This is a genomic window from Methanosarcina sp. Kolksee, assembly GCF_000969945.1.
Taxonomy (GTDB): domain Archaea; phylum Halobacteriota; class Methanosarcinia; order Methanosarcinales; family Methanosarcinaceae; genus Methanosarcina; species Methanosarcina vacuolata.
Genome location: NZ_CP009524.1, coordinates 807,400 through 1,038,085 on the forward strand (window position 1 = coordinate 807,400; position 230,686 = coordinate 1,038,085).

At 37.6% G+C, this 230,686-nt stretch carries 177 protein-coding genes, 1 tRNA gene and 10 pseudogenes (2 of these 188 running past the window's edge); 96 read left to right on the forward strand and 92 right to left on the reverse strand.

Going from position 1 to position 230,686, the window contains the following annotated elements; genetic code table 11:
• Positions 1–497: the 3' portion of an adenylate kinase family protein gene (locus tag MSKOL_RS03460; RefSeq protein WP_048118162.1), read on the forward strand. The gene continues 52 nt to the left of window position 1, outside the view; the window shows 497 of its 549 coding nt (coding positions 53–549); its start codon lies beyond the left edge, outside the window; its stop codon occupies positions 495–497.
• A 1,310-nt stretch (positions 498–1,807) separates the two neighbouring features.
• On the opposite strand, the gene MSKOL_RS03465 is transcribed toward MSKOL_RS03460, so the two are convergent.
• From MSKOL_RS03465 to mer, 3 genes are all read right to left on the reverse strand, one after another.
• Entirely contained in the window at positions 1,808–2,329 is a 522-nt protein-coding gene (locus tag MSKOL_RS03465) for a nicotinamide-nucleotide adenylyltransferase (RefSeq protein WP_048118165.1), read from the reverse strand.
• Positions 2,330–2,414: 85 nt separating this feature from the next.
• A complete protein-coding gene (fpoF, locus tag MSKOL_RS03470) occupies positions 2,415–3,455 on the reverse strand; it encodes a F420H2 dehydrogenase subunit FpoF (protein WP_048118169.1) in 1,041 nt (346 codons plus the stop codon).
• A 102-nt stretch (positions 3,456–3,557) separates the two neighbouring features.
• On the reverse strand, positions 3,558–4,544 hold the full coding sequence (mer, locus tag MSKOL_RS03475; protein ID WP_048118172.1) for a 5,10-methylenetetrahydromethanopterin reductase: 987 nt from the start codon (positions 4,542–4,544) through the stop codon (positions 3,558–3,560).
• 1,781 nt (positions 4,545–6,325) lie between these two features.
• On the opposite strand from mer, the gene MSKOL_RS03480 reads away from it, so the two are divergent.
• The 6 genes from MSKOL_RS03480 (at position 6,326) to MSKOL_RS19755 (ending at position 11,469) form a co-directional block, all read left to right on the forward strand.
• Positions 6,326–7,222 (forward strand): right-handed parallel beta-helix repeat-containing protein, encoded by an 897-nt coding sequence (locus MSKOL_RS03480; RefSeq protein WP_048118175.1) that lies wholly within the window; start codon positions 6,326–6,328, stop codon positions 7,220–7,222.
• Positions 7,223–7,916: 694 nt separating this feature from the next.
• Positions 7,917–8,600 carry a flavodoxin family protein gene (locus MSKOL_RS03485; RefSeq protein WP_048153709.1) on the forward strand — a complete coding sequence of 228 codons (684 nt, stop codon included), beginning with the start codon at positions 7,917–7,919 and terminating at the stop codon, positions 8,598–8,600.
• A 93-nt stretch (positions 8,601–8,693) separates the two neighbouring features.
• Positions 8,694–9,329 (forward strand): archaeoflavoprotein AfpA, encoded by a 636-nt coding sequence (gene afpA / locus MSKOL_RS03490; RefSeq protein ID WP_048118180.1) that lies wholly within the window; start codon positions 8,694–8,696, stop codon positions 9,327–9,329.
• A 55-nt stretch (positions 9,330–9,384) separates the two neighbouring features.
• Complete coding sequence (locus tag MSKOL_RS03495; RefSeq protein WP_048118182.1) at positions 9,385–9,891, forward strand: ferritin family protein; 507 nt, start codon at positions 9,385–9,387, stop codon at positions 9,889–9,891.
• Between the two features lie 21 nt (positions 9,892–9,912).
• The gene (locus MSKOL_RS03500) at positions 9,913–11,121 is read left to right on the forward strand and encodes an FprA family A-type flavoprotein (RefSeq protein WP_048153711.1); all 1,209 of its coding nucleotides are present in this window, start codon (positions 9,913–9,915) and stop codon (positions 11,119–11,121) included.
• A gap of 210 nt (positions 11,122–11,331) precedes the next feature.
• On the forward strand, positions 11,332–11,469 hold the full coding sequence (locus tag MSKOL_RS19755; RefSeq protein WP_156150947.1) for a hypothetical protein: 138 nt from the start codon (positions 11,332–11,334) through the stop codon (positions 11,467–11,469).
• Between the two features lie 647 nt (positions 11,470–12,116).
• Here MSKOL_RS19755 and MSKOL_RS03505 read toward each other — a convergent pair.
• The 9 genes from MSKOL_RS03505 to MSKOL_RS03545 all read right to left on the reverse strand — a co-directional run bounded on the left by MSKOL_RS03505 (position 12,117) and on the right by MSKOL_RS03545 (position 25,006).
• Positions 12,117–12,752, reverse strand: a complete 636-nt coding sequence (locus tag MSKOL_RS03505) for a cyclase family protein (protein ID WP_048153712.1) — start codon at positions 12,750–12,752, stop codon at positions 12,117–12,119.
• Positions 12,753–12,945: 193 nt separating this feature from the next.
• Positions 12,946–13,962, reverse strand: a complete 1,017-nt coding sequence (locus tag MSKOL_RS03510; RefSeq protein WP_048153715.1) for an isocitrate/isopropylmalate dehydrogenase family protein — start codon at positions 13,960–13,962, stop codon at positions 12,946–12,948.
• Between the two features lie 64 nt (positions 13,963–14,026).
• Positions 14,027–14,587 (reverse strand): manganese efflux pump MntP family protein, encoded by a 561-nt coding sequence (locus MSKOL_RS03515; RefSeq protein WP_048153717.1) that lies wholly within the window; start codon positions 14,585–14,587, stop codon positions 14,027–14,029.
• 542 nt (positions 14,588–15,129) lie between these two features.
• On the reverse strand, positions 15,130–15,531 hold the full coding sequence (locus MSKOL_RS03520; protein ID WP_048153719.1) for a hypothetical protein: 402 nt from the start codon (positions 15,529–15,531) through the stop codon (positions 15,130–15,132).
• Positions 15,532–16,281: 750 nt separating this feature from the next.
• Entirely contained in the window at positions 16,282–17,160 is an 879-nt protein-coding gene (locus MSKOL_RS03525; RefSeq protein WP_048153721.1) for a hypothetical protein, read from the reverse strand.
• 287 nt (positions 17,161–17,447) lie between these two features.
• Positions 17,448–17,945: a homoaconitase small subunit gene (hacB, locus tag MSKOL_RS03530; protein ID WP_048153723.1), complete on the reverse strand. Its 498-nt coding sequence runs from the start codon at positions 17,943–17,945 to the stop codon at positions 17,448–17,450.
• A gap of 179 nt (positions 17,946–18,124) precedes the next feature.
• Positions 18,125–20,647 carry an oligosaccharyl transferase, archaeosortase A system-associated gene (locus MSKOL_RS03535; RefSeq protein ID WP_048153725.1) on the reverse strand — a complete coding sequence of 841 codons (2,523 nt, stop codon included), beginning with the start codon at positions 20,645–20,647 and terminating at the stop codon, positions 18,125–18,127.
• A gap of 669 nt (positions 20,648–21,316) precedes the next feature.
• Positions 21,317–23,842 carry an oligosaccharyl transferase, archaeosortase A system-associated gene (locus MSKOL_RS03540; protein ID WP_048153728.1) on the reverse strand — a complete coding sequence of 842 codons (2,526 nt, stop codon included), beginning with the start codon at positions 23,840–23,842 and terminating at the stop codon, positions 21,317–21,319.
• A gap of 57 nt (positions 23,843–23,899) precedes the next feature.
• A complete protein-coding gene (locus MSKOL_RS03545; protein ID WP_231592413.1) occupies positions 23,900–25,006 on the reverse strand; it encodes a glycosyltransferase in 1,107 nt (368 codons plus the stop codon).
• A 127-nt stretch (positions 25,007–25,133) separates the two neighbouring features.
• Here MSKOL_RS03545 and MSKOL_RS03550 point away from each other — a divergent pair, with 127 nt between their 5' ends.
• Together MSKOL_RS03550 and MSKOL_RS03555 are read left to right on the forward strand one after the other, a co-directional pair.
• Positions 25,134–26,261 (forward strand): glycosyltransferase family 4 protein, encoded by a 1,128-nt coding sequence (locus MSKOL_RS03550; protein ID WP_048153732.1) that lies wholly within the window; start codon positions 25,134–25,136, stop codon positions 26,259–26,261.
• Between the two features lie 20 nt (positions 26,262–26,281).
• Positions 26,282–27,154, forward strand: coding sequence for a glycosyltransferase family 2 protein (locus MSKOL_RS03555; RefSeq protein WP_048153735.1), 873 nt, complete (start codon positions 26,282–26,284; stop codon positions 27,152–27,154).
• A 221-nt stretch (positions 27,155–27,375) separates the two neighbouring features.
• Here MSKOL_RS03555 and MSKOL_RS03560 read toward each other — a convergent pair whose 3' ends face one another.
• The 4 genes from MSKOL_RS03560 to MSKOL_RS03575 form a co-directional block, all read right to left on the reverse strand.
• Positions 27,376–28,233 (reverse strand): glycosyltransferase, encoded by an 858-nt coding sequence (locus tag MSKOL_RS03560; RefSeq protein WP_156150948.1) that lies wholly within the window; start codon positions 28,231–28,233, stop codon positions 27,376–27,378.
• Between the two features lie 436 nt (positions 28,234–28,669).
• A complete protein-coding gene (locus MSKOL_RS03565) occupies positions 28,670–29,785 on the reverse strand; it encodes a glycosyltransferase family 1 protein (RefSeq protein WP_048153738.1) in 1,116 nt (371 codons plus the stop codon).
• 580 nt (positions 29,786–30,365) lie between these two features.
• Positions 30,366–31,253: a tetratricopeptide repeat protein gene (locus MSKOL_RS03570; protein WP_231592416.1), complete on the reverse strand. Its 888-nt coding sequence runs from the start codon at positions 31,251–31,253 to the stop codon at positions 30,366–30,368.
• Between the two features lie 460 nt (positions 31,254–31,713).
• On the reverse strand, positions 31,714–32,055 hold the full coding sequence (locus MSKOL_RS03575) for a hypothetical protein (RefSeq protein ID WP_048153740.1): 342 nt from the start codon (positions 32,053–32,055) through the stop codon (positions 31,714–31,716).
• A gap of 223 nt (positions 32,056–32,278) precedes the next feature.
• Between MSKOL_RS03575 and carA the strand changes: the two genes are divergently transcribed.
• The 5 genes and pseudogenes from carA to MSKOL_RS19760 form a co-directional block, all read left to right on the forward strand.
• Entirely contained in the window at positions 32,279–33,385 is a 1,107-nt protein-coding gene (carA, locus tag MSKOL_RS03580; RefSeq protein WP_048153743.1) for a glutamine-hydrolyzing carbamoyl-phosphate synthase small subunit, read from the forward strand.
• On the forward strand, positions 33,385–36,597 hold the full coding sequence (carB, locus tag MSKOL_RS03585; protein ID WP_048153745.1) for a carbamoyl-phosphate synthase large subunit: 3,213 nt from the start codon (positions 33,385–33,387) through the stop codon (positions 36,595–36,597). The genes carA and carB overlap by 1 nt, the downstream gene beginning before the upstream one ends.
• Positions 36,598–37,073: 476 nt before the next feature.
• A complete protein-coding gene (locus MSKOL_RS03590) occupies positions 37,074–38,261 on the forward strand; it encodes an argininosuccinate synthase (protein ID WP_048153747.1) in 1,188 nt (395 codons plus the stop codon).
• 316 nt (positions 38,262–38,577) lie between these two features.
• A complete protein-coding gene (locus tag MSKOL_RS03595; protein ID WP_197078819.1) occupies positions 38,578–40,773 on the forward strand; it encodes a HEAT repeat domain-containing protein in 2,196 nt (731 codons plus the stop codon).
• Between the two features lie 141 nt (positions 40,774–40,914).
• Positions 40,915–41,094 (forward strand): annotated as a pseudogene (locus MSKOL_RS19760) (argininosuccinate synthase); the annotation flags it as partial.
• A gap of 811 nt (positions 41,095–41,905) precedes the next feature.
• Here the strand turns inward: MSKOL_RS19760 and MSKOL_RS03600 are convergent.
• The 5 genes from MSKOL_RS03600 to MSKOL_RS03630 form a co-directional block, all read right to left on the reverse strand.
• On the reverse strand, positions 41,906–44,029 hold the full coding sequence (locus tag MSKOL_RS03600) for a CHAT domain-containing protein (RefSeq protein WP_048153749.1): 2,124 nt from the start codon (positions 44,027–44,029) through the stop codon (positions 41,906–41,908).
• Positions 44,017–45,003, reverse strand: coding sequence for a hypothetical protein (locus tag MSKOL_RS03605; protein ID WP_048153750.1), 987 nt, complete (start codon positions 45,001–45,003; stop codon positions 44,017–44,019). Before MSKOL_RS03605 ends, MSKOL_RS03600 begins: the two co-directional genes overlap by 13 nt.
• A gap of 7 nt (positions 45,004–45,010) precedes the next feature.
• Positions 45,011–46,804 carry a hypothetical protein gene (locus MSKOL_RS03610; protein WP_048153752.1) on the reverse strand — a complete coding sequence of 598 codons (1,794 nt, stop codon included), beginning with the start codon at positions 46,802–46,804 and terminating at the stop codon, positions 45,011–45,013.
• Between the two features lie 21 nt (positions 46,805–46,825).
• Positions 46,826–47,176 (reverse strand): hypothetical protein, encoded by a 351-nt coding sequence (locus MSKOL_RS03615; RefSeq protein ID WP_048153754.1) that lies wholly within the window; start codon positions 47,174–47,176, stop codon positions 46,826–46,828.
• Positions 47,177–48,710: 1,534 nt separating this feature from the next.
• On the reverse strand, positions 48,711–49,103 hold the full coding sequence (locus MSKOL_RS03630; protein WP_048153759.1) for a hypothetical protein: 393 nt from the start codon (positions 49,101–49,103) through the stop codon (positions 48,711–48,713).
• Positions 49,104–49,624: 521 nt separating this feature from the next.
• Here MSKOL_RS03630 and MSKOL_RS03635 point away from each other — a divergent pair.
• The 3 genes from MSKOL_RS03635 to MSKOL_RS03645 all read left to right on the forward strand — a co-directional run bounded on the left by MSKOL_RS03635 (position 49,625) and on the right by MSKOL_RS03645 (position 52,065).
• Positions 49,625–49,888: a hypothetical protein gene (locus MSKOL_RS03635; protein ID WP_048153761.1), complete on the forward strand. Its 264-nt coding sequence runs from the start codon at positions 49,625–49,627 to the stop codon at positions 49,886–49,888.
• Positions 49,889–49,890: 2 nt separating this feature from the next.
• On the forward strand, positions 49,891–50,937 hold the full coding sequence (locus MSKOL_RS03640) for a hypothetical protein (RefSeq protein WP_156150949.1): 1,047 nt from the start codon (positions 49,891–49,893) through the stop codon (positions 50,935–50,937).
• A 798-nt stretch (positions 50,938–51,735) separates the two neighbouring features.
• Entirely contained in the window at positions 51,736–52,065 is a 330-nt protein-coding gene (locus MSKOL_RS03645; protein WP_048153766.1) for a hypothetical protein, read from the forward strand.
• Between the two features lie 491 nt (positions 52,066–52,556).
• On the opposite strand, the gene MSKOL_RS03650 is transcribed toward MSKOL_RS03645, so the two are convergent.
• The 4 genes from MSKOL_RS03650 to MSKOL_RS03665 form a co-directional block, all read right to left on the reverse strand.
• Complete coding sequence (locus MSKOL_RS03650) at positions 52,557–52,784, reverse strand: type II toxin-antitoxin system HicA family toxin (protein ID WP_048153768.1); 228 nt, start codon at positions 52,782–52,784, stop codon at positions 52,557–52,559.
• Complete coding sequence (locus tag MSKOL_RS03655) at positions 52,777–53,028, reverse strand: type II toxin-antitoxin system HicB family antitoxin (RefSeq protein WP_048118249.1); 252 nt, start codon at positions 53,026–53,028, stop codon at positions 52,777–52,779. The genes MSKOL_RS03650 and MSKOL_RS03655 overlap by 8 nt, the downstream gene beginning before the upstream one ends.
• A gap of 391 nt (positions 53,029–53,419) precedes the next feature.
• On the reverse strand, positions 53,420–53,779 hold the full coding sequence (locus tag MSKOL_RS03660; RefSeq protein WP_048153770.1) for a DUF6516 family protein: 360 nt from the start codon (positions 53,777–53,779) through the stop codon (positions 53,420–53,422).
• The gene (locus MSKOL_RS03665) at positions 53,776–54,096 is read right to left on the reverse strand and encodes a hypothetical protein (protein ID WP_231592419.1); all 321 of its coding nucleotides are present in this window, start codon (positions 54,094–54,096) and stop codon (positions 53,776–53,778) included. Before MSKOL_RS03665 ends, MSKOL_RS03660 begins: the two co-directional genes overlap by 4 nt.
• 274 nt (positions 54,097–54,370) lie before the next feature.
• Between MSKOL_RS03665 and MSKOL_RS03670 the strand changes: the two genes are divergently transcribed.
• Positions 54,371–54,742: a hypothetical protein gene (locus MSKOL_RS03670; protein ID WP_082091019.1), complete on the forward strand. Its 372-nt coding sequence runs from the start codon at positions 54,371–54,373 to the stop codon at positions 54,740–54,742.
• Positions 54,743–56,390: 1,648 nt separating this feature from the next.
• Here MSKOL_RS03670 and MSKOL_RS03685 read toward each other — a convergent pair.
• From MSKOL_RS03685 to MSKOL_RS21535, 5 genes and pseudogenes are all read right to left on the reverse strand, one after another.
• Positions 56,391–57,086, reverse strand: a complete 696-nt coding sequence (locus MSKOL_RS03685; protein WP_332310043.1) for an undecaprenyl diphosphate synthase family protein — start codon at positions 57,084–57,086, stop codon at positions 56,391–56,393.
• 348 nt (positions 57,087–57,434) lie between these two features.
• Positions 57,435–57,623, reverse strand: coding sequence for a CxxC-x17-CxxC domain-containing protein (locus MSKOL_RS03690; RefSeq protein WP_048153778.1), 189 nt, complete (start codon positions 57,621–57,623; stop codon positions 57,435–57,437).
• 684 nt (positions 57,624–58,307) lie between these two features.
• On the reverse strand, positions 58,308–58,550 hold the full coding sequence (locus MSKOL_RS03695) for a type II toxin-antitoxin system HicB family antitoxin (RefSeq protein ID WP_048153780.1): 243 nt from the start codon (positions 58,548–58,550) through the stop codon (positions 58,308–58,310).
• Between the two features lies 1 nt (position 58,551).
• Positions 58,552–58,746 carry a type II toxin-antitoxin system HicA family toxin gene (locus MSKOL_RS03700; RefSeq protein WP_048153782.1) on the reverse strand — a complete coding sequence of 65 codons (195 nt, stop codon included), beginning with the start codon at positions 58,744–58,746 and terminating at the stop codon, positions 58,552–58,554.
• A gap of 22 nt (positions 58,747–58,768) precedes the next feature.
• Positions 58,769–58,999, reverse strand: a pseudogene (locus MSKOL_RS21535) (type II toxin-antitoxin system HicB family antitoxin).
• 85 nt (positions 59,000–59,084) lie between these two features.
• Between MSKOL_RS21535 and MSKOL_RS03710 the strand changes: the two are divergent.
• The 6 genes and pseudogenes from MSKOL_RS03710 to MSKOL_RS03740 form a co-directional block, all read left to right on the forward strand.
• Positions 59,085–59,369 (forward strand): hypothetical protein, encoded by a 285-nt coding sequence (locus tag MSKOL_RS03710; RefSeq protein WP_048153784.1) that lies wholly within the window; start codon positions 59,085–59,087, stop codon positions 59,367–59,369.
• A gap of 103 nt (positions 59,370–59,472) precedes the next feature.
• Complete coding sequence (locus MSKOL_RS03715; RefSeq protein ID WP_048153786.1) at positions 59,473–59,820, forward strand: hypothetical protein; 348 nt, start codon at positions 59,473–59,475, stop codon at positions 59,818–59,820.
• 644 nt (positions 59,821–60,464) lie between these two features.
• The gene (locus MSKOL_RS03725; protein WP_048123646.1) at positions 60,465–60,770 is read left to right on the forward strand and encodes a nucleotidyltransferase family protein; all 306 of its coding nucleotides are present in this window, start codon (positions 60,465–60,467) and stop codon (positions 60,768–60,770) included.
• Positions 60,771–60,803: 33 nt separating this feature from the next.
• Positions 60,804–61,091, forward strand: coding sequence for a DUF86 domain-containing protein (locus MSKOL_RS03730; RefSeq protein ID WP_369799539.1), 288 nt, complete (start codon positions 60,804–60,806; stop codon positions 61,089–61,091).
• Between the two features lie 275 nt (positions 61,092–61,366).
• Positions 61,367–62,299 carry a Fic family protein gene (locus MSKOL_RS03735; RefSeq protein WP_052725323.1) on the forward strand — a complete coding sequence of 311 codons (933 nt, stop codon included), beginning with the start codon at positions 61,367–61,369 and terminating at the stop codon, positions 62,297–62,299.
• A gap of 307 nt (positions 62,300–62,606) precedes the next feature.
• Positions 62,607–62,909: pseudogene (locus MSKOL_RS03740) on the forward strand (IS21 family transposase); the annotation flags it as partial.
• A 319-nt stretch (positions 62,910–63,228) separates the two neighbouring features.
• Here the strand turns inward: MSKOL_RS03740 and MSKOL_RS03745 are convergent.
• The 5 genes from MSKOL_RS03745 to MSKOL_RS03770 form a co-directional block, all read right to left on the reverse strand.
• Entirely contained in the window at positions 63,229–63,414 is a 186-nt protein-coding gene (locus tag MSKOL_RS03745; protein ID WP_048118281.1) for a CxxC-x17-CxxC domain-containing protein, read from the reverse strand.
• A 322-nt stretch (positions 63,415–63,736) separates the two neighbouring features.
• Positions 63,737–64,069, reverse strand: a complete 333-nt coding sequence (gene eif1A / locus MSKOL_RS19065; protein ID WP_082091021.1) for a translation initiation factor eIF-1A — start codon at positions 64,067–64,069, stop codon at positions 63,737–63,739.
• Positions 64,070–64,338: 269 nt separating this feature from the next.
• Complete coding sequence (locus MSKOL_RS03755; protein WP_048118287.1) at positions 64,339–64,521, reverse strand: CxxC-x17-CxxC domain-containing protein; 183 nt, start codon at positions 64,519–64,521, stop codon at positions 64,339–64,341.
• 1,021 nt (positions 64,522–65,542) lie between these two features.
• On the reverse strand, positions 65,543–66,265 hold the full coding sequence (locus tag MSKOL_RS03760) for a flavodoxin family protein (protein ID WP_048153793.1): 723 nt from the start codon (positions 66,263–66,265) through the stop codon (positions 65,543–65,545).
• A gap of 571 nt (positions 66,266–66,836) precedes the next feature.
• Positions 66,837–67,664, reverse strand: a complete 828-nt coding sequence (locus tag MSKOL_RS03770) for a TrmB family transcriptional regulator (protein ID WP_048153796.1) — start codon at positions 67,662–67,664, stop codon at positions 66,837–66,839.
• 237 nt (positions 67,665–67,901) lie between these two features.
• Here MSKOL_RS03770 and MSKOL_RS03775 point away from each other — a divergent pair, with 237 nt between their 5' ends.
• Positions 67,902–68,615, forward strand: a complete 714-nt coding sequence (locus MSKOL_RS03775) for a cyclopropane-fatty-acyl-phospholipid synthase family protein (RefSeq protein ID WP_231592420.1) — start codon at positions 67,902–67,904, stop codon at positions 68,613–68,615.
• A 921-nt stretch (positions 68,616–69,536) separates the two neighbouring features.
• On the opposite strand, the gene MSKOL_RS03780 is transcribed toward MSKOL_RS03775, so the two are convergent.
• A complete protein-coding gene (locus tag MSKOL_RS03780) occupies positions 69,537–70,970 on the reverse strand; it encodes a carbon starvation protein A (RefSeq protein WP_048153800.1) in 1,434 nt (477 codons plus the stop codon).
• 312 nt (positions 70,971–71,282) lie between these two features.
• Between MSKOL_RS03780 and MSKOL_RS21290 the strand changes: the two genes are divergently transcribed.
• Positions 71,283–71,405, forward strand: coding sequence for a hypothetical protein (locus tag MSKOL_RS21290; RefSeq protein WP_255351965.1), 123 nt, complete (start codon positions 71,283–71,285; stop codon positions 71,403–71,405).
• Between the two features lie 95 nt (positions 71,406–71,500).
• Here MSKOL_RS21290 and MSKOL_RS03785 read toward each other — a convergent pair.
• Both MSKOL_RS03785 and MSKOL_RS03790 read right to left on the reverse strand, forming a co-directional pair.
• Positions 71,501–71,574, reverse strand: a tRNA-Val gene (locus MSKOL_RS03785).
• A gap of 1,225 nt (positions 71,575–72,799) precedes the next feature.
• Entirely contained in the window at positions 72,800–74,833 is a 2,034-nt protein-coding gene (locus MSKOL_RS03790) for a replication factor C large subunit (protein WP_082091022.1), read from the reverse strand.
• A gap of 501 nt (positions 74,834–75,334) precedes the next feature.
• Here MSKOL_RS03790 and mtxX point away from each other — a divergent pair.
• The 4 genes from mtxX to MSKOL_RS20910 all read left to right on the forward strand — a co-directional run bounded on the left by mtxX (position 75,335) and on the right by MSKOL_RS20910 (position 78,257).
• Complete coding sequence (mtxX, locus tag MSKOL_RS03795; protein WP_048153802.1) at positions 75,335–76,186, forward strand: methanogenesis marker protein Mmp4/MtxX; 852 nt, start codon at positions 75,335–75,337, stop codon at positions 76,184–76,186.
• 4 nt (positions 76,187–76,190) lie between these two features.
• Positions 76,191–76,784, forward strand: a complete 594-nt coding sequence (locus MSKOL_RS03800; protein WP_082091023.1) for a tetrahydromethanopterin S-methyltransferase subunit A — start codon at positions 76,191–76,193, stop codon at positions 76,782–76,784.
• A gap of 99 nt (positions 76,785–76,883) precedes the next feature.
• Positions 76,884–77,816 carry a tetrahydromethanopterin S-methyltransferase subunit H gene (gene mtrH / locus MSKOL_RS03805; RefSeq protein WP_048153804.1) on the forward strand — a complete coding sequence of 311 codons (933 nt, stop codon included), beginning with the start codon at positions 76,884–76,886 and terminating at the stop codon, positions 77,814–77,816.
• A 150-nt stretch (positions 77,817–77,966) separates the two neighbouring features.
• Positions 77,967–78,257 (forward strand): hypothetical protein, encoded by a 291-nt coding sequence (locus tag MSKOL_RS20910; protein ID WP_156150952.1) that lies wholly within the window; start codon positions 77,967–77,969, stop codon positions 78,255–78,257.
• Positions 78,258–78,462: 205 nt separating this feature from the next.
• Here MSKOL_RS20910 and MSKOL_RS03815 read toward each other — a convergent pair whose 3' ends face one another.
• Together MSKOL_RS03815 and MSKOL_RS03820 are read right to left on the reverse strand one after the other, a co-directional pair.
• Positions 78,463–78,933 (reverse strand): flavodoxin domain-containing protein, encoded by a 471-nt coding sequence (locus tag MSKOL_RS03815; RefSeq protein WP_048153809.1) that lies wholly within the window; start codon positions 78,931–78,933, stop codon positions 78,463–78,465.
• A 202-nt stretch (positions 78,934–79,135) separates the two neighbouring features.
• Positions 79,136–80,941, reverse strand: a complete 1,806-nt coding sequence (locus MSKOL_RS03820; protein WP_048153811.1) for a PAS domain-containing protein — start codon at positions 80,939–80,941, stop codon at positions 79,136–79,138.
• A 667-nt stretch (positions 80,942–81,608) separates the two neighbouring features.
• Between MSKOL_RS03820 and MSKOL_RS19770 the strand changes: the two genes are divergently transcribed.
• Positions 81,609–81,782: a hypothetical protein gene (locus tag MSKOL_RS19770; protein ID WP_156150953.1), complete on the forward strand. Its 174-nt coding sequence runs from the start codon at positions 81,609–81,611 to the stop codon at positions 81,780–81,782.
• Between the two features lie 810 nt (positions 81,783–82,592).
• Here the strand turns inward: MSKOL_RS19770 and MSKOL_RS03825 are convergent.
• Positions 82,593–83,747 carry a hypothetical protein gene (locus MSKOL_RS03825; protein WP_048153813.1) on the reverse strand — a complete coding sequence of 385 codons (1,155 nt, stop codon included), beginning with the start codon at positions 83,745–83,747 and terminating at the stop codon, positions 82,593–82,595.
• A 761-nt stretch (positions 83,748–84,508) separates the two neighbouring features.
• On the opposite strand from MSKOL_RS03825, the gene MSKOL_RS03830 reads away from it, so the two are divergent.
• Positions 84,509–85,960, forward strand: a complete 1,452-nt coding sequence (locus tag MSKOL_RS03830) for a flippase (protein ID WP_048153815.1) — start codon at positions 84,509–84,511, stop codon at positions 85,958–85,960.
• A 408-nt stretch (positions 85,961–86,368) separates the two neighbouring features.
• Here the strand turns inward: MSKOL_RS03830 and MSKOL_RS03835 are convergent, their stop codons facing one another.
• The 5 genes from MSKOL_RS03835 to MSKOL_RS03855 all read right to left on the reverse strand — a co-directional run bounded on the left by MSKOL_RS03835 (position 86,369) and on the right by MSKOL_RS03855 (position 92,111).
• Complete coding sequence (locus MSKOL_RS03835; RefSeq protein ID WP_048118326.1) at positions 86,369–87,535, reverse strand: acylneuraminate cytidylyltransferase; 1,167 nt, start codon at positions 87,533–87,535, stop codon at positions 86,369–86,371.
• A gap of 1 nt (position 87,536) precedes the next feature.
• A complete protein-coding gene (locus MSKOL_RS03840; protein ID WP_231592422.1) occupies positions 87,537–88,472 on the reverse strand; it encodes an N-acetylneuraminate synthase family protein in 936 nt (311 codons plus the stop codon).
• A 32-nt stretch (positions 88,473–88,504) separates the two neighbouring features.
• On the reverse strand, positions 88,505–89,452 hold the full coding sequence (locus MSKOL_RS03845; RefSeq protein ID WP_048123656.1) for a GDP-L-fucose synthase: 948 nt from the start codon (positions 89,450–89,452) through the stop codon (positions 88,505–88,507).
• A gap of 16 nt (positions 89,453–89,468) precedes the next feature.
• Positions 89,469–90,524 carry a GDP-mannose 4,6-dehydratase gene (gene gmd / locus MSKOL_RS03850; RefSeq protein WP_048118328.1) on the reverse strand — a complete coding sequence of 352 codons (1,056 nt, stop codon included), beginning with the start codon at positions 90,522–90,524 and terminating at the stop codon, positions 89,469–89,471.
• 210 nt (positions 90,525–90,734) lie between these two features.
• Positions 90,735–92,111: a mannose-1-phosphate guanylyltransferase/mannose-6-phosphate isomerase gene (locus tag MSKOL_RS03855; protein ID WP_048153817.1), complete on the reverse strand. Its 1,377-nt coding sequence runs from the start codon at positions 92,109–92,111 to the stop codon at positions 90,735–90,737.
• An 867-nt stretch (positions 92,112–92,978) separates the two neighbouring features.
• On the opposite strand from MSKOL_RS03855, the gene MSKOL_RS18625 reads away from it, so the two are divergent.
• Positions 92,979–97,934, forward strand: coding sequence for a PKD domain-containing protein (locus tag MSKOL_RS18625; RefSeq protein WP_231592424.1), 4,956 nt, complete (start codon positions 92,979–92,981; stop codon positions 97,932–97,934).
• Between the two features lie 483 nt (positions 97,935–98,417).
• Here MSKOL_RS18625 and MSKOL_RS19775 read toward each other — a convergent pair whose 3' ends face one another.
• Together MSKOL_RS19775 and MSKOL_RS19780 are read right to left on the reverse strand one after the other, a co-directional pair.
• On the reverse strand, positions 98,418–98,555 hold the full coding sequence (locus MSKOL_RS19775) for a hypothetical protein (protein ID WP_156150954.1): 138 nt from the start codon (positions 98,553–98,555) through the stop codon (positions 98,418–98,420).
• A 75-nt stretch (positions 98,556–98,630) separates the two neighbouring features.
• The gene (locus MSKOL_RS19780; protein ID WP_156150955.1) at positions 98,631–98,786 is read right to left on the reverse strand and encodes a hypothetical protein; all 156 of its coding nucleotides are present in this window, start codon (positions 98,784–98,786) and stop codon (positions 98,631–98,633) included.
• 571 nt (positions 98,787–99,357) lie between these two features.
• Between MSKOL_RS19780 and MSKOL_RS03865 the strand changes: the two genes are divergently transcribed.
• The 3 genes and pseudogenes from MSKOL_RS03865 to MSKOL_RS19070 form a co-directional block, all read left to right on the forward strand.
• Positions 99,358–100,203 carry a sulfide/dihydroorotate dehydrogenase-like FAD/NAD-binding protein gene (locus MSKOL_RS03865; protein ID WP_048118334.1) on the forward strand — a complete coding sequence of 282 codons (846 nt, stop codon included), beginning with the start codon at positions 99,358–99,360 and terminating at the stop codon, positions 100,201–100,203.
• 17 nt (positions 100,204–100,220) lie between these two features.
• Entirely contained in the window at positions 100,221–101,630 is a 1,410-nt protein-coding gene (gltA, locus tag MSKOL_RS03870; RefSeq protein WP_048118337.1) for an NADPH-dependent glutamate synthase, read from the forward strand.
• Between the two features lie 342 nt (positions 101,631–101,972).
• Positions 101,973–102,243 (forward strand): annotated as a pseudogene (locus tag MSKOL_RS19070) (IS1634 family transposase); the annotation flags it as partial.
• 51 nt (positions 102,244–102,294) lie between these two features.
• Here the strand turns inward: MSKOL_RS19070 and MSKOL_RS03875 are convergent.
• Complete coding sequence (locus MSKOL_RS03875) at positions 102,295–103,497, reverse strand: threonine/serine exporter ThrE family protein (RefSeq protein WP_231592426.1); 1,203 nt, start codon at positions 103,495–103,497, stop codon at positions 102,295–102,297.
• Positions 103,498–104,421: 924 nt separating this feature from the next.
• Between MSKOL_RS03875 and MSKOL_RS03880 the strand changes: the two genes are divergently transcribed.
• From MSKOL_RS03880 to MSKOL_RS03890, 3 genes are all read left to right on the forward strand, one after another.
• On the forward strand, positions 104,422–105,870 hold the full coding sequence (locus MSKOL_RS03880) for a saccharopine dehydrogenase NADP-binding domain-containing protein (RefSeq protein WP_048118343.1): 1,449 nt from the start codon (positions 104,422–104,424) through the stop codon (positions 105,868–105,870).
• Between the two features lie 678 nt (positions 105,871–106,548).
• The gene (locus MSKOL_RS03885) at positions 106,549–107,694 is read left to right on the forward strand and encodes a pentapeptide repeat-containing protein (protein WP_197078820.1); all 1,146 of its coding nucleotides are present in this window, start codon (positions 106,549–106,551) and stop codon (positions 107,692–107,694) included.
• Positions 107,695–108,243: 549 nt separating this feature from the next.
• A complete protein-coding gene (locus MSKOL_RS03890; RefSeq protein WP_052725326.1) occupies positions 108,244–109,167 on the forward strand; it encodes a phosphotransferase in 924 nt (307 codons plus the stop codon).
• Between the two features lie 426 nt (positions 109,168–109,593).
• On the opposite strand, the gene MSKOL_RS03895 is transcribed toward MSKOL_RS03890, so the two are convergent.
• From MSKOL_RS03895 to MSKOL_RS03905, 4 genes are all read right to left on the reverse strand, one after another.
• Positions 109,594–110,247, reverse strand: a complete 654-nt coding sequence (locus MSKOL_RS03895; protein ID WP_048153821.1) for an HAD family hydrolase — start codon at positions 110,245–110,247, stop codon at positions 109,594–109,596.
• An 807-nt stretch (positions 110,248–111,054) separates the two neighbouring features.
• Positions 111,055–111,195, reverse strand: coding sequence for a hypothetical protein (locus tag MSKOL_RS20630; RefSeq protein WP_197078821.1), 141 nt, complete (start codon positions 111,193–111,195; stop codon positions 111,055–111,057).
• Positions 111,196–111,779: 584 nt separating this feature from the next.
• The gene (locus MSKOL_RS03900; protein WP_048153823.1) at positions 111,780–112,727 is read right to left on the reverse strand and encodes a phosphotransferase; all 948 of its coding nucleotides are present in this window, start codon (positions 112,725–112,727) and stop codon (positions 111,780–111,782) included.
• A 652-nt stretch (positions 112,728–113,379) separates the two neighbouring features.
• Positions 113,380–114,105 (reverse strand): metallophosphoesterase, encoded by a 726-nt coding sequence (locus tag MSKOL_RS03905; RefSeq protein ID WP_255351990.1) that lies wholly within the window; start codon positions 114,103–114,105, stop codon positions 113,380–113,382.
• A gap of 1,476 nt (positions 114,106–115,581) precedes the next feature.
• Here MSKOL_RS03905 and MSKOL_RS03915 point away from each other — a divergent pair.
• The 10 genes from MSKOL_RS03915 (at position 115,582) to MSKOL_RS03960 (ending at position 124,874) form a co-directional block, all read left to right on the forward strand.
• Positions 115,582–116,082: a rhodanese-like domain-containing protein gene (locus MSKOL_RS03915; protein ID WP_048153828.1), complete on the forward strand. Its 501-nt coding sequence runs from the start codon at positions 115,582–115,584 to the stop codon at positions 116,080–116,082.
• Between the two features lie 369 nt (positions 116,083–116,451).
• A complete protein-coding gene (locus MSKOL_RS18630; protein WP_156150956.1) occupies positions 116,452–117,066 on the forward strand; it encodes a TetR/AcrR family transcriptional regulator in 615 nt (204 codons plus the stop codon).
• A gap of 15 nt (positions 117,067–117,081) precedes the next feature.
• Positions 117,082–117,831 carry an ABC transporter ATP-binding protein gene (locus tag MSKOL_RS03925; protein ID WP_048153830.1) on the forward strand — a complete coding sequence of 250 codons (750 nt, stop codon included), beginning with the start codon at positions 117,082–117,084 and terminating at the stop codon, positions 117,829–117,831.
• Positions 117,832–118,938 (forward strand): ABC transporter permease, encoded by a 1,107-nt coding sequence (locus MSKOL_RS03930; protein ID WP_048118365.1) that lies wholly within the window; start codon positions 117,832–117,834, stop codon positions 118,936–118,938.
• Position 118,939: 1 nt separating this feature from the next.
• Positions 118,940–119,926: a COG1361 S-layer family protein gene (locus MSKOL_RS03935; protein ID WP_052725328.1), complete on the forward strand. Its 987-nt coding sequence runs from the start codon at positions 118,940–118,942 to the stop codon at positions 119,924–119,926.
• A gap of 800 nt (positions 119,927–120,726) precedes the next feature.
• Positions 120,727–121,221: a hypothetical protein gene (locus MSKOL_RS03940; protein WP_052725329.1), complete on the forward strand. Its 495-nt coding sequence runs from the start codon at positions 120,727–120,729 to the stop codon at positions 121,219–121,221.
• A 20-nt stretch (positions 121,222–121,241) separates the two neighbouring features.
• Positions 121,242–121,895: a hypothetical protein gene (locus MSKOL_RS03945; RefSeq protein WP_231592430.1), complete on the forward strand. Its 654-nt coding sequence runs from the start codon at positions 121,242–121,244 to the stop codon at positions 121,893–121,895.
• Positions 121,876–122,517 (forward strand): hypothetical protein, encoded by a 642-nt coding sequence (locus MSKOL_RS03950; protein WP_231592615.1) that lies wholly within the window; start codon positions 121,876–121,878, stop codon positions 122,515–122,517. The genes MSKOL_RS03945 and MSKOL_RS03950 overlap by 20 nt, the downstream gene beginning before the upstream one ends.
• Before the next feature lie 244 nt (positions 122,518–122,761).
• Entirely contained in the window at positions 122,762–124,063 is a 1,302-nt protein-coding gene (locus tag MSKOL_RS03955; protein WP_048153834.1) for a hypothetical protein, read from the forward strand.
• A gap of 352 nt (positions 124,064–124,415) precedes the next feature.
• A complete protein-coding gene (locus tag MSKOL_RS03960) occupies positions 124,416–124,874 on the forward strand; it encodes a 30S ribosomal protein S15 (protein WP_048118374.1) in 459 nt (152 codons plus the stop codon).
• A gap of 160 nt (positions 124,875–125,034) precedes the next feature.
• On the opposite strand, the gene MSKOL_RS03965 is transcribed toward MSKOL_RS03960, so the two are convergent.
• From MSKOL_RS03965 to nadC, 5 genes are all read right to left on the reverse strand, one after another.
• Positions 125,035–125,817, reverse strand: a complete 783-nt coding sequence (locus tag MSKOL_RS03965; protein ID WP_048153836.1) for an ABC transporter ATP-binding protein — start codon at positions 125,815–125,817, stop codon at positions 125,035–125,037.
• Complete coding sequence (locus MSKOL_RS03970) at positions 125,814–126,884, reverse strand: iron ABC transporter permease (protein WP_048118380.1); 1,071 nt, start codon at positions 126,882–126,884, stop codon at positions 125,814–125,816. The genes MSKOL_RS03965 and MSKOL_RS03970 overlap by 4 nt, the downstream gene beginning before the upstream one ends.
• Positions 126,885–126,902: 18 nt before the next feature.
• Positions 126,903–128,114 carry an iron ABC transporter substrate-binding protein gene (locus tag MSKOL_RS03975; RefSeq protein ID WP_048153838.1) on the reverse strand — a complete coding sequence of 404 codons (1,212 nt, stop codon included), beginning with the start codon at positions 128,112–128,114 and terminating at the stop codon, positions 126,903–126,905.
• Positions 128,115–128,558: 444 nt separating this feature from the next.
• Entirely contained in the window at positions 128,559–129,764 is a 1,206-nt protein-coding gene (locus tag MSKOL_RS03980; protein ID WP_048153840.1) for an iron ABC transporter substrate-binding protein, read from the reverse strand.
• A 355-nt stretch (positions 129,765–130,119) separates the two neighbouring features.
• Positions 130,120–130,944, reverse strand: a complete 825-nt coding sequence (gene nadC, locus MSKOL_RS03985) for a carboxylating nicotinate-nucleotide diphosphorylase (RefSeq protein WP_048118387.1) — start codon at positions 130,942–130,944, stop codon at positions 130,120–130,122.
• A 225-nt stretch (positions 130,945–131,169) separates the two neighbouring features.
• Here nadC and MSKOL_RS03990 point away from each other — a divergent pair, with 225 nt between their 5' ends.
• Together MSKOL_RS03990 and nadA are read left to right on the forward strand one after the other, a co-directional pair.
• Positions 131,170–131,985, forward strand: coding sequence for an aspartate dehydrogenase (locus tag MSKOL_RS03990; protein ID WP_082091025.1), 816 nt, complete (start codon positions 131,170–131,172; stop codon positions 131,983–131,985).
• Positions 131,986–132,505: 520 nt separating this feature from the next.
• Positions 132,506–133,420: a quinolinate synthase NadA gene (gene nadA, locus MSKOL_RS03995; RefSeq protein WP_048118390.1), complete on the forward strand. Its 915-nt coding sequence runs from the start codon at positions 132,506–132,508 to the stop codon at positions 133,418–133,420.
• Between the two features lie 177 nt (positions 133,421–133,597).
• Here the strand turns inward: nadA and MSKOL_RS18635 are convergent, their stop codons facing one another.
• Positions 133,598–135,277, reverse strand: coding sequence for a PGF-pre-PGF domain-containing protein (locus MSKOL_RS18635; protein WP_052725330.1), 1,680 nt, complete (start codon positions 135,275–135,277; stop codon positions 133,598–133,600).
• A 1,229-nt stretch (positions 135,278–136,506) separates the two neighbouring features.
• Here MSKOL_RS18635 and MSKOL_RS04005 point away from each other — a divergent pair.
• Positions 136,507–137,376, forward strand: a complete 870-nt coding sequence (locus tag MSKOL_RS04005) for a geranylgeranylglycerol-phosphate geranylgeranyltransferase (protein WP_048153842.1) — start codon at positions 136,507–136,509, stop codon at positions 137,374–137,376.
• Between the two features lie 54 nt (positions 137,377–137,430).
• Here MSKOL_RS04005 and MSKOL_RS04010 read toward each other — a convergent pair whose 3' ends face one another.
• Both MSKOL_RS04010 and MSKOL_RS04020 read right to left on the reverse strand, forming a co-directional pair.
• Positions 137,431–138,663 carry a methionine adenosyltransferase gene (locus MSKOL_RS04010; RefSeq protein ID WP_048153844.1) on the reverse strand — a complete coding sequence of 411 codons (1,233 nt, stop codon included), beginning with the start codon at positions 138,661–138,663 and terminating at the stop codon, positions 137,431–137,433.
• Positions 138,664–139,128: 465 nt separating this feature from the next.
• Positions 139,129–139,878 carry an RNA ligase partner protein gene (locus MSKOL_RS04020; protein WP_048118397.1) on the reverse strand — a complete coding sequence of 250 codons (750 nt, stop codon included), beginning with the start codon at positions 139,876–139,878 and terminating at the stop codon, positions 139,129–139,131.
• A gap of 795 nt (positions 139,879–140,673) precedes the next feature.
• Here MSKOL_RS04020 and MSKOL_RS04025 point away from each other — a divergent pair.
• Entirely contained in the window at positions 140,674–141,108 is a 435-nt protein-coding gene (locus MSKOL_RS04025; protein WP_197078823.1) for a hypothetical protein, read from the forward strand.
• 422 nt (positions 141,109–141,530) lie between these two features.
• Positions 141,531–141,923, forward strand: coding sequence for a co-chaperone YbbN (locus MSKOL_RS04030; RefSeq protein WP_048153849.1), 393 nt, complete (start codon positions 141,531–141,533; stop codon positions 141,921–141,923).
• A gap of 146 nt (positions 141,924–142,069) precedes the next feature.
• Here the strand turns inward: MSKOL_RS04030 and MSKOL_RS04035 are convergent, their stop codons facing one another.
• From MSKOL_RS04035 to MSKOL_RS04040, 3 genes are read right to left on the reverse strand one after another with little or no spacing between them, the layout of a single operon-like run.
• A complete protein-coding gene (locus MSKOL_RS04035; RefSeq protein ID WP_048118403.1) occupies positions 142,070–142,864 on the reverse strand; it encodes an ABC transporter permease in 795 nt (264 codons plus the stop codon).
• Positions 142,865–142,868: 4 nt separating this feature from the next.
• Positions 142,869–143,030, reverse strand: coding sequence for a hypothetical protein (locus MSKOL_RS20635; protein WP_197078824.1), 162 nt, complete (start codon positions 143,028–143,030; stop codon positions 142,869–142,871).
• Positions 143,014–143,664, reverse strand: coding sequence for an ATP-binding cassette domain-containing protein (locus tag MSKOL_RS04040; protein WP_048153851.1), 651 nt, complete (start codon positions 143,662–143,664; stop codon positions 143,014–143,016). The genes MSKOL_RS20635 and MSKOL_RS04040 overlap by 17 nt, the downstream gene beginning before the upstream one ends.
• Before the next feature lie 389 nt (positions 143,665–144,053).
• Here MSKOL_RS04040 and MSKOL_RS04045 point away from each other — a divergent pair, with 389 nt between their 5' ends.
• The 3 genes from MSKOL_RS04045 to MSKOL_RS18640 all read left to right on the forward strand — a co-directional run bounded on the left by MSKOL_RS04045 (position 144,054) and on the right by MSKOL_RS18640 (position 147,094).
• Positions 144,054–145,007 (forward strand): deoxyhypusine synthase, encoded by a 954-nt coding sequence (locus MSKOL_RS04045; protein WP_048153853.1) that lies wholly within the window; start codon positions 144,054–144,056, stop codon positions 145,005–145,007.
• Positions 145,008–145,011: 4 nt separating this feature from the next.
• The gene (gene pyrF / locus MSKOL_RS04050; RefSeq protein WP_048153855.1) at positions 145,012–145,677 is read left to right on the forward strand and encodes an orotidine-5'-phosphate decarboxylase; all 666 of its coding nucleotides are present in this window, start codon (positions 145,012–145,014) and stop codon (positions 145,675–145,677) included.
• 235 nt (positions 145,678–145,912) lie between these two features.
• Complete coding sequence (locus MSKOL_RS18640; protein WP_197078825.1) at positions 145,913–147,094, forward strand: tyrosine-type recombinase/integrase; 1,182 nt, start codon at positions 145,913–145,915, stop codon at positions 147,092–147,094.
• A 30-nt stretch (positions 147,095–147,124) separates the two neighbouring features.
• Here the strand turns inward: MSKOL_RS18640 and MSKOL_RS04060 are convergent, their stop codons facing one another.
• On the reverse strand, positions 147,125–148,297 hold the full coding sequence (locus MSKOL_RS04060; RefSeq protein WP_156150957.1) for a hypothetical protein: 1,173 nt from the start codon (positions 148,295–148,297) through the stop codon (positions 147,125–147,127).
• 151 nt (positions 148,298–148,448) lie between these two features.
• Here MSKOL_RS04060 and MSKOL_RS21720 point away from each other — a divergent pair, with 151 nt between their 5' ends.
• The 3 genes from MSKOL_RS21720 to MSKOL_RS04070 all read left to right on the forward strand — a co-directional run bounded on the left by MSKOL_RS21720 (position 148,449) and on the right by MSKOL_RS04070 (position 151,508).
• Complete coding sequence (locus MSKOL_RS21720) at positions 148,449–148,649, forward strand: AbrB/MazE/SpoVT family DNA-binding domain-containing protein (RefSeq protein WP_048153859.1); 201 nt, start codon at positions 148,449–148,451, stop codon at positions 148,647–148,649.
• 16 nt (positions 148,650–148,665) lie between these two features.
• A complete protein-coding gene (locus tag MSKOL_RS19785) occupies positions 148,666–148,839 on the forward strand; it encodes a hypothetical protein (RefSeq protein ID WP_156150958.1) in 174 nt (57 codons plus the stop codon).
• Between the two features lie 290 nt (positions 148,840–149,129).
• Positions 149,130–151,508: a DUF927 domain-containing protein gene (locus tag MSKOL_RS04070; RefSeq protein ID WP_048153861.1), complete on the forward strand. Its 2,379-nt coding sequence runs from the start codon at positions 149,130–149,132 to the stop codon at positions 151,506–151,508.
• Between the two features lie 1,003 nt (positions 151,509–152,511).
• Here the strand turns inward: MSKOL_RS04070 and MSKOL_RS04075 are convergent.
• A complete protein-coding gene (locus MSKOL_RS04075) occupies positions 152,512–152,721 on the reverse strand; it encodes a hypothetical protein (protein WP_048153863.1) in 210 nt (69 codons plus the stop codon).
• A gap of 549 nt (positions 152,722–153,270) precedes the next feature.
• On the opposite strand from MSKOL_RS04075, the gene MSKOL_RS04080 reads away from it, so the two are divergent.
• Positions 153,271–153,723: a hypothetical protein gene (locus MSKOL_RS04080; RefSeq protein ID WP_048153865.1), complete on the forward strand. Its 453-nt coding sequence runs from the start codon at positions 153,271–153,273 to the stop codon at positions 153,721–153,723.
• Positions 153,724–154,322: 599 nt separating this feature from the next.
• On the opposite strand, the gene MSKOL_RS04085 is transcribed toward MSKOL_RS04080, so the two are convergent.
• Positions 154,323–154,514, reverse strand: a complete 192-nt coding sequence (locus tag MSKOL_RS04085) for a hypothetical protein (RefSeq protein WP_156150960.1) — start codon at positions 154,512–154,514, stop codon at positions 154,323–154,325.
• A 243-nt stretch (positions 154,515–154,757) separates the two neighbouring features.
• Positions 154,758–154,943, reverse strand: coding sequence for a hypothetical protein (locus tag MSKOL_RS04090; RefSeq protein ID WP_048153868.1), 186 nt, complete (start codon positions 154,941–154,943; stop codon positions 154,758–154,760).
• A gap of 231 nt (positions 154,944–155,174) precedes the next feature.
• Here MSKOL_RS04090 and MSKOL_RS04095 point away from each other — a divergent pair, with 231 nt between their 5' ends.
• Genes MSKOL_RS04095 through brxL form a run of 3 tightly spaced genes read left to right on the forward strand, consistent with a single transcriptional unit; the run spans position 155,175 to position 160,423 of the window.
• The gene (locus MSKOL_RS04095) at positions 155,175–156,023 is read left to right on the forward strand and encodes an HNH endonuclease family protein (protein ID WP_052725332.1); all 849 of its coding nucleotides are present in this window, start codon (positions 155,175–155,177) and stop codon (positions 156,021–156,023) included.
• Entirely contained in the window at positions 156,024–158,378 is a 2,355-nt protein-coding gene (gene pglZ, locus MSKOL_RS04100) for a BREX-1 system phosphatase PglZ type B (RefSeq protein ID WP_048153870.1), read from the forward strand.
• On the forward strand, positions 158,375–160,423 hold the full coding sequence (gene brxL, locus MSKOL_RS04105) for a protease Lon-related BREX system protein BrxL (RefSeq protein WP_048118465.1): 2,049 nt from the start codon (positions 158,375–158,377) through the stop codon (positions 160,421–160,423). Before pglZ ends, brxL begins: the two co-directional genes overlap by 4 nt.
• Positions 160,424–160,784: 361 nt before the next feature.
• Here brxL and MSKOL_RS04110 read toward each other — a convergent pair whose 3' ends face one another.
• From MSKOL_RS04110 to hcp, 5 genes are all read right to left on the reverse strand, one after another.
• Positions 160,785–161,141 carry a DUF488 domain-containing protein gene (locus tag MSKOL_RS04110; RefSeq protein WP_048118469.1) on the reverse strand — a complete coding sequence of 119 codons (357 nt, stop codon included), beginning with the start codon at positions 161,139–161,141 and terminating at the stop codon, positions 160,785–160,787.
• 109 nt (positions 161,142–161,250) lie between these two features.
• Positions 161,251–162,426 (reverse strand): glycosyltransferase family 4 protein, encoded by a 1,176-nt coding sequence (locus MSKOL_RS04115; protein ID WP_048118471.1) that lies wholly within the window; start codon positions 162,424–162,426, stop codon positions 161,251–161,253.
• A 78-nt stretch (positions 162,427–162,504) separates the two neighbouring features.
• On the reverse strand, positions 162,505–162,933 hold the full coding sequence (locus MSKOL_RS04120) for an ester cyclase (protein WP_048118473.1): 429 nt from the start codon (positions 162,931–162,933) through the stop codon (positions 162,505–162,507).
• Between the two features lie 45 nt (positions 162,934–162,978).
• Positions 162,979–163,317, reverse strand: coding sequence for a cupin domain-containing protein (locus tag MSKOL_RS04125; RefSeq protein WP_048118475.1), 339 nt, complete (start codon positions 163,315–163,317; stop codon positions 162,979–162,981).
• Positions 163,318–163,425: 108 nt separating this feature from the next.
• Complete coding sequence (hcp, locus tag MSKOL_RS04130) at positions 163,426–165,054, reverse strand: hydroxylamine reductase (RefSeq protein ID WP_048118478.1); 1,629 nt, start codon at positions 165,052–165,054, stop codon at positions 163,426–163,428.
• A 491-nt stretch (positions 165,055–165,545) separates the two neighbouring features.
• Between hcp and MSKOL_RS04135 the strand changes: the two genes are divergently transcribed.
• The 5 genes from MSKOL_RS04135 (at position 165,546) to MSKOL_RS04155 (ending at position 171,420) form a co-directional block, all read left to right on the forward strand.
• Positions 165,546–166,403 carry a 4Fe-4S binding protein gene (locus MSKOL_RS04135; protein WP_048118481.1) on the forward strand — a complete coding sequence of 286 codons (858 nt, stop codon included), beginning with the start codon at positions 165,546–165,548 and terminating at the stop codon, positions 166,401–166,403.
• A 721-nt stretch (positions 166,404–167,124) separates the two neighbouring features.
• Complete coding sequence (locus MSKOL_RS04140) at positions 167,125–167,928, forward strand: zeta toxin family protein (protein WP_048158140.1); 804 nt, start codon at positions 167,125–167,127, stop codon at positions 167,926–167,928.
• Positions 167,929–168,293: 365 nt separating this feature from the next.
• Positions 168,294–170,096 (forward strand): indolepyruvate ferredoxin oxidoreductase subunit alpha, encoded by a 1,803-nt coding sequence (iorA, locus tag MSKOL_RS04145; RefSeq protein WP_048153873.1) that lies wholly within the window; start codon positions 168,294–168,296, stop codon positions 170,094–170,096.
• Positions 170,093–170,692 carry an indolepyruvate oxidoreductase subunit beta gene (locus tag MSKOL_RS04150; protein WP_048153875.1) on the forward strand — a complete coding sequence of 200 codons (600 nt, stop codon included), beginning with the start codon at positions 170,093–170,095 and terminating at the stop codon, positions 170,690–170,692. The genes iorA and MSKOL_RS04150 overlap by 4 nt, the downstream gene beginning before the upstream one ends.
• A 461-nt stretch (positions 170,693–171,153) precedes the next feature.
• On the forward strand, positions 171,154–171,420 hold the full coding sequence (locus tag MSKOL_RS04155; RefSeq protein WP_048123681.1) for a hypothetical protein: 267 nt from the start codon (positions 171,154–171,156) through the stop codon (positions 171,418–171,420).
• Between the two features lie 802 nt (positions 171,421–172,222).
• On the opposite strand, the gene MSKOL_RS04160 is transcribed toward MSKOL_RS04155, so the two are convergent.
• Complete coding sequence (locus tag MSKOL_RS04160) at positions 172,223–173,413, reverse strand: CPBP family intramembrane glutamic endopeptidase (protein ID WP_052725333.1); 1,191 nt, start codon at positions 173,411–173,413, stop codon at positions 172,223–172,225.
• Positions 173,414–174,487: 1,074 nt separating this feature from the next.
• On the opposite strand from MSKOL_RS04160, the gene MSKOL_RS04165 reads away from it, so the two are divergent.
• From MSKOL_RS04165 to MSKOL_RS04210, 11 genes and pseudogenes are all read left to right on the forward strand, one after another.
• Positions 174,488–174,784 (forward strand): hypothetical protein, encoded by a 297-nt coding sequence (locus MSKOL_RS04165; RefSeq protein ID WP_048153878.1) that lies wholly within the window; start codon positions 174,488–174,490, stop codon positions 174,782–174,784.
• Between the two features lie 20 nt (positions 174,785–174,804).
• Positions 174,805–175,752: a glycosyltransferase family 2 protein gene (locus tag MSKOL_RS04170; protein ID WP_048153879.1), complete on the forward strand. Its 948-nt coding sequence runs from the start codon at positions 174,805–174,807 to the stop codon at positions 175,750–175,752.
• A gap of 54 nt (positions 175,753–175,806) precedes the next feature.
• Positions 175,807–176,871, forward strand: coding sequence for a glycosyltransferase family 4 protein (locus tag MSKOL_RS04175; RefSeq protein WP_048153881.1), 1,065 nt, complete (start codon positions 175,807–175,809; stop codon positions 176,869–176,871).
• Between the two features lie 9 nt (positions 176,872–176,880).
• Positions 176,881–177,999, forward strand: a complete 1,119-nt coding sequence (locus tag MSKOL_RS04180; protein WP_048153883.1) for a glycosyltransferase family 1 protein — start codon at positions 176,881–176,883, stop codon at positions 177,997–177,999.
• 73 nt (positions 178,000–178,072) lie between these two features.
• The gene (locus MSKOL_RS21540) at positions 178,073–178,303 is read left to right on the forward strand and encodes a helix-turn-helix domain-containing protein (protein WP_082091026.1); all 231 of its coding nucleotides are present in this window, start codon (positions 178,073–178,075) and stop codon (positions 178,301–178,303) included.
• A gap of 813 nt (positions 178,304–179,116) precedes the next feature.
• Positions 179,117–181,354, forward strand: a complete 2,238-nt coding sequence (locus MSKOL_RS04185) for a DUF2206 domain-containing protein (protein WP_048153885.1) — start codon at positions 179,117–179,119, stop codon at positions 181,352–181,354.
• Between the two features lie 698 nt (positions 181,355–182,052).
• Entirely contained in the window at positions 182,053–183,531 is a 1,479-nt protein-coding gene (gene ltrA / locus MSKOL_RS04190) for a group II intron reverse transcriptase/maturase (RefSeq protein ID WP_048153887.1), read from the forward strand.
• A 523-nt stretch (positions 183,532–184,054) separates the two neighbouring features.
• Positions 184,055–184,501 (forward strand): annotated as a pseudogene (locus tag MSKOL_RS04195) (transposase); the annotation flags it as partial.
• Between the two features lie 203 nt (positions 184,502–184,704).
• A pseudogene (locus tag MSKOL_RS04200) lies at positions 184,705–185,816 on the forward strand (ISL3 family transposase).
• A gap of 26 nt (positions 185,817–185,842) precedes the next feature.
• Positions 185,843–186,433: pseudogene (locus tag MSKOL_RS04205) on the forward strand (transposase); the annotation flags it as partial.
• A gap of 132 nt (positions 186,434–186,565) precedes the next feature.
• A pseudogene (locus tag MSKOL_RS04210) lies at positions 186,566–187,139 on the forward strand (transposase); the annotation flags it as partial.
• Between the two features lie 290 nt (positions 187,140–187,429).
• On the opposite strand, the gene MSKOL_RS20915 reads toward MSKOL_RS04210, so the two are convergent.
• Complete coding sequence (locus tag MSKOL_RS20915) at positions 187,430–187,600, reverse strand: hypothetical protein (RefSeq protein WP_231592684.1); 171 nt, start codon at positions 187,598–187,600, stop codon at positions 187,430–187,432.
• On the opposite strand from MSKOL_RS20915, the pseudogene MSKOL_RS04215 reads away from it, so the two are divergent.
• Both MSKOL_RS04215 and MSKOL_RS19085 read left to right on the forward strand, forming a co-directional pair.
• Positions 187,530–188,555 (forward strand): annotated as a pseudogene (locus MSKOL_RS04215) (transposase). The gene MSKOL_RS20915 and the pseudogene MSKOL_RS04215 sit on opposite strands and share 71 nt — an antisense overlap.
• 269 nt (positions 188,556–188,824) lie before the next feature.
• Positions 188,825–190,487, forward strand: a pseudogene (locus MSKOL_RS19085) (IS1634 family transposase).
• Positions 190,488–190,904: 417 nt separating this feature from the next.
• Here the strand turns inward: MSKOL_RS19085 and MSKOL_RS04230 are convergent.
• From MSKOL_RS04230 to rfbC, 10 genes are all read right to left on the reverse strand, one after another.
• Positions 190,905–191,939, reverse strand: coding sequence for a glycosyltransferase family 2 protein (locus tag MSKOL_RS04230; protein ID WP_048153898.1), 1,035 nt, complete (start codon positions 191,937–191,939; stop codon positions 190,905–190,907).
• 379 nt (positions 191,940–192,318) lie between these two features.
• The gene (locus tag MSKOL_RS04235; RefSeq protein ID WP_048153900.1) at positions 192,319–193,506 is read right to left on the reverse strand and encodes a hypothetical protein; all 1,188 of its coding nucleotides are present in this window, start codon (positions 193,504–193,506) and stop codon (positions 192,319–192,321) included.
• A complete protein-coding gene (locus tag MSKOL_RS04240; protein WP_048153902.1) occupies positions 193,507–194,946 on the reverse strand; it encodes a flippase in 1,440 nt (479 codons plus the stop codon).
• Positions 194,947–195,832: 886 nt separating this feature from the next.
• The gene (locus MSKOL_RS18645; RefSeq protein ID WP_052725335.1) at positions 195,833–196,294 is read right to left on the reverse strand and encodes an N-acetyltransferase; all 462 of its coding nucleotides are present in this window, start codon (positions 196,292–196,294) and stop codon (positions 195,833–195,835) included.
• Between the two features lie 283 nt (positions 196,295–196,577).
• Positions 196,578–197,288, reverse strand: a complete 711-nt coding sequence (locus MSKOL_RS04255) for a WbqC family protein (RefSeq protein WP_048153908.1) — start codon at positions 197,286–197,288, stop codon at positions 196,578–196,580.
• Between the two features lie 25 nt (positions 197,289–197,313).
• Positions 197,314–198,450 carry a DegT/DnrJ/EryC1/StrS aminotransferase family protein gene (locus MSKOL_RS04260; RefSeq protein ID WP_048153911.1) on the reverse strand — a complete coding sequence of 379 codons (1,137 nt, stop codon included), beginning with the start codon at positions 198,448–198,450 and terminating at the stop codon, positions 197,314–197,316.
• A gap of 271 nt (positions 198,451–198,721) precedes the next feature.
• Positions 198,722–199,426, reverse strand: a complete 705-nt coding sequence (locus MSKOL_RS04265; RefSeq protein WP_048153914.1) for a sugar phosphate nucleotidyltransferase — start codon at positions 199,424–199,426, stop codon at positions 198,722–198,724.
• Complete coding sequence (gene rfbD, locus MSKOL_RS04270) at positions 199,423–200,232, reverse strand: dTDP-4-dehydrorhamnose reductase (protein WP_048153915.1); 810 nt, start codon at positions 200,230–200,232, stop codon at positions 199,423–199,425. The genes MSKOL_RS04265 and rfbD overlap by 4 nt, the downstream gene beginning before the upstream one ends.
• A complete protein-coding gene (rfbB, locus tag MSKOL_RS04275) occupies positions 200,205–201,161 on the reverse strand; it encodes a dTDP-glucose 4,6-dehydratase (RefSeq protein ID WP_048153918.1) in 957 nt (318 codons plus the stop codon). Before rfbB ends, rfbD begins: the two co-directional genes overlap by 28 nt.
• 56 nt (positions 201,162–201,217) lie before the next feature.
• Positions 201,218–201,769 (reverse strand): dTDP-4-dehydrorhamnose 3,5-epimerase, encoded by a 552-nt coding sequence (gene rfbC / locus MSKOL_RS04280; protein ID WP_048153921.1) that lies wholly within the window; start codon positions 201,767–201,769, stop codon positions 201,218–201,220.
• 1,667 nt (positions 201,770–203,436) lie between these two features.
• Here rfbC and MSKOL_RS04290 point away from each other — a divergent pair.
• From MSKOL_RS04290 to MSKOL_RS04335, 10 genes are all read left to right on the forward strand, one after another.
• A complete protein-coding gene (locus MSKOL_RS04290) occupies positions 203,437–204,405 on the forward strand; it encodes a glycosyltransferase family 2 protein (RefSeq protein WP_048153925.1) in 969 nt (322 codons plus the stop codon).
• A 386-nt stretch (positions 204,406–204,791) separates the two neighbouring features.
• Positions 204,792–205,943: a non-hydrolyzing UDP-N-acetylglucosamine 2-epimerase gene (gene wecB, locus MSKOL_RS04295; RefSeq protein ID WP_082091028.1), complete on the forward strand. Its 1,152-nt coding sequence runs from the start codon at positions 204,792–204,794 to the stop codon at positions 205,941–205,943.
• Positions 205,944–205,994: 51 nt separating this feature from the next.
• Positions 205,995–206,936 carry an NAD(P)-dependent oxidoreductase gene (locus MSKOL_RS04300; RefSeq protein ID WP_048153927.1) on the forward strand — a complete coding sequence of 314 codons (942 nt, stop codon included), beginning with the start codon at positions 205,995–205,997 and terminating at the stop codon, positions 206,934–206,936.
• A complete protein-coding gene (locus tag MSKOL_RS04305; protein WP_197078827.1) occupies positions 206,929–207,936 on the forward strand; it encodes an NAD-dependent epimerase/dehydratase family protein in 1,008 nt (335 codons plus the stop codon). The genes MSKOL_RS04300 and MSKOL_RS04305 overlap by 8 nt, the downstream gene beginning before the upstream one ends.
• A 25-nt stretch (positions 207,937–207,961) precedes the next feature.
• Positions 207,962–209,128: a glycosyltransferase gene (locus MSKOL_RS04310; protein ID WP_197078828.1), complete on the forward strand. Its 1,167-nt coding sequence runs from the start codon at positions 207,962–207,964 to the stop codon at positions 209,126–209,128.
• Between the two features lie 19 nt (positions 209,129–209,147).
• Positions 209,148–210,179, forward strand: a complete 1,032-nt coding sequence (locus tag MSKOL_RS04315; RefSeq protein WP_197078829.1) for a DUF362 domain-containing protein — start codon at positions 209,148–209,150, stop codon at positions 210,177–210,179.
• Between the two features lie 21 nt (positions 210,180–210,200).
• Positions 210,201–211,349 (forward strand): glycosyltransferase family 4 protein, encoded by a 1,149-nt coding sequence (locus tag MSKOL_RS04320; RefSeq protein ID WP_048118551.1) that lies wholly within the window; start codon positions 210,201–210,203, stop codon positions 211,347–211,349.
• Positions 211,350–211,441: 92 nt separating this feature from the next.
• A complete protein-coding gene (locus MSKOL_RS04325) occupies positions 211,442–212,560 on the forward strand; it encodes a glycosyltransferase family 4 protein (RefSeq protein WP_048153934.1) in 1,119 nt (372 codons plus the stop codon).
• 982 nt (positions 212,561–213,542) lie between these two features.
• Positions 213,543–215,330, forward strand: a complete 1,788-nt coding sequence (locus MSKOL_RS04330) for a hypothetical protein (protein WP_048153936.1) — start codon at positions 213,543–213,545, stop codon at positions 215,328–215,330.
• Between the two features lie 240 nt (positions 215,331–215,570).
• Entirely contained in the window at positions 215,571–216,707 is a 1,137-nt protein-coding gene (locus MSKOL_RS04335) for a hypothetical protein (RefSeq protein WP_156150961.1), read from the forward strand.
• 51 nt (positions 216,708–216,758) lie between these two features.
• Here MSKOL_RS04335 and MSKOL_RS04340 read toward each other — a convergent pair whose 3' ends face one another.
• From MSKOL_RS04340 to MSKOL_RS04370, 7 genes are all read right to left on the reverse strand, one after another.
• Complete coding sequence (locus MSKOL_RS04340; RefSeq protein ID WP_156150962.1) at positions 216,759–218,087, reverse strand: polysaccharide biosynthesis C-terminal domain-containing protein; 1,329 nt, start codon at positions 218,085–218,087, stop codon at positions 216,759–216,761.
• Positions 218,088–218,100: 13 nt separating this feature from the next.
• Positions 218,101–218,649 carry a serine O-acetyltransferase gene (locus MSKOL_RS21300; protein ID WP_052725336.1) on the reverse strand — a complete coding sequence of 183 codons (549 nt, stop codon included), beginning with the start codon at positions 218,647–218,649 and terminating at the stop codon, positions 218,101–218,103.
• Positions 218,636–219,598, reverse strand: coding sequence for a UDP-N-acetylmuramate dehydrogenase (gene murB / locus MSKOL_RS04350; protein WP_048118564.1), 963 nt, complete (start codon positions 219,596–219,598; stop codon positions 218,636–218,638). The genes MSKOL_RS21300 and murB overlap by 14 nt, the downstream gene beginning before the upstream one ends.
• On the reverse strand, positions 219,591–220,853 hold the full coding sequence (locus MSKOL_RS04355; protein WP_231592433.1) for a UDP-N-acetylglucosamine 1-carboxyvinyltransferase: 1,263 nt from the start codon (positions 220,851–220,853) through the stop codon (positions 219,591–219,593). The genes murB and MSKOL_RS04355 overlap by 8 nt, the downstream gene beginning before the upstream one ends.
• A 47-nt stretch (positions 220,854–220,900) precedes the next feature.
• Positions 220,901–221,836 (reverse strand): SDR family oxidoreductase, encoded by a 936-nt coding sequence (locus tag MSKOL_RS04360; protein ID WP_048118570.1) that lies wholly within the window; start codon positions 221,834–221,836, stop codon positions 220,901–220,903.
• A gap of 68 nt (positions 221,837–221,904) precedes the next feature.
• Entirely contained in the window at positions 221,905–222,837 is a 933-nt protein-coding gene (locus tag MSKOL_RS04365; protein ID WP_048153944.1) for an SDR family oxidoreductase, read from the reverse strand.
• 32 nt (positions 222,838–222,869) lie between these two features.
• The gene (locus tag MSKOL_RS04370) at positions 222,870–224,609 is read right to left on the reverse strand and encodes a nucleotide sugar dehydrogenase (protein WP_082091030.1); all 1,740 of its coding nucleotides are present in this window, start codon (positions 224,607–224,609) and stop codon (positions 222,870–222,872) included.
• 1,523 nt (positions 224,610–226,132) lie between these two features.
• Between MSKOL_RS04370 and MSKOL_RS21545 the strand changes: the two genes are divergently transcribed.
• From MSKOL_RS21545 to MSKOL_RS18650, 4 genes are all read left to right on the forward strand, one after another.
• On the forward strand, positions 226,133–227,170 hold the full coding sequence (locus MSKOL_RS21545; protein WP_048153945.1) for an acyltransferase: 1,038 nt from the start codon (positions 226,133–226,135) through the stop codon (positions 227,168–227,170).
• Between the two features lie 360 nt (positions 227,171–227,530).
• Positions 227,531–229,192 carry an IS1634 family transposase gene (locus tag MSKOL_RS04380; protein WP_048153946.1) on the forward strand — a complete coding sequence of 554 codons (1,662 nt, stop codon included), beginning with the start codon at positions 227,531–227,533 and terminating at the stop codon, positions 229,190–229,192.
• A gap of 107 nt (positions 229,193–229,299) precedes the next feature.
• A complete protein-coding gene (locus MSKOL_RS04385) occupies positions 229,300–229,980 on the forward strand; it encodes a GyrI-like domain-containing protein (protein WP_231592435.1) in 681 nt (226 codons plus the stop codon).
• 333 nt (positions 229,981–230,313) lie between these two features.
• Positions 230,314–230,686, forward strand: partial view of a hypothetical protein gene (locus MSKOL_RS18650; RefSeq protein WP_156150963.1) — the 5' portion only. 188 nt of this gene lie beyond the right edge of the window; the window shows 373 of its 561 coding nt (coding positions 1–373); it begins with the start codon at positions 230,314–230,316; its stop codon lies off the right edge, out of view.

Consider the following 230,686-nt stretch of genomic DNA (forward strand, 5'->3'; position numbering starts at 1 on the left):
AGTTTCTTGAAAGAAAAAGGCACTGGAAAGTAATCCACCTTAACGAAATGATCAAAGAAGAGCATCTTTACACCGAGATCGATGAGGAAAGGGATGCGGTTATTGCGGATATGGAACTTGTCAGACAGCGTCTTAAAGAGATGATTAATGGAAAGGAAAATGAGCTAATAATTCTTGAGAGTCATCTTGCCCATTACATCGCAGATATCGTGATTGTACTTAGGCTGTATCCTGCTGAGTTAAAATTAAGGCTGGAAGAGCGTGGCTATTCGGAAGAGAAAATAAGGGAAAATATTGAGGCCGAAGCTCTCGATGTGATCCTGGTTGAAGCCTTTGAATGGTGTAAGAATGTTTTTGAGATAAATACAACAGGAAAGAGCATTGAAGAGACAGGACAACACATAGAAAAAATAGTAGATCATATTTTAAGTGGCAGTGAAGAAGAATTGTTGGACTATAAACCCGGATCAATTGATTGGATTGATCTTGTTCCTTAATTGTTTGGAACTTGATTATTTCTGAATTAAATAGAGGAGGAAATTGGTAAGGGATGTGGGGACTGGATCCCCGGAAGATTAACACTTCCTTTTCCCTTAAATTGCTCCGTTACAACAGGCAGGACAATCGCCTGATGAACATTTTTAGCATCTGACTTTAATCTTAACGATTGCACAATCGGTTTTTCCATCCTTACCTTTTACACAGTATTTGAAACTGTCAATACAAGATTTTTTGCAACTCGCTGGCTTTGTGTAGCAGAATTTACCGTTACTCTTCATACATACCTTGCCGCCCAGTTTGGTAGTAAAGCATCCTGTAGATGTAACTTTAAGGTTGCATCCTTTGTCATTACTCAGCACGTTATAGCAACAAGACTTGCATTTACAATTGAATGTATCGTTTATTGCATCTGTTTTACACTTGTTCTTATTGCATGAGGTGTTGAATGCGGCTGCTCCTGTCATTGACATGACAAAGAAGAGCAACGTAAAAATACATATTGTCTTGAATAAAGTTCTTCTCATTTTATACCCTCCATAGTATACACTCAACCATAAAATATTCAAAGATATCGATTTTTAAGTCCGATTTTCACTGGTGATGAAAATATACTCTTCCGGATTAAAACCCCCGATTTAGCAGGGAGATATATTTTCATATGATTGAGTGATCTTTCTATGCTATTTCTTAACAAACAGTTAAAAAATAAACAGTCTATTGTATGTTTTTATTTACCTCTTACTTCTTCGAAAATATAGGTACTCTTCAATGTGCTCAGTATTAGCATCAATTTCAGTAATTAACCTTATATGTCAAATTAAGGTTAAAAATTAAAACGCAGTATTACAAAACACATAGAAAATGATCCAACATCTTTGCGAAAAAGTTACAAGAGTTCACAATTAGAAATAGTCACTCCTTTTATTAAACATTTTCTCTTTAATTTACTTGCAACTGTTGACTGTGTGGACTTATTAAAAAAAGTCACAGAGTGTCAGCAATACCTGGATAGAGACAAATAGTTATGTGTAGACTATGCAGTTGTCACCGAATAATCTACACACAGATTTGAGATAATGAAATTATGTATCTATTCCTGAACTGCAAATTTGAAGTTATATTTTCATCATTCCTAAAGAGAACAGAAAAATGGAAAGAAGGTTGAAATAATAATGGAAGATGAAATATAAAGAACAAACAAAAATAAGAAAGACTAAAAGTAAGAAAAATAACAACTGAAGAGAAGCTATACTGAATCTAGAAAGATTTCAAAGTGATTATACAAACGTCATAAGAGTAACCACTTTTATAAGGAAGAATTGTTATCGCTGGCTGAAACGTTCCTGAGGCGGGTTACTCCGTCTATTTCCTTTATCACTTCGACGACTGACTTTGGAACAAGGTGTTCCCATTTTTCCCCTGCAACCATTCGTCTCCGAATCTCAGTTCCTGAATATCTTTCCCGGATATAAAGAGGAGATTGTTTTACGCAAACTCCAGCCTCTTGGAAGAGCTGAATAACCAGCGGATTATTCGAGTATACTACTTCAAAATGAGGCGTTCGGGACGCAACGTGATGGACCCAGATAGAGTTATACTTGATATCTTCAATAGGAAGAACATAGTGTCGGATTGGGAGATTTTCAAGCGCGTTGTACACCATCAAAACCCTTTCTCCTGCCGTAAATGGGTCAGTTGATTCGTGACTTTTCTGAGCACTTCCTATGCCTACAACCAGCTCATCAACTTCTTCCGCAATCTGCTTGATTATGGTATGGTGACCAAAATGATACGGTTGAAAACGTCCAATATAAAAAGCTCGCGTCATCCCGTATTTCAACCTCCAACGATACACTTGTTATTTATTCTCTATATATTCTGATTTCATACAGTTTCGTCACGGATTTCTGATTTCATACAGTTTCGTCACGGATTCCTGTCTCAAAGCTGAACTCTTTGCAGACCTCTTTGAAATGTTCAGCATTATTTTTGCGCTTCATATCAATAAGCTTTCTTACAAGCTCAAGGCCAGGCTTGGGATCTTCCATGATCTCCATTTCTTCGCGGACCATATCGAAGTATTCCTCTCCGATATCTGTCCTTATAAAGACCGAGTTCCATCCATCCGGAGCACCAACGGAGCCTACAGAAATGTCGGCAAAGACTGAAGTGTAATCACAGCAGTGATGGCAGGGGTTTCTGGCATATTTGGCTACATCCTTAATAGGCACGGAGTGAACCTCGCCGTCACTGGTGTAGACCCAGAATTTACCTTTAGTGAACTCCATCTTTCTGACGTCTTCGATCTTGACTTTCATAATCTCCGGGATTATTTTATCAAGCATTACGTCATGATAAAAACTTTCCATACATAGTAATCCGATGATAAGCACAATTTTCTCGCTTACATTTTCCCTGATCAGCCGCGCAGAATGGGCCTGGCAGGGCACCCCGACAACTGCAATCCGATCATATTTTTCAAAGGCTTCCCGGAGCGCTGCGACAACCGGGTCAGAAGTGTACTTGGTTCCTCTTACCTTCTCAACGTCTTCAGCACTTGTCAATAAAACGACTTCTGGTTCCCATTTTTCGTTTCGAGTAATTCCTACTGCGCAGTCGATTTTGTCCTGCTTGAAAAGAGACTTAAGGATACCACTGGTAACTCCTCCATCCTGGCTGCCAGCATTTTCCCTGGACTTTGCGGCAAAAAACGTGCGCACATTTGCAAGCTCATTCTCAATGAAGCCATCTACTACTGGACAGATTCTGCTGCAGGTTAAGCAACCTTCGCAGACCAGATACCCAGCTCCTTTTTCATACAGGCTCAGATCGTTTGGATCACGGATTTCTGCCGCCTTCTTTACAGTTACAGCTCCTATAGGACATACGGCCTCGCATGCTCCACAGGCTGCGCATACGTCATGTTCAATGACTTCTGCAATCTTTGGTGGCAATTAGTTACCTCCAACACCTTGATATTCTTGCCTTACCGGCAAGATGTTTTTTAAAAATATAATAAGAAAAAATTAAAAAAAATTATGCAAGATGTAATAAACTTACATCTTTGCAATGATTTCTTTACCTATAAGTTTTATTGCTTTCTCTTTGTCAGGACCTATTGGAGATCCGGCGACAATCTGGGTAACTCCGATTGTCTCAAGGTCCTTGATTCTCTTCATGCAGTCATCAGGAGTTCCGCAGATAGAGAAGGCCTCGATCATCTGAGGGGTAACAAGTCCACCCATAAGAGCCCCGAAGTCTCCCTTGGCGATAGCTGCACCGATCTGGCTCTTGGCTTCGACAGGAATTCCATGTCTCGCGAGAACAAGGTCAGGGGAGCCTGCTACAATGAAAGCAACCACTACTTTTGCGGCATTGACTGCTTTTACAGGATCCTTATCAATTGAGAAACAAGCGTATGCTGTAATATCAACTTCGTTTGGATCACGGCCGGCTTTTTCGGCTCCCTTCTTAATCTGTTCTACAGCTACTTCGAAATCTTTCGGGTGGGAAGCATTAATAAGGACTCCGTCTGCGATCTCACCGGCAAGTTCAAGCATCTTGGGGCCCTGAGCACCCATGTATATAGGGACATCTCCAGCTTTGAAAGCGAGCTTGGCACCTGCAAACTTAATCATTTCTCCTTCCATAGAGACCTTCTGGCCTGAAATAAAGCCTCTAATTGCCTGGATTGCTTCTTTGGTGGTTGCGAGAGGCTTTTCCCATGCAATGCCCATGGCATCGAAGGTCGCTTTGTCTCCAGGCCCAAGGCCGAGAACTGCCCTTCCGCCTGAGATCTCGGCAATTGAGGCAATGCTGGATGCAGTAATTGCGGGGTTTCTGGTGTAGGAGTTTGTAACACCGGAACCGATCTTGATACTGTTTGTGTTCAGGGCAAGAACGGTAAGAGTGGAGTACACATCACGGTTGTTGTAGTGGTCAGTGATCCAGACATGGTCGAATCCCTGCTGTTCTGAGAGCTTTGCGTAATATGCGATCTTTAAGGCGGGATCGCTCGGCACAAATTCGATTCCGAACTTCATCTCAAGTTACTCCTGATTACTGTCTATTAATTAAATGGGTCGTTTTTTGTCCCCAAAATATATTTTTTAAATAATAATTAATATCCATTATAATAGACATTAATTATAAACCTTATATGATTTCACATAACAGTATTTAAGAGTCTATATATAATTAACTGTATTAATCAAATTATATAAAAGCATCTTCATAAAAACGGTTTATTATTTGTTCTTCCTCAGTATTTTTCAAGCCTAAATCAATAAAGAAAGATAATCATACCTGGAACTTAAGCACTTATGCTGCAAATCAAGTGCAGTAAACGTCATAATTACTGTTTTATTTTTAAAAAGCTATGGGTTTTATGCTATTGTTTTGTGCTTCAAGTGCGTAAGTCCTAATACCTTAAAAACTTTTCCAGAAACTGGCACTTGAAACCACAGTTTCGAACTGTACTGACTTGAATCATGAACAGAAACTGGGCTTTTTCGAAGAAAACTATTCTTTCAAATTGGCCAAAAGGTTTATATTGGAAAATGCCATACAACGAAAATTCCGCAGCGATCAGGCGAATATTAACTGTATGAATTGTGCAAATGAACTCTTCGAGGGGTTCAACTTTGACATAAGAATAACTAATGTCTTGAAAATATAGTTATTGGTTACATGTTAACTCTGAATCGCTATCTTTTGATGAAAAGCTATCAACATTTATGCTCAATAATTAAGTTGCCATAACACTAGTGTCGAGTCAATCCTCAAGGATTCAATAATTCCGAATAATTGCAATCGATTTTATACGACATTTTGCGGTTGACCCGACACTAGAGGAAAGCGCTGAAAATGAGATCAATAATTCTCCTTTTACGCTGGCATTTTTTACTGTTGAAACAACATATCTTTCTAGCTGGCAAGGTCTGAGTTGCAATGAATGCATTTAGAGTTACGCATTTAGAGTTATGCATTTAGAGTTATTCATTTAGAGTTAATCTCATTTATGGGGTTCAGTTTCAAGCTATTTGCGTTTATGGCTGGTTCTTGTCAGTAATTAGTCTGTTAATAGTTTAACACATAAATAAAATCAACATCAAAATCTATAGGATAATATGGTCTTTGTTTCAGAGATTCTTCGGTATATTTTATAAAATCATTTTTATTATTTTTATTTAAACTACTTATTTAAATTCCCTTTGTAATATTTTACTTCTCTGTTCCTTAAACACCTGAAATATCCTTAAATAATTATGTACAATATAAATTTATTTAATATAATACCAAAAATATTTTATAATAGGATCACATAACCAGGAGTGTCAACTCAGAAATTCAATAATGATAAATCAAAACTTTCTAAAAAAGAGAGTTGATCTGGCTAAAGGCCGTATTAGATAAAATGATATTGACCAGAAGGCTACTATCCTGTGGTCAGTAGTGGTTTTAATTTGTAGAAGCCAAAACTTCTAGTTTCCGGCCACCTCCAGTGACTAATCCCTATACGTTATTGGAGAGTGGATACTCTGTGTGCAACGTGTCCGCCCCACTAAATCGCAGAGAACCGAATTGGATAGGTTCAAAAAATATTACGCAGACGTAATAGGAATCTGAATACCCGTATAGAGCCGGCCTGATCAGAGAGTTCTATTCAAGAATTCAAAATCCCTACCTGATTAGATTAGTTCGGAAAAGTAAGTATTACGAGTACGTAATATGAAATTTTGAGAATATTTGGGAAAAAAGTACCTTACTGTATGTTTTTTGATTTCACTTAATCCCTATAAAAATCCAACCCAAAGGTGATACGATGCAAAAAAGACAACTAGGAACCCTATTCCTGGTAACATGCCTTATTTTAACAACTGTACCGGCTGCGTTAGGCGCTCAGAGTACAAAGGTAGTAACTGTTGCTGGAGACGGAAGTGGAGACTACAATTGTGATGGAAAAGCCGATGATGTCCAGATTAACCAGGCCCTTGAATTTGCTGCACAAAACCCGGGCACAATTGTCCACCTTAAAGGCCCGTTCACATATGATATAAGCGATTCTCTCCGGATTGGCAGTAACACAGTCCTTGAAGGAGATTCCGGTACAAAGATTAAGCTTGCCAAAGGACTACCAGTCTGGGGTGGGCGTGAGAGCAGTATTTCAGAGAAGAAAGCCATGCTTATGGTTAGAGGCAGTTCTGCAAGCGGTGTTACAATAAAAGGCATAACTGTTGATGGCAGCCAGTCCGACTATTATTCTGGTGTCAGGCTCGGAACCTCCTGTTATAACATGGCAACTATAGTAAACTGCAACGGATTAACAATTCAGGATGTTACGTTCCAGAATGGATGTAATGATGCAATGCTCATTTCACAATCCAACAATGTAGTGATAGATTCCGTAACTGTAAACAAATGTGGACACGATGGTGTATATGCCTATCATGTAAACGGCATCACAGTTAAGAATTGTAACTTTATCAACCGGACTAATTCGTCCGTTAGATTCGATTCCGTTACCAACGGGGTCATGAAAAACAATGAATGTACTACTTCCGGTGGTGGATACGCAGGTCTGGAACTACAGGGAACTCTTAAAAACATAGAAGCTTCTGGCAACTATTTCCATGACTTACCTGCCCCTGCAGTGGTGCACTTAAATACAAAAGAAACTGGTGTAAATATCCACGACAACAGAATTGAAAACTGTGGATAAGATATTTTCTTATTGGGAAACTCTCAGTTCGTCAACTGAGAGTCAATCCAATTTATTTTCTTAATATAAGATCAGGATTAATTCAGGATTAATTCAGGATTAAATAAGATCATGAGTTAAAAATTGGCTGTTTTCCTGTGAACTTCTAGATTTCTATTATCTTGTACTAAAGATATCTGGCTTTTTTACATCTAGATTAACAGCTTTTTCTTGTAATATTCCTCTTTGTTCGAGATCATCTATTTTGTTCGAAATCACCTGTTTGTTCGAAATCACCTGTTTGTTTGGCGTTTGTTTTGTTTCAAATCACATAATACCTGTTTTTGTTTTCTTGAGTGCGTCACGTTTCCGGACGAATGCTTCATGACGTCTCATACTTACTCAGTTTTTGGAACTTAATAGGTCGGCTTCTCAATAATATCTAGATAAACTTTTCGGTGAAGAGACTTTCAATATATCCTTGATTTGCGTGGCAGTTAATCCTGAAAAAGGAAAATACAATCCTCGGAGACGGAACAATTTGCTTATTCCTCCCCCCGATAGCGCTATACAGAAGACTTAAGCTGTAAAGGGAAAAATTAAAAAAATTCAAGCATATAACTATTCAGGCATAAAATTATTTACCCGAAAGATATACCAACATATAGATATATTTGCTTATATACATAATTTTACTTATAATTCGGAGGGGGACATGCAAGAAACCGAAGCCAAACCTATACGAATTCTCGGAATATCCGGAAGTCCCAGAAATATGGCAACCGATTTTCTGGTCCGGGAAGCACTGAAAATTGCGGAAGAAAAATATGGTGCAGAAACCGATTACTTTTCCGCAAAAGGGAAAAAGCTGAACTTTTGCATCCACTGCGACTTCTGTTTAAAAACAAAGGAAGGCTGCATTCACAAGGATGATATTTCAGCCGAGCTATACGACAAAATGATCTGGGCAGACGCCTGGATTATCGGAACTCCTGTTTATCAGGGAACACTGAGCGCTCAGACCAAAACAATTATGGATAGATGCAGGGCTGTAGTTGCCAAAAACCCAAAGGTTTTTTTGAATAAAGTTGGAATGGGCATTGCAGACGGAGGAGATAGGATAGGGGGACAGGAACTGGCAATCCAAGCAATCCTGAACTTTTATGTAATCAACGAAATGATACCTGTGGGAGGAGGCTCTTTCGGAGCTAACCTGGGGGGGACATTCTGGTCGAAGGACAAAGGGGAAGAAGGAGTCTCAGAAGATTCCGAAGGCATGAGAAGCCTTAGAAGAACTCTGAAAAAACTTGTCCAGACAACCCTGCTTGTAAAAAATGCTTCTTCGGGAATGGAATCCAAACCCCAGTCGTCTGAAATGCAAAAAGAAGAAAGCAAATGATGTAAACTTTGGAAGATGGATTTTCAGGATTCAGGTTAATCAGGAAGATAAATAATTCTATGATTTGTCAGAACCAGTTAAGGAGGAGTTATTTTGGTAGAACCATTAAACAAGAACATCAAGCGAATAGCATGGGGAATAACAGGTTCGGGAGACCAGATGATTGAGACCTACAGCATTCTGGTGGACATTAAAAACCGAACAAATGTTGAAGCAATGGTTTTCCTCTCTAAAGAGGGCGAGACCGTAATGAAATGGTATCATCTCTGGGATAAAATCCAGAACGACTTTCCTAACTTCAAAGTGGATGCAGGCCCTAACTCCCCGTTCATTGCAGGCCCATTGCAGATGGGATACTACGATTTCTTATTGATCGCCCCGGCAACTGCCAATACCGTGGCAAAAATTGTGTATGGGATTGCAGATACTCTTGTTACAAACGCAGTTTCTCAGACTGGGAAAGGACAAACACCTATTTTTATCCTGCCTGTAGATCAGAAAAGAGGGAGTGTAAAAACCTCTGCGCCAAGTGGCAGAGCCTTTGAACTTAATATGCGCGAAGTAGATGTTCAAAACTCGGAAAAACTTGCACAAATGGAAAATATCACGGTGCTTGAGAGCCCTTACGAGATTTATGACATATTCGGGCTTGAGCGACCTACTGAAGATATAATCCTGAAAGTGAAAGAACGAAAAAAGAAGAAAACTAAGGAAGAAACCAAAATATAAAAACTTTAAAACTCGGGTAATCTGAAGAGATAAGTTATCAGAGGGGGTAAGAGGTATGAAAAGTACGTATCAAAATGTAGTAGAGGAAGTAAAAAATCTGAAAGGAATTGAAGAAGCCGTAGCTCTGGCAATTGAGAGGGAAACAGCGGCAAGAGACTTCTACTTTAGTAAAGCTGCTTTAATGGACAAACCGAAATTTAAGGAACTCTACGAGTATCTGGCAAATGAAGAGGTAAAACATCTTGGCTATCTTGAAAAATATCGGGATCAAAATGAGCTGCCTGTAACCAGTACGGAAATTCCGAGTAGCCAGTCTTTCACCCCTGAGTTTGATATGGGGCGCATAAAAGGTGGAGAGATTACGCTTGGAGATGCGGGAATCCTTGTTGCAGCTCTCAGGCACGAGAGAAAAAGTGAAGATTTCTATCTGGAAGTCGCAAAAATGGTCGATGACGAAAGCCTGAAAAATTTCTTCGAGATGCTGGCAGGTTACGAAAGAAGTCATTACGAGTTAATTGACCAGTTCCTGGAAGAGATTACCAGTTTCCGGATGCAGACCTGAAAAACCAGACGAGATGCGAATATGGATGCAGAAGAAGCAGGTGGAGTCGTTGAGCTCTCCAGTGGTGTATACTGGGTAGGGGCAATTGATTGGAACGGAAGAGATTTTCACGGATTTACAACTCCCGGAGGGACAACATACAACTCCTACCTGGTCGTTGGGGAAAAGACCGCACTTATAGATACGGTAAAATCTCCCTTTGCAGGGGAGATGCTCAGACGCATTAGTCAGGTTATAGACCCTTCAAAACTCGACTACATTATAGTAAACCATATGGAACTTGACCACTCAGGTTCTCTGGCAGAGCTTAAAAAACAAACCGATGCTAAAATACTCATTACAAAAAAGGGCGTTGATATCCTTAACGGTTACTTCAAGGGCTCAGGCAGTGAGAACTGGGACCTTAAGGTTGTGAAGACAGGCGACCAGCTGGATCTGGGTGGCAAAACCCTTCTGTTCCTGGAAGCTACAATGCTTCACTGGCCTGATAGTATGGAGACTTTCCTGAAAGAAGACAGGATCCTCTTTTCAAACGATGGTTTCGGGCAGCATATAGCAACTTCAAAAAGGTATGATTTCGAAGTGGGAGATGTCCTTCCTGAAGCAGCCGAGTACTACGCAAACATTCTCATGCCTTTCCATCTGCCGCTTCTTCGTTATCTTGAGTTATTAAACAAGTTGGAAATAGACCCCTTGCAGATAGCTCCTTCTCACGGAATTATATGGAAACGGGATCTGCCGAAGATCTTTGAGGCTTACAAATCGTGGGCTGACGGAGAGGTAAAAGAAAAAGTGCTTGTGATATATGATACCATGTGGGGCAGCACAGAAATAATGGCAAACGAAATTGTCGAAGCTGTCCGAGCCGCAGGTGTGGAGGTAAAACTGCTGAATCTTCGAAAAAGCTCGAGGAGTGATATCATGAAGGAGATGCTTGATGCAGCCGCCTTTGCAGTAGGTTCACCGACTCTTAATAATGGGCTCTTTCCAACGGTCGGTGACTTCCTGGTATATCTCAAAGGCCTGCGCCCCCAGAAGAAAAAAGCTGTGGCATTCGGGTCCTATGGCTGGGGAGGAGGAGCAGTAAAAACCATAGAACAGGAACTAAAAAGCGCAGGAATTGAAGTGATTGGTCCCGGGTTGCAGGTAAAGTACAGACCATATGAAAAAGAACTGTTGAACTGCAAAAAGCTTGGAGAGCAGCTTGCAGCTACCGCAAAAAAGTATTAAATTATTTTATCCCGGCTCTCCATTTAACATTTTTTTCTTAGCGTTTTTCATTTTTTGACTCCATTTTTTGAAAACCTTCCGGAAAGGTTTTCAGCCTCAATAGCCGTATAGCCTGGAATTTTTGCCGGACTTTCTGCAAGAAATACTTTCACTCTGCTAGGCTGAGGTTAATAAGTACTGAAGTAGTTTTTGTAAATAGAGGTGAATACAATGGAGGAAATATTCAAAGGATTGATCGAGCGTGCTCAGTATTATGAGCAGTTTGAAAGTTACAGAAACATAAATCCCTCAGTACAGTTTGAAGATATGTCTATACTTAAACAAAAGGCACCAGTAATGAGTATATAAAACAGGATTATTGACTACTAGCCTGGAAGCACTTGAGTTATATAATAAAAAACTGCGAATTGAAAAACTGCGAATTGAAAAGCTGCGAATCAAAATGATGTAAAACCTCTAAAGAACTAAAACCTCTAAAGAACTAAAACCTCTAAAGAACTAAAACCTCTAAAGAACTAAAACCTCTAAAGAACTAAAACCTCTAAAGAACTAAAACCTCTAAAGAACTAAAACCTCTAAAGAACTGGAATGTTGAGAAGTAAGTTTCAAAATAAGTCAATTGAAGTGAATCTCAAGAACAGATCATACAAGTAAATCTCAAGAACAGACCAACTGAGACGTAAACTTCAAGAAAAGTCAGAAAAAAATCGAAAACACGAAGAAATTCCGACGAAAATTAAAGGCGGAGAGAAACTTACTTTTCAACCGGTTCCATTTAGACCTGCGATTTCTATCCCAATTCCACAGGACAAATTTTGAATTCAATTTTTTATAACCATTGAAAACAATAGAAATCAGTCAAAATAGAAAACAAGATTGGACGACAAATTTAAACTGGAACGTTTTCTTGAAACCGGAATATTGCCCTTCTAACTTTTTGGTATCTGCTGTAATCACATGTTACTATTTTTTCCTGATCTTTGTCGTTAAGTGTATTATTCTTTAATGAGTATCACTCTCGCCGGAGCTCCGTCCGTATCTATACGGAGAGGCAGACCTACGAACGTATATTCCCCTTCAGGAATGCCGGCAAGGTTGAGCCCTAAAAACAAAGTCGTATTATTTATAAGCAGTTCACGGACCTCGTCGTCCCCATCGGGTTTCTTGATGCTAAGGTAATCAAATCCCAGTGTTTTGATTCCGGCATTGACGAGGTATTCAGCTGCATCCATTTTAAGGTGTACATAATTCTCAAGGAATTTCACATACCCAAGGGCCGAGTTTCTGGTCTTGAGAAGCACTATCTCTTCAGGCCCGATTTCAAACTCTTCAAGATCCTGACTGTGAATTTCACTTTCCACAAGCGTGAGATCAAAAACCCTGCATTTTCCATAAAAATGATCAAGAGGCAGGTCAGCAGTGCTTTCTCTACTATTTCGTAGATGCAGTTTGGATTCTACATGAGTGCCTGTATGGCTTCCCATAGTCAGGATAGACTCGTTTACCTTATCCCTTGGGACGGAGGCATACCTCTTAATAGAAGGTCTGGGCTTTCCCGGATATACAACCATTTCTTCCGTAATAGGCAGTGAGATATCGAAAAATTGACGCAGAATGAAACCCCCATTCATTCGTTAGCGATAAATCTGTATTTAAGTGCAGTCATTTTTGATAAAAATGTAACTGCGCTTTATTATAAAAAAGGGTTTAAAACATTAAAAACTCTCCTCTGGCAGGAGGCGGTCTCTCCTATCCGTTTGAACTATGTTACCAGGTTTAACTGGTTTTACCAGGTTTAGCTGATTTTACCAGGTTTAACTGGTTTTACCGGGTTGAGTTGCACTGATCTTGTATATTGTTCCTCACATATTCCGCAACCGCGTTTCCGACTTCCATTGTGCTGGCCGTCCCTCCGAGGTCAGGAGTGATGATTTTCTTTTGAAGTACATTGGTTATTGCCTCATCGATAATTTGAGATCGAGGTTCTCCCATCCATTCGATCAGCATCTTTACACAGAGGATTGCAGCAAGCGGGTTTGCAATGCCCTTTCCGGCAATGTCAGGTGCGCTTCCGTGCACAGGTTCGAAGAAGGCATATTTATTCCCTATATTGGCACTTGGGACAAGGCCGAGACTTCCTACAAGGGCTGCGCACATATCACTCAAAATATCTCCAAAGAGGTTCGTTGTGACCACAATGTCATACCTTTCAGGGTGCATAATAAGGTTGTAAGCTATCGAGTCAACCAGCATATCCTCATATTCCACGCCGTTAGCACTGGCGGTTTGCCTGCAAACATCGAGGAAAAGCTTGTCGGATTTCAGGACATTGGATTTATGGACAATAGTCAGCTTGTTCTTTCTTTTCTTTGCAAGCTTACAGGCATATTCTGCAATCCGCTCGGAACCTTTCCGGGTGACAACTCTTTTCGTCCAGGAGATTTCGGGCCCTATTTCTTCAATTCCCGAGTACAGCCCTTCAGTGTTTTCCCTGACAATAATAAAATCGAAATCGTTTCTCCCGGTAACTCCTGTTATACCGGGCAGAGGTTTTACAGGCCTGACATTAGCATATAGATCCAGTTCCTTTCGTATAGTCAGGAGCACGCTTTTGTAATTCGGGTCCGGTACAGTAGTAATTGCCCCAAAAAGGACAGCATCGCACCCTTTTATAGTTTCCAGATCATCATTTGATATTGCAGTTCCTGTCCTTTCCCACCGGGTATAGCCAAGCTCCAGGGGTACTTTTTCAAACTCAAGCCCGAAAGCATCAAGGACTTTAACAGCCGCAGGGATTACTTCCCTGCCTATACCATCACCTTCGATTACAGCCAGTCTCATATTAACTGCATCTTAGTTAGGGGTATATGAATCTGGCGTAACTTTTTGAGACTTCCAGGATTTGTCAGATCCAGAGCAGATGTTCGGCAAGGATTTTTCCACCAATCCCGATGAGAATAAGCCCTCCAATAATCTCGACTTCGTGCTCAAAAAAATGGCCTATTCTGTACCCCAGGACTGCTCCGCAAAAAGACATGAAAAAGGTCACACAGCCTATTATAATCACAGGTTCAAGGATAGGAGTATTGAGAAAAGCAAAGCTAATTCCCACGGCAAGGGCATCTATACTTGTAGCGATTGCGAGCATCAGAAGCACCGGATAATTGAGGGAATTTATCTTCCCATCCGGGTCTCCGTAAAGAGCCTCATAAATCATTTTGCCTCCGATAAAGGCCAGAAGCCCAAAAGCAATCCAGGGAGCATAGTCCGATACAAAGCCGCTTACCGCGCGTCCTCCAAGCCAGCCCAGTACAGGCATTAAAGCCTGAAATCCTCCAAAAAAGAAGGCAAGCTTCAGTGCATCCTTTAGTTGAAAAGGCCGTATAGTAGTGCTGCTGGACATGGAAACTGCAAATGCATCCATTGAAAGCCCGAGCCCTAAAAGGAAGTTAGTCAGGAAAGACATTAGGTGAACTCCAGTTTCGTTTTATAAATGAGATTTTTCTTCATTTTATAAATGAGATTTTTCGGGATAGTTAAATTTTTAGTATATAATTTAGGGAGAGTTAATGTTTTAACAGATGATTTATGGATAATTAGAGCTTTAAAATATAATTTATTGATAATTCGAGATTTAACACATGATTTAGGGGTAATTAGAGCTTCAGTACATGAGTACATTTGAGACTTGAAATCCTCAAAATACCTGTATGTCTGGTTATTACCCTTTTAATGATCCAATAAATATACAATCAGATTTAAAACTATGTCTTCTGTGCAGGCAACTGATGAAAAATACTTTTTGAGAGGATAAGGGATAATAGATCTCATCAAACTTCAGGCAGACTAAGCCCTAAAGGTCTGCGTAACATGATTAGAAGAGACAGTGTTTGAACTAAATTACTGTGTGGATATTTTCACTTTGCTCACACCTTAGTTCTGCTCATACATATTGGCAATCCCTGGCAGCACTTCGGTTAAATAAATCTGCTCACATCTTAGTTCTGCTCACACCTTAATTTTAGACTTTTCCTTAACCACTGTTTTTGTTTTATTGCCCGATATTTCTGCTCTCACTTTTCTGTAGACAGTATAGTTGCCGTTGCCTTCATAATAAATAGCATATTTATACTGATTCCCATCAAAAAACTTAAAGCCTTTTCTATAAAATGCCGGATATTTTACAACACGCAGCGGATCAAGCGAATAACGCTGGTATATGTTGCTGTCAGCGAGAGTTTTAACCAAATCTGGTATCACATTCACCTGTTGATACTTCCCTTGAATATTACGTCCAATGATTGTGTTATAAGCAAGTGAAGCCTGTACCGCAACCTTTACAAACACAAACTTCAGCAAGAAAACCCCCACAACGAATCCAACAATCCATACAATCGTGAGCAAAAGCATAGCATTACCCCCAGGCTTAATTTTGTTATGTAATAGGCTACCCGTTTCCGATTACATGAGTCACTTAAATCTTTGATGTTCCCCTCAAATCTCCTCAATTACGAGCGTCGCTAGTAAATGATCCTTTAAAAGGATGACCTTCATAGATTATAACTTTTTCTAAATTTAGTCAAGAATTTCTATTAATACTGAACTTATGTATATATAATAAAAAATCTTATGATTTAGACATAAGAATATAATTAATAAAAGTTGATCAGATTCTTACACAAAAGATTGTTACTGACAAAAAAATAACATGAGTCCTGCTCTTTCCCCTGACACGACAATTCATAAGTGCGTGTTACTTGCGTGTCTTATATCGGTTCTTCCTCATTCCCTGTGGATAAGATTATTTTCAATTCGAGACCACATTGGTTTTTATGAAGACATTAGGGCTCTTCTCTATTCAGTATGGATAAGATGATTTTCAACTCAAGACCGCATTGGTTTTTATGAGAATATTATGAGAATATTATGAGGATATCCACACAAAACAACGAAGAGCCCTTATACTTCTTGCAAGATCAGTTTCGGATTTATCAATAGTTGATGAAAATGGGAAGATAGGAGCAGGCAGCACTACTATTCAAAAAAAGGTATAAAATAAGTAAATTGAATTTCGCGCAGGCAGTTTTTTCAATTACCAGTTTCCAGTGTAAGTTTCCTCAAGTAAACTTAGCAGGCCTGCAGTTTAATTTGTGAACACTATTATACCTGGCTATTTAGATCCTCTGAACCCTGCCTGAGGCTGTTTACAAGTTTTCGGATAGCTTCAGCAACCTGGTACTCCGATGCACCCCAGTGAACTACAGCTCCATCAAAGCCCGAAATCTTTACAAGCCCTGAATTTTCAGACATGCAGCAGCGAGTAATAAAGGATTTTGAGGGCACAACTATTTCGGACTTGAAAGGACAGATGTTTATAAAAGAATACTCTAATTCAGGAAAACGCATCTCAAAAAGAGTCTTTGAAATCTCGCATCCTACGAGTAAATGTCCATTTTCTGTGAGCACATCCGAATCCAGGCACTTGCCTTCGAGTCCAGACGCGCTGCATGGAAAAACCGTATTTTTTCCTTCAAAACGCCTGAGGTCAATTACCTTTTCAGTAAACCTGACCTGGAGGTCCCCGAAAATTCCACTGGCTTCGAGTCTTCTCACAACAAGAGAAAGCCAGGACGGATAAGGGGGAGCAACGTCAAGGATTTCTAGCTCAAGAATGCTTGAAAGGTCAGGGGCATGAACAAAAGTAACATGCCTATCCATACCTGTAAAAATTACCGTGTTCACTTTGCCGGTACAGAGCTTTTCTGCAGTCTCGATCAGGAGTGTGCGGTTTTTTATGTTCAATTCCCTGTCATACTTTACCACCTCTTCTCCTGAGGCTATTGTTTCGAGAGCTTCAACTTTCCTGAGCAGTCCCTCTCCGCTTTTTTTTACGTGATAAACTGCATATTCGTAGTTGCCTGTCTGAGGATTTTCCTTTTCTGTAATCAGATAGTCAGTAAGAAAATAGATAGGCTCTTCAGTGCCCGGGCAGAAGGATTTTGTTACGCCCACATACTTATACTCATCAGGAAAAAGCATAGATATCGGTTGTTTTGGATGATTTTTTGGGTTGTTGATTCTATAGTCACAAGGCTAAATAATGCAGCTACTCAACTGAGATAAAATGAACTTTTTATTGCAACAATTACAGGTGTGACCATAGGTTACTGTTCTGGATTTCCGTTCTGGATTTCCGTTCTGGATTACTATTATTTTAGTAATTATCAAATTTAATTCATTTCCGATATGTTTCCGGTGTACATTTCGGTGTACTTTTCGGTGTACATTTCAGTGTACTTTTCATATTTTGATATTTACAGGACTAATTATTCTTTTTGCTCACCCTGGATTTTTTTTCTATGGGCTACAAGCCCGCCGTCAGCAAGTATCTGGAGAAGGAAATCCGGCAATTTATTTCCCCTGAATGTGCCTTTATCCGAAACTGTAACCTCGCCTTTTAGCAGATCAACTCTGACCTCATCGCCCTCCTGGCAATCTATATCGGCTTCAATAAGAGGTAACCCTACATTGATTGCATTTCGGAAAAAGATCCTCGCGAAAGATTTTGCGACAACGCAGGCTATACCTGCATGTTTTAAAGCAAGGGGAGCCTGTTCTCTTGAAGAGCCGCAGCCAAAATTGCTGCCTGCTACAATAATATCCCCTGGTTTTACTTTTTTTGCAAACTCGGGGTCAATGCCTTCCATTGCATGAGCTGCAAAGACCTGCATATCTTTGGTTCGCAAATATTTACCAGGAATAATTACGTCTGTATCGATATCGTTTCCGAATTTCCAGACTCGGCCTATGATAGGGTTTTTCATCGCACTTCACCTGCGAAGTAGGTTTTTTTAATAGTATATCTAGATAGCGGGAAAATAAAATAAAAGTCTGCAGACCTTGCCTAAAAATAAAGTTGAAAAGATGTAACCTAAAAATAAAAGCAAAGGAAAAAGAAGTAGAAATAAAGGTGAGTGGAGTGAGTAATAGTACACTCCGTAGCTTATACCTTTACTTCTTCTCCTTTTAATACGGCTTCTTCACTTACTTTCACTTCTTTTGTCGTATTGCCATAACTCACTACATAGGGTCCTGAAGGTGCGGTATCAAACTTTGTTTCGCCTGTACTCGGGCCATCGGTCGAATAAGGCACTGTAAATTCATACCGACCCTGTGAATCTGCAGTTGTTGACTGCGAGTATCCAAAGGTCCTTCCCTGATTTGTAAGAATTGTCGTGTTTATATTAACGTTTTCATTGGGGGAAGCCGTGCCTGTTATATTTGCACCTTTGACGTACTCGAAGATCTTGACATAGCCGGTATCTACTTCAGAGAGTTTACCTCCGTAGAAGTAATTGTATACCTGTTTATACCCGGCCTCGTCAGTTTGATAGGCCTCAGTCTCGTGGACCATACGGTACTGTTTCAAGCCATTTCCGTCAAAAATATGCAGTTTTGCTTCCATGGAATTAAAATATCGGGTAGAAGGTATGTTCTGATATTGGCTACCTGTCCAGTAAGCCTGATAATACCCATCAGTATCAAGAGTCCAGGCAGGCATTGCCCCGAATATTTCTGTAGCCATTCTGGCATCAGACATTATATATCGTGATCCTGCTTTGTCGGACCTTGGGTCTATGGCTTCAAGTATTGCACTTGCTTCTTTTTCAGATGGAGCTGTGAAGAAGGTTGCTGCACCTGGTTGGTTTGTCTCGTTAATACTTGCCCTGCGACCTCCTATTCCTGCCTGGAACGGGTTCGCATTTGGCATCCTGTGCCCTATTGTCTCTATATAGTGCCCGTAGTCCCACCAGGACATAACACCATATGCAGTATCAGGATAATTGAAAAGTTCTCCGTTTATCGGGGCTTCATAAGTGGCATTGTAGTCCATCCCAGGGTCCGGGGTGTTTGAGCGAAGCCAGGTACAAGCTTCCATCCAGGGCTCATTGGGCTCATTTGAGCCAACTGCATATAGCATTGCATATGCATATACCGGATAAATTAGAAATACCGCTATAAGCAGGACTGCTAGAATCTGCTGTACTTTGAAGAATTTCAATGCCTCTGGAATATCTGCGGGTGACTTTACAGTACTTTTGAACTTCTGGTCAAGTTCACCCCATTTTACTTTTTCAAGTAACAATCCTCCCAGATATGCACTCAGGATTGAAACGTTTATTGAATAGTAATATGCAAAACGGTTCTGGCCGTAAATTGCAAGGAGAATAAAGAAACTCCAGACAAGAAGCAGAAATTCCTGAGGCTTTGGTCTTCTAAACAGATTTGCAGCCAGAATAAGCATTCCTAGAATAGAAGCGAGAAATCCCGTAGTAGTGAAATTTGAGAAAGCTTTAGAAAGGGTAAAGACACCACTACTGTAAAATATAGAAGTAGCTTCACCAATTGTCGAAGGCCCTCCCTGTTGAATCCCAAAAACAGTGCTCGGAGCGTTTATAATCAGGGAATAAAGGGATGGAGATAAAACCTTGATACATATAAGCCCGAGAATACCAGCTCCGAGGATTAGCAGAGGGTAGTAATAAGCCGTCATTTGCTTTCTTTTGAATTCCCTTTCAATAAGGCTCAAAGCCGCAAAACCTGCCATTGTCCCAAGGGATGTGATAACATGGAACCAGGAGTAATAGTACAGAGAAAACCCCATGTCAGGGTGGACAAAGGGAAGGATAAGGATTGTACTTACTAAGCAGGTGACTATGCCTGTAAACCCAAGGTAGTCGCTGGATTCATTCCGGAAATTGTCCAAGATATACTGGAATATAGCGTAAACAAGTACAATTAATAAGAATAGCGAGCCTCCTGGCCAGCAAAGCTGGTAGGCTGAATACATTATTCCAGCCATAACCGAGTATATAAAAGGTTCTTTCAGGACATTGAATTTCTTATTGAACACATCTTCAAAATGAAGTTTTTTCTCCTTTGCTGAAATCAAGGCCAGCATGAAAAACATCATGAAGAAAGTACTGAATAGTGATTCAGCGACATGATGGTCTGTAAAACCAATCAGTGAACGGGTCAGAAACTGCCCTGGAGCAAATGCTATCAGAATCGCAGCCAGAATCCCGGTTTTATGCCCCCCAAGATATTTTCCAATGTAGTAAACCGGAATGACAGCAAGGGCTCCGAGCACGGCAGGAAAATAAGCTCCTACTGTATAAACCAGTTGAGAACTGGGATGTCCCATTCCAAGAATCAGGGAGGTTATGGCCATCATTTGGTCGAACAATGGGCCGAAATGTATGTAACTCCCGTTAGGATAGTTGGTCATGGGATTGAAAAACATCCTGTGTGGGTAATTTTCAAGCAGGACGAATAAGGTACGCATATGGTACCAGGCATCGTTGGTCGCAAACTTTACGGATCCATCGGATAAGAACACCGAATCTGAAGGAAGTGTTCTGACCCATAGAGATATAAAGCCAATTATCGCAACTGCCAAAGTATAAGGCCAGCTGGATTTGATTTTGTTTTGAAATGATGATACAGGATGATCCTGAGAACTCATAATAATCCCCTTTAAGAGGTAAGTTTTTTCAATTAAATATATAATTTGTGGAAGAAGAAAATCAAATAGATAATATTATCCTATGCAGGCAAATCAGTCTGATTAGTTATAATCCTGCTTATCCATTTTCGGAAACTTCATGCATTTTTCATATTGAGTCGTCAGAACAGTCTTCAAGAGGTTCAGTATTCCTGGAGGATGTTTACTTTTCTTTCCCGACTACAGTCTCTCTAAAACTGTCTACTTCGAAACATTAGTAAGTCTTCTAAGACGCTGCAATGTTATTGTTCCACTTTAAGAGGCCCTTTGACATATAAAATAACTTTATTAATAGTATATAAAAGTATATGTAACCGGTGAATATATAAAAAACAATCATTCTGGAAAGGTGGAGGCTACTTCAAAAATATCTATAGAATAATCATTTCCAAAAGAGATAAAAATAAAAATAAAGACATCAAATAGGGTAAAATGAATAAAACGAGGTAAAATGAATAAAACGAGGTAAAATGAATAAAACGAGGTAAAATAAATAAAATACAACACAATATATAAAATAAGACATAATATCTAAAATAAGACACAATAAATAAAATAAGGTAAAATAAATAAAATAAGGTAAAATAAATAAAAATGTGAAATTAACTAACTGTATTATTCTTATACTGTTCAAACCTTTATTTTTTCTCCTTTTAATACATCTTCTTCACTTACTTTCACTTCTTTTGTCGTATTCCCATAACTCAATACATATGGTCCTGAAGGTGCAGTATCAAATTGTGTTTCGCCTGCAATCGGACCTTCTGTTGAGTAAGGCACTGTGAGCTCGTACTTTCCCTGAGAGTCTGCAGTTGTTGACTGCGAGTATTCAAAGGTTCGCCCCTGATTTGTAAGAATTGTCGTGTTTATATTAACGGTCTCATTGGGGGAAGCCGTGCCTGTTACATTTGCACCTTTAACGTACTCGAAGGTCTTGACATAGCCTGTATCTACCTCCGAGAGTTTACCTCCATAAAAGTAATTGTATACCTGTTTGTACAATAGCTCATTGGTTTGGTAGGCCTCAGTCTCATGAATCATACGATACTGCTTCAAGCCATTTCCGTCAAAAATATGCAGCTTTGCCTCCATTGTATTAAAATATCGAGTGGTAGGCAGGGACCTATACTCTTTATCTATCAAGTATACCTGGGTGTACCCTTTATTATCAAGAGTCCAGGTAGCAATTGACCAGAATATATCTGTAGCCATTCTGGCATCAGACATTATGTATCTTGCACCTGCTTTGTCGGGCCTCGGGTCTATGGCTTCAAGTACTGCACTTGCTTCTTCTTCAGATGGGGCTGTAAGAAACGTTGTAGCACCTGGCCGATTTGTCTCGTTAATGCTTGATGTGCGGCCTCCTATTCCTGCCTGGAACGGGTTCGCGTTTGGCATTCTATGCCCTATTGTCTCTATATAGTGCCCGTAGTCCCACCAGGACATAACACCATAGGCAGTATCAGGATAATTGAAAAGTTCTCCGTTTTTCGGAGCTTCATAAATGGCATTGTAGTCCATCCCAGGGTCCGGGGTGTTTGAGCGAAGCCAGGTACAAGCATCTTCCCAGGGCTGGATAGGCTGCCCGTATACCATTTTTGTATATGGAATTGCAGATCCATATACTGGATAAATTAGAAATACCACTATAAGCAGGACTGCTAGAACCTGCTCTACTCTGACGAGTTTCAATGCCTCTGGAATATCTGCGGGTGACTTTACAGTACTTTTGAACTTCTGGTCAAGTTCACTCCATTTTACTTTTTCAAGTAACAGTCCTCCCAGATATGCACTCAGGACTGAAACGTTTATTGAATAGTAATATGCAAAACGGTTCTGGCCATAAATTGTAAGGAATATCAAGAAGCTCCAGACAAGAACCAGTAATTCCTCGGGTTTTGGTTTTCTGAATTGGTTTGCAGCCAGTATAAGCATCCCGAGAAGAGACGCAAAAAATCCCGTAGCACTAAAATTTAAATAGACTTTTTCCATAGTAAAAGTGCCATATGGTAAGAATATAGACGAAGCTTCTTCTATTGTGGAAGGTCCTCCCTGTTGAATTACGAAAACAGTGTTTGGTGCATGTATAATCAGGGAATACAGTGATGGAGATACGATTTTTGTAATTATAAGCCCGAGAATTCCTGCGACGAGGATTAGAAAAGGGTAGTAATAAGCTTTTATTTTCTTTCTTTTGAATTCCCTTTCAATGAAACTCAAAGCCACAAAACCCACCATCGCTCCAAGAGCAGTGACTACATGGAACCAGGAGTAATAGTACAGAGAAAACCCCATATCCGGATGGACAAAGGGGAGGATGAGTATTGTACTTACCAGGCAAGTGACTACACCTGTAAACCCAAGGTAGTCGCTGGACTCATTCCGGAAATTGTCAAGAATATATTGAAATATTGCGTAAACAAGAACGATAAATAAGAAAAGAGAGCCTCCTGGCCAGGAAAGCTGGTACGCTGAATACATTATTCCAGCCATAACTGAGTATATAAGAGGTTCTTTCAGGACATTGAATTTCTTATTGAACACATCTTCAAAATGAAGCTTTTTCTCCTTTGCTGAAATCAAGGCCAGCATGAAAAACATCATGAAGAAAGTACTGAATAGCGATTCGGCAACATGATGGTCTGCAAAGCCAATCATTGAACGGGATAGAAACTGCCCTGGAGCAAATGCAATCATGATCGCAGCCAGAATCCCAACTTTATGTCCACCAAGGTACTTTCCTATGTAGTAAACCGGAATAACAGTTAGGGCTCCAAGCACGGCAGGGAAATAGGCTCCTATAGTGTTAACCAGTTGAGAACTGGGATTTCCCATTCCAAGAATCAGGGACGTAATAGCCATCATTTGATCGAACAATGGACCAAAATGTATGTAACTCCCATTAGGATAGTTGGTCATGGGATTGAAAAACATCCTGTGGGGGTAATTTTCAAGCAGAACGAATAGGGTACGCATATGGTACCACGCATCATTGGTCGTGAACTTCACAATTCCGCCAGGAAAAATTACATTGTCTGATGGGATTATTCTAATCCATAGAGACACAAAACCGATTATCGCAACTGTCAGAGTATAAGGCCAGCTGGATTTGATTTTATCCTTTAATGACGATACAGGACGATCCTGAGAATTCATAGTATCCCCTTTATAAATTAAACATTATAAATTACGGTATAATTATGAAAAAGAAAATTAAATAGATTGTATTAATTCTATGTAACAGTTTATAATTCTATCCCATTTCTGATCAGGAGCTTCGTAGTGCTTTCTCTCTCCGAACTGGTTGAGAATAGCTTCTCTGATAGAATCGATATCCGCAGGGGGTACGAAAAAAGTGCCTTCATAGTTAGCCATTGATTCTTTTAAGCCACCTACTTCGGAAACAACAACAGGCTTTCCAAAAGACATGGCGATATGCGCAATTCCACTCTGAGAAGCTCTCAGGTAAGGCAGGACTACTACATCGGCAGCACTGAAATACAGGTTTACTTTCTCGTCAGGAACATATTCGTCTACAAGTGTAATCTTATCATGAAAAGGAGAAGCTTTAATCTGGTCAAGTAATTCCTTGCGGTCTTCCCAGATTTCCCCGACAATCAATAACCGGCTTTTTTCGAGAATTTTGGGGGGCAGTTGTTCAAAGGCCCTGATGAGGTAGGGAGTTCCTTTATATTTTCGAATTAAGCCGAAAGAAAGTATAACGAAATCGTCCTTTATCGAGAGATTTTTTCTTGCTTCTTTTATGTCAAGCAATTTCCCGTACTGGTCATAAAGTCCATGTGGGATCACATGAATTTTTTCAGGGGAAATAGAGTATCTTTTTGCAACAAGCTCTTTATCGGATTCGGAATGAGTAATATATGCATCAAGGTTTTTACGCAGCAGTTTTCCTGTTATTTTTGAGTATAACCTGATTGGAAGTATTGATTCTTCAAAAGGATCTACAACTTCATGAAATTCTATAATTATTTTAGGTTTATTCAGAAAACCTGCAAATATCTTTAGCAGAAGCTGCATATGCGCAATTGAGGAAGTCCACCACTGCAAAACTATAATATCCGGTTTTTGTGCCTTAAGAAAGCGGTATGCTTGAATCCAGGTCAGTGGATTGTTATAGTCCATGCCGTTAAAGACAGGTATCCCGGGTGAAAAATTCAGGTCAGAAATATTCTTTCCAACATGGGATTTTCCGGGAAACAGAAAAGTTGGAAGCAACTGCCGAAAGCAAACTACTGAGACTTCTTTTTCCACAGACATGGCATTTGCCAGACGGATAGTGTAATAACTGATACCGCTCAAAAAACGTTTCGAAGGTCCGACTATGCAAACGCTTTTATTAGATGTCATTTGCCTAAACTATCACAGTATCTTTATATTAAACTAATGCATTACTCCACATAGATTCCAGTATAAAAGAGGTTCAGCCTTGAAAATAGCCCAGATATGTCCCCGTTATTCTCCTGACATAGGTGGAGTGGAAACTCATGTCAAAGAAATTAGTGAAAGGCTGGTTAAAGCAGGGCACGATGTGGAGGTTATAACAACCGATCCCACGGGACAATTGAGAAAGCAAGAGATAATAAACGGAGTAAGGGTTATAAGGTTCAGATCTTTTGCTCCGGGAAATGCGTACTACTTCGCTCCTCAGATCTATACTTATCTCAAAAAGCACGACTACGATATAATTCATGCCCATAGTTATCATGCTTTTCCTGCATTTTTCGCATCATTAAGCAGGCACAGCGGAAAATTTGTGTTTACGCCGCATTATCACAAGCACGGCCATACCGCATTCCGCGATTTACTGCACAAGCCGTACAGGCTTTTCGGGAAGATTATCTTCTCCAGGGCAGATTCCGTAATATGTGTCTCAGAGTATGAAAAGAAACTTGTAGAATCAGATTTTGAGGTTGCCGCAAAAACCTTAAAGATCCCTAACGGAATAAACCTTAAAGAGTTTGAAGGTTTGAGGCAGCCGGAAAAAAGCTTAAACAGGAACGCTGAAAGAGAAAAGATTCTTCTCTATGTGGGCCGCCTGGAAGAATATAAAGGGGTACAGTATATTATTCAGAGTTTGCCTGAACTTCAGGATTTCTGGTTGAGAATCATTGGAAAGGGTCCTTACGAAGCTGAACTTCGCAATATGGCTAAAAGTTCAGGGGTGGAAGCAAGGGTTGAATGGTTAAAAGATCTGTCAAGAAAAGAACTTCTTGAACGCTATGCAGATGCGGATATATTTTTAATGCTTTCTTCTCATGAAGCATATGGAATAACGGTTGCTGAGGCACTGGCTGCAGAAATTCCCTGTATAGTGGCAAAAGGGAGTGCACTTGAGGAGTTTGTTGACGGAAGAAACTGTATTGGGATTGAGAATCCGGTTTCAAAGGAGAAGGTCGTAAGAGCATTGCAAGATTTAATGGAAAATAAAAGAAGACAAAGTAAGAACGAACAAGAAAAGGTAGACGAGAAAAATTATGGCTTGTATTCGATAATAGACTGGGATGAAGTAACTCAAAAAATAATAACGGTCTATGAGTCAACTTTTAATCAGTAATACCTAACGGAAAGTTTTCCATGAAAGAACAGCTTGTATCCATAATTTTACCGACTTATAACAGGTCTGAATTGATAAAAAGATGCATTAATTCAGTACTGAATCAGACATATACTAATTGGGAGTTAATTATTTCTGATGATGGTTCTAAAGATGAAACTCCCGTTGTTGTTAGAGAATGTACAAAACTCGACCCGCGTATTAAAGCCAAAATAAATGAAGTTAACCACGGAACTCCGAGCAACCGGAATATTGGTTTATCTTTAGCCAAAGGGAGCCTTATTTTCTTCATAGAAGATGACTTAATTCTTTTTCCTGACTGTGTTGAAACCCTGGTAAATACGTACAATTCGCTTGTTTCATCAGGAATTAAAGTCGGAGCAGTGGTTCCAAGGTTACTTGAAGATAACCCGATTTCACACATTAATGCCGACCTTCATAAAAAAGAAGCTACTGAAAAAAAATTGCCCTTTGTTTTTAATAAGTGGACAGGCGAAGTATATAATAATTATACTGAGGACTTTAACGAAGTTCAGGAAACTGTCACGGGTCACGCGTGTTGTTTGTATAATCGGAGCGCCCTGGAAGAAATAGGCGGCTACGAAGAAAAAGCATACAAAGGCACATACAGCAGGGAAGAAACCGACCTGAACTTCAGGCTGCGCAAAGCAGGTTATAAATTCTTTTTTCAACCAAAAGCCGCATCTGAACACCGAAAAATAAAAACAGGTGGGTCAAGGCAGTCAAATGAGTTTAAATTTTATTATTATCACATGCGAAACCATGTTGTATTTTTGATCAGGATTTTTGGGATTAAAGCAATGTATATGGTGCCTTGTTTTATAGCAAACGTTGGGTTCAGGTTGCTTAAAAATTTATACAAAAAACCGTGACTGTAGTATATTCTTACACTAATACAATCAGATCTTACACTAATACAATCAGATTAAACAGCACGACTAATTATAAATAAACAAAAATGGAATAGTGAAGGAAAAATATGAAAACATTATTTTTTCGATTCAATCTCTCACCCGATTCAATCTCCCACTCTGGTTGAGATTTTTTGGGTTGTAGTGCCATTAATATTTCCTTTTTGTGGCCAGAGGCTCAGTTAATATCTAAAAATCTTTAGGGTCAAAACCAGGATAGTTATTTTTGGGAGCTTTTTAAGGATATAAGGTAAGTTATTTGGTCTTATGTGATTTAAACAAAAACCCAAATATTGAATATATAGATTTTTAGGTTTAATCCCGTATTTGTCAATATAAAATTTAGAAATCGTTTCTGCCTCTTTTTCAAGAGTTGTTTTTGAACCTGTTCCAGATGACAGGGAAGACCCACGAACCATAAATTTTGTAAAACTTCTGTTTAGCCGTTTAACATTACATTGATTTCCGACTCTAATAAGATAATCATAATCTGATGCATACCTGTAGGTAAGGTCAAAGTATCCAACTCTCTCCACAACTGTCTTTTTTAAAAAAGTAGAAGGTTGATTGATACAACGACATCCACGGCTTAAGACGAGGAAATCCAGGTCAAATTGAGGTAAGTATGAGGTATATTGGAACTTTCCGTTTTCATCAACGTTATCAATATAACCATATATAACATCTACATCCTTGTTTTTTCTAAATTCCTCAACAATTACTGAGAATATTTCAGGGTTATATTCATCGTCAGTGTTTAAGCAAGCCCATATATCTCCAGACATTGCTTTTATGCCTTTATTTATGGCATCATACATGCTTTTGTCTTTACCGACAATTAACTTAATATCAGCTTTGTGAGATTCCCTGAAAGTGTTAATAATATCAATAGTCTTATCCTTACTCCCTCCATCGACAATGATCTGTTCTACTGAAAAATCACCTTTTTGATCCAGATGAACACTTTTCAGGTTATTCAGGATATATTCTTCAGAATTAAAAGACGGAGTTATTATTGAGATTTTCATTTTTTTCTTCACATCCACTATCAGATAAAGGGTCGTTCCTTCAAAGTTTTCCGGTACTCATTGAAAACACTTTTAGTTCCTTCCCTCAAAGATATTCTATCTTTCCAGCCCAGGCTGTGAAGCTTTATGACATCAAGAAGTTTTCGTGGAGTTCCATCAGGCTTTGATGCATTTTACACAATTTTACCTTTTTATGCTGTGCCAGTTCAGCTAATTACTTTATAATGAATTTTCCCATCCCAGTGTTGATAAACTCCTATATTTCATTAGAGTTATAATTTTCTATCAATATATATGTGCTTCAGCCATATCATTTGCATACATAACTTTTCTTAATTGGAAACCTGTTTCCTAGAAAACCTGTTTCCTAGAAAACCTGTTTCCTAGAAAACCTGTTTCCTAGAAAATAACTGGAAGACCCCATAATAATAACTTCTAATTTAAAATGTTAGGATATTATAGATTCATAAACGTTAAGTGTTTCATTTGTAGTTCTATCCCAACTGAATTTTTTTTCCTGTTCAAATCCCTTTGATATCCAGTGAGATCTTATATTTGGGTTCATTAATGAATCTATTGAACGAATTAAATCATCCTTTGAAAACGGATCGAATAATATTCCTCCTCCGCTAACCACCTCAGGAATTGAACTGGTCTTGCTTGCAATTACCGGGCACCCTAAAGACATAGCTTCAAGGGGAGGAATACCAAACCCTTCATATAAAGAAGGATAAATTAAACAAAATGCATATTTGTACAAAGATGCCAAGAATTCATCAGAACCATCTACTTGAATAACCTTACTCGAAAGCTTGAGTTTATTAAGTATACCCAGTTCTGTTTCATTAAATTTGCCTCCTCCAAAACAAACGAGATGAAAATCATCTGCAAAACGAGTGGCATAAACATCCAGCAGCATTAAGAAGTTTTTATATCCATCTCGCTTTCCTACGTATAAAAAGTAGGGTTTCTTCATAATATCTTCATTGACAATTTTTCCAGGATCAAGAAGCATAGATCTATTAAGAGAACTTCCATGATAGACTACCCAGATATTTTCTTCAGGAAAATCATAAAACTTGAGTAAGTCCTCTTTAGTATTCATAGAAACACAGATTATTGCGTCAGCAGAGTTAATTGATAATTTTTTGTACTTCATTTCAGGATCATTTTTACTATATTGGTCACTATATAACTCATGAATCATATCGTGTACTGTTAATACTACGGGTGATTTTTTGAACCTGCTTAAATCTCCCCTGTAATAAGTTGGATGAAAAATATTTAAATTTGAAAAATCATCATAAACGTGATTAAACCATATTCTGTTCAATGTGTCGAATAAATAACCGCTACCTGGAAAAGGAAACGTTTTATACCCGCGATACCGTCCAAAATTCTCTTTATTCTTCTGAAATTCATACTCATTAATGTGAAAACCTTCAAATAAATTGACATTGATTTCATTCTTCATAGAGAGACAACTTATCATCTCATAGAAATATCTGGAGATTCCTCCATAACGTTGAAGTTGAAATATTGAGTAATCATATAGTACATTCATGTTTTCACTTCATAATTTGATTTTGGAGTAAGTAGGTCATAGTCAAGAATGCTATGTTTACAACTAACAATTCGAAGACATCTCATGAAGACAAAGTTTTAATCTGGATATAGTTAAAGTTCAGTATTTGACAATATATGCATATCCTTCTAATGTCGTGCCAAGCATCAAAAATTGAGTAATTAGGAAATTGAAATCTGTTTTATTTGATATTATTTTTTTTGCATGAATCTAACTTTAATATACAGTCTATGGCCTTTTTTTATGAATGAGCCTATCTCAAAATTCTTAATTGCTGGAAGTTTTCAGAATTTTTTTTCATGATCATGAATTTAGTTGGTTACTCGAAATACAAAGTCTAAGAAGCAAATTCTGAGTTTTGGAATGGGTTGATAATAACTGCTCAGTTAGAAAATACCCACACCAAAAATAGAAAATGGCTCTTCGTTGTTTTGTGTGGCTATCCTCATAATATTCTCATAATATTCTCATAAAAACCAATGCGATCTTGAATTGAAAATCATTTTATCCATAGAGAACAGCGAAGAGCCAGAAATTAAGCTTGAATGTGCTTTTATAATCATTCATTAATTTTCTCTTCACAAAACTCTTTTCCTTTCTCAGCGGCTTCATTTCCAGGGCTGAGTTTCAGGGCCCGTATATAACACTTAAAAGCCTCACCGTACTCAGCAAATTCGCAGAGCAAATCCCCTCCGCTAAGAAGAGAGTTGAGGTGTTCGGGGTCGTTTTCAAGAGCGTTCCTGAAGGCATTAAGGGCTTTTTCCTTTTCTCCAAGCTCAAGAAGTGCGTTGCCTTTCCAGTACCAGGTCTCAGCATTGTTAGGCTTCATAATAGGTGCTTCATTCCGGGAAAAGAAACTGAACCTGGGAACCTTGCAGGCCCAGTCCGAAGCTTTCCCGGGTTCGATTGCCAGAGATTCGTCAAAAGTCTCAAGAGCTTTTTTTAGAAGCCCCATCCTGAAATATACTATGCCCTGGCTAGTCAGGATTTTGGGGGATTTCGGGTCAAATGCAAGCGCTTTTTCGAAAGCTTCAAGGGCTTCTTCGTTCCGGTCCAGAGCTGAGAGCACGAAACCCCGGTTGGACCACTCGGTAGGGTTTTCAGGCTTAAGTTCAAGGGCGGAATCAACAATCTCCAGAGCTTCTTCATATCTTTCAAGCTTGAAAAGAACCATCCCGTAACATGATATGGTCTCCAGGTTTTTATCAAGAAACTCTTTCCCTCGGGCCTCTTTTCCTTTTTCGAAAAGCATATCTGCCATTTCTTTCCAGGCATCAGCTGCTTCTCCATAGGCAGCAAGTGCGTCTTCGAACTTCCCTACCTTAAAGGAAATTCTGCCTTTTTTGCAGTTTTCTTCTGCCGACCTGTTAAGCTCCTTAAGGGTATTTGCCGTTTTTGTCGTTTTTGTCAGTTTATCAATTTTTGCCGTTATTGCCATTTTTACCATTTTTTGCCTCTTTTATGTCTATGTTCACAGCTACTTAAAATAAGTATGAGATTAATAATTTGCATGAAAATACTGCTATCTGCAAGCACTTTCATTGGTTGTGCATGTTATTCAAAGGAGATCATGTGCGTTTTTTAAAAATCATTTTTGGACAGGTTCCTTTAGTTAAGCAGAATTTAGAATACGGTAATTCAGATCAAGAATACGACCCTAATTTGATAGATTCTGCTAAAATACTGTATTTTATTGCAAAAAACACATTGTTTTGACGCATTAACCTGGGGTAAAATGAAATATGTCAGTAATCAATAAACACAAGAACTAAATTTGAATTGTATAAAGAAAACAGAAGCCTGAAGTCCATTTATATATTATAAAATTATATAATTGGTCATCGGTTAAGGAATTTTCTTGTCTGAAAGCTATTTATTTTACATTAGAAGCCGGCCAATATTATAGATTACTCGCAATAGAAAAGCACAGGATGAAGAAAAAGAGAGTACGACTTTTCAGTTTTTCTTTCTGTTTTTTCTTTCCATTTTTCTTTCCGTTTTTTCTTTCTGTTTTTTCTTTCCGTTTTTCTCTGATTGTGAAATTTGGAAAAGCTTTTCCCTTTCCAGGTATAATTCTCTTTTGATACTTCTGCCCTAAGGTTAAAGGTGAAATAATGGATTATATGCAGCATTCCTGATTTCTCAGTTTTTTTCTCTAAAATGAGCCTGCTAAATTCCATCCTGCTGTATGAGATACCCGGGGTAAAGGTCTTATTTTCAGTTGCGGCAAAGATTTCGAACATTTTCATTTTATATGGAGATTATCAGATTTCAAACAGTTTGAAATTTAGAAAGCTCTTGAGTTGAAAAATGGAACATTAAACAGGCTGGAAAAGTCTATTTATTGGGCATAGAGTTTCATTGAAATATTTATATATTAATAAACTCAAAAAATACCCGTAATTAAGAGAGTAGGGAAATTCATCGCAACACTTATACATGTCTTATGACATTTACTCGCAGGTTCAGATGATGAAAGCAGTACTAGGCTTAGAAGACGGAACAGTTATTAGGGGCACCGGTTTTGGTGCCGAAGGCACAGCTTGCGGCGAACTTGTTTTTACCACTCAATTCACTGGATATGAGGAGGCTCTAACAGATCCTTCTTACAAGGGTCAGATTTTAATGTTTACTTACCCCCTTATCGGAAACTACGGTGTCAGCGGGGAGCGCGTCCAGTCCGATAACATGCATGCGGAAGGGCTTGTTGTAAGGGAGGCCTGCAAAAAGCCCTATCATTATAAATCATCCCGTTCGATCCACAAATTTTTAGAGGATGAAGGAAAGCCGGGGATTGAAGGCGTGGACACCCGGATGCTCACTATCAGAGCAAGGGAGTGTGGGACCATGAGGGCAGCCCTTATCACAGGCAGCGACGACGGGGAAGAGGCTGTTGATGTAGCAAGGAACTCTCCACAGCTCACGGATGAGGAACTTATCTCCCTTGTAACCTGTAAAGAACCATATTTCATTCCCGGAGCAGAAGGTGCCTGGAAAGGAGGCAGCAAACGCAAACATGCGGTTATAGTTGACCTCGGGATAAAACGAAATATCATAAACAACCTTCACAGGCGGGGAATTGACCTCACTCTGGTCCCTGCAACTGCAAAACCCTCGGAAATTGCAGGTTACGAACCTGACCTCCTTTTTATCTCAAACGGGCCAGGAGATCCCGAAAAAGCAACGGATGCGATTAATGCCGTAAAGGCTTTTGCAGGCACGATTCCGGTTTGTGGGATCTGTTTCGGGCACCAGATTATCTCCCTTGCTATGGGAGCAAAAACCTACAAGTTGAAATTCGGGCACAGGGGAGGAAATCAGCCAGTAAAGGACCTGATTGAAAACAAGATTTTCATAACCTCCCAGAACCATGGGTATGCAGTTGATGCGGACTCTCTTGACGGCACAGGGCTCTATGTAAAATACCTGAATGCAAATGACAAAACCGTAGAAGGGGTTTCCCACAAAGACCTGGATATTTTCAGTGTACAGTTCCATCCCGAAGCCCAGGCAGGGCCTATGGATACCGAGGAAACGTTCTTCGGCAAGGTTGTAAATGTCCTCGGAGGTGAGATTTAATGCCTAAACGTGAGGACATAAAGAAGGTTTTGCTTATAGGCTCAGGGCCAATCACTATAGGACAGGCTGCGGAATTCGACTTCTCAGGCAGCCAGGCCTGCAGGTCCTTAAAAGAGGAAGGGATAAAGGTTGTCCTTGTAAACTCAAACCCTGCAACCATAATGACCGATCCTGAAATGGCTGATTCGGTCTATATCGAGCCCCTTGATGCCAAGATAGTAGAAAGGATTATTGAAAAAGAGCGCCCAGACGGGATTATTGCAGGCATTGGAGGACAGACCGGCCTTAATATTACCAGTGAACTTGCAGAAAAGGGCGTATTTGAAAAATATAATGTCGAAATCCTGGGGACCCCTGTTGAAGCTATTAAAAACACTGAAGACAGGGAACTCTTCAAAGAGACCATGCTCAGGATCGGAGAAAAGGTTCCTTTAAGCCGGGCAGTTAATTCTTTAAAAGAAGCCGAAGACGTTGTCGAGGAACTCGGGCTTCCCCTAATTGTCCGTCCGGCTTACACCCTCGGTGGTGCAGGAGGCGGAATTGCCCGCACAAAAGAAGAGCTGCTTGAAATCACGGAACGCGGGCTAAGGCGCAGCCGCATCAACCAGGTGCTCATTGAAGAAAGCGTGCTTGGCTGGGCAGAGGTCGAATATGAAGTCATGAGAGATGCAAACGATACCTGCATCGTGATCTGTAACATGGAAAATATTGACCCCATGGGCGTGCATACCGGAGAATCGGCAGTTGTTGCCCCTTCCCAGACTTTAAGTGATGCTGAGCACCAGATGCTCAGGAGTGCCTCAATCAAGATTATCCGAGCTCTCAAAATCGAAGGTGGGTGCAATATCCAGTACGCCTTAAAAGAAGGCGATTACCGCGTTGTCGAGGTAAATCCGAGGGTTTCAAGGTCATCAGCTCTTGCATCCAAAGCTACAGGTTACCCGATTGCCCGCGTAACTGCAAAAATCGCAATCGGAATGGCGCTTGATGAGATCATAAACAATGTTACTAAGAGCACCCCTGCTTCTTTTGAGCCTGCTCTGGACTATGTAATTACAAAGATTCCCAGGTGGCCTTTTGACAAGTTCACAACTGCAGACAAGACCCTGACTACAGCCATGAAAAGTACGGGAGAAGTCATGGCAATTGGCAGGACTATTGAAGAGTCTCTGCTAAAGGCTTTTAAGTCCCTGGATATCGACAACCAGTTAGGAAATAAGCACTGGGACGAGCCTGAAACTAAAACTCTCCTCAAAACCCCTACAAGTGAACGCCTTTTTGTTATCTTCGATGCACTTGAGAGGGGCATGTCGGTAAAAGAAATTGCCGAGCTTTCGAGCATCAACCCCTTCTTTATCTCAAAGATAAAAAGGATCGTGGATATGGAAAAGCGCATAAGGGCAGAAGAACTCACTCCTGACCTCCTGCGTGAAGCAAAAAGGATGGGTTTCCCGGACACCCGCCTTGCCGAGCTGACTGACAGGACCAGGCAGGAAATAAGTGACCTCAGGCATACAGCCGGAATCCTGGCTACCTTCAAGATGGTAGATACCTGTGCAGCCGAGTTTGAGGCAGCTACTCCTTATTACTATTCTACTTACGAAGACGACTGCGAGACAAACGCCACAGACAAGAAGAAGATTCTTATCCTTGGTGCAGGCCCTATAAGGATTGGACAGGGAATAGAGTTCGATTACTGTACTGTGCACGCAGTTACTGCGCTTCGGGAAGAAGGCATAGAGACCCACATTATTAATAACAACCCCGAAACCGTATCTACAGACTTTGATACCTCAGACAAGCTCTTTTTTGAACCTCTTACCCTTGAGTATGTGATGAACGTAATCGAACGTGAGAGACCTGACGGAGTCCTGGTGCAGTTTGGAGGGCAGACTTCGGTAAACCTTGCAATTCCCCTTAAGCAGGAATTGAAGCGCAGGACCGACCTTAATACCGTGATCCTGGGGACGGATCCTGATGACATGGACCTTGCCGAAGACAGGGAAAAGTTCTATATCCTTATGCAGGAGCTTGGTGTTCCACAGCCTGAAGGCGGATATGCAACTTCCCACAAGGAAGCAATTGAGGTTGCGAAGCGGATCGGCTTCCCTGTACTTGTGCGTCCTTCTTACGTGCTCGGCGGGCGGGCAATGGAAATCGTATACGATGAAATCGACCTTGAACGCTATATGAAAGAGGCAGTCAGGGTCTCTCACGAACACCCAATACTGATTGATGATTTCCTTGAGGCAGCCTCTGAAATTGATGTGGATGCAGTCTGCGACCAGAAAGATGTGCTTATTGGCGCAATAATGGAACACATTGAGGAAGCCGGTGTTCACTCCGGAGACTCGGCCTGTGTAATTCCACCCCAGAGTCTTTCGCCTGAGGTTCTTGACCAGGTAAGGGACTATACCCGCAAGATAGCTCTTGCCCTAAAGGTCAAAGGGCTGATTAACATACAGATGGCAGAGAAAGGCGGGAAGGTCTATGTGCTTGAAGCAAACCCGCGTTCAAGCAGGACAATTCCTTTTGTTTCAAAAGCCGTTGGAATCCCGCTTGCAAAGATTGCAGCCAAGGTAATTGCAGGGCACAGCTTAAAGAGCATTGGATACACGGACGAGCCAAAACCCAACCATGTCTCAATTAAAGAAGTCCTCCTGCCTTTCGATAAGTTACCAGGTGCAGACCCTGTACTCGGCCCGGAGATGAAGAGTACTGGCGAGGTCATGGGGATTGACTACGATTTCGGAAGGGCATATTATAAGGCAGAGCTTGCAGCCGACAATGTGCTGCCTCTTACAGGAAAAGTCTTCCTTTCCATAAGGAATGCTGACAAGACCGAACTCGTGGACGTTGCAAAGAAACTGCAGGCAGCAGGCCTTGAACTTATGGGAACACAGGGCACTGTAAACTATCTTGCACAGCACGGGGTCTTCATGGATGTCGTGAAAAAGGTCCATGACGGAAGCCCGAATGTCATAGATATGATGCGCAGGGATGAGGTTGACCTTATTATCAATACCCCAACAAGCAAACAGTCACGCAGGGACGGTTCAAGGATCAGGCGGGCTGCTGTTGATTTCAAGGTCCCGTACATTACCACAATGCAGGCAGCAATAGCCGCAGCCGATGCCATTGAAACTATGAAGAAGGGCGAGGAACTTACGATCAAGTCCATCAATGAGTACCACAAAGAGATGGAACAGTAAGATAAATCAAGGAAAAAGAGCTGTCAGCATGTAACTCTTTAAGGGTACCTGTTGAAGAGTACTGCTTAATTAAAAACATCGGCCAACAGAAAATTTACATATGAATCACAGCCGGCAGGGTGGCTTTCCATCCTCCGGCAAAACATAATCAGTTTTTGAATCTACCAGTCGCTGGCTGTTAAATATACAGGAATTAGATATCCTGTTGCCAAAATTATTAAACTTATTAACCTTATTAACCCTAGCGAACTTACTGAACTTACTGAACTTACTGAACTTACTGAACTTACTGAACTTACTGAACTTACTGAACTTACTGAACTTACTGAACTTACTGATCCGTTAACACGTAAATCTATTAACAAGTCAATCCACAATGTATCAATCCATTAGCGTGTCACTGGATTGACATGTCAATCTTTTGGTTCTTATCATATCATATATCCGTTATCCGTTAAACAAGGGGTAGTAAAAGCATGGCAAAGAAAGTTGCACTTGCATATTCAGGAGGGCTTGACACCTCGGTGTGCATCCCCATCCTCAAGGAAAAGTACGGTTACGACGAAGTAGTTACAATTTCAGTCGATGTCGGGCAGCCTGAAGAGGAAATCAAGCGGGCAGATGCAAAAGCAGAGAAGATCAGCAACAAGCATTATACGATTGATGCAAAGGAAGAGTTCGTTAACGATTACGTCTTCCCCCTGATCAAAGCCAACGGAAGCTACGAAGGCTATGTAATGGGAACCTCAATTGCCCGCCCTCTGATCGCAAAGAAAGTGGTCGAGGCTGCCCGGAAAGAAGGGGCAGTAGCCCTTGCCCACGGCTGCACAGGAAAAGGCAATGACCAGCTCCGTTTTGAAGCTGTTTTCCGCCAGACCGATATGGATGTTATCGCCCCGATGCGAGAAATGAACCTGACCCGCGAGTGGGAAATCGACTACGCAAAAGAGCACGGAATCCCGGTGGAAGTCACAAAGTCCAAGCCCTGGAGCGTTGACGAAAACATCTGGAGCCGCAGCATCGAAGGCGGCAGGCTTGAAGACCCTTCGTTTGTCCCGCCGGAAGAGATCTTCGAGTGGACAACCTCGCCTGAAAAAGCCCCTGACAAACCAAGGATTGTTGACATAGGTTTTGAAGCAGGAGTTCCGGTTTCCCTTGACGGCGAAAAAATGAGCGGCTACGCCCTTGTGAAGAAAATGAATGAAATCGCAGGCGAAAACGGCGTTGGCAGGACCGATATGATTGAAGACCGCGTGCTCGGCTTAAAAGCCCGCGAGAACTACGAGCACCCGGCTGCAACCGTTCTCCTGGCAGCCCACGCCGACCTCGAAAAACTCGTCCTGACCCGCAGCGAACTCAAGTTCAAGACGATCGTAGACGACCAGTGGTCCGAACTTGCCTATTACGGGCTTGTGGACGAGCCGCTTTATGCCGACCTGAATGCTTTTATCGATAAGTCCCAGGAAAGGGTTACAGGTACAGTGAAAGTCAGGCTCTACAAAGGCGCCCTTACGATCCTTGCCCGCAGCTCACCGAATGCGCTTTATTCCGAGGACCTGGTTTCGTTTGACAGCCAGACCATTGACCAGAAGGATGCAGAAGGATTTGCGAAGTATCACGGGTTCCAGGCGAGGATGTACAGGAAAGTGATGGATAAGCAGTGAATTTGAAATTTTATTTCTTTTCCTGCCTGTTTTTCAGTAGGCAGGACAATTATTCTCTTTTTTGACTTATTTCTGGCTATTTTTGGATTTTCAGTTATTTGCTTTTTCCATAGTTCCAGAGTAATTAATGGATTTAACTTTTCCAGAGTGCAATAATAGCTGTCTTAAACCGTTATTGTCACCGTGCGTAGCACGGGCCTGTCGTAAAAAAATTGGTTTTTAAAGTATAATTTGCTCAAATAGAATTTTATATAGAAACTTTTTTAAATTATAAGTTTTTAGAATTAGTGACAAGTGGCGGAGATTTTAAAAATTCATGGATGATGAAAATTGGAAACGTTCTTTAGAAATATTTGAAATCGCGTACCTTGAATATGCTCCTGGTGCAAGACGTAATGTTATTGAACTTTTTCCTCAAGTTTCTGACAAACAGAAGGCGTGGGAAGAATTAGTGGCATTAACGGCAAAACTGTTGATCAACGAAGATTATAGAGTAACATCGTGCATGCCATTAATATTTAGTTTGGCTTTTCCACTTGTCCCTGATAAGGAGAAAGCATGGTTAGATATAACTAAATTAGTTGATTTTAAGGAAAATAAAGCAGATGAAACAGTAAAAAACTCTATGATTTCTATTTTTTCAAATTCACCAGATAAAGAAAAAGCTTGGGCAGATTTATTACGATTTACAAGAACTACAAATAAGAATAGTTTGCGTGCTGCGACCAAAATTCTTTGTTTAAATATTGTCAGCCGCGAAGATAAATACAAAGCTTGGGAATATCTTATTCGACTCATAAAATATGAGGAGACTGAAGTAAAAACAATTTCTGCGAGCAATATTAATTCTATTTTTCCAAATGTTTGCGATAAGCATAAAGCTTGGGAAGATCTAATCGAATTAATCCACGATAAAAATATCCAAGTTAAAAAAGATGTTTTAAATGCAGTTGTTTCTAATTATACATTAGCTCCAGAGAAACAAAAGGTTTGGGAGTCTTTAGTTAAGTTCTCTTTTGATAAAGACAGTCAAATTAAAACGATTGCCGCGAATGGGCTTGTAAATAATTTTTCGTATGTTCCTGATAAACAAAAAGCGTGGAACGACCTAATTAAAGTTACTTCTGGAGATTATCAAGTAAGAAGAATTGTAGCAAATGTCTTAAAATCTGCTATCTTGATGGTAGACAATAAGGAAGCAGCTTGGGAAGATCTTCTCACTCTCTCAGCACATAAGGATATAGATGTGAGAAACCAGGTAGCTTATGCTTTAGTTTCTGCTTTTCATTTAATTCCGGATAAACAAAGGCTTAGTCAAGATTTACTTAACTGTATGAGGAATAAGGATAGAAATGTAAGAGCAACTGTCGCATCTATTCTTAGTTCTGTTTATTCTCAACTTCCAGATCAACGACAATTTTGGGAAGAGTTGATAGAACTCACAAGTGATGAAGATATTGGTGTGAGGAGAAACACTTATTACTGCCTAGGGAAAATTTCTATCTTTAAGGCTTCCCAAGCAGAGAATGAAATAGATTACAGGAGAGAGTTTGAGCACGCTATAAAATTTTTCGAAAAAACGTCACAGGAATCTACTATTTTTAATCCATCACAGTTTTGCCTGCCGTTCTATCGTTCATTCTATACAATAATTTCCGACGAAAATCAGCAGGCGAAAAATGAAGTTGCTAAATATCTTACTGAGGCTAAAAGCGCAGTTAAAAGGTCAAAAAACAAAGAATTACTTTTTGAAGCTGTAGATAATCTAGCAAAAGCATTAGAGGAAGTCCAAAGCCTTGAGAATAGAAGCCTAGAGAACAATAAAGAAGAACTCAGCCATTACATGGAATACTGTGAGCGGGCTGCAGATTTAATGTCTGAAACTGAACAAATCTCTCCTTATGCGACAGAAGTACTGAGAAGAGGGTTTCCTATTCTCAAGAGAAAATTAAACTCCCTTCTCGAAGAAATTCGGAAAAAAGCAAAGACTGCGTGTCGGGAATCTCAAGGTACTGATACAGAAGAAATTGCATGCGCCGTCAGTAGAGAGGTTCATAAATGGGAAATTGGTAGTCAGGAAGAAATGACCTGGAATGTAGAGAATCTTATTTTTGCTTTAGAATCAAGTATTCCTAGATTACCTGCAAATCAGCATATTTTCGATAGAACTCAACAAATTAGGGAACAAAAAGATATTCCAAAGCAGTATGGGATGATATCTGTTCTTATTCCGTTGATTCCCAAGTTATGTATGGAACAGAAAATAGATTCAATGGAGAAAAAGCTTGAAGATATCATCATCAATTTTTCTGAATCTCATACAGATCTTACAATATCTCTCGGAGTAGATTTTTATGGGAATGGCATGAAAGTTACAAAAACAATTCCTCTTCAGAAGTTTTCAGACAACGAGAAAGGAGAGATGGAAGAAAAAGTTAAGGGGAATAAGGGAATTAAACTTACAAGCTTATCTGCAACACTGGTAAATAAAATAAAAGGTCACCTTTTTTGAACTTCAGATTTTGACTCAAAAATAAAAATGTCTTCATTTATCGTCCAACTCTTCTTATATTAACCGCTATATAAGCCTCTTTATACTTTTTTCATGAACACAGAATTCAGCTAACAGGTTTTCATTAAACTATAATGCAGTAAAGTTAGGCTCTACAAAGGCGCCCTCACGATCCTTGCCCGCAGCTAGCCGAATGCCCTTTATTCCGAGGACCTGGTTTCGTTTGACAGCCAGACCATTGACCAGAAGGATGCAGAAGGGTTTGCGAAGTATCATGGGTTCCAGGCGAGGATGTATAGGAAAGTGATGGACAAGAAATAAGTTAGTGATTTTGTCTGTTCCTTTTAGAGGAGCAGGCTTCTTTTTTTAATTTTAGTTTCTTCAACTGTTTTTTCTGTTTTGATTATTGTTTGCTTGGAAGTAAGTCTCTTGGATTTTCTTATAAGCAGATAACATTTTTAAGATCACATTTTATACCCCAGACTCTCAACGGTCGACGAAGGAGAGCGGCTTTTTCTTAATGATTTATTGGAAATTGCAGTTAATAAACTCGTAAAGATTTTTTGTTAATTGATGAGAATACTTTGATTTAGAGATTATTTGGTCTTTATGAATATTAACATACCCCATTATCTTGGAATTTAAAAAGGAAAATAACAATAGTTTTTTTTCATAATAGTAACCTTAGTTTGACAGTTTGATTTTTATGTGGGAAAATTGTTTTCATATCCATTGAAACGATAAGTAATATTATTCCAACAAATTTTTGCCAATTTTTTACGATTCTATTTGACAGATGATCTCTTTCTCTTGATGGCTATTTTTATGATTTTTGACCAACTTTTTGGCATAGAATTTGACAGATAATATGAATCTCAGATAAAATATAGATACTATCTAAAAAGTCAGATGCCAAAAGTGATAAAATAGGACGAAAATCTCTACGAATTTACCTTCTAGTGATTGTGAAGCTGGAAAATCAGAGGCAATTTTACTAAATTTATGAATACTGTCAATTATTTTTGACAAAAAATTGAAGCCTCTCACTAAATTTAGTTTATACTGTCAAACTAAGGTAGTAAAACAATTGTTGGAAAGTACGTAATTTCAGGTTTCTTCACAATGACCTATATTAGTATGTCCATGTATTTTTACCAGTTCCGATTATTACGTTAGGATGACCAATTACGCTATATTGTGCCCACTCATACATTGGACACCCATGTCTATGTAGGGCGCAACGAACGTCGCGCATTGCTCTTGTTATTGTAGACCGTTCTCCAATAAACCGTTGGTAAAATTCAACTAGTGTATCTGCGCTTGCCTCATCAGCAGTAGGCCAGTTTGCTCCTATTACAGTACATGCGCCCTTAAGGAGAAGCACTCTGGATAAGCCCAAGCCACATTCTCCTTCGCCATCACCTGTTTGAGCCATCTCGCAAGCATTCAATATCCAAACAGAATCTTGCGCAATGTTAGATGAAGCAATTTCCTGTGCGGTAAGTAGGTGATCATATAAGTGAAGGTAGCTAACTCCTGGATAGCTATTAAGGTAGTTAGCATGACCAGCATAATGAATCCATTTGGAAGTTGGAGCAAGTGATAAGAATTCTTCATGCTTACATTTTGATATTTTGGTGGTCTTCAATTCATAGTCTTCTAGAAGTTTCATTATTTCTTGTGCTTCCTTTTCTGCAAAGGGTAGATCCTGAGTGGGATTGGCAATAATAGTAAACAGATCAGGCTTAATGACAACAGGGCTACAAGAATTAATTTGTTTAGCTGCTCGAATTAGAGAAGGTGTAATTGCTAGATCGTAATCTGTGCCAAGATAAGAACCGTCGGTACCAAGAGTTTCCCATGGCACACCTTCAAGTTTCGGGTCGGCAGAGATCAGTAGAATTGATGCTTCTGTTTCCCATAAAGCTTGCCTTAACGATGGTGGTAGTAACATTTCAGTAAGTCGATTTGCCATGAACTCTAATTCATCTGAAATTCCATTTCTACAAATATTCAACAGAGCGTTAATTGCTGCATAATTGATATCAAAATGAAATTTTCTGAGATTAGCGTCAGGTTCAACTAGATATGCATTGAGCACCAATTCCTGAGGGTCCAATCGATAAGCTAGCCCAATGCAGCCTGATGGCCACCAAGACGTGAGATCTTCTTTAACTCGTTGATCAAACTTGCTGTTAAACCGAATCAAATCTATATTTTCAGAGGTATGAAGGACGCTAAGCTGACGTACTAGCCCATCTATTGTATTATCAGTTAATTGGCCGACTTGGCATGGCATATATCCTCCCAATCCTGTTTCTAATTTTTTGCGATAAGATTGTTCTGTTTTAGATTCCATAGATACTAACTGGAGGATAATTGCATCTTCTCTTGTTTTCAATTTAGGAGGCAATACTCCTGCACGAATTGGTGCTGAGAAATTTAGATCTTTCATTGTCTCTGCAACAAATAAAGAACATGGCTGAAGATCAGGTTCATTATCATCTATTTCTATATAAATTTGGGCAAGCAGATCATAAAGTCGTGATAATTGCTGTCGCCTTTCGGGAATATCTAGAATCTCAAATTTTTTCTGTGGGTAATTGAGTTGAATTGCCTGCAGGCAATAGGCTTGTGAGAGATAATCATCACCAGCTGCTCGAAGATTCAAAGTAAGGGCTTCAAGCCATTCCATTTTAAGCTCTAGAGGAGAATCATTATATAATAGCTCTTTACCCTGTCCCAAAATAGTGATGGCTTCTTCGTATTGTTTCACATCATACATCATCTGAGCAGAATTAAGCATTAATCTTGGAAGTAACTCCTCTTCAACCCATATCCATCTGCTAGCCTTTAGAGCCAGCTCTCTCCATTTTCCCTGTTTATAAAGCATAATTAGTTGATTTTGTCGGACTGATATTAATTGCTTGTAATCTCTCTGTTCTAAAGCAATTTGAGCAGCCTCTTCCATTAATTCGGTTGCCTTTTCAAACTCCAACTTTCTGGCCGAAACGATACCCTCTCCTAATAAAGCTCTGCCACGAATTGTTGGCCATTTAATTATTCCTCCAGCCTTTTTGTAGATCTCCAAGGCAAGAACTAGTTCACCAGAACTTGATATCTTTGAAGCTAGATCTAAAATAGCATCCCATTCTTCTTTTTCCCAATCTTCTTGGAGCATCTCTCTTATCTTAGAAAGGCAAACTTTTTTCCCTTGGGCAAGCTGTGTATCTATATCGTTAATTAGTTCGAACATTTCTTAGAACCTTTTCTATCTGTTCTGGGATTTATTGTCTGCCCCAAAGACCAAGGAGGTCTTGGTAACCACTCAATTTCTCCATTTGTCAACTTAATGGGAAAACCTCTATCTGGTTTGGGGATCTCCATTCCGATGCTAATCCACTTAAACTCAGTTCCTGATGACGGCTGAAAAAATAAAACCTTCATTTCTTGCTCTTTCTCTCCAGACACAAATTGTTGATTTTGCTCTTCCAAAAATGAGGATATTTGCAGATAAGAATCAAGGTTCCACTCTATTGCATTGTTATCAAGATACTCCTTGGTTTGACAAATCAAAGTAGGCACTTCGGATAAAGATGCAAATTGGTATCTGAGAGTTACTGTCCTGCCCCTATCTTTCTGGTTAGTATTTAGCTCTTTAAGGGCAGCCGATAATACAGGAATATATTCTGGAGAAAACCAAGCAATCCGAGTTGGACAAGAATTAAGTAAACTCTTGATTACAGAGCGTAGTTTAAAATGCCAATGAGTACGATTAAAGATCATTGGGCCAAACGGATTTGGATCCATGCCAGAATTTTCAACGGCAGTACGAAGAAGTCGGTTTACTTTTCGACTAAAGAATTCAGTATATTCATCGACTTTCTTTTCGTCAGCCTTATAGCAAATAATGCCTTGTATACCGCTAGGCACTAAAGAGATTTCCGATTGTACTTCTATCTTTGGTGCAATCTGTTGCGCTAATTTAGTGATTCGAATCCATTCCTGTTTGTAGGCTTCTGTTAATGACCCCCTAGTGGTTATCCACCGCTTTCTATAAGATACGGTGGGTAGATCATCGCCGATGTCAGTTATATATTCCCCTTCGCATAGTTCAATTTCATCCAAACTATTCAACTCGTGGATTTCAGCAGTTCCAATATTATGATAAATAGGAAGCTGTGAAAATGAATCGTGGAAAAAAAGTTTATCTATCCGAATATTTCTCATAATCTTCTTACCCCAATGGATTTAGATAGATGAAGCAACGTCCTAACTCGAATAAGTCATCTGATAATTGGCAGGAATTACCTGTCTCATAGTGGCTGATAATTCTATGAGCAATATCTACTACATGTCGAGGATCTGGGTGACCACCCCTTGATAGATATCTTATTTTATCTTCATCCTTCTCTTGATTATTGGGATTAACTAAAATTTTTAGAATTGACTGATATGCGTTAAATATGTTTTTGTAAAGTGGAAAACATTCACCAAGTGCTTGATCGCTACTTATAATATGACGAATAAAATCTTGAGAACCAGTGGCTTTAGCCGCTCTAGCCAGTTCTGCTTGAGCCAAGAAAAAATGTGCAGTAGAATTGTAAAAATCGTGAATCTGAAGATTCTGAAACGTCAAAAATGCTGCTTCTGCCAATTGATCTGCAGCGTCATAAAACAAACCAACTACTGCTGGTCCCTTATTACTAAGACGCGCCGACGCGCCGTAGATAAATCCATTAGCCTCTAAACGCCTATAGGACATTTCTAAACGCCTATAGGACATAGTATCCATATCATCTGGATTTTCTTGGAGAATATATGGTTCTTTTGAGCGACAATATTCAGCCTTTTCAAAAAAGTAGATAGATAGGTTGTATAGGACTCTACTTCCCACGTATTCAGCAGCATTAAAGTACTTGTACCCTAAATTTGAATAAAAATTAGCAGCTTTATTCCATTCCTGTTTTTCATAGTACTTATCAGCATCTCTGTGCAGATGCGCACAGAATAAATCTAGTCGTTGTTCTACCTTTTTCTGATCTCCAGTCAAACGAGATAGACGATATAGGCGTTGCCTAAGATTAACAATTGTTTCCGATGGAGCTTTTGCCATCTGTAAGTCAAAATTCAGATCATCTCCTAACTTCAGTGCTTCATCTGCAAATTTTCGACCTAGCTCAATGTTTTGCAATTTAAAAGAATGAAGAAAACTTATTTTTTCTAGCATGGCTAATTGGCCGTATGGGACTTTGGCTACTTTCCAGAATATGGAACATCGCTCTAAGCACGCAGATTTTTGTAGATAAATATTTTTGGCTTGTACCGATGCATCTTCTATATATTTTAAGAACTCCCACTGTTTGAGAATTTTCTTATTCATCCATTCATAAAGAAAATAGGCTAAAAAGTAGTCTTTTTGTGCAATGAATTCGCCTTCACTTTTCATGGAAGGAAATACATGAATTATCCAAGATGCTATCTTCTGGCTTGAAATTGTCCACGAATCTATCTCTTGACTTGAAGTCATCCACGAATCTATCTCTTGGCTTGAAGCGATTTCAGATTCCGGTAAAAGAGTAGAGTCACATAAGCAATTAATAGCTGCATTAGCGAACTTTTCTGCTTCCTCTAGCTGTTCGTGCTCTTGATCAAGATTAAGATAGAAATTCATCTCTGTATGGATTGCCGCCATAGCAAAAAATTTAATCATTAGACTCTGTTTACGGTTCTCTGAAGCAATTTTTAGACATTTGCCATAGATCCCAGATATATAAGGTATAAGCTCTTGCATTACTTGGGACGGATAATCAAGGTTAAACAGGTTATTCGCTAACAAATCTCCAACAGATTCCAAAACTTTGGCATCGCCTTTGTTTAGAGAAGTCTGACAAACTGCAAGGAGAAAGCTCCTCTCAAGTGAATTTTCAAAGTCTCTTGCAGTAACTAACGTATTAGCAGCCCTCTTTACTAGGTAGCCTAATCCGGTAGGTAACTGGAGAGGTAGCCATAGATTGAGTGATTGAAGCATGTCCTTGGTTTCCTCGATTTCTTACCTGACAATTATTCGAGTTTCTTTCGCTGACTTCACAAGTTGGATCAGACGATCAAGTTTTTCCTCAGATACATTTGCTGGAACCTCTATACGCACGTCACCCACTTCAACAACGATTATCTCATTACGTTTTGCTGATACGTATTGAAATAGGCTGGTTATTAGTACGCCTAATATAGTTCCCGAAGTGCCAATCGCGGCGATTAGGACTTCCTGGGGTATGTTTCGCTCTTTAACTCTAGACTCACGAATTTCAAGGTGAATACCATTTTTAATATTTTCCTCAAGATGCTGTTTTAGGTCCTTAAGAGTAATCGTGCTCGATTCAATAATGATTTGATTGTTCACGAATAATCCTCCGCAGAGAATGATTTTGCTAATAAACTTTATTCGAGCAATTTATTATTTGAACTAAATACAGGGGATATTCAGATGATATCACATTGGAACAAGTTGTTAAGATACTACTCTATTATCTTTTTATGAAATAACTTTACTTAAGCATGTATATATATTTGTCTAAATAGTCACCATCTGTTTCTTTATTTCCAATATTTGATTTCTAGAAACTAAATTTATAACCTTAACTCTGCTACAAATAGTGAATAACTTTTTCAGAGAACAATGCTCTTGATCATGTTTCACTCCGAATTTTCAAAAATTAGTATGAAGTTTTTCAGACAATTCCCTCAGAAGCTAGAGATGACAAATTGATGTTTGAGACTACAGGCATCGAATTTAAACATAAGCAAAAACGTAAAAATTACTCAAACTTATACTATATAGGGAATAAATTTTCTCCAGATCTCTTAGTTTGTTTCAGACAAAATTTTCGGTATCTATAGGACAGATAATATTAGATGTAAAAAATTTTTGTTGAAATTAAAAGTAACGGGAGAAGAAAGATGCATAACTCTGTTAGAAAAACAGTATCAAAAGACAAATCATCGTATTGGTTTGTTCCCTAAGCGATGGAAAGTTAAGGTTAATATTATTGAAAACAATATTAGAATTTTTTCATATAATTGGAATTTTCAACTGAAGAAGGAAAAAGAGGTTATATCTTGTTTAAAAGGTTAAGAAAACAATTCGATCCATAATTCTTCTTAAAAAATGTCGTTTGAATCGTAAAACTCACCTACAGGAAAAGAATCGCTTAATCTAAAGAAGCCCTGAAAAGTGCCCCTTCTAATCTACAAAAATCACAGTTTTTTCAATTTCTCTTTTCTCTACAAACGTGTTCGGGTAAGATTCCAGTATCCTGCCGGCTAGAGAAATATATTAAAACTGAATTGAACGTGAAGAAGAGTTTACTTTAATCAGAAAATCTCCCCCAAAAGGAATAAGATCACTTTTATCAAAAAGGCCCTGCGAAGGGCTCCTTCTAAACTCCTTTAACTTCAGAAAATTCGCGGGTTTTCAGTTTTTTAATATTTACAACCGTATTCGGGGAAGATCCCAGTGTCCGCTGGCCTGAGAAATATATTTTAACTGAGTTGAACGTGAAGAAGGGTTCACTTCAATCACAAAATCCCCACAAAGGGAAAGATCACTTTTTTCAAAAAGGCCCTGCGAAGGGCTCCTTTTAAATTTGATACTTTTAACTCTGAAAAACTGCGGCTTTTCAGTCTCACTTTGATTTACAACCTTGTTAGGGGAAGATCCCAGTGTCCGCTGGCAGGAGAAATATATTTCAATTGAATTGAATGTGATGAGAAGTTCACTTTCAATCAGAAATTCTCCCCAAAAGGAAAAGATCACTTTTATTAAAAAGGCCCTGCGAAGGACTCCTGCAAAATCTGAAAAAAATCACAGTTTTTTCAATTTTTCTTTTTCTGAATTACAATTATTTATGTAAAGTAACTATATATTTTTAAATAATTTAACCGTGCGTGTCAAAAATTGCAATATCACACGATCCAGAACTACCTGGATTGACATGGACCTGATAAGTACCATTTTCTTTCACGGTAAACATCGGCTCATAAGGATAATAAACCTTATATGTATCTATAGGATCCGTCTTAAAGCTTTCATCAAAAGCAACGTAAGAACCTTTGCTTATTGTAACATCGAGATGCAAAGGGTCACCAAAAAGTCCACCGTCAATTAAAAACTTATATTTAACATCAGTGGTCAGGTTGACCTCGAAAACAGATTCATCTGATACGGAAGCTCCAAAAACATATTCATCATCAAGACTTAAATAAAAACCGTAGCCAAAAACTAGTATTGTTAAAATTATTAGAATTTTGGATTTCAGTTCTTCATCCAATACTCTGCCCCCTCACAGAAGATGGATTTATTGTGAATAGATAAGTTGCCTTACTTATTTTTGAGTTATAGAATATCTTAAATCTTCCGTATATAAACTATTTAAGGTACAATTAGATATATTTATTTAAATTTAGCAGAAGTTAAAATTATCCTCAAGATATCTATATACTACTAAGAACTATCCTGAAACTAATTTTTATTTCATATCACAGCCCACGCCGACCTCGAGAAACTCGTCCTGACCCGCAGCGAACTCAATTCCTCTCTCAAAATCGATACTAATGTATCGATTCCAAAATAAATCCTTTTTTAATGGGGGAATTCGCTAATCAATAGATAAATTCAAAAACATAGGATTATGGTAAGATATACGAGATAAAAAGTCGTAACTAATTTAATGAGTAGTATAAATTCGTTTTTAAATCCCTTTGATATTTTGTTTTTCGACCACCGCTTAATTTGCTTACTATGTGAAATAAAATAGAAAATTATAATATATACTGAGCTATTTTTACTCTTATGGGTCAGGATTCAATAAAATTAGAAAACGGCGTAAATGAAAAGTCATCTGATAAACAGGAATTTGTGGATAATGGAACTGCGAATTCAGGAAGTGATTTAAAAGCAAATAAAGGTGATGGATTTAAGTTTGCCGTGACGATAATTGTTGCTTTCTCGACTGCTGGATATAATATTTATGAATACATGCAAAATAATCCAATGAGTGAATTTTGGACTTATTTACTCTGGATTTTTTTATGCCCCTATCGTTTGTTTCTGTAGGCTTGATAATTTATATGATTATAAAGGGGGTGTCCTTAGAAACTAATAACTCCTTCAGTAAAGATAAATTAGATAAATCGTCTGGTTTAGTATATATTTGTACGTTTGAAGTGGGATTGTTTCTTTTTTGTATATATGGTCCAACGCGATTTTTACTCAATTTCTCTCGTTTAGCACCTTATACTTCAGTTGATGATATAGATTTGTTACTACTATCTTTGTATTCTATTTTCTTACTAGTTATTTGGATCGTTCTTTTTCCAAAATATTTACGTATTGTTTTAGTCAGTATAAAACTTTCTATGCACTTTACAACATTAATTAAGTTAAAAGAGGAGTTATATAAAATAGATGTGAATACTTCGAAGAAGTTCTTCACGCTAATTAAAATTATGTTTTTATACTCATTACCGTCGTTAGTTTTATTTATTGTACCTGTATCACTGCTGCTAGCTTTTATTGGAGAAAAACAAAGCCTTGATATCCCAAATACCTTTTTTTACTTTGTTTTATTAATTGAATTTATATATTTGACATTTCTAAGCTTTTATGCTTGGAGAAAATTGAGACTCAAATTATTTGAAAAATCGTTAAATACTGATATATTAGATAATTGGCACTTATATTTTGGAATAACTTTAATAATGGCTCTTAGTAGTTTTATATTTCCTTATTTTACTTTAGGGGACATTACAGTTACAATGGACGATGTAAGAGACTCCTCTATTACACATTTTCCAATTCAGGTGGTTACAGCAGGAAATTGTGGTAATATGACAATTAACCTAACTCAAATAAACGTTAACGGCAATTCATCTCTTCTAGATTCCATTGTAGTAAATCCTACATTTAGCTCAAATCATATTTTTGGCAAGTATTTGCAAAGTAATTCTTTAGACTATGGAAAATATAGGATATTTATAGAAACTACAAACTTAACGCAAGGATATTACGAATTATCGTTCTCTGAAGACATTCAAGGGGGGAGAAAATTGTTACCTTTTAAGAAAAAAACATTTAGTAGTTTTTATTTGACAAAATCAAGCTAATAAAACGATTTTTTTGCCGTTTTTAGAATAGTATTCTGGTTGTCTTTCTTAGTCCTTTAGTGAAGAACTCAAAAATTACGGCTCTTCGTCATTCCTTGTGGATAAGATAATTTTCACTTCAAGACCCATTGGTTTTTATGAGAATATTATGAGGATATCCACACAAAACAACGAAGAGCCACTTTAAAAACGTGTTTGGGGAAGATTGAGCAGTCCGCCGGCCGAAAAAATATATTTTAACTGAGTTGAACGTGAAGAAGGGCTCACCTAAATCAGAAATTTCTCCCACAACGGAAAAGATCACTTTTAGCAAAAAGGCCCTGCGAAGGGCTCCTTTTAAACTCCTTTAAATTCAGAAAACTCACGGGCTTTTGATTTCTCGATTCTACAAAAGTATTCGGGGAAGATTAAACAGTCCGCCGGCAGGAAAAATATATTAAAACTGAAATGAACGTGAAAAAAATTTACTTAAATTGGAAAGTTCTCCCCTAAAAGAAAAGATCATTTTGAACAAAAAGGCTTTGTGATGGGTTCCTTTTAAATCTGCAAAAATCGCGGTTTTTCAATTTCGCTTTTCTTAATACTTTTCTTTAATAAGTATATTCAAGGGAGATTTAAGAAATTATACATCTACAAAATTAATTACAAAAATTTTGATGTTTTGATCTTTAATCGAATCAAATGAAGACAAATATTTTAATTAATTTAAAAAACGGCGAAGCTTTTTATAAAGCAACTGTTAAATTATTATTTATATGTGGCGGGACTTTACAGAAATACGTTGATGGAGAGTAAATTATGGAAAAATATGAAAGGTTCAAGGCGTGGGCTCAGCAGAATCCAAATTATTTATTGCTCTTATCATTTGGTTCTGTAATGAGCTTTTCGTTGTTTGTAGGTATTCTCAGCGGAATTCTTGCAGGAGTTGGAATGATTGTAATGCCCAGTGATATTTCTCTAACAATATTTGAATTAACTATTTGGTGTTTAGCAATGATTCCAATTTCTGCTTGGGCACTGGAGATAAAAGGAAGAAGCAAATGGTGGTTGATCTTTTCAATTTCATGGTTGGGAGTCATAATATTAGTGCTACTGAAAAACAACAACAACGAAACCTCATACGCTTGATATAAATGCTTAACTTGTTGTTGCAGGTAATTCTCAAATTTATCGCGAAGATAGGATTTGGATAACGAAATCCTTTGACAACAGATCTTAAACTTGTCGCCTTTGTAAATCATTTGAATCTGATCTAACCTGCAAAGTACTCCTCTTAAAGCTGCAAAAATCACGGGTTCTTTGTTCTCTTTTCTTAACCCTTATCTCAACAAACGTACTCGAGGAAGATTTCAGCAGTCCGTCAGCCGGAAAAATATATTAAAACTGAATTGAACGTGAAGAAGGGTTCACTTTAATCAGAAATTCTCCCCGAAAGGAAAAGATCACTTTTGTCAAAAGGCCCTGCGACGGGCTCCTTCTAAATCTGCCAAAAGTCACGGGCTTTTCAATTTTATTTTTCTGAACCTTGTCTCAACAAAAATGTTCGGGGTCGATTTCAGCAGACAATTAGCAAGAAAAATATATTAAAACTGAGTTCAATATCAATGGACTTGAGTTCCTCACAAGTCCTCTTCTCCAAGCCACTCTTCTCTTGAAATACGAGCTTGTTTAAGAATTCTTGTCAGAAGATCAATCCCAATTGCACCTTTATGAGGGTTGGGAATCGTTAAAACAAGATCTCCTTTTCTCATAAAAGGATGCTTTCCGCCAGAATAGGGACCTTCAAATCCCAGTTCTTGCAATCTTTTAACAAAAGTTCGCCAATCTACAGGGACCAGCTTAGACAACTGCAATATCTCCCGGTTCTTTGATCACATAGTCTCCAATCCGGGGCAGAGGCAGTCCGCTTCTCAATTTGATAACTATCCATTCATCAATGACTTCTTCTAGGTTTCTGCGACATTCTTCAAGTGTCTTGCCTGTAGCCCATACACCCTCAAGTTCGGGAACTTCTCCATAATAAGGTTCTTCATCATCGATTATTTCGTATTTTGCTTTCTCAAGAGCTGCGTGGATGTACTGGATGAGCATAATTACACCTTTCCGAACTGGTATATCTAGTTTTATGCTGTTTAAATCTTATATAGGTTATGCGAATCCGGTTAGACCTGTAAGAATTACAGTCTTCAATTTATCTTTTCTTGACAAATATTAAGGAACGTACTCGGGGAAGATTTTAGCAGTCAGCCGGCCAGAGAAACATATTTTAACTGAATTGAACGTGAAGAAGAGTTCACTTGAATCCTAAATTCCTCCCCAAAAGGGAAAGATCAATTTTATCAAAAAGGCCCTGCGAAGGGCTCCTTCTAGACTTCGTTTGAATCTGCAAAAACTACGGATTTCTATTCTCCCTGATTTCTACAAATGTATTCGGGGAAGATTTTCAGCGTACAGCCGGTAGGAAAAATATATTAAAACTGAATTATGGATTTGAACTCAGCAATTTCTTTACTTCACGGAGAATGTCTTCTATAAATACTTCGGGAGATTCTCTGGGTTCTGCTTCATTTCCGTGATGGACATGATATGGGAATGTTTTTAGATCTTTCCAGTGTGGAGAATTATCCCAACGCTTAATCATTGCATCCTCTTTTTGCAATTGATAAGAATATCGTCTGAAATCGGGGCCCATACTCTCACTAATTTGCAATATGTAGCCATCTTTGAGAGCTGCTCTTGCTTTTAAAGCCTGGACAGGGGGTTCAACTATTGCTTTGAGAACTTTTAATTCAAGTACAATCTCACTGGATGAAAGAGCAGCAACAGTTTTGCTTATTGTCATAAAAACTGTTCCCAATATCGTGATGCTGTGACATAGCTTTCCCAGATTATGAAATCATCCCACTCTTCAAAGTCTTCTTCCCCTACTCTCGATTGGATTCTTTTTTCAAAAGCAGGAAAGTCCATACCGTACTTTTTCTCCATTTCAGCTACCTTTTTTCCATAGTAATCGATCTTTTGTTCAGCCTGGTCATGCACAAGTTGCTTTAATGCCTCCTGTTCGTCTTTATAAAGGCCTACTTTCACCATGTCACTGATAGGTTCAAAGATTTTACGAGGAATTTTTACGTACTCGATAGCTTCTCCCAATAGTATCACCTAACTAGCATTTTGTCTTTTCAATCTTAAATGTATTTGTATACTCATAGAATCTATCTTTTCCACCATATTTACAAAAATAGTTTTGAGAAATTAAGGCAGACCGCCGGCAGGAAAAATATATTTCAATTGAATTGAATGTAATGAGAAGTTCACTTTCAATCAGAAAGTTCTCCCAAAAAGGAAAAGATCACTTTGAAAAAAAAGACCCTGCGGCGGGCTCCTTTTAAATCTGCAATTTACCGAATTAATAGTCCCTTCAAATTTCAAGTTTATGATATTGTATAACGATGTTTTTATTCGAGGAAAAATAATTAAAAATATGGATTTCACAGGGACATGGCACATTTATGAGATGGAATTATGGGATGAGGATTATTTCAACATGGAAGTTCAGGCTTATATTACGATAAAGCCAGACAACATGGGGAATTTTCAATTTGGTTTAGTTTATGGCTTTATAGACGGAAAGATCGTTGATTATGTTGATGGTAAAAGGTTTGAATTCACCTGGGAAGGAAATGAAGAATGCGACCATGTCTTTGGTAGTGGTTGGGTCAGGATAAAAGAAAAAGACGTACTGGAAGGCGAGTTTAGGTTTCATCTCGGAGATAGTTCTACCTTTTTAGCACGGAGAGCGAAGTAATAAACTCAAGTTTTTCAGCTATACTTTCTTAACAAACGTATTCGGGGAAGAGTCAAGCAGTCCACCAACCGGAAAAATATATTTCAATTGAATTGAACGTGAAGGGGAATTACTTCCAATCAGAAACTTCTCCCAAAAGGGAAAGATCACTTTTTTCAAAAAGGCCCTGCGAAGGGCTCCTTCTAAACTCCTTTAGATTCAGAAAACTCGTGGGTTTTTAATTTATCTTTTCCTTAACAAACGTGTTGGGGGAAGATTCCAGCAGACCGCCGACCAGAGAAATATATTTTAATTGAAATGTACGTGATGAGAATTTCACTTAAATTGAAAGTCCTCTCTAAAAGGAAAAGACCACTTTTATCAAAAAGGCCCTGTGAAGGGCTCCTTCTAAACTTATTTAAATCTAGAAAACTCGCGGGTTTTTAATCTTACTTTGATTTTACAACCGTATTCAAGCAAGAAAAGAAACCCTGAAAAGTGCCCAATATAAAGCTGCAAATCCGCAGGTTTTTTACGTCTCATGCTTAACAAATGTGTTAAAGGGAGATTGAGGCCAGAAGTAGGCAGGAAAAAACTTTTGGATTGATAAGAATGGTTTTAGGTGAACTCTACATTAAATTATTGTTCGACTTAAAAACATTTTATGCAGCAATGATTTTTGTTCAGAAACAATATTTCTTACAATTAATTTAAAATAAGAATGGGATAATGTATACTATAACGAGAGCAATTAGGTCATAAGAGTGGAATAAGGTAGGTATGTGAAAAAAATTGCCTGGAAGATGTTGGTCCCATTCCGAACAATATACTTGGAAGTTATATTTTCGGAGCGACTGTATTGGGGAATACAGTAGAAGGATCAAAACTCTTCTGGGTTTTCCTCCAATCTTTTTTTAATGTGCTTTTCACTTCTGAAACTTCGATGCTTTACATAAAAACAGTTTTTGGGAAGCTCAACAATAAAAATAGAACGTGCTTGCAGACCGCCGTCAGAAAAAATATATTTAAAATAAATTGCTTTGAGGACAGATTTTCATTTTGTGTTCAGCGGTCCGTTTCTAACGGCTTTTCCTGACCCATAATTCCCTTGAGATGTTGTTTGAATCAGAAACCTTTTCCATAAGGTAAAGAATCGCTTAATCTAAAGAAGCCCTGCAAAGTGTCCCTTATAAAGATGAAAAATCGCGGGGTTTTCAATTCACTTTTCTTAACATTATCTTAACAAACGTACTCGGGGAAGATTCAGCAGACCGCCAGCCGGAAAAATATATTTTAACTGAGTTGAACGTGAAGAAGGGTCCACTTCAATCACAAAATCCCCAAAAAGGAAAAGATCACTTTTATTAAAAAGGCCCTGCGAAGGGCTTCTTATGTTTGTTAAGAAAAGATCTACAAAAATCACGGATTTTCAATTTCACTTTGGTTTCATAAATGTACTCGGGGTAGATTTAAGCAGACCGCCCGCGGGAAAAATATATTTCAATTGAATTGGAATAACTGAGAGGATTTCATTCCCTATTTGAGGATCCAGTTTCAGATGGCTCCTATGAAAACAAGATTCGGTTAACAGATCTTCAACTTAATCTGAAAACAGCCCAAGAAAGAAAAAAATCAATTTTAATGAATTGGTAAAAGGCAAGAAAGTCAATTATCCACCCAGTGTGATATCTTGATCTTGATAAAACTCTAGTGCATTGAATAAATGTTCTGGCTTAAAATCTGGCCACATTTCATCAACCACGTATATATCCGAATATACCGTTTGAACCGGAAGCATTCCACTGAGTCTATGTCTTCCTCCCCAACGGATAAGTAAATCTATTCTTGGAATCTCTGCTGATGCAATATTTTCTATCATTTTTTTACCATTTGAAGAGTTCTCAACTGCATATGTTAAATCCCAGTACCAACCATAATTTACTAAAAAATTTATCCTTACTTTACCTCTCCCAAATTTAGTCCTCTTTGTATATGCGAGTAACTCTTTTGGAAACATGTCCGAATTGGTATTCCCTACTACAAGAAGTTCAGCATCATGTTTGGAAAGTTCTTTAACTGACTTTATACAGGCATCTACAAACGCTTTTCTTTGAATTTGAGGCCTTTTTGTGTTATCTTGAGTGAATCCAAAAAAAGTAACTTCGCCTATTCCTATTTTTACGCATATATCATATAGCTCCAGGCCTGGAACTATTCCATGTTTATATCCTTCATGCTTTTCTAAGCCTCTGTCTAAAGCCCATCTCCTGTTTCCATCCGGTATTATAGCTATGTGTCCTGGTAGTCTTTTAAATTTAGGTATATCCAGAAAATAACCCCCTATTTCTTTGCTTAAAAATACTATAAATAATCTTCACTGAACTCAGCTAACGAATTTTATGCCTAGAATTTAGTTGGAAGTCTTAACTTTAATCAGAAAAATCTCCCCCAGAGAAAAAAAATCGTTAAATCTAAAAAAGCCCTGCAAAGTGCCCCTTATAAAGCTGCAAAAATCGCGGGTTTTTAATTTCACTTTTCCTAACAAACGTATTCGTGGGAGATTTTAAGCAGAGCACTGGCAGGAAAAATATATTTAAACTGAATTGAACATCGAAAAGAGTTCATTTAAAAAGGATATTCCGAAGCTATGTGAATTTTAAAAAAAGTAGAAAAGAAGTAAGTGTTGATTTAAACTTAATTACACAAATTACACTTAGTATCTTCGGTTTTCTCTGGGCGTCCTGTGGTTAGGAAGACACTCTCTGCAGTAAACCGGTCTTTCTGGGTCAGGTTTGAAAGGTACTTCTGTCTCAACATTGCAGTCTGAACAGATAGCTTTGTGCATTTCTCTTGGAGCGCCGAAATTAGAATTTCCTCTGAAGTTTCTGTCATTAAAAGCCATTTTTGTTTCACCTTGTTGTTTTTGTTAATTGTTTGAAAATAAGATTGTATAGAACTCTTTGATTAAAAACAAAAATTGGTTTTTAATAACAGATTATTATACGTCTCTTTATTTATCAACACACATACATATCACTTAAAATATATAAATCTATCTATAAAATAGAAACAGAATCTCTCAAATGAGAACAATTTCTAGGAATGGTTTGCAGGGAAAACAAAAGCCTATTTTCTTAGAACTCTTGAAACTCAGACCCAGTTGACATGTTTTCATTTTTAAAATAATCTTCCAAAAGAAGAGAATCACTTTGATCTAAAATACAGCCCTGCAAAGTTCCCCTTATAAAGCTGCAAAAATCACGGGCTTTTCAATTTTGCTTTTCTTAACAAACGTGTTCAGGGAAGATTCTAGTGTCCGCCGGCCGAAAATATATATTTTAACTGAGTTGAACGTGAAGAAGAGTTCACTTTAATCAGAAAAATCTCCCACAAAGGGGAAAGATCACTTTTATCAAAAAGGCCCTGTGGAGGGCTCCTTATAAACTTATTTTGAATCTGCAAAAACTACGTTTTTTCAATTTCACTTTGATTTTACAAACGTATTCGGGGAAGATTCCAGCAGACCGCCGGCCGGAGAAATATATTTTTAATTAAATTAAAAAGTAACGGTTATCGAAAACGCAGTTTACGCAACTTCAGAACCTCTAGAAGACTTTTCAGCAATAGCCACATATTCAGCAAAAGATTCTGATTCCGGAACGGGTAAATTGTCCTCCAGCAATCCCTGCACATGCATTTCAATTGCTTCATAAATATTCTTCTCTGCCTCTTTCCTGGTGGAGCCGGTAGCCACACAGCCTGGAAGGTCAGGAGAATACGCTGAATAGTTATTGTTTGCTTTTTCGATTACTACGAGAAAACGATACATGTTAGCTCTCCATTTTCAATTGCGCTTGCTTTAATATGCTGTTCAATGTACCTGGCGCGAGGTCATCTCCACTATGACCAGCAATTGTTACTCTGCCTGGTTTGGTAGGATGCTTATACTGCCTATGGCTGCCTTTTGTAGCAACCAAGTACCAGCCATCAACCTCAAGAAGCTTAATAACCTCACGCACTTTCATTTTAATCTATCTTCAGCGATATTTAAAGATAATTCGAAAACTTGCAGAATCCGGGCAGACACAGCCTATTTCTTAGCCTCACAATAATCCATTCATCAATGACTTCTTCCAGGTTTCTGCGGCATTCTTCAAGTGTCTTGCCTGTAGCTCATACACCCTCAAGTTCGGGAACTTCTCCATAATAAGGTTCTTCATCATCTATTATTTCGTGTTTTGCCCTTTTAAGAGCCGCGTGGATATATTGTATAAGCATGATATTTTCCTTTCTGAACTCTTAGGTATTTAGTTTTATGCTGTCTAGAGCTTATATAGATTCTGCGGACTGGAGGGTTAAGTTTTTGACTCTTGGTAAAACCGATGAAGAAATGAGTGAAATTATGCAAAAATTGCAGGTTTTCATAACTCGTTTCTTAACAAACGTGTTCGGGGAAGATTTCAGCAGTCCGCCGGCCGGAAAAAATATTAAAACTGAAATGAACGTGAAGAGAAGATTACTTAAATTGGAAAGTTCTCCCCAGAAGGAAAAGATAACTTCTAGCAAAAAGGCCCTGCGCAGGGCTCCTTATAAACTCTTTGGAATCTTCAAAGTTCACGAGCTTATAACTATTCAGGCAGCCTTCTAAGGCTCCAAACTTTTTCCACGAGAAAGTTTCTATATCTAATTGATGATGTCAATTACAGTTACAAACTTATGGATAAAATAAATCAAATTAGGAGTGGATAAAAATGGCAATTAAAGAAACTGATTTCAGTCGATTAAATGAAAAACTGGTTGATAATCCATCTGCAAAATTCTTCATTTGTATGCGGAATATTCCTGCGTATGTAAAGAATGACCAGATCATGGAATGCCCTGTACTCTCGCCCAGTAATAAGCTGGCAAATAATTATAGACTAGGTTTAATAGATCCCTGTCAATTTTATACGAACTATTATAATGAACTGAAAAGTCCAATTTGTCAAGAATTAATGAAATCTATACTGAGTATATCTAAAAACTACGATATTTATATTGTAAATATTAATAAAGACGCAAGGTTATTATTGTTGGACATATTAAAAAATCTAAAATAATTTTGCTTGTTGCTGAATAAGTGTAACCCCTTCCAAGTTATCTGAGTTGTTACTTATTTTCTTAATAAAGGTATTAGGGGAATATTCAAACAGATCCTCGGCAGAATAAATATATTTTAACTGAGTTGAACGTGAAGAAGGGTCCACTTCAATCACAAAATCCCCAAAAAGCAAAAGTAAAAGATCACTTTTATAAAAAAGGCCCTGCAAAGGGCTCCTTCAAAATCTGCAAAAAATCATGGGCTTTTCGAGTTTTATTTTTCTGAACCTTGTCTCAACAAACGTGTTCGGGATCGATTTCAGCAAATCAATGGCAGGAAAAATATATTAAAACTGAATTGAACGTGAAGAAGTTACTTAAATTGGAAAGTTCTCCCCAAAAAGGAAAATATCACTTTTTTCAAAAAGGCCCTGCGGTGGGCTCTTTCTAGACTTCGTTTGAATTTGCAAAAACTACGGGTTTCTAATTTCCTTGATTTCTATAAACGTACTCGGGGAAGATTTCAACAGACAGCCGGCTGGAAAAATATATTAAAACTGAATTGAATGTGAAGAGACGTTCACTTTCCCTCTTAGTAATTATAAATACTACAACTGCAAAATACTATGTTATCTCAAAAAGGAACCAAATAGAGCCTGAAAAAATGCCGGAAAACCGAAAAGAAGCTGACATTTATATTCGGAAACTCCATGAGATGCTGCCTGAGCTTAAAGAAAAGTACCACGTCAGTTACATGGGAATTTTTGGGTCTTACGTAAGGGGAGAGCAAAAATCAGAAAGTGATCTGGACATACTCGTTGAGTTCAGCAAGACCCCTACTATTTTTAAATTTGTCAATCTTGAAAACTACCTTTCAGATGCTCTGGGTATTAAGGTAGACCTTGTTATGAAAGATGCGCTGAAGCCGAATATAGGCAAACATATCCTGAGTGAAGTTGAAGCTGTTTGAAGAGGGATTAAAATTCGTGAAGTAAAAGACTATATCCAGGATATCTATGATGCAATGGAAGCAGCAGAAGAATTTGCCGAAGATCGTAAAACGCAGTTTGCAGTAGTTAGGGCTCTAGAGATCGTTGGCGAAGCAACAAAGAATGTCCCATTTGATATACGTGAAAAATATCCCTCCGTTCCCTGGAAAGATCTGGCAGGGATACGAGACAAATTGATTCATGCTTACTTCGGAGTGAACCTTAAAGTAGTCTGGTTATCCGTTAAAGAGGGTATTCCCGAAGCAAAGCCGGATATCAAACGTATATTGGATAAGATGTAAATGGTCATAAAAACTTTCCTCAAAAGGAAAAGATCACTTTTATCAAAAAGGCCCTGCTATGGGCTACTTCTAAACTTCTTTTGAATCCATAAAATTCGCGGGTTTTTGATTTCATTTTGATTTTACAAACGTATTCGGGGAAGATTCCAGTGTCTGCCTGCCGAATAAATATACTTTAACTGAAGGGATATAAACAAGAACTAGTTATATCGGATAACTCTAAAAATTGCCGATACCGATATATCTCAGAGAGTACATATCGGATACATCAAATTATGACACATACCGATACACCCCTGATTCAAGAAGAACTTCTTGCACGAATAAATGAAAAAATGAAGCAGTTTAACCTCATGCGGCCCATTCCTGTAGACGCTTTAGCAAGGCTACATGAAGAAATGAGGCTGGTTCATACCTATCACTCCAATGCAATAGAAGGAAATACACTAACACTTCAGGAGACAAAACTTGTTCTGGAAGAAGGGCTAACGATTGGCGGAAAATCGCTTAGAGAACATCTTGAAGCGAGCAACAATGCAAAAGCCTTTGATAGAATGGAAGAGCTAGCAAAGAAAAAACGATCAATAGACCATGTCACAATTCAGGAGATCCACGAAATTGTAACCCGAGGCATTCTTGAGGACGCCGGAAAATACCGCATAAGAAATGTGAGAATAGCAGGTGCAGTAAAGACCCCGCCTGATTGGTCGAAGATAGTTAAACTGATGGATGAACTTATTGAAAAGATAGCTGGAAGTAAGGAATATCCAATTGAAACAGCTTCCTTCCTGCATCACAGGTTTGTTGAAATTCATCCTTTCATTGATGGAAATGGCCGAGTGGCCCGGCTTCTTACAAATCTGTATTTGATGGCAAGAGATTATCCTCCTGTCATACTCAAAAAAGAGGATAGAGGAAAATATTACAAATCCCTTAGAGCCGCAGATTCTGGAAACCTGGAACAATTTGCCAATTTCATTGCAAAAGCCGTGGATGAAGACCTTACCCTATATCTCTCCATTTCAGGAGGAAACGATGAACTTCTACTTCTAAGAGAACTTGCTATAGAAACTCCTTATTCTCAGGAATATCTTAGCCTGCGAGCTAGACAGGGGCTCCTGGATGCAGTAAAAATAGGAAAAACATGGCATAGTTCAAAACGTGCAATTGAGCAATATCTATCGGAGCATGGGAAAAAGGATGTTTAATTTCACTTTTCCTACCAATTGTATTCGGGAGTAGATTTCAGCAAACCGCCGGCAGAAAAAATATATTAAAACTGAATTTAACGTGACGAAAAGGTTACTTTCAATCAGAAAGTCCCTCCCCAAAAAGGAAAGATCACGTTGAGCAAAAAAACTCTTCGAAGGGCTTCTTCTAAATTCATTTTAAATCTGCAAAAATAACGGATTTGAGAAAAACTTCCCACTGCCAACAACAGCTAAAAATTCTACAGTGTCAACGGTTTAAAATACCAGATTTACAATTCATAACGAATGTTGAGGACTGTGAATCATGCTGAAAAAGGAAGAATGGTTATTGATACAAGTGTTGCATTCACAAGGCTTCTGTATCAGTGAAATCGCCAGACAAATAGATCACGATAGGAAAACTGTAAGGAAATATCTCAACCTTAAGACGGCGCCCGAATATTGCAAACATCCAACAAGACCCAGTAAACTTGACCTATATAAACCTTACATACTCAAAAGGATTAATGAAGGTCCCTGTGCCTCTGCTTGTCTCTATTGTGAAATCCAGAATATGGGCTTTGATGGAGGAAAAACTATAGTTAAGGATTTTATAAGAAAAGCCAAACTAGATAAAATGCCTGGATTACTCCGCTAAGAGCTAAAATAAACCTTTTTGGACCTTTAAAGGGCTATTTTTAAACACCTTTATATCTCGAAAACTCAGATTCGAAAACTCAGATTTTTAATTTCCCAATGTCTACAAACGTACTCGGGGAAGATTTCAGTAGCTTACTAGCCCAGTAGCTTACCCGCCTGAAAAATATATTAAAACTGAATGAACGTGATAAGTAGTTAACTTAAAAAGCATATCCAGAATCTATGTGAATTTTAAAAAAGTGGAAAAGAAATAAGTGTTGATGCAAACTTAATTGCAGAAATAACACTTAGTATCTGCGGTTTTCTCTGGGTGTCCTGTGGTTAGGAAGACATTCTCTACAGTAAACCGGTCTTTCTGGATCAGGTTTGAAAGGCACTTCGGTTTCAGCACCGCAATCAGAACAGGTTGTCTTGTGCATTTCTCTGGGAGCGCCGAAATTGTTTCCTCTAAAGTTTCTGTCATTAAAAGCCATTTTTGTTTCACCTTTGTTTTAGTTTTTGTTAATTGTTTAAAATAAGATTGTATAGAACTCTTTGTTTAAAATCAAAAATTGGTTTTTAACAACAGATGGTTATACGGATCTTTATTTGTCAACATATGTACATCAAGCTTAAAATATATAAATCTATCTATGAAAAACTGAAACCATACTTTCTCAAATGAGAAAATACCTTCTGTCCAGGGCTTACGGAACAAATAAAAGTGACCAAGATATGGATTTCAGGCATCTTTTTTCAGATACCTTTATTTCAGTTACCTATCTTATGCTAGGCATCTTATTCGATAATTTCAAATCAGTACTTAATGTAGCCTTTACGTTCAAGCCATTCTACCTGGGGCCTTGTGTATTTCCAGGCTATTTCAGCTTTAGAGTCCTGTACTTCCCAGGGATTGGCTATGACAATATCGCCTTCATGAATCCACATTCTCTTCTTTTTAGAGCCAGGGATTCTGCCCATGCGGACAACTCCATCCATACACTGAAGCGTTACCCTTTTCGAGCCAAGTAAACTTGATACTGTTGCCAGGACTTCATTTCTGTCCTTGCGGGGAATTCTTACCCTAGATACTTCAGGGTTATCTCCTGAGTTTACGGGCTTTGTCGATCCTGATCTCCGTTTTCTAATAGTGCTTCTGTAATTAGCCAGGTTAATTCCTCCTCGATAATCTTTGATTGATTTCTATATAAGTTGAGTTAAAAACTGATAAGTTGAAAATTAAATAATTAGCACCAATTATTATTCTCGATGCTGTTTTGTTCCTTCTTTTTCCTGCTCCACTAGTGGAAATAAGTAAAGAAACAAAGAGAATAAACCAAAAAAACAAAAAGAAAAGATGAATCAGGTGTCAATGTAAAAGTTAATTACAAATTAATAACACCTGATGCAGATTATCCTTAGAATTTTCTGTGGTTAGGAAGACAGTCCCTGCAGTATACTGGCCTGCCTTCGGTGGGTTTGAAAGGTACTTCGGTCTCAACACCGCAATCAGAACAGGTCACTTTTGTCATTTCCCTTGGTCCGCTGTTACCACGGAAACCTCTGGAATTTCCCCTGAAATTTCTGTCATTAAAAGCCATTTTCGTTTCACCTCCGCTCTAGCGGATAGTCAATAGTTTAAAAACAAGATTGTATAGACCCTTAAATTAAAAAACAAAAATTGGTTTTTAATAACAGATTATACGTCTCTTTATTTTCAACACATATACTAGATAGTCAAATTATATAAATACACCTATAGAAAAGTAAATGCACTCTTTCAAGTGTGAGATAACTTTACAATCAAAGTTGTAAAATGTGTATAAATAACTGAAATTCTGATTCCGGCTATTATCGGTTAAGTAAAACTTATAGGCCCTACAACATGCTCCCTTTTAGATCCATATAATATCGAGTTTTCAGTTAATCACTTTTTCACCAAAGTTAGGGGAGATTTCAACAGAGACCACAGACAGCAAAAATATATCAAAACTAAGTTTATCGTGGAGAAGATTCCTTCTTTTGTATTAGGCGGTCCAGTTCGGATAGCTTTCCTTGATCCATAATTCACATTCATTGATCACCGGTTGAGGAATTCTCTTTCCCGGAAACTATCGATTTTTCATTAGAAGCCTGCCTTAAGTTTTTGCCTCTTTACATGAAATCGATACCCTGTTCCAGTTCACAATTTCTTAAAATATTTAATGCACAGTGAGGAAATTGACGCAATTTGTTCACAATTTCTCACTTAACCGAAGACGCATGAATTCAAATTTAGTAGAATATAATCGGTTATCAGGTTTTCACTTCAAGCAGAAAAATCTCCCCCAAAGGGAAAGATCACTTTTATCAAAAAGGCCCTCTGGGGTGCTACTTCTAAACTCTTTTTAATTTAAAAAACTCGCGAGTTCTCAATTTTACTAATTTCACAACCATATTGGGGGAGATCAAAGAAACTGCCGACGGAAAAAATATATTTCAAATTAATTGTGAATGCTCCGGAAAATTGGATTAAAAACATGGAAAATCTATTTTCAATCCACTAACTTCAAAAAATTTAAAATTTATGGAGGTGAACTGTGTTAGGGAAGTGAACTGTGTTAGGGAAGTGAACTGTGTTAATCACTTCTCTAGTTCGTCCAGGCACTGCTGGAAATACTGATTTACTATCTGGATATACATCTCTTTTGGAAGGAGGTCACGACTTACAATATCAAGGGTTTCCTGTGACATTTTTTGTTCCTTTGCGAGCTGGCGGCCTGCCTCTTTTGCTGCCTCAAAAATATCATCTATAGGTGCACCCATTTCTAGCATACCAGGAATTGCTTCACCATGAGGGCGCAAAAGTGCCCCTGCAAATTCGGCCGATGCGTTCTTGCAAAAGGCTTTCATAAACACAATCAAGGGGTCGAAATTCTCTTTTTCCCAGAAACCGCAGTTGGAAACAAGTACAAATTTGGGGACCTTAGTTTTCACACGCGCCGGATGGCGGCAATGTTCATCTCGCAGCTCAAAAAAAGGCTCTACTCTGGGGATCGTTCTATCAATCAAATTCTTCATTGGACCTGTGACTCCATCTACATAAAGTGGGGTAGCAAATACTATAACATCAGCGACATCGATCCTGGGATATAATATGTTCATATCGTCATTTTGGTAACATTTACCCGGAGTCTTCAGCCAACAGTTTAACTCACCTGTGCAGGGATTGATATTTAGTTTCCTTGTATAAAACAATTCTACCTCCGCCCCTGCCTCTTTCATTCCTTCAAGAAAGGGATTTAATATCAAAGCCGTATTGCCTTTATCCATCCTGGGACTGGAATTTATTGCCAGAACTTTCATATGTGATTTCCTCCAATTTACCTTAACCACATTTAACAAGAAATGAGCTGATGTTTTGGTACGTCAAAAAGTAGTCCTTTAAAGCTTCTATTTTTTACATCACATTTTTCGGGTCTTACTAAAATTAAAAAAGCTCCACTGATAAAATCTTACGTTAAACTATTAATTACATCCAAACATATAAATATATTTGAGAAACCACACTAACTGCATTAGTAATGAATTGAACGTGAAGAATTTTAAATACGAAAAAGATCACTTTTTCAAAAAGGCCCTGCGAAGGGCTCCTTCTAAACTCCTTTTATATTTACAAAAACTAAGGGCTTTCAATTTCGCTTTTCTAATCCTTTTCCTAACAAACGTATATGGGGGAGACTTAAGCAGACCGCCGGCAGGAAAAATATATTTTTTTAATATGGCTGCAATGAATAAACTTTGAAGGCATCAAAAAGAGAGTTCAAAAGTTTCGATTTTACGTTCATCTTCAGGAAAAAGAGGCAAAAACTAATAGAAAAATTGAAATTTACGGATATCTTTGCAAGTCAAGTCAGAGAAACCTTTGCAAGTCAAGTCAGAGAAACAATTCGCCCTTTGTCCAGAGTTCATCAAATTTTGTCTTGAATCGCTTAGCATATGATTCATCATATATTCGTGCCATACCGAGATTTCTACTCATATTGAACTGATCTTCAATATCTATCAGGGTTATCTTAGAATCAATGATTGTAAAATTGTATTCGTTTTCTAAAATTCTTATTTCCATCAGATCCTTAAAATAGCGTTTAAACGACAGGTCTTCTATCGAATCAATAAGCTCTTTTAATGATGGCAGTAATTGTGATCCCGGGTCTAAAATTTTAACTTTTATGCCACGTTCTATTAAACTCAAATAAGCTTTGCTAAAGGTGGATACTGAGGTATCATATAGCTCCGATCTTCCAGGCTTGTACTTCATATGGATTACAACGCATATTTCATGCTCGATTTTCTCAAAAGATGAATTTACCATTTCTTTTAGTTCATTATTACGAAATCTGTCAGGCCAGAAGACAGTTTCAGCATTTTGTGGTGAATTGTCGTTGCAGAGTTCCCTTTCGATTTCATCAAATGTTTCTTTGAACATTTTGAGCTCATTGAGTGTTTCTTCCTCTTTTCTTTTGTACATAAGTTTAAATGCGCTTTTAGGATCAACAGCTCGGTATCTCTGTGGTCTTGACGGTTGGATTTCAACAAGCTCATAGTTTTTGAGGGCTTTGAGAACCTCATAGATTTTTCCTATAGGGACTTTCGATGCATGTGATAATTTGCTTGCTTCAATAAAATCTTGTTTTAAAAGTGTTAGGTAAACTGAACTCTCATACCTGTTCAATCCAATTTTTGCAAGTAATTTTTCATTCATCTTTTCACTACTTTTCAGTTTATTGTAGAGTAAAACGGTTATCTTTCTGAACGATATTAAGACTACTGTTCAAGCATATGAAGGTAAAGTTGTTAAGTTAAAGGCTATACTGACTGAATACATCCGTTCAAATAAAAAAACAATATGTGATGAAGGTTGCCTCGAAATCTATAGAACAATTCTAAATAAAAAAACTCCATAAAATAATATGGGATGGATTAACTAAAAGTGGTCAAGATGATGTTTACAAAAAGTAACAAATATGATTTTGATTTTGCTAAAGAAAACATGATGGGACCAAACTCAATGAAGATTCTTGAAGAAGTATCAGAATCTTTGAAGCTTGAGAAAGACATGAGAATACTCGATCTTGGATGTGGGAGAGGGCTGACCTCGATATTCCTGGCAAAAGAATATGATGTTACAGTTTTTGCAACTGATCTCTGGATAAGTGCAACAGATAACTATGAGAGAATTAAGTCAATGGGACTGGAAGATAAAATAATACCAATACATTCAGAAGCCCACGATTTGCCGTTTGCACATGAATTTTTTGATCTTGCTATAAGCGTAGATGCCTATCATTATTTTGGAATCGAAGCAGATTATTTGACAAAGCATTTTGCTCCACTCGTAAAAAAAGGAGGGCAAATTGCAGTTGCAGTTCCGGGCTTGAAGCAGGAATTTACAAATGGAATTCCAGCAGAATTAGTGCCATACTGGTTTGATGATATGACTTTAACTCTACACTCATGTGATTGGTGGTATAATTTATGGAAAAACTCTGATTTGGTAAGTATTAAAGAATGCAAAGAATTAAATTGTTTTGAAGAAGCATGGAAAGACTGGCTTATGTGTGACAACGACTTTGCTCGTAGGGATATAGGAATGATGGAAGCAGAAGGTGGAAACTACTTTAATCTGGTTTCAATCATAGCTACAAAGTTATGATTCAAAATCTGTTGAGGAGCTCAAGACTTGGCCTACAAAGTTCCGTTCATTAACTTCCTTAGATCGGTATGAGATCTTCAGGGATGTGGTTTTGGGAGAAATAAGGTTATATGGATTCCATAGAACATCATCGATTTCATAGAAGGACATAAGTCTATATTTGTAATTTCATTTGTAATTTCAACACAATGTTAGTTTGGGATAGATTCTACTTAAAAATTTCAAGTAAAGCAGAAGAACATAGTGATATTTTTAAAAACCAAACATGAAATTATTCAAATTAGAGGCGAAAAGAAACGAAAGTACTTTTCAAGTCATATTGCTTTCATTCCAAACAGATAAAGGAAAAAAATGAGTGGTTGGAAACTGCTACTCTTCAACTGTATGTTGCAGTGTTTTCGGAACCTGAAGAGAGGTTCATTTAAATCTAAAAATTCCTCCCAAAGGAAAAGATCACTTTGGGCAAAAAGGCCTTGCAAAAGACCCCTTTTAAACTCCTTTTAAACTCCTTTTAAACTCCTTTTAAACTCCTTTTAAACTCCTTTTAAACTCCTTTTGAATCTTCGAAATTCACGAACTTTCGATTTCATTTTGATTTTACAACCGTATTAGGGAAAGATTCCAGTAGTCCGTCGGCTGGAAAAATATATTAAAACTGAACTAACAATGAGGAAAAGTTCACATTCAATCTGAAAAATCCTTCCCCAAAAGGAAAAGATCACTTTTATCAAAAAGGTCCTGCGACGGGCTCCTTTTAAACTTCGTTTGAATCCGTAAAATTCACGGGTTTTTAATTTCACTTTTCCTAACAACCGTATTTGGGGAAGATTAAGCAGACCGCTAGCAGGAAAAATATATTTTGTAAAGTATTAGGGATAAGATTTTCATTTTATACCTGGCGGTCAATTATCCTTATATTTTTTACTCACTGTGCAAAACTAATGGTAGAGATCTTTTTCTTAAAAAGGTGGCAAATAGACCGAAAGCGATAGCTGCACAGATTACTCCTGCAGGATAAGTGATACTGCTAGGTAAGCCGAACCCCTCAGGAGCCTGTAAGATATACGTTGTCACCACTGCTGTCATAAATGTGGCCGGAATCGTGGTGATCCAGTGAAATTTGTCGTTATTAGACAGATATACCGCAGATGTCCAGAGTACTATAGTAGCCAGTGCCTGATTCGAGAAAGCGAAGTAGCGCCAGACTATAGTAAAGTCGATCATTGTTAGACTGAATCCTATAGCAAATAGTGGAATAGCTATTATCAACCTGTTCTTTATAGGTTTCTGATCCAGGCGCATGGCATCGGCTATGGTCAGACGTGCACTTCTGAACGCTGTATCTCCAGATGTAACTGGACATGCAATAACGCCCAGGATAGCAAGAATCCCTCCTGCAGGTCCCAGCAAACCCAGTGATACATTTTTTACCACCAGGGCAGCACCTCCTGCATCGACAACTTCACTCAGGCCGGCTATTCCTTCTGGGAAAAAAGACATTGCAGCAGCAGCCCAGATGAGAGCGATAACCCCTTCTGCTATCATGGCTCCGTAAAAAACACGTCTGCCATATTTTTCATTAGGCAGACATCTGGCCATTATCGGGGACTGGGTTGAATGGAACCCACTAACAGCTCCGCAGGCTATGGTTATGAAAAGCATAGGCCACAGAGGAAGGCCGTCAGGATGAGAACTTCTTAAGGTTATTTCGGGTATATCATATCCTTTGATGAGAAGCGTGGAACAAATACCCAATGCCATTATCAATAGGACTGCTCCGAATAAGGGGTAGATACGGCTTATGATCTTGTCAATAGGAACAACAGTAGCCAGGAAGTAATAGAGAAGGATAATAGCTAGCCAGAAGTTTGGTTTTGCCAGTAGCCCTGTAAACCCCAGACTTGCCAGAAGTCCAGCAGGTCCGGACATAAATACCGTCCCTATAAGTATGAGTAATATGACGGAGAATGCAATCATGACAATCCTTGCCTGTTTGCCTAAATATATCCCCACAATCTCTGCAATGCTCTTTCCCTCGTGACGGATGCTTAGCATTCCGGAAAAGTAATCATGTACCCCTCCTGCAAAAATGCTGCCCAGGACAATCCACAGGAAAGCAGCCGGACCGTATAAGGCTCCTAAAATAGCGCCATATATAGGGCCCAGGCCAGCAATGTTGAGGAACTGGATGAGAAATATCCTGGGCCAGCTGAGAGGGACAAAATCAACACCGTCTTCATGGGTGTATGCAGGTGTCCTTCGTGATGGATCAGCTCCGAATACTTTTTCGACAAACGCACCATATAATAAATAACCCAGTATAAGAAAGATCAGAGAAATCAGGAAACTTATCATATTATTTAGCGATGAAATTTTTGTTATTTGTTGGTTTCTATTTAGCAATGAAATTTTTGATATTTGCTGACTTCCCTCAAATGTACTCAAAACCCGTTTGCTGTCAATAAGTTTGGGAGTAAAGCAAAATAGTACCAGTTACTATCGGTTATAGTTTTACGTGACGTATTCTGTGAATTATTTACCTGGCCATTTTGGTTGTATCAATTGACTCCAGTGACCAAACTAAAGTTGATGAAGACATTACAATTATATCTGGGGATAATTAAAGTTCACAAAACTCAGACCAAAACCAGAGAAATAATATCTTCCATGGGACTTACACAATCAGGAGTAAGCATTACAGGAGAAACGGTTCATATTTTCAAAACAGAATATAAAGGTAAACTTTTGGATGTAATTTCTCTTGAAAAAGAGCTTAAATGTGAACTTTAAGTACACAAAGATGCAAAAGCTAAACTAGAAACAAAAGTTGGAATATTATAAAATAAGAATTTATAACACATATTAAAAAAATGTGGTAAATAATGTGGGCCCGCTGAGATTCGAACTCAGGATCCCCGCCGTGTAAAGGCGATGTCATGACCGACTAGACCACGAGCCCATTTTGCCTGTATTTTCAGAATCGCTCTAAGAGCAAAACCAAAATGTCACTAGTTATATATATCTCTTTTGTTAGGGGAGAAAACCAGGACCTATCTGAAAGTTAGTTATGCCATTAAATAAAACCCATCTTCACTAAATAATATTATAATTACATCAAATTATACTGGTATTTCTTTATAAATTAAGATATTATACAAAACAAGGAAATACTATTACATATACTTCTTTTTTTCGTAAAAGGGGAATCATAAATTACTTATATGCCAGATTTTCACTATATAGGTTAAATTATATAATAAAAAAGACCTATTCAATGTTTTATTTCTAAATTTAAATATTTATTTACAAAGATAAAAGAAAATTAATGAATACTTTGTGTTATACAACCAAAATTATTCCATTTATATTCCATACTGAAAGAATTCAGAATGGATAAAAAAGCTAAGCAAAATATATTTATATGAGATTAGCATGAAATAACTTGTGAGCGGGTCTCTATTTTATATGATAACCCCAACACCCAACACCCCAATTCATACTCCCAACCCGCTCATCTTATTCTCACAAAAATAGAAATATATATTTAGGGAAACAATTCAAAGACTCAAAGTCATGAGTTTCTATAAACGTACTGGACACTAAATCGTAATCCCTAGCTGTGAATATGGTACCAGAGGCTCATTTAGAAGCCAACTTAGTTATTAAATGATTAAAAAAAGGGAATTTGGATAGGTTCAGTACTTAACTCTACCTGATAGTCATTTATAGACTTTTAATCCTGAAAGTAGAATTTCTAGCTAAAATAAAAAACCGTAAACTATAAACTGGTAATTATAAATCATCAACTATATAAATGAAAAGCTATTTATAAGATGAATAAGTATTCATCTCGAGTGAGCGGGTCTCTTTTCCATAGTATAACCCCAAAACAATATCCCCCAACTATTTCCCCCAACTATTCCCCAAACTCTCCAGCCCGCTCACAGATTTTACTTAATTTATATTGACTGTGTTCAGCAGTTCAGAAATTTTTCAGCCAATTTATACTAACTCGCCCAGTTTTGCATCTAAACTTCCTTCTTATTTATTCACATAATCTGGAAAATTGATATGCTACATATTAGCAGTAGTCAGAAAGATCAATCAGAAAAATCAATTCGTCTCTTACTTAACAAAAGGTAAGAAAACTAAAGGAAATTAAGAAAATAAACAAGGTCAGAAAATTAGAAGTCGAAAAGCGTTTTTTGTGTTTTCGACTCGACTTTTTTAGGAGTTTCGCTGGCTTTGACCTCAGGTTTTTCAGCCTTATCTGAAACTTTTTTGATAATGGGTTCACTGTTTATAGATTTCCCGACTCTGGATAATTCGGGAGAAATGCTGTTTTCTGTCGGTTCGGAGTCAGAAAAGGCTTCCTTCTCAAAGGTCTCGGGCAGGGATGAAGAATTCTTAGCCTTAAGATTATCGTGTTCAGGTAAACTGAATGTAAGGCTATCAGATTTGAGCCCAATCTCATCAATCCCTGCCTGATCCTGCTCCGGCATAAGAGTATCGGAAGTAAAATTATCAGGTTTTAGGTTATCCGATTTTAGGTTATCTAATGTTAGGTTTTCCGATTTTAGGTTATCTGATGTTAGGTTATCCGATTTTAGGTTCTCCGATTTTAGGTTATCTAATGTTAGGTTTTCCGATTTTAGGTTATCCGATTTTAGGTTATCCGGTTTGAAGGTATCAGAAGCATCATTTCCAGAATTCGTAGTTTCTGGAGAAATCTCAGATAAGACAACAAAACCAAAGTTAAGAGTCTTCTGCCCGACCTGGGAAGTCCTGGAGTCAGGAACTTCAAGCCCCTCAGAATGTTTCTCAGCTTTTTCTTTAGAGGTTTTAACCGAGAAACCAGAAGGGTCTTCTTTACTATTGCCTGAGGGAGCAGGAGCCCTGAAAAACTCAGTTCCATCAGCTTCTTCTTTTCCTTCAAGGAGAAGTTCCTGCGCCCTGTCATAGATTTTCTGCAGCTTTTTACTGGCTTTTGCGCTACCCGAGAGATATATCAATTCCTCAAGTTCAAGCTTGAGGTCTGCAGTAATTTCAACTGCGGATTCTTCATTCTTTAACATATGAGAGTAAAGATCCAGAAGGTTATTTCTTGAATAACGCATGGACTCGAAGTTGTGTTCTCCAACTTTAGAAGCTATATTATCCCTGAGGTCTCGTTTCGAACGTATCTGCCCCATTTTCTTCCAGAGAGAAGGAGGCTGGTACTTAATAAATCCGGGGTAGGGCCGTGTCTTTGAGACTGCAGTTCCGCAGACCATCAACATGCTCGCATACCTCCACATCCTATAGTTCTGGCGTTTTTTTACGCGCCCAAGATAAAGATCAGCCCTGGAGAGATAACCAAAGCCAGTTTTTATATCCTCAAGATTTCCATCTTTAGAGGCGTACTGGACAGGCAGGTTTTCATCTATCCAGTGTACAAGGTCTTCAGGGCTTTCATCAAGCCCGCGAGCTACTTCCAGCGCCTTTTTACAGTCCGTGCTCTTAAATATTCTCTGCATCGCCTTGAAGATGTTTTCCTTGACGTCTCTGCCTGAAGTGCTGATGTCCTCAACTTCCAGAGTTTTTCTCCCTGTAGCCGTAGCCTGAAGGTCGTTGATTGCACTTCTTAGATCGCCTCCCGCCCCTTCAGCGATTTGCTGGACTGCATCCATACTGCATGAAATTTCCTCGCTCTCGCATACCTTCTTCAAAGCAGGAACCATTGAGCGGCTCTGCACTGAGCCGAACTTTATTTCCAGACAAAGATTCCGGATAGTGGGAGTCAACCCATAAACATCGTTTGCAATCAGCACTATGGGTTGAAGCGTACTCTTTATAATTCCTGCAATAGCCCGCATTCCGCCCCTGTCTGCAGTCCCGTGAATATTATCCGCTTCGTCCAGGATAATCAGGCGTTTTCCTCCAAAGAGAGTATTCATTGAAGCGGCCGATCCAGCAATCTTTTCAATAACACCTGCAGTTCTCTGGTCACTTGCATTGAGTTCAATGACTTCCCAATCCAGATCACGGGCAAGAGCGTGGGCAGTAGAAGTCTTCCCTACTCCTGCAGGCCCATGAAGGATCACTGCCCTTCTCTCTGGAATGCCTGAAAGCCATTTCTCAGCCCAGGTCCGCAAATCCTGTACCGCCTTCCTGTTCCCTACAATCTCCTTCAGGGTCTGTGGACGGTATTTCTCAGCCCATTCAATTGCCAACGTCATCTTAAACCATACCAATAAAAAAAGAACTCATTCTTAACTCTATACATTTTAATTTCTTCATTATGTAATAATCTTTATCCCTACAATCCTCTGATACCGATTTTTAAATAACAATGCTAAATTTACACTTTGATATGTATTAAAGTCTTTTTGCTCCCATTAAAACAATATCTTCAATTGCCAGAACAAATTTAAAAAGAAAACCTGTTATTCCTCCCTCCCTCCGTCCCTATTACCAGCACTCTCCTTGGCTTTAGCCCGCCAATACTTATAATCAACCATTAAAACAAAAAAACTCAATTTGTATACTCTTTAGGGATTCGAAAATCAGTTCCTCTAGCCCATAATTCAGCCCTCTTGAGCGAACGAAGTGAGCGAAAAGGGCACCGTCCTCCCGAGACGGGACTCGGGTGACGGAACTTGGGAGGGATAAAATTAATTAATGATCGTGTTTGTACTTCTTTGAACTACTTAATATCTTACACAACAGTCAGGATGGATATGGAAAAGAATAGCATGGATGCCCTCCTTGAGGCTATCGAAATGAGGGCCAGGGCTAACAGGGCCAGAGTAGCTATGGGAATAAGGGATCCGAATCCCAAAATGCTAGAGAGTGCCTGGAAAGCCCAGGAACTGGGATATGCACAGGTCGTCCTGGTGGGAATTAAGAAGGAAATTGATAATATCGGCACAGAACTCGAGGTAGTGGACACAGACGAGCCCGAGAAGACTCTTGCGGAACTTATGATTTCAAGAAAAGTCGATGCAGCAATAAGAGGCACTGCAAAGGCATCGGGAGCTCTGGCTCACCTCAAAGAAGCTCTAGGAAAGAAAAGAATCTGCCGGCTTGCTCTGCTCCTCACGGTTGACGGGACACCTTTCTTTCTCGCCCCTGTAGGGATCGATGAGGGGAACACCATTTCAGACAAACTCAGGATGATAACGCTAGGTGCCGAACACATAAGGAGATTCGGGATAGAGCCTAAGGTTGGTGTGCTGTCGGGGGGCAGAATTGGAGACATCGGAAGGAATAAACGTGTGGACAGGACTCTTGCAGACGGAGAATTCGTGACAAGGCGGGCTGTTGAACTCGGGATCAATGCTAAGCATTACACAATTCTTATTGAAGACGCCATAAAAGAATCGAACTTTATTGTTGCCCCTGATGGAATTTCGGGGAACCTCATTTTCAGGACAATTGCTTTCCTGGGTGGGGGTGACGGGCTTGGAGCGCCTGTGCTTATGGACGATTATGTTTTTGTAGATACATCAAGAGTAGGTGGGCATTTTACGAAAGCCATAATGCTTGCAAGTGCACTGTCTCACCTTAATAAGGAAAGACAAAAAAGGTGATTTGTTGAAAAACATTGCAGATACATGGCCAATAGTAAAAGGTGACTACATGGTAGGAAATCCGAGATCCCGGATTGCAGTGGTAACTCTTGCGAGCCAGATAAATCCCTCACCTGAAGCGGCCCTATGGGGGAGCTCAAAAACCGAAAATCTGGGAGTCGAAAAAATAATCGTAAATACTATCTCAAATTCCAATATAAGGTACATCCTTATCTGCGGGACGGAATCAAGGGGGCACCTGGCAGGCCATTCCCTGCTCGCAATCCATGCAAATGGGATTGACGAAAAGGGAAGAATTATTGGTTCTGAGGGGGCCATCCCTTTCATAGAAAACATATCTAAAGAAGCAGTCAAACGCTTTCAGCAACAGGTAGTGCTTCTTGACAGAATAGGACTGACAAACCTCGAGGAAATAATAAAAATTGTGAGAAAATATAAGGATCGGGGGGAAGTTTATCCGGAGGAACCTCTTGTAGCTATTTCCCAGAAGAAAAGACAATCTACTTTCACGATTCCTCATTCAGGTGATATAATAGTCTCCGAAGAGTTTGTTATGGACTCAACTTCAGGAGTTGTTTGTCCTACAGAGGATTTTTAATTTCCAATTAAGAGATCTACTTCGAGTGTACATTATTCGAGTGCAAATTACCATATTTTGAAACAAAATACTAGCCTGTAGATTTTGAGGGTGTAAAAAATGTTTAAGTTTCAGAAAGAACAGGAAATCGTTAACATCGCAGGAGTGAAGATGGGTGGACAGCCAGGAGAGCTTCCTACCGTGCTTGCAGGTACTATCTTTTATGATAAGCATGATATCGTAAAAGACGTTGCAAGAGGCCTGTTTGACCGGGATGCTGCCGAAAAACTGATAAATCTGCAGGAATCAAGTGCGGAAGAAACAGGAAACCCGCATATAATCCACATTTTCGGTACTACCCCTGAAAGCATTACCCGTTACATTGATTTTGTGGCCGAAATATCAGAAGCTCCTTTTCTTATCGACTCCCCCGAAGGAACCGTGCGTTCCCATGCTGCAAAATATGTTAGCGAGATCGGGCTTGCAGACAAAGCAATCTATAACTCTATAAACATGAGCGTAAATGCATCTGAAATTGAAGCTCTTGCTCTATCTGATATTGACAGCTCGATAATCCTTGGCTTCAATGCAACAGACTCATCTCTGAAGGGCAGGATGGAAATGCTGGAAAATGGAGCAGGCCTTCTGGAAGAGGGATTACTTTCAATTGCAGACAGATGCGGGATAATTAACAAGCTTATAGACCCGAGCATCACTCCTATGGGAAATGGAGCAGGTGTAGCCCTGAAGATGACGATCACCGCAAAAGCAAAATGGGGGCACCCAACAGGCTCGGGAATCCACAATGCACCCTCGGCCTGGAACTGGCTGAATAAGAAGAAAGAGAAAGACCCTATTCTCTACAAAATCTGTGATGTAGGTTCAACCTGCTTGCAGCAAGCAGCAGCCGGAGATTTCATCCTCTATGGGCCCATCGAGTATGCCCCCTACATATTCCCGATGGCTGCCATGAGCGACATAATGATTTCTGAAGCTGTAGCTGACCTCGACATAGAGACTGCTTCCCGGCATCCTATAAACCTGCTTGTATAATTCCCGAGTCTCGCAAGCCTTTCCAAAAAACTGCTTGCCCGCAAGCCTTTTCAAAAAACTGCTTGCCCGCAAGCCTTTTCAAAAAAGGCTTGAGCGAAAACCTCAAGAAACATTTGAGTTTGAGACTCTTGTCCCCGGACCCTATTCGGCGTGATCAACCGGCGCAACGGTTGCAGCACAAGCCTTTTCATAAAATTGCTTGCCTGCAAGCCTTTTCAAAATAGACTTGAGCAAAAACCTCAAGAAACATTTGAGTTTGAGAACCTTATCCCCAAACCCCGCCACGAAATCGGTTTCGACTGGTATACCAAGGACGAGAAACATTTAAGTTTGAGGGCCTTATCCCCAAACCCTATCGGCGTGATCAACCGGCGCAACGGTTGGTTCAAGACAATGAATTATGGGCTAGAGAAACTGATATTCAACTCGCTCCGAGACTGATTTTCCCAAGGTTCGAAAGCGAGGTAAGTTAATACACTGAAGATGCTAAAAAACAGAGGTATAGTCTTTAGGTGTTTCCTGCATCTTCGGTGGTTTCTACAATTTAAGTTGGTTTTCCGTCCTGTATTTTCACGGTTACCGGACTTAGAGTAGGTTTAGATATCCTACCCTAAGTCCGTATGTTCGTTTGCTTTTAAAACTGAGGTTAACTCGGTGCTCTCTGTGGTTGTGGCGTTTTGCTGCTTTTATGCTTTAGCTTTTCGGCAATGTCAACTCCAAGCCTTTTGCACTCCTGTATGTCCTTGTCTGTGGGCTTGTGCAGTATCCTGAGCACAGGGTCTATGACAGTCATTCCCATGTCTCGCATTTTTTCGGCTATCAGTATAGGTGCTTCTCCGCTCCATCCATACGATCCGAAAGCAGCCCCTAATTTTCCTTTTGGATTTGTGGAAACTAGAGTTTCATCCATGAATTTTTCCATGGGCTGAAGCATCCGGTAGTAAAAAGTCGAGGAACCGACTGCAATTGCATCGGCTTCGTAAAGATCCTCTAGTTTTACGTCATAAAAACTAATAGCTTTTGCATCCACATGTTTTGACTCAATTCCGCTAGCTATTGCTTCTGCCATAGCTTTTGTATTCCCCGAGGTACTGAGATAAACTACTATCGCCTTCAATCTTATCCCCCACTATGTAAGATCTTATATTAATGCCAGTAACGGACAAAAAGTGATCAAAACAGGTTTGCGTATTTCCCAAAAGCTGGAAAACAGGGCGAAACCCAAGATATTCTCACTTTTCAACCCTGCATTAATTATAAAAATTAATTTAGATAAGGATTTCGTCCAGGGTCAGGTTGACTTTACGTATGAAAAAATATTATCCAAGGTCTGCCACAATACGGAGAGGAGCTATATAGTTCACTACCTGGAGGGCTACACTCTCAAGAAAATTGCGTATGTTCTGTGGAATCCTGTCTGTAGTATGAGAAGCAAAATTAAGGCTGCCTATAATTTCTCCTCTGTGCTTCATAGGAATCACGGCGATTGCAGTAAGTTTTTCTTTCCTGATTAAATCTGCCATTCGATCTGCAAAAAAATCCATTCTGTAGACCGGCTTCTCAGTCCATATCTGCCGAGCTTCAGGAGAATCTGCCCTATATATCGAAATACTTTTCACAAATTCGGGAGAAAGTCCACGGTGTGCAACCAGATTAATCTGGTCCAGAAGTTCGTCTTTCAAGTATATGCCTGCAGCATCTATCTCTTCTATTTTCAGGCAGGCGTCAAGGATCTGGTTAAGCATGGTCTGGAGATTCCAGGTAGTACTGAGGGATACTCCCAGCTCTCTCTGGATTTCGAGCATTTTCTCAGCTTCTTTTCTCTCAGTGACATCGACGACTATTCCCTGAAAATGAGTGACTTTGCCTTCACTGTCTCGCTGGATAAGTGTTCGGTCTTCGACCCAGCGTATACTTCCGCCTCTGGTAATAATTCTATATTCCATCTCAAAGGAATCATATCCTTCTCTTACCGAGCGTTCCAGACTTTCAACCACTGCCTGAATATCTTCTCTATGGATTATGTTCCCATAATGTACTTTTCCGGAAAGAAAATCTTCTACTGAGTACCCAAACTGCGTTACGTTTTCAGAAATATAATCCACAGGCCAGTATTCTAAATTTACAGGCAACTTTTCTAAATTTACAGGCAATTTTTCTATATTTTTCCTTAGAAAAGCTACTGCCGGACTTTTATTAATTATACTTTTCAGCATTTCCTGCGTTTTTAGTGATTTTCTCAGGGCTTTTTCAGTTTTCTTTCTATGAGTTATATCCAGCACTATTCCCTGAAAGCAGGCTACTTTTCCTTCTATATCTCTCTGGATAAAGGTTCTCTCGTTTACCCACAACATATCTCCGGCTTTTGTAAAAATCCTGTACTCAGAGTTGAAGCTTACCTCCCCTTTTTGAATGCTCCTTTCAAGCTCTTCTTCTACTCTTTTTAGGTCATCAGGGTGTATGATTTTTCCGTACTGAATTTTCTGTGATAGAAAGTCATCAACTGTGTATCCAAACTGTACTACATTATCGGATACAAAAATCGCAGGCCAGTATTTTTCATTCTTCCAGAGAAAAACCACTGCAGGACTATTATTAACTGCTATAGTCAATACTTTCTGCATTTTAAGAGTTTTTTTCAGTTCTTCTTCGCTTTCTTTCCGCCTGGTGATATCGAGCACTACGCCCTGGAAGTGTGTAGCCTCTCCGCCGGTATCTCTCTGGATAAATGTCCTTTCGTTTATCCATCGAATATCTCCTGTTTTTGTTACAATCCTGTACTCCAGGCTGAACGCAGAAGCCTTACTTTTTACTTTTTTCTCAAATACTTCTTCAACCTCTTTGAGATCATCGAAGTATATTATATCTTTATATCGCATCCTGCCAGAAGTGAAATCTTCTACCGAGTATCCGAATTTCGCCACATTTTCGGAGACAAACTCCACAGGCCATTTATCTTCGTTTTTCAAGAGAAAGAGCACTACGTGACTGTTATTGATCATCATTCTCAGAGTTTCTTCTTTTTCCAGAGCTGCGTGGAGAGCTTCTCCTCTTACGTTATTTTTACTGCCTGCAATATGGAAGTTCGCATTTAAAGCTCCATAGTCCTCTGAATCCTTATCCATCTCTACAATTACCCCTCACAAAGCATTTTTCTTGCAAACTTAGCAATCTTTGACTTCCGACCCTCATCCATCTATATAATTACCTTCACAGGGGTTCTTTAACATCCACTTCCTGTGTTCCTGTATTCTTGCTTCCTGTATTTTCGCTTTCTGTATTCTCGCTTTTTATCTATATTTTATTTATATAATACATGCCTATATAATATCCATTTTTTGATTACAATGTTTTATTTGTTTAGCATGAAAATGCTGCCATCTGCAAGCGCTTTCATTGGGTGTGCATATTATTCAAAGAGTGTCATGTTCGTTTTTGTTATTATTAATGCTAAAAATGCTAAAAGCGATAACTATAAATAACCAGTTTTTTTAGCTCCCCAATACTCGGCTTTATGTATCGAATTTTGATATAGCCCGCCGAGGGGAAAATATATATAGTAAATGTACGGTAATAAGAATCCGTACTCCTGATTTACAGGTATCAGTCTGCAGCTAGAGAAACTCTGGTGTTAAGCTTCCATCATTACACCACCATGAATATACTCTAAAATCTGAATGTCTATCATGAACCCCTTCATTGATCAGACGTGTAAAAGTTAAAAGATCTCAAAATGGGACTTTTATCTGCAAGCGTGAAGCCAAAGTGGATTTCTAGGGGACGATACAGTAATTGAGTAAACCAGTAAATCTGGAGTACAATAAAGAAATATGGCAAAAACTCAAAAATGGCGAAAGTCTAAAACAACGTAAAACCTCCATTAAAGAAAAATGGCAAAAACCTAAAAATGGCAAAAGTCTAAAACAACATAAAACCTCCATTAAAGAAAAATGGCAAAAAACCTAAAAATGGCAAAAAACCCAAAAATGGCAAAAAGTCTAAAACAACATAAAACCTCCATTAAAGATCTGCGGTAGGGTAAGAGGGAGACTCTACTTCAGTTTCTTTATGTACTACTTATATTGTTATCTGCTCTAATGGCTCATTTTTCAGAAGAAGCCTTAATTTCCAACCTCCCCGTAAGGACATGGAAAACTAAACTTCCGGACCCTCAACATAACATAAAAACAATTTGTTTTACTCAGATAATACTTAATTCGGTTTTGAAGAGAGATCTACAGTTCTAAAATTATAACTGGTAAGAGTTAGTGAATAAGTACTCAAACGAACTTCTTTTCAAAGAATTTAATAAAAAATAGAAGAAACTGTGAACGGGTATAATTTCCTCATGGTTAATTTTTGTAGTTTATTAGGGTGTGATCTTGTAGATGTGGTCCAGAGCATGCCCGTTCACTATGCAATTGATACAAAAACCTTCTTGGTTATATAAATATTTGGATATTATTATATTATCTTGCCTTTTTGTGAAAATACTGGAAACTTTTACGGCTCAAAAATAGACTTTTATCCAATTGTGATATCTAGTCACGCCTGTAATTGTTGCAACAAAAAACTTCATTGTACCTCATTGGGCAGTTGCATTATTTAGCTTCGTGGCTATAAGGTAATGACACGAGCGATAGTCAAAAAAGGGTAAGGGGAAAAGTACTTTCATTTCTTTGTGTCTGTTATTCGAAGAATATCATGTGTGTTCAGGAAATAAATGTCAGTAACCTGCTCGAAACAGCAGGATGCCATAACAAAAGCTGGTTAACGTTAAATGTAGTGGTTTTCATTCAAACAATCAATAAACATTTCCCAACTATTTATTTCCGGTGTTCCTGGTATTTTAACATGGTTGTTTAAATAATTATTATATGCTTCAAGATCGATTGAGCAAATGTCACTCATATCAATACTTGTTTCATCGTCAATGTTGATGGGTATTTTGTTGAAACATTTGGCCATATTCATTATTATATTATTATGGTCAGTTTTGATGATTTCATCTGTGGTCATAAATATAACCGGCTTTTTATATAATGCTACAAAATTAAGAGCTGTACTCGAATGAGCAACAACAAGTCTGGATTTCCTAACCAGCTCTAAGGTATTATTGTAAATAACTTTTCTGTCCCCAAACAAATTTTTCCGAGCGGATCTTGGGTGAGCAGCTATGACTACCTGCAACATTGTTTTTTGTTCAAGTTTATCAAAAAACCTAGATATACTTGTATAATAGTTCATTGGCGTCACAGGAGGCTTTGATTTCATCACTTGAAAATCAGGATGATATGGAAGATATTCATCTAAAAAAACAATTATATTTTCAGGAGATACTTTTTTGTCCAGATTTGCTAAATATTTATCATAGTCTGAGTGATGAGTGTAAAGTATTTTTGTGTTTTTACCAATCGTAGGATCCAGTATATTAGAAAAGTAATTTGGAATTAATGCAAAATCTGCTTTTTTGATCAGAAATTGATTGAAAGTATTGGAATTGACTAATCGAATTATTAAATTTCGAAAATTTAGTCTTTTTATTCGTTCTTGTAATGATTTTTGGGATGATTCGAAGGTTCTTGATGGATGGTACGATATATCAAAAACGATATAAGGAACATTAAATTTCTTGTATAACCTATAAAGCCAAAGAGTTTTATAAGTGTAATAAACTGCACTAACTATAATTAGGTTGTTTTGATTTAAAATATCATATAGTTCTCTAATTTTGTTAATTTTTATAACTATTTTGTCATTGACCACCGGAGGGTCATATTTTAGATTTGGGGTTAATATTTTAGATATATCTATAAAAAAAACATTAAAACCATTTTTTTCAAAAGTTTCTACCCCAAACAACTCGAACTCAGTTCGCATTGGAGGATAAAAAGTAACAATTCCAATATTTTTTATTATTTTGTGTGACATAGATCGACTCAATTCCGAAACTCAATTCTAAAAGTAAGTATAACACCATTAAATAATTTGTAGTTCCATTAACAGTTGTGTAATTATAATAGTTATTATGTAATAATTATAAAGGGTAGAATTTTACAAATTATAATACATATTTTCAGCATTTCAAATCAAATTACATATAATAAGAAGCATTACTAGCTTATTTTCAAGATAAAATAGAGACTTTTTATTATTTTCTCGTCTTTTGAACGATGTTGGTCAACTGCCATCGGAATCAATGTCAAATTTTGGTGATCATATAAAATATTAAAAAGTCTCATAAAATACGTCAGACTCTAACAAATTACAGACTTTTCCGGCCCTTATTGGCATCATGAGACAACATTATATACTAAAGTTAACCTTAATAACTTTGATGGCTGTCACCATGAAGATCTTATTAACTCTTAAAATCCATAATGCCATTTCATTTGTATTCGGTTAAGGAATCTGTTAGCGTTAAAATGACTGCTACAATCGTCTATACATTTCGATTTACATTTATAGGTTTACAGAAATGACAACAAAAATAACACATTTCTTATAGATCACATCTTAACTGAATACAAATGAATTTTATTTAACATCGTCTTTGGAACTATAGAAATTTGAGAAAATTTTATATCAAAATATGGTAGTCTAAACCATCTTGCCAATCCAAAAATTAGAACATATCATTTTATTTAAACCGATTAATATCAGGTTTGATCACAAAAGGATTCGAGAAAAAAATGGCTGAATATAAACTATTTTTACAGAGAATTGGGCTAATAGGTATTACTCAATTGCTAACAAGTTTTAGTGGAGTTATTTTACTTCCAATTCTTACCAAAAATCTCCCTATCGAAGAGTATGGAATCTGGGCACAGATGCTGGTTACGATAGGAATATTCCCCGGAATTGTGATGCTTGGACTGCCTTATACTATGGTTCGATTCTTAGCTGCTTTAAATAAAAAAGAGGAAATCCAGGAAATTTTTTATTCCATATTTGTCCTGGTCTTACTTACAAGTGGAATAGCCTCATTATTTTTGTATATTTCCTCAGGTGTAGTCGCTCCAAAGTTGTTTGATGACAATATAAGAGTGGTTAAATTACTGTCTATAATTGTTTTCTTTGAATGTTTAATTAACCTGTTTGTAAGTTATTTAAGAGCTCGACAGCAGATCAAAAAGTATTCTTTTATTGTGTTCTTTAATGCAGCGGCTCAGATTCTTACTGTAAGTACCCTGGTTCTACTTGGAAAAGGAATCATTGGTGCTTCCATTGGTCTATTGATCACGGACCTACTTACATTTGTAATTCTGGCTTTTATCATCATTTTGGATGTGGGAATTAGAATACCTAAGTTTAAGAATATTAAAGAGTACTTAAACTTTGGAATACCAACAGTTCTGGGCAATTTTTCAAACTGGATTGTAAATGCAAGTGACAGATATGTGATTGGACTTCTCATCGGGACTGCTTATGTAGGGTACTACTCTCCAGGCTATTCCCTTGGGAATTTAATAAATATATTTATAGGGCCGCTTGTTTTTTTACTTCCTTCTGTTTTATCAAAATATTATGATGAAAATAATGTATACGAAGTACAGACAGTTTTAAGTTACTCACTCAGGTACTTGATGGCTATCTCAATACCTGCAGCTTTTGGGCTTTCTTTTCTTTCAAAACCCATTTTAACGATTTTGTCAACTCCAGAAATCGCAGCTCAAGGATACCTAATAACACCTTTTGTTGCTTTAAGTACCCTATTATATGGAGCCTATGTGATAGTCGCTCAGGCAATAGCCTTAAAAAAGAAAACAGTAATCTCAGGTCGAATATGGGTTATTGCAGCCACGCTAAATCTTGTACTTAATTTTCTCATAATCCCTTATCTAGGAATTATTGGAGCTGCTATAACGACTCTATTTGCATTCCTGGTTAGTCTGGGTTTAACAATTCATTATTCCTCAAAATTCTTGAAGTTTGATACAAATTTAGCATTTATGCTAAAAAGTATCCTTGCATCAATTTTAATGTCTCTTATAATTGTCCTATATACACCAGAGAGTCTCTTTGAAATTATGCTCACAATATGTGTATGTGTGCCGGTTTACTTTATTGCTTTATTCCTCTTGAAAGGTTTTGGAAAACAAGAATTTAAACTTTTATATGATATAATAAAAACCGACACCTGATCATGGTGAAAATCAGGCATAGTTTTGAGACCGCCTGAATGGAGTATTCACGATTATGGGAAAAGAGAATGAAATGAGCACATGAAAATGATACCTTGTGCACTTTCATGCTGTGTGACAAAAGTTATGCCATGAGTTGCTTTAATGCTGCCCCTTCCATTGGGGTAACCCTATCAGAAATGCAAAATAACTGATGCCTGATACAGAAAGGGTTTGAAAACATTTGAGCCGTATGAAGGAAAACTTTTAAGTATGTTTCCCTGGGGAGAAAGGAGGAGTAATCCTCCCGACTACTCGAAAAACGGTTAATAAATTGAGAATCTGCAGTTGGCTTTAGGATCTGTACAGTTGGCTTTAGGATCTCTTTTTTATCACATATATATTAGTTTAATATGTGCAAAAGTTTCTTTAAATATTCATTGTTAATATTTCGACAACTTCACGAATGACTCCTTCTCCGCCTTTCCTGGACAAAATATAATCAGATACATTTTTTACCTCATCTACGGCGTCATTCGGACAAAATGAAACTCCAGCCTTTTCCAATACGGGAATATCGTTTATATCGTCGCCGATGTAAACTATTTCTGAATATTCAAGACTGTATTTTTCTCTGAGCTCTTCAAAAATACTTAGTTTATCTACTATTCCTTGATAAACTTCATCTACCTTTAATTTATTCGCTCTGGCTTCTACAATCTTTGTTTTTTCTTTCGTAACTATTGCAGTTTTAATACCTTTTTCTCTTAATAATTGGATGCCCATTCCGTCTCTCGTATTGAATTTCTTCAACTCATCACCGTTTTCGGAGTAGTACATTCCACAATCGGTCATTACACCATCAACGTCAGTAATGAACAATTTTACATTTTTTAATTTTGATTTAAGATCTTTATTTACCTTATTTCTGGACAAAAGTAATTTTTCTATTATCTCCCAATCCGCAAGTTCGTCTATCTCATAATAGGTCTCTTCTGGCATTTTGTAATAGGCTATATTTCCTGAAATCCTGCACTTAGTTTCTTGCAATAGTTTTTTTGAAGTAATATAGAATGCACCGTTCTCTACAAGATAACCTTTAAAATCCTGCCTTCTGGGTCTATTTAGCGGATCATAATTCAAAGGTTTTACAAAATGATCTGAAGATTTATTCCATATAAAGCGCTTCTGCTCAACTACTGATAGGAGAGAGTCAGCTTCATAGTTCTCAAATGTCATTATTGCTTCTTCCAAATCTTTTGATGTTAAAAGAGGTGACGTAGCCTGAATTAAAATTATGTTTTCAAAGTCATGGAAGTTGGCAAATTCTAGCATCACAGATTCTGTACTTGCTGTATCGGTAGCAGTTTCAGGGCTTCGGTTTACAATTACTATTTTTTCATTTTTGATATTTCTCGCTACATCAATTATTTTTTCTGAGTCAGTGGATAAGTATACTTTTTCAATTTTGCTACAATTAATTGCAGCTTCGATTGTCCAGTAAATTAATGGTTTACCGGCAATTTTTTTGATATTTTTTAGAGGTATGCTCTTGCTTCCTCCTCTTGCCGGAATTAGTGCAATGTACTTTTTCAAGTCAGAACCTCTTTAATTTCTGTCTCTGAGTATCTTCAATATCCAGAATTTCTTTTTGTTTGTATGTTAAGGCTTTCGATACATTCTTTAAATCTCTTGTTAGTCTTCTCATTCCATCAGGTTCCAGGCTTGCAGCATGATCCGTTCCTTTCCACGTCCTATCAAGTGTAAAATGCCTTTCGAAATACTTCGCACCATAAGCAAGAGCAGCTATGTCTGCAGCAATTCCAAGATGATGGCCTGAAAAACCAATGCTTTTTACTCTATTCTCAAATGTTTTCCTTATTCTTAATATCTCATTGAGACAAATATCCTCAAAAGGAACAGGATAACCGGAAGTGCAACTATATATTACAAGATCTTTTGCACGACCTCTATCTTCAAAAAATTTTACAACTTTTTCTTCTTCTTCTTGTGTAGTCATTCCAAAAGATAAATGGATTTCTCCATCGTATTCTTTGCAAAGGTAATCAAGCATATTAAATTTAAGATTACATGCTGAAGGGATTTTGATCAATTCAGGATTAATAGATGTAATTTCCTTCGCAGACGTCATATCCCAGACAGATGTGGAATAAACTACACCCCAATCTTCACACCATTTTTTTAGTTGCTTATGTTGGTCCAGGTCAAATTCTAGAAATTCTCTATGTTCACCATAAGTTTTTCCGTAGGAATTATGAGGTACTGGGTGAGGTGCATTATATTCTTCGATAGTTAACAGCTCTTTAGGGGTTCTTTTCTGGAATTTAACAATGTCTACTTTACAGAATTCAGCTGCAACTTTTATCATTTCATGGGCAACTTCCATCTCACCTTTATGATTACAACCAACTTCAGCAATTACTTTTATGTCCTTCATTTTCTCCCTGCCTTTTATCTCTTGTTTGAGAGTCAGAATTAGCATGAAAATGCTGCCATCTGCAAGCACTTTCATTGGTTGTGCATATTATTCAAAGAATATCATGTTCATTTAGGTTGTGATCTCAACAAAATATACCACTCATAAGTTTCCCGAATCCCTTCCTTCAATGAGATCTTAGCTTTCCATCCCAACTTATTCAGCCTTGAAACATCCATCAACTTCCTCGGAGTCCCATCAGGCTTTGAAGTATCATACTTAATTTTCCCTTCAAATCCCACAATTTCTCTTATCAATTCAACAAGTTCACTTATAGTAACATCTTCTCCAACTCCAATATTCACAAATTCCCCTATCTCAGAATAGTCATAATTCTCCATTAAATAAACACATGCGTCCGCCATATCGTTTACATGCATAAATTCCCTGAGAGGCTTTCCTGTACCCCATACAATAACCTCAGGCTCATTATTTATCTTAGCCTCATAGAACTTCCTGATCAATGCAGGCATTACATGTGAAGTTTCAAGGTCAAAATTATCATTCGGCCCGTAAAGATTGGTCGGCATTACCGAGATGAAGTTAGTCCCATATTGCTGATTATAATGCTTGCAAAGCCTGATCCCTGCGATCTTTGCAATTGCATAGGCTTCGTTCGTTTCTTCAAGAGGTCCGGTTAATAGATATTCTTCTTTTAAGGGCTGCGGAGCTAATTTAGGGTAGATACAGGAAGAGCCCAGGAAAAGTAATTTTTTTACGCCATATCTATACGAAGCATGAATAATATTTGCTTCAATCATAAGATTTTCATAAATAAATTCGGCAGGATAGGTGTTATTAGCAAGAATCCCACCCACTTTTGCAGCGGCTAGAAAAACATATTCCGGTTTTTCCCGTTCAAAAAATTCATTGACTTCCTGCTGGTTTGCCAGGTCAAGCTCTTTATGGGTGCGGAGGATAAGATTGGAATAACCTTTAGATTCAAGTCTTCTTTTCAGAGCTGAACCTACAAGACCCCTGTGACCAGCTACGTAAATTTTTGAGTTTTTATCCATAATCATCACCTTTGTTTTATTCAAAAGAGTGATTTTCCTTTGCAGCCTTTTCGTCGGCTTTTATCATAATCTTTACCAGCTCTTCCAATTTTACTTTAGGCTCCCAGCCAAGCTTTTCCTTTGCTTTTGAGGGATCTCCAATCAATATGTCTACTTCGGTAGGTCGGTAATATCTGGGATCTATTTCTACTATAATTTTACCTGTACGGGAGTCAATTCCAACTTCTTCACTACCTTTACCTTTCCACAAAATCTCAATGCCGACTTCCTTAAATGCCAGCTCTGTAAACTCCCGTACCGAATGAGTCTCTCCTGTAGCAATTACATAATCATCTGGTTTTTCCTGCTGGAGGATCAGCCACATTGCTTCCACGTAATCTTTTGCAAATCCCCAATCTCTTTTTGCATCAAGGTTTCCAAGGTAAAGTTTTTCCTGCAGTCCATGTTTTATTTTTGTGGCTGCCATCGTTATTTTTCTAGTAACAAACGTCTCTCCTCGAATTGGGGATTCGTGGTTGAATAAGATACCATTACATGCAAAAATCTCGTACGCTTCCCGATAGTTGACCGTAATCCAGTACGCATACAGTTTAGCCGCTGCGTACGGGCTTCTTGGATAAAAAGGAGTTGTTTCTTTCTGGGGAATTTCCTGTACCTTCCCGTAAAGCTCACTGGTTGAAGCCTGGTAGAATTTTGTTTTTTTCTCAAGACCCAGAATTCTAATTGCCTCCAGAAGGCGCAGAGTTCCCAACCCATCGGAATTTGCCGTATATTCTGGAGTTTCGAAGGATACCTGTACATGGCTTTGAGCAGCCAGGTTGTAAATTTCATCCGGTTGAGTTTCCTGTATTATACGGATAAGGTTGGTAGAATCCGTAAGGTCACCATAATGCATGAAAAAATTTACGTTTCTTTCATGGGGATCTCTGTAAAGATGATCGACCCTTCCGGTATTAAATGAAGAAGATCTCCGCTTTATACCATGCACAGTATATCCTTTATTAAGAAGAAATTCAGCTAAGTAAGCCCCATCCTGACCTGTAATTCCAGTAATTAGTGCAACTTTATCCATGCTATTTCCCTGATTTTAATGATTAGTGCAAGTTTCAAGAATAAAAATATTATCAAGTGATTCAAACCGAAAGCGTTGTCACAGAATAAACTATGTATATATTTTGATTTGTACTTTGATTTTCAATATCAACGTCACCAATTAAAAACCAATTTTATAAAAAATCTATACAATCTATTTTGTGACATTCACTAAGGTTCTGAATACTTTTTATTTCCTCCCATAAACATCGTCAAACCTGACAATGTCCGCTTCGTCTACAAGCTCCCCCAGCTGCACTTCAATAATTTCAAGCGGAATTTTTCCCGGATTTGACAGTCTGTGTTTCTCTCCTGCGCTGATAAAAGTGCTTTCTCCAGGTCTCAGGAAAAACTGCTGTCCGCCTACTTCCACACAGGCCATACCTTTAACAACCACCCAGTGCTCGCTGCGATGGTAATGCAGCTGGAGGCTTAACTTATGGTCAGGAAGTACTGTTATATTCTTAATCTTGTGCTCCGGAGATGTTTCAAGTAAGGTATACGAGCCCCAGGGCCTGTAAACAGTTTGTCCGATGTATGCCCTTTCATCATTTCTTTCTTTAAGGGCTGAGACAATATTCTTCACCTTCTGGCTGCTGGATTTAGGACAAACTAACAGAGCATCACTGGTATCAACAATAACCATGTCTTTAATATCAATGAGCGAAACAAGCTTCCCGCAACTTGAATATACGAGATTTCCATTGGAGTTCAGCATTAGAGGGTCACATTCATGGACAACATTTCCTACAGGGTCCTTTTCAAACTCGTCATAAATTGCTGCAAAATTTCCCAGATCGCTCCATTTCTGCTCAAGTTTTACAACTGCAACCCTATCGGATTTTTCCATTATTCCATAGTCAACGGAAATCTTGTCCACGCATGTATAAATCTCATTAATATCCTTTCCGTTTTCAAAACAGGCGAAAACAGAAGGTGCATATTTTTTAACTTCGTCAAAGAAAAGCTCTGTATCGAACAGGAACATTCCACTGTTCCAGAGGCAGCCTTCCTGAATATACTTCTCTGCAGTTCTCAGGTCCGGTTTTTCTCTGAATTCCGAAACCCTGTAACCTGGCCCACAGGCTTCTGAGGGTTTAATATAGCCATATCCCGTGTGAGGAAAATCAGGAACAACCCCGAAAGTAACCAGATAATCCGAAGCAAGCTCTTCAGCTGAAGCAATTGTCTGCATTGCAACTCTATCAAGGACATGATCCGATGAAAAAATCCCTACTACAGAGCGCCCATATTTTTTTTCAATTTCTTTCATTCCGAAGAAAATTGCAGGGAGAGTATTCTTGCCTTCAGGCTCGATTAATACATTCTCTGGAGGGATTGAGTACCCTATTTCCTCAATCTGCCCGATTACGAAAAATTTTTGATCTTCGTTCGTTACAACGAAAATTTCAGAAATTTCAGAAATTTCAAGGCACCTGAGGATGGTTTCCTGAAAAAGAGAATTATTTCCAAACTTTAAAAACTGCTTGGGATACATTTCCCGGCTGAGGGGCCAGAGCCGTGTTCCTGAACCGCCTGCAAGAATTATTGATTTTATACCTGTCATCTCCTGTAGATATTGGTTAAAATGGATGCTATCTTAATAATCTAACTGAAGGTATATAGATTGGTTTCTAGACAATAGTATACAGATACGCTGAAAACACGAGTTAGAGCAATATCATGAAAGTTGTTAAATAAGCTTTGCCCAGAAAAGAGTTGAGCCTACTTGAGACTTAAATAACATAGAGGATATTCTTTCTAAAAAATAGCTGATTGCTAATATCTACTCTTAACAAAGTGCATCTGTTGAAGCTGCCACTGTAAGCTATGAACCTTATCACAAACATTAATGAAGGCTTTGACTTATTGGCTGTAACTTCAGCAAGTATAAAGATAAGCTTCTGATCAAATCTTCCAAAAGAGGCTCTTCGTTGTTTTGTATGGATATCCTCATAATATTCTCATAAAAACCAATGCGGTCTTGAATTGAAAATCATCTTATCCATAGGAAATTATGAAGAGACAAATAAAATATTAAAAATGTTTATGAAACACTATCTAATATAATACTCAAAATTTAATGTTTTTCTGCCGAATATAAGTTACATTATATTTTAAGAGATTTATTAATATAGTAACATCATTACAATTTCACATATAAATATTTTTAAATACAAACATGATATAATTTCGATTGTTGAGTTCTGTTAAGATATAACGTATATTCTTCAAAATTCGACGGGAAATTTTCTAACAAGTTTACTTCACATTGTAAGTTGAAGTCGTTTTTGAGTAAGTTACACATACAATTAAGTAAACTCTATAAAATATATATGTATGTTATTTTTTGCTATGTATAAAAAGGAGATCTTAAAAGGTGAAATATCAAAAAGCCAATGTTTTTAAGATAACGTCATTATGTTTGGTTTTATTGTTTCTTGGACTGATGAGTGCGTCTGTTACGCATGCTGAAACTTATCACTTTGTTGCAAAGTGGGGTTCTGAGGGCAGCAGTGACGGACAATTTTCTAGTCCATGTGGTGTCGTTATCGGTCCTTCTGGCAATGTTTATGTTGCCGACACTTCCAATCACCGCATTCAGGAGTTTGACAGCAGTGGCTCATTCATTAACAAATGGGGTTCTTATGGCAGTAGCAGCAATGGGCCATTTTCTTCTCCACAAGGTGTTGCTGTAGATTCTTCTGGCAATGTTTATGTTGCCGATACGTACAATCATCGTATCGTGAAGTTTGACAGCAGTGGGAAATGCCTTACCAAGTGGGGTTCCGAGGGCAGCGGTGAAGGGCAATTTTATTATCCACAAGGTATTGCTGTAGATTCATCTGGCAATGTTTATGTTGCCGATACGTCCAATAATCGTATTCAGGAGTTTGATAGCAACGGTAAATACATTACCCAATTGGGTTCTGAGGGTACTGGTTACGGAGAATTAGATGATCCGCGTGGTGTAGCTGTAGATTCTTCGGGTAATATTTATGTTGCTGATACATATAATAATCGCATTCAAAAATTTGACAGCAACGGTGAATTTCTAGCTAGTTGGGGTTCTGGGGGCAGTGGTAACAAACAATTTAGTAGCCCATCCGGTGTTGCTGTAGATTCTTCTGGTAATATTTATATTGCCGATTTATATAATAATCGCATTCAGAAGCTTGACAGCAATGGCATATATCTTACCCAATGGGGTATTTATGGCAGCGATGATGGACAATTTTATAATCCAGTAGGAGTTTTTGTAGACTCCTCAGGCAATATATCTGTTGCCGATACGTACAATCATCGCATTCAGAAATTTGATAGTAGCGGAACATTCCTTACCAAATGGGGTTCTGAGGGCAGCGATGAAGGAGAATTTGAATCTCCCCAAAGTGTTGCTGTAGATTCTTCTGGAAACTTTTATGTTGCCGATACAAATAATAATCGCATTCAGAAGTTTGATAGTAGCGGAACATTCCTTCTCCAATGGAATACTTCTGGCAATGATGGAGATTTTTCTTCTCCACAAGGTGTTGCTGTAGATTCGTCTGGCAATGTTTATGTTGCCGATACGTCCAATCATCGTATTCAGAAATTTGATAGTAGCGGAACATTCCTTACCAAATGGGGTTCTGAGGGCAACGGTGAAGGAGAATTTGAATCTCCACAAGGAATTGCTGTAGATTCTTCGGGTAATGTTTATGTTGCCGATACATATAATTCTCGCATTCAAAAATTTGATAGTAGCGGAACATTCATTACCAGTTGGGGGGAATGGGGCGGTGGCCACGGACAATTTTGTGAGCCAACAGGGGTTGCTGTAGATTCAGCTGGCAATGTTTATGTTGCCGATGGGTGGTACAGTTGTCGCGTTCAAAAATTTAACAGCATTGGCAAATACATTATCCAATTTGGTGGTTATGGCAGCGATGACGGACAATTTATTGATCCACATGGTATTGTTGTAGATTCTTCTGGCAATATTTATGTTGCCGATACAAATAATAATCGCATTCAGAAGTTTGATAGTAGTGGAGCATTCCTTACCAAATGGGGCTACTCTGGCAGTGACGAAGGGCAGTTTTCTAATCCACAAGATATTGCTGTAGATTCTTCAGGCAATGTTTATGTTTCCGATACGTCCAATAATCGCATTCAGAAGTTTGCTGCATCATTACTTCCTCTTGCAAACTTCGGCAGTAATGTGACCAGTGGTTATGCTCCTCTGTCAGTCCAGTTTACCGATAAATCTGAAAATGCAATTGGATGGGACTGGAACTTTGGAGACGGAACTAATTCAACCGAGCAGAATCCAGTGCATACTTTTTCGGTAGCAGAGAACTATACTGTTAACCTGACAGTGAGCAATGCATATGGTACAGACTCAAAGTTGGCCACAATAAGGGTTGATTCACCTTCTTACTATTCGGTAAATGGCCATTATTATAGTGCAATATATGCACCTGAAGGCATTACCTGGACAGATGCAAAAACGGCGGCTGAGTCTTCTACTTATCTTGGAATGAATGGACATCTGGCCACAATCACTTCTCAGGATGAGAACGATTTTATATACAATAATCTTGTCGTAACACCAAATTATTATTGGTTGGGGGCCTTTCATCCAGATGATAGTCCGGAACCTGATAGCGGTTGGCAATGGGTAACGGGCGAACCGTGGAATTATACTTACTGGGATTCAGGCCAGCCGGATGGCGATTATGAAGGTGCGCTTCAGTTCTTCTATAATGACAAATGGAATGACCTTTCTCGCTATTCTGGTGAAAGTGGCTATGTCATAGAATACGAACCACCTAATAAGACACCAGTACTTCCTGTCGCAAACTTCAGTGCCAATGTCAGTGAAGGTTATGCCCCTCTGTCAGTCCAGTTTATCGATCTGTCAGAAAATGCAACTTCATGGCTCTGGGACTTTGGGGACGGTACCAACGCTACCGAGCAGAATGTTTCTCATACATATACATCAGTTGGTAACTATACCGTCAACCTTACGGTTTCCAACGCAGACGGGAATGATTCAGAGGTAAAGACCGATTACATTGTCGTAAGTGAACCACTACCTGGAGCACCAGTTGCAAACTTTACAGCAACGCCTACTTCTGGCGATGCACCACTTAGTGTGAACTTCACTGATGCTTCAACCGGCACTGTCTCCTCATATGCATGGGACTTTGATAACGATGGAACTGTAGACAGTACTGATCAGAATCCAGTCTACACTTATGCTGTATCTGGTAACTACACTGTCAATCTTACTGTTTCCAATGCAGGTGGAAGTGATTCTGAAGTCAAGACTGATTACATTGTCGTAAGTGAACCACTACCTGGAGTACCAGTTGCAAACTTTACTGCAACGCCTACTTCTGGCGATGCACCACTTACTGTGAGCTTCACTGATGCTTCAACCGGCACTGTCTCCTCATATGCATGGGACTTTGATAATGATGGAACTGTAGACAGTACTGATCAGAATCCAGTCTACACTTATGCTGCATCTGGTAACTACACTGTCAATCTTACTGTTTCCAATGCAGGTGGAAGTGATTCTGAAGTCAAGACCGATTACATTGTCGTAAGTGAACCATTACCTGGAGCACCAGTTGCAAACTTTACTGCAACGCCTACTTCTGGCGATGCACCACTTAGTGTGAACTTCACTGATGCTTCAACCGGCACTGTCTCCTCATATGCATGGGACTTTGATAATGATGGAACTGTAGACAGTACTGATCAGAATCCAGTCTATACTTATGCTGCATCTGGTAACTACACTGTCAATCTCACTGTAACCGGACCGGGTGGAAGCGATTCTGAGGTGAAAACTGGTTACATCGATGTCTCCAGTCCATCTCCATCAAAGCCGGTAGCTAACTTTTCTGCTTCTCCAACTTCTGGAAAGGCACCATTAAACGTTAAATTTACTGACACAAGCACAGGAACACCTACTTCCTGGTACTGGACCTTTGGAGATGGATCAAAGTCATACCTCCAGAATCCGACTCACAAGTATTCAAAGGCAGGAATATATACTGTGAACTTGACAGTAAAGAATGCTGCAGGACGTAATACGGTAACAAAAACAGATTATATAAAAGTAGTAACAAAGCCGGTTGCCGAATTCTCTGCGTCTCCTACCTCAGGAAAAGCTCCATTAAAGGTTGCCTTTACTGACACAAGCACAGGCTTCCCAACGTCATGGAAATGGAATTTCGGAGACGGAAGTACTTCAACTCAGCAGAATCCAACGCATAAGTATTCCATAGCAGGAAACTATACGGTAGCACTTACGGTAAGAAATGCGGTGGGCAGTAATACGGTAACAAAAGATGGCTATATACAAGTGATAGAAAAACCGGTAGCTAACTTTTCTGCTTCTCCAACTTCTGGGAAAGTACCATTAAAGGTTGCCTTTACTGACACAAGCACAGGCTCCCCAACTTCATGGAAATGGGATTTTGGAGATGGAACAACTTCAACCCAGCAGAATCCAACTCATAAGTATTCCAAAGTAGGGAATTATACTGTTAAGCTTACAGCAACAAATGCTGCAGGCAGTAACATGGTAACAAAAACAGATTATATAAAAGTAGTAACAAAGCCAGTTGCCGAATTCTCTGCGTCTCCTACCTCAGGAAAAGCTCCATTAAAGGTTGCCTTTACTGACACAAGCACAGGCTCCCCAACTTCATGGAAATGGAATTTCGGAGACGGAAGTACTTCAACCCAGCAGAATCCAACGCATAAGTATTCCATAGCAGGAAACTATACGGTAGCACTTACGGTAAGAAATGCGGTGGGCAGTAATACAGTAACAAAAGATGGCTATATACAAGTGATAGAAAAACCGGTAGCTAACTTTTCTGCTTCTCCAACTTCTGGGAAAGCACCATTAAAGGTTGCCTTTACTGACACAAGCACAGGCTCCCCAACTTCATGGAAATGGGATTTTGGAGATGGAACAACTTCAACCCAGCAGAATCCAACTCATAAGTATTCCAAAGTAGGGAATTATACTGTTAAGCTTACAGCAACAAATGCTGCAGGCAGTAACATGGTAACAAAAACAGATTATATAAAAGTAGTAACAAAGCCGGTTGCCGAATTCTCTGCGTCTCCGACCTCAGGAAAAGCTCCATTAAAGGTTGCCTTTACTGATAAAAGTACAGGCTTGCCAGATAAGTGGAAATGGAGTTTTGGAGACGGGACAACTTCAAGGGAACAGAATCCAGAACATCAGTATTTACAGGAAGGAAAATATAAGGTTGTACTTACAGTAAGCAATGCGGCGGGCAGCAATACTGTAACAAAAACAAATTACATAACAGTGACAACAAATACCAGACCGGGAATATATTCTGAAAACAAATAAACCTTTAAACTGAAAAAAGAGAAAAAATCGAGACTAAAGGGTGAGAGATTATTGACAAATCTGGCAAAACAACCCTTTAGCCTCGTTGACCAGAGTTGAAAACCAACTTTGGTTTGCAATTTTTAATAACTGGTTCCCATGAATCAATCTTTGTTCCAGCAATAAATTGTAGAAAATCTGTTTTAAAACTTAAATTTGTTTTAGAAGTTAAATTTGTTTTAGAACTTAAATCTGTTTTAAAACTTCTAACTTATATTTAATATGTTTGCATTCTATTTTGAGTGTTTTATTCGAGAGCGTTTCTTAAATATTACGTGATTATTTATTTGATTGAAAATTGGTAAACATACTAAAAGTATCCAAAAGTAAAGAAGTGAGCAACAAGTGCTTAAAAATACAAGGAAAGAAAATAAAAAAAAGTCGAACAAATACTTTTATTCAAGGATTTTTCCTCTGCCCCTCCCTTTCCATACCTCATAAAATTCAGTACTCTATTTCTTCCCCATAAAGGGTCTTTCGTTCTTCTTCATCGTACTTATCACAGCTTACGAGAGGCTTTTGCCTTGCTTTGACCTCTTTTTCCCTCGGACCCAGAGATTCAGTATCAGTTTTCTGTACCATAAGAGTTTCCTCTTATATTCCTTCAATCTCTCAGCGTCTTAATTGTTCCGGCAAAAAAGTAAAAAATAAGTGAGATTATTTGCAGGTGTCAAGGAGCGATCTCTTCTTGCCACCCCTGGCTTCGGTAGGATGTATCGGATCGACGTCAGCTACTTCTTCCCCTTCCTTTTTCTCTAACTTCTCTCCCTTTGTACCTTCTCTTCTTTCTTCAGGCATTTGTTTAACCCCCATATCTATAAATTCGTCTCAGTTGTCTTTTCCTGAATCTGCCTGTCAGAACGAACTCACTCATCTTTTTATAGCCATTCAGCTTTTTATAGAGTGGACGAATTCCTCAAGCGAGTAAATTTCTCTTTCAGGCAAAGGTTTTAAATTTTCAAGCTCAAATACGGCCATAAAATTCGGTTATCTAACCGATATAGTTTGTACTGAGTTTGCTTTATCCCTCCTCTCCGCCAATCGACTATCTGATATAGTCTGTTCAGGGATTACCCCTTAATTTATTATACCCACTAGATTTATTAAATTATTGCAACAATGGTCAAAAAGTTGAAGAATACTCAGACTCTTTTAAAAAGAAGTATTGGCAGAAAGGTCGCTTATAATTCAGCAAAAAATAATCCAGACGGACAAAATAATCAAAATTATTTGGGAGAATATATATCCCATTAATCAGTATAAGGAGAACGTCCAGGCGGAAAAGCTCGGGAATATAATAAATCCGTGAGGAGATCCGCAATATCAAAATTTACCTATTCATTTGCTCTAAAAAAATTGCTTTTACTCAGGAAAATGTGATCTCATGGCATATAAAGTATTGAAAAAGGAAGAAATCGCTCCGTCGGTGCACAGGATGGTAATAGATGCTCCTGACGTGGCAAAGGCTGCAAAAGCCGGACAGTTCATAATCCTCAGAATTGATGAAAAGGGAGAAAGGGTACCCCTTACTATTGCCGACTTTGACAACGAGAAAGGCAGAGTAGCCATAATATTTCAGGAGATGGGCAAAACTACAAAACAGCTTGCAAAGCTTTCTGCAGGCGAGTTTCTTGAGGACGTCGTCGGACCTCTTGGTACTCCTTCCGATGTAAGGAAACTTGGCACTGTTATCCTTGTAGGTGGAGGGGTAGGAGTTGCCCCGGCTTATCCTCAGGCAAAGGCTTATAAAAAAGCTGGAAACAAGGTAATTTCCATTATAGGAGCCCGAAACAAGGACCTCCTCATCCTTGAAGAGGAAATGAAGGATGCCAGTTCCGAACTGTATATCGCAACCGATGACGGATCAAAAGGACACCATGGATTTGTTACCGATATAATGAAACAGATTCTGGATAGCGGAGAAGAGGTTGCAAGAGTTGTAATTATTGGGCCCCCAATAATGATGAAAGTAGGAGCAGGGGTAGCTTCTCCCTATGATGTTGAAATCCTGGTAAGCCTTAACTCCATTATGGTAGACGGGACAGGTATGTGCGGCGGCTGCAGGGTTACAGTTGACGGAAAAACCAGATTTACCTGCGTTGATGGGCCTGAATTTGATGCACGTAAAGTTGATTTTGTTCAACTCATGAACAGGCTTGCAATGTACCGCGGCGAAGAGACGAAAGCTGTGGAAAAATACGAAGAAGAATGCAGGTGTGGACTGCACTGAAAAGGAGGGGATGAAAAATGCAAGAACTAAACGGAGAAAAAACTGCAAAAGTAAAGAAAGAAAGGACCCCTATGCCAGAACAGCCTGCGGAAGAGCGCAGGAAGAACTTTAATGAGGTAGCTCTTGGCTACACAAAAGAAGACGCTCTTGCCGAAGCCTCCCGCTGTCTCTCCTGCAAGGAACCGAAATGTGTTGAAGGCTGCCCTGTGAATGTGGATATTCCAGGCTTTATCAAGCTTGTCTGCGAGGAAGACTTTGCAGGGGCAATAAAGAAGATTAAAGGCACAAATGCCCTTCCTGCCATCTGCGGCCGTGTCTGCCCCCAGGAAACTCAGTGCGAAGCTCTCTGCGTACTCGGAAAGAAGGGGCAGCCAGTTGCTATCGGAAGGCTCGAACGCTTCTGCGCTGATTATGAGCGGCAGCAGGGGGTAAAGGTCCCTGAAATTCCAGAGCCTACAGGAAAGAAAGTAGCTGTTGTAGGCTCAGGGCCGTCGGGTCTCACTGCCGCAGCAGACCTTGCAAAGCTGGGCCACAAAGTCACAGTCTTTGAATCCCTTCACAAAGCCGGCGGAGTTCTGAGTTACGGCATTCCAGAGTTCAGGCTGCCAAAGGAAATTGTTCGGCAGGAAGTCGAGTACATTGAGCAGCTTGGGGTAGAGTTCAAGCCCAACTATATCATCGGCAGGATCAAGACCTTAGACGAGCTCTGTGACGAATTTGATGCGGTTTTCCTGGGCACTGGTGCAGGTCTCCCAAGCTTTATGGGAATTCCAGGCGAAAACTTCAATGGCGTTTACTCTGCAAACGAGTTCCTGACCCGTGTGAACCTCATGAAAGCTTATGACCCTGAATACGATACCAGAGTCAGGCTGGGAAAGCACGTAGTGGTTGTCGGAGGCGGAAATGTGGCAATGGATGCCGCTCGTTCAGCCCTCCGCCTGGGCGCTGAAGAAGTTAGCATAGTCTATCGCCGTGGGGAAGAAGAGATGCCAGCCCGCAGGGAAGAAATCGAGCACGCTAAAGAAGAAGGCATAACCTTCAGGCTCCTTACAAACCCTGTCCGCATTCTCGGCGACGAGAAGTTCAATGCTACTGCAGTCGAATGCATTAAAATGGAACTAGGCGAACCTGACAAGTCCGGCAGAAGAAGCCCTGTCCCTGTAGAAGGTTCGGAATTCACTATTCCTGCCGAAGTTGTTGTTATCGCAATAGGCACATCTCCGAACCCCATGATTTTCAAAGGGTCGGAAGGCCTGGATCAGAGCAAAAGGGGCACTGTCGTTGCAGACGAAGAAACCGGTGCAACCTCAAAGTGCGGAGTCTTTGCAGGTGGAGATGTTGTCACAGGCGCAGCAACCGTTATCAGCGCAATGGGCGCTGGCAAGAAAGCCGCAAAGGCAATTGATGAGTATCTGAAAGAACAGTGAAACCAGATTAATCTGGTTTCTTTTTTAGTTTAAAGAGAGCGTCGCAAAAGTCAAAACAGTTCTACAAGTAGAGAATCGGAACGTTGACTTTAAATATAGCCTGACTTTGACAGTTAAATAAAAAATAAGTGCTCTTTGTTTTGGACTCTGGTCCAAAATCTAGTGATTTTTGTATTTTTCGATTGAAATCATGAACTTGCAGGAAGAATTCGTTCTTCAATCAAACTCAATATTTGATATCGAAAGACTTCCATCGAGAGGACGTATTTAATGGATTATAACCAATTATAAAATCTAGTGATTTTCAATTTCACGTTTATCACTGGATTTTGGTACTGAGTCTTGTTTTGTGTTGTTGGATACAATGTAAATCACAAAAAAAGGAGCCTTCCTGCAATTCCTAACAAGAATATATGTGTTCTTATCTGACCTATTCTTGTTGTCCACTATTTTTATGAAAAGCTTAATTTCTGTTATATTTTTGGCAAGTATAAAAGCAAGGGTCTTGATTTCAATAGTTTTACTAATCGGCTTTTTAAGCTACAAGCTTACCGAGAATTTTAGCATCAAAGAAGCTGGCAAATGGTTGAATCAGAAAGAAATTCTGGATATCGATGTTGTATCCTGAAAGAATCATTAAAGTTTAAAATTCCTGTTCAACAACTCAGGGAGATGACCCGATTTTTAGTGGATCAGCAATCACAGCACCGATTAACAGCCCCGTGGAGATCGCTACAAAGGTCAGAGCTACCTGGATCAGACTGGCAATGGATGAAGAATAGTTCTGTCCCACTAATGCGGCTAAGCTGATAAGCCCAAGTGCTCCTGGAACCAGGACCCAGAATGCAGGTATTATAGACACATAATACGGTGTTCTAAGTTTGGATCGCTCCAGAAAAGTTCCTAGCATTGTCATAATGATGGAACCTGTGAAAGCTCCAAAAAGTCCCCCCAAAAGATAATTTCCTGCTTGCTGCCCAAGAAAAGTGGCTAACAATACAATTAAAACTCCTAACATGTCCTTGTTTCTTATGCACATCAGAAGGTACATCCCAAGGGTGAATATAAGAACTCCAATATAGGGAGCCCACCAATACAAAGGAGTTGAAGTGTTGGCTATTATGTAATCTTCGGGCAAACCCACAACCTGGAGGCCTACTATCACTCCAAATAAGAGAAGTAGCAATATTACAACTCCCTGAACCAGACGAGATGCACCAGATACCAGATTGTTTGCTGCCAGTTCGAACATTCCCGTAGACAGAACTGCTCCGGGAATGAAGTAAGCAAGTGCAGGGACCATTATAGTTAGAGACCCGTTTATAATTCCCTGTTTAATACCTAGAAAAAAGATCGTGGAAACAAAAAAGGCCGTTAGAACAGGCAGAATCAGAGTAAGTCTTTTTTTATCCTCGGAATAAGCCAGTATAAGACCCGCTATGGCTCCTAATGCTCCACAAAAAAATAATCCATTAAAGGTTGGTAGAAAGAGCATTCCCAGGCCTGTGGAAAACAGTGCATAACCTAAAATATTTTTAATATAATTATGTTGACGTTTAACATTTATTATTTCTTTAATACGCCTTATCCCCTGTTCAGGCGTTATTTCAGCATTTTCTGCCTGGTTGATCAACTCATATAATCTTGAAACCTGGTCTAAGGGAAGTACTCCGGGTTTCTGCATGGTGACTTCCAGAGCCTTTGAATCGCCATTTGCAATCTTTATGATTAAAAAAGTAGGTAAACTAATAACCTCCTCAGCTTTGAAACCATAAGCCTGGCATATTTTTTTCAAAATTGACTCTATGGACATTACCGCAATTCCTGCAGTAGTCAGAGCTCTGGAAAGTTCGGTGAGGAATTTCAAAAGTTGATTAGGTGACTTTTCCTCATCTGAAATATTTAAAGAGCTTATATGAGATAAATCAGTACGTGGAACCATTTTATCAATTCATGAATTTATTCACTTTGAATTTTCGGTGCGTAGCGCATTCTTCGTTTCTTCGCTGAGCCATGAGACAGATCTGAATGGCCTCTTCTATACAGATGGTCTTGCTTGTATGCCAGTCGCCCCAGTATCACTTGAAGTACAAATTAAACATTGGGCGTTGTGACTGAGTTAGTATTTTAGACATTTAATGTTTTAATGCTACCGATTTTTAATCTAGCGTGAATATATTAGATTTTTATGCAGAAGGTAAAAGCAAATGTAGAAGTATTCAGAGACCAAAAACGACGTCATTCAATTTTAACCAAACGCCCTGGAGTAAAATTACTTGAATCTCTCCCAAAAACACTATCTGGCAAAATATTGATTTACAAAAAATATTGCAGAATGTGGAATTCACTGCCATCTCATATATTATATATTTTTAATTTGGAACTTGACTTTTCATATCCACACAACCCATTTATTTAAGAATTTTTTTAACCAGTAGTCTATATTTCGGGATTCAATCCTGAAAGGACTATAAAACTCCGACTGAATTGGAATGAAAACAACAGGTTTTAACAGGGTTTGTTGTGATTTGGGACGAAAAGTGTTCAGATTATTCAGAGAATCTGTAAGGCAACTATCTTGGCTCTTCGTTATTTTGTGTGGATCTTCTCATAATGTACTCATAAAAACCAATGCGGTCTTGAATTGAAAATCATCTTATCCACTGGAAATGACAAAGAGCCACTATCTTTTTCAGTTGTGGACTTTTGCTTAGTTTTGGAGGGTTCAGGTTGAATTATTGTGAAAAGTATATAAGAAAAGTTATATCCAAGTCTCGCGTTTACGAATCCTATGAAAAAAATGTTTTCCAATAAAGTCCTCATTATTGGCTATGGATCAGTTTCACAATGCACTCTACCCCTTTTAATGGATAAACTCGATGTCCCGCTAGAAAACATTACCTTGATTGATTTTGAAGACAAATCAAAAGCCCTAAAAAAATATACTAATCAGGGATTAAGATTTGTCTGTGAAAAAATTACCCCGAAAAATTTGAATCAGGTTTTGTCACAATATATGGAAAGTGACGGCCTGATCATTGATCTTTCATGGAATATCGATGCCAATGACATCATTAAGTGGTGCCATGATCACAATGTATTGTACGTTAACACGTCTGTTGAAGTATGGGATCCTGCTGAGAAATTTTTGACTCAAAGTCTATTGGAAAAATCTCTTTATTTAAGGCAAATGAGATTGCTTGAACTTTCCCGTGATTGGAAAGATGCGCCAACTGCTGTTGTTGACCATGGCGCAAATCCTGGTCTGATAACTCACTTCGTAAAGCAAGGCTTGCTGGATATTGCCGCCCGCACCTGTGCTGATAAGAAAGTCTCTCCCGAGGATGAACAGGAAATTGCCCTCCTTGCAAAGAACAGGGACTTTGCCCGCCTGGCTCAGAAACTGGGAATCAAAGTGATCCATTGTAGCGAGCGGGATACTCAAGTCGCAAACAGGGCAAAGGAAGTTAATGAATTTGTAGGAACGTGGAGCATTGAAGGATTGAGGGAAGAAGGAACTGCTCCGGTTGAAATAGCCTGGGGAACGCATGAGAGCAAATTGCCACCCATGGCGCATATACCTCCTTACGGACCAAAAAATGTTATTCTCTTACCCCAGATGGGCATTAATACCTGGGTCAGATCATGGATCCCGGATGAAGAAATTGTAGGTATGGCGATCCGTCATGGTGAATCATATGGCCTTTCAAAACTGTTAACTGTTTGGGAAGATGAAAAAGTGATCTATCGGCCTACCGTACATTATGCTTATATGCCCTGTCATGATACGCTTTCTTCTCTCTGCGAATTGAGAGGCCGGAATTATGAGCTTCAACCGAGACTTCGGATTATGACAAATGAAATCACATCTGGAGAGGATATCATGGGTGCACTCCTGATGGGCCATTCTTATAATTCCTGGTGGACTGGGAGCGCATTAAGCATTGAAGAGACCAGATCTCTTGCTCCCGGTCAGAATGCTACTACTCTTCAGGTAGCTGCAGGCATTGTTGCAGCTATACTCTGGATGCTTGAAAATCCGCGAGAAGGCATTAAAACACCTGAGGACTTGCCTCATGACTTTGTCCTGGATATTGCCAGACCGTACCTTGGAAATTTTATTTCCACATCATCGGATTGGACACCGCTTAAAAATCGCAAAATATTTTTCAAAGAAAGTCCAGCAGTAAAACCCAACCCCGATACATGGCAATTTGAAAATTTTCAATTTATAAGTTAATCATTCTTACTTCTTTATCGAAAATTATTGGTACATTTCGAAACTTGCTTTGGAAAAGTACAATTAATTTTTTAATTTTCTTTCTTTTTTATGGTTTGCATATTAATCAGATATTAAGTTACTTGTTTCCAGATATCTGTTTTACTTATTCTAAACTATAGGGTATGTCGATAAAAATTGTATATTTCTTCATGGGTCATAGGTTAAGGAGTTTTCTTACCTGAAAAACTATCGATTTTACATTCGAAGCCGTCTTTAAACTTTGGCCTTTTTGTATGAAATCGATACCCTGTTCCAGCTCACAACTCATTGGAATATATTACAAACGTCGAGATTTCAAGTTTGAACAGCGTTGAATTTCTTATTAAATTCGAAGAAATTATGTTTGTATTAGAAACTGAATCAAGGGAAGCATAAAATATTATCTGAGCATATTGAGGTTATTTAATATTAATTTATATACATATTAACTCAGAGCCTATCCGGAAAGTCATTAACGCGTGTTGAAAAGTCACAATAAGTCTATAATATCAGAGTATCCGTTCCGGTTTTGCATATTACGTATTGTAAAAGTTATAGCAGGTAACCACTTTTCGGATGGCTCTAAGTTCACATAATCCAAATCAAATTAACTGTAAGATAGCATGTTTATTTAAGTCTAGATCTGAGTGGTTGAAAATGGACAATATAGAAAAAAAAGATCTTCAAGGAGCTAATTTTATAAAGACTAAGCTTGAAGGAGCCGACTTTATAGAAGCTAATCTTGAAAAGGCAAATTTTATAGGTTCTAATCTACAAGGAGCTAACTTTAAAGGAGCTAATCTTAAAGAGGCTAATCTTCAGGCAACGGAACTTCAAGGAGTTAATTTTCAAGAGGCTAATCTTCATAGAGCTAAACTTCAAGTGGCTACACTTTATGGAGCTGACCTGCAAAGGGCTAACCTTCAAGAAGCCAATCTTCAAGGAGCTAACCTCCAAAGAGCTAACCTCCAGGATGTTAACCTTCAAGAAGCAAACCTCCAGAGAACAGACCTTGTAGAAGCAAATCTTGAAAGGGCTAAAGTTCAGGGGGCTATATTTTGTGAAGCTGATCTTCAAGAAGCTAATCTTCAGGGAGCTGACCTGCAAGGAACTGACCTTCAGGGGGCTGACCTTGAAAAAGCTAATCTTCAAGGAGCCAACCTTAAAGAAACTAATCTTATAAGAGCTGATCTTGAAAAAGCTAACCTCCAGGAAGCTGACCTGCAAAAAGCTGACCTTGAAGAGGCTAACCTTCAAAGAACTAACCTTCAAGAAGCTAATCTTCAAGAAGCTAATCTCCAAAGAACTGACCTCAGAAAAGCTAATCTTCAAAGGGCTCATCTTGGAAAGGCTAACTTTGAAAAAGCTAAACTTAAAGGGGCTAACCTTAAAAAGGCTGACTTTGAAGAAACAAACCTGGAAGACGCAAAACTTAAAGAAGCTATCCTTCAAGGGGCTAACTTTGTAAAAGCTAAACTTATAAGTGCTAAACTACAAAAAGCTAACCTTAAAGGGACTAACCTTCAGGGAGCTAATCTTATAAATGCTAAACTTGGGGGCGCTAACCTTCAAAGAGCTAACCTGAAAGGGGCTAATTTTACTGGAGCTGACCTCCAAAGAGTTAATTTCAGAAAAGCTAATCTTCAGGGGGCTAAATTTAAGGAGGCAAATCTAGAAGGGGCTCAGCATTTATTAGTTGACCAGCTTTCTAATGTAAAAACACTTTATAATGCAAAATTAGATGAAAAACTTTTCATACAATTAAAAGAGAAATATCCTGCCCTGTTTGAAAAATCTGATTAAGAGTTTGTCCAGAAAGTGTTATGGCATACTGCAATTCTTACAATATGAATATTAACAACTGGGAAGATACTTGATGCTATATATCTTTTGTACTTATCAAATATCATCTTGATTTTTTATACCATTTCTTATTTTTTTATGCAGTTTCTTATTTTTTTATACCGTTTGTTATTTTTTTATACAGTTTGTTATGCCTGACTTTCACTTTTTTACCTAACTTCTGCTTTTTTAACTAACTCCGCATTTTTAGGCGCATATATGCTTTTCTATATCTCTGACAGGGCAGATGATTTCGATTTATACATATTTGCCTTGCATATGATGTGCATAAGTTTAAGCATATGTATCGATGTCAAGCGACATTTATGTGCTTAAAAATGCGGAACTAAGGTGACAAGGACTTTAAACGGCAATCTTTATCAAAAATTTTACTTTTTTTAATGTTTCTCAAAATATAAACTATCACTGGATAGCTACATTGATCAAGATTCAGAGCAATTCAAGTTTAAAGGAGGGGGGTTTATAGCACATTTTGAATACATTATAACAGTGAAGCCCGGTGATACTTTTAGAGACTGGCTTATAGAGGTCCTTGGGGATAGAATTCATAATAAGGGTTGTGAAGTTCGAATATTTAAACTCAGTCATGCATCGCATAGGATCTGTAAATATGAATTCAAAGGGGAAAAACTCACTGTTATAGCCAAATTTTTTGCAATACCTACGGGAGTGATCAAAAAATACGATAGTTGCAGTTTAATGAAGAAAGAGTCTAAGGATCTTAAAAAAGCCCGAAAAATAATTGATGTCCCGGAACCTATTGCAATAAATAAAGATTTTAATTGCGTTCTGGTCAGTAAATATGTATCTGGAAAAACTTTATTCTGGTACTTCAAGCACAGGAGAGCGCTTAAGGAAAAGTTAGAACTTATAGCAGATATGCTTCGAAAGCTTCACGAAAATACGCAGACATATTATGATAAAGAAAATGAATTTTCAAAATTTCATTATGTTTTGAATCACCTCAAAATCAACCGGCGTATGAAAAAAGAATATAGACGCTTGCTTGGAAAATGGTGGCACAGTTCTTTCCTGGACATAAAAAACGGTTGTATGATTCATAATGATTCCACTCCTGTAAACTTCATATTCCGGGAGGGAAAGTCATTTTTACTGGACTTCGAGCTTTCATCCCGACACGGACATTTCGCATGTGATCTAGGGATACTTTGTGCTGAACTTAAGTATTATTTTGTGCAGAAGGGATCGAGTCAGAGAGCAGAGCCTTACATTCACCATTTTCTGAGACGTTACAGCAAAAATGAAAAGGAATTCTACAAAATAACTAAAGTTATTCCATTTTATATGGCTTATGGCTTGTTGAGAATTGCAATGTTTAAGTCTAATACGAGCTACAGAGATTATCCTCTGAGGGAAGCAAAGAACTGTCTGGAAGCAATAGAGAAAATTTGAGGGTATATCCAGGTTCTTTACCTTTAGTCCACTGTCTCTTGATGTCTGTCTTTGTTTGGATCAGAGACACATCTAAACGAGTTGCTAGAAATTCCATCGTTTTAACAAGAATGTAACCAGGCATTCAAACCAAAGAATACGGGCAGTCAATAAACTTATTTTGTGACACGCACTGATCAGTAAAAAAGAGATTAAATGCAAAAATGCATCTGCAAGTGAATGTATAATTACTTATTCAAAGTATACAATTAATTATTCAAACTATACAATTATTCAAAGTATACAATTACTTATTCAAAGTATACAATTACTTATTCAAACTACACAATTAATTATTCAAAGTATCTGATTACTTATTCAAAGTCGATATTACGGGATTTACTGACATTTAACTTTTTGAAATATTAATCATGAATGTGGATGGGGTTATGCATATCTCCAGGCATCCCGGATGTGCATTGCGTTCATCCCGAGACTTTGAGGTGGATAAATATCGTTTTCTGGAGTGTCGCCGATAGAGAGCACTTCCCATGGCTCAAGCCCGAGGCCGTCAAGAGCCATCTTAAAGAGCCTGGTATCAGGTTTCTTTATACGGTGGTCCGAAGACATAATTGTAAAATTAAAGCGATCATACAGACCCAGAAAACGCAGTTCTTGTTCTGTAAAAACTCTCTGGGCATTGGAAACAATGCACTTCGGGACATTTCTGTATTTTTCAAGCAGCCGCAGGCTCTGAGGGTAGGCTTCAAGTTTTTTTATAGACGCAGTTCTGAAGACCTTTGCTGTCTCAATTCCAAGCCAATAGGGATCGATTTCTTTAAAGGCGTTTTCGGCACAAATTTCCGCAAAAATCTCTTCTATACGGATGTCCGGGTGCTGCTGGCCTGAATTGCCTAGTCTGCCTATGATTTTCCATCGGTATTCTTCCCTGAGCCTCTCGGGCTCTATCCTCACTCCCTGGTAAAGTAGCCATCTGCTAACTCTTTCGTTTGTCTCTCGACTTCTTTCGTCAGTTTTGATGTCAATAAGAGTTTTGTAACAATCAAAGATTAAGCCTTTGATTTTTCCGTTTTGAAGCATGGGTTTCCTCCTTTTATTTTAGACTTTATTATAAATTTCTGTTTTCTATAGAATGTTTAATTAATCTTGATACTATCTTTTAAGTATATAGGTATTTTGAAAATACTATTATTATATGTAAATATCAATATATAGTTTTCCATTTCTCTATAGTATATTTTTATAATTCGAAACCTAAAGCAGAAATGGTAGGGATTTAAGTTGGCTTGTTGGTTTGAAGTTCCCGAACCCCTATTAACACCTGAGAGACAAGCTATGGTATATTATATTTCATGACTGAGCTTTTCGATTCCTCCGGTTTCAATATCATGTTCTGGGTTTTATGTGGATTTTTGAATCTCATCAATTTAGTTAGTCATCAATTTAGCCAGTCATCGATTTTGCTTTATGTAAGTTCCAAGTTTAGAAATATTTCTGGAAGTACAACTAATTAAGAATAAAATTACAAAAATTAATAAAATTAATAAAATTAAAAAGATTTAAAAATAGAATGTAGCATATTTTTAAAAGTGAAATTAAATTGGTTCTATCTACAAATTGAGATTAAGTTTAACAAGAGAAGTAAATTCACCTTTTTTGCCTGGATTTGAGGGCCATCTTTCTACTTAAGTTTTCAGTAACTGGCCCATGATCATTGAACTTTTAAATTCCCATTGGTTCATATGACTCTTAGATATAACCTGACGCTATCACATTTTCTTTCACATCTATCGCGAAGCATAATTTTCCAATATAAACCTGTGTTTAAGTTCGTTTTTTACATGCACTACAAAACATAGAAGAACTGGCTACCCCCGTACAGGTCCCTTATTCGTAAATCATGATTGAATCAAGCCTTGCAGTACCTACCTTTGTCCAGTATCTACATACAGGACAGTATTGAGTTTCGCTGTCTTGACTCATTTTCAGTATTGAATGGCATTCGGGACAAAATTTTAGACTTTTCATAAATAAACCTCCTTGGTAAATGGACATTTATCTGAATGAACCTTAAACAAAGGATTTTAGAGTTCTGTAGAAACCTTAATAATTCAGGCAATACTGCAAAGTCAAAGTATTCCTAAATGTGCTGCTGGGTTGGATCTCCTTCAGTTAACTGTTCTTATTAAAATTATGAGCTGCAGGGGAAGAGATGCCTGCAGCCCAATAGAGATCTGGTTGAAGGTACTGGAAACCTTTCAGGTTATACATAGAATGGGTTTATTATATATTTTTTGGATATATTCAATATAGTAGTAAACTATACTAATTAGTTTAAAAGTAAGTGTTCCTTATCATAAAGAATTTTCCTTAAAGTTAAGCTCAAGCACATTCGGCGTTATGAACGGCGTCTGTCTTTAAAACTTACTTTAAAAAGTTGAATGTTTAATGCTATTGATTTCTACGTTCAACCGTTTAAGTCTATCAAATACAAGCTACAGAAATTACCTCTTAAAAAAAAGGAGATGTTTTGGAGCAATAAATTGGAAAAAAGAACAGAATAATGAATTTGAAATGCTATATCCTTTCACATATCCCAGAATAACCACATTTTACCTTCTATTAATTGCTTTTAAGCACTCACGTGCTTCTTTGATTAGATAGTTCCTATGGCTTCCTCGATGAATGCGTGCTGAACGAAGTAAACCTATGCTCATGAAAAAAGGCAAAACTCTGGTGATGTAGATAAAGTCCTTTTCATCATTGCTATATTCCCAGAGGAAGTTTCCTATGTATGGTTCGGCTTTCCAGCTTCCTCCTTTATACCATTCGAACTCGTTCTTAAGTTCTGCAGTGAGAATTCCCAGGTCTCTTACAGGATGGGCATGCGACCAGGAGCTTTCAAAATCAATTGCATAAGGTTTCCCTTTACAAAAGATATAATTGGAGGGAGTGACATCCCTGTGAATCATACAGCCACATTCCCTGTCGAGCCACGAACTGTGCCACCATTCTCCAAGCAGTTTATTAAAAGTCTTTCTAGTATCAGGGTCCAGTTTCAGATGGCCCAGGACCTCATGATAATTTTTGAATTCGTTTTCTTTATTGTAAGAGGACTTTGTATTATCGTGAAGCTGGCGAAGCATATGTGCAACCGCAGTAAGCCGTTCATTGAGTTTTTCTTCATGTTTTATGTACCAGCCCAAAGATTTACCTGGTATGTACTCGGTCACAAGCGCACAGTTATATTTTTTGTTTACTGCAAGCGGTTTTGCAACATTTATTATTGAAGCGGCTTTCTCCAGGTTCCTATATTCCTTCATCATGCCTTTATAAGCATTATAATTTTTCAGTTGTCCTGTAGGTTCAGAAAAAAACTTTGCCACTACACTATAATGTTGGCCCTTGAAATGATACCTGCAGACAGTATGAGAAGAATTTGATTTAAAAACATCAACCAAACAATGCTTATTCTTAAGCCGATCTGTTACAACTTTCTCAACAAGCCAGTCTCTGAAAGGATTTCCAGGGCTTAAAGTATTTACATATTGATATGCCACCTTATACCCACCACTTTAAAAAGATATTTATCAATATAACTTTAGTCAACAGCTACATATTTCGTTTTAAAAATTATACTATTGATGAAAGAACAGATAGTGACTTTGATTCTATATACTTGTATTGGATACTATTAAATTGAATTTATTTATTACTACTGGTGACTATCTTTAAGAATCTAATATCCTCTCGAATGTAGGCTAACTGATTGGAGACTAAAACACTCGTAGCAGCTTCAAATACTACATGTAATGATTTCGAATCTGAATATTGGGGTATTACGAATTTTATAATAATGAGATTAAAGTAACTTAATATCTAAAAAATTGATATAGTTTCCAGAATTTTGTGATTTTTGGAATTACGTTCATCATTGGATTTGAGGATCAAATAGATTTCAATTCCAATCAATAATACATTCCTGAATATGTAAAAATAAGTGAATAATTAGTTATAAGGAGAATAGGTCTGAAGACTCATAAATTATGCAGCTATAGTAATAGCATCCATTATTCATGGTATCCAGGCAAAAAAGGAGGATGTAATTATGTATTTTTAAAACATCTTTACTTTTTTAAAACTATTCAGGAGAAGGGACGAGATACTTCTCAAGCACTGTATCTAATATTTTTCTAACTTTATTTTGCTTAATTATATTATACTATCAACAACTTTCTCTTTTTCTCCTCTAGTAAAAACTCTGTAAACTTGTAGATGCCAGCGCTTGCAATCGGATTCTGGTGCATCAATTTCAATCAAATTGTAGCACTGAGACATTTTTCCACGAACTTTGGAAGAGCAGACAGTTCCCGCGCTGATTACAAGCATGTCATTCAATCTCCAGACCCAGGGGATGTGCCAGTGCCCGCAGAGCACAAGGTTGACACCTGAGCGGTCCAGGAGTTCCAGAACGTCTCCTGCATCTACAAGTACATTATTTCCCCGACCAGTTCTGGGGATCGGAATAAGGTGGTGGTGAAGGGCAAAAACTTTGAAACCGTTTACTGAAAAAGTATTCTCTATCCAGTTGTAATTTTCTCTTCCAATATGTCCTTCGTCAAGTTCCGGCTGGGAAGAATCAAGCCCTACTATAGTGACCTCTCCAAAGTGCCCGGAAGTCGATCTGGTTTTGAAAAGATCCTCAAAAAAGAGGTAACCGGCGTTTCTGGAGTCATGGTTTCCTGGAACTATCACCTTGTTTTTGCATTCAATCCTGTCGATGAATTTCTTTGCCCCATTATACTCGGCTGCAAGCCCGTTTTCCGTCAGGTCTCCGGTGATTACTACAATATCTGGAGAACTCCTGTTTATGTTTTCAAGCATGGAATTTGCAATATCCGGCATATAATATGCCTCTGAAAAATGAATGTCTGAAATATGTACTATTCTTTTAATTTCTATTCCTCTGTCTTACTCATTCGCATTTCAACGTTGAGAATAATAATTAATGAAATTATATATAGTTATTCGATTTAGACAATATATAAAAAAGAAAAAAGGTAATTAATAAAATAAGTATATTTTCTATATATAATTAAATTTTCTAGTCGAGTGAATTTTTTTTGATATTCTATTTTTTTGGCTGACCTTTGTTCCGAAATAACTTGCGAGAAAACAGAAGTTCATATCCTGGGAATTGAGACGCAAAACGCAAGTGAAGGTCTGGAAGACATTAACTTATTGAATCATGGCCATAAAAAAGAAAATGAAGAGATTTGAGCACTGGCTCACTGTAAAATAAGTAACATGGGATTATTAATTAAATTCTTGTGAAGGCATATTTTTCTTGTCTGTTCGTATATTTTCTGGTCTGTTCAGTTCTGTTCATAGGTTCGGGTCTGTTCATAGGTTTTGTTCCCACGTTACTAATCAATGATACACATCTTTTGTATATATAGTTTTGTTTTTTCTATATTAAGATCTCACTAAATATTAGTTTCAATATCAAAAAACAATATTTTTTATTTTTCTATTTTCCTTCTGGAGTTCCTGGGAAACGTTATCATCCAATGATATCTTTTTGCAAAAATCACATAAAAATCCTGTGTTTCTAATCAGCTTGTTTTTTGTTCTCTTCATTAGTATGCAAAATAAATAGTCTGCTCCAGATCACTTTCTTTTTTTGCTGCTCTTCCATTAATTTATCTATATGTTCGTTCTTCCTTATTTCAGAGGATTTTCTATATAAAGCCCTAATTTTTCCACTTTCGATTTTAGGTCGTGGGTGTAGATTATTGAAAACCATAAGCATGAGGATCTCTCTGCATCTTTGTTAATCCCTGAGCATATACCCGGTTTTTCAGATTTGTCAATAAATCGTGGACATGACCCGATTTTCTATAGTATCAAAATGGAATTGGAATTAACTCAAATTTAATTTTTTGAGTCGCCTGCTGTTGTATCGTATATCAACTTTCAAATAGTTTTGAATCTACGAAAGCATTTCAGGATACAACGGTTAGGATTCCAACGGTTTAGGATTCCTGAAAACTGATTTTTCAAAGGGCAATATCTCTTATTGTGTAAGGTCTTACTTGCTGGGTCGTAAACCAAAATTATTTAATATTTATAAAGTAATTTACATCATAACCTTCGTATATTTAGAAAACAGAAGGTTTAAAAACGTTCAGTTGGGGCTGTTACTCGCCCCACTAAACGGATTTTACAATATTATACAGAAATAAAATCTAATTTTATATAAAAATAAAATGCACTTTTAAGGGAAAGCTAAATTCGGTGATATTTTAAGAAATAATACGTTACACAATGCGTCATTTCAAAGTATTTTTAAGGCCATGCGTTTTCCCTAAAGTTTAAAGAAGGTAAAAAAATTGTATTACTGGAGGAGTAGGATTGAATAAACAATATTTATCAAGTTTTGCTGCAATTCTCATTGCGCTTCTCATTATTGCTCCTGGCATTGCAGGAGCAGCCCCTAAGATTGGTTGTACTGCCCCGGGTTATGAGAATGTCACGGTCTGTCAAGCTAAAAACATACTCGAAAATAAACATGTATTCCTTCTGGACGTTCGTACTCCAGCAGAATTTAACTATTCTCACATTGAAGGAGCGACATTAATACCATTAAAAAATGTGCCGAAGCATGATTCTGTAAGTTTGCCAGACGACCAGTTACTGCCTGCTCGGCTGAAAGAACTGCCAGAAAACAAAAACACAAAGATAGTTGTCTATTGCCTTAGCGGGGGACGAAGTGCCACCGCAAGCCAAATGATAGCAGATGCCGGTTACAAAAATGTATATAACGTTCAAGGCGGTCTCAAAGCATGGGTAAATGCGGGATATCCAGTTGTAATTGATCCTGTAAAATGGTTCGCTAGTTATCCTCCTAATTAAGTTTAAGGAAATAATATAGGCATATTATCGGCTTTTGTAGAAATCCTGTGGTTTATGAATTTTCAAATACTTATAAACAGAAGTGCGAAAGTTAAATTTCAATGATTGAATAAAGGATTTCTACAGAACCTTATTTTTATACTTATGACTTAGCTGTTAAAGTAAGAACTCAATAATATTAAATCTCCATCTATCCAGATGCCAGCATAAAAAATAGTTTTAAACATATGTATATAATTTTAAAAGTCTGTTTTTGAGCATCCAGTTTGTTCATATCTTCAATTCATACCTTGATTTTTACTTTCAGCAAGTTTATATCTAGTAGATATAGCAATATCTTTAAATGAAAGTAAGTAATTGCTTACTTACATGGAAGATACAGAACAAAGAATCTTAAACGCAGCTTTGAGAGTATTCGCCAGTGAAGGATACACGGGTGCGACTACACGAAAAATCGCTGAAGAGGCAAACGTTGCCGAGGTAACTTTGTTCCGAAAATTCAAGTCAAAAGAAAACCTGCTGAAAGAGGTGTTAATCAATAACCGAACTGTTTTTTCATCGCTGGAGGAGTTATTCCATATATTCCAGAACGAAAAAGATGCAGACCTTGAGACAGAGCTTCGGATTTTAGGGAAAAATATTGCAAAAGCTATGAAAGATAAAAAGAAGGATAGCAAACGCCGGATGTTTATGTTTATGCTATTTGAAGAAGGAAGACGGAGGCCCGAAGTCTCTGAAGCTCTATTATCGTTTCTTCAAATGAATATCAAGCCTTTGAGCGAATACTTTGATTTGCAAATAAAAAACGGAAAAATGCGGACTATAAATTCCAGGTCTGCAGCAATAACTTTTGTCAGTTATTTTGTTTATACATCTTTACTAAGAGAAGTATTTGGTGACAGTTTGTTGGGTGATTATAATGAGGAAATTGAACGGTTTATTGACATATTCACTAAAGGTATCCTGAAGGATGAAGAAAACTGAAAAACAGGTGAGTAAATGGAACCGATTATTGAGGTCAAAAATCTTGTCAAAGTTTTTCATTCACGAGGGAGGAAAATAACCGCAGTGAACGATGTCAGCTTCGATGTATTCAAAGGAGAAATTTTCGGTATGATAGGACCAAATGGAGCTGGCAAATCAACTACGTTTTCCATGCTTACCACGTTAATAAAGCCCACAAGTGGCAGTATAAGAGTTGCTGGCTTTGATGTTGAAAAACAGGACTACAAAATAAGACCGCTTATAGGCATAGTTCCACAGAAGCTCAGCCTTTACCCACTCCTTACAGCCAGAGAAAACCTGGAACTCATGGGGAACCTTTACAATGTTCCTAAACAGGTCATGGAAGAAAAAATCGATTACTATCTGAAGCTTGTAGGGCTCGAAGCTAGTGCTGACCGCTTTACTGGAGGCTTTTCTGGTGGTATGAAACAGCGCTTATCAGTAATCGCCGCAGTGTTGCATGACCCTCAGATTCTATTCTGGGATGAACCTTCAACCGGTCTTGACCCCCAGACAAGAAATGTGATCTGGAAACTCGCCAGGAAATTCAACGAAGAAGGGAAAACTCTGGTTTTTACAACTCATTACATGGAAGAGGCGGACAATCTATGTGATAGGGTTGCTGTAATGGACTCCGGCAAAATGGTAGCTCTTGATAACCCCGAACGTTTAAAAGAAACTACAGGGAGTACAAATCTGGAAGAAGTGTTTGTACACTTTACAGGAGAAGAGGTACGTGATTAAATGACAATAAAAACTGAGCTAAGGGATTCATTAATAGTAGCGAAAAAAGAATTCAAAATACTTTCCCGAAAAAAGGCGCTCATAATTCCTCTGGTTTTATTCCCTATAATCATGATAGTCTTTTTTGGCTATGGTATGGGTGGAACAGTCAAAAATGCTCCCATCCTTATAGTCAATGATGATACAGGCAGAGTCTCAAATTCCCTTGTTCAGGAAATCGGAAGCTATACTGGCAAATACGATGGAAATCCAATGTTTTCGGTGACCTACACTAAGGATATGTCGCAATCAGAGGCTGAGAGTAAAATAGACGCTGGAATGTATAAAGGCGTTCTGCTTATTCCTCCTGATTATAGTGATAGCATAGTCAAAAATGAAAGTACAAACTTGACGCTTCTGACTGACACATCAGACACTACCACAAGTAGCACAATTATCAACTTTATGAAACAGTTGCTGGCGAAAACAGGGTCAGTCTCTTTAAACATTCCCAATGTTTACGGTAATCTGGAATATCTGGACTTCCTCATACCAGGTGTTATAGCTCTTACAGTGTTTATGGGTTCTGTAGCAACCACGGGTTCTGCAATTGCAGGAGAAAAAGAAGATGGTACACTTATTCGTATGCTGATGACGCCTATTAGTAAGAGATCTGTAATTCTCGGGAAGACGATATATCAGCTAATATTGCAATTAGGCAGAGCAGTTATCTTGATACTTGCAGCATATATTCTATTGGGATTCAATATGAATGGTAGCTGGCTTCTGATTTCACTGGTGCTTATTGTTTTCACTCTCGGTGGCGTAGGGATGGGGATAGTCATGTCTTCAAGAGTAGAAGATATGGAATCTTTCTTTCAATTAAACATGCTGGTTACTATGCCATCCATGTTTGTCACAGGTGTGTTTTTTCCCTTGAGTTCGGTTCCTGACTGGATGCGTTATATAGCTTATTGCTTGCCTCTGACTTATGCAATCGATGCTATGCGTACTATTATGATCAAGGGTCAGGGTTTGAACGCTATATCTAACGATTTGATGATACTCTCTTTGTTTGCAGTTGTTACTTTTACTTTAGGTGTCCATCTATTCAGGAGGGAAGCATAAAATGAAAGAAGTTATAATAATCTCTCTTCTATTGATTGCTATGATATCATGCGCAGAAGGCGCTTCTAATACTTCGAATAATTATAATATTCCCCAAAGCTTTGATCTTGGAAAAAATTACTATACTGTATATGGTAGCCCTGATCTTAACGCTAATATTATTGGGAGTAATGAGTTTGATAGAGACCAAACGGCTACTTTGAATATTAATGTGATGAACAAAGGTAAATTATTAGGATTCAAGAATGATAAAACTCCTTATGATTCCGATGAAATCTATGCTGCCCAGACCGAAATGAAACTTGAAAGCGGCATAGTGGACGCTACAAACGTAGTAGCCTCTCTTTCAACAGATCCAAACAGTCCTGTTGAGGTCAAGTCAGTTAGCCAGGAAATCGGCTCCATAAAAAGTGGAGAAAATTCACTGGCACCAGCAAAATTTGATATAAAAATCGATAAAAAAGCAAAGGCTGGGGAATACAACCTTTACCTGAATCTTTCCTACGATTACCAGAAAAACGTGCAAATAATGAATCCGGATGTAACCGCTCAGACCTATGACGCGAATCGCTGGTATGGAATGATGAATCAGAACCTGACGTTAAAGATTAAGGTGAATGATCAGGCTGATTTTGAGATTGTAAACACTACAGGCAGTCTTTCTCCAGGTGGGGAGAACATGATTGATATAACTATTAAAAACACAGGTGAAGAAGAGGCAAAAAACGTTAAAGCGATAATTAATCCAGCTGATCCTCTGAGCACAACCGATAGTGCGGCATTCCTATCCACTATAGCACCTGGCAGCACGGCTGTTGCAAAAATTAAAATTAAAGCAGATAGCGAAGCTGTGCCCAAGGAATATGGAATTGACACTGTATTAAAATACGAAACTCCAGAAGGTGACATTAAGTATACCGCCATCCTTCAGGCTCCGGTAGAAGTCAAGGAAGCTGGATTCTTCGAGAAACTTTTTGGATGGATTTAATATAAGATAGTCTTCAGGACCACTCTTGCAATTTGAGTGAATTGTTTTAAACTCCAGTTGAGGGTTTTTGCTTAGTTCTTCACTTGATTGAACACAAAAAAACTCCAACTTTCTTATTTTTTATTTTAATTCTGTATTGCAGAATATCAAAAACTGCCTAAATTGCCTGAACCAAAATTGCCTGAACCAAAATTGCCTGAAACTAGAGGAAACTGGCTCTTCGTCATTCTCTATGGATAAATATAATTTTCACTTCAAGACCCATTGGTTTTTATGAGAATATTATGAGAATATCCACACAAACCAACGAAAAGCCTAAAAACTTTTCAAGTAAAATCTAGCTATTTTTTAGATAAAAAGGAGGATTGGCAGGCCGATAAGGAGGATCTGGTGGAGTGTTTATTATTTACAGTTGGGGAAATTAAAGGAGGAAATAAAGGAGGAAAATTTCTTTGTGTAACAGTAGATCAGTCGACCCGCCAGATTTACATAGAACAAATAGTATAAAAAACTATTGATAATTATTATTCAGTAACTATCTTACTGATTACTTCATATCTAATGCTATGATTCTTGCCAATTATTGAGCTATTTTAATGTTGCAGGAATTAATTTTTGCAGTCTCAGAGGTTCCTATTTGTTAATCGTATACAGTATTTGTTAATCGTGTACAGTAATTGTTAATCACACACAGTAATAAATTTTTTATACTCTGCCCGACTAAGTTCATTATTCACATCATTCAAAGTTTTCCGTATTTTGGGTTAGGAGGATAATTTACGGTCAATCAAGATCCATTTTTGCCTCGTTCGATTGAAACTGACGAATCCGCAGTTGTTTCGCTTCCTTTCAGGCTGACAGTCTCAGGCATCCTTTTTGCTGTGATTTTACTCCTCTCCTTCGGCTATCTTTATGATTTTCTGGACGAAGCAAAGGAAAAAACAGCTCTGGATGAGATTTCAAGGCTTACGGCTGCTGCCGAACAGCTCTCCTTCCGTGGGGAAGGAAGTGAAGTTTCCCTGGAGCTCAGGCTGCCTGAAGGCGTAAGTGTGGATTTTGGGGCTCTTCCTGGCAGGCAGGACAAATGGCCTGCGGATGCTAACGATTACTGCGTCCACACAGGAGAGAAAAGCACTTTCTATTATTCGTGTGCCTCTTTCTCAAACCCTGACCTTAACGGGCCCGTATTCCTTGGTTCAGGTAGGCACAGGCTCTCGCTCTCAACAAAACTCGAACCAAAATTCGGAAGGCTATTCGTAATTATTTCTGAGAATATTACTCTTAATAAAATTTAATGCATAGGAGAAGATCTGCTGTGAGGGATTTTGCTCGCGATGACTCTGCATGGGCCGATTTCTTGATTTCAAAAGCGGCTCTAATTCTTGCAAGTGTTGTCTTTTTTGCGGCACTTTTTAATCTGATTGCCAGTTTCAAGGGGCTTGAAACCCGGGAAAAGCTTGATTTTCTTGCTCTGGACTTTAAAACTGCAGTAGATGAGGTCGGATCGAGCAATTCCCAGGTCGAAACTCAACAGGGGTTTCAGGAGAAATTTCAGAGCGGGTCTCAAGATGAATTTCGCGAATCTTCCTATTGTTTCAGTGAACAGGAAATTTTTAGGGATTTGCCTTTTGCGGGAGACATAAAGGTACGGGTTTCTGGAGAATATGTCTGTCTGGAAGCCGAGTCAGGAGAACGGAGTTTCAGGGCTGTAAAACCCTTCGCCTTCAGGGTTTTGCCTCTTGACGAATCTATCCTGCACGAAAAACTCAGTGAGGAATTTGGAGCTCCAGGCAACGAGGAAATTCCTCTTACAGCCGATTATTCTGAAATTAGGGCTTTTCTCCAGGCATTGGGGGCCGAAGAAGCAGTCCTGAACCCGAATGAAAATATTTCATTAAAGAAAGAATTCATTTATATGAAAGATGAGGAGGGGGTCTCTGCTTTTGGCTGTGTCCTTGTTTATCAATGACTCCCTGTTTAACGGTGATCTGCTTGAAGCTCTACTCAAAAAACGGCTCACAACTACAGCTCGGCTCAAAGACACAGCCCGGCTCAAAGATTTTTTAAAACCTGTGAAAAAAACGTGTGCGTTAATGTCCAGGGACGAACGTGGGGTGCTTGAACCTCATACCGATCTACTCTCCGTAGCCCTTGCAGTGATAGGTTTTATGGTTTTCGCAGCCCTGATGTCACAGACCTATCTTGGATACGAAGACCGTTCATTTGCTCTTGAAAATTACGAGACCGCATCTCTTATTGCTGAAAACCTGGCAGATGCCCCTGCTCTGGAAGCGGAAAGCACAGGCTTGCTTTCGGCAGCTTCACTTGACGCATTTTCGGGCCCTAATGGAGCTAACGAAAGAGAGAGGCTTTTTGCAGCTTTTTCCAGGAATTACCGATTTCTGGTTGAAGTCCGGACAGGAGACGGCCAGTGGCACTGGCAGATCAAACCAGATGATGCCGAACCTGATGCTTTTGCCGACGGCCTGGAAAAAGTTGCAGCCTCTGTGCCCGTTGTTATCAAACTCAATCCTGCCGAATCGGTCCCCGGAACCCTTACTGTGGTGATTTATAAGACAGAATGGAACTGAAAAAGAAGGTCAGCAAATGAGAAAAGCCGGAGAGAAGTTAGAAAAATTGCATCGAAATTAAAGAGCCGAGCGAAGTTAGAAAAATTGTATAAAAATTAAAAAGCCATATAAAAATTTGAAAAGGTACATGGAAATTGAAGAATCGCGTGGAAGGTCTAAAAAAAGCGTGAAAACTCAAAAAGCTGGATGGAAATTAGAGTGAACCTGAAAATGAGAAATCTGGCATGAAAGTGAGAGAAATTGCATGAAAGAGAAGATAACCGGAGATCCCATAAAGAGAAGCAGGGAATTAAGAATAAGAGAGCAGAATAAAGTAAGATATCCAATAGTTCCTGAAATCCCCTGGCAATTCACAAAGAAAAAAGGCAAGATGACTGCGGAATGTTCAGGTTATTTCACGGTTTTTGACGCTCTTTTTCTGCTTGTCCTGATTTCACTTGCAGGTATCTTGCTAATACCTTCCATGCAGGCAGAAAAGCAATATTATGCAGCCGGGTATGTCACTTCTTCGGAACTTGACGTTTATCTGCTTGAGTCACTGCTTTCCTGTAAACTTGAGAATTTCGAATACGAGATTTCCCCTCTTGAAGCTCTTAATATATCAATACCTGAAAACTCAGTTGTGGACAATTCTTCTCACGCCCTTTTCGGGAAAGAGCAGAAACACAGGACGTTTGCTGACCTGGTTGCGGAATATCTTTCCCTTTCCCTTGCGATCTCGAATAATGACTCTTTAGTTTTCCTGAATCCTCTTGCTGCAGACTATTCTTCCAGAAACAAGGAGTTCATTTCAGCATATATAGATCAGAAAGCCGCGGGAAGGTTTTCCTACAGGTTTGAGGCTTACTGGCATCCTGTGGAAGCTTTTCCTGTACAAAGCGAGCTTATTATTGGTGAAGAGCCTCCTGCAAATGCAATCCGACAAAGTACAAAGCTTTCCATGCCCCTTTATTCCAGCCCTCCTTCAAAAGCTGTTCTGCTTGCTTCTGTTAATGACTCAGTACTTGAAGCTTCTCTGAACTCTTCAGATGAAGAAGCCAGTAAGATACTCTTTCAGGCTTTTAATGCTTCACTTGACGCAGCAGCCCTCGAAGGTGCAGAGGTACTTACCGAGCTGCTCTTCCCATCGGATTATTTTGGGGCGGGATTTGGGGAGGAAAATGAGGAATCTTTCCAGACCCTTATCTATGGAGTTTCTGAAAATCCTGTAGAGAGAAAGTACGGAGGAGAAGCTTTTGCGGTATATTTTTTGGATTTACTTGAAGCCGGGTTCCCAATTAATTCCGGGGCTTTTTCTGAAAATACATCAACAGCCGAGTTATCTTTACTTGAAGACATGACGACAGAGTATATAAAAAGTGAAATCCGGAGCGAGCTTGAAGGTGAATTCTCAGATGAGGTCAACGAAACGGTTTATTCCGTTCTTGAAGCTGAAAATCTTTCAGAAGCCCGAGCCCTTCGCGATGCGCATGTCGAGTCTGTTTACAGGCAGATAAATCCTGGTGGGGCGCGAATAGTTTTGAGCTTCTGGAACTCTAATTCATGAACCTGGATATAGAACTTGGATATAGAACCTGGATATAGAACCTGATATAGAATCTGGATATATACTCAGATAAAATGTGCTTATGGAAAGCGTTTACCACTGAAGCTTTTCAATCTGAAAGGAGACAGACGCTTCCCAACACAAAATATATATGTTATGGTGCGTTCTCTAGTGATGTTTTTACCGAAAAACTTACGCTTTTCCAGGGATTCCTGAAAAGCCACGCAGCAGTTTGCTGTGGCGGATTAAATCTCCCGATCGATGTATTGGTCCGTTATAGTCGGTAAAGATATAACTTCAGCCCGAAGAGTCCTCTTCAGGGCATCGATCAATTGATATCAGGAGAATTATTATGGCAAAAATGCATACCAAAAGAAAAGGCAAGTCTGCTTCCACCAGACCAATCAGAACCGAGCCGCCTGAGTGGTGCAAGATCAGCGCAGAAGAAGTTACTACAATCACTCTTGACCTCTGGAAACAGGGTGTCTCTACTTCCGAAATCGGGATGACTTTAAGGGACCGTTACGGGGTTCCTGATGCCAAGCTTGTCACAGGTAAGAAGATCACAGCCATTCTTAAGGAGAACAATGCTCTTCCAAACGTTCCGGAAGACCTTACCAATCTGATTGTGAAGGCCCTGAGGCTCAGAAAGCACCTTTCTGTTAACAAGAAAGACGTCCACAACAAGCGTGCCCTTAACCTTACTGAATCCAAGATCAGAAGGCTTGTTAAGTACTACCAGCAGGAAAAGGTACTTCCGAGAGACTGGTTCTACAAACCTGAAACTGCAGAAATGATGATTACCAGGTAAAAACCTGGAAATCTTTCTCTGGTCGGTTTTGCCTCTCTGGCAAACCGAACCTCTATTTTAAAATCTACTTTTACTTTTTTCTCTGACCTTATTCTTTCGGACTACTTTTGAAATTGTTATATACTCATTCTTGAAAGAATTCCTTACTTGTTGCTGGTTTTTACAGGTTATGTACAAGTGCTACTTCAGGGCTTCCAGGAACCACACAGCGCATACCTGCAATCTCCCCGATAATTACAGGCAAGCCATACACTTCCTCGATCACCTTAGGTGTAATTACCTCGGCGCCCCCTTGCGCGTGGACTTTCCCTTCCTTCATGAAAATAAACCGGTCTGCGTACCTGAGGGCCTGGTTAAGGTCGTGCATTGTCATTATGGCTGCAATTCTGTGCTCAAGGACAATCTGCCTGATAATGGCCAGAATCTCAACCTGATTTTTCATATCAAGGCTGCTTGTAGGTTCGTCAAGGAGGAGGACTTTTGGCTCCTGTACGAGTGAACGTGCAATTGCGACCTTCTGGAGTTCTCCGCCGCTCATTTCATCGATATATGAAAGGCGGAGTTTTTCCATGGAAAGTAACTTGAAGACAGAATCGACTATTTGAAGGTCTTTTACGGTAACGTCCCACTTGATATGGGGCCGTCTTCCAAGCAGGACTGCATCAAAAGCTGTCAGCCTTCCTGTTTCCACCCGCTGGGGAACATACCCAACAAGGCGTGCGATCTCCATTGTTCCTAGGTCAAAAAGGTTATTTCCATCAAGATGAACTGTTCCCCCGTTTGGGCGGAGAATTTTGTTAAGACATTTTAAAAGTGTAGTCTTACCAACCCCATTGGGCCCAAGGATTGCTACAATTTCTCCTTCCTCGATGGAAAAAGCTATTTCATGGAGAATTTTACGGTTTCGATACAAAAATTCAAGTTCCTTTACTGAAAGTATCATCGTTTGTACCCCTTAAGAAGTAAGTATATGAAAACCGGTGCTCCCATGAAAGCAGTAAGAATAGATACGGGAAGCACATATGGTGATATTATAAGCCTTGCCGCAGTGTCTGATGCCAGAAGCAGGATTCCTCCAAACAGAGTAGAGCCAGGTATCAGGTAACGCTGGTCATCCCCTATGACCCTTCTGACCATATGAGGACAGACCAGCCCTATAAACCCTATAACCCCAAGAAATGCAACAATCACTGCCGAGACCAGGGCTGCGATTACCATGCCTACTAACCTTGTCCTTTCCACATTGACACCGAGACCCTTTGCGGTCTCATCGCCTGCATCTATGGCATTATAGTTCCAGCAATTGGCAACGAAGAATATAACTGCAAGCAACACAACGCCAGCCATTATCTCAAGTTCCGTCCAGGTTACTCTTCCGACATCGCCAAAAGTCCAGAAAACGACTGCTGCAAGCTGGGTATCGTCAGCAAAGTACTGGAGGAATGCCGTGCCTGCGGTAAAGAGGGAAGAAAGCGCAACTCCTGCAAGTACCATTACCTCGGGCGAAGCCCCCCGTATGCTCGAGATTAGCAGGATCACTCCTGTCGCAAGAAGGCAAAAGAAAAGAGCTACCGTTGTTGTCAGGTAAGGGTTGTTGATTGTCACAGCATTTGCAACTGTGGACTGCATTTTTCCGGTACCGAGGACCACAACAGACACTGCAGCTCCGAAAGCACCGGCATTTGAAATTCCAAGCGTGAAAGGAGATGCAATGGGATTACGCAGTATAGACTGCATTGCAACCCCTGCAACCGAGAGCCCGGCTCCTGCAACTATTGCAGCCAGAGCTTGAGGGAGCCGGATGTTCCAGATAATTAAATCCCATTTTGTAGAAACGCTGTGTCCCGTTATGGTTTGCAGCACTTCATTAGGTGGTATTGTCACTTCTCCTACCGAGATCGAGTAAATAAGCATAATGAAGAGGAACAGAAGCCCCCCCATTAGCCAGAAGTATTTTCTGCGTATGTACACAAGATAATCTTCTGGAACTGCCCCTTTGGCAAAATGCACCTTTTTATACCCTCCATCTTATTGCAGAATTTGTTTAAAGCCCATATTGCTGTAATTTCCGTTCAGATCTGAAAATACAGGTTTACCAACGAAGAAAGTGTATATTTCGTCAGCTTTTGCTTCCGGATCGATATCTTCAAACCTGTCCGGATAGAGCACTTTTCCGATAAAATAAGCGTCTGCAAGTACGGACTCATAGTTGGTGCTGTAGAAATTATAAGGGATTACTCCATAGACTTTTTTATTTTTCACAGCCGAGAGTCCTGCAAGGGATGTATCATTTTTCAGTTCTCCAATTGCACCTTCGTTACCAAGCTGGAGGGTACCAACATCGACAAATATATACTCGGGATCCCAGTCTATGAGTGCCTCCTTAGCAATATCCGCATGTTCTGTGCCCATTCCGGCTGCGACATTCTTTGCATTCACCCAGAGGAATGGTGCGTAAGCAGGTTCGGTAGCGATTATTCCATGAGCTCCAGCCATACCGACCCCACCAATATAGGCAGTTTTTCTTTCATATTCCGGAATGTCGGCAGTCCTGTTTTCAAGATCCTGCATCGTAGCATTGATATAATTGATTACTTCCTCTGCTCTTTCCTGTTTGCCTACTGCCTTGCCCATTATCCTCAGAGAGCTGTACACTTCGGCTTTCTGTGTCTCATTATTCAAAGACCCGTAAGGGAATGAGACCACAGGGATACCGGTTTTGTCCTGAAGGACTTCGGCTTCAGTGGCAGTAGGTGCTGCTGCCTGCCCAATCATACTGGCTTTCAGGATAACCTGAGGGTTAACTTCAATGATTTTCTCAGGGTCGTCTTTACCCCTGGCCTCTCCAATCAGAGGATAGTTTTTGAGCTGGGGATTCGCATATACATAGGGGCGACCCTCGTTTTTGTTTTCCTTTTTTTCCATGCTGTCAACCCCTACTACGTCATCCTGAGCCTGCAGGTATACTAGGTAACGCAGGCACCCGGCTCCTGAACAAACAACCTTGGTGACATTTTCAGGTATGGTGACTTCCCTGCCAAATCCATCCGTGAGTGTAAATGCTCCAGATTCTGCTGCCTTATCGGCGCCTGAAACTCCTGAAGCTTCTGCTGAAGCCGATCCGTTCTGATCCTTATCAGATGAGGACTTGTCTGCACATCCTGAAGCCACTACCAGGGCAGCAATGAGCAATCCTATAAAAATAATTTTATATATGTTATTACTATAATTAAACTTCATGTTACATCCCTTTATGATCAAAGAGTAAAAGTATTACATAAAATTAACGAAATTCTCTTAATTTAATATCCAATCTAACTAATTTTTTGAAAATAATGAGCTATTGTGATTTTTTAAGCCAGATAAGTATAAACTTATGGTGTAACTTTAACCAACTTGCTTTTAACTATTAAAAATGAAAAACTATGATGATGGCTGTTTTTTGGCAGACCAATTACTTTAAAATGTTAACTCCGTGAAAAATTAATTCAATGAAATCAGAACTAAAGAGTGGAATAAAATTAAAAAAATAAGATAAAAATACAACAAAATAAACTAAAAAATAATTTATTAATATTTAAAAATTGTATAAAGTAATTTTTGAGCAGACTCCGAAACTAAAAATTACTTCATTGTAATCTTTCTAAACTATCGATTGGTAAAACGAACTTTTTTATACCTCAATCATAGTGGAATCGATTTGAACCCAAGGTTGTCGTACTGTCCATTAAGTTCAGAGAATACAGGTTTACCAAGGAAGAAGGTATAAATTTCGTCAGCTTTTGCTTCCGGATCGATATCTTCAAACCTGTCCGGATAGAGCACTTTTCCTACAAAATAAGCGTTTGCAAGTACGGACTCATAATTGGTGCTGTAGTAGTTGTATGGAATCACTCCATAGACCTTTTTATTCTTTACAGCCGAGAGTCCTGAGAGAGACGTATCATTCTTAAGCTCTCCAATTGCTCCTTCGTTACCAACCTGGAGAGTCCCGATATCAATAAATATGTACTCTGGGTCCCAGTCTACAAGTGCTTCTTTGGCAATATCCGCATGCTCTGCACCCATTCCGGCTGCAACATTATTTGCATTCACCCAGAGGAATGGTGGATAAGCAGGTTCCGTTGAGATTATCCCATGGGCTCCAGCCATACTCACACCACCAATATAGGCAGTCTTTCTTTCGGATTCCGGAATGTCGGCAGTCCTGTTTTCCAGGTCTTGCATTGTAGCATTGATATAATTGATTACTTCCTCTGCTCTTTCCTGTTTGCCTACTACCTGACCCATTATACGGAGTGAATTGTACATTTCGGCTTTCTGTTCCTCGTTCTTTAAAGAGCCGTAAGGGAACATGACAACAGGAATGCCAGTTTTATTCTGAAGCGTATCGGCATCAGCACCGTTGGTTGCTGCCGACTGGCCGCTTGTCCCGGTTTTCAGAATGACCTGGGGGCTGATGGCAATTATCTTTTCAGGATCATCTTTGCCTCTGAACTCTCCAATAAGGGGATAATCTTTGAGCTGTGGGTTTGCAAGAGCATAGGGACGACCTTCAAACGCGCTTTCCTCTTTCTCTAAGCTATCAACCCCTACTACATCGTCCTGAGCCTGCAGGTATACAAGATATCGCAGGCATCCGGCTCCCGAGCAAACAACCCGCTCCACATTTTCAGATATGGTAACTTCCCTGCCAAATCCGTCCGTGAGTGTCATCGCTCCAGATTCTGCTGCCTTATCAGCGTCCGAAACTCCCGAAGTTTCTGATGGAGACGATCCATTATCACTAGATGTGGATTTGTTCGTGCACCCTGAAGTCACTATAAGGGCAGCAATGAGTATTCCAATTAAAATAACTTTAGATAATTTGTTACTATAATTAAATTTCATGTTACTTTCCTCTAAGTTCAGAAAGTAAAAGTATTACATAAAATTAACTAAATTTTCTTAATTGTTATTAAATTTCAACAAATCCACTAAAATGATGAGTTATTGTGACATTTAAAGCAGCGTGACATTTAAAGCAGCTGAAGATAAACTTACGATGTAACTTGAACCAGCTTTCTTTTAATGAATGAAAATAAGAACTGTGATAGTGGCTGTTTTCTGGGGAATTAACACCTGCAAAAGGTTAACTCCGTTAAAACTGATAAGGTAAAACGGAGCTAAAAATAGGATAAAACTAAAAATTAACACAAAAATTATTATTATTATTATTATTATTATTATTACTATTACTTGTTTATTATTTTACGATTTCCAGGCTCATATCTATCCATCTTGATTTATGGATAAGGGAGCCCATAGAGATGACATCTACTTCTGTTTTTGCATAACTTTCAAGGTTTTCCTGGGAAATTCCTCCGGATGCCTCCACAATAACTGAGTTTCGAAGCCCTTTTCTGTTAAGTGTTTGGAGAGTTTTTTGGATAGCTTCAGGCTTCATATTGTCCAACATTATAATATCAGCTCCAAGTTCTGCAGCGAGTACAGCGTGTTCTACAGACTCGACCTCGACTTCTATTTTCCGGGTGAAGCTGGTTTTTTTTGCGGCCTCAATTGCGGCTTCTATTCCCATTAGTTTGACATGGTTATCCTTAATCATAACCGAGTCAGAGAGGTTAAACCTGTGAGTGTCTCCTCCGCCTGCAGCTACAGCCAGCTTTTCGAACTTCCTTAAACCGGGAGTGGTTTTTCTGGTGCAGGCCACCCTTGTAGTCACGGAATACTTCCTTACCGTATCCACGCATACCCGGGTAAGAGTGGCAATCCCGCTAAGGTGCCCGAGGAAATTAAGGGCCAATCTCTCTGCCCTGAGAATGGATACTGCTCCTCCCTTTACCCTGAAAATGATCTCCCCTTCTTTTAGGCGATCACCGTCTTTAAGAGTGGTTTCAGCCTGAATTCCAAGATAGCAAAAAATTGATTCGGCTTCTTTAATCCCCGCAACAGTACAGTCTTCCTTTGTGAAAATAATAGCTTCTGCAGGTTTGTCAGGTACAATGGTGCACGAGACATCATCGTATCCCAGATCTTCTTCTATAAAGCTTTCAACCTCTTTGATAAGCATGATTTTTACCCTGCTATTTTATGTTGGACGGATTTATAAGAGGTACGGGCGTTTTGGTTTTTCCTCTCATTAAGAAAATAGTCTCAATAATCTCAATATTCTCACTAATCTCAACAGAAGGCTTTAAAAGAAGGAAAGAAATACAGTACCCCGGTCCTCAGGCTTTTAAAGCCGGGTACTAAAATCTAAAGATCAAGATTTATTGATCATTTACAGGAGCCTGAAATGCTGAAAATAGGAGTTATTGGTTGCGGATTTATTGGTGGACAGATTTGCAAGGCTATTGACAAAGGAGTTATTAACGCGGAGTTGTATGCTATCTCCGACTCTTCTAAGAGCAAAGTCCTGGAACTTACAGCCTCCCTGAAAAGGTACAGTCCTGCTTCAATGACGATTGAGGAACTACTGCAAAATGTAGACTTTGTTATAGAAAGTGCCTCTCAAAAAGCTGTCAGGTTAATAGTACCGCAGGCTCTTGAAGCTGGGCGCGATGTCATGGTTATGAGTGTAGGCGCTCTTGCGGACGAAGAACTCAGAGAAAGGCTCTTCAGACTTGCAGAGCAGAATAACTGCAAGCTCTATTTCCCTTCAGGCGCCGTTGCTGGTATCGATGGAATAAACTCTGCCTCAGCAGCGGGAATATCATCAGTTACCCTTACTACCAGAAAACCGCCTATGGGCCTTGTAGGGGCTCCCCATGTTGAAGCTCTGGGAATCAAGCTTGAAACAATCGAAAAAGAAACCCTGCTTTTTGAAGGGACTGCCTCGGAAGCAGTTAAAGCCTTTCCAGCAAATGTCAATGTTGCAGCCACAATAAGCCTGGCAGGCATAGGTTTTGAACGGACAAAAGTAAGAGTAATCGCTGACCCTACTCTGTCCAGAAATGTACATGAGATAACTGTAGAAGGCGAATTCGGGAAACTTTCCACAAGAGTCGAAAACCTTCCCTCCCCGGAAAATCCGAAAACCAGTTACCTTGCAGCCCTTTCTGCAATTTCCACCCTGAAAAAGATCCTGAGCCCAGTCCAGATCGGAACCTGAATTAATAACGAAACTCTTAAAGTTAATATACTGCACTATTTTACTCACACAGTAAATAATGCAATATCTTACTGGTTCATTAAGCGAAAGAGCAGAGATTTTTACTTCTAAATTAGTACACTTCTTCTAAATTCGTCCACCTGAGCGCAAGCGTGGCGCCACTTGGCGATACCAGCCAGGTCATCCGACCAGGTCGTTTTCGCTCAAGCCTTTTTTGAAAAGGCTTGTGAGCAAGCAGTTTTCTCAAAAGGGTCGCAGAACTTAGGTGGCAACTCGGAAGCTCACAAATATTATTCACAAATATTATATAGTGCGGGAGAGTTAAGCACGTAAGCTCTCAGGAGCAAATGGCATGTGTGCAAAAAGAGCGCGCGGGATGGAATTTTCGTCGTTGCACTTCTTTTTAAGTTCATTCGCCTGTTAAAACCTTATATTTAAACTGGTTATTTTAAGCTTGATCTTCAATCTCATATCCGGATCCCTATTTCCGGACTTTATTCCAAAAACTTATGGTGGTCCCATGCAGCAAGCAGAGCTAATAAAAAGGATCAAAGAACTCAAAATAAAACGAAATGCAGTTATTCTTGCTCATTACTATTCCCGTCCTGAGGTTCAGGATATTGCAGATTTTGTAGGAGACTCACTGGGCCTTAGCCAGGAAGCTGTCCGTCAGACTGCTGATGTCATTGTTTTTTGCGGCGTCCATTTTATGGGAGAAAGCGCTGCAATTCTCTGTCCTGATAAAACAGTCCTCCTCCCCGAAATTGATGCCACCTGCCCGATGGCAGACATGGTGGATATTGAAGGTCTCAGGAGAGAAAAAGAAAAACATCCTGATGCCGTGGTGGTCTGCTATGTCAACAGCTCGGCTGCCATTAAAGCTGAATCTTACATCTGCTGTACGTCTGCAAATGCCGTAGAGGTGGTAAACTCCCTGGAAGCTGATGAGGTTATTTTTGTGCCTGATAAAAACCTGGCTGCCTATGTAGAAGCCAGGACTGACAAAAAAATTATTCCCTGGGAGGGGCACTGTCCAACGCACCACCAGATCCTGAGAGAGGATGTCCTCAAAATGAAGGAAAAACATCCTGAAGCTAAGTTTATTGCACATCCCGAATGCCGCCCCGAGGTTCTGGATCTTGCAGACCATATAGCAAGCACGCGAGGGATGATAATGTATGCAAAAAACTCTCCTGCAAAAGAGTTCATTATAGGTACGGAATGCGGACTCCTTCATGGGCTACATAAGGCAGCTCCCGAAAAGAAACACTACTGCATATCGGAATTTGCCTGCTGTCCGAGCATGAAAATGGTTAATCTTGAAAAAGTCCTGGTCTCTCTTGAAAAAGTCCAGCACATAGTCACTGTCCCGTACGATGTGAGGATCAAAGCAAAAGAAGCACTTGATCGAATGCTCGCAGTAAAAATTCGATAAACATCAGGTGTTTTAAACTTGTATGTGAGATTCACTTAATTTCAATGATACGAAAAATAGTAAGAAGCAGGTGAGAAGAGAATCTCACATACTTCATTTCTCACATACTTCATTTCTCACATACTTCATTTCTCACATACTTCATTTCTCACATACTTCATCTAACGTACATTTTTCTCAGATCTTTTTCTTAAATATGCCATATCCAACAAGCAGCATGAAAAGCGGTAAGGAAATTGCCATAAGTATCCTGGCTGCTCCCATTGGATTCTTTATCATACTGCTCTCATTTCCTGCACTTCCGTAAAGAACTGCTCTTCCTTCGGTTCCCAGGTTTCTAAGGGTTTCCTGTATTTTTCCTGCCCCACTGATTTTCATTATATTTTGCCCGGTATATTCCGTAATTGCAAAGAAGGAATATCCAGGAGTTTCCGATTTAAAGTAAATATAATTCTCGTCTTCTCCAACTTTTTCCGTGTAAAGTGGCTGCCAGTTATTATCATATCTTTGAAGGACTACCTGAGCCTCACTTATATTATTATCTTTGATCCATGCCTTCTCAACCTTGAACTCCACAAACCCACTTTTAATGGAAGTAGGCAGCCCTGCTCCACGATCTCCTACCCAGATATTCACATATTTATATGCTGTGCCTTCAGGAGAGGTCGGGACAAGGGTAGATCTGTTTTTAAGTTCTTCTACAACTGTTGTTGTTTTTCTAAACGTCTTTTTCGGGTCAAATTCAATCTGTACGATGCATGTAGCATTTTTTGCAAAATTGAATTGGACAGGATATCCACTTATGATACTCTCGGTGGCAAGTTCCCTAACAGCAATATTGGTCGCGGGCTCACTGGAAACAAGAGTCATACCCGAATTGCTAGAAGAATTTGAGTCATCATTTCCTGTATCGGAACTCTCGTTATCTGCACTTATAGTATCCGAACTTTCGGTACCTGAACTTTCATTATCTGAACTTGTGTTATCCGAGGTTTGAGTATCCGAACTTGTATCTGAGCTTACGGTATCCGAGTTTTTGGTGTCTGAGTTCCCAGTATCCGAACTTGTATCTGAGCTTACGGTATCCGAGTTTTTGGTGCCTGAATTTCCACTATCTGAACTTTCGCCTGAGTTTGCGTCACCAGAGTCTGAATTTCCTGTATCTGAACTTTTATTATCTGAAACCGAATCTCCTGTATCCGAACTTTCATTATCTGATCCAGGGTCTGAACTTTCATTATCTGATCCAGGGTCTAAACTTCCATTATCTGATCCAGGGTCTAAACTTCCGTTATCAGATCCAGGGTCTAAACTTCCATTATCTGATCCGGGGTCTAAACTTCCGTTATCAGATCCAGGGTCTAAACTTCCATTATCAGATCCGGAGTCTGAACCTCCATCATTCGGATCAGTGCTTGAATTTCCGTTATCGGATCCAGAATCTGAACTTCCATTATCAGATCCAGAGTCTGAACTTCCATTATCAGATCCAGAGTCTGAACTTCCATTATCAGATCCAGAGTCTGAACTTCCATTATCAGATCCAGAATCTGAACTTCCATTATCGGATACAGAGTCTGAATCCCCTTTGTCTGTGTTTGAGTCTCCAGTATCCGTGTCTGAACTTCCACTGTCTGAGACTGAATCTCCTGAATCTGAACTTCCACTGTCTGAGACTGAATCTCCTGAATCTGAACTTCCACTGTCTGAGACTGAATCTCCTGTATCTGAACTTCCACTATCTGAGACTGAGCTTTCGTTGTCCCCCAGAGCATGTACCATGCCGGGAGCCATTCCGAGGATTATTAGCATTATCAACATTATATAAAATAGTGAATTACAAAAACCGGCTTTCATTTTTTATTTGCCTCCACCCACACGTCTGTAAGCAGAAATGTCTGGTATGCAAGTAAGTTATTGACAAGTAACCATGTAATTTATAGAAACAATATCCAAGGATTTATTTTACAGGTTGTCTCAAAACTCGACTCATTTCTACAATTGGATAATTAAATTGTTGACTTTAAATTCATATCGAAAATTATTCTGAAATTCATGTATGCGTTTGCCTTGAAATAGAGCACATTATTCTATTTGTAGAATCAAATGTAGTTTTGAGACAGCTTGTTTCGTAGATTTTTCCCATAAGTTGTTAGTTTAAAGTTGTTAGTTTAAAGTTGTTAGTTTAAAGTTGTTAGTCTAAAGTTGTTAGTTTAAAGTTGTTAGTTTAAAGTTGTTAGTCTAAAGTTGTTAGTTTAAAGTTGTTAGTTTAAAGTTGTTAGTCTCAGACATTCTTTGTTCAAAGCCAATGTTTTGAACTTAGTAATGGCAGAAGCAAAACATGATTTAAAGGTCAGGAATCACATTGATTACATCTGCCTGTTATTTTGAGGCTGACTAATACTTAATAGATATCAAAGGGAAGAACAGCAAGAAATAAACTTTGTTTTACTTAATATTATCCTTTCGATAAATATACTCCTAAAATTATGTTACATATCATATGGATTCCATCCCAAAATCAATTTTATTCCCAAATTAATAGGAAATTTGGAACTAATTTCCACGATAAAAAACTCGATTGTTTATTCTGAATACGGCTTAAGAGAAGTAATTTTGAGTTTTGGGACCAGTTCAGTACAATTTGAGTCCTCCTATTGAGAAGAGATCAATCAGATCAGACGTCTTGAACCGAAACCGTTGCGCCGATTTATCACAAACCGTTGCGCCGGTTTATCACGCCGGATAGGGTTTGGGGACAAGAGTCCCAAACTCAAATGTTACCAGATCATTTTTCTCCTCCCCTGGCCCAGACACTTTTAGGTTTGGGGACAAGAGTCCCAAACTCAAATGTTACCAGGGGTTTTTACTTAAGCCTTTTTTCAACAGGGTCGCAGTTAAGCCTTTTATTAAAAAAGTCATAACCACTCCCGCCGCGTAACCCAAAACAAAACTTGAATAAATCATTCCTCTGAGCGAACGAAGTGAGCAAAAAGGGCACCATCCTTCCGAGAAGGGACTCGGGTGACGGAACCCGGGCGAGAAAATCCGATACCTTTAATACTTTATAATACTGCTTTGTTGTGATGTCTGCAGGTGTACGCACATATCTGGAGATTATGAGATACGAAAACTGCTTCATGGCAAGTTTTGCAGCCGTAATCGGAACATTGATAGCTTTTAATATCCTGACCTCTAATGCTCCCAGTTCTTATAGCCCTGAAAAATTTCCGTTCTTTTTATCAGGCCTTATATTCCTGGTCGTATTTTTGATTTCAGGCGCAGGAAATACCATTAATGACTATTTTGATGTCAGGATAGACTCAATCAATCGCCCTGATAGGCCTATTCCATCAGGCAGGATGAATTTAAAAGAAGCCCTTTATTTCTCTTATGTCCTGTTTGCCCTCGGGACACTTCTGGCTTTCTCAATCAACCCAATTTGCGGGGTTATTGCCTTATTTAATTCGCTAATGTTAATCTTCTACGCAAAAACCCTCAAAGGTACTCCTCTTTTGGGAAACCTGAGCATAGGCTACCTTACCGGCTCTACTTTTTTATTTGGAGCCTCGGTTTTTGGACTTGAAGGACTCAAAGCCCTTTTTGTGCTATTCCTGCTTGCAGCCCTTACGATTACTGCCCGGGAAATTGTAAAGGACATTGAGGATATGGAAGGCGATAAAATGGAAGGGGCAGATACTTTACCTCTTCGGGTCGGAGCAAAAAAAGCAAGCTACCTTGCAGTGCTTATAGGGTTACTGGCCGTAGTTTTTAGCCCTCTTCCTTATCTTCTGTCGGTACTTGGCTTGCATTATCTTTACTTTGTCCTTCTTGCAGACCTTGGATTTCTTGCAGCGATCTATCAGCTTCTTGCTCGCAACAATCCTGCGAAATCTTCAAAAATGTTCAAGATCGCAATGTTCTTTGCGCTCATTGCTTTTATTGCCGGGGTATAAATTTTCCCGGATCAAACTTTTCCCGGATAATACTTTTCCCGGATCAAACTTTTCTCAGCATACAGGGCATTTTCCTGCAACAAGTTCCATGGAGAAGGCCTGTATATTCTCAAGCTCTTTTTCTATTACCTCAGCCACTTCTTTTTCTACCTCGCTCGCAGATCCCTTCTTCATAACGAGCTGGGCAGTTGCAATCTGAGGCTGGTCGATTGGAGTTCCAATTTCACTCAAAAGCCAGACATAAACTTCGGAGATATCAGGCACCTCACTGTAGATCCGCGCTGCAATCCTGTGGGAAAGAAGATTGTAAACCTTTCCTGTATGGCTTACAGGATTTTTACCTGCGGCAGCTTCACTGCTAACAGGACGATTTAGCGGGATTATTCCGTTTACGCGGTTTCCACGCCCTACCTGCCCACCATCTGCATCTTCCGCAGAAGTGCCGGTTACCGTAGTATAAATTCCCAGCAGCCCCCTACCCGGAATGTCCAGAGTATTAAGGGAAACGGTCGGTTTCAGACACATGCAGCCCTCAAATTCAGCCCTTGCTTTTTCTGCAAACCCGGCAGTAAATTCCTCAATCCGGTCGTGCAACTCAATTTTCTTCTTAAAGTACGCTTCTTCCGATTCAATAAACCTATCCACAAGCGGCATTGCAACAGTCAGGTGCATATCTTCCCTGTGTCTGAGCCCCATAACTTTTACGTCTTCTCCGGACTCCGGATATTCCTTTTTGAACTTTCTTGAGTTCAGGAATCTCTCGCATTCGAAAACAAGTTTCTCAGTGGGGCTTAGAGGAGCATATCCAACTGCTGCGGAAGTGTCATTTGCCCCGAGGATCTCTTTTCCCCTGCTAAAGATGTCCGTAAGTTCTGCAGAACCTCTTTTTAACTCGATCTGGTAAATGAGATTCTCAGGGTCTACAAAGCGGAGATTATCCTGGAGCCATTGCTGCGCCGTACTGACCGCAAGCTCAGGAACATCGATTTCTACCCCCTGCGCTTCAAAAGTAGCCCTATCCCCGATGATAAGTCTCATAGGGCTTACAACTCTGCCTCCTCCCAATTTTCCTTCCACTTCCCCTGCAACGAGCATGCCTTTGTCTATATTGTAGTGCAGGATACTCCCGAAAGTCTCAAGGTACTTCTGGCTCAGCTTTACCGAAATTTGTTCCATTATGGCATCACATATATAGTCCGGATGCCCCAGCCCTTTTCTTTCAACAACTTCAACTCTCTGGCGGTAAACTTCAGATGCTTTTAATTCGTCTATAACTATATTTCTCAAACTCTTTCCCCCCAAACGAATATGATATCCTTTGAACAAGATGCACAACCTATGAAAGTGCTTGCAGATGGCATCATTTTCATGCTGATTTTAAATAGGTACAGTTCCTTTAAATGCAGTTTCCCTGAATGCAGTTTCCTTAAAGGCATTTTCTTTAAAGGTACGATTTCTTTAAAGGTACAATTTCTTAAAAAGCACAATTTCTTAAAAAGTACGGTTTCCTTAAGGCATAATTCCTTTAAGGCTTGATAAAATTGGCATCTACTATTCCTCACTAAGGCTCATATCTCGATAATACAGGTCTGAAGTTAATTCCCCTGATTAAACCTCCAGACTGTTATCAGACTAAATTTCAAGCCTCTGATCTGAGTATATTTCAACCTTCTTATCTGACTGAGTACCCAGATTTTCATTATTATCCGGGCTTCGATTTCGATAATTATCAAGCGTTGAGTATCAAAGTTATTAGATAAATTCTATTTCTCCCGACGGTCCTTCTTTGTTTTTGTCCCTGTTTCCTGACTCCGGCTCATTTTCGTTTTCCGGAAGATGCTTCAGGTACTCCTGTATCATCATGGGAAAAACGTTTGCAGGTACAAAGCGGACTCCAAGCTGTTCGGCCCACTTTTCAATCCCGTAATCGCTTGCAATTACGGCGGCATCAAGCTCCTTGGCAAGGATAAGAACATCAATATCAGGAGCACTATCGAGAATTCCATATCTCAGAGCAGCTCGATATTTGTTCCGGAATTTGCCAATGATCCCTCCAATTACTTCCCTCTCAACCTCTTCCTTATACTCTTTTTTCTTGTTTTGCGGGTTTTCCATAAAGAGGCATTCAGTAGCTGCCTCCCATATCGCGTCCTCAGCTACTCCCATTCCCCGGTTAATTCTTTCCCGCATATAGGCAACATATTCATGAAAGATCTGAGAAGTTACGCTAACTCTATACCGGTCAGGAGATTTTTTTACAAGCCAGGTATCTATTTTAGCCACGACCTCCCTGTCACAGCCGTTGCGACTTGCAAATTCGTACATCTCTTTATATACTGACGGATAGGGCACGTAGCAACTTATCCCGAAATGCAGACGAGCATCGGCTATTAGGTCAAGAATCGCTTTCATTCCCTCGCAAAGGGACGCATAGCCCATAACCTCACGCGTCTGCAGGTCCGTTAATGCTGTAGTATCCAGCACAAATCTCTGCTTAAGCATTTTTTCGAACCCTTTTAAGTAATCTTCTTTATCGTTTTGTATTCTTTATCGTTTTGTATTCTTTATCGTCTTGTATTCTTTATCGTCTTATGTATTGATCAAAGATGAATAAAATTCTTTGTTTTATTCCCTTATTTTCTTCCGTTTTAGTTTATTAAATTAGTAACTTCCTTTTTGTTTTCTTGAGAATTCCCATTAATTCTAATTCTTATTCTTTTTGCTTAATAACCCCCACTCTGTTTGCTTGATTATTTTAATTCTGTTTGCTTAATAACCTCCACTCTGTTTGCTTGATTATTTTAATTCTGTTTGCTGATAATTTTAATTCTGTTTACTTCGCAACTTATTGCGATTTATAGCTACTTTCATTCAGATTAAGTACTATATTTTTATTTTTCTTCTGGTTTTATATTCCACTTTTTATTCTGGAAGCCACTTGTTTTTTGATCAAAATCAATAACTGTATATAGTTTCAAGCCCTATATTTATATAGGGAAGTTTAAAACCAGAGACTAGAAAGCGGTTTAAAACACATTTTTGTGAAGTGTCTTCTAATGTTGTTTCGATCCAAAGGCAGAAAATATTTCCGAGATGACATTGTACAAAACATGTTTCTGTTAATTTGTATTGTTTGCTTTCCCATCTCTGGACCGATCTTCTCGAGGTTGACATGCTAGCAAGCCAATGCCAGCAGGTAAAACACAGCTCAACGGTGTGAAAGACTGAGCCGGATTGGACACCTAAAGCCCGATTCGGTATGAGTATGGGTAATAAGCTGAAACTGGGGAATATGATTTGAGTGCAAACACGGAGACATTGAAACCTTGTGTAGGCTCAGCACAGGGTTTGGTGAGAAATCCTCTTGACACAGGAGGCGACACAATGAAGGAGCATTGCAATATTTGTGGTCGGGAACTGATGGAAGATGTACTGGTTGTGGACACCAGCCTGGATATGAAACCAATAAAATTCAAAGAGGTTCACGGAGAAAAGTCCGATCTGATATGCATTGAGTGTGCAATTGATTCGATTGAGAATCCACCTTTCGTATGTTCGAGATGCGGCCAGCCAATCGAATTTAATGAAAAGTTCTATGTATTTAGGGAGGCAACCACAAAACCGGGTGGCCCCAAAGTTGACTTTAAAGAAACATGTCTTGAGGACAAATATGTCTGCAGCACATGTTTTAGTGAGATAATGAACCCCGTGGGTGAAGAAAAAAAGATTTAAATGGAAAACCTTTCTATAAACTTCATTCACTCTTTTTAAATTTTGAATCCTTTGACAAGGATCGGGTTTCAGTTCCTGGAAAATCTCGCCAAGATAATACAGAACTGATTCTTCAGTTCTGTCACCCGCTTTTTCTAATTTTTCTTTGTTTCTATTGTCTTTCTTCTCAATTTGTTTAGAACTTCCTGCCTAGAACTTCTTGCTCAAAAAAGTGATCTGGACATTTTTTAAGAAACTTATCCATAAATGCGTGAACTTTAATTTTACAAAGCATAAATATTAATCTTATAAAAATAGATAATATTGACCTAATAAGCACAATCTGATATACAAAATTTGATTAACTGAATGACTGCTTTCGACAGGTCTAAAGCTCGATTAATTTGTTCAGTTGACCTGTTCATAACTTCGGGGGTAATTGATTGAACGGAAGCAATGTGGTCGAAATCCAAGACATGACATGGGGAGAAGTAGTAGAAAGCTCTAAAAAGCCGGTTATTGTAATGTTCTACAGCCCAACCTGCCCTTATTGCAAAGCTATGGAACCTTATTTTATGAACTATGCAAAGGAATTCCAGAATTCAGCTATTTTTGCCCGCATAAACATTGAAACAAGTCCCTGGACTGCGGAAAAGTATGGAGTTCAGGGCACGCCTACGTTTAAGTTCTTCTGTCACGGAAGGCCTGTATGGGAACAGGTAGGCCAGATTTATCCTTCCATACTGAAAACTGCAGTTGAAGATATGATTCATTACGGAGAAGAGTGCATAAGAAAAAGTACTCCAGTTGGTCAGGACATTACAGGATACGCTTGAATCAACCTAACTGAAGTATTCAACCTAACTGAAGTATTCAACCTAAACTTGAAGTATTAAGAGTAAGAGTATTTTTTCAATCTTTTGAGCCCTCAAGTAAGGCTCTCAAGCTTTTTCATTTTTCAGTCATAATTTCATAATTTATTTCAGAGATTTTTCTCGTATAATTTCGTATTTACAAGCCCATACTCATCAAAAGCTGTCCTGAAGCTTGTAAGAATGCTGAGGGTTGTGCCAAGCAGGGTTGAAACATATTGTGCTATCATGATGGTAATTTGATACTTAATGGCAACTAGAGGGCTCGCTCCCCCAAGAATCTGTCCTGTCATCATCCCTGGCAAAGTGACGATCCCCACGGACGCGATGTTTGCTAAAGTGGGTTTTACTGCAGCTCTTAAACTTTTTCGCAGGTATGGGAGAACAGCCTCATACATGCCCGCCCCAAGAGATAAGCTGTAAAGATAGCGGTTCTCATTTCGCTTGATATCGCTATAGAAGTCACCTATTCCTACCACATTTCCTCGAAGCGAATTTCCAAGAAACATACCCGCTATAGGGATCAGGTAGCGTGCTTCAAGAAGATTCTCCAGATTAATAACGAATTTATTGAAATATAATAGAACTGCCAGGCTTGAAAAGGCAATTGCTAAAATGATAGGCGCAAAGAGTTTTTTTACATTAAGATCCACACTTTTTATTGCCGTATAGGACGCAAAGAAGATCATTATCCCTACCCAGGCCAGGTTTAAAAGTCCATTATTCAGGTTAAAAATAAAGTTCAGAAAAATGCCTGCTAAAAAGAGCTGGATTGACATCCTGAAGACAGCTTCCAGGGTGCTTTTTTCGAGTTCAAGCCGGATTTTCCAGCTTATGAAAATCGGAATTGCAAGTAAGAAAAAACAGAAAATTAACGAGGTGTAGCTAATATCATAAATTGGCATTTTTTCAGTCTTCCGGGGTTTTGTTTTTATTTACTGTTTTATTTACTGCTTTGTTTACTGCTTTGTTTACTGCTTTGTTTACTGGTTCGTTTACTGTTTTGTTTACTGGTTTGTCTACTGTTTTGTTTGAATGTGATCCTGGAAGTTTCTCAGGACCTGGTTTCAAGATTTATTGTTTCCATCCAGTCGCGTTCCCATTCCCTATCATGGGAGACGATCAGAAGAGTCCAGTTTTCTCGGGCAAGGAAATAATCTGCAATCTTCTTTTTTAATTTCGCGTCAAGAGCGGAAGTGACTTCGTCAAGCAGGTATATGTTCCTGTTCAGGAGAAGAGCAATGAGGATTCCTATTCGCTGCTTTTCTCCACCCGAAAGCTCTTGGAAATCCTTCTCAAGGATATCGTCTTCCAGTTCTAGCTCCCGCATAAAAACCCTCAGTTTTTCATGGTCTAGTTTTTCTTTATTTGCCCTGTAAGAAAAGACATCGTCTAAGAGACTTTTGACCTTTCCTTCCCCAAGGTCAGTATCCTGTACTACATAAGCAATTTCCTTTCGAGCCTCCCAGCAGGTTTTTGAATCAATTACCCGGTTCCTGAAATAGATGGTGCCTTCCGAAGGCTTTGTAAAACCAAGCAGTATTTTTAAGAGGGTGGTTTTTCCTGTTCCGGACTTTCCCCGCAGGAGAATTTTTTGGTTTCTCTTTACGGTCAAATTAAAACCTGAGAGTATCTTTCTGTTCTCAAAAGAAACCCCGATGTTTTCGTATTTAATCAGTTCATTATTTAATGGTTCAGCAGACATGTTCTTAAGACCTTACCATGAAGGTATTAATATTACCTGATTATATTCTAGCCTGATTCTTTCAGTTATTAATCTGATATAAAATGTGTAATGATTCAGAGTTCTTAGATTTTCAGGTAAGATTGTATTCTAGATCGATGGTCTAGAGTATTGTACGTGAACTTTAAAACTGAATGAATAAAGAGAAAGTTTATCATATACTATGTGTTTTCAGGTAATTCAATATCAGCTCAAAAATAATCTAGAATTAATAATTATTAAAGAGATAATTCTCAAAGAGATAATTCTCAAAGAGATAATTCTCAAAGAGATAATTCTCAAAAAGATAATTTTCAAAGAGATAATTCTCAAAGATATGATCTATCATACCTTTTCATGAGGGAAATCGAATGGATTGTAATACTCCAAACAAAAAACTTTCGACCCCAATCAAAGCCGCAAAGATCAACCCCGACATGAGTGTTGATGATCTTGTCAGGGAATACAGAGGCTGTGCCTTTGGAGCAGGCAGGCTGGCTGAGGCCGTAGAAATCTATTATGAGATGCTTGCTTCCGAAAAAACTACGAAATTTTTCGGGCTTGCAGGTGCCATGACTCCTGCAGGCATGAGAAACATTGTTGCGGATTTAATACGAGACGGCTACATCGACGTGCTTGTCACGACCGGAGCTAATATGGTGCACGACACTGTAGAAGCTCTGGGACTTCACCATTATAAAGGCACAGACTGTGCAAATGATATCCAGTTAAAGAATGAATGCATTGACAGGATTTACGATGTTTATCTTCCTGACCAGCACTTTACCGATCTTGAGGACTTTTTACAGAGTGTTTATGCTGGACTTCCTCAGGAAAAACTCTCGATCCGGCAGGTGCTTACTGAGATCGGAAAAAACCTTGATGATGATTCCTCTATCCTGAAAACCGCAGCAGAGATGGGAGTGCCTGTATATTGCCCTGCTCTTCAGGACTCAGTCATAGGGCTTCAGGCCTGGCTATATAAGGAAGGAAACCCTCTACATGTTGATGCATTTGCTGATATGCACGAATTTATAGAGACCTGCTATGCGGCTGAGAATGCAGGTGCCCTGCTCATTGGCGGAGGGGTTCCCAAAAATTATATCCTGCAATCCATGCTTGTGACTCCAAAGTCCTTTGACTATGCTATCCAGTTAACAATGGACCACCCTGAGACTGGCGGTCTGAGCGGGGCAACCCTTGATGAAGCCCAGTCCTGGGGAAAAGTAGGGGAAAACGCAAAAGCCGTAACCGTGTATGCAGATGCAACTATTACTCTCCCGCTTATGGTTGCAGCTGTGCGTACACGCCTTTCAAAGAGGTGATTTTATGGAAAAGAAAAGCTGTATGATCCTTGCCCTTGATGTTTCCGACAGGGAAGAAGCTCTTAAAATTGCGGAAGATGTCTCGGAATTCGTGGACGCTATAAAGGTAGGCTATCCTCTAATACTTGCTACCGGGCTTGGAATCATCAGGGAGCTTGCAGAGTTTGCTCCGATAATAGCTGATTTCAAGGTTGCCGATATTCCAAATACAAACCGCCTTATCTGCGAACAGGTCTTTGAGGCAGGAGCAGAGGCAGTCATTGCCCAGGGCTTTACAGGCCGAGACAGCCTTGATGCCTGCATTGAAGTCGCTTCCGAGTACAGGAAAGACGTGTTCGTGGTAAGTGAAATGAGCCACCCGGGAGGAGCCGAATTTCTCCAGCCTGTCGGAGAAGCAATCACAAGAATGGCAGCCGAAGCAGGAGCTTTTGGCCTTGTTGCACCCGCGACCAGACCGGAAAGAGTAAAGGCGATCAGAAAAATTATCGGCGAGAAACTTACTATAATTTCCCCTGGAGTTGGCGCTCAGGGAGGAAAAGCATCTGATGTTATTGCCGCAGGCGCAGACTGGGTAATTGTAGGAAGAGCTATTTACAAAGCGGAATCTCCGAGAGAAGCTGCCCGCAAGATTGCTACCGAGATCGAGGCCGAACTCAAGGGAGAAAACTGAAAAACTTTTTTAAGATATATTTTGTATCTTCATATTTTGTATCTTCATATTTTTTTATTTTTTTCTGAAAGATATTTCTTATATTAACCCCATGTATTATCTGAACATCAATTGAGTGCCTGTGATGAAAAAGTTCACTGATTTCATGATGAGCCCTATGAGTTCTGAGGCACGAAAATTGAGTACCTCATGAATTAAATACTAAGAATGCCATTTACTTAGTATGTTCAAACTAGTGGATGCTGAAAACTTCCTAAGGTCTGAAGAGCTTTCAGAATGTAATCGGGAAATTTTGAGTAAGTATTTCAGATATTTGAGGCATGAAGGGAATAGTGAAAGAACAGCTTTAAACCATATGGAAAATATGATATGGATAGCGAAGGCTCTTCATGAATGTGATTTGGGGAAACTTACAGAGGATGACCTTTATCTCTTTTTTGATGCTTTAGAAAACTATACTTACAAAGATAGGGCAGGAAAGGTAAAGAAATATTCTGATCCGACAAAGGAGACTCGAAAAGTATCTTTCAAGAAGTTCTTAAAATGGAACAAAAATTACGAGCTTCACGAAAAAATAAAATGTAAGAGACTCAAAGGAAAGAAGCTTCCTGAAGACATCAAGTGTAAAGAAGATATTGTAAAAATGATTGAAGCAGGCAGCAATAGTCGGGACAGAGCCATTATAGCTTGTTTTTATGAGTCTGGCGCCAGAAGAGGGGAACAACTGTCTGTTAAGCTCAAAAACGTAGAGTTTGATGAGCATGGGGCTGTGATTACCTTCCCAGAAGGTAAGACCGGAGCTAGGAGGGTTAGACTGGTTTTCTCTGCTCCATACCTACGGGAATGGATAGATGATCACCCTAGAAAGGATGACAGAGATGCACCTTTATGGTGCACATTGGACAAAAAAGCTGGCCTTATGTCAGCTACCGGGCTTGTTAATGTATTCAATCGATGTGGGGAAAAAGCAGGAATAGAGAAAAAAGTCAATCCTCATTCCTTCCGCCACGATAGAGCAACTCACCTAGCTGCAAATTTTACAGAACAACAGCTCAAGATGTATTTAGGTTGGTCTCCTACATCGACCCAACCAGCTACATACGTTCATTTGAGTGGAAAAAATATGGACGACGCTGTTTTGAAAATGTATGGCATTAAAACAAATGAAGATGATACTGAATTCTTGAAGCCTGGAGTGTGTCCCAGATGCCATGAGCTAACTCCTGTAAATGCAAGGTTCTGTCTTAAATGTGGATTGCCTTTATCTAGAGAAGCTACAACAACGGTAGAATCCATAAAAGAAGATTATATGCAATTTGCGGACTTCGAAGAACTTAGAAAAATGAAGGCTGCATATGAACAGGGGCTTGAAGAAATCTCCAAGTTTAAGGAGGAGATGTTTAAAGCCAAAAAATGATTCATATAAAGTTCTGATGGGATTGTTATTTCATATAATTCCCATTTTTTTTCTGCATTTTTCGTAATAATCATCATAAAGGTGCTCTAACTTATCGAGTTCAATATCCAATTGTTTTATATTAAATATGTCAAATGAAGTAATCTCATTTATCTTAGATACAAATTCTCGTTCTTCGTAGATGTCACTACCGTCCATAACGTCTCGCCGATAAAAGTGGTCGAAAACTTTGTCGAAGCTTATACTTACGTTTTGATACTGATTGACTATTATAGTATGTATTTTAGTGGGCAAGTCTGCCGGAAATTCTTCCATTAGCTTTTCAAATATTTTATCAGGCATTTTGTTCAATCCTTCCTGATTCTGTAGGGAATCTTTAGGAAGTTTCTTCTCCCTTTCTGAGAGGATTTCATCCGACATCTTCATAGATAGCTCTTTTACAATTATTTGGATCTGCTTGTGGGAGTTTTTCTCTTCTAACGGGAAATTTATTTCTTCCAACATTTCTTGGAATTTTTCTTCTGATATTGTGCTATTCTGAAAGCTCTGTGGAGAATTTTGATAAATATCTAAATTCACTGAATCTTTTATGTACTCTTCATCAACAACCGACCAAATGCCAGGAATTTTCTGAATCCTTTTCATACATTCAGGATAAGCCTCGTGAATCAATTCCTCGATCTGTCTTTCGATCTTTCGTTTCATAAAGTCTCCGTCCGCCTGGTAAAATCTGGAAGCTCTGGCGTGTAATGTCTTAATTTCAGTATCCAGACATTTCGCGAAAAAAGAAGAAGATAATGATAATTGAACAAACGCTTTTTTTGCATGAATTGAACCTGCAGTAAAGTTAAACTTCTTGATGACTATATTAACAGATTTTTCATATTTGTTCAATCGTATCTCAGGGAAAAGAGACATGATATTCTTCAAATTTTCTATTTTTGTTATATCCCACTTGTTCTCAAAACCATCCCTTGGAGGTTTAATTTTTTCTATACAATTATCGTCTTCTAATCCATTCAAGTGGTTATCGATGTTCTTCTTATTTCTTATCCCATATTTTTCTCTTAAATGTGTTTTTAAATCTGTTGCTGATACAGCGTCATTTTTACTGAGAATATACGAAATAATTTCAGATTTTACTTCTCCTATGGGTAGACGATCTCCTGGACTTCTATCTTCTTTTTTTTCTACTTGTACCATCTGTAAATGCATATGCTTAGGTGTATAAGTTCTTTGCTTCTACCTCTTGATAACATGGTGTATGACTTGTTTTTCATACCCCTAGGTATTACCTCATCTAAGGATATTTTTTTACAATCTCAAAACATATGTGTAGAATAGAGGAAAGACAATGTTAATCTTTAGAAATAGAAAATTGCAGCAGGTCAGAGGTTCATTTTTTGTTCTTTTGCCCCCAGAATGGATCAGAAGCAACTTAATGAAAAAAAGTGATTCTGTGAAAATTGTACTGCTTGATGATGGAAACCTTAAGATTTGCCCGGTTCCTGCCACCCGCCAAGATGAAGGAACCGGAGTACCGACCACAACTTAAACGGAAGTGTCCAGCTATGAAAAATATGATCCTAAGTAATATATCATTTTTGGAATGGACAAAGCTGGTGAGTACTCAGCACCCTGACATATTGGAGCATATGAGGAAGAGTACTGATCCATTTGATCGAGCTATTGCAAAACGAATAATGCAAACTGCAGGAATGGAGAAGAATGATAAAAGCAACTAAGGAAAAGGCCAGAAGGAAAGCACGCAGTAAATAACACTCATAAAACAACCATAATAGAAAAGTGTAGTAAACAGACAAGCTTCAGAGTCTGGACAACTTTGAGAAGCCTGCCTGCAAGTGCCATGCTCTTTATTTGTAAGCACCATTAAAAATCTGAAGTTGTCATATCCATAAGCACAACTTCATGTATAAATAGTGCTTCTTTGTATAAAAAGCTTTTTTGGTCTACTGCATGCGTTTGTCTGTTTTCTCTTTTTCAAAACCATGATTTCCGAAAAGGTGATTGAAAAATGGATAACTTCCCAGTAATAATGACAACAGCACAGATGATAAGCGACTCAGAAAACAGACTCAGATTCATGCTTGATCATAATAAACTGCTTCCTAAAGAAGAGCAGCAGGACGAAGAAAGAATCAAAGATATATCAGAAGTAATGGGAGAGTATCTCGAAACTAGAGCTCCTGACTTCTCAGAAGAGGCTGCAACTGAACTTATGCACACAATACCTGTGCCTGGAAATAAAAGAGATAAATTCAGTGCAGCTCTCGACTTCGCAAAAACATATCTTTCAAGATTCACGTACAGTCAAATAGATGCATTCATAACTGTAGATATTTACGACTACTTCAAAATTTCAGCAGCAGAGGGTAAACTCATTTCAACAAAAATGAAGTCAATCTGCTCAGAAAATAGACAGGTAAAGAGCAAGTCAAACTTTAGCGCAACACCTAAAGACGAAAAAGAGTTTCCGCAAAACGTTAACAGCGAACCTGAAGACGATTGGGAATCATACGTGCTTCCAAATGCTGATAAGGGAGAGTACTCAATAAACTCAAACGGAATATTCAGAACAGAAACTGTAATGAGTCCAGATGGTGATGAGTCTGAGAAACTAATAACAGTTTGCAGAACACCTTTTGTACTCTGCGGAGTTAGCAAGTCTCTTACTGGTGACGAGTCTTACTATAAGATCAGGTATTCAGACAACTACGGTAACATTCAGGAATACTGGTCAAGCCCAAGTGTTCTTATGTCTAAACAGGATCTCAAGAAGGAATTCCTGCTTAAGAATATCAACTGCCCTGAGTCCGGAAACATCCTTAATGAAACTGTAGACTACGTGAGTAACTCAATCAGGGACATGGCCCAGTTCTTCAAGAAAGAGTTCTCTGCAAAACAGTGTGGATGGACTGAAGACAAGACCATGTTTGTTCTTGGAAACAGGGTTGTTACAAAGGACGGAACAGCACCAATGCTTAATATTGGAGACTCTACTGGATTTGAAGCCCTTGAGCAGAGAGGAACACTAGAAGGGTGGGTAAAAGGTACAAGAGGAATCTTTAACCACGAAATAATAAGGTTCAGAGCTTACGATACAATGTCAGCAATGACAAACTATGTCATTGGTCTCGAATCACACGTAACAGACATGTACGGTAACACTTCAGTAGGTAAAACCTTCTCAACACAAGTATGCCTAACAATGGCTGGAAGAATGGATAAGCTTACATTAAGTCCTAAGAGTACAAGGAATGGAATGTTCGTAACTGTAAGAGATTACTCAGACTTGCCTTTCCTAATTGACGAAACCACTGGTGAAGAAGACAAGATTAAAGATGTTGTCTACCAGATTACAGGTGGAATTGCCAAGATGAAAAGCACTCAGGATGGACACAGGGATGGCGGAGAAATATACCGCACCACCTGCATGACAACTGGTGAAAACATGCTCAGAGACAGTCTTGATAACGCTGGTCAGATGTACAGAGTAATTGAGCTTAAAGCTGACATCCCTGTAATGAAAACCAGAGAAGTAGAACTCATTAAGAAGGAAACTTCAGAGAACTGCGGGCATGTTGTTGACCTGTTCCTTGCAAAAGTGTTTGAAAAGAAGAACAACAAGACTCTCTGTGCAATGTACGAGACCTGTCTTGGAGAACTTCCAGAAGCAGTAGATAATGTACAGGGAAGATCAAAATCAATCTTTGCAGGAATCATGGTTGCAGGGAAGATCCTTGAAGAAGTGTTTGCAGAGATTGGAATTGACGCAATGGATGCCAAAGAGATAGTTAACAAGTACTTTGTGCTTTGTGTTAAGGAAAGACCTGTTGAAATGGAATGGGTTAGGGCACTCAGACTTGTAAACGATTGGGTAAACATTGAGTACAGGAACTTTGCAATCTGCCCTGCATCTGGCACAGTCACCAATGAAGGAAACAAGAGATGTGGATACATTGACGAGAAATACATAGACATTGTTGGGTCTGCACTTACTCTGAAACTCAAAGAAAACGGTATGAAGCCAACCAAGATAAAGGAAGATTGGATTGCAAACAATGTAATTGCCCCTAAAGACAAGAGAGGAAACCTGTCCTTCAAGAGGAATGGTTCTGCTGTCGGAGGAGTCAGGATATACATTAGCAAGATGAATGATGTTCTTGGCCTTGACTTCAAAGAAGGTGGAATTGAGGACACACCCCAGACAGAAAGTGTCAAAAAGGTTATGAAGACAGTTAGATTCCTTACAGAAATGCAGGGTTCAGCCAGTGTAGACCTGATAAAGCAGATAATCAATGATACAAGCGAAGAAATTGACAGTACTCTGTGTATGCTTGCAAAGAATGGAGATATCGAGAAGCTTAATAGCACAACATTCAAGATTGTCTAAAAACAATCTAACCTTCTTTTTTTTCGACTTTTACCTAATCAACATCATAGGAGTTGCGCCACTCCTGTTGTTGAAAAACCACTCCTTTTTTCAAGTTCATGACCTAAAACTGAAAAGGTCATGAAATCCAATTTCAAAATCATGACCTTAGTAATAGGTATCAGTAGGAAACATTGTAATACATTTTTAGCAAGTAGGTCATGTTTTTAAAATAACGAATTTTCGATATCTTAAAAGATTCTTTAGTGTTTGGGTCATGAAAGTCATGGAATTTTTGAAACATATAGAGAGATATTTGAGGGGGAGAAAAACAAAATTATTTGTGTATAGAATATTTTTTTTTCTGAGATTACGTAGCGTATATTATTTCTATATTTCATGACTTTCATGACCTTAGTGTATATAGATACTGTTTATGGCTAAAATAATTTCATGACCGTTTCATGACCCAGTGACAACTGATGCTGAATCAATTTCATGACCTATTCATGACCCAAACAAGAGTGCCTTATGGTGAAGGAGTTGCGTAATAAAAGCCAAAAGCTGTAATATAAGAGCTGAATAAAAGCTGGAACAGTGGTTGTATAGAGGCTAAATCACTAAGCACATAACCATTTTATTAAATTAAACTGATATTTATAAAATACTGTTAATGGATAAGTTTAGAGCACTATGGGAGATCATTCAACGGGCTTCGCCCTACTTGCGCTCCGGCTATGCACTGGCACAGGAGTTGCGGAATACCAATTTGCACAAGTTTGCATCCACGAATTCCAAGTTGACCGCGAAAGTTAACTTGACATTCCCAAGTCAGCATTACCTTCCCACCGCAGGAGTGGCGTTAAATTCCTGGGGGCGCGGGGGAGAATAACCAACATCTTTAGGGTGTGACTTAATTAGAAGCTCTGTATTGAGTTTAAATCGCTTGGTTGGGTTGACGAAATTAAAGAACTCTTCTTGTAGGGCTTTAGAATAAGCCTCATGCCATTTCGTAGGGACTCTTTCAGGAACTCATGTTCTGTGCAGAAGTTTCTAAGGATCTTATGGAGTAATTGTCAGGCCCTGTCAGATGCAGGTAAAGTTCTGTAATGGGCAGTCTCTGCTGAGTGAAAAATGCAGGAAACGTTCCACAGATGTTGTAATTGCAGTGTTTTGTGCCGAAACGTGCCGTATCAGTGCCAGGAGGTGCGTTACACATCTGATTCTGATGCATGAAACTTCATTCAAGATAAGGGAAGCATTGTGTTTTCATCATGGATTACTGTAATTTCATCGTTGGTTGCCGTGTTTTCATCATGGATTACTGTAATTTCTTCAGGAGTTATGGTTGTTTTCGTCAGTAATTATTACTGTTCTCACGCGCCGCCTATTGTGTATGTGGCACTGCTAAGATAGGGCTCTGGAAGAGATTAGATCGAATCTTAAAAAGAAGGGTTTTCTTCCCTTAGATGTGGCGGGAATAGATGCACAAAAATATTCTTAGTTTTATATTTATACCATTTTAAATGGGTTTTAACTCATATATTTTTCTATGGGTAATAACTGCCAGAAAGTGTGTGAACTCCTTACGGCGAGCCTAAGATTAAGCTGAAACAAGGCTCCTGAGTTTAGGTTTAATTCAGGAGCATAAAGTCTGGCAGAATTCTCTATTCGACCCCAAAAAAACCAAATAATCGAAAAACGAAAAAATGCAAAAAGGTAACAAGTAACATTAAAACTCTAGTTTATTTTTTATATCTTGATATATAATAATAAGTTTATTATGGCTCGAAAAACGAAACTTTCACCAGAAATGATAGAGCTTACGAAAGAAAACATAAAGCTCGGAATGTCCTACAGCTCTGCTGCAGCAGCTATAGGAATTACTTATGAGACCTGGAATAATTGGGTAAAACTCGGTAGAGAGGGAAAAAGTCCTTATGCTTCTTTCTATGCAGCGGTACAGGAATCAGAAGCAGACTTAATGAGGGATTGCCTGACTCAGTTAAGAAAGGCTGCTTCTATGGGTAATCTCGAATCCATTAAGTTTTTACTTGAAAGGAGATTCCCGCAGGATTGGAGCAAAAAGGATAATATAAACATTCAAGCACGCTCTGAAAATGTGAATGTCAACGTAAACCCGAAGCTGAAGCAGGAAGAAACCGAAAGGATCAGGCAGGAAATTCTTTCAAAACTTGCGAAACCTGTACACGATGCAGGAAATACCAATTGTTAACACTGCTGACTGCTGGCAAGATTGAGGACATCCAATGTAGGATAATTCTAACCTACATTTTTACGGTCAACTATTCAAAAAACCTATTTTTTTTTGTTTAAAAATTTCAGCCAAATATCGCAGCAAAGAAAATTTCAGAAATACCGGATTCGGTTTCAGTTTGCCTCATTATCTTGCATTCTGACTTCATCTTGCATTCTGACTTCATCTTGCATTCTGACTTCATCTTGCAACCGGAACTTCATCTTGCAACCGGAACTTCATCCTGCAACTCTATTTTCAGCTATATCCGTGACACATGGCTTTTGCTGCGTTTATATGCTCACACAGCAAACCGGCCAAAGCAGCGCTAAAATGCAGGAAATTTACCGATGACGATTATTTTCCTCAGCAAACTTGATAGATCTAGACTCTCTGATCTCTCAGAGATGAGACTGGGCTTATTATTAGCCTGTCTGCAAGGTGTTCAGTATGGCTAGACTGTGTTTCATTACCTTTATTAAAAAGCTTCTGTAAAGGCTTAGATAAGGTGTAAGTTCACAGATGAAATCGAGAGATTAGATCAAAAGAGAAAATGGAGAGGCAGTAAGAAAACAAGTTTATTCGGGGATGTGTATAATTACTGTGAGTTCCTGACCCTCTAATTCCTTTCCCACAGAAGACAGGCGCCCATTATTTCCAAAAACGCCAGTAAATACACGGTCATCAGGCGTAACCATAAGGTTATTTCGTTCCTTGTGTCCGACTATAATAGTTACTTCTTTGTTTGCGTATGCTGTTTTTTTAGGCATAGGGTATCCCTTAGAATCCACTTTGAAATATTCTACTTCATCATTTCTATTAGGGATCAGCACCATACTGCACATTATTTTCATGGGTACAGTATTAGACGGTCTATTAGGTTCTCCAGTCATATTCTTTATATAGTAGACTTAAACTTTATAAACTTTATGACGACAAACAGGGATTAATCAACTTCTCATCTCTTTTTCGCAGGTGCGTTCTCTTCCCCACGTCCAGAAAAAGGGGATCATTTAGATCACCCCATGCCTTGCAAGAATCTGCCTTCCTATCTGCCATTGTTGTGCTATCCTGCAAGCTTCCTCATTTGTCAGGTTGAAAGGCTCAAGAATTAAGTAAGCCTCGGATATTGTTGTTGCTCTTTCGAGATTTTTCTGAATTTTCTGCCATTTTGTTGCTCTTCCTTTTCTCTGAATCATTTCTACTACTCCTTTTAGCTTATCCGGTTTTTTCTTGTACAATATCATTGTTGGGCTTAAAGTATATATACTTTATGACTAAAAATAGATTTTAGTGAATAAAATCCTATATTCAAAATGCTTCATTAATCTCATATTTTTGTTCTAGATATATGCTATACTCAAAGGAATAAAGTTTATATACTTTAAGCCTAATTACTTTATTGTAGTAACATAAAAGGAGCGCAACAAATGAGAATTGAAGACCTTAAAATTGGAATGGCTGTCAGATACGAAAACCAGAAGTGGAAAGGCATAGTAACAGGCATTAGAACTTCATACAATGAAGCAGTTGTAGTTTTTGAGGGAGACGGAGCTCTTTTATTCGTTTTTCTCAAAAAGGAACGCTACCTTCTGGACGAAATGCACCTAAACAAAATTATCCAATTGCTCGTCCGTTTCTTTGTGAGAAGGAACCTTACAGATACTCCTCCGACAAGAGATCTAACTCGCCTCTTCATGAATCTTATTAACAAAATAGATGGACTGAAAGGCGATGAAATTGTTAGGATAGTTGAACAGGAACTTGTAGCTGTTTCCGCTAATGATGAGGTATTTCGTAGACTTCTTGAAGGGCCGGTTTATTCAGAAAACTCCGACGCTGTTCGTTTCATCCTTTGTGCATTGGAAGAAAAAGCCAAGACACGAGAGAGCATGGTGGATCTTTGGGCAATGGAAGGAAAAAGATACGTTTGGACTATAGAACACATATTCCCCCAAGGTGAAAATATTCCTCAGCCGTGGATAGATATGATTGCTGAGGGGGATAAAATAAGAGCTATAGAGTTGCAGGCAAAATATGTCGATCGTCTCGGAAATCTGACCATTTCAGGGTATAATAGCAATCTAGGGAACAGAAGTTTTGAAGAAAAAAGAGACCGGAAAGATAAACAAGGGCGCTATATTGGATACCTAAACAACCTCTATCTGAATGAAGATCTCGTGAAAACTGACAAATGGAATATCGAAAGGATCGATTCAAGAACTTCCAGGCTCGTTGAAGAGACGCTAAACCTTTTTGCCCTGAAGGAGAAGGAATAAATGCGTGTCATAGAACATTTTATCAAAGAAATTCGTCAGGCTGCAGTCTACAATTCGGATGTGCAGGTAGCTCCTGCCTGCATTTTATGGCCGGACAGCGACAGGCAGTGGGAGGCTGTGATTCCTAACCTGCAGAATGAGCTACCTGAGCTCTTTGTCCTCGGTGACTACGATCCTGAAAAACGGACAGGGCCGGCGATCTGGCTGCGTTGTGTAGTTGCAGGTAAAGTTGATGATGTTGATCTGCCGAGTGACAGGACACCTATTTTCTACATTCCGGGCTTCAGCCGCCAGGACTTAAGGGCTGTGGAAAGCTGTCCTGACCAGCTAAAGCCTCTGGCTTCACTCCAGTACCTTGGTGTGATCTGGTCGCAGATCAATTCCAAGGACTGGACTATCCTCGCTTTCCTCAAATCTGACCAGGGAGGTTTGGGCCTGGATGTTGCTCTGGACAACGACGCCAAGAATGCCATGCAAATGGCTCTTTGCCCTTTGCTGGATGAAGAGGTAGAACTCCTCAAAGGTAAACGTCTAGACAAGGACTACTTTAATGCCTTACTTACTGGGGGTGACCCTGTCCGTGACTTGCTTCAATGGCTTGATCATGGGGATACCTTCCATGATGAACATGATGAAAATGAATGGAAAGCTTTCGTGGAACTTTGCAAGTCTCAGTTCGCTTTTGATCCGGAAAAAGATGGAGTTATTGTTGGAGCGACAAAACTGGCTTGCCACGAAGGATCCTGGAATCCTGTTTGGGATAGATACCGAGAAGCTCCTAAAAGATATCCTAATATCCCTGCTCAAATACGCAAGTGTAAACCACCTAATGGAACAATCCAGTGGCACCTAGGGGGAGGCAAATTTGATGGCTGGCCACAGTGGAATGAAACCCAAGAGAATAAGCTTCGCACAGATTTAAGTGCTCTGGAGAGCATGCCACCTCATGAAGCCCGTAAAAAGCTTGCAGAGTTTGAAACCCAGCATAAATCAAGGCGCAGTATGGTATGGGCAGAGTTGGGTGAATCTACTCTTGCACATGCTATGGAACACCTTTCTGTTCTTGCCTCTACCACGAATACCGCTCTGGCTGCAGGTTCCGTTGATGACCTCATGGCTGGTTATACGAACGCCGGTTGGAGAGCTGACGATGCCGTGATGAAGGCTCTTGCCTGTGTGGAAAATGAAGAAGACCTTGAGGCGATCAAAAAAGCAATTCAATCTATTTATATCACTTGGGCTGAAGAATCCGCCAGATACCTGCAGAAGATTGTGGAAAAATCAGGATATCCAGGTGGTAGTGCATCCAATTGCAAAATACTTCAATACAAAGATGGAGAATGCGTCCTGTTTGTAGACGGACTTCGATTTGACACCGCTAAAAGGCTTGTGGAAATGCTTGCTTCTCAAGAATATAAGGTAGAAGAAAAAACAGTATGGTCAGCTCTTCCCAGCATTACAGCGACGGGTAAGCCTGCAGTGACCCCTGTGAGAGATAAGATAAAAGGTGAAGATTCCAGCACTGACTTTGAGCCCGTTGTCGCTGAAACAGGTCAGTCCCTTAAAGGTGGTTACCATCTGAAAAAGTTGCTAATTGATGGAGGATGGGAGATTTTAGAACGCTCATCGAATGGCAACGTAAATGGTCGTGCCTGGTGTGAATTCGGCAACATTGACCATGACGGTCATGACAGGGGATGTAAACTCTCCAAGCATCTTGAGAGCACATTGAGCGAGATTCAGGACAGGGTAATTCGTCTTCTTAAAGCTGGGTGGAAGAGTGTCCATATAGTCACTGATCATGGATGGCTTCTATTGCCAGGTGGACTACCAAAAATCGATTTACCCAGTGTACTGGTAGAAAGCAAATGGGGACGCTGCGCCTCAATCAAACCTGGTGCCACAACAAATGAAAGGCTATATCCCTGGTACTGGAATAGCAATCAGTATTTTGCTCTTGCAGATGGCATTAGTTGTTTCCGTAATGGTATGGAATATGCTCATGGTGGTTTGAGCCTCCAAGAGTGCCTAACACTGGAACTAAACGTTTCGTCTGGAGTATCGAAGGTTTCAGCTGTTTCCGTGGAACTTACGGATATAGTTTGGAAAGGGCTGAGGTGCACCATTGCCGTTGATGGAGAATTCTCTGGGTTATCACTTGATATTCGCACTCAACCAGGAGATTCGTTTTCCAGTGTGGTTCTGAAAGTAAATCCGTTGAAAGACAACGGAACAGCTTCTGTAGTTGTTGAAAGTGAAGAATTGGAAGGGGTCAGTGCAACTATCGTTCTGCTTAATTCCAATGGTGAGCTTGTGGCCCAAACTGATACAGTCATCGGTGGAGGTAAAGAATGAGTGAATTGGATCAGATAGACAGGCTGGCTGCCTCGTCTCTTGATGGATATCTGGTCAGGAAAGATCTTGTTCGGACTTTCAGTCGTCAATTTCCAGTACCTACCTACGTTGTAGAGTTCCTTCTGGGACGTTACTGCGCAAGTATAGATAATGATGAGATAGAGGAAGGACTTGAAATCGTCCAGCGGCAGTTAAATTCTCGCACCGTAAAGGCAGGAGAAGAAGAACTTTTTAAATCCAGAGCAAGGGAAAACGGTGAAGTGAAGATTATAGATCTCATTACTGCCCGCCTTGATGCTAAAACAGACTCCTATGTAGCAACATTACCTAGCCTTCAGTTAACAGATGTTAGAATCAGCTCTGAACTGGTAAATGAGCACGAAAGAATGTTGACTGGAGGGTTCTACGCTGAAATTTCTCTCAATTATGATGCAGCCATTGCCCAGGAAAGCAAGGGACGACCTTTTGGAGTTGAAAGCCTTAGGGAGATCCAGCTATCTAAGAGAGATGTACTGAATGTTATGGCAGAGGCTAGGAAAAAATTTACTACCGAAGAATGGAAGGCTTTTCTACTTCGAAGCATAGGCATCGAACCAACAGCCCTTTCTGAAAGAGTCAAGAACGCATTCCTTCTAAGGATGGTGCCTTTCGTAGAACGCAACTATAACCTTGTGGAGTTAGGGCCTCGCGGTACCGGGAAAAGTCATCTCTTCCAGCAGATTTCACCTTATGCTCATCTGATCTCCGGCGGAAAAGCTACAGTAGCAAGGATGTTTGTAAATAACTCCACTGGTCAGCGTGGACTTGTCTGTCAGTATGATGTAGTCTGTTTTGATGAAATTTCTGGCATCAGCTTCGATCAGAAGGATGGTGTCAATATCATGAAAGGATACATGGAATCTGGGGAGTTCAGCCGGGGCAAAGAGAGTATCCGTGCCGATGGAAGCATGGTCTTGGTCGGTAATTTTGAGGTAGATGTTGAGCATCAACAACATGTTAGCCATCTCTTCGGCCCCATGCCTCCGGAAATCCGAGATGACACTGCTTTCATGGATCGTATTCATGCTTATCTGCCAGGCTGGGATGTTCCCAAGATCAATAAAGAATTACTCACTGATCACTTTGGCCTAGTCAGTGATTTCCTTTCGGAGTGCTGGAGTCAGCTTCGCAATCAGAGCCGAGTTTCTCTGCTGCAGAACCGTGTTTTTTACGGAGGTGCGCTCAGCGGCCGGGATACAAATGCGGTAAACAAGACTGTTAGCGGGCTTTTGAAACTGCTCTATCCCGGAGATACCACAGAAATTCCAGAGGAGGAACTTGAATGGGCTGTCCGGATTGCTATGGAAGCAAGACGCCGTGTTAAGGAACAACAAAAGAGAATCGGTGCAGCAGAGTTTCGGAATACCCATTTCAGCTATGTTATGGGAGAAGATGGAATAGAAAAGTTCGTCTCTACACCTGAGCTTCAGAGTGAAAACAGCATCGGAGGAGATCCTTTGGAACCCGGACAGGTTTGGGCCATTAGCCCTGGCAGTATAGACGAACATCCTGGACTATACCGTATCGAAGTAAATGAAGGCCCTGGATCAGGTGTGAAAATTCTAAATAAACCGGTTCCACAGGCTTTCCGTGAGAGTGTGAACTATGCTGAACAGAATCTCTATTCTAGGTTTATGCAACTTGTAGGAGACAAAGATCCTCGCCATCATGAATTTACAGTCCAGTTACGAGCTTTTGATGTCTCAAAGTCTGGAGCAAAGCTCGGAATGCCCTCTTTAGTTGCCCTCTGTACTTCATTATTAAGGAGGAGTGTTCGTGGTGGTTTGATCATAGTTGGCGAAATTGCTTTGGGTGGTTCCATTGAGCCTATTCATAATCCCGTGACTATTGCAGAAATTGCTGTTGAAAAAGGTGCAACTGCCCTTCTTATGCCCGTTTCTTGTCGCCGTCAGCTTTTCGACCTATCTGATGATATGGCAACTAAGATTGATATTCAGTTTTACTCGGACGTTCGAGATGCTTTAGTCAAAGCTATGGTTGACTGATTTGAGGTAAATTATATGTCTAAAGATAAAAGAAAAGATGGAGATTCCTCTGAACAATTCGTGCTCATTTGAACAATTCGTGCTCATTAATACCTAAGGGAAGAGATCTTAATTGCCGCAACTAAGGTTTTTGAGGAGATACGATCTAACTTTTCCCGTTGGATTTCTTCTTCTATAACTTGCCAACTAAGGATTAAATTTCAAGAAGTATGGCTGAAAATACAGCCATTATTTGGCTTTTTGGGTGTACTTTTAAACGTAAAGCACGGATTCTGATCTGCGCTCATCTATGTTTATCCTTGGTTTATTGATAATATAGGGGGATCGATACACATTTTTTGTACTATCCAATTTTTCGCGATCATGGTCTCTTTAATTTGGAGTTCAGATACTCCTTTAAAACTACGGCGTTATTAAAATCTTCATTTTTTGCGGCGTAGAGTAGGGTCAGGTCAGTTTCTTTCGCTTTATCTATGAGTTTCTGTACATACTCTTCTTTTAGCTCCAGTTCTTCAAGATAGCATTTCCTGAACTCTTCCCATTTCTCAGGATTATGTGAAAACAGTTTTCTAAGCTCGTCCCTAGGAGCTATCTCCTTTAACCACAGATCAATCCTGACTTCATCTTTTCGAAGCCCCCTAGGCCAAAGCCTATCGACAAGTACCCTGAATCCGTCCTGGTCTGATGGCTGTTCATAAATCCTTTTCAGTCGAATCAACTACTTCCCCCCCCTTTTAATTATTTAAACATTTTCTGAGTTCATTTAGTCATTTACTCATTTTTGACTTTCTGGATGGGCTCTAAGAGAAACATCAGCTTCTTGAGTTTCAAAAACTGGATTTGTGCTTTTCAACCAATTTCTCATATACTTCCAACGTTTTTTCCGCTATGGTTTTCCAGTTGTATTTCTGTTTAAGAAGATCGTTCCCTTTTTCTCCCATCCTGTTACGACCAAGCCCTTCAAGGATATAATTTAGACCCCAGGCAATAGAAGAGGGTTCTTTATAAGCAATAATACCTGTTTTGAAGTTTTCCACAAGGGCGACTGCATCACTTGCGACTATCGGTTTACTTGCATCCCAGGCTTCAAGTACGACAATTCCGAAAGGCTCGTTCCTACTAGGAATGCAGACAAGGTCACAGGCATTAAACCAGTCTATCACAGTATTATCCGGGGCATACCCAAGAAAGTTACAGGAATTACCGATCCCAAGTTTATGAGCTTGATACTCACAATGGGCGCGCATTTCTCCTTCTCCTATGAGTACAAACTGTGCATTCTTTTTCTTCAGAACCCTTGCCGCAGCTTCTATTAGCAGGTCAGGCCCTTTCTGATATGCCATCCTTCCAGTAAAAAGCACAACTGGAAGACACGGATGAATGCCATAATGCTTTTTTATATTCCCTGGATCGACTTCTCTTTTAATCTTTCCCACATTTATGCCGTTAGGAATTTTCCAGAGTTTGTAATCGGGAATTTTGTAAATTTGCTGAATTTCTTTTTTTAATATTGTCGAAGTAATGATCACATCGGAGCATTCGTACCCTCCGAGCCATTCCCTATGCGAGATTTCCTTTGCCTCCCACCAGTCTCCATAACGATTTCCATTACGTCCCCATTCAGTGCTGTGAAAAGTCAGAACAAAGGGCAGCCCGAACTCGGCTTTTATTCTGCAGAGAACATTTACAGGATGCCAGTCGTGCCCATGCAAGACGTCAAATTCACCTGCTTTCTCTCTTACATTCAGGAACCGATTGTACATATTTTCGCACATCAGGTTCATCTGTTCCACTATCCCCCCAATTTGATCACAGGTAACTCTGTGATAGTGGACGCCAGTAATTATCTCATCATTATTTTCGTGGCCCCGTGTAAAAAGGTGAACTTCGTGTCCCTCAGCTGCAAGAGCTTCTGAAAGTTCGGATACATGGGGGGCAATTCCCCCAACACGTATGGAATACAAACTTTCCCAGGAAAACATTCCTATTCTAATTTTTTTCATAGGTTCACTTATCCCTTTTTGTCAAGGTGAGGGTCAAGGAACTAAATCCCAAACAGAATACTGTGTGCCTGGCGGAGTTTAATCCTGGTTCCCAGGTGAAGACAAATTCCTTAACTGTTCCATCAGGCCGAGAAGGTTAGCCTCACCCCATAACTCGACAATCTTACCATCTTTAATACGGAAGATCTCTATACCAGTCATAGTTATTGGTTTTCCTGTGATCGGCAGACCCATAAAATCGCCTTTATGTATACCATGGGCTGTGAAGCGAGCAGCCACATTATCTCCTTCGGCAATCATATCTTCTATTGTAACATTAAGATGCTCGAAGGCTGCTCTGCATGAGGTGATTACTTCTTTTATTCCATTTATTCCTGAAGATACAGGAAGAGGAACATGAAGAGTGAAATCAGATGATAGCAGTTCATTGGCAATATTTAGATTTCCTTTAGAGGGCCCTTCCTCAAAGAATCGACGGACTATTGCTTTATTCTCTTCTGTAGACATATTTCTCCTCTATTGTTTTATTTATCCTGTTCGTGTGATTAAATCTTACAGCAAACGTGTGGATTCAGTTTGCCTCGGGACTTTAACAACAAGTACTCTAAAGACTCCATCTCCAGGATTCAAAAGGCGATGAGGAACTTTTGCAGGACTTTCAATTAACGTATCCCTGCTGACCTCCTGTTGTTCATCCCCAATCTCAACTACGCCTTTTCCCTCCAGAATATAGAAAAAGACATCTGTTGGAGTGATATGCTTTTTTAAAGCTTCTCCTGGCTTGAGTTCTATGTGTACTGCTTGGGCATGTTCTGTATCATAAAGAGTCCGAACGCTTACATTGTGAGGATTTGGTTTTTCAGGTGAAGACTTCATCTCAATAACTTTCATATTGTTCCCTCTTTTTAACCATAATTTTATGTTATCCTGTATATTTTTACAAATTATGCTAGTGTTGCATCAATGTTTGTTGACGCAACACCAGTTTCTTCCTGAAGCTCATGCTTGATTCAGAAGCACTTTCATATCCGCTTCAACGGTTGTGTTTGGCCTGATATTGAAATTATCAACCAGCACTTTAAGAACGTTTGGAGATACACAAGCCGGAAGTGTTGGGCCTAGGGTGATGTTCTTTACTCCAAGACTCAAAAGAGCAAGCAGAACAAGCACGGCTTTTTGCTCATACCATGCTATGTTGTAGGAAACAGGGAGATCATTTATGTCCTTGAGACCGAAAGCCTCTGCAAGTTTCTGAGCTATTACTACAAGCGAGTAACAGTCGTTGCACTGCCCGGCGTCGAGAACTCTCGGGATTCCTCCTATATCTCCAAGATCCAGTTTGTTATAGCGGTATTTGGCACAGCCAGCTGTCAGAATTACTGTGTCTTTTGGCAGGGCTTTTGCAAAATCTGTGTAGTAAGCTCTTTCCTTATGTCTGCCGTCACAGCCTGCCATAACTATGAACCTGCTGATTGCTCCACTTTTTACGGCATCTACGATCTTATCTGCAACAGAAAGGGCTGCATCATGTGCGAAACCTCCAACTATTGTTCCACTTTCCAGTTGCTCGGGAGGCTTGCTCATTTTTGCCTGTTCTATAAGGGGATTAAAGTCCTTTGTGCCATCTTCTTTTTCGTATATGTGGGTAAGCCCTTCAAAACCCACGACTCCTGTAGTGTAGATCCTGTTTCTGTATGATTCCCTTGGTGGGATTATGCAGTTTGTTGTTAGCAGGATGGGGCCGTTGAATTTTTCGAACTCTTCGTTCTGTCTCCACCAGGCATTTCCGTAATTGCCTACGAAATTGTCATATTTCTTAAAGGCAGGATAAGAGTTTGCAGGCAGCATCTCACCGTGGGTATAAACATCGATTCCTGTGCCTTTCGCTTGTTCAAGGAGCTGTTCGAGATCTCGAAGGTCGTGCCCACTGATAAGTATTCCAGGCCTATCTCTTACACCTATGTTAACTACTGTTGGTTCAGGGTTTCCATATGTTTCTGTATTTGCTTTGTCAAGCAGGGCGAGGACAGCTACACCTTTCTGTCCACACTCCAGGACAAGACCGATTAGAGCTTCCACTCCTAAGCTGTCGTCTGTTGTTGCAACCAGTCCTTTTTCTATAAACTCAAAGCTTGCTTCATCTTTATATCCCAGAATATAGGCATGGTGTGCATAAGCGGCCATTCCCTTCATCCCGTAGGTAAGAAGTTCTCTAAGGGATCGGATATCTTCATCTGCAGTTGAGTGAACAGCAACATCCAAATTTCCTATGTTTTCAGGGGTAACTGTAGCCACTGCAGGCAGGTCTTTTTCGGCATCTATTATTCCCGAAGGAAGCTTTGCCTTAATGTTGTCTCTGAGCTCAAATCCTTTCTTTATAAAGGATTCAATTTCCTCCTTGTCAAAATTAGTGTTAGTAAGAGTGGCAAAGAAGCCGTCGAGAATAAAACGATCTGTTGCTTCTTCATTCAGACCTGCAGCCCTTGCTTTAAGATTATAAAAAGAGATGCTTTTGAGAACATAGATTAATCTGTCCTGAAGATCTGCAACTTCTCCTTTCTTGCCACACACTCCATTTTTCGTACAACCTATTGACTTAAAAGTTTCTTGACATTGATTACAAAACATACTTTATCACCTTTAAAACTGTTATTCAGTTTACTCCCAGTTTTTTCATCCTATCATATATAACGATTCAGTTTCTTAATCATTGAGGTGTAGTGTAATATAGTTGTAGAATGTATCTGTAAAAAATACAATAGGGAACTATTTTCTATACGATAGTGGCTCATATATAGGAGACAGTTTCGATATGGGTACTTTAATAATAAAAATTCAATTTCACAAGCTAGAGCTTGGATTTTGTTTTCTAGGCTGCAAACAGTAGAGATTTTTCTTTTTGTTGACACTTCATTCCGTCTTCAACAGTTTCCCTTATGACATTCGATCTTGTGCAGGATAGTAGCCCCGGGTAAAGGATATTTCTCCGAGCAGTCGGTACAGGGATAGAAATTCCACGTTTCGGGTTCGGATTACAAATAGCAATCTATAAGGAAAATCGAATCATTAACAATTTTTATATACATCCATAATAATGCCTTTTCAACAAGTGACCTTATATGAGTGAGAAAAAAATAGATGAGTCTTTACTCAAAAGTAAAGGATTTCTGCCTCAGAGGCAGGAAAACATGGTTTCAATGCGGGTTAGAGCTACTAGTGGCAGGATTGACGCAGAAAAGCTGCGTGCAATTGCTGATGCTGCCGAGAAATACGGACATGGATATATCCACATAACTTCAAGGCAGGGAATTGAGATTCCTTTTGTCAAACTCGAAGAGGCTGAAGAAGCAAGTTCTGAACTTGAGAAGCAGGGAGTTTTGAGAGGCTCGTCTGGAAAGCGAGTAAGAGCAGTAGTTGCCTGCCAGGGAAATGAGGTTTGCAGGTTTGGGTTGATCGACTGCCAGCAAATAGCAAACAGGATAACTGAAAAATATGTAGGAGAAACTGTTCCCAAAAAACTCAAGATTGCAGTAACTGGCTGTCCATCGGCTTGCGTAAAACCCCAGGATACCGATTTTGGAGTAATGGGTACGACAAAACCACAACTTATCTCAGAAAACTGTGTTGGCTGCAAGCGCTGTGAAAAAGCATGTAAAATGGAAGCAATAAAGGTTCTCGATGATAAAGCCAGCATAGATAGGGAAAAGTGCATCCTTTGCGGGTTATGTATAGCAGCCTGCAGGAAAGATGCGCTGAGGGCGGAAAAAACCGGATGCACAATCTTTGTCGGAGGTAAGCTGGGAAGGAAGCCTGGGCACGGGACAAAGCTTCTTGAGCTTGCTGACGAGGGGCAGCTATTTTCGATTCTAGAAAAAACCTTTGAGTATTACAGGAGAGAAGGCCTTGACGGAGAAAGGTTAGGAGATCTCTTTGACAGGCTGGGATTTGAAAAATACAGGAAAGAAGTTCTTCCCTGAAATTTCTGAGGTTTTTCCGGTAGCACTGATGAACTCATAATACTCCACCAGAGTATTGACTTTGATTCTGTAAATATTAAATTATTTTCAATGTATGTCGAGAATTTCAGTCATTATTTGACTTTTTGGGTATACTCTGAACCATAAATTAACCTACATATGTATTAAAATAATTAGATGTTTGAGGCACTCAATTTCCGTTTCTTATGAGTTCTGAGGCACGAAAATTGTCCCATCTCTATCAGGATAAAAGCTAAATCATAAAGCTAAATCATGTGCAGAAGAGATGGCTCCTAAATCCCCGAATTATTAAAAAAGATCAAAACATGCGTAATTATATACTAAAACTTCATAGCTATTTATGGGGATTTGCTCACCCCGTTACATCCCACATGCCAGGTCCGGAGAAGGTCTTTCGAGATCGTTATTCTCCATGACCAGCTTTTAATCTCCATTTCAAAAACGGATACATTTTCTCACTACTGGCATCCACTTTTGAATTTTGGTATCATCTCTTTCTGATTATTATCAGGTTGCAATCATTATTCTAAATAATTTTTTGGATTTATTCATTCTTTCTTTTTCTCCGTGACCTTTGTTTTTTCACTTTCCTCCCTTTTCCTTTCATTTTCATTTTTCATCTGACTATTCAGGCAAGAAAGTGTTTAAAGGAAGCGTTTTTAATTCAGCAGGAGAAATTACTGGGATAGGTGAACTATATATGAAAATCGCAGTGTGCGGAAAAGGAGGAAGCGGAAAAAGTACGATTTCGGCGCTCCTGGCAAAGGAAATGGCAAAAACTAAAAACGTGCTTGTACTCGACATTGACGAGTCCAATTACGGGCTGCACAGCCAGTTAGGAATGGTTGCTCCCAAGGATCTTATGGGATACTTTGGAGGTAAAACGGGCTTTAAAGAAAAACAAAGGGCAGCTCCCAAAAAAACGCAGTTCCTGGGGCTTGCAGCCAGTGGGAGTACTTCAGGTCAGCCAGCGCAGCAGCAGTCCCGCTTTTTCGAAAAGAGATGGAATTTTTCCGACCTCCCACCGGAATTTGTGGAAGAAAAGGGCGGAGTTAAGCTGATGGCAGTTGGCAAAATTCACAATTTCGGAGAGGGCTGTGCCTGTCCAATGGGAGTTCTTACAAGGGAATTTCTTGAAAACCTTGACCTTGGAAAAGATGATCTTGTAATCGTGGATACCGAAGCCGGCACTGAGCACTTCGGGCGTGGGGTTGACAAGGACTTTGACCTGATCCTTGTTGTTGTTGATCCTTCTTACGAGTCTTTAAGGCTTTCAAAGAAATTTGATGAATTTGGCGCACAATGCGGCTGCAAGGTTTATTTCGTGCTTAATAAGGTTGAACCGGACATAAGGGAAGAGATGCTAGCGTCGGTAAATTGCACGAATGTAGTGGCCGAAATCCCGGAAAGAAGAGAAATATTTAAGACGTCACTTAAGGGCAAAGAACTTAATTTAGAGCTAGATGAGATCAAGAATCTTGCAGAGTTTCTGAGGAAAAGTTAAATTGTTTATTCATAAGCTGGACAGTGAGCAAACTGTTACCAGCATTTAAATCTATTTTTATGTTCTGTCAAAAACTGTAACTCTCATCATTTATTATTTTTTTCTGCAATTTGAGGTCGTACAAGAAGAGAACTTCAGGGCACTTATCCGAAAGTATATTATTGATCGTGTTATTTGAATAATGCAAAAGTTTTACCTGGTTTCGGACAGCAGGTATGGTTTGTTAAACTGTCCTTATGAAACTTCAGATTTGCTGTCACCAATCGAGTAAATCACTTAAATTTGCTGATATGAATCAATAAGAATATATTTAATCTGTTATCTGAACTATATTTTTTCCTGTTTAAATACTGGAGACAATAATTATGACAATGCGTGAGTACATGCTTGGAAACGTGGCAATTGCCCGCGGGCTTCTTGAAGGTGGCGTGCAGGTTATTGCAGGCTATCCCGGAACTCCGTCGTCGGAGATTATAGATACGCTTGCAGCCCGAAAAGACCGGGATTACCATATTGAATGGTCGGTTAACGAAAAGGTGGCAATGGAGGTTGCAGTTGGAGCTGCCTGGACAGGAGTTCGTTCTGTAGTGACAATGAAACATGTCGGGCTAAATGTTGCAGCCGATCCCTTTATGACTCTAGCGTACGCAGGGACAAAGGGCGGGCTGATTGCAATCGTTGCTGATGACCCATCGTGCCACTCATCCCAGAACGAGCAGGATACACGGCGCTATGCCCACTTTGCCCTTGTGCCCTGTTTTGATCCCTCAACCCCCCAGGAAGCAAAGGACATGCTGCCCTATGCCTTTGAATTTTCCGAAAAGTTTGAAGTTCCTGTGATCTTCAGGCCCACAACCCGGATTTCACACGGAAAGTCAGATATTGAGCTTGGAGAGATACCCGTCGAAAAACCGGCTCCTAATTTTGAAAAACTTCTGGACCGCTGGGTCATGCTTCCAAAGAACGCACGCCCACGCCATACACATCTCCTTTCTATCCAGCAGCCCATTGAGGATGCCCTTGCCGAATCCCCATGGAACTCCCTTGAGCTTAAACCAGATGCAAAATTCGGAGTAATAGGGGCAGGCATTGCCTCAGCGTATGCAAAAGAAGCACTTGTAGAGCTTGGACTTGAAGTTTCTTACCTTAAAATCGGAGCGTATCCAGTTCCGAGAAAACTAATTCTTGAGCTGCTTGAAACCGTAGACGCCGTACTGGTGTTTGAGGAACTTGAGCCTATCGTGGAAGAACAGGTAAAGATGATTGCACAGGAAGCCGGGATTGAGGTTTCAGTGCTTGGAAAAACTAATGGTTTTGTGCCAAGAGAAGGAGAACTGGATGTAAGTGCCTTCCTTGAGGCCCTTAAGAAAACCTTCGACCTTGAGACTGAAGCTGAAACATCAGGCACATCTCTTGAACTTGCTCCTCGCCCGCCTGCTCTCTGTGCAGGCTGTTCTCACAGGGCGACTTTTTACTCAATGAAAAAGGTCTTTGGAAAAGATGCAATTTACCCCAGCGATATCGGTTGTTACACCCTCGGAATTCAGAGCGGGACTGTTGAGACCACACTCTGCATGGGCTCAAGTATCAGCGTTGCTTCAGGGCTTTACCATGCAGGAGAAAAGCGGCCGATCTGCTGTTCCATAGGAGACTCGACCTTTTTCCATTCAGGCATGAACTCGCTCCTGAACGCAATTGTCAATAAAGCAAATATCACGGTTACTATTCTGGACAACCGTATTACAGCCATGACCGGACACCAGCCAAATCCAGGCGTCGGGTATACGGCAACAGGAGAGCAAACCGTACAGGTTTCACTTGAAGAGCTCTGCAAAGCAATGGGTGCAGAATTTGTATCGGTTGTCGATCCTTATAAGCTTGAAGAAATACAGGAAGCTTTTAAGGCAGCAAAGGAATTTGAAGGCGTAGCTGTGGTTATTGCCAGGCAACCCTGCGTGATTTCAGGAAAAAGGGCAGGTATACGTCGGGCCCCATATGTTATTGATCCTGAAAAATGCGAAGGCTGCAAGCAGTGTGTTAAGTTCGGATGCCCTGCAATTGAGTTTAACGAGCAAAACAAATGTGCTGTAATTACGGCTCTTTGCAGTGGGTGCGGGGTCTGTGCCCAGATCTGCAAGTTTGATGCGATTCAGGAGGTGAAGCGATGAGCCAGGCTGAACAAAAGAAATTAGATCTCCTTATTACAGGAGTAGGAGGACAGGGTGCAATCCTTGCCTCTGACATTATAGGAAAAGCCGCAGTTATTGCAGGAATGCCTATCCGGGCTGCGGAAACTCACGGCATGGCCCAGCGTGGAGGTTCGGTTGTAAACCATATTCGGGTTGGAAATGACTATGGGTCCATGATCCCGAAAAAAGGTGCAGACCTTCTGCTTGCCCTTGAGCCTATGGAAGCAGTCAGATACCTGGATTTCCTGAAGGACGGCGGAATTATTATAATGAATACCCAACCCATAATTCCTGTAACTGTTACCTCAGGCCTTACGAAATATCCGGAAGTCTCAGACATTCTTGATTTTCTTTCGGAAAAATACATAGTCAAAGCCTTTAATGCAGATGACCTGGCTTACGAAGCCGGGAACAGGCTTGCAATGAATGTCGTGATGGTGGGAGCAGTCTCAGGCTATCTGCCGATTCCTAAAGAAACTCTGCTTGATAGTGTTAAAGCCCTTGTGCCGCAGAAAACAATTGAAGTGAATTTAAGGGCTTTTGAAGCGGGAAGACAAAAAGTAGAGGAAAGTTAAATCTTTCCTTTTACTCCTTTGCAGTGAAGACTTTTTACTTTTTGCAGTGAAAACTTTTTACTTCTTGCAGTGAAGAAATTGCTTATCATCCTATTTTAATCACTAAGACAGGCGGGTTAATTGCACAGATACTCATTGTAAATCTTTTTAATTCTCTATAGATTCCAATAAGCTACTAATGCTAATAGCTCTGTACATTTCTATTCAGAGCTGAAGGATCACTCATTAAATTATATGCACAAAAAGAACATATCTATCTAGAATTTTCGAAATACTTGTTAATTAATCCGGAAGCCGGAGAAGTAATTTACACTATTTAAGAATTAAAGTTTAGGAGAAAACTTTTTTATACTATTACGTTATTTGTATCTTAAACTATAATATTCTTTTAAGGCACTTGCAATACCTAAGCAGGTATCTTATCATTTAGAAAGGAAATATCATTGGTGGAAGGTGTTACTATGTTACTAAGTAGTATCTCATCTAGTATTGTCTCAAGCGCCGCTGCATCAAGCGCGGTAACTATGATCACGACTCCAGGACTTCCTCAGTATGGGGCTGCAATAGTTGTTGGACTTATAGCTCTTCTCTCTCTAAAAGAGGTATTTTCAGCATCTGAGAAGTGGAACAAATATCTGAACAATTCCTTTAATATGGCAATTATTCCTTTGTTCTTCAGCTTTGTGGCAATTGTGGCTTTTAATGTTGCAGCGATTATTTTTGTCTGATTATAGCTATTAAATAATATTCTGAGCTCGTCCCAAAACCAATATTATTTCCACATCAGTAAGTGTTTCAGGATTATTTTTCAGAATCATAAGCTCTATTGATAATCCAGAATACAAATATTCAGAGAAGTAATTTTGAGTTTTGGGATCGGCTCTTATATTATTTTTTATCTTTTTTTAGATATCAGCAATTATATTTTTATTTTTTGCATATTTTTGATCAAAAAACCTGTTTTATCTCACATTTCTATTTTTGATACTTTTGTATAATTAAAGATCACAAAAGTATAATTATTATAGTCATTCATTAACAAAACGATCAAATACCAAGGGATTATTATCCCAAATTGGCAGGGGTTCGAAATGTGCATTTTATGTTTAATCCAAATAATTTCCATGCGTCTTCGGTTAAGTGAGGAATCGTGATAATTGCACCGATTTCCTCAACTGTTATCAAATAGTTGAATAAGTTATAAGCTGGACCAAGGTATCTATTTAACGTAAATAGGCCAAAATTTAAGACGGCTTCTAATGCAAAACCGATAGCTTTCAGGCAAGAAAATTTCTTAACCGATGACCAATGAAATAATTTCTGTGTCTATTCAACTATCCATTATCAATACCAGCTCTAATTTTCCAGTGCACCAATTTTCCTATAAAATTGAAATATTAAGAAGTTGGGGAGTAGAATCTTCAACGTCGGAAGATTAATTTCCACCATACACAAAAATTTGATTTCAAATATACAGCAAACTCGCGACACTGCCAACAACTGAATACTTATACTGATTTTAAGAACGTTTCAGAATACTGTCCAGCCACTCAGATAATGAGGCAAAATCCCAAAAAGGAAAACATTGACCAAGCCGTGCAGAACAACAACAAAGGGCAGACTTTTTGTCTTATAGAAAGCAAAGCCCATGAAAAGTCCTACAAAACCTGTATATAAAACTTCATGGAAGGTACCATATCCCGAGTGCATGAGACCGAATAGAAGCCCTGCAATTAACACTGCTTCTTTCACGCCGAGTGCATCTTCGAGCCTTGTCTGGAGGATTGCCCTGAAAATAACTTCCTCAACTAAGCCCACGAAGAACACCATTATAAAAGTAAGTATCAGCAGGTTTACGATAGAAAGTTCCTTAATAAGGTATTCTGGACGGATGGTCAGGTATTCCCCAAGCCCAAGCAGAAAGCCCAGTGGTATTGAAAGGATAATATAAGCCGGAAGATTCTTTGCAGTAATCCCTATACTCTCAAAAGAGGAACGTTGATTAATTACTATAATTGCCAGGGGAACTAAAAGAGGGCCATAAACGAAAACAAAGGTATAAAGGGTGGTATTAAAAAATATGGGCATAGAAAGATTTACCAATCTCAGGATAGGAAGAAGCATTAGAGCCTGATAAATTCTGTATACTTTGAGGTTCTTTATGATTATATCGGAAAGAGATAACGCAATTAAAACTCCGATATGTACCCAGATAGCGATTTGAATTTTATGTGCATAGATAAGGAGTTCGGCCAGGCCTATGAATACAATAGGTATTGCAGTAAAGAGCCTGATTCTTTCTGCCTCGAATTCTTCCAGATTTATGTCTTCAAGCCCTAATTTTTTCCAGGTTTTATGTGGATAGAGCTCTTCCGGAGGACTTTCGATCAGTTCTTGTTCTTTTGAAGCCATGTGTCGATATATTAAAATAATCAGAGCTGCTGCTCCAATTCCTGCAAAAGCGTAAATAATATCGACATATTGTCCCATTTTCTGGAAAGGCCCCGAATTCTCATCGGATAAGACAAATGTGGAAAAGCCTGGTTCTTCCGTATTGTTGGAAGGTACCAGTTTCAAAACAGGCCCTGTCTGTGAGGATGAGGAATTATTTAAGTCACTACAACATGCAGGAGAAACTGCCAGTAAAGCCAGACTCAGCACTGAAATAATTATTAGAAAATTCAGCTTTTTCTGATTCGTATGAATAATTCTTTTTTTCATTGAAACTCCTTCTTTCACTCAGGGCTAACTTACTCTATTTGTGCAAACCTGCCTGATATTCCACAACCTCTTATTGTGAATAATATATAAAGTTTTGTTTATAGTTTTTTATTTTTGATTAAAAGTTTTATTCCTTAAGCTCATATGGAAAAATCAAATTACATGTTCCATCCATCCTGGAGAAACTGTCCAATTATTACTGCCAATAAGAAACTAACCCCTTATTTTTTAATTTAAATGTGTAAAATGCTTCCTTTTCGTAATATTTGATCCTGAAATTGAATTGTCGAACATCCTTAAAGAATTCGGTATGATTCGGATGTTTCAAAGTTTGATTTTTTCAACAGCTTTTATATGGAATCGGCAGATAAGGTGCATTTCTTAAGTTAATTTTCCAGGAACATTTTTCATCCATTTCCATCAGTAAATACGGAGAGTGAGATAGGAGATAAGATAAACTTGAATTAGTCAAAACTGCTGAGAAAAACTAGGATTGGGCATGGATGCCTGCATGTTGATATAAAATCAATTAGTTCTAATGGTCTTGTTTCTATAGTTATTTTTTGTTTTCTGAGATTTATCATATTATGTCCAGCTGCAGGATCCTTTTACACCATACAATTCAATTATAATAATATTATATTAGGTCTGTTAACTGAGTACTTTTTATTTTCACTATATTTCTTTTTATTAACGTACAGTTATATTAACTCACTAACTTTATATATAATCAACTAATTTAGTATATTTATTAAATAAGATTATATGATTTATATAATCCTTCCCTATAGTTTCCAAGCAGAGTAATTAAATTTGTATTCCTCTGCCAATACAAACAAGATCCTATCGTATTGATAAGACATATTTGTTTCACATTATGTATTACTGGGCAAAATATAAAATTATTATGGGGTATATAATATATTTATATTATTATACTTTCATCGTTTTAAATTATATTTTAAATGGAATGTATTATTTGCATGGATCAAAATTCCATGATGCTTAAAACACATTTGCAAAATTTGTTGTGGGATGTTTATGAAAGTGGCTTTAAAAAAGGGGTAATAATAAATGAATAATGAGCTGCAGATGGGTAACAGCTCGCAGGATATAACTCAAAATGAAAATCTGCGCGCTAAAGACACGGCCCCCCCAAATATAACCGTGATTCTTCCAACTTATTATAATGAGGAGGTTTCAATAGGTAGCATGGTTTTACAGGAGCAGGAACTAGCTGATAAAGCAATTGTTGTGGATAATTCGTGGGAGGATTGTCGATCTAATTGCCGATTTCTCGAAAGAAACACATGTTTCCTAACCTTGCAGCATGGTTCGTTTAAAAACTCAGGACTAAAAATCACAAATTAACTTTTCGATCTGGTGCTTCCATGAAATTAGTAGTAATGATTCCTGCTTACAATGAAGAAAAATCAATTGCCTCGGTTATAAAAGAAATTCCCCGCAACTGTTGTGAAGAGGTTGAAGTTCTGGTTATTAACGATGGCTCTGTCGACAGAACTGCACAAGAAGCTAAAAAGGCAGGTGCAGATAAAATTATCAGTTTCAAGAGAAACAAAGGTCTTGCTCCTGCCTTCAAGGCAGGCCTTCAGCAAGCTATTGAAATGGGTGCCGATATAATCGTAAACACCGATGGAGATGGACAATACAATGGAGGAGAAATCCCTAAACTAATAGAGCCTATTCTTGCAGGTAGAGCCGATTTTGTCCTGGGTTCCCGTACAAATGGTCATATTGAGTATATGCCAATTCAGAAAAAAATTGGAAATAAAATTGCAACCTTCATCACCAGAATGGTCTCAGGTTTTCCTGTTTCGGATGCTCAGTCCGGTTTTAGGGCCTTTACAAGGGACTGTGCCTTGCACCTGAATGTCATGGCTGATTATACTTATGTTCAGGAAACTCTTATCCAGGCCTCACACTACAGGCTTGTGATTGAAGAAGTCCCCATAGAATTCAGAAGAAGGGATGGTCATTCCCGCCTTATTTCAAGTATATGGAAATATGCCAAGAGAGCAGGGGGTACAATTGCAAGGGGTTACAGTGATTTCCATCCTCTTGAGACCTTTTTTGGAATCGGTATTTTCTTTATTTTTGTAGGCCTTATTTTTGGGAGTAGAGTACTATTTGGATATTTTGAAACAGGAGTAGTGTCAGGGAATTTGCCTTCAGCTGTGCTAACAGTTTTGTTAATGCTCATTGGAGTTTCCACAATGACTCTTGGAATTATAGCTGATACCCTGAGAACTCAGAGAAAAGTTCAGGACGAGATTCTGTATAGATTGAAGAAACTGGAATATGACTATCGGAACAATTAGCATTGTTAAACATCTTTTTAAACATTGTTTGCTTTCTTTTATCAGGTGTAATCTATGAAAATTCTTTATATTTCTGGAAGAGAGAGATCGTATACAAGAAATGCAGTTATACTCAAAGGCCTAAAAGATAATGATATAGAAATCATAGAATGCACCGATGAATCGAGATCTTACTCTAGTAGATACTTTAAGGTTATGTTGAAATTTTTGAAAAATTATGATAAAAAATTTGATCTAATTTTTGTAGGTTTTTTTGGTCAACCTTTAGTTCCCATTATTAAGAAATTTTCAAATAAACCAATAGTTTTTGACGCTTTTTTATCTGCATACGATACTATGTGTTTTGACAGAAAACAATTCAGCCCAAAGTCTGTTGCTGGAAAGTTTTTTTATTGGTTAGATCAACACTCTTGTGAACTTGCAAATAAAGTTCTTTTGGATTCGGATGCCCATATAAATTATTTCGTAAATATTTTTGGTTTAGATCGTAAAAAATTTGAACGATTATTTGTTGGTGCCGATGATTCAGTGTTTTACCCAGTGCTAGGCTCTGAATGTTTTACAGAAAAATGTAATATTTTCTATTATGGTTCTTATCTTCCTTTACAAGGCATTGAATATATTATAAAAGCTGCAAAAAAATTACAATCTTATGAAGAGATCAAATTTAAAATAGTAGGCAACGGAATGGAGAAAAAGAAAATCTTAAAACTTGCTCAAGAACTTAATATAATAAATGTAGAGTTTGTAAATTGGATTCCCTATGAAAAATTGCCAATGGAAATTGCAAAGGCGGATATCTGTTTAGGGGGACATTTCTCAGATATAGATAAGTCAAAAAAAGTCATAGCTGGTAAGACATTTCAATTCATTGCTATGAAAAAACCTGTAATTGTTGGAGATAATCCTGCGAATCGGGAATTATTTGAAAACAGGCAAAATGCTTTACTTGTGGAGCATGCTAATTCGGATGCTCTTGTTAATGCAATATTGGATTTAAAAAAGGATCTAGATCTTAGATCTAAGATTGCTGAAGAAGGGTACAGAACATTCTGTGAAAAATGCACTTCTACTATGATTGGAAAACAAATCGCTGATTCTGTCAAAAATCTGTTATGAGTTGAAATTATGAAAGTTGGAATAATCTCTGAAAGCTTAGGACGGCGTACTACTGGAGTAGGTACTTATACGTTTAATTTGATTAAAGAAGTTTCTCAGATTTGTCCTAAAGAGTCTATTTCTTTAATAGATTATGCAGATCACGAAGGATTTAATCATCTTAATAAATCAATTGTTGGTCCTTTTGTAAATAGCTTTCCAAAGAAATCGTATATTTGGAACCTATATTTACAATTAAAATTAAGAAGTAATGACCTCGATATAGATATAATTCATAGTCCTGAGAATGCTTCGTTGTTCACTAAACTTCAAGATCAAAAAAAAGTAATAACCGCTCATGATAATATGGCTTATTCTTTTCCTATTTACAGTATGACTGGGATTAGGTACAAGTACCTATTCCCAAAGGCTCTAAAAACTTCCGATAAAATTATTGCTGTTTCAAATAGTGTGAAAAAAAACTTGATTCAAGTATATAATCTTCCTGAAGATAAAATTAAAGTAGTATATGAAGCTGCAGACAAAAGTTTTAAACCTTTGAATAATAAACTGGTTGAAAATATTAAACAAAAATATAATATTTATTTTCCTTTTATCCTTTATGTTGGTAGCTTAGAAGTAAAAAAAAATATACCTTCATTAATAACTGCATTCTACATGATCAAAAAGAAAAACATTAGTCACAAATTAGTTATCACCGCACAAAAAAACACTCAAAACTTTAATAATATTTTCAAAAAAGTGGTTGAACTAAATCTTGTGAAAGAGGTTGTGTTTATCGGCAAAGTACCTAAGGAATATTTGCCTTATTTATATAATGCTGCCGACCTATTTGTTTTTCCTTCTTTATATGAAGGATTCGGATTGCCGCCATTAGAAGCAATGGCATGTGGAACTCCTGTAATTACTTCAAATACATACTCTCTACCGGAAGTTGTGGGAAATGCAGGTGTTATGGTAAACCCTTACGATATTCATACATTAGCAAATATGATGTATATTATATTAACTAATAATGAAGTAAGACAAGATTTATGTGAAAAGGGTATAAAAAGAGCAAAGATGTTTAGCTGGGAGAAATGTGCTAGAGAAACTTTGCAGGTATATGAAGAAGTTTATGACAGTTAATATAATTTCGGACTCTTCGTTGTTTTTTGTAGATATTCTCATAATATTCTCATAAAAACCAATGCGGTTTTAATTGATAATTATTTTATCCATAAAGAATGACGAAGAGCATCCAAGAATAAGTAGTAGTAATTGTGGAGTTCTCCAAATAAAAGTTTCATGGGCTCGCGAAAAAAGCAACTTCACTCTTCGAATGCAAGCTCTAATCCTAGAGCTATCAAAAAGAACGCCAGTGTTACAAATTTGGAAGTTGCTTGGAGAAAATCACACGAAACTTTGGAGAGTCATGAATCATTACCGATAATATACAAGAATGCTATCAACCATCTCAGTATAGTAATAAATTAAAAATTAGCCCATTATCTGCGAAATGTAGGATATATAATAGTTAATAGTAAATTATTTGTTTCTACTGATAATTATGTGATAATTATGTTTTGATACTTTTGCGATATGATGGATCTAAATATGGTAGAGTAACAGGAAAATTGATGTTAGGGATCTACTATCTGATAAACACACATGATATTCTTTCATGCGTCTTCGGTTAAGTAAGAAATCGTGATAAATTGAGTCTATTTCCTCAACATTTGGCAAATATTTAAATAAATTGTGATATGGGACAGGGTATTGATTTCATGTAAACAGGCCAAAATTGAAAGCTGGTTTCTAATGCAAAATCGATAGCTTTCTGGAAAGAAAATTCCTTAACCGAAGACGTATGGATATTCTTTGAATAACGTGCACAAACAATGAAAATGCTTGAAGAGAGCAGCATTTTCATGCTAAATTATCTTGTAAATTCAGTGTATATGAGGTGTAATTCATTGTATTCGGTTAAGGAATCTGTTAAACGTTAAAATAACTACTGCAATCATCTATCCATCTTGATTTACATTTTAACGTGAACAGAAAAAGCAACGAAAATAACACGTTTCTTGTAGATCGTATCTTCGCCGAATACAAACTAAGGAATGATAAAAATATAACTTCAAATTTGCAGTTCAGGAATTGGTCCATAATTTCATTATCTCAATAATGATTCTTGGCAACAAATACTTTGATATTATACTTGAATCATTCCTAAGTGTAATTTGATGAATCAGCTGGGTTATTTATGAAAATAAAAAATATTTTTCAGATGAATGACTGGGAAATATCAAGTTTTTTTTATTTGATATTTTCGCTTGAATTGGGTCTTATGGGTTCTATTGGATTAGATTTAATAAATTTACATGTCCCGTTCATAAGAGAAATCATTGGTGTAGTTTATCTAATATTTGTACCAGGTGTTCTTATCCTCAGGATATTAAGGTTACATAACCTCGGAAATATTACAACTTTTTTGTATACAGTTGGTTTAAGTATTGCTTCTCTAATGTTTGTTGGATTTTTTGTGAACATTATATTTCCATCTTTAGGTATACAAAATCCAATTTCAACGATGTACTTAACTTTTTCTTTAACTGTATTTATTTTATTCTTATGTATTTTATGTTTCATTAAAGATCGAGATTTTTCTGATACTAAAATTATTTCTTGTAAAATTTTACTTGATCCACAATTATTGCTTTTTCTTTTATTACCATTTTTTTCAATTTTTGGGACATATCTTGTAAATTATTACCATAGTAATATTATTTTAATGTTTACATTACTAATAATTTCTTTTTTACTTGTGCTAATTGGATTTGATAAAGGTATATCTGAGAATCTTTTCCCTATTTCGATATGGGCAATATCAATATCACTCTTTTACTTTTACTCGCTGATAACAAAGTATCCCAGTGTTCTTGATCAAGAGGTATATGTTGCTAAGTCAACGATTGAAAATGCATATTGGGCATGGGATGCAAATACTTTTACCGCTTCAACTACTGTATTAAGTATTAGTATATTGCCTCCAATATTCTATTTTATATGCAACATAGATTTAACATGGATTTATAAAGTAATATTTCCTTTCATTATGTCTTTGATTCCTATTGGAATTTATTTAATTTCTTCTGGATATTTGTCTAAAAAATGCTCTTTTTTGTCTGCAGTTCTTTTCGTAATTAATCCTTTTATTTTCAATGTTATTTTTATTTCAAAACAAATGCTAAGCATGTTATTTTTAGTTTTAGTTTTCATCCTGCTATTCAACACAAAAATAGATAAAGTAAATAAATCTATACTTCTAATAATATTTTCGACATTCGTTATCGTTTCTCACTATGGCACTTCATATCTTGTTATGTTTTCTTTTATTTTTGTTATCTTATTTTCTTACTTTGATAAAATAATTTGTAACTGTTTTTCACATTTTACCAAAAATTGTGATGACAGCCCGTCGACATACAAATATAACTTATTTGATATTAATTTTTCTCTTAATTATGTGTTCCTTTATATAGTTATCACACTTGCTTGGTACATGTATATCTCAGATTCATATTCCTTTCAAATCTTATTGAGAGCGGGTAGGCGCATTTGTGAGACCCTTTTTTCTGAATTTTTTAATCCAGCGGGTTCTAGAGGAGCATATATGCTAACTAAAGAGCATAGAACTTTGGGAACTATCAGAGCATATCTCAATTTGAGTGTCGCTATTTTTTTAGTTATTGGACTTGCTAAAGAGTTATATAATCATATGTGTAATAAATCCAAATTCAATGTCATTTATTTAGGTTTTGCTTCTTATTTCACTTTGATTTTAGTTGCCTCAGTTGCGATTTCACATTTTGCAGCTATGAGCCCTGAAAGACTGTTTATTCTATCTTTACCTCTAGTTGCTCCTTTCTGTATTATTGGAGGCTTAACATTTTTCCAAAAACTCTTTAAAAAATTTGAATTTCAGCGAGATAATAAAATTGTTAAATTATTATTTGTATATTTCACCATATTTATGTTATTCAACACCCAATTCGTAGATGCTTTACTAAATGACCATGTAGTTTCAATCGCAATTGGCCAAAATTATATTGAAAAATCCAGTGATCTAGAAGATATTTCAGATTTTTATTCAACTCAGATAGTTGAATATGATGTCACTTCCTTATATTGGTTATCAAATCATGGATATAAGAACAAAAAACTATTTTTTACAGGAGGATACTCTAGAGTAGGTTGTGTTCTTGAAAGTATGGGTTATTTTCCAATAGAGAATATTAATACAAATCTTAATCGAAATTCATTTATCCCTAATGATAATTATATACTTTTATTGTATGCTAATGTTGTAAAAAATATTGGGTTTGGTTTATTAGAAGGTGTTGACTGGTTTACTTATTTTAAAATGGATGATATTAATCCAATTTTCACTCAAAAAGATAAGATATATACAAATGGAGGGAGTGAAATTTTGCTAAGTTAAACGCACATGATATTCTTCGAATAACAGATACAAACAAATCAAAGTTGCGCTGGCGCACCCCGCTGCAAGAAGGCTGTCCGACGATTACTGTCAGTAATGAATATATCATCTGCTATAAATTGGAACTTCCTTATGACCTAGCTTCGGCAGGTGCGACAAGAAGCTATACTATGAATTGCGTCATACGCTACCTTTTCCATTTGAGGTAATCCTAGTGTGACATGCATAAATGGTAACGTTTGTGTGTGAAGCTCACATGACAATATCAAGAACTCAAGGAACCTGACTTTGATAATTGGTTAGGATAAGAATACCATGAAGAACGTAAAGTGAACCATCGTAAGAATCGTGATCTAGAATAAGCGAAAGCAGGTTGATGCGCTTAAACCAAAAGGTATAGAATCAGGCTGTAATGGGTCTGCCGACATTATAGCAAATGGACAAATGATTCTCGGTTTACAGATGGCTTCTAAGGTATTCACATTATTTGTAGTATGGAACTTGGTAAACCCTATATGCTCCTTCTTTTTTTTTTTTTTGAAAAAAAAAGAAAGGTAGAGACCCTGTGAAGGAAATTAATGGCATAGAGGTCAGAGGATTTAGGCAAAAAGCGAAAGCCATTCTGTAATGGAATGGATAAGGGTTCTAACTTTGCCCTACCCGAAAGGGTGCATACTTGCTTATCGGTATTCTATTGTATGAAAGGAGGCAAACTTCTGAATGTAAGTTGTTCAACGATATCCTCTCTGGATAAGAAGCTTACAAACGCTCAACTCTGCCAGAATTGGAAAACTATTAACTGGCATCAAGTCGAAAAGAGAGTTAATAAGTTGCAAACCCGGATTACAAAAGCAGTCCTACAAAACAAATGGAATCTTGCCAAGAGATTACAGTATTTACTGACTCATTCTTATTATGCCAAACTTCTGGCAGTAAGAAAAGTTACTCAAAATAAAGGAAAAAGGACATCTGGAATTGATGGTGAAAAATGGTTAAGTTCTGCCTCCAAAATGAAAGCTGTCCTTATTCTCACTGGTAAAAGATACAAATCCAAACCGCTTAAACGAGTCTTCATCAATAAACCTGGTAAGAAGAAGAAACGTCCCTTAGGTATCCCTACAATATATGACAGGGCTATGCAGTCTCTATACGCATTAGCTCTTGAACCAGTAGCTGAAATTAAGTCTGACCTACGGTCTTTTGGCTTCAGAAAACATCGAAGTACCAAGGATGCCTGTCAGCAAATCTTTCTATGTCTTAGTAAGAAGACTTCAGCTCAATGGATTTTGGAAGGTGATATTAAAGGATGTTTCGATAATATAAATCATCAGTGGTCGCTGACTAATATTCCAATGGAAAAAGCTATACTAACTCAATTTCTGAAAGCAGGTTTTATATATAAACGTCATTTGAATTCAACGAAAGCAGGCACTCCGCAAGGTGGGATTATCTCTCCAATTCTGGCAAATATGACATTGGATGGCATCGAGAAGTTGCTTTTTGCTAAGTACCCTAAAAGAGGGGAAAATTCCAAAAAGGTCAACTTCATAAGATACGCTGACGATTTCATAGTCACTGCTAATTCCGAAGAAACCGCGAAAGAAATCCAGGATGTAATTGTTGCTTTTCTTAAAGAACGAGGTCTTGAGCTCTCCGATGATAAAACCCTTATCACAAACATTAATGAAGGCTTTGACTTCCTCGGCTGGAATTTCCGCAAGTATAAAGGTAAGCTTCTGACTAAACCTTCCAAAAAGTCCATTAAAAGATTTACTGAAACAATCAGTCAAACCATAACTGAAGGAAGAGCATGGTCTCAGGAGGTTTTAATTGCCAAATTAAATCCCATAATAAGAGGCTGGTCCAACTACCATAATTCTGTGGTTTCTTCGGATACTTTCCAGAAACTTGACCACATAATATGGGAACTGTTATGGAAATGGGCTAAAAGAAGACATCCAGATAAATCCAAAGATTGGATTGTCAACAAGTACTGGAAAAGAAGCACTTCCAGAAGGTGGAATTTCAGAACAGGAATAAATGGTTTATTGCTTTTATCCAAAACCAGAATCTGTAGGCATATTCCTTTAAAGCTGAAAATGAATCCGTTTCTTGACACTAATTATTTCCGTGAACGTCAATACAAATTAAGTTTCCGGAAAGGACATTCCATTTGAAAAAAAACTGCTGCCTGATACAGAAAAGGTTATAGAATGCTTGAGCCGTATGAAGGGAAACTTTCACGTACGGTTCTTAGAAGAGGGAGAGCGAGTAATCGCTCTTTCTTATTCAACGTCGACATTTCATTTTTGATAATTTTTGTTGATGACGATTTTAAAATAATGATCCCTTATTGTGTGCAGTTGTAAGGTTTACATATAATCCAAACACAATCTCTCATACTAAACTTTAATGGCAAAATGATTCAGTGTTTATATGTGTCGTGGGAGTTGAGCCACAAGTTAACCAGCTTTAAATCTCATGTATATTTATCAAATGTTCAAAAACGATGTCAAGAAAAATATTCAAATTTCTTATGTCGACCTGCCGAATCTAGGATCTAGGCTTTATTACAACGGGAGTGCAGAGGGTCACGAATACCCCGTCCTTTACAGGCTGTCCGACAATTATCTCAGTTAATTGAGGTTTCTGCTTTGAATATGTCAATTATTATATAATATTTCACTAATTTTTTGATTTATGGCGTTTATCAAATCTTCAAAGAATCAAGTTTGGACTTTACCTCCAGATATCCGAGATCTTATTCCTTCAGATCATATCTGCTACTTGGTTGAGTCTTTTGTAGATGAGATGGATTTCAGTGAATTTGAAACAAGGTATGACGGTTCTGGACACCCAGCTTATCATCCGTGCATAATGTGTAAAATTTTGATTCAGTCGATGCTTGATAGAGTTCGATCATCGCGAGCAATAGCTCGCAATGTTCGAGAAAATGTAGTTTACATGTATTTGGCTGAAAACCTACAACCGGATTTTAGAACAATAAGTGACTTCAGAAAAGATAATGAAAAATTGATTACAGAACTGTTCAAAAACACAGTTAAAGCAGCTAAAGATCTAGGTGTAATAGGTCTTGAGCAGTTAAGCATTGACGGATCCATAGTAAAAGCTTCTGCGTCAAAAAAATAGGGCTCTTCGCTGTATAATATGGGTAAGTTATTATATTAGTAATATAATATAAATAAGTATTATATTATTTAGTACAAATAACTGCAGGAGTTTGATATCCCATTTGCGAAAATACATTTGAAATACCTTTGAATGTCAAAGACCCTTGGCAAATAACCAGTACTGAATTTGATTTAACATCTGAAAAACTTAATATTTGGATTGATTTTACACGTGGTTCCAAATTTCCCTGTCCTAAGTGTGGCAAACCAAACTGCTCAGCTTATGATACTAAGGAAAAAGTGTTACGGCACATTAATTACTTTCAATATTCTACATATTTACACTGTAGAATTCCAAGAATAGAATGTGAAAAATGTGGAGTTCTCCAAATAAAAGTTCCATGGGCTCGCGAAAAAAGCAACTTTACTCTTCGAATGGAAGCTCATATCCTGGAGCTCTCAAAAAGAATGCCAGTGTTACAAATTGGGAAGTTGCTTGGAGAAAATGACACGAAACTTTGGAGAGTCATAAACCATTACACTGACAATGCAAGGTCTAAAGAGGATTTATCGGATGTATGTGTTGTTGGTATAGATGAAACTTCATGCAAGAAAGGACATGAATACATAACTCTTGTTGTTGATATAAAAGATTCAAAAGTAATATTTGCTTGTGAAGGAAAAGACTCTTCGACTATTACCAGTTTTAGCAAAGATCTGCAAGATCATAATGGAAACAAAAGTAACATTAAATCGGTATGTTGCGACATGTCTCCTTCATATATCAGTGGAATTTCTAAAGAATTTCCAGATGCAAAAATTACATTCGATAGATTTCATGTGATGAAAGCGATGAATGAAGGATTAAATGAAGTAAGGATACAAGAACAAAAAAAACCAAGGAACTCAAAAATACCAAATTCATATGGATTACGAACAAGGAAAATCTAACTGATAAACAGAGAAAAAGGCTTTTAAAACTCCAAAATCAAAAACTGGATACATTCAGAGCATATAATATAAAAGAAAGTCTTAGAAAGTTCTGGGAATGCAAAAGCCGAGAAGAAGCTGAACAATATCTAAAAAAGTGGTATTTTTGGGCAACTCATAGCAGATTAGAGGCAATAATTGAGGTTGCTAAAACCATTAAAAGTCATTGGGATGGAATTCTAAACTACTTTGATTCCAGGATTACTAACGGAGTTGTGGAAGGCATTAACAGTATTGTACAGTTAATAAAAAGAAATGCGAGAGGGTATCGAAACACTAAGTATTTTATTACTATGATCTATCTAAAATTAGGAAAGTTAGATTTCAAACTACCCATATGAAATGACGAAGAGCCAAAAATAGTGTAGTTTTGGAAGAGGTCTTGAAAGTTATTGGAAAATACGTTAACAATGAATTAAAAAAAGGTATTGAAGTAGACAAACTTGAAGATGAGCATTTTGGTAATTGCCGTGGTTACGATCAATTGAATGAAAATGAAAAGTACAAAGTAAAAGCTGTAGTTGCAAGGTACATAAAGCAAGTAAATAAAGATAATTCTGATGACCGTAAAAATGAGATAAAAAACATAGTTGAAGAAGCACTTGAAGAATTTAAAAAAGACGGTATTGAGAAAGTAAGTTTGACCGATAAAGAATCTCGTTTTATGAAAAACAAAAAGAGAGTATTTGAACTGGCATACAATTCTCAAATAACTGTGGATCATAAACTGGGGATTATTGTTGCAAATGCTGTATCTCAAGATAGAACTGATATGTATCAATTGGAGCCACAGATTAAACTTGTGGAAGAAAATTGTGGTTTCTTAAAAGAAGGCACTAAAATATGTGCAGACAGTGGATACTATAGTGGAAATAATATTTATTATTTGAAGACTCAGTACCAAAATCCAGTGATAAACGTGAAATTGAAAATCACTAGATTTTATAATTGGTTATAATCCATTAAATACGTCCTCTCGATGGAAGTCTTTCGATATCAAATATTGAGTTTGATTGAAGAACGAATTCTTCCTGCAAGTTCATGATTTCAATCGAAAAATACAAAAATCACTAGATTTTGGACCAGAGTCTATTTGAATGATAAAAAATTGGATCCATACATTCCAGGGCAAAAGGAAATAGCTAAATCAAAAACAGAAAACGTTGAAGATACTATATTCGACACTAGCAATTTTCAATATGACGAAGAAAATGATGAGTTTATATGCCCTGAAAATCAAAGATTGAAGTTTTTATACGAGGGTCATGAGAAAGAAAGGAAGAAAAAGTATAGACTTTACAAGGGGACTAGATGTAAAAAATGTGAATTCAGCAAAAAGTGTACAAAAAGGATGGATGGAATTAGGCATTTAAAAATAGATGAATTTTCAAAAGAAAGAAAGCAATTAGCCAATAAAATGGGAACAAAAGAAGCTAAAAGAATATATGGACAAAGAAAGCAGGTAGTGGAACCTGTAATTGGAAACTATAAAGAGAATTTAGGGTTTAGAGAATTTTTAACCAGAGGACTGAAATCAGTCAGAAACGAATTTAATTTAGTGTGTACTGCAGCTAATTTAAGGAAAATATGGATTTACTCAAATAAAAACGAGATCATTGGAAAGAAAATTGGAAATAGATGGAATTTTTCATTTTAAAAATTGAGTCACCACAAGAAATAGATAACAAATTTGTATAAAGAAAAAATTCTAACCTACCAACATATTATTTTATTTCATTACTATCAGTAATTGTCGGACAGCCTGTTTAGGTTGGGGTGGCCGCACGCAATTTGATTTTTCAACATTTTAGAAACTCCGGTCTAACTTTTCTCAATAGGGTCCTCTTAAACTCACTATCAAACTAGAGGTTATTATTTTTTTGTTCCATTAATTAAGGCTATTAGTTTCCCTCAAAAAAGTACATTCAATTTTTCGTCTGAATTTTAATTAAGGTCATAAAAAATCGTAAATTTTATTGAGAAGGATTTTTAATCCTTCTCTGGTGATTATTACGAAATCTCCACTTATACCACTAAATAAAGATTTCAAATGGATATTGTTGTCCGAAATATTAAATGTTTTTGATTTGAGATTCTGTAAGCAAACTCTTACAAGGAGGGGCATTGTGCCCCTCCACAAATCAGTACCTACTATAAGTACCTACTATAAAAATTGTTCTTCTAAGCATGTTTTTTTCTTTTGAAATCTCGTATACCATCAAGGAATTAAAAGAAAAAGAAAGCTTGAGAAACTTTTTAAAAATCAGTTTAGTACCAACTGAAAATGAAGTTTATGGCATTCTTAGTAAGTATGAACCCCAAGAGTTTAATGCTTTTGTTTTTGAACTCTTGAATGATTTATGCCCTAAGAGAAAAAGTGTGTCAAGAGGCATTATTATTGACAGTACTGACATGAACCTTAACCTGAACTGGCACGCTAAAAAGATTACCCAAGAAAGCCTGAAAAACAAAGAATACAAGTGGGGACATTCAACCCACAGAGGTTTCTTCATTGGTATGAAATTGACTCTTGCACTTGATTCTCAAACATTGAAACCTTTAGCGTTTCTAATTAATGAAGCAAATGCGTCAGAACCTCAAATTTATCAGGAAATACTCAAAGAACTTAAAAGAAAGAGAATAATAAAAGCAGGAGACATTATCTATGCTGATAGAGGATACTACTCCTATGAAAACTACGTTATATCTGTAAGGGAGTTTAAGGTAGTACCTTTAATTTTTCCAAGGAAAAACTGTAATTTTAAGAAACTTTTCAATATGCTTAGATATCCTCTGAAAATATTTGATTCAAGAAGAAATACCGAAAAAGAAATAAAATTCTACAAAGAGATAATTGCAAAATTTAAAGAGCTAATAAGCAAATGGAAAGAACTCAGATCTGTAAGGTCAATCATAGAAGATGTGTTTAAATTGGAGAAGAGAACATACTCTATGGAGAATTACACAGATATACGAGGAGTTCTGTCCAAAAGTACTGTTCGTTAGCTGTACTTTTAGTGGGGATAACTGTAAATTACGGTATTAATGAAAGGAAGAAATTGCAAGCCTTCTCTGAATGAAGAAGTTAAGAGGGGACTATTTCTCAAGTTCTCAAGGATTGGGAATTGGGGAATTTCAAACCGCCGAAAATGAGACATTCTTAACCGCCGTTAATCTTTACTTTCAAAGAAGTGCGATTTTTGCTTGGATTTCTCCTCAAAACCACTATCAGATGCCTTTTCATTTCTCTTTTATTTGTTGATCCTAACTACTAAATTCACTTTAAAAGGTCTAGTACTAACGATTTAATTGGAAAAGTATTTATAAATGTTGATCCTAATTAAAGAGTATGGTATTTTTGAGAAAGAAACTTATCAAAGGCAAACCTTACTGGTACATTGTAGAAGCTGCCAGGGTTAACGGAAAGGTAAAGACTGTTTTTCAGATTTATCTGGGTAGTGCAGAAAAAATACTTGAAATGAAAAAACAATGTGAATCGATGCCTTATGATAAACTTAAGTCTTTTGAGTACGGCAAGCTTGCCGCACTCCTTCATGTAAATGAAGAACTTGGATTCATTGACATAGTAAACAAGCATACTGACAAAAAATTAATAGATGGATTGAGTGTTGGAGAATACCTTTTACTCGATGTAATCGGAAAAAGTCACGGCATTTTAAGTGAAAACGGGATTGAAGACTGGTTCAAAAAATCCCCAATATCTTTCATGTGGAAGTTTCCTCACAAACTAAATTGCCAGAATTTCCTGAACCAAATGAGTTACATTGATTCAGATACAATGAAAAAGATTGAAGACGACCTTTGTCGGATTCTTGTTGAGAAGGGGTTAACTCCATCAATAATGTTTGTTGATGAATCAAACTGGTTTACCTTTGCCACCAATTATGATGAAAAAAGTGAACTGCTTCATAAAGGATATAACAAAAAGCATCGTAAAGACAAAAATCAAATTTGTGTATCACTGGCTGTAAATGAAAACAATATACCCTTTATTCACGAAACTTATCCTGGAAATGTTCCTGATTCGGAAGAATTTTCGGGTATTATAGACAAAATCATAAATCGACTAACTGAATTAAATATCTGTTCTGAAGATCTTGTTCTTGTTTTCGATAAGGGTAACAACTCTAAGGATAACATTGAAAAGGTAATCTCAAAAATGAGTTTTGTAGGAGCCGCAAAAGCAAATCAAGCTGAGGATCTCCCTTGATGTTCCACTTTCAAGGTATGAATACCTGTATAAGAATACAAAAGGTAACGAGATTTTTGGGTGCCGGACAAAACATCAGTTCTACGGAACAGAATTCACAACCGTAATTACCTATAATGAAGGGACTTACAAACTCCAAAAAAGCACTTATGAAACAAACAAATCAAAAATAATTGATCAACTCCAAGACCTGCAGAGAAGATTAGAAAGCAGTAAAGGAAAAGAGAGAAACAGAAGCAGTGTCGAAAATGAAGTTTCAGAAATTATTCTGAAAAAATTCAGGACTGTCATAAAATACGAAATAATTGAAGCTCCTGAAGGTAAGAAAAAACCTCAGTTGAAGTTCTGGGTTGATGAGGAAAACGAAAAAAGGTGTGAAAAAACGTTTGGTAAGAATATTCTGTTTACGGATAAGCAGGAGTGGCATACTAAAAAGATAGTGAAAACATATAACAGTAAAAACCTTGTTGAAGACGATTTTAAGCTGTTGAACGATCATTTACTTGTCCCTGTAGGACCAGTTTATCACCACAAGGATGAAAATATAAGGGTTCATGTATTTTTGGCTATGATTGGCCTGCTTTTCTACAGATATTTGGCCTGGGAAGCAAAGATATATGGGTTTTCTATGAAACAACTGATTGAAAAACTGTCTGAAATTAAGATTGCAGTAGTTCAGGAAAAAGAATCCAAAAAAAGCAAAATTATTGTGGAAGAAATGGACACTAAACAAGCATCGTTATTTTCTTTTCTGAATATGGAGAAATATCTGCCATCGTAATGGAATCGTTGTTGGTAGGATTATTCTTTTGTTAGGCATACACAGATAAAGCCGCAGGATAACGTAAAATCAGTCATCTTTGAAAGCAAAGTTAATAGAAAACACTCGAGCCGTAAGAAGGGAAACTTTCACGTACGTTTCTTGGGAAAAAAGGAGTATTAATCCTCCTGATTTACCCAACAGACAAACATGATATTCTTTGAATAGCATGCACAAACAATGAAAATGCTTGCAGATGGCAGCATTTTCATGCTAGGTGCCCGCAACGAAATAACCTATGCAACATACAATTATGTTTGAAATAAATAATTGAGCTTGTTTACGAAAATACTTGAGTACAGTATAAAAACGTGCCTAAGTTATTTTGCTATGAGTACTAAATAGTTGACTATGTTTTTTATTTGGTTTATGCCCACTTTATCTATTTTTTAAATTCCATATTACGCCTTTAATCATTGCATTTATGACTTCATATTTTTTTTCATAAATTGCTTCCATTGAATGGAACAATATAAAACCTGTGATGGAAGGAATAAAAGTAACCATGTGATACTTGGACAAATTTTTTCTCACGAATAAAATTTTGTTTCTGGTTTTGTAGTAAGCTAAGAATGAATTAAATCCTCCTCCACTACTTGTTGCTATCTTGTGCCATATTTTTGCTTTTGGAACAAAGAGTACCTTAAAGCCTTCTTTTTTCATCCTAAAGCACCAGTCTTCCTCTTCACAGTACATAAAATAATCTGGATCGAAAGCCCCTACTTTTTCGATTACTTCTTTTTTAACTAATAAAGCAGTTCCATCTACACAACTGACAGCTTCTGCTTGACTATATTCATGTTTCAATTTTATTTTTTTATTTCTTTTTTTCTTTGGAATATTTATAATTTTATATTCCATATTTGAACCTGCTGAGCTGATTTTTTCAGGTTCGTCATAGTAGTATATTGTAGGTCCTGCAGCTGCAATTTTTTCATCAGTTTCTGTCCAAGTTATCATTTCTTTTAAAAATTGTTCCTCCACAACTGTATCATTATTTAGGAATAACATATAGTCAGGATGTAGATTTTCTAAAGAATACTTTATTCCAATATTATTTCCTTCAGCAAATCCATAGTTATCATCGTTTCTTAAGAGTACAAGTTCTAATTTGTTAATATAATTTTCAACATTTTCGTCCTGTTTCTTTTCGAATGCCTTGTCTGTTTTTGAAAACTCAATAATTTTAATAGGCTTGTTCATAGTATCAAAGTTAAAGAATTTTGATTTTATTTTGACATTTCCTTTTGCATACTCTTTTATTTTTTCAATAGAGTCATCTTTGGAATTATTATCAACAACTATAACATCATAACTTGGATAGTTTATCTTATATACTGATTCTAAACACTCAATGGTATCTCTCCAACCATTCCAGTTTAAGATAATAATTGAAACTCTCGGATATTTCATTTAATTCCCTCTTTATTGACTTAAGAACGTCACAAAAGTCAAACAATTCGATAATTGGATAATCGAAACGTTAACTTTAAATATGGGTATAATATTTTGCATGAAATTTAGGTAAACACCAACCTTATTGAACATTAATTTATCCCATTTGTAGAATCAAATGGACTTTTACGACGCTTTCGACTCCGTTCAAAATTTATTGATAAAAGTAAGTTTAACATTTTTCAATAAGAATACGAAATAATTTTGTCATATAGTTATGAAGTTGAAGTTATGAAGTTGAATGCACCTTCTGAGCATATATTTTCATACGTGACCAAATTTATAATTGTCAGCAAATATGTGAAATTTGCTTTTACCCCTACAATTTGGAGAAGATCTATGTATAAGTGTATTGCCCTTCATAAAACAACACTAAATTGTTAATGTATTCATCGTAATGATAGTATTTACACACTAAATCATACTGCTTCTTATGATAATCCAAATACATTACTTCATTATCAAGATTTTTTATATCATTGCAGATTTTTTCCATAAGAACAGTATAATCAGAATAAACCGTCCTGAGTTCTTGAAAGTCTTGTGTAAAATAATTAGGGTTGAACACACTAAAACTGATACCTCCACTAAAAATTGATTCCACAAAATAACCATCTAATCCTTCCCCAAAAGTTAAACTCCATTTAGCGTGAGAAATTGTTTTTTTATATTCTTCGTAAGTAAGGTTTTTAATAATCTGAATTTTAAGTTGAGGGAATTCTTTAGCAATTAAATCTAAAATTTTCGGTTTTGTAGGATGGTAATCAGGTGAAACTATCATCAAATTTTCTTTTTCAAAATAATTTTTTTTACGATATTGTTCGGGACTTACAAAAGTAGATAGCTTATGCAAAGGGAGTCCTAGTTCGTTTCTCATTTCATGAGTAGAATATTTTTCATGGGCAGTTGTACATGTTAATTTTCCAAAACGTCCTAATTTTTCAATAGAACTTTTATTTGGTGACAAATCTATATTTTGAAGCATAATATTAATATGCACATCGAATAATTTATTTATTTTTGAATACTCTTCTTTTGAACAATGTTTTATAAAATCATTACAGCTATATTCTGGTATGTGTATGATTAAGTTTTGTAAATTTTTAAAGTAAGGTAAAATTTGAGAGAATCTGTATATATAATTTTGATTGTCAAATTTGGTATATTTTAGAAGCAGGGGATCACCTGGTATTGTACACATAATAACTTCTGCTCCATGTATATGTTTAAGTTTTATCGTTTCTTCGTAAATAGATGAAATTGAATGAATTCCACCATTTATAATATCATACCCTGGAGTTAAAAATATAATTAATTTTTTAGTGTTAGTAGAATAATTCTTACTTAATAATTTATCTTGATATTTTTTGATCTTAAATATTTTGAAGGGATTCCTAATCTTTTTCACATTTTTCAAAAATATTCTTACAAAAGGTATTATTCGTATAAAGGGTCTAAGATTATCTACAAATCGAGTAAGTCCTGAATATCTTATAGATGTAAACCCTTTTTCCTTATTCTTCACTTAGTGCACATCTCCTGCCACAATTGTTTTAAATATATCAATATCGTCATTTTTAAACCCTCCAATAATCCATAAAACTGTGAAGTAGAATACTGTAGCTAATAAAATTAAAACCAGCAAATGTAAATCCATAAAGTAAACAATAAAAAAACTCATTAATATACTTGAAAATATTACTTTTAATATGTTTTTTTGATTATTTTTAGATATAGTATATCCCATTTTTGAACATATGATAATTCCAAAAGTCAAAGATGTAAGTTCTGTTAAAACAGTTGCGCAACTTGCTCCAATGTAGCTATAGTTAGGTATAAAAAGCAGATTTAAAATAATATTTTCTATCATACAAATTCCTGCGCATTTAGTTATAATCATTTGCTTGTTTGAAGTTTCTAACAAACGTGCAAAGGCCCCACCTATGTAGATAGCTACTGAAGACCAAACAAGTATTTGAAGGGCAATTATTGAATTTTGATATCCTTCACCAAAAAGTAACGATATAATTCTATTAGCTAATAAAGTCGTACCTATACCAATTGGAAATCCAATTATAAACATATATTTAAAATATTTTTCATACAAAAGAGCATAATATTTTCTTGAAGTTACATAATATATTGCCATTGAAGGGAAAATAGTAACGTTAATCACCGAAGGAATAAATAATAAGGCCATGATCAATTTGTACGCTACATTGTATAACCCAACTACTTCATTACCTTGCATCAACGAAAGCATTACAGAATCAATCCAGTAATAGATTGTTACAAAAACTCCTGTTAGTCCAAAGGGAAGAGCTTCTTTTATTGTATTTTTCCAGAATAACCCGTTAACTGCAGGTTTCAAGATGATGAACTTCACAAAACAGATAATTAAACTGTAGATAAGAACAATCACACTAACGACTAAATATATAATAGCAAAATAAACAATATCTAAATGCATCTTTATTGAAATTAAAACTCCTAATAGCATCAATAAACTATTTAGAATTTGCCCAAAAGCTTCATATTCCATTTTTTCATTTGCTCGAAATATTGAGTAAAACGTTTTCGAAAAACTACTTACTATAACAGAAAAAGTTACAATATAAACCACTTTGATAGTCTGCGCAGGATAACTTATTAGGTTAAAAATTAATGCTGTTAGACTAACAGTCAATATAGATAAAATAATTTTCATTGTGAACGTATTTCCCAGATATTTGCTTGCAAGCGATTTATCGCGAGCTACTTCTCTTACTGTTAATGTATCCAATCCCAAATCTGTAAAAATACCGAGTATTCCACTAAAAGAAAGAGCAAATGAAATAATACCAAATCCTTCTGCACCCAAATATCGAGCAGTGTACATTACATAAAACAATCCTAAAATATAACTAAAGACTTGGGAAAAAAATAAAACTCCACTATTTTTTGCAATTTTTTTTGCTGTTTCCACTTAATCTGCTCCTATCGTTACTAATTACATTGAGAGTGCAGAGGGTCACAGATGTCCCGCACTTTATGTTGGGATGAAGTAAACCCTCGTCTCTTTTTAGTTTAGTTTAAACCTCTATACCATTGCTTCTCTGTGGAATTAGGCTTCTTAGCGTCACGGTTACAGAAGTTGGCAATGCAACTTTATCTTATGAACATTTTATCTAAATATACAAAACTATTTCCCAGAAACTGGTTGGGGGAGCGAAGCAGATCCGCATCCTCTACAGGATGTTTGACAATTCCTTTCAGTAATAACCGAAATTCTCTTTCCCAATTTAAAGGTCTTAAATGCTTTTTTCGTCTTTTTACCCTAAAATTGAATTGTCGGACAGTCTATTTACGGTTGGGTGATCGCATGCGATTTGATTTTTGTGATCTTACCAATATTGCTTCATTCAATAACTTTAGAATTATTCAGCTTATCTCAAGTAATTCTTTAAAGTTGTTTATTTATCTTATCATTTAAACTTAAGACAAAAACTTCCTGATGATGAGCTGATCTCAAAATTTAACATCACTTTCCATAATCCAGATTCAAAGTAATCAATCGATTCTCTGATCATGGAAATATTTATAATATTTTATGGGTGAGGGGATAAAATTGGTTTTTGAATGAGCTCAATAAATAACTCTGTATAATTTAGTGATGCTTGAATCTCAACTCTAAAGATTTGCTCAAGGAAAGTCCAGATTATCCCTGTAACCATTTTATGGCGGGGAGTATCAGCAGACTTCATGTTATTCGCATTTTTAGAAGATATATTTTTTGAAATTTGAACATTTATTAACGATACCATTTGAAGAACAATTCTGTATAATTTACGGTTGATTCTTTTTAACGAACATTACATATTTTTGACCATTAAGAGACTATTGTTGCAATTTGACTCTATATTAAACCCATTTTTTCTATAAAGTTTCATTGCTTTTATGTTGTTTTTATTTACCTCAAGTTTTATGTATTTCATTGCTTTTTTTCTTGAATGTTCAATTGAAAAATTAATTAATTTCTGAGAAATGCCAGTACCTTGATACTCAGGAATAACGGAAATAGAGCTAATAAAAGCCACTCTTTTAGAATAATCATTCGTATAAATTGCTAAAAAACCGACATCCTCTCCATAATTTTGAATAAAAAAACAGTCGGCATTATAAGTAAGTTTATTCGCATACTTATTTATGTCGACCATTTCATTCAATGGTGGGATAAAGCAGTTACACATTTTTTCAAAATAATTTTTTATTTTTTTTGAACTTGATTCGCTTTTATCAAGTTCAATATAACTTAAAGACAATTCATTTGACATTTCTTAACTCCTAAGCAGTTTATATAAAACTTGTCCTAAAACCAAGTTTTATTTGCTAAATAAAGCTTCAGAATTATTTCACAATTAGAAGACCGAATTACCATTATAAATTCTGGACTCAGAGAGGTAACTTTGAGTTTTACCGTTCACTCATTATGAAACATGAATTTGAAACTTTACTGATTTGAGAATAAGGTTACTTTTGGGATGAGTTTAAAAATTAATGTGCCGAAGTGATATTTTTCCCGAGTTTAATTCAGTTTGCAGTGTCTATCAATTTATTTCATCTGAAAATTTCATAGTTGTCTAACATTTTATTTATTTCTTCGATGCTATTAAACATCATAACATCTATAATTGATAGCGCTTCTTCAAAGTTAGATCTTTTTTGTGTATATCTGGATAAATTAACCTTTAAAAATTGTAAATCAATTCCATTTTCTCTATATTTGTTTTTATCAAATATTTCTACACCGCCTGGTGGATTAATATATGTATCGGCACCCAAAGCTTGAGAAATTCTAAGTGCCCAATCTCCCGGGCCTGAGATATCTCCGAGTTCCAAATCCATTTCTGAAAAAATTGTATAATTCATATCTATTTCTAGGTAGTTACATGTATTTTCTACTAAACGGATGTTTAGTCTTGATAATTTGTTTGTTTTATAGCTAAAGCAATTTTCTAAAAAATCAATAATGTCACTATAATATGGCGCAGTCTTCTTATAATGCTCTAATTGAGCTAATATCGTCTCAGCCCACGGTTTTGACTCATCGATAAGTACGTCTTTTATTAGAGCACTTTTTGTGCCCCTATCAACGGGAATCACTATATATTGCCATCCTTCTTTAGGTTTAAGAATCCTATTGCGGTTAATCCATCCCTTTTTTATGTGTTGGACTGTATCAAAAAAAACCCATTTATCAGTATGTTTTATTAAACTAAAGTATCCTAAATACGGGAAAAAATATGGTTGCATTATTCCTATTTTCATGAAACAACCTCATTTTAATATAATATTAGTTTTTGGATAGCTCATTTAGGATTTTAATTATCTCTTTTATTTTTTTTAGTGGCAATTCTGGATAAATTGGCAAACACATAACTCTACTCGCAATGTCCCTTGATACTGTTTGGGGGTCATACGGTTGCAAATATCCTAGTGTATCCAACGATGGATAGAAGTACCGTCTTGGGTTAATACCAGTAGCATTCATGGTGGCTTTGACTTCCATAAGCCTTTTCTCGTTTTCTAACAGCACAGGAAAATAGCTATAATTATTGGTACATTGGAAATCGCGCTTTTGTATTTGCACATAATCCTTGAGAGCATTTTCGTAGTAGCTCCAAATTTTAGCTCTTTGTTCCAATATTGTATCTATTTCATCCAAAATACAAAGGCCCATGGCAGCTTGAAATTCATTCATTTTGGCGTTTATACCTAATTCTATGACTGAATCTGGACCATTAATGCCAAAGTTAATCATCAGTTTAGCTCTTTCAAGAGCTTCTTTGTTTCTGAAGATGATCGCTCCGCCTTCGATGGTATGAAAAAGCTTGGTAGCATGGAAGCTAAGTATTGTAGCATCGCCATAAGACAGTAAACTTTTACTATTATATTGTACTCCAAAAGCATGTGCTCCGTCATAGATCGTTTTCAAACCATACTTTTGTGCGATCTTTTCAATTTTTTCCACATCACAGGCATTACCAAATACATGTACTGGTACTATTGCTGTAGTTTTTGGTGTAATAGCTTCTTCAATTTTTGAGGGATCAATACAGAACGTTTCAGGATCTATATCTACGAAAATAGGTTCAATGCCTTCCCAAACGAGAGAACTAGTAGTGGCAACAAAACTAAAGGGAGTAGTTATTGCTTGTTCAGTTACTCCAAGAACCTTATATGCAATTTGTAAGGCAAGAGTTCCATTCGTTACAAGTAACAGATTTTTCACACCTAAATATTCTTCAAGTCTCGCAGTTAACTCCTTTACTAATTGTCCATTATTGGTTACCCATGCAGTACTGTAAATTTTGTCTATATACATGTCTAGCTTGGTACGATCAGGCAAATAAGTTTTAGTAACATTGATAACTTCATGTTTTTGTGGCTCAAAAGGATCTGACAAACACGTTTTAGTAATATTGGTCATCTCATACTCACCCTATTAATTAAAATTTATCAATCAAGTTTACATATTTGCACTCTCATCGATCTCGTTCTGTGAATTTATTATGTTTGTGTGCTGTTGTACTAGTGTCTAAGCAATTTAGTTATGGATCATTATAATTAAGAGCGGGACTACAGATGAAGTATTTTCTGTGTATTGATGTATCATAACTACGTTGCCATGACACTAGTGTCGCATCAATCTTTAAGGATTAAGTTATACTAAATGGTTATAACCGAATTTATACGACATTTCACTGCTGACGTGACACTAGTATGCTAGCTCTTAATAGACTCTCAAAAGTCCCAGCGTCGCTCCAGAATCCTTCAAGTACTCCGTACCCCATTTCACCTTTATTTATGTAATAATTATTTACATCTGTAATCTCAAGTTCTCCTCTTCCAGAGGGTTTAAGTGTTTTAATTGCATCAAAAACATCAGAATCATAAATATAAAGTCCCGTAACCGCAAAATTAGACTTCGGCTCTTTTGGTTTTTCCTCGATCCCTATTACTTTCTTACCTTTTAGTTCTGCTACTCCAAACCTATGAGCATCAGACACTTCTTTCAGAAAAATCTTAGCACCATTATTAAAATTTGTAACATTCTCTTTGATGTCGTCCTGGAAGATATTATCCCCAAGAATAACAGTTACACTGTCCCCCTCGACAAAATCTTCAGCTAAACTAAGTGCCTGGGCAATTCCTCCAGCCTTTTCCTGAATTTCATATGTAAAATGTACTCCATGATCTGCTCCGGAACCTAAAAGTTCTAAAAAATGCCCTGCATGCCCTCTGCCAGACACTATCATTATATCTTTTATTCCGGCGTTTATTAGAGTCTTGATTGGATAGTAAATCATTGGTTTATCATATACTGGCAAAAGGTGTTTGTTGGTCACTTTGGTTAGAGGATACAGTCTGCTGCCTGTTCCGCCTGCAAGTATAACGCCTTTCATATATTTCTCTCCTTCAAATAATCCGTAAGTGCTTCTCTCCAGTGTCTCATGGGTCTGGTTTTAGTATTCACAAGGGCTGAATATTTCGGCCTGTTTGCTTTTCTTGGGAATTCTTCGCTAGTACAGGGGACTACGTTGTCAATAATCGAAGAAGCAAATTCATACCAGGAACAAACTCCATCATTTGTAATATGGTAGATTCCGGGTTCGAGTTCCATAATTTCTTTTGTTTTATTAGCCAAGTCAATCGTATATGTTGGTTTTCCGAATTGGTCATTGACAACCTTTACATTACCCATTTCTTTGGATAATTTCAGCATGGTTTCAACAAAGTTTTTCCCATGAATTCCAAAAAGCCAGGAAATTCTTATAATTCTGTAGTCATCCATATTCTCGATGATCTTCCTTTCACCGAGAAGTTTCGAGTGACCGTATATATTAATCGGGTTTGTGATGTCAGATTCGATATATTCTTCCTTATATCCATCAAAAACGTAATCAGTACTGAAATGGACAAGCTTTGCGTCTACTTTGATGCAGGCTTCTGCAATATACCCCGGTCCGTGTCCATTGACCTGAAAAGCAAATTCCTGGTTGTCTTCGCAGCCGTCTACATTGGTATACGCTGCTGCATTTATTACAACAGCAGGTTTTATTTTTAAAATCGATTCAATAACCTGTTCTCTGTTTGTGATATCAATATCTTTATGTGTCAGTTTCACAGCATCCCGAAACACTTTGCAAAGATCGAATCCTAACATTCCGTCGGCACCGATTATCAGTGTTTTAATGGCTCCCACCACCATCTGCTTTCCACATACCATCTGACTGTATGTTCCAGGGCAGTATCAAATTCGTACTGAGGTTTCCAACCCATCTTTTCCAGTTTACTGCCATCAAGGGAGTAACGGAAATCGTGACCCTTTCGGTCTTCAACGTATTCGATTGAAGATTCATCTTTGCCAAGCATTTTAAGAATACGGTGAGTAATTTCGAGGTTTGTAAGTTCGTTCCCGCCATCTATATTGTAGATTTCTCCACTACTTCCGTTGTGGAGGACAAAGTCTATTGCAGAACAGTGATCTTCTACATAAATCCAATCCCGAATATTCAGGCCTGTCCCGTAGATAGGGACTTTTTCTCCTTCCATTAGTCTACTGATGAAAAAAGGAATTAGTTTTTCAGGATACTGGTAGGGACCGAAGTTGTTTGTGCAGCGGGTTATACATACCGGCAAGCCATATGTAGTATGATAGGACATTGCAAGGAGATCTGAGCCTGCTTTACTTGAGGAATAGGGACTTGAGGGATTTAGATTGTCTTTTTCGGAAAAAGAACCTTCCATAGTGCTTCCATAAACTTCATCAGTTGAAACATGAATGAATTTTTTGATTTTATTTGCAAGGGCACTCTGAAGAAGGGTGTTTGTTCCAAGTACGTTTGTCCTTACAAAGACCGATCCATCCTCAATTGAACGATCTACATGACTTTCTGCTGCAAAGTGAACAACCTGATCTACCTTTTTCATAACTTCATTGACAATAACAGGATCACAGATGTCACCTTTGACAAAAGAGTAGTTTGGATTGTCCTCAAGATCTTTGAGGTTTGCGGGGTTCCCAGCATAGGTTAGTTTATCAAGATTTACAATTTGAGAATATGGATATTTTTCCAAAATATAATGGATAAAGTTGCTGCCTATAAATCCGCAGCCGCCTGTTACAAGCAATTTCAATTCAATCACCTTTTTTGTAGATTTATATATATTTTTTGGGTAAACATTTTACTTAATCAAAAATTCATTTTGGCGTTTTTCAATTCTGGCAGAAGCTTATCCTTCTCTGAAAATTTTTCATCTTTTTCAGGTATTTTCCAGTCAATATTTAAGGAGGGGTCGTTGTAAATGATACCAGCTTCGGCTTCTGGGTGATAATATTCATCACATTTGTAAGCAAAAACAGCAGTTTCACTCAGGACCGAAAAACCGTGAGCAAAGCCTTTTGGAATTAAAAATTGCCTTTTGTTATCACCGGAGAGCTCTACACCCACCCATTCTCCAAAAGTTGGTGAGTTCTTTCTCAGATCTACGGCAACATCATATACTCTTCCTTCCAGAACTCTTACAAGTTTTGCTTGGCTATAAGGAGCTAGCTGGTAGTGAAGGCCCCGGATTACACCATATGAAGATTTAGATTCGTTGTCCTGGATGAAGTTGTATTCTTTTCCTGTTAAATTATCTAGAGGCTTTTTGCTGTAGCTCTCAAAAAAATACCCTCGGTCATCTGTAAAAACTCTAGGTTCCATTATTATGAGGTCTCTTATCTTTGTTTTTATAAGATTCATTGAATTTTGTCGCCCCTCATATTCTCAAAATTTTTTCGTAGGTGTGGATTTTTATCAAGCTCGAATCATGATTTCAACTGAAGATACCCCTTATAAGTATCTTTAATTCTATCTCTCAATGGAATTTTAGCTTTCAATCCAAATCCACTTAACCTTGAAACATTTATCAACTTTCTTGGAGTTCCATCAGGCTTTGAAGAATCATACCTTATCTCTCCTTCAACTTCTACAACCTATTTTTATCAATTTCACAAGTCACTGATTGTAACATATTCTCCTAACCCCTATATTCACAAACTCTTCAATCTTAGAATAATTATAATTCTCCATCAAATACAATATAATGCAACTTTGGACAAACTCTTTCCCTCTATTTTGTCAAAAAATTATAAGGGATAATTTATCAAATCTTTAGTTTCATGTCTAGAATAATTTCACTCTTCATTTTAACTGCAAAATAACTAAAATATTATTCTTTCTTTGACTTAAAGAGATCATTTGAAGTTCCAAACCCGACACAAATTCTCCCATTTGGTTTCTGGTCTATATCGAGATTAAGCAGATAAGCAATTACTACACCTAGCCATTATAGCAAATGCAATAAAATAATAGTAAATATCACGCAGATCCATTTTTGCTTAATTCCTTAAAAAGACCCTTGTTCGAGTTTCCTTTTTTATACCATTATTTTTGCTACTTATAGTTACGAGGCTAAATAATGCAACTACCTAATGAGGTACAATGAAGTTTTTTGTTGCATAATTACAGACGCGACTATAGATGGTGGTGCCCTGAACTTTATGCTCATAGTTATCTTATACAATTTATTAAATCGAAGAGGCATATAATTTTTAATCTTTTCTTGCAAATCTTTGTAGCAAATTTAAATATCTCAGTAACTTAATTATTATTTAACTTTATATATATGTCGATTCAGTTAGAATCCTCGCTTTAAAGAGACATATCTGTTGAAAGATTTCTCAGTAAAAGTGGCTAAACTTGTTAGAAATGACAGGAACTAACCAGTTTGGCTAACATTCCAGCAGAAGCTTTAATCCCGTATCTACCCTTTTGATGATCCTGCTTACTCTGGCCGAGACTTTCATCGCTATTAAAGGAATCTTATAACCTTTAATATCAGACTTGATTAAATATGCCGTAAAAAGCCGTAATTCCGACTGAAGCTGTCTGACTAATTCTCGTGTTTTTACTCCAACTTTTCCCCTTATATCCATATATTGCCGCAAGCGACCCTGTATCCGACATATTTTGGAAACACACTCTCCAATGCGAATTTTATCTGCAAAATATAGAAAAACGTGCCCTACAGTTTACAGGATAGCTTTTTTGGAGTCTTGATTTATGCTTTGCAAGATATCATTCACGGAAAATTTATATTTATGGAGCTATGTATACATGACTTTACCTAAATAACTTAATTTTATATTCATTTGTACAAAAAAGGATGACTAATAAGATTATTCTCCAATTATTTTCATTCATTAAATGAATTGCAGTAAATTTATATGATAGTTTTTCATATTAGTCTCCAAAAAGTTAATATCGCAGTATATATTAGACACTTATAATATTATCGGAATTAAATGGCCTTTCAGGCTCATAGGCAAATTCACTTTAAATTGCATAATATCCAGGGGTCATCCAAATTGAGCAAAGAAAAAATAGTGGATAAGAGTGCCCAGCGCATAGTCCAAAAACAAAGTGAGTGTGTAAAGAGCACAGCCCCGCAGAATGTCACAGTGATCCTTCCTGCCTATAATGAAGAAATTTCCATAGGAAGTGTAGTCCTGCTTGCCAGATACTATGCCGACAGCGTAATCGTGGTCGATGATGGCAGTTCGGACCGGACAGCCGAGATTGCAAAAAAAGCAGGAGCCGAGGTAATTGTTCATGAGGCAAACAAAGGGAAAGGCGCAGCCCTCAAGACCGGTTTTGCAGCCGCAGACGACCTGGGCGCAGATATTATAGTTACAATGGACTCAGATGGTCAGCACAATCCTGCCGAGATCCCGAAGCTTGTTGATCCTATTATTAAAGGTGAAGCCGACATGGTCAACGGCAGCAGATACCTAAACGGCCTGGATAAGAATACGCCTTCCTACCGTCGTGTTGGCCAGACTATTCTTGACGGGGCCACCAAGCTAAATTCAGGGCTTCAGATTACCGATTCCCAGAGCGGCTTTCGCGCCTTTTCAGCCTCAACGAAAAATGTTTTCCGCTTCAAAGCTCAGGGTATGGCTATTGAAAGCGAAATGCTTGCAGATGCAGGCAAATCTGGCCTTCGTATAGCCGAAGTTGAAATTGGCGTCCGATACGACGTAGACTGTTCAACTGTAAACCCGATAAAACACGGCTTTGGAGTTCTTTTTATGATTTTAAAAGATATTGAATTCAACAAACCTCTTTACTACCTTACAGTCCCGGGATTGATTCTTGGAATAAGTGGTTTTATTATGGGCGCTTATTTTGTACAGGATTTCACGATGGGAAAAAGTTTGTATTTTGGGCCTACAATGCTCATGATTCTGTTTATTATCGTAGGAAGTTTCATGGCTTTGACAGGTATCTTACTGCATTCCATATCTACAATTTTGAAGGACGTGAAGACAGCGTAAATTCTTTATGTAAGTGGCTGGCAGTTTATAAACTTCATTTTTCAGGCAGTATATAAATTGGAGCGTTATATTTGTTATGTAATTCTCTTGAGATGCCGATACTGTGCTGGATTTCAGTCTAATAATTTCAGTCTAATAATTTCAGTCTAATAATTTCAGTCTAATAATTTCAGTCTAATAATTTCAGTCTAATAATGTGTTAGTTCGATCCACAATATGGGAATACAAACGACATGATATTCTTCGAATAACATGCACAACCAATGAAAGTGCTTGCAGATGGCAGCATTTTCATGCTAAATATGGTGAATAATACTTGAGAATTTATGTTGAATTGGTTGCTAAAGTAATAAAAACTAAGATTATTAAAAAAGGTGTTAATAGCAATGATCGGTATTATTCTAGGTACACGACCGGAAATTATCAAAATGTCTCCTGTCATAACAGAATGCGAAAAACTAAACCTGAAATATTTCATACTTCACACTGGTCAGCATTATTCCTATGAAATGGATCGTATTTTTTTTGATATGCTAAATCTCCCTCAACCTGACTACAACTTAGATACAGGTTCTGGAACCCACGCTTCACAGACTGGTAAAATCATGCTGGGTATTGAAAATGTTCTCTCCATGGTACAACCTGACATTGTTCTTGTACAGGGAGATACTAATACCGTTCTTTCTGCAAGTCTTGTGGCAGCTAAATTAAATATTAAAGTTGGGCATGTTGAGGCTGGTCTCAGGAGCTTTGACCGAAATATGCCAGAAGAGATAAATCGCATTGTCTCAGACCATATTTCCGATTATCTTTTTGCTCCAACTGAAACTTCATATCAACAATTAGTAAAAGAGGGAATTGATCCTGAAAGGATCTTTGTCACGGGAAATACCGTTGTCGATGCAGTATATCAAAATATCAAAATTGCAAAAAATAAAGTAGATATACTGAAAAAACTGGGCTTATTTCCTAAAAAATATATCCTTGTTACCTTTCATCGAGCTGAGAATGTAGATATCAAAGAAAGGATGGAAGGAATTATTACAGGACTAAAATTGATTAAGGATTATTTTTCACTTCCAATCATTTTTCCGATTCATCCAAGAACTGAAAAAATGGTAAAACAGTTCGGCTTTTCTCTAGAAGGAATTAATATTATCCCTCCACAGGGATTTCTTGAGTTCCTTCAACTGGAAGCTAATGCCAAATTTGTATTAACAGATTCCGGAGGCTTACAGGAAGAAACCTGCATACTGGGAGTACCTTGCATTACTTTAAGGGATAATACTGAGCGTCCGGAAACTCTGGAAGTCGGGTCCAATGTTCTTGCAGGTGTGAATCCGCTTGTAATACTCAGCCATGCTAAGAATGCAGTTAGGGAAAAACATTGGAATAATCCCTATGGCAATGGGACTGCGGCAAAATTAATCGTAGACATATGCAAGAATGCAATCAAGGAGAAAAATTGGAGTAATCAATATAAAGATGAAGCTACGGAAAAAATTGCTTTAGATATCTGCGGAGAAGTTTCGAAATAATACCGTCAGTTAAATATTAATAAATTATTATTAAAGACCCGGAGAAAAAATATGGAAACCCAAAGAATACTTGTTACTGGTGGAGCAGGTTTCATCGGTACAAATCTTGTTAATGAATTGAAAAGTAGAGGTCACGAAGTAATCGCGGCTGATCTCTATAACACCAGGCGTGAAAATTACATTAGAGCTGATGTCAGAAACTATAGACAAGTTGAAAGAATTTTTGAACAATCAAAATTCGACTACGTCTATCATTTAGCAGCCGAATATGGCCGATGGAATGGAGAGGATTACTATGAAAATCTCTGGCAGACCAATGTGATAGGCACTAAGAATATGCTTCGGCTCCAGGAGAAACTCAAATTCCGCATGATTTTTTATTCTAGTGCAGAAGTGTATGGAGATTATAATGGGGTTATGACCGAAGATGTGATGGAAAATAACCCCATTAAAGATACTTATCAAATGAATGACTATGCCATCACTAAATGGGATGGGGAACTTATGTGTATGAACTCTGCGAAGATGTTTGGAACAGAGACTGTCAGGGTTCGTCCCGTAAATTGTTATGGTCCCTATGAACATTATACACCTTATCGAGGTTTTATTCCTAAATTTATCTATCTGGCCCTCCATAATAAACCGTACACGGTGCATGGCGGACATAAACGAATAATCGACTTCGTTGAAGATTCCTGTAATACCTGGGCAAATATTGTTGATAATTTCATTCCTGGAGAGGTCTACAATGTAGCTGGAAGGCCTGAATGGGAGAAAGATATTAAAGAATATTCAGATCTTGTGTTGAAAGCCGTAGGTATAGATGATTCCCTTGTTACTTATGAAGGGGCAGAAGAGTTTACAACAAAAGTAAAAACAATTGATTGTTCTAAAGCCATAAAAGACCTTAAACATAATCCAAAAGTTTCTCCAGAAAAAGGGATAAGCAGAACAGTAGAATGGATGAAAAAATATTATAGAATAGGTGAATAAAGTGAGAGACTATACAAGTGATTATGAAGGAAAAACTATACTTGTTACTGGAGGAGCTGGTGCTATTGGAGGAAACCTCTGCCGAAAACTCTCCGATATGAACGCACATAAGGTTATCATATTAGATGATCTCTCCTCTTCTTATGAGTGGAACATACCAGAAGCAGATAACATCTTTTTTGTTAAAGGGAGCATTTTGAATGATGAAATGCTCAAGCGGGTCTTCAAAGAAAAACCTGATTATGTATTCCATCTAGCTGCCCATTTTGCAAACCAGAATTCTGTTGACAACCCTGAGAAAGACCTCATGATCAATGGTATAGGGATTCTCAAAGTTCTTCAGTACGCTCAACTTGTTAGTGTAAAGCGGTTTGTTTATTCCTCATCCGGATGCGGAGTTTATGGGCTTGATTCCAAAATGCCATTCGAAGAACATGATATTTCAATCAGTCTTCACACACCTTATCAGGTAACGAAACTTCTTGGTGAACTGTACACCAATTACTTCCATAATCTTTACAATATGCCCATTGCAAACGCTCGCTTCTTCAACTCCTATGGGCCAGGGGAAGTTCCAGGAAAGTATAGAAATGTAATCCCCAACTTTTTCTACTGGGCGATGAAAGGACTGTCACTCCCAATTACTGGTAACGGCACAGAAACAAGAGACTGGACTTATGTAGGAGACATTGTCAATGGTCTGGTTGCCATGGGTATAGAAGAAGAAGCCATTGGTGAGGCTTTTAACCTTGGTTCAGGGATAGATCATCAGGTCATTGAAATGGCAACAATTGTCAATGGATTAACGAATAACGAAGCTGCAGTTACTTTTAAAGAACGCAGGGACTGGGATGTAAAGACAAAACTTCTTTCCTGCGTTGATAAAGCGAATAGGGTACTTGGTTATAAACCTCAGATGAAATTTGAGGACGGCCTGAAAAATGTACATGCCTGGTTTGAAGAAAATTGGGAAAATATTGAGAAGAGTGCAGAGTTCTGATGTGTGATGCTGAATGAATATCTTAGTGCTTCAGGAAACCGATTGGATAAAAAGAGGGCCTCATCAACAGCACCATTTAATGGATAGAATGGCGTTGAAAGGCCATAAGATAAGAGTAATTGATTACGACTACCTCTGGAAAGAAGACAAAGATAAAGAAATAATCACCGGTCGGAAAGAGATTAATGGAGCTTACAAAATATTTAAGGAAGCTGATATTACTCTTATCAGGCCAGGAATGATTAAAGTTCCTATCCTTGATGTAGCATCTATCTTTTACTTCCATAAAAAAGAAATTAAAAAACAGATTAAAGAGTTTAATCCAGATGTAATAATTGCATTTGGCATTCTTAATGCATATATTGGTATGCAGCAGGCTAAAAAGCACAATATTCCCTTTGTATATTATCTTATAGACCATTTACATACATTGCTTCCAGGTGAACTCAAACGAAAAACCGCAGAACAGTTTGAGAAATGGACAATCAAGGGCGCAGATAAGGTATTTGTTATTAACCAGGGTTTAAGAGACTATGCTATGGAGATGGGTGGAAATAGCAATAAAATATCTGTAGTACCTGCAGGCGTTGATCTTGAAAAATTTAATCCTCAGGTAGATGGTTCATTGATCAGAGAAAAATATGGGGTCAAAAAAGATGATATCTTATTGTTCTTTATGGGGTGGATATACGAGTTCTCGGGAATGAAAGAAGTTGCAGAAAGTATTTCTACCACTAAAAACGAACACTTTAAATTAATGGTAGTCGGAGAAGGAGATCTCTTCAAACCTTTACTCAAAATGAAAACTGAAAAAAAACTGGATGGAAAATTAATACTAACAGGAAAAATCCCGTTTGAAGAAGTCCCAGAACATATTGCTGCTGCCGATGTTTGCCTTTTGCCAGCTTATAAAAATGAAATTATGATGAACATAGTGCCAATCAAGGTCTACGAGTATATGGCTGTAGGAAAACCTGTAATAGCCACCAACCTTCCTGGTATACAAAAGGAGTTTGGATTGAATAATGGAATTAACTATATTGAAGACTCAGCTGATACGTTAGAAAAAGCAACATGGCTTTACAAATCACATAAAGTTGAAGATGAAGGTGAAAAAGCATACTCCTATGTTCATAATTTAAGTTGGGATAAAATTACTGTTCAGTTTGAAAATCTCTTGAGCAATTGTTAAAAAGAAGAGAAAGATGAATATGCCAGCTAACAGCCCTAAAGTCTATATTAACACAATTAATGAACAAAATCTTTTAGAAGAAATTCAAAAAGGATTAGAATTCATACAAGTAGATGAAATTATCAATAGGAATTCTGTAATTTTTATCAAACCGAATTTAACTGATTATATTCACAAACCTGGAATAACCACAACTCCACAAATGATTAAAGCAGTAATAGAAACGTTTTCTCCACGCGTAAAAAAAGTGTTTGTGGGAGAATCAGATGGAGGAAACTATTCTTACTCAGCGGATACTTCTTTGAAGAACCATGGTATTTTTGACGTTGCTAGTCATTTTTCCAATGTAGAGGTTGTCAATCTTTCAAAGTTGCCTAGAAAGAAAGTTATCGAAAATGTATGTGGAAAAGAAGTGTGGGTTGATCTTCCAGACTTATTACTTAACGAAATAGATTGTCTTGTTTCAGTACCTGTCCTGAAGACTCATGCAATGACTCATGGAACTTTTAGTATTAAAAATCTATGGGGATGTTATCCTGATCCAATGAGGCTACTTTACCATAAAAACCTTGACTATAAACTGGCTCTTATCAGCAAATTAACTAAAAATAAGATTCAAATAGTCGACGGCTTCTGGGCACTGGATGGTCATGGTCCTATGGAAGGAACTCCTGTAAAAACAAATAAGATTTTAATCTCGAATAACCCTGTTGCAGTTGATTCTTCAGCAGCATACTTAATGAATCTAGATAAAAGTAAAATAAAACATCTGGGTATAGCTGAACAATTTGGTCTGGGAATATCTGATATTAATAAAATTCAATATAATAGAGATGTGCATAGAGAGAAGTTACAAAGTTTCAAGCCTTATAAAGTAAGACTTGACTATCTTTCAGTTTTACTGTTTAAAAGTGAAATCCTTTCAAAAATTGTATTGTCTTCTCCAATTACGCCCCTTATTTATAAAATCGTGAATGTTTCAAGGCCAAAAAACAAAAGGACATACTGTGCAGAGCATAATAAAGCTAAAAATGAATTCCGCGGCAGGTAAAATACTTCCATATGTGGTACTATGAAAATACTACAGGTCATTCAATTTTTTTCTTCAAACCATGGGGGTTCAGCAGTAGTTCCCTATGAATTATCAAAAAATCTTCAAAAAAGAGGGCATGAAGTTACAGTCCTGACAACTGATTTTCAACTAAATAATGATTTTATTGATTCATTAGAGGGAGTAGAAGTTATTCCTTTTCATTGTCAATTGAGTATAGGAGGCTTATTAGTTTCTCCTTCTATAAACAAGTACTTAAATGAAAATATTGCTAAATTCGATATCATCCACATGCACAACTTTAGAACTTATCAAAATATTATTGTTTATAAATATGCAAAAAAATATAATATTCCTTGCATTCTCCAGGCGCATGGCTCGGTATCTCGAATTGTCGAAAAAAAAAGTTTAAAATACATTTATGATGTGTCTTGCGGAAATCGATTGCTAAAAAGCGTATCAAATGTTATTGCTGTATCTAATGTTGAAGTTAATCAATATTTACAAATGAATGTCCCTCTTGAAAAAGTAGTTGTTATCCCAAATGGTATAGATATTGGTTCATTTTCTAACTTACCTAAAAAAGGTAGTTTTAGAGCCAAGTACCATATTAACCAGAAGCATATGATATTGTATTTAGGCAGGCTGCACGAAAGAAAAGGTATTGATTTTTTAATCAGATCATTTGCAGAGCTATTAACTGAAATGGATAATGTTATTTTGGTACTGGCAGGTCCAGATGATGGACATCTAAACAAGGCAAAATCTATAGTTGAAGAATTAAGCCTAAATGATAAAGTCAAGTTTACTGGTTTTATAAGTAGTGCTGAAAAACTCGAGGCATATATGGATGCTGATGTCCTGGTTTATCCCTCGGTTCTTGAAATATTTGGTCTTGTTCCATTCGAATCTATTACATGTGGAACTCCAGTTATCGTAACTGATGATTGTGGTTGTGGTGAATTTATAAAAAAAGCTAATTGTGGATACTTGGTAACATACGGGGATATAATTGATTTGAAATACAAAATTAGGCAGATACTTGAGAATCCTGATATTGGAAGCAAATTTGTTGAGAATGGGAATAAATATATTACAAATAATTTAACCTGGCCACTGATTTGCAAAAAAATAGAGACGCTTTATGAGGATTGTATTCATAAAAAGTGAATGTGTTACAATCCATTTCGAGACCCTCGGAAGACCAGGAAATATATTTTTAAACATATTTTTAGACAATGCTAATATACGAAGGAGCATATATGGTTATCAAAAGAAAAAGTATTTGCGTAATCACTTTTCCACCCATGAAAGCAGGGCTTACTCCATTATCTAATCTTATTGATATTTTAACTTCTTCTTTTAAAGAAATACATCTTATTACTGGAAATGATGGTTATAATTATTTTACGAACAATAAATATATTCATTTGTATGGTATATTTCATTCCCAGGGTACTGGCAAAATTAATAGGATTAAAAATTATATATTTACTCAGTTGAAAATAGCTCATGCACTTCTCAAAATAATTGGCAAAATAGATGTATGCATATTTTTTTTGGGAGGGGAAACGCTGACTTTGTCATTAATACCCACAAAGATATTTAATAAAAAATCAGTTATTATACTTTCGGGCTATTCGATAAAATACGAAAAAGATACTCTTTCGAAAATGGTTGCGAAATTATGTACTATAAACTTAAATCTTGCCGATAAAATAATTTTATATTCCCCACGTCTTATTGAGGAATGGAACTTAAAAAAGTATTCTCATAAAATTTTGATAGCTCCTCGACACTTTTTGAATTTTTCCAATTTTAAATTAAATACTGAGTTTACTCAAAGAAATGATTTAATCGGGTATGTGGGTCGTTTGTCTGAAGAAAAAGGCATTCTAAATTTTGTAAAGTCAATTCCTCTTCTTTTAAAGCAAAAGCCATTTCTGAATATTTTGATAATAGGTGATGGAGATTTGAAAAATAATGTTAAAAATTATCTTTCCAATAATAGTCTTGAAAACAATGTAAAACTTGTCGGATGGAGTTCGAATGAAGACCTCCCTAAATATCTAAATTTATTAAAGTTATTAGTCATACCTTCGTACACAGAAGGTTTGCCTAATGTCATGTTAGAAGCAATGGCTTGTGGCACACCTGTACTTGCAACAAAAGTAGGGGCAATACCTGACATAATTAAAGACGAAGAAACCGGTTTTTTAATGGAAAATAATTCTCCAGAGTGTATCGCAGAAAATATTATTCGTGCTTTGGAGTTTCCAAATCTTGGAAACATTGCGACTAAATCCGAAAAGTTAGTAGAAAATAATTTTACTTATGAAAAAGCAGTCGAAAGATACTCAATAATATTCAATAAGATTTGAAAAAAAGATCAGAGCCTATCTCGAAACTCAAAATCTGATATTTTATATCATGGATTTGGAATTGTCAATCGAATACTTAATCATGGAAAATGATCCTGAAAACTCCTGATAATTGGAATAGAATAAGTTTGGAATTAGTTTTACATGTATATAAGTATAACTTTAGTTGACATTACCAACAGTTTTAAATCTCATCATAGCCGTAATAGCACGGAAATTTATATTGGTGACTTATATACTCTGATTCCTTATACATATATAAACTACTCAAATATTATATTTTATAATTAAATATTTTGCAGCATTAATTTTGCTATTAAAACAAAATGTCATTATGGCATAAAAGTCAACTGTAGTTAGTAGAAATCATTACATCTTCAGGGAGTGACTAGTATCTTGAAAATTTAGTTATTGGTCACATGTTAACTCTGAATCGCTATCTGTTGGTGAAAAGCTATCTAAGATTTGCTCAATAACTAAGTTGCCATGATACTAGTATCATGGCAACTTAGTTATGATACTTCAATACATAGACAATACTTCATCTGTAGTCCCGTTCTTAATTATAATGATCCATAACTAAATTGCTTAGATACTAGTGTCACGTCAACAGCAAAATGTTGTATAATATCGATTACAACTATGCAGAATCATTCAATCCTTATGAATTTACGCGACACTATATATTAGTTTAATATGTCCTGCTAATTGATATTATTATCTTACAAAAATTCATTGTTTCAGCATAGTATCTTCCAAAAAATAAAAAATTTTGAAAGTCAACAAATAAAGAAGATAAGAATTTGAACCGTATTGAGAAAGAATAAAGCACACGGACCACTACATTAAAATATGTGATTTTAACATATGTGATTTATCAAATCAGGCTATATAAAAAGAAATATTATAAATAAAGTTACTAAAAGGAACATAAACGAATGAACGAAAAATAAAATATTACGGATTTCAGTGTGGTTGTCAGATGTTTTCCAAAAATGATCATTTTAGTATTTCTAGATTTAATAAAATAATGTCAATATTTGGATTCATGTTAATACTTTCAACATTATCTATTATTATTCATAACTCTTCTGCAAATGTCTATAACTTTTCAATATATGAATCATATCCAGAATACTTTTGGGCACTTATTATTATAGCTCTCTTTATAGGTCAGATTATACTACTGAACAGTGCATTTTCTAAATCTAAAACTAATTCCTGGATAGCTGGATTTCTAATTATTATTATCTCAGACTTAATTTTGTTACTTATGCCAATTATAAAAGGTTATTTTGTAAATGGTAGGTATGATGCTTTAACTCATATTGGTTATATGGTTGATATCGGGAAATATCATAATATTGGTTCGAACCCCTATCCCATACTTCATATATGGGGTTTTGTACTAAATTATATGTCCGGTCTGAGTTATAATGATATATCTATGTTAATACCTGCTTTTCTTTCATTATTTTATATTTTTTCATGGTATTTATTAGGGAGATTAGTATTCAAAAAGAATAATATGATATTATTTATGTTATCCATGTCTTCAATATTATTATTTGGTAGTAAAAATAGCATGCTTAGTCCAAACGGAGAAACACTTCTTTTTGTTCCTTTTTTTCTTTACATTTTTTTCAAATCAAGAGTAGCCAAGAAACCTATACCCTACGAAATTTTATTAATATTAATTAGTTTTTTTGTTGTGTTTTCTCATCCATTAATATCAATTTTACTTATAATGACTCTTATAATCTCAGATTACCCAATTTTCACTACCGTTAAATGGAGGAAATCAAATTATATTGTTTTAATAATCTTATGTTGTTTTTTAATGTGGTCTTCTTATATTCCTATTTTGACTAACAATATAAAACTAATATTAGATAATATGATTTTATATGATGGAACTGGTTCCGAATTAGGAAGATATTCTAATTCTCTCAATTCTATTCATATTCCATTTTTATATATAGTTATAATAGGTTTGAGACTTTATGGTTTAGAGGTTTTGTTAGGTGTTCTTTCACTTATTTGCATATCCTTAGTATTTATCTTTTGGAAAAAATATCATGTAGAAATAGACTACTACCATAAATTTTCAATAGTAGGCTGGCTATTTTTTGTACTTCTTTCGTTGTTAATCTTAATTTTTGCTGATTCATTTGGTTTTATAAGAATTTACCAATATTCTATACTTTTTTCTATTATGCTTATTCCCTTATCAATAAATATGTTATTAGAAAGAGCTGAAGTAAAAGAAAAAAAGCATCATTTTAAATTGTTGCCACTATTGTCTCTTTTTTTACTACTAATTACATATTTTTCAACATATAATCTGTTTTTCGCTCCAATTAACTTAAATATAGACCAACAAACTCCAGAAAGCGAATTTTCTGGAATGGAGGTATTTTATCACGTAAAAAATAATTCACAACCTACCTTAGAACTTGGAATTACAAATTTTAGAGTTTATGACGCAGTTTATGGTGTGGCAGAAGGCAAAAAAGAAAAGATACGCTATACGAATCCCGTTATCGAGCACTTTGACTACACAAGTAACTCTTCGATAAACAGTTATTATAATGAAACATCATACCTTTTAATTAGCGATGTAGGTAGGTATCAAAAACAAAAACTGTTTCCAGATCTTAAAAGCGAATGGGATTTTACTCCTAAGGATTTTAATAAATTAAACAATGATGCAGGAGTTACTAAATTTTACTCCAATAAATTCTTGGAAATGTATGTAATTAACCATTAATAATATATTAATTTCAATATACTTTGTATATATCGTAATGTATTCAGGACTTACGCACTTGAAGAACAAAATCAATTACGTCAAAGACTGTGGATTAAAGTAAAGTTTTAAACAGTTGGCGGTCTAATGCTGTTGATTCTTCAGTTCAACTGCGTAAGTCCTAATATTGTTAAAAATGTTTTAATATCGTATATATATTAATGAGGGCTTTCCATTAAAATATTGTATCTAATCTCGGCAATGGCATATAATTCCGGAAAAGGTGGCCATTATTATAGTTTAAGAACAACTTCTGAAGCAATTAGTATGAAGTTTGACTGTACAATAGTTGTTATTGGAACTAAAGAATCCCCAGTGATAAATCAGTCTAAACTAAAAGTATATAACTTAGTATACAAAAACCTAGGTTTTTTTCAAGTAATGAAAGACCTGAAAAAAGTTGTTGATCTTGAGTGTCCTGATGTTATTCACAGTTTTGATGAGGATGCTTTCTTTTTTGGAAGTTTACTTAGTTTTGTTTACAAAAAACCATATATACATACGAAATGTGGGGGTGCCAATCCAAGAATAGCTCTCCCAAAAGTTAATAATTTAATACTATACTCCCAGGAAAATTTTAAATATTACCAGTCTTCAAGAAGATTTAAAAAAGCAAACATTCAGTACATTCCAAATAGAGTAGGGACAATTAATCAAAATTTTTATAAAATAAATAATCTCAAGTCTTCAATAGGCAGTGATAGCTCAAAAATCTTTTTGATAATCTCAAGGATCGATGAATCTAAAAAAAATGACATATTACAGACAATAAACCTTGTAAAAAAATTAAATATTGAGGGCGTAAAAGCTAAATTGATAATTGTCGGAGTTATTCAGGATGAAAAAACTGGTAAAGAAATTAAAACCACTGTCGATAGCAACATATATCTATTTACAGATGATGAATATGCAATCAATGCCAGTCAATTAATTGATGTTGCAGATTTTGTTGTGGGGGGAGGAAGAAGTTTTATGGAAGCTGCATCAAGAGGTAAGATAATGTTATGTCCCTTAAAGAATTCAAAGTATCCTTTACTAATTACCGAAAAAAATTTTGACAAAGCATTTAATCAGAATTTTTCAAGTAGGATAACTATTGATGACTTTGATCCAGATGAAAATTATCAACAAATATCTCAGGCATTAATAGATGAAAAGTATGCAAATGAAATTACAATATTTATAAAATCGGCTTCGAACAAGTACTTTGAGATTGACAGTCAACTCACGAAATACTACGAGATTTATAGTAAAATAAAATACAAGCCTTGTTTCAATATCTTTGATCTGACGGCCCAGTTTTTTAGACTGAAGGTATGTAATAAATTAACGTTTTAACATATATCGACCCGTGCTCTGTAGCTTTTAAACCATGAAAGCAGAGAAACTTTAGTTCGATTTTGATGATACATTTTTTCTCTTAATAATTTTCAAAATTACATTTAACAGAAAATCAAAATCATTTTTATTACAAATAAATAACTCTCTTAAACTCAACTGAGTAATTCGTAGATAATAATATAAAATTGATACCGATGCAAGCGTATAACTAACGGTTGAAGCAAAAGCAGCACCACAACCTCCAAAATCTGGTATTAAAATTATATTAAGCACTATATTGATCAAAACGGCTGGTAAAAACAATTTTATAGTAATATCAGGTTTCCCTCTACCAGCCAGATCCATGTTAATAATTTTAAAAAAACTCATCATAACTATTCCAGGTAATAGTATTTTTAGCATTTTGATACTTGGAATATATTCTTCTCCATACAAAAAAGGAATTATATACCCACTTGCAAAATACAAAAATACTGATCCGAAAAGGACAACAGGGAAAATAATCCTTACCATTTTTGCAATATCTTGAGAGAATTTATTTGAATCCTTTGCGTTTGCACTATACGCAAAAATAACTAGCCCAAATGCAGCTGGTAGCTGCCATAATAATTCAGCAAAACCAACTCCTATTGTATATTGACCTATTTCTGCAACATTACTCAAGTGTTCAAGTATGATTATGTCCACTCTATAATTTAGATTCAAGATAAACAATGACAGAGCATATACAGATCCTATAGAAACCATCTTTTTAATTATTTCAGATTTACAGCATATCTTCAAAGAATATTGACTCTTAATAGACAAGACTGCATATATAGCAAGCCCCATTTTGGCAATCAGTGTGGCTAAAACTGCGCCTAATATATATAATTTTATAACAAATACAAAAAAGATAATGAGTACAAAATTAATTATAGGTACTAAATACGTTATTTTATTGAATTTATTTATTTTTTGTTTGCCGATTAAAATTCCAGTAAAGTAATTTATAGTCAGATCTGCAGGAACTGTAAGCGAAGCAAGTAATATTAACATCAGGTTATAATCTGGATTTTTAGTGTACGCAATTATTGCAACTGAAGTTAAAACTCCAATTATGCTCGATGAAATAAGTAATAATAATGTTACACCTACAATGTCTGACTCTGAATACTTTTTCCTACCAAGATAATAAACAGTTGCCTGACGCATTCCCATACTTAAAAGGCTAATCAAAATTGTAGGATAAACTAAAAGAGCCGTGAAGGCTCCTCTTCCCGCAGGTCCAAGCCATCTCGCAAGTAGTACTCCTGATACGAAACCTATAATCAATGTTAACATCTGAGTGCCAAAAACAGATATACCATCTTTTGCCAAACTGTAGTTCTTTACCATTTTATACCCTACGTTATTCAATTTTTTTTGCAGGAATTCCTACGGCGGTTGTGTTTTTAGGTACATCAGTCAGTACAACTGAATTTGCACCAATTACAGCATTTTCATGAACAGTTATTCCACCTATAACTTTTGCCCCAGAATAAATTATTGCTCCTTGTTTTATTGTGGGGTAGGACTTTGGTTCGCCTTTATGCCCATGGCTTCCAAATGTAGTTTGTTGAAAAATTGTAACTTCATCTTCAATAATTACTCCCGCTCCAATTATTACGCCTGAAGGATGAGTAAATTTTATTCTATTACCTAACTTAGCTCTATAATCTATTTCATTGCCGCCAAGAATATATTGTCTATATTTAATAAGAGGAAGAGCTCTCCTGGCCATTTTTGATTTTAGATAACAATATCTAGAAATACGATACCAAAATATCAGTTTAAAAGAAATATTCAAAGAAAAGATCACAACCTTACCCAATAAATTTTTGCCACCGTAGAAAATTAAATCTTGATTTATATCTTTCAAGCAGGTCTTTAAACTGTATTCAGGTTCATCTTTTTTCAATTATTCCAACCTCATGCAACGATCTGAGACTTCCCAGCTCTCCTAAATACTTTACTTCGCTTTCTAAACAAATTCCATAACGTTGATATACAATTTTTCGAATATATTGGGCAATAGAAATCACATCTTTAGCTGTAGCATTCCCCAAGTTTACTATAAAATTGGCATGCTTTTCCGAAATTTGAGCACCACCTATTTGATAACCTTTTAAACCTGCTTCTTCAATTAACTTTCCAGGAGGTGCAACAGTGTCGTTCATAACAGGATTACTTAAAAAAACAGATCCACAATTTGGATAATTAAGTGGAAATTTGTTCTTACGTTTATTTAGTATATTTCTCATTTCGGACTTTATTCGTTCTTTTTCTCCAATTTCACATTCTAACTCAATTTTACAAATTATATAACCAGAATCCTGAAATACTGATTTTCTGTAAGAAAAATCACATTCTTTTTGAGAAAAAGATATCAAATTATAATTCCTGTCAATAACCCATATTTTTTTGACAATATCTCCTATGCATTTTCCACCGCTTCCCCCGTTCATAAAAATAAGTCCGCCAAGAGTGCCTGGAATTCCAATAGCATGTTCAAGACCTGATAAACCATTATCTGATAATATTTTTGCAAATTTTGGAGTCCAGATACCTGCTTCTGCGCAAACCTTTTCACCTTTAATAGTATACCTGGAAAAATTATTTCCCAACTTTACAATGATTCCACGAAAACCTTCATCAGAAAAAAGTAAATTTGTTCCATTTCCTATAATGGCTGTGGGAATTTTCATTAAATCAGCGTATTGTATAATTTCGATTATCTGTTCGATATTATATGGTTCAATTAAAACGTCTGCAGGACCGCCAATACGCCAGCTACTATGTTTTGAAAGAGGCTCTTTTAAATAAATATCTCCTACATTTTTATTAATCAAATCATTTATTTTATCCATATCTCACATTTCCCCCCAATGAAATTAATTTTTCCATAAAATTGTCGTATCCTCTTTCAATCTGCCAGGCATCTGAGATCCGGGTCTCGCCTTTTGCCACCAGGCCAGCTAACGTTAATGAGATACCAGCTCGGAGATCAAGAGCTCTTACTTGAGCACCATTAAGGGGATTCCCACCGATGATTTCCAGTATATTACCATTGATATTATATTGCAAGCCCATTTTGGCCAGTTCACTTGCATAACAATATCTACCAGGAAAACGCAGGTCAATAATTTTGGAACTACCTTTTGCACAGGCGCCATAAACGGCAAATAAAGGTTGCATATCTGAATTAATTCCCGGGTAAGGGCCGGTACTAATCTCTATTGGATAGGGGGTCCCTCCTCTGACGATCAGGCTATTTTCACCAATATAGTACTTTGCTCCACTTTCACGAAGATGTATTAATGGAACTTCAAGATCTCGGAAAGGAAAATTGATAATTTCAATATCTCCACCTGTAATTACTGTAGCAATTAACCAGGTAATCGCTTCCATATTATCAGGAATTACAGAATATTTAACCCCATATAATTTTTCTACCCCTGTAATTTCTATATGTTCCTGTCCAAATACCTGGATTTTTGCACCCATCTTATTAAGAAAATTAATTAAATCTAAAATTTCAGGACGAATATGAGGGTTCCAAACTCTAGTTATACCTTCAGCCAAACATCCACATATTATTGAATTTTCAGTAGCACCTGTCGAACGAATAGGTAAGAATATATCGGTGCCTTTTAGCCCATCTTCTGCTTTGGCACAAAGCATATCATTTTCAACCCAAACTTTTGCCCCCATGTTCCTGAGAATCATTTCGTGCAAATCAAATTTTCTCTCTCCGAGATCACACCCTCCGGGAAGGGGGACTTTCGCTTCGCCTATACGGCTAACTAAAGCACCTAATACAAGTAGGGTGTTACGAATTGAACGTTTTTTCCAGTTAAGAACTGATAAGGGAGTTTCTTTCTCAGAAATGATTATTTTGTCTTCACTTATATCACAGTTTTTCCCAAGAACTTCTAGCATACCAACGTGAATTTGAGCATCAAGTAACTTAGCAGGATAATTTGTAAGTTCTATTTTTTCCTTTGTTAGCAATGATGCTGCAAGGAGCCTTAAAGCGCTATTTTTTGCTCCACTTATTTTTACTTTCCCTTGAAGTTTAGATGGTTGAATAATATATTCACATGTTGGCACATTCATTTTCATCACTTTCTTATTTAATGACCTTTTAAATCTGTTGTAGATTATTTAAATCAATTCTCATTTATGAACCACTTTGAATACATCTCAAGCCCTTCATCTATTTTGATTTTTGGTTTCCATCCGATCTCGTTCCATGCTTTTTGATAACTTGCAAGGGTATGGTCTGCATCACCTTTTACAGGAGATGTGTAGACAACTTCCGATTTGCTATTATTTATTTTTATGATTTTTTGTGCAAGTTCATTAATGCTGATAGAATGCCCACCACCAATGTTATACACACCTTCTCCTTTTTTCATAAAGATCAAATTTGCCTCAATTATATCATCAATATAAGTGAAATCCCTTGTTTTTTCACCATTTCCAAATATAGTTATAGTTTCATTATTCAAAGCTGATCTTGTAAATATGCTGATTGCAAGATCTGGTCTCATTCGTGGTCCGTAAACAGTAAAATATCTTAAAGATACACTTTTTAAACCATAAAGCTCGTCGAAAACCCGGCAATAGTGTTCTGCTAACAGTTTCGAAACTCCATAGGGAGATAAAGGTTGATTTGGATGTTCTTCATCGAAAGGGAGATATTTTACCTTTCCATATACAGAAGAAGAAGAAGCATTTATGATCTTTTTTACATTAGAGTCCATGGCCGCTTTAAGGAGATTCAAGGTTCCAGTGGCATTTACGTCGTGAGATTTCATGGGATCAGTAACCGAGGTCCTAACTCCCGCTTGAGCAGCCTCATGAAAAACATAATCTACTTCATCTAATATGCTTTTCAACAAATGTTCATCTCTTATATCTCCTTCAACGAGTTCAAAATTCTTATTTTCCATGAAAAAATGTATGTTTTTTCTTTTTATTGAAGGATCATAGTAGCTATCAAAATTGTCCAGACAGATAACCTCATTCCCCAATTTTAATAAACGGTCAATAATATGAGAGCCTATAAATCCTGCTCCACCAGTTACCAATATTTTTTCCATTTATACTCTCCCTTGCACATTTCAAAATCCAACAATTTCCGTTTATGTTTTTATTTTTTTAAGTTTATTTACTGGACATTTTTAAACCACTCTACTGTTGCAATTAATTCTTTTTTAAATTCATTTTTCGGATTATACCCGAATTCTTCAGCTTTTGATATATCTGCCAGAGAATGTTTAATATCCCCTGCTCTTGGTTCTGCATGTATTGATTTTATTTCCTTTCCCAGTATTTCATTAATGTAATCGTCTAGTTGATTAATTGTAATTCTTCTACCACATGCTATATTGAAAATTCCAGTTTTCTTAGACTCACAGGAAAGAATATTCGCATCAACAACGTTTTTGACAAAAGTGAAATCTCTGCTTTGTTCTCCGTCTCCGTATATCACGGGACTCTCATCGTTTAAAATTGAAGTTATGAAGTTTGGGATTACAGCTGCATATTGAGAATTTGGGTCCTGACGTGGGCCAAAAACGTTGAAATATCTTAAGCTGACTGTTGGAAGGCCATAAAGGTCTTGAAAAACCCTGCAGTACATTTCTCCGGTTGCTTTTGTAATTGCATATGGAGACATCGGGTTTATTGGCATATCCTCTCTTTTTGGGAGAGTTGGAGTGTCACCATATACCGAAGAGGACGACGAAAATATTACTTTCTTAATTCCAGCGTCTTTTGCAGCTATCAGAACATTCAGTGTTCCTGTGACATTCGAGTTATTTGAACTAAAAGGATCTTTCACGCTTCTTGGAACACTGGGAATTGCTGCAAGATGGAAAACATAATCCTTGTCTTTGAAAATTTCTGTTAAGTTCAAGTCTACTATACTACCTTTTATTACAGTTAAATTTTTGTGGTCTAGTAGATGTTTTATATTTTCAATCTTACCTGTAGATTCATTATCAATAATTGTTACTTCATTATCCTCAAGTAGTTTCTCAGCAAGATGGGAACCAATGAACCCCATTCCACCTGTGACTACTACATTTTTAGTTTTCAAATAATCCCCTCTGTAAAATTGTAATTGTAAAGTTATGAAAGCTGTTGCAGTTTTCTTTTCTGGACTTCTTTTTTGATTTGCTGAATATGGCCTCTTCCAAGAGCTTTAACTTCACATCCAAGTTCGAAATATCTTTTGATATTCTCATCCGATAATATTCCAAAACAGTCAATAACTGCAATAGGTCCGCCTGCCATCTCTACAATGGTTTCCGGCTCAAAACTAAGATATTCCTTATGTGGAACTGCAAGGATCAGGGCCTCTATATCTTTAATTGCTGATGGAAAATCACTTTCTATTTTTAACTCTGCCAGACCTTCCTGGTTTCTAAAGAAATGTTTCCAGGAATGACCAGATGCTGGATATGTATCCTGGTTTTCCATCTCGTACCAGTGATCTACGTATGGATCATGAACACGCATCTCAGCACCCATTTCAGTCAGTTTTCTGACTACAATTTCACTTCCACTGTATCTTGTATCGCCAACATCCTGCCTGTAACTGGCCCCGCAGATAAGAACATCTGCTCCGGCTATATAGTGCCCCATATTCCGAAGTGCATCTCGAGTAAGTTCGGCTACGTGAAGAGCTCTTGTGTCGTTTACATCAATTGCTGTGGGGGTGATCTTGAAGACCTCATCTCCATCCTCAAAGCCCAGAATATGCTTATAAGCCCAGTAACCCAGACCTCCGTCTTTTGGAAGGCAATAGCCTCCAATCCCTGGGCCTGGGAAGATTATATTACTGTGAGTTGGGCGCATTTTGATTGCATTAATAACTTTTATGAGATCGACACCGTTTCTTTCTGAAAAAAGACTCCATTCATTAAGGAAAGCAAGTATTGTTGCACGGTAGGAGTTTTCAATGATTTTTGCGGTTTCAGACTCAATAGGTCTATCCATTATAGTCAGAGGGTAATCTTTAGTGTTTATTACTTCACTGAGAAACTTTTCAACCTTTTCTCTTGCTTCGTCAGTACAACCTGCACAGACTCTCCAGAAGTCACGTACACTTGCCACATAATCTCTTCCAGGCATTACACGTTCAAAACTGTGTGCAAGTAACGGGGTTGAATCAATTCCACGCTTCTGGAATGCTTTTTTCAGGAGAGGAAGTGCAACGAATTCGGTAGTCCCTGGAGCAACAGTTGTTTCTATTAGCACAAGGCAATCGGGGCAGATGTTTTCTCCAATTATTTTCATGGAAGCTTCAAGTGCTGCCATATCGGCTTCACCGGTCCTGACATTTCCAAGTTCACACTTTACATAATCGCACTGGATATCTACCACAACAACATCGGCAAGTTTTAGACATTCGTTTGTGTATGTAGCTACAAGCGTTTTTGTTTCAAGAACACAGCGTTTTATAATCTCATCTACTTCTTTATCTTCTGATTTAACAGGAGATTGTCCTCTGTTTAGCAGTGGTATTTTCCAGTAACTGCGAGTACTTGGTCTCTGACAACCGATTACAAATTTACTATAATTCCCGTTTTCGTCTTTCGTATCTGCAATAATCGCAGCCATTACAGCTCCAACAAACCCGACACCCATCACAACGACAATCTCTTTCCCTTCTTTACGAGCTTTGTCCACAAGACCTTTAATTCTTTTAAACTCTTCTTTGTATTCTTCAGGTTCAGGTATTGAAAATTTTTCTCCTTCCGGACTAACTGAATAATTTATAATGTTAGAAGTAAGGTCAACGGACCCACTCTTTTCACCCTGAAAGCTTTCCTGAACAGCCGAATAATTGTTTATTTGAGAAGACATCACTCATCTCTCCAAAAATTTTCAATAAAATTAATTATTTTCTAGCCAAGTTTCGTATTTTATCTGGCCTTGTGCCAAGAATAATTACAAGCTTCATATTTTTACCTTGTCTGTGCCGGAAAATCTCATTATCTCAACTAATTTTTATCGAAAAACACTTCATAGTTATTTAACTTCTTTGATTGACATTTATGCCATATCCCTTTGAGATATTTAGGATTTCTTTCTCTTGATTTATATTCTGCTTTGTTTTTATATAAATTATTTTTATGAACTCTTTTGCAATATAATTTTTAAATAAATCCTGTTATACATAAAAAAACTTTCCTAAATTGTACTAATATCAATGCTTTAAAGGTAAAATAAGAGTTATTAATGTAGAACTGTCTACCTTTGAACTTGAGTCTTCCCATAAACGGTTTAATATTTAGGAAATTTTTTATAATTATGGGAGACCTGAAATATATCCTATTGACCATAATAATTCTCTTGAAAAATTTGACTGGCCCATAGAGAGACTGAAAAATAAAACAAATCCAACAAAATTTATACTTTGTCCGAACTAGTCACAATTGCCAAAACAGTTCTTTTACCGATTATGAAGTATATTGAAAAGAGCCCCTTTGAACTGGCAGTCCGACCCTCTGCCAAATTGGAATAATAAGCACTTGATGCTGGCCATTTTGCTAATGGATTGCTACCATAATTATACTTTTGTGATTTGAAATTATACAAAAGTATCAAAGATCTAAATGTGAATTTGAAAAAACTATTAAAAATAATTTAGTGTAAAAGCACGGGATAAAACTGGTTCCCCATACTCTTTTTTGATTTTCTGCTCCTTATCACATCTAAGCCTTATATGGTAATTCATGGATTCGTTTAGCATGGTTTGAAAAACCAAAACTAGTATATTGAAAATTTAGTTATTGATCATATGTTAAATCTGAATCATTATCTATTGATGTAAAGCTATCAAAAATTATGCTCGATAATTAAGTTTCCATAACACTAGGACAACCTTACTACCTAATGTAATCATGCGATCGATAGTCAAAAAGGGTGAGGTGAAACGTACTTTCATTTCTTTGTGCCTGTAATTTGAAGAATTTCATGTGTGTTTAATGAAATAATTATATATTTTCAAACTATACTACCGAAGAGTACAGATAAATGCAAATGTTCGTATCATAAAAAGACAGTGTTTCAAATTTGCTGTAAATTTCAAGTAAAGTTTTTGCGTACGATGAAGAAAATTAATCTCTTGATATGTAATTTTCTACACAATAACTTCTTGATATTTGTGATTTTACAGAAAAATTGGCACACTGCCTAAAAACCTATTCTAATTTCATAACACTTAGTATATTTATGCAAAAAGATTTAATTCTCACAAAAAACACACATGAAATCCTTCTAATCACAGGCATTAAAAATGAAAGTACTTGAAAGAACTTTCATGCTAGTATAATGAAATAAATGATAGCTGCACAGAACTTATTACTAAAATTGGAGATTAGATTATGATCTCTCGGTCCTATTCAGAAATAAAAGACAAAATTACTTTAATTGATGGTATTAGTATTATTTTTATCGTACTCTTTCATGAGTTAGGCGGGATAAATCGGCCAGATTCTATATTTTTGTTAAAATATCTTGCCACATTTGGTCTAGTTTTGTTTACGTTTTCATCTGGACTTAAGATGGGGATAAATCATTCTGCAGAAATCAACGACAAATCATTTGTAAGTAAGTATTTTGTGAAGAGATTTACTCGGCTGTATAAAGCGTATATTGGGTATACACTACTGGCATTTGTTCCTCTATATTGCATTAGTTATATCTCAATTAATTATCTTAACCTAAATTTTGAAGGTATTGCAAATTTTTGGAATAATTTAAACATAGACGGTTTATTTAAAACTCTGATTGGAAATAATATCGTTTCTTATCAATTGTGGTATCTGATTGCACTAATTGTAATAACAACTATTTGTTTTACAATTATATACTATTTTCAGATTGATACTTTATTTTATTTAGGAATACCACTACTGGCATTTGACATTATGTATAAGGACACTTTAAAACTGTACCCTAGTATTTTGTTTAATATCATGATGTATATGCCAGCTTATATTTTTGGGATAGCCTATGGCTACAAGCAATTAGAACAAAATAAACTCTCTATTTCATATATTATTTCAATAGTTTTTGTCGCAATATTTACGGTCTCCATAATTTACCCACAATCGTTTGCATCTAAATATGCTATTTTATTATATGGAATAACATTTCCACCATTTATGATGTTATTTTCTAGACTACTACTAAATTGCAAATATTTAAAAAAATCATTATTACTGTGTGGAAAATATTCATTCCAAATTTATTTATTTCATTGGCCGATTATTTTACCTGTGTTGAACAGATTTATTATTAGTATTCTCAATATCAATTATTTTTTCACTCCATATGGGGTAGCAATCCTTACAATAATTGTCTGTGTCTATGTGTACAAAGTATGTAAAATATTAAAATTAAATCAGATATTTGAGTAATAGAACCCAGGCAGTGTCTCAAATTTGCTGTAAATTTGAAGTCAAGTTTTTGAGTACTATGAACAAAATTAATTCTTCCGATTTGGAATTTTCTACCCAATAACTTATTTAGATTTCTGATTTTTCAGAAAAATTGACACACTGCCTTTAATGGAAGAGATTCACTGGAAGATATTGAGTCTCATACTTTACTTTCAAAGAAGTGCGATTTTTGCTTGGATTTCTCCTCAAAACCACTATCAGATGCCTTTTCATTTCTCTTTTATTTGTTGATCCTAACTACTAAATTCACTTTAAAAGGTCTAGTACTAACGATTTAATTGGAAAAGTATTTATAAATGTTGATCCTAATTAAAGAGTATGGTATTTTTGAGAAAGAAACTTATCAAAGGCAAACCTTACTGGTACATTGTAGAAGCTGCCAGGGTTAACGGAAAGGTAAAGACTGTTTTTCAGATTTATCTGGGTAGTGCAGAAAAAATACTTGAAATGAAAAAACAATGTGAATCGATGCCTTATGATAAACTTAAGTCTTTTGAGTACGGCAAGCTTGCCGCACTCCTTCATGTAAATGAAGAACTTGGATTCATTGACATAGTAAACAAGCATACTGACAAAAAATTAATAGATGGATTGAGTGTTGGAGAATACCTTTTACTCGATGTAATCGGAAAAAGTCACGGCATTTTAAGTGAAAACGGGATTGAAGACTGGTTCAAAAAATCCCCAATATCTTTCATGTGGAAGTTTCCTCACAAACTAAATTGCCAGAATTTCCTGAACCAAATGAGTTACATTGATTCAGATACAATGAAAAAGATTGAAGACGACCTTTGTCGGATTCTTGTTGAGAAGGGGTTAACTCCATCAATAATGTTTGTTGATGAATCAAACTGGTTTACCTTTGCCACCAATTATGATGAAAAAAGTGAACTGCTTCATAAAGGATATAACAAAAAGCATCGTAAAGACAAAAATCAAATTTGTGTATCACTGGCTGTAAATGAAAACAATATACCCTTTATTCACGAAACTTATCCTGGAAATGTTCCTGATTCGGAAGAATTTTCGGGTATTATAGACAAAATCATAAATCGACTAACTGAATTAAATATCTGTTCTGAAGATCTTGTTCTTGTTTTCGATAAGGGTAACAACTCTAAGGATAACATTGAAAAGGTAATCTCAAAAATGAGTTTTGTAGGAGCCGCAAAAGCAAATCAAGCTGAGGATCTCCTTGATGTTCCACTTTCAAGGTATGAATACCTGTATAAGAATACAAAAGGTAACGAGATTTTTGGGTGCCGGACAAAACATCAGTTCTACGGAACAGAATTCACAACCGTAATTACCTATAATGAAGGGACTTACAAACTCCAAAAAAGCACTTATGAAACAAACAAATCAAAAATAATTGATCAACTCCAAGACCTGCAGAGAAGATTAGAAAGCAGTAAAGGAAAAGAGAGAAACAGAAGCAGTGTCGAAAATGAAGTTTCAGAAATTATTCTGAAAAAATTCAGGACTGTCATAAAATACGAAATAATTGAAGCTCCTGAAGGTAAGAAAAAACCTCAGTTGAAGTTCTGGGTTGATGAGGAAAACGAAAAAAGGTGTGAAAAAACGTTTGGTAAGAATATTCTGTTTACGGATAAGCAGGAGTGGCATACTAAAAAGATAGTGAAAACATATAACAGTAAAAACCTTGTTGAAGACGATTTTAAGCTGTTGAACGATCATTTACTTGTCCCTGTAGGACCAGTTTATCACCACAAGGATGAAAATATAAGGGTTCATGTATTTTTGGCTATGATTGGCCTGCTTTTCTACAGATATTTGGCCTGGGAAGCAAAGATATATGGGTTTTCTATGAAACAACTGATTGAAAAACTGTCTGAAATTAAGATTGCAGTAGTTCAGGAAAAAGAATCCAAAAAAAGCAAAATTATTGTGGAAGAAATGGACACTAAACAAGCATCGTTATTTTCTTTTCTGAATATGGAGAAATATCTGCCATCGTAATGGAATCGTTGTTGGTAGGATTATTCTTTTGTTAGGCATACACAGATAAAGCCGCAGGATAACGTAAAATCAGTCATCTTTGAAAGCAAAGTCATAGGGGAGAAAATATGAAAAAATCTATCTATAATTACGTTGACCTGCCGAATCCAGGTAAACTGCCGAAAATAGATTTAAAAAAAGAAAATAAAGAACTTTACAATCCATCTGCAAAAGAAGTGTCAACTGTAGACGTTCCTGAAATGAGTTTTCTAATGATAGACGGCGAAGGCGACCCCAATACATCACAGGAATATCAGAACTCCATAGAAGCATTGTTTTCAGTATCTTATAAAATTAAATTTATCTCCAAAAAAGATAGCTCGCAGGATTATGTAGTAATGCCTCTTGAAGGACTCTGGTGGGCTGAAAATCTGGCAGATTTCAACATTCAAGATAAAAGTGGCTGGAAATGGACTGCAATGATAAGGCAGCCCGACTTCATCACGAAAGACATGATGAAAGAGGCCATACAGGAAGTAGAAAAAAAGAAAAAACTACCTGCGCTTTCCAGAATAAAATTTCAAAGCCTGCATGAAGGCTTATCAGCCCAGATAATGCACATTGGTCCATATTCTCAGGAAGGCCAACCAGTAGAGAAATTACATAATTTTATTGAAGAAAAAGGATATGAGTTTAATGGAAGCCTGCCTGGTGAAAAACACCATGAGATATACATAAGTGATATGCGCAGAACAAAACCGGAAAAACTTAAAACTATCATAAGACAACCCATGAAAAGAAAAAAGTAAAATACTGAACAGATAACAAAATTATATACAGATAACAAAATAACGAATAGATAACAAAATAATGAACAGATAACAAGAAATTAATAGAGATCGAAACTCATTGAGAACTGCTTAAGATACTTTTTTGTTTGGATTGTTCAGATTTGTGTTTTTCCTTATTTTTCAATAATTATTAAATTTCAGGAAAATTTATTCTATTATATTTATTTAGTTTCCAACTGTGTAATAGATACACATAAAGGAGCAAAATTTGTTTTTATCATAATATAATATCTGTTGAAGTTAAGTTATATACAAAATCTCAATAAGTTTTGACAATTTGAAGGAACTGAAATGTTGACTGAGGATGAAATCTTTGCCAACGAAAATTATATTCTGGATCTCTTAAATGAAGTGAAGAGAGAAGGGATCAAAGATTACATCCAGTACATTGAAAATTCCGATTTCTTTTCGGCACCTGCAAGTACAAAATATCATAGAGATTATCCTGGCGGACTTGCGGAACATAGCCTCAATTTATTAGAGCCACTGAAATTATCGAATTCCCGCCTTAAGAAAAAAGAGCAACTTCCTGAGGATTCTCTAACAATTATTGCTTTGTGTCACGACGTCTGTAAGGAAGGGTTATATGTTGGAGACTATGGAAATTATCGGGCGTTGCAAGGCCATCCTGCAAATAATAAACATTCAGTTCTTTCTATTGAAA

What these genes read in the sequence shown, in the direction of transcription:
- MSKOL_RS03465 (WP_048118165.1), bottom strand. Translation starts at nt 2,329, where the DNA reads ATGACGCGAGCTTTTTATATTGGACGTTTTCAACCGTATCATTTTGGT.
- mer (WP_048118172.1), bottom strand. Translation starts at nt 4,544, where the DNA reads ATGAAGTTCGGAATCGAATTTGTGCCGAGCGATCCCGCCTTAAAGATC.
- MSKOL_RS03480 (WP_048118175.1), top strand. Translation starts at nt 6,326, where the DNA reads ATGCAAAAAAGACAACTAGGAACCCTATTCCTGGTAACATGCCTTATT.
- MSKOL_RS03485 (WP_048153709.1), top strand. Translation starts at nt 7,917, where the DNA reads ATGCAAGAAACCGAAGCCAAACCTATACGAATTCTCGGAATATCCGGA.
- MSKOL_RS03495 (WP_048118182.1), top strand. Translation starts at nt 9,385, where the DNA reads ATGAAAAGTACGTATCAAAATGTAGTAGAGGAAGTAAAAAATCTGAAA.
- MSKOL_RS03500 (WP_048153711.1), top strand. Translation starts at nt 9,913, where the DNA reads ATGGATGCAGAAGAAGCAGGTGGAGTCGTTGAGCTCTCCAGTGGTGTA.
- MSKOL_RS19755 (WP_156150947.1), top strand. Translation starts at nt 11,332, where the DNA reads ATGGAGGAAATATTCAAAGGATTGATCGAGCGTGCTCAGTATTATGAG.
- MSKOL_RS03505 (WP_048153712.1), bottom strand. Translation starts at nt 12,752, where the DNA reads ATGAATGGGGGTTTCATTCTGCGTCAATTTTTCGATATCTCACTGCCT.
- MSKOL_RS03510 (WP_048153715.1), bottom strand. Translation starts at nt 13,962, where the DNA reads ATGAGACTGGCTGTAATCGAAGGTGATGGTATAGGCAGGGAAGTAATC.
- MSKOL_RS03515 (WP_048153717.1), bottom strand. Translation starts at nt 14,587, where the DNA reads ATGTCTTTCCTGACTAACTTCCTTTTAGGGCTCGGGCTTTCAATGGAT.
- MSKOL_RS03520 (WP_048153719.1), bottom strand. Translation starts at nt 15,531, where the DNA reads ATGCTTTTGCTCACGATTGTATGGATTGTTGGATTCGTTGTGGGGGTT.
- MSKOL_RS03525 (WP_048153721.1), bottom strand. Translation starts at nt 17,160, where the DNA reads ATGCTTTTTCCTGATGAGTATAAGTATGTGGGCGTAACAAAATCCTTC.
- hacB (WP_048153723.1), bottom strand. Translation starts at nt 17,945, where the DNA reads ATGAAAAACCCTATCATAGGCCGAGTCTGGAAATTCGGAAACGATATC.
- MSKOL_RS03535 (WP_048153725.1), bottom strand. Translation starts at nt 20,647, where the DNA reads ATGAGTTCTCAGGATCATCCTGTATCATCATTTCAAAACAAAATCAAA.
- MSKOL_RS03540 (WP_048153728.1), bottom strand. Translation starts at nt 23,842, where the DNA reads ATGAATTCTCAGGATCGTCCTGTATCGTCATTAAAGGATAAAATCAAA.
- MSKOL_RS03555 (WP_048153735.1), top strand. Translation starts at nt 26,282, where the DNA reads ATGAAAGAACAGCTTGTATCCATAATTTTACCGACTTATAACAGGTCT.
- MSKOL_RS03565 (WP_048153738.1), bottom strand. Translation starts at nt 29,785, where the DNA reads ATGAATGTACTATATGATTACTCAATATTTCAACTTCAACGTTATGGA.
- MSKOL_RS03570 (WP_231592416.1), bottom strand. Translation starts at nt 31,253, where the DNA reads ATGGTAAAAATGGCAATAACGGCAAAAATTGATAAACTGACAAAAACG.
- MSKOL_RS03575 (WP_048153740.1), bottom strand. Translation starts at nt 32,055, where the DNA reads ATGAAAATGTTCGAAATCTTTGCCGCAACTGAAAATAAGACCTTTACC.
- carA (WP_048153743.1), top strand. Translation starts at nt 32,279, where the DNA reads ATGAAAGCAGTACTAGGCTTAGAAGACGGAACAGTTATTAGGGGCACC.
- carB (WP_048153745.1), top strand. Translation starts at nt 33,385, where the DNA reads ATGCCTAAACGTGAGGACATAAAGAAGGTTTTGCTTATAGGCTCAGGG.
- MSKOL_RS03590 (WP_048153747.1), top strand. Translation starts at nt 37,074, where the DNA reads ATGGCAAAGAAAGTTGCACTTGCATATTCAGGAGGGCTTGACACCTCG.
- MSKOL_RS03595 (WP_197078819.1), top strand. Translation starts at nt 38,578, where the DNA reads ATGGATGATGAAAATTGGAAACGTTCTTTAGAAATATTTGAAATCGCG.
- MSKOL_RS03600 (WP_048153749.1), bottom strand. Translation starts at nt 44,029, where the DNA reads ATGTTCGAACTAATTAACGATATAGATACACAGCTTGCCCAAGGGAAA.
- MSKOL_RS03605 (WP_048153750.1), bottom strand. Translation starts at nt 45,003, where the DNA reads ATGAGAAATATTCGGATAGATAAACTTTTTTTCCACGATTCATTTTCA.
- MSKOL_RS03610 (WP_048153752.1), bottom strand. Translation starts at nt 46,804, where the DNA reads ATGCTTCAATCACTCAATCTATGGCTACCTCTCCAGTTACCTACCGGA.
- MSKOL_RS03635 (WP_048153761.1), top strand. Translation starts at nt 49,625, where the DNA reads ATGGGTCAGGATTCAATAAAATTAGAAAACGGCGTAAATGAAAAGTCA.
- MSKOL_RS03645 (WP_048153766.1), top strand. Translation starts at nt 51,736, where the DNA reads ATGGAAAAATATGAAAGGTTCAAGGCGTGGGCTCAGCAGAATCCAAAT.
- MSKOL_RS03655 (WP_048118249.1), bottom strand. Translation starts at nt 53,028, where the DNA reads ATGCTCATCCAGTACATCCACGCAGCTCTTGAGAAAGCAAAATACGAA.
- MSKOL_RS03660 (WP_048153770.1), bottom strand. Translation starts at nt 53,779, where the DNA reads ATGACAATAAGCAAAACTGTTGCTGCTCTTTCATCCAGTGAGATTGTA.
- MSKOL_RS03670 (WP_082091019.1), top strand. Translation starts at nt 54,371, where the DNA reads ATGATATTGTATAACGATGTTTTTATTCGAGGAAAAATAATTAAAAAT.
- MSKOL_RS03690 (WP_048153778.1), bottom strand. Translation starts at nt 57,623, where the DNA reads ATGGCTTTTAATGACAGAAACTTCAGAGGAAATTCTAATTTCGGCGCT.
- MSKOL_RS03695 (WP_048153780.1), bottom strand. Translation starts at nt 58,550, where the DNA reads ATGTATCGTTTTCTCGTAGTAATCGAAAAAGCAAACAATAACTATTCA.
- MSKOL_RS03700 (WP_048153782.1), bottom strand. Translation starts at nt 58,746, where the DNA reads ATGAAAGTGCGTGAGGTTATTAAGCTTCTTGAGGTTGATGGCTGGTAC.
- MSKOL_RS03715 (WP_048153786.1), top strand. Translation starts at nt 59,473, where the DNA reads ATGGCAATTAAAGAAACTGATTTCAGTCGATTAAATGAAAAACTGGTT.
- MSKOL_RS03725 (WP_048123646.1), top strand. Translation starts at nt 60,465, where the DNA reads ATGCCGGAAAACCGAAAAGAAGCTGACATTTATATTCGGAAACTCCAT.
- MSKOL_RS03735 (WP_052725323.1), top strand. Translation starts at nt 61,367, where the DNA reads ATGACACATACCGATACACCCCTGATTCAAGAAGAACTTCTTGCACGA.
- MSKOL_RS03745 (WP_048118281.1), bottom strand. Translation starts at nt 63,414, where the DNA reads ATGGCTTTTAATGACAGAAACTTTAGAGGAAACAATTTCGGCGCTCCC.
- MSKOL_RS03755 (WP_048118287.1), bottom strand. Translation starts at nt 64,521, where the DNA reads ATGGCTTTTAATGACAGAAATTTCAGGGGAAATTCCAGAGGTTTCCGT.
- MSKOL_RS03760 (WP_048153793.1), bottom strand. Translation starts at nt 66,265, where the DNA reads ATGAAAGTTCTGGCAATAAATTCCAGTCCCAGGATGGATAAAGGCAAT.
- MSKOL_RS03770 (WP_048153796.1), bottom strand. Translation starts at nt 67,664, where the DNA reads ATGAATGAAAAATTACTTGCAAAAATTGGATTGAACAGGTATGAGAGT.
- MSKOL_RS03775 (WP_231592420.1), top strand. Translation starts at nt 67,902, where the DNA reads ATGATGTTTACAAAAAGTAACAAATATGATTTTGATTTTGCTAAAGAA.
- MSKOL_RS03780 (WP_048153800.1), bottom strand. Translation starts at nt 70,970, where the DNA reads ATGATAAGTTTCCTGATTTCTCTGATCTTTCTTATACTGGGTTATTTA.
- MSKOL_RS21290 (WP_255351965.1), top strand. Translation starts at nt 71,283, where the DNA reads ATGGGACTTACACAATCAGGAGTAAGCATTACAGGAGAAACGGTTCAT.
- MSKOL_RS03790 (WP_082091022.1), bottom strand. Translation starts at nt 74,833, where the DNA reads ATGACGTTGGCAATTGAATGGGCTGAGAAATACCGTCCACAGACCCTG.
- mtxX (WP_048153802.1), top strand. Translation starts at nt 75,335, where the DNA reads ATGGAAAAGAATAGCATGGATGCCCTCCTTGAGGCTATCGAAATGAGG.
- mtrH (WP_048153804.1), top strand. Translation starts at nt 76,884, where the DNA reads ATGTTTAAGTTTCAGAAAGAACAGGAAATCGTTAACATCGCAGGAGTG.
- MSKOL_RS03820 (WP_048153811.1), bottom strand. Translation starts at nt 80,941, where the DNA reads ATGGATAAGGATTCAGAGGACTATGGAGCTTTAAATGCGAACTTCCAT.
- MSKOL_RS03825 (WP_048153813.1), bottom strand. Translation starts at nt 83,747, where the DNA reads ATGTCACACAAAATAATAAAAAATATTGGAATTGTTACTTTTTATCCT.
- MSKOL_RS03830 (WP_048153815.1), top strand. Translation starts at nt 84,509, where the DNA reads ATGGCTGAATATAAACTATTTTTACAGAGAATTGGGCTAATAGGTATT.
- MSKOL_RS03840 (WP_231592422.1), bottom strand. Translation starts at nt 88,472, where the DNA reads ATGAAAGTGCTTGCAGATGGCAGCATTTTCATGCTAATTCTGACTCTC.
- MSKOL_RS03845 (WP_048123656.1), bottom strand. Translation starts at nt 89,452, where the DNA reads ATGGATAAAAACTCAAAAATTTACGTAGCTGGTCACAGGGGTCTTGTA.
- gmd (WP_048118328.1), bottom strand. Translation starts at nt 90,524, where the DNA reads ATGGATAAAGTTGCACTAATTACTGGAATTACAGGTCAGGATGGGGCT.
- MSKOL_RS03855 (WP_048153817.1), bottom strand. Translation starts at nt 92,111, where the DNA reads ATGACAGGTATAAAATCAATAATTCTTGCAGGCGGTTCAGGAACACGG.
- MSKOL_RS19775 (WP_156150954.1), bottom strand. Translation starts at nt 98,555, where the DNA reads ATGGTACAGAAAACTGATACTGAATCTCTGGGTCCGAGGGAAAAAGAG.
- MSKOL_RS19780 (WP_156150955.1), bottom strand. Translation starts at nt 98,786, where the DNA reads ATGGGGGTTAAACAAATGCCTGAAGAAAGAAGAGAAGGTACAAAGGGA.
- MSKOL_RS03865 (WP_048118334.1), top strand. Translation starts at nt 99,358, where the DNA reads ATGGCATATAAAGTATTGAAAAAGGAAGAAATCGCTCCGTCGGTGCAC.
- gltA (WP_048118337.1), top strand. Translation starts at nt 100,221, where the DNA reads ATGCAAGAACTAAACGGAGAAAAAACTGCAAAAGTAAAGAAAGAAAGG.
- MSKOL_RS03880 (WP_048118343.1), top strand. Translation starts at nt 104,422, where the DNA reads ATGAAAAAAATGTTTTCCAATAAAGTCCTCATTATTGGCTATGGATCA.
- MSKOL_RS03885 (WP_197078820.1), top strand. Translation starts at nt 106,549, where the DNA reads ATGGACAATATAGAAAAAAAAGATCTTCAAGGAGCTAATTTTATAAAG.
- MSKOL_RS03895 (WP_048153821.1), bottom strand. Translation starts at nt 110,247, where the DNA reads ATGCTTCAAAACGGAAAAATCAAAGGCTTAATCTTTGATTGTTACAAA.
- MSKOL_RS20630 (WP_197078821.1), bottom strand. Translation starts at nt 111,195, where the DNA reads ATGAAAAGTCTAAAATTTTGTCCCGAATGCCATTCAATACTGAAAATG.
- MSKOL_RS18630 (WP_156150956.1), top strand. Translation starts at nt 116,452, where the DNA reads ATGGAAGATACAGAACAAAGAATCTTAAACGCAGCTTTGAGAGTATTC.
- MSKOL_RS03925 (WP_048153830.1), top strand. Translation starts at nt 117,082, where the DNA reads ATGGAACCGATTATTGAGGTCAAAAATCTTGTCAAAGTTTTTCATTCA.
- MSKOL_RS03930 (WP_048118365.1), top strand. Translation starts at nt 117,832, where the DNA reads ATGACAATAAAAACTGAGCTAAGGGATTCATTAATAGTAGCGAAAAAA.
- MSKOL_RS03935 (WP_052725328.1), top strand. Translation starts at nt 118,940, where the DNA reads ATGAAAGAAGTTATAATAATCTCTCTTCTATTGATTGCTATGATATCA.
- MSKOL_RS03955 (WP_048153834.1), top strand. Translation starts at nt 122,762, where the DNA reads ATGAAAGAGAAGATAACCGGAGATCCCATAAAGAGAAGCAGGGAATTA.
- MSKOL_RS03960 (WP_048118374.1), top strand. Translation starts at nt 124,416, where the DNA reads ATGGCAAAAATGCATACCAAAAGAAAAGGCAAGTCTGCTTCCACCAGA.
- MSKOL_RS03965 (WP_048153836.1), bottom strand. Translation starts at nt 125,817, where the DNA reads ATGATACTTTCAGTAAAGGAACTTGAATTTTTGTATCGAAACCGTAAA.
- MSKOL_RS03975 (WP_048153838.1), bottom strand. Translation starts at nt 128,114, where the DNA reads ATGAAGTTTAATTATAGTAATAACATATATAAAATTATTTTTATAGGA.
- MSKOL_RS03980 (WP_048153840.1), bottom strand. Translation starts at nt 129,764, where the DNA reads ATGAAATTTAATTATAGTAACAAATTATCTAAAGTTATTTTAATTGGA.
- nadC (WP_048118387.1), bottom strand. Translation starts at nt 130,944, where the DNA reads ATGCTTATCAAAGAGGTTGAAAGCTTTATAGAAGAAGATCTGGGATAC.
- MSKOL_RS03990 (WP_082091025.1), top strand. Translation starts at nt 131,170, where the DNA reads ATGCTGAAAATAGGAGTTATTGGTTGCGGATTTATTGGTGGACAGATT.
- nadA (WP_048118390.1), top strand. Translation starts at nt 132,506, where the DNA reads ATGCAGCAAGCAGAGCTAATAAAAAGGATCAAAGAACTCAAAATAAAA.
- MSKOL_RS18635 (WP_052725330.1), bottom strand. Translation starts at nt 135,277, where the DNA reads ATGAAAGCCGGTTTTTGTAATTCACTATTTTATATAATGTTGATAATG.
- MSKOL_RS04005 (WP_048153842.1), top strand. Translation starts at nt 136,507, where the DNA reads ATGTCTGCAGGTGTACGCACATATCTGGAGATTATGAGATACGAAAAC.
- MSKOL_RS04020 (WP_048118397.1), bottom strand. Translation starts at nt 139,878, where the DNA reads ATGCTTAAGCAGAGATTTGTGCTGGATACTACAGCATTAACGGACCTG.
- MSKOL_RS04035 (WP_048118403.1), bottom strand. Translation starts at nt 142,864, where the DNA reads ATGCCAATTTATGATATTAGCTACACCTCGTTAATTTTCTGTTTTTTC.
- MSKOL_RS04040 (WP_048153851.1), bottom strand. Translation starts at nt 143,664, where the DNA reads ATGTCTGCTGAACCATTAAATAATGAACTGATTAAATACGAAAACATC.
- MSKOL_RS04045 (WP_048153853.1), top strand. Translation starts at nt 144,054, where the DNA reads ATGGATTGTAATACTCCAAACAAAAAACTTTCGACCCCAATCAAAGCC.
- pyrF (WP_048153855.1), top strand. Translation starts at nt 145,012, where the DNA reads ATGGAAAAGAAAAGCTGTATGATCCTTGCCCTTGATGTTTCCGACAGG.
- MSKOL_RS04060 (WP_156150957.1), bottom strand. Translation starts at nt 148,297, where the DNA reads ATGGTACAAGTAGAAAAAAAAGAAGATAGAAGTCCAGGAGATCGTCTA.
- MSKOL_RS21720 (WP_048153859.1), top strand. Translation starts at nt 148,449, where the DNA reads ATGTTAATCTTTAGAAATAGAAAATTGCAGCAGGTCAGAGGTTCATTT.
- MSKOL_RS19785 (WP_156150958.1), top strand. Translation starts at nt 148,666, where the DNA reads ATGAAAAATATGATCCTAAGTAATATATCATTTTTGGAATGGACAAAG.
- MSKOL_RS04070 (WP_048153861.1), top strand. Translation starts at nt 149,130, where the DNA reads ATGGATAACTTCCCAGTAATAATGACAACAGCACAGATGATAAGCGAC.
- MSKOL_RS04075 (WP_048153863.1), bottom strand. Translation starts at nt 152,721, where the DNA reads ATGCATCAGAATCAGATGTGTAACGCACCTCCTGGCACTGATACGGCA.
- MSKOL_RS04080 (WP_048153865.1), top strand. Translation starts at nt 153,271, where the DNA reads ATGGCTCGAAAAACGAAACTTTCACCAGAAATGATAGAGCTTACGAAA.
- MSKOL_RS04085 (WP_156150960.1), bottom strand. Translation starts at nt 154,514, where the DNA reads ATGCCTAAAAAAACAGCATACGCAAACAAAGAAGTAACTATTATAGTC.
- MSKOL_RS04090 (WP_048153868.1), bottom strand. Translation starts at nt 154,943, where the DNA reads ATGATTCAGAGAAAAGGAAGAGCAACAAAATGGCAGAAAATTCAGAAA.
- MSKOL_RS04095 (WP_052725332.1), top strand. Translation starts at nt 155,175, where the DNA reads ATGAGAATTGAAGACCTTAAAATTGGAATGGCTGTCAGATACGAAAAC.
- pglZ (WP_048153870.1), top strand. Translation starts at nt 156,024, where the DNA reads ATGCGTGTCATAGAACATTTTATCAAAGAAATTCGTCAGGCTGCAGTC.
- brxL (WP_048118465.1), top strand. Translation starts at nt 158,375, where the DNA reads ATGAGTGAATTGGATCAGATAGACAGGCTGGCTGCCTCGTCTCTTGAT.
- MSKOL_RS04115 (WP_048118471.1), bottom strand. Translation starts at nt 162,426, where the DNA reads ATGAAAAAAATTAGAATAGGAATGTTTTCCTGGGAAAGTTTGTATTCC.
- MSKOL_RS04120 (WP_048118473.1), bottom strand. Translation starts at nt 162,933, where the DNA reads ATGTCTACAGAAGAGAATAAAGCAATAGTCCGTCGATTCTTTGAGGAA.
- MSKOL_RS04125 (WP_048118475.1), bottom strand. Translation starts at nt 163,317, where the DNA reads ATGAAAGTTATTGAGATGAAGTCTTCACCTGAAAAACCAAATCCTCAC.
- hcp (WP_048118478.1), bottom strand. Translation starts at nt 165,054, where the DNA reads ATGTTTTGTAATCAATGTCAAGAAACTTTTAAGTCAATAGGTTGTACG.
- MSKOL_RS04135 (WP_048118481.1), top strand. Translation starts at nt 165,546, where the DNA reads ATGAGTGAGAAAAAAATAGATGAGTCTTTACTCAAAAGTAAAGGATTT.
- MSKOL_RS04140 (WP_048158140.1), top strand. Translation starts at nt 167,125, where the DNA reads ATGAAAATCGCAGTGTGCGGAAAAGGAGGAAGCGGAAAAAGTACGATT.
- iorA (WP_048153873.1), top strand. Translation starts at nt 168,294, where the DNA reads ATGACAATGCGTGAGTACATGCTTGGAAACGTGGCAATTGCCCGCGGG.
- MSKOL_RS04150 (WP_048153875.1), top strand. Translation starts at nt 170,093, where the DNA reads ATGAGCCAGGCTGAACAAAAGAAATTAGATCTCCTTATTACAGGAGTA.
- MSKOL_RS04155 (WP_048123681.1), top strand. Translation starts at nt 171,154, where the DNA reads ATGTTACTAAGTAGTATCTCATCTAGTATTGTCTCAAGCGCCGCTGCA.
- MSKOL_RS04160 (WP_052725333.1), bottom strand. Translation starts at nt 173,413, where the DNA reads ATGAAAAAAAGAATTATTCATACGAATCAGAAAAAGCTGAATTTTCTA.
- MSKOL_RS04165 (WP_048153878.1), top strand. Translation starts at nt 174,488, where the DNA reads ATGAATAATGAGCTGCAGATGGGTAACAGCTCGCAGGATATAACTCAA.
- MSKOL_RS04170 (WP_048153879.1), top strand. Translation starts at nt 174,805, where the DNA reads ATGAAATTAGTAGTAATGATTCCTGCTTACAATGAAGAAAAATCAATT.
- MSKOL_RS04175 (WP_048153881.1), top strand. Translation starts at nt 175,807, where the DNA reads ATGAAAATTCTTTATATTTCTGGAAGAGAGAGATCGTATACAAGAAAT.
- MSKOL_RS04180 (WP_048153883.1), top strand. Translation starts at nt 176,881, where the DNA reads ATGAAAGTTGGAATAATCTCTGAAAGCTTAGGACGGCGTACTACTGGA.
- MSKOL_RS04185 (WP_048153885.1), top strand. Translation starts at nt 179,117, where the DNA reads ATGAAAATAAAAAATATTTTTCAGATGAATGACTGGGAAATATCAAGT.
- ltrA (WP_048153887.1), top strand. Translation starts at nt 182,053, where the DNA reads ATGAAAGGAGGCAAACTTCTGAATGTAAGTTGTTCAACGATATCCTCT.
- MSKOL_RS20915 (WP_231592684.1), bottom strand. Translation starts at nt 187,600, where the DNA reads ATGCCCCTCCTTGTAAGAGTTTGCTTACAGAATCTCAAATCAAAAACA.
- MSKOL_RS04230 (WP_048153898.1), bottom strand. Translation starts at nt 191,939, where the DNA reads ATGAAATATCCGAGAGTTTCAATTATTATCTTAAACTGGAATGGTTGG.
- MSKOL_RS18645 (WP_052725335.1), bottom strand. Translation starts at nt 196,294, where the DNA reads ATGTCAAATGAATTGTCTTTAAGTTATATTGAACTTGATAAAAGCGAA.
- MSKOL_RS04255 (WP_048153908.1), bottom strand. Translation starts at nt 197,288, where the DNA reads ATGAAAATAGGAATAATGCAACCATATTTTTTCCCGTATTTAGGATAC.
- MSKOL_RS04260 (WP_048153911.1), bottom strand. Translation starts at nt 198,450, where the DNA reads ATGACCAATATTACTAAAACGTGTTTGTCAGATCCTTTTGAGCCACAA.
- MSKOL_RS04265 (WP_048153914.1), bottom strand. Translation starts at nt 199,426, where the DNA reads ATGAAAGGCGTTATACTTGCAGGCGGAACAGGCAGCAGACTGTATCCT.
- rfbD (WP_048153915.1), bottom strand. Translation starts at nt 200,232, where the DNA reads ATGGTGGTGGGAGCCATTAAAACACTGATAATCGGTGCCGACGGAATG.
- rfbC (WP_048153921.1), bottom strand. Translation starts at nt 201,769, where the DNA reads ATGAATCTTATAAAAACAAAGATAAGAGACCTCATAATAATGGAACCT.
- wecB (WP_082091028.1), top strand. Translation starts at nt 204,792, where the DNA reads ATGATCGGTATTATTCTAGGTACACGACCGGAAATTATCAAAATGTCT.
- MSKOL_RS04300 (WP_048153927.1), top strand. Translation starts at nt 205,995, where the DNA reads ATGGAAACCCAAAGAATACTTGTTACTGGTGGAGCAGGTTTCATCGGT.
- MSKOL_RS04315 (WP_197078829.1), top strand. Translation starts at nt 209,148, where the DNA reads ATGCCAGCTAACAGCCCTAAAGTCTATATTAACACAATTAATGAACAA.
- MSKOL_RS04320 (WP_048118551.1), top strand. Translation starts at nt 210,201, where the DNA reads ATGAAAATACTACAGGTCATTCAATTTTTTTCTTCAAACCATGGGGGT.
- MSKOL_RS04325 (WP_048153934.1), top strand. Translation starts at nt 211,442, where the DNA reads ATGGTTATCAAAAGAAAAAGTATTTGCGTAATCACTTTTCCACCCATG.
- MSKOL_RS04330 (WP_048153936.1), top strand. Translation starts at nt 213,543, where the DNA reads ATGTTTTCCAAAAATGATCATTTTAGTATTTCTAGATTTAATAAAATA.
- MSKOL_RS04335 (WP_156150961.1), top strand. Translation starts at nt 215,571, where the DNA reads ATGGCATATAATTCCGGAAAAGGTGGCCATTATTATAGTTTAAGAACA.
- MSKOL_RS04340 (WP_156150962.1), bottom strand. Translation starts at nt 218,087, where the DNA reads ATGGTAAAGAACTACAGTTTGGCAAAAGATGGTATATCTGTTTTTGGC.
- murB (WP_048118564.1), bottom strand. Translation starts at nt 219,598, where the DNA reads ATGGATAAAATAAATGATTTGATTAATAAAAATGTAGGAGATATTTAT.
- MSKOL_RS04355 (WP_231592433.1), bottom strand. Translation starts at nt 220,853, where the DNA reads ATGAAAATGAATGTGCCAACATGTGAATATATTATTCAACCATCTAAA.
- MSKOL_RS04360 (WP_048118570.1), bottom strand. Translation starts at nt 221,836, where the DNA reads ATGGAAAAAATATTGGTAACTGGTGGAGCAGGATTTATAGGCTCTCAT.
- MSKOL_RS04370 (WP_082091030.1), bottom strand. Translation starts at nt 224,609, where the DNA reads ATGTCTTCTCAAATAAACAATTATTCGGCTGTTCAGGAAAGCTTTCAG.
- MSKOL_RS21545 (WP_048153945.1), top strand. Translation starts at nt 226,133, where the DNA reads ATGATCTCTCGGTCCTATTCAGAAATAAAAGACAAAATTACTTTAATT.
- MSKOL_RS04380 (WP_048153946.1), top strand. Translation starts at nt 227,531, where the DNA reads ATGGTATTTTTGAGAAAGAAACTTATCAAAGGCAAACCTTACTGGTAC.
- MSKOL_RS04385 (WP_231592435.1), top strand. Translation starts at nt 229,300, where the DNA reads ATGAAAAAATCTATCTATAATTACGTTGACCTGCCGAATCCAGGTAAA.